At 41.5% G+C, this 218964-nt stretch carries 178 protein-coding genes, 1 tRNA gene and 8 pseudogenes; 95 read left to right on the forward strand and 92 right to left on the reverse strand.

Going from position 1 to position 218964, the window contains the following annotated elements; genetic code table 11:
- Window positions 1-127, reverse strand: a pseudogene (locus H6G26_RS03820) (photosystem II q(b) protein); the annotation flags it as partial.
- Between the two features lie 719 nt (window positions 128-846).
- Here H6G26_RS03820 and H6G26_RS03825 point away from each other — a divergent pair.
- Window positions 847-1218 carry a DUF2237 domain-containing protein gene (locus H6G26_RS03825; protein WP_190728146.1) on the forward strand — a complete coding sequence of 124 codons (372 nt, stop codon included), beginning with the start codon at window positions 847-849 and terminating at the stop codon, window positions 1216-1218.
- Between the two features lie 115 nt (window positions 1219-1333).
- Here the strand turns inward: H6G26_RS03825 and H6G26_RS03830 are convergent, their stop codons facing one another.
- Both H6G26_RS03830 and H6G26_RS03835 read right to left on the reverse strand, forming a co-directional pair.
- Window positions 1334-3376 (reverse strand): response regulator, encoded by a 2043-nt coding sequence (locus tag H6G26_RS03830; RefSeq protein ID WP_190727989.1) that lies wholly within the window; start codon window positions 3374-3376, stop codon window positions 1334-1336.
- A 4-nt stretch (window positions 3377-3380) separates the two neighbouring features.
- The gene (locus H6G26_RS03835) at window positions 3381-3953 is read right to left on the reverse strand and encodes a chemotaxis protein CheB (protein WP_190728147.1); all 573 of its coding nucleotides are present in this window, start codon (window positions 3951-3953) and stop codon (window positions 3381-3383) included.
- Window positions 3954-4689: 736 nt separating this feature from the next.
- Between H6G26_RS03835 and H6G26_RS03840 the strand changes: the two genes are divergently transcribed.
- The 5 genes from H6G26_RS03840 to H6G26_RS03860 all read left to right on the forward strand — a co-directional run bounded on the left by H6G26_RS03840 (window position 4690) and on the right by H6G26_RS03860 (window position 9172).
- On the forward strand, window positions 4690-5190 hold the full coding sequence (locus tag H6G26_RS03840; RefSeq protein WP_190727990.1) for a DUF2231 domain-containing protein: 501 nt from the start codon (window positions 4690-4692) through the stop codon (window positions 5188-5190).
- Window positions 5187-5804: a DUF2231 domain-containing protein gene (locus tag H6G26_RS03845; RefSeq protein WP_190727991.1), complete on the forward strand. Its 618-nt coding sequence runs from the start codon at window positions 5187-5189 to the stop codon at window positions 5802-5804. The genes H6G26_RS03840 and H6G26_RS03845 overlap by 4 nt, the downstream gene beginning before the upstream one ends.
- A gap of 66 nt (window positions 5805-5870) precedes the next feature.
- The gene (locus tag H6G26_RS03850) at window positions 5871-6797 is read left to right on the forward strand and encodes a cytochrome c oxidase subunit II (RefSeq protein WP_190727992.1); all 927 of its coding nucleotides are present in this window, start codon (window positions 5871-5873) and stop codon (window positions 6795-6797) included.
- Between the two features lie 13 nt (window positions 6798-6810).
- Window positions 6811-8472, forward strand: coding sequence for a cytochrome c oxidase subunit I (gene ctaD / locus H6G26_RS03855; protein WP_190727993.1), 1662 nt, complete (start codon window positions 6811-6813; stop codon window positions 8470-8472).
- Between the two features lie 97 nt (window positions 8473-8569).
- A complete protein-coding gene (locus H6G26_RS03860; RefSeq protein WP_190727994.1) occupies window positions 8570-9172 on the forward strand; it encodes a heme-copper oxidase subunit III in 603 nt (200 codons plus the stop codon).
- 41 nt (window positions 9173-9213) lie between these two features.
- Here the strand turns inward: H6G26_RS03860 and H6G26_RS03865 are convergent, their stop codons facing one another.
- From H6G26_RS03865 to H6G26_RS03880, 4 genes are all read right to left on the reverse strand, one after another.
- The gene (locus H6G26_RS03865) at window positions 9214-9993 is read right to left on the reverse strand and encodes a hypothetical protein (protein WP_190727995.1); all 780 of its coding nucleotides are present in this window, start codon (window positions 9991-9993) and stop codon (window positions 9214-9216) included.
- Window positions 9994-10518: 525 nt separating this feature from the next.
- Entirely contained in the window at window positions 10519-11355 is an 837-nt protein-coding gene (locus H6G26_RS03870; RefSeq protein ID WP_190727996.1) for a protein-glutamate O-methyltransferase CheR, read from the reverse strand.
- 221 nt (window positions 11356-11576) lie between these two features.
- Window positions 11577-12113, reverse strand: a complete 537-nt coding sequence (locus H6G26_RS03875; protein ID WP_190727997.1) for a hypothetical protein — start codon at window positions 12111-12113, stop codon at window positions 11577-11579.
- Window positions 12114-12362: 249 nt separating this feature from the next.
- The gene (locus tag H6G26_RS03880; RefSeq protein ID WP_190728148.1) at window positions 12363-12929 is read right to left on the reverse strand and encodes an HD domain-containing protein; all 567 of its coding nucleotides are present in this window, start codon (window positions 12927-12929) and stop codon (window positions 12363-12365) included.
- 168 nt (window positions 12930-13097) lie between these two features.
- Here H6G26_RS03880 and H6G26_RS03885 point away from each other — a divergent pair, with 168 nt between their 5' ends.
- The 5 genes from H6G26_RS03885 (at window position 13098) to H6G26_RS03905 (ending at window position 16071) form a co-directional block, all read left to right on the forward strand.
- The gene (locus tag H6G26_RS03885; protein ID WP_190727998.1) at window positions 13098-13673 is read left to right on the forward strand and encodes a Uma2 family endonuclease; all 576 of its coding nucleotides are present in this window, start codon (window positions 13098-13100) and stop codon (window positions 13671-13673) included.
- A 353-nt stretch (window positions 13674-14026) separates the two neighbouring features.
- Window positions 14027-14767 carry a DUF2993 domain-containing protein gene (locus tag H6G26_RS03890; protein ID WP_190727999.1) on the forward strand — a complete coding sequence of 247 codons (741 nt, stop codon included), beginning with the start codon at window positions 14027-14029 and terminating at the stop codon, window positions 14765-14767.
- Window positions 14768-14804: 37 nt separating this feature from the next.
- Window positions 14805-15356, forward strand: a complete 552-nt coding sequence (locus H6G26_RS03895) for a DUF2231 domain-containing protein (RefSeq protein ID WP_190728000.1) — start codon at window positions 14805-14807, stop codon at window positions 15354-15356.
- A 93-nt stretch (window positions 15357-15449) separates the two neighbouring features.
- On the forward strand, window positions 15450-15866 hold the full coding sequence (locus H6G26_RS03900) for a DUF2809 domain-containing protein (protein ID WP_190728001.1): 417 nt from the start codon (window positions 15450-15452) through the stop codon (window positions 15864-15866).
- Entirely contained in the window at window positions 15844-16071 is a 228-nt protein-coding gene (locus H6G26_RS03905) for a DUF167 domain-containing protein (RefSeq protein ID WP_190728002.1), read from the forward strand. The genes H6G26_RS03900 and H6G26_RS03905 overlap by 23 nt, the downstream gene beginning before the upstream one ends.
- A gap of 105 nt (window positions 16072-16176) precedes the next feature.
- On the opposite strand, the gene H6G26_RS03910 is transcribed toward H6G26_RS03905, so the two are convergent.
- Window positions 16177-16788: a glutathione S-transferase family protein gene (locus tag H6G26_RS03910; protein ID WP_190728003.1), complete on the reverse strand. Its 612-nt coding sequence runs from the start codon at window positions 16786-16788 to the stop codon at window positions 16177-16179.
- A gap of 196 nt (window positions 16789-16984) precedes the next feature.
- Here H6G26_RS03910 and H6G26_RS03915 point away from each other — a divergent pair, with 196 nt between their 5' ends.
- From H6G26_RS03915 to H6G26_RS03935, 5 genes and pseudogenes are all read left to right on the forward strand, one after another.
- The gene (locus H6G26_RS03915; RefSeq protein ID WP_190728004.1) at window positions 16985-17686 is read left to right on the forward strand and encodes an SOS response-associated peptidase; all 702 of its coding nucleotides are present in this window, start codon (window positions 16985-16987) and stop codon (window positions 17684-17686) included.
- A gap of 90 nt (window positions 17687-17776) precedes the next feature.
- A complete protein-coding gene (locus tag H6G26_RS03920) occupies window positions 17777-18298 on the forward strand; it encodes a photosystem I assembly protein Ycf3 (RefSeq protein WP_190728005.1) in 522 nt (173 codons plus the stop codon).
- A gap of 76 nt (window positions 18299-18374) precedes the next feature.
- Window positions 18375-18665 carry an Asp-tRNA(Asn)/Glu-tRNA(Gln) amidotransferase subunit GatC gene (gatC, locus tag H6G26_RS03925; RefSeq protein ID WP_190728006.1) on the forward strand — a complete coding sequence of 97 codons (291 nt, stop codon included), beginning with the start codon at window positions 18375-18377 and terminating at the stop codon, window positions 18663-18665.
- 63 nt (window positions 18666-18728) lie between these two features.
- A pseudogene (locus tag H6G26_RS03930) lies at window positions 18729-19697 on the forward strand (glutathione S-transferase family protein).
- A gap of 653 nt (window positions 19698-20350) precedes the next feature.
- On the forward strand, window positions 20351-20863 hold the full coding sequence (locus H6G26_RS03935; protein WP_190728007.1) for a hypothetical protein: 513 nt from the start codon (window positions 20351-20353) through the stop codon (window positions 20861-20863).
- 122 nt (window positions 20864-20985) lie between these two features.
- On the opposite strand, the gene H6G26_RS03940 is transcribed toward H6G26_RS03935, so the two are convergent.
- Both H6G26_RS03940 and H6G26_RS03945 read right to left on the reverse strand, forming a co-directional pair.
- On the reverse strand, window positions 20986-21567 hold the full coding sequence (locus H6G26_RS03940) for a thioredoxin family protein (RefSeq protein WP_190728008.1): 582 nt from the start codon (window positions 21565-21567) through the stop codon (window positions 20986-20988).
- 144 nt (window positions 21568-21711) lie between these two features.
- The gene (locus tag H6G26_RS03945; RefSeq protein ID WP_190728009.1) at window positions 21712-21927 is read right to left on the reverse strand and encodes a chlorophyll a/b-binding protein; all 216 of its coding nucleotides are present in this window, start codon (window positions 21925-21927) and stop codon (window positions 21712-21714) included.
- A 204-nt stretch (window positions 21928-22131) separates the two neighbouring features.
- Here H6G26_RS03945 and thyX point away from each other — a divergent pair, with 204 nt between their 5' ends.
- The 3 genes from thyX (at window position 22132) to H6G26_RS03960 (ending at window position 23981) form a co-directional block, all read left to right on the forward strand.
- A complete protein-coding gene (gene thyX, locus H6G26_RS03950) occupies window positions 22132-22854 on the forward strand; it encodes an FAD-dependent thymidylate synthase (protein WP_190728010.1) in 723 nt (240 codons plus the stop codon).
- A 106-nt stretch (window positions 22855-22960) separates the two neighbouring features.
- A complete protein-coding gene (locus tag H6G26_RS03955) occupies window positions 22961-23821 on the forward strand; it encodes an Rpn family recombination-promoting nuclease/putative transposase (protein WP_190728011.1) in 861 nt (286 codons plus the stop codon).
- 34 nt (window positions 23822-23855) lie between these two features.
- A complete protein-coding gene (locus H6G26_RS03960; protein WP_347242432.1) occupies window positions 23856-23981 on the forward strand; it encodes a hypothetical protein in 126 nt (41 codons plus the stop codon).
- 29 nt (window positions 23982-24010) lie between these two features.
- Here the strand turns inward: H6G26_RS03960 and dcd are convergent, their stop codons facing one another.
- Window positions 24011-24580 (reverse strand): dCTP deaminase, encoded by a 570-nt coding sequence (gene dcd, locus H6G26_RS03965; RefSeq protein ID WP_199326633.1) that lies wholly within the window; start codon window positions 24578-24580, stop codon window positions 24011-24013.
- Between the two features lie 92 nt (window positions 24581-24672).
- Complete coding sequence (locus H6G26_RS03970) at window positions 24673-25209, reverse strand: P-loop NTPase family protein (protein WP_190728014.1); 537 nt, start codon at window positions 25207-25209, stop codon at window positions 24673-24675.
- Window positions 25210-25541: 332 nt separating this feature from the next.
- On the opposite strand from H6G26_RS03970, the gene H6G26_RS03975 reads away from it, so the two are divergent.
- The 5 genes from H6G26_RS03975 (at window position 25542) to H6G26_RS03995 (ending at window position 30264) form a co-directional block, all read left to right on the forward strand.
- Window positions 25542-26165, forward strand: coding sequence for a nucleoside monophosphate kinase (locus tag H6G26_RS03975; protein WP_190728015.1), 624 nt, complete (start codon window positions 25542-25544; stop codon window positions 26163-26165).
- A gap of 176 nt (window positions 26166-26341) precedes the next feature.
- The gene (gene rph / locus H6G26_RS03980) at window positions 26342-27085 is read left to right on the forward strand and encodes a ribonuclease PH (RefSeq protein ID WP_190728016.1); all 744 of its coding nucleotides are present in this window, start codon (window positions 26342-26344) and stop codon (window positions 27083-27085) included.
- Between the two features lie 272 nt (window positions 27086-27357).
- Window positions 27358-28080, forward strand: coding sequence for a 6-phosphogluconolactonase (pgl, locus tag H6G26_RS03985; RefSeq protein ID WP_190728017.1), 723 nt, complete (start codon window positions 27358-27360; stop codon window positions 28078-28080).
- Between the two features lie 241 nt (window positions 28081-28321).
- The gene (locus H6G26_RS03990) at window positions 28322-29188 is read left to right on the forward strand and encodes an FHA domain-containing protein (RefSeq protein WP_190728018.1); all 867 of its coding nucleotides are present in this window, start codon (window positions 28322-28324) and stop codon (window positions 29186-29188) included.
- Window positions 29189-29523: 335 nt separating this feature from the next.
- Window positions 29524-30264, forward strand: a complete 741-nt coding sequence (locus H6G26_RS03995; protein ID WP_190728019.1) for a M50 family metallopeptidase — start codon at window positions 29524-29526, stop codon at window positions 30262-30264.
- Window positions 30265-30402: 138 nt separating this feature from the next.
- Here H6G26_RS03995 and H6G26_RS04000 read toward each other — a convergent pair whose 3' ends face one another.
- Complete coding sequence (locus H6G26_RS04000) at window positions 30403-31407, reverse strand: 2-hydroxyacid dehydrogenase (RefSeq protein WP_190728020.1); 1005 nt, start codon at window positions 31405-31407, stop codon at window positions 30403-30405.
- A gap of 217 nt (window positions 31408-31624) precedes the next feature.
- Here H6G26_RS04000 and H6G26_RS04005 point away from each other — a divergent pair, with 217 nt between their 5' ends.
- From H6G26_RS04005 to H6G26_RS04020, 4 genes are all read left to right on the forward strand, one after another.
- Window positions 31625-31915, forward strand: a complete 291-nt coding sequence (locus tag H6G26_RS04005; RefSeq protein ID WP_190728021.1) for a DUF1778 domain-containing protein — start codon at window positions 31625-31627, stop codon at window positions 31913-31915.
- A gap of 2 nt (window positions 31916-31917) precedes the next feature.
- Window positions 31918-32424: a GNAT family N-acetyltransferase gene (locus H6G26_RS04010; RefSeq protein ID WP_190728022.1), complete on the forward strand. Its 507-nt coding sequence runs from the start codon at window positions 31918-31920 to the stop codon at window positions 32422-32424.
- Window positions 32425-33010: 586 nt separating this feature from the next.
- Window positions 33011-33095: transfer RNA gene (locus H6G26_RS04015), tRNA-Ser, on the forward strand.
- Between the two features lie 240 nt (window positions 33096-33335).
- Window positions 33336-34508, forward strand: a complete 1173-nt coding sequence (locus H6G26_RS04020; protein WP_190728023.1) for a CapA family protein — start codon at window positions 33336-33338, stop codon at window positions 34506-34508.
- Between the two features lie 99 nt (window positions 34509-34607).
- Here H6G26_RS04020 and H6G26_RS04025 read toward each other — a convergent pair whose 3' ends face one another.
- Both H6G26_RS04025 and H6G26_RS04030 read right to left on the reverse strand, forming a co-directional pair.
- On the reverse strand, window positions 34608-36215 hold the full coding sequence (locus H6G26_RS04025) for a serine/threonine-protein kinase (protein WP_190728024.1): 1608 nt from the start codon (window positions 36213-36215) through the stop codon (window positions 34608-34610).
- A 774-nt stretch (window positions 36216-36989) separates the two neighbouring features.
- Window positions 36990-39077, reverse strand: coding sequence for an outer membrane protein assembly factor (locus H6G26_RS04030; RefSeq protein WP_190728025.1), 2088 nt, complete (start codon window positions 39075-39077; stop codon window positions 36990-36992).
- A gap of 234 nt (window positions 39078-39311) precedes the next feature.
- On the opposite strand from H6G26_RS04030, the gene H6G26_RS04035 reads away from it, so the two are divergent.
- A complete protein-coding gene (locus H6G26_RS04035) occupies window positions 39312-40676 on the forward strand; it encodes a lipid-A-disaccharide synthase-related protein (RefSeq protein WP_190728026.1) in 1365 nt (454 codons plus the stop codon).
- Window positions 40677-40783: 107 nt separating this feature from the next.
- On the opposite strand, the gene H6G26_RS04040 is transcribed toward H6G26_RS04035, so the two are convergent.
- Window positions 40784-41509: a response regulator transcription factor gene (locus tag H6G26_RS04040; protein ID WP_190728027.1), complete on the reverse strand. Its 726-nt coding sequence runs from the start codon at window positions 41507-41509 to the stop codon at window positions 40784-40786.
- A gap of 311 nt (window positions 41510-41820) precedes the next feature.
- Between H6G26_RS04040 and H6G26_RS04045 the strand changes: the two genes are divergently transcribed.
- From H6G26_RS04045 to H6G26_RS04055, 3 genes are all read left to right on the forward strand, one after another.
- Entirely contained in the window at window positions 41821-42507 is a 687-nt protein-coding gene (locus tag H6G26_RS04045) for a hypothetical protein (RefSeq protein WP_190728028.1), read from the forward strand.
- A gap of 592 nt (window positions 42508-43099) precedes the next feature.
- Complete coding sequence (locus tag H6G26_RS04050; RefSeq protein ID WP_190728029.1) at window positions 43100-44395, forward strand: ATP-binding protein; 1296 nt, start codon at window positions 43100-43102, stop codon at window positions 44393-44395.
- 69 nt (window positions 44396-44464) lie between these two features.
- Entirely contained in the window at window positions 44465-45589 is a 1125-nt protein-coding gene (locus H6G26_RS04055) for a hybrid sensor histidine kinase/response regulator (RefSeq protein ID WP_190728030.1), read from the forward strand.
- 38 nt (window positions 45590-45627) lie between these two features.
- Here the strand turns inward: H6G26_RS04055 and H6G26_RS04060 are convergent, their stop codons facing one another.
- The 12 genes and pseudogenes from H6G26_RS04060 to H6G26_RS04110 form a co-directional block, all read right to left on the reverse strand.
- Window positions 45628-46083 (reverse strand): response regulator, encoded by a 456-nt coding sequence (locus H6G26_RS04060; protein WP_190728031.1) that lies wholly within the window; start codon window positions 46081-46083, stop codon window positions 45628-45630.
- 1528 nt (window positions 46084-47611) lie between these two features.
- Window positions 47612-47998, reverse strand: coding sequence for a sulfur transferase domain-containing protein (locus tag H6G26_RS04065; protein WP_190728032.1), 387 nt, complete (start codon window positions 47996-47998; stop codon window positions 47612-47614).
- Window positions 47985-48116: a hypothetical protein gene (locus H6G26_RS43695; protein WP_277883758.1), complete on the reverse strand. Its 132-nt coding sequence runs from the start codon at window positions 48114-48116 to the stop codon at window positions 47985-47987. Before H6G26_RS43695 ends, H6G26_RS04065 begins: the two co-directional genes overlap by 14 nt.
- A gap of 248 nt (window positions 48117-48364) precedes the next feature.
- Window positions 48365-49819: an ATP-binding protein gene (locus H6G26_RS04070; protein WP_190728033.1), complete on the reverse strand. Its 1455-nt coding sequence runs from the start codon at window positions 49817-49819 to the stop codon at window positions 48365-48367.
- A gap of 8 nt (window positions 49820-49827) precedes the next feature.
- Entirely contained in the window at window positions 49828-50196 is a 369-nt protein-coding gene (locus H6G26_RS04075; protein ID WP_190728034.1) for a response regulator, read from the reverse strand.
- 152 nt (window positions 50197-50348) lie between these two features.
- Window positions 50349-50570, reverse strand: a pseudogene (locus H6G26_RS04080) (IS630 family transposase); the annotation flags it as partial.
- Between the two features lie 191 nt (window positions 50571-50761).
- Window positions 50762-51520: a phosphatase PAP2 family protein gene (locus tag H6G26_RS04085; protein WP_190728035.1), complete on the reverse strand. Its 759-nt coding sequence runs from the start codon at window positions 51518-51520 to the stop codon at window positions 50762-50764.
- A 159-nt stretch (window positions 51521-51679) separates the two neighbouring features.
- Window positions 51680-52921 carry a hypothetical protein gene (locus tag H6G26_RS04090; protein ID WP_190728036.1) on the reverse strand — a complete coding sequence of 414 codons (1242 nt, stop codon included), beginning with the start codon at window positions 52919-52921 and terminating at the stop codon, window positions 51680-51682.
- A 251-nt stretch (window positions 52922-53172) separates the two neighbouring features.
- Entirely contained in the window at window positions 53173-53907 is a 735-nt protein-coding gene (locus tag H6G26_RS04095) for a glutathione peroxidase (protein WP_190728037.1), read from the reverse strand.
- A 77-nt stretch (window positions 53908-53984) separates the two neighbouring features.
- On the reverse strand, window positions 53985-54914 hold the full coding sequence (locus H6G26_RS04100) for an alpha/beta hydrolase (RefSeq protein WP_190728038.1): 930 nt from the start codon (window positions 54912-54914) through the stop codon (window positions 53985-53987).
- Between the two features lie 22 nt (window positions 54915-54936).
- A complete protein-coding gene (locus H6G26_RS04105) occupies window positions 54937-55758 on the reverse strand; it encodes an SDR family oxidoreductase (RefSeq protein WP_190728039.1) in 822 nt (273 codons plus the stop codon).
- A 132-nt stretch (window positions 55759-55890) separates the two neighbouring features.
- Window positions 55891-56373 carry a glutathione peroxidase gene (locus H6G26_RS04110; protein ID WP_190728040.1) on the reverse strand — a complete coding sequence of 161 codons (483 nt, stop codon included), beginning with the start codon at window positions 56371-56373 and terminating at the stop codon, window positions 55891-55893.
- A gap of 1509 nt (window positions 56374-57882) precedes the next feature.
- Here H6G26_RS04110 and amt point away from each other — a divergent pair.
- The gene (amt, locus tag H6G26_RS04115; RefSeq protein ID WP_190728041.1) at window positions 57883-59445 is read left to right on the forward strand and encodes an ammonium transporter; all 1563 of its coding nucleotides are present in this window, start codon (window positions 57883-57885) and stop codon (window positions 59443-59445) included.
- A 622-nt stretch (window positions 59446-60067) separates the two neighbouring features.
- Window positions 60068-60523, forward strand: a complete 456-nt coding sequence (locus tag H6G26_RS04120) for a DUF2141 domain-containing protein (protein WP_190728042.1) — start codon at window positions 60068-60070, stop codon at window positions 60521-60523.
- 2 nt (window positions 60524-60525) lie between these two features.
- Here H6G26_RS04120 and H6G26_RS04125 read toward each other — a convergent pair whose 3' ends face one another.
- The 3 genes from H6G26_RS04125 to H6G26_RS04135 all read right to left on the reverse strand — a co-directional run bounded on the left by H6G26_RS04125 (window position 60526) and on the right by H6G26_RS04135 (window position 63581).
- The gene (locus H6G26_RS04125) at window positions 60526-61677 is read right to left on the reverse strand and encodes a peptidoglycan-binding protein (protein WP_190728149.1); all 1152 of its coding nucleotides are present in this window, start codon (window positions 61675-61677) and stop codon (window positions 60526-60528) included.
- Between the two features lie 265 nt (window positions 61678-61942).
- Window positions 61943-63010 (reverse strand): EamA family transporter, encoded by a 1068-nt coding sequence (locus H6G26_RS04130; protein ID WP_190728043.1) that lies wholly within the window; start codon window positions 63008-63010, stop codon window positions 61943-61945.
- 286 nt (window positions 63011-63296) lie between these two features.
- Window positions 63297-63581 (reverse strand): DUF427 domain-containing protein, encoded by a 285-nt coding sequence (locus H6G26_RS04135; protein WP_190728044.1) that lies wholly within the window; start codon window positions 63579-63581, stop codon window positions 63297-63299.
- Window positions 63582-64593: 1012 nt separating this feature from the next.
- Here H6G26_RS04135 and H6G26_RS04140 point away from each other — a divergent pair.
- Window positions 64594-64998 carry a hypothetical protein gene (locus H6G26_RS04140; RefSeq protein ID WP_190728045.1) on the forward strand — a complete coding sequence of 135 codons (405 nt, stop codon included), beginning with the start codon at window positions 64594-64596 and terminating at the stop codon, window positions 64996-64998.
- Window positions 64999-65280: 282 nt separating this feature from the next.
- Here H6G26_RS04140 and H6G26_RS04145 read toward each other — a convergent pair whose 3' ends face one another.
- Window positions 65281-67476 (reverse strand): transglycosylase SLT domain-containing protein, encoded by a 2196-nt coding sequence (locus H6G26_RS04145; RefSeq protein ID WP_190728046.1) that lies wholly within the window; start codon window positions 67474-67476, stop codon window positions 65281-65283.
- A gap of 559 nt (window positions 67477-68035) precedes the next feature.
- Here H6G26_RS04145 and H6G26_RS04150 point away from each other — a divergent pair.
- Window positions 68036-68656: a Uma2 family endonuclease gene (locus tag H6G26_RS04150; protein WP_190728047.1), complete on the forward strand. Its 621-nt coding sequence runs from the start codon at window positions 68036-68038 to the stop codon at window positions 68654-68656.
- A gap of 3 nt (window positions 68657-68659) precedes the next feature.
- On the opposite strand, the gene H6G26_RS04155 is transcribed toward H6G26_RS04150, so the two are convergent.
- The 4 genes from H6G26_RS04155 to H6G26_RS04170 form a co-directional block, all read right to left on the reverse strand.
- Window positions 68660-69913: an FAD-dependent hydroxylase gene (locus H6G26_RS04155; RefSeq protein ID WP_190728048.1), complete on the reverse strand. Its 1254-nt coding sequence runs from the start codon at window positions 69911-69913 to the stop codon at window positions 68660-68662.
- A 115-nt stretch (window positions 69914-70028) separates the two neighbouring features.
- On the reverse strand, window positions 70029-70787 hold the full coding sequence (locus tag H6G26_RS04160; protein ID WP_190728049.1) for a YebC/PmpR family DNA-binding transcriptional regulator: 759 nt from the start codon (window positions 70785-70787) through the stop codon (window positions 70029-70031).
- 174 nt (window positions 70788-70961) lie between these two features.
- Window positions 70962-72530: a metallophosphoesterase gene (locus tag H6G26_RS04165; protein WP_190728050.1), complete on the reverse strand. Its 1569-nt coding sequence runs from the start codon at window positions 72528-72530 to the stop codon at window positions 70962-70964.
- 626 nt (window positions 72531-73156) lie between these two features.
- Window positions 73157-73336 (reverse strand): CopG family transcriptional regulator, encoded by a 180-nt coding sequence (locus H6G26_RS04170; protein ID WP_190728051.1) that lies wholly within the window; start codon window positions 73334-73336, stop codon window positions 73157-73159.
- 444 nt (window positions 73337-73780) lie between these two features.
- Here H6G26_RS04170 and H6G26_RS04175 point away from each other — a divergent pair, with 444 nt between their 5' ends.
- The gene (locus tag H6G26_RS04175; protein ID WP_190728052.1) at window positions 73781-77302 is read left to right on the forward strand and encodes an NB-ARC domain-containing protein; all 3522 of its coding nucleotides are present in this window, start codon (window positions 73781-73783) and stop codon (window positions 77300-77302) included.
- A gap of 267 nt (window positions 77303-77569) precedes the next feature.
- Here the strand turns inward: H6G26_RS04175 and H6G26_RS04180 are convergent, their stop codons facing one another.
- Both H6G26_RS04180 and H6G26_RS04185 read right to left on the reverse strand, forming a co-directional pair.
- Complete coding sequence (locus H6G26_RS04180) at window positions 77570-77791, reverse strand: hypothetical protein (protein WP_190728053.1); 222 nt, start codon at window positions 77789-77791, stop codon at window positions 77570-77572.
- A 77-nt stretch (window positions 77792-77868) separates the two neighbouring features.
- Entirely contained in the window at window positions 77869-78702 is an 834-nt protein-coding gene (locus H6G26_RS04185; RefSeq protein WP_190728054.1) for a hypothetical protein, read from the reverse strand.
- 668 nt (window positions 78703-79370) lie between these two features.
- Between H6G26_RS04185 and H6G26_RS04190 the strand changes: the two genes are divergently transcribed.
- Together H6G26_RS04190 and H6G26_RS04195 are read left to right on the forward strand one after the other, a co-directional pair.
- The gene (locus H6G26_RS04190) at window positions 79371-80069 is read left to right on the forward strand and encodes a haloacid dehalogenase type II (RefSeq protein ID WP_190728055.1); all 699 of its coding nucleotides are present in this window, start codon (window positions 79371-79373) and stop codon (window positions 80067-80069) included.
- A 234-nt stretch (window positions 80070-80303) separates the two neighbouring features.
- Window positions 80304-81173, forward strand: a complete 870-nt coding sequence (locus tag H6G26_RS04195; RefSeq protein WP_190728056.1) for a DUF5895 domain-containing protein — start codon at window positions 80304-80306, stop codon at window positions 81171-81173.
- Window positions 81174-81325: 152 nt separating this feature from the next.
- Here H6G26_RS04195 and H6G26_RS04200 read toward each other — a convergent pair whose 3' ends face one another.
- The 8 genes from H6G26_RS04200 to H6G26_RS04235 form a co-directional block, all read right to left on the reverse strand.
- Window positions 81326-82606: a murein transglycosylase A gene (locus H6G26_RS04200; RefSeq protein ID WP_190728150.1), complete on the reverse strand. Its 1281-nt coding sequence runs from the start codon at window positions 82604-82606 to the stop codon at window positions 81326-81328.
- A 3-nt stretch (window positions 82607-82609) separates the two neighbouring features.
- Window positions 82610-82864 carry a hypothetical protein gene (locus H6G26_RS04205; RefSeq protein ID WP_190728057.1) on the reverse strand — a complete coding sequence of 85 codons (255 nt, stop codon included), beginning with the start codon at window positions 82862-82864 and terminating at the stop codon, window positions 82610-82612.
- Between the two features lie 233 nt (window positions 82865-83097).
- Window positions 83098-83265, reverse strand: coding sequence for a hypothetical protein (locus H6G26_RS04210; RefSeq protein WP_190728158.1), 168 nt, complete (start codon window positions 83263-83265; stop codon window positions 83098-83100).
- Window positions 83266-83436: 171 nt separating this feature from the next.
- A complete protein-coding gene (locus H6G26_RS04215) occupies window positions 83437-84057 on the reverse strand; it encodes a pentapeptide repeat-containing protein (protein WP_190728058.1) in 621 nt (206 codons plus the stop codon).
- 102 nt (window positions 84058-84159) lie between these two features.
- Window positions 84160-85122, reverse strand: coding sequence for an orange carotenoid protein N-terminal domain-containing protein (locus H6G26_RS04220; RefSeq protein WP_190728059.1), 963 nt, complete (start codon window positions 85120-85122; stop codon window positions 84160-84162).
- Window positions 85123-86393: 1271 nt separating this feature from the next.
- Entirely contained in the window at window positions 86394-87923 is a 1530-nt protein-coding gene (gene trpE, locus H6G26_RS04225) for an anthranilate synthase component I (protein ID WP_190728060.1), read from the reverse strand.
- Between the two features lie 95 nt (window positions 87924-88018).
- On the reverse strand, window positions 88019-88444 hold the full coding sequence (locus H6G26_RS04230) for a photosystem I reaction center subunit II PsaD (RefSeq protein ID WP_190728061.1): 426 nt from the start codon (window positions 88442-88444) through the stop codon (window positions 88019-88021).
- A 186-nt stretch (window positions 88445-88630) separates the two neighbouring features.
- Complete coding sequence (locus tag H6G26_RS04235; RefSeq protein ID WP_190728062.1) at window positions 88631-90640, reverse strand: DICT sensory domain-containing protein; 2010 nt, start codon at window positions 90638-90640, stop codon at window positions 88631-88633.
- Between the two features lie 853 nt (window positions 90641-91493).
- Between H6G26_RS04235 and H6G26_RS04240 the strand changes: the two genes are divergently transcribed.
- Entirely contained in the window at window positions 91494-93785 is a 2292-nt protein-coding gene (locus H6G26_RS04240; RefSeq protein WP_190728063.1) for an amylo-alpha-1,6-glucosidase, read from the forward strand.
- Between the two features lie 147 nt (window positions 93786-93932).
- Here H6G26_RS04240 and H6G26_RS04245 read toward each other — a convergent pair whose 3' ends face one another.
- The 7 genes from H6G26_RS04245 to H6G26_RS04275 all read right to left on the reverse strand — a co-directional run bounded on the left by H6G26_RS04245 (window position 93933) and on the right by H6G26_RS04275 (window position 102745).
- Complete coding sequence (locus tag H6G26_RS04245; protein WP_190728064.1) at window positions 93933-95210, reverse strand: glycosyltransferase; 1278 nt, start codon at window positions 95208-95210, stop codon at window positions 93933-93935.
- A 565-nt stretch (window positions 95211-95775) separates the two neighbouring features.
- Window positions 95776-97062, reverse strand: a complete 1287-nt coding sequence (locus H6G26_RS04250; protein WP_190728151.1) for a glycosyltransferase family 2 protein — start codon at window positions 97060-97062, stop codon at window positions 95776-95778.
- Between the two features lie 150 nt (window positions 97063-97212).
- Complete coding sequence (locus H6G26_RS04255) at window positions 97213-97680, reverse strand: DUF2141 domain-containing protein (protein ID WP_190728065.1); 468 nt, start codon at window positions 97678-97680, stop codon at window positions 97213-97215.
- Window positions 97681-97762: 82 nt separating this feature from the next.
- Complete coding sequence (locus H6G26_RS04260) at window positions 97763-98767, reverse strand: glycosyltransferase family 2 protein (protein ID WP_190728066.1); 1005 nt, start codon at window positions 98765-98767, stop codon at window positions 97763-97765.
- A gap of 307 nt (window positions 98768-99074) precedes the next feature.
- Window positions 99075-100079 carry an NAD-dependent epimerase/dehydratase family protein gene (locus H6G26_RS04265; protein WP_190728067.1) on the reverse strand — a complete coding sequence of 335 codons (1005 nt, stop codon included), beginning with the start codon at window positions 100077-100079 and terminating at the stop codon, window positions 99075-99077.
- A gap of 211 nt (window positions 100080-100290) precedes the next feature.
- Window positions 100291-101469 carry an ABC transporter permease DevC gene (gene devC, locus H6G26_RS04270; RefSeq protein WP_190728152.1) on the reverse strand — a complete coding sequence of 393 codons (1179 nt, stop codon included), beginning with the start codon at window positions 101467-101469 and terminating at the stop codon, window positions 100291-100293.
- 67 nt (window positions 101470-101536) lie between these two features.
- The gene (locus tag H6G26_RS04275; protein ID WP_190728068.1) at window positions 101537-102745 is read right to left on the reverse strand and encodes an ABC exporter membrane fusion protein; all 1209 of its coding nucleotides are present in this window, start codon (window positions 102743-102745) and stop codon (window positions 101537-101539) included.
- 1414 nt (window positions 102746-104159) lie between these two features.
- On the opposite strand from H6G26_RS04275, the pseudogene H6G26_RS42335 reads away from it, so the two are divergent.
- The 7 genes and pseudogenes from H6G26_RS42335 (at window position 104160) to H6G26_RS04305 (ending at window position 121720) form a co-directional block, all read left to right on the forward strand.
- Window positions 104160-104437, forward strand: a pseudogene (locus H6G26_RS42335) (hypothetical protein).
- A gap of 223 nt (window positions 104438-104660) precedes the next feature.
- On the forward strand, window positions 104661-110057 hold the full coding sequence (locus tag H6G26_RS04280) for a type I polyketide synthase (protein ID WP_190728069.1): 5397 nt from the start codon (window positions 104661-104663) through the stop codon (window positions 110055-110057).
- 181 nt (window positions 110058-110238) lie between these two features.
- On the forward strand, window positions 110239-111966 hold the full coding sequence (locus H6G26_RS04285; RefSeq protein WP_190728070.1) for an SDR family NAD(P)-dependent oxidoreductase: 1728 nt from the start codon (window positions 110239-110241) through the stop codon (window positions 111964-111966).
- Between the two features lie 316 nt (window positions 111967-112282).
- Window positions 112283-117031, forward strand: coding sequence for a PfaB family protein (locus tag H6G26_RS04290; protein ID WP_190728071.1), 4749 nt, complete (start codon window positions 112283-112285; stop codon window positions 117029-117031).
- Between the two features lie 142 nt (window positions 117032-117173).
- The gene (locus H6G26_RS04295; RefSeq protein WP_190728072.1) at window positions 117174-118850 is read left to right on the forward strand and encodes a PfaD family polyunsaturated fatty acid/polyketide biosynthesis protein; all 1677 of its coding nucleotides are present in this window, start codon (window positions 117174-117176) and stop codon (window positions 118848-118850) included.
- 2 nt (window positions 118851-118852) lie between these two features.
- Window positions 118853-120367 carry a thioester reductase domain-containing protein gene (locus H6G26_RS04300; RefSeq protein WP_190728073.1) on the forward strand — a complete coding sequence of 505 codons (1515 nt, stop codon included), beginning with the start codon at window positions 118853-118855 and terminating at the stop codon, window positions 120365-120367.
- A 549-nt stretch (window positions 120368-120916) separates the two neighbouring features.
- On the forward strand, window positions 120917-121720 hold the full coding sequence (locus H6G26_RS04305) for an SDR family oxidoreductase (protein ID WP_190728074.1): 804 nt from the start codon (window positions 120917-120919) through the stop codon (window positions 121718-121720).
- Between the two features lie 69 nt (window positions 121721-121789).
- Here the strand turns inward: H6G26_RS04305 and hetI are convergent, their stop codons facing one another.
- Window positions 121790-122515, reverse strand: coding sequence for a 4'-phosphopantetheinyl transferase HetI (gene hetI / locus H6G26_RS04310; RefSeq protein WP_190728075.1), 726 nt, complete (start codon window positions 122513-122515; stop codon window positions 121790-121792).
- A gap of 390 nt (window positions 122516-122905) precedes the next feature.
- Here hetI and H6G26_RS04315 point away from each other — a divergent pair, with 390 nt between their 5' ends.
- Window positions 122906-123175: a hypothetical protein gene (locus tag H6G26_RS04315; protein ID WP_190728076.1), complete on the forward strand. Its 270-nt coding sequence runs from the start codon at window positions 122906-122908 to the stop codon at window positions 123173-123175.
- Between the two features lie 43 nt (window positions 123176-123218).
- Window positions 123219-123386, forward strand: coding sequence for a hypothetical protein (locus tag H6G26_RS04320; protein WP_190728077.1), 168 nt, complete (start codon window positions 123219-123221; stop codon window positions 123384-123386).
- A 146-nt stretch (window positions 123387-123532) separates the two neighbouring features.
- Here H6G26_RS04320 and H6G26_RS04325 read toward each other — a convergent pair whose 3' ends face one another.
- Entirely contained in the window at window positions 123533-124597 is a 1065-nt protein-coding gene (locus H6G26_RS04325) for an alpha/beta fold hydrolase (protein WP_190728078.1), read from the reverse strand.
- Window positions 124598-124753: 156 nt separating this feature from the next.
- On the opposite strand from H6G26_RS04325, the gene H6G26_RS04330 reads away from it, so the two are divergent.
- From H6G26_RS04330 to H6G26_RS04375, 10 genes are all read left to right on the forward strand, one after another.
- Window positions 124754-125497: a response regulator transcription factor gene (locus H6G26_RS04330; RefSeq protein WP_100900265.1), complete on the forward strand. Its 744-nt coding sequence runs from the start codon at window positions 124754-124756 to the stop codon at window positions 125495-125497.
- Between the two features lie 828 nt (window positions 125498-126325).
- Window positions 126326-128026, forward strand: coding sequence for a SulP family inorganic anion transporter (locus tag H6G26_RS04335; protein WP_190728079.1), 1701 nt, complete (start codon window positions 126326-126328; stop codon window positions 128024-128026).
- Between the two features lie 103 nt (window positions 128027-128129).
- Complete coding sequence (locus tag H6G26_RS04340) at window positions 128130-129545, forward strand: cation:proton antiporter (RefSeq protein WP_190728080.1); 1416 nt, start codon at window positions 128130-128132, stop codon at window positions 129543-129545.
- A gap of 189 nt (window positions 129546-129734) precedes the next feature.
- On the forward strand, window positions 129735-130070 hold the full coding sequence (locus H6G26_RS04345; protein WP_190728081.1) for a cation:proton antiporter subunit C: 336 nt from the start codon (window positions 129735-129737) through the stop codon (window positions 130068-130070).
- Complete coding sequence (locus H6G26_RS04350; RefSeq protein WP_190728082.1) at window positions 130067-131503, forward strand: cation:proton antiporter; 1437 nt, start codon at window positions 130067-130069, stop codon at window positions 131501-131503. Before H6G26_RS04345 ends, H6G26_RS04350 begins: the two co-directional genes overlap by 4 nt.
- Window positions 131488-131877, forward strand: coding sequence for a Na+/H+ antiporter subunit E (locus H6G26_RS04355; RefSeq protein ID WP_190728083.1), 390 nt, complete (start codon window positions 131488-131490; stop codon window positions 131875-131877). The genes H6G26_RS04350 and H6G26_RS04355 overlap by 16 nt, the downstream gene beginning before the upstream one ends.
- A complete protein-coding gene (locus tag H6G26_RS04360) occupies window positions 131874-132131 on the forward strand; it encodes a hypothetical protein (protein WP_190728084.1) in 258 nt (85 codons plus the stop codon). Before H6G26_RS04355 ends, H6G26_RS04360 begins: the two co-directional genes overlap by 4 nt.
- On the forward strand, window positions 132128-132406 hold the full coding sequence (locus H6G26_RS04365) for a monovalent cation/H(+) antiporter subunit G (protein ID WP_185585622.1): 279 nt from the start codon (window positions 132128-132130) through the stop codon (window positions 132404-132406). The genes H6G26_RS04360 and H6G26_RS04365 overlap by 4 nt, the downstream gene beginning before the upstream one ends.
- Window positions 132399-132968: a DUF4040 domain-containing protein gene (locus H6G26_RS04370; protein WP_190728085.1), complete on the forward strand. Its 570-nt coding sequence runs from the start codon at window positions 132399-132401 to the stop codon at window positions 132966-132968. Before H6G26_RS04365 ends, H6G26_RS04370 begins: the two co-directional genes overlap by 8 nt.
- Window positions 132965-133627 (forward strand): Na(+)/H(+) antiporter subunit B, encoded by a 663-nt coding sequence (locus H6G26_RS04375; protein WP_190728086.1) that lies wholly within the window; start codon window positions 132965-132967, stop codon window positions 133625-133627. The genes H6G26_RS04370 and H6G26_RS04375 overlap by 4 nt, the downstream gene beginning before the upstream one ends.
- Before the next feature lie 216 nt (window positions 133628-133843).
- Here H6G26_RS04375 and H6G26_RS04380 read toward each other — a convergent pair whose 3' ends face one another.
- Window positions 133844-134635 carry an SAM-dependent chlorinase/fluorinase gene (locus H6G26_RS04380; RefSeq protein ID WP_190728087.1) on the reverse strand — a complete coding sequence of 264 codons (792 nt, stop codon included), beginning with the start codon at window positions 134633-134635 and terminating at the stop codon, window positions 133844-133846.
- Between the two features lie 463 nt (window positions 134636-135098).
- On the opposite strand from H6G26_RS04380, the gene H6G26_RS04385 reads away from it, so the two are divergent.
- From H6G26_RS04385 to H6G26_RS04400, 4 genes are all read left to right on the forward strand, one after another.
- Window positions 135099-136004, forward strand: a complete 906-nt coding sequence (locus H6G26_RS04385) for a hypothetical protein (RefSeq protein ID WP_190728088.1) — start codon at window positions 135099-135101, stop codon at window positions 136002-136004.
- Window positions 136005-136018: 14 nt separating this feature from the next.
- Complete coding sequence (locus tag H6G26_RS04390) at window positions 136019-137941, forward strand: plasmid segregation protein ParM domain-containing protein (protein WP_190728089.1); 1923 nt, start codon at window positions 136019-136021, stop codon at window positions 137939-137941.
- A gap of 156 nt (window positions 137942-138097) precedes the next feature.
- Window positions 138098-138922, forward strand: a complete 825-nt coding sequence (locus H6G26_RS04395; RefSeq protein WP_190728090.1) for a M90 family metallopeptidase — start codon at window positions 138098-138100, stop codon at window positions 138920-138922.
- A 161-nt stretch (window positions 138923-139083) separates the two neighbouring features.
- A complete protein-coding gene (locus H6G26_RS04400) occupies window positions 139084-140292 on the forward strand; it encodes a NupC/NupG family nucleoside CNT transporter (RefSeq protein ID WP_190728091.1) in 1209 nt (402 codons plus the stop codon).
- Between the two features lie 531 nt (window positions 140293-140823).
- On the opposite strand, the gene H6G26_RS04405 is transcribed toward H6G26_RS04400, so the two are convergent.
- Window positions 140824-141990 carry a pyridoxal phosphate-dependent aminotransferase gene (locus H6G26_RS04405; protein WP_190728092.1) on the reverse strand — a complete coding sequence of 389 codons (1167 nt, stop codon included), beginning with the start codon at window positions 141988-141990 and terminating at the stop codon, window positions 140824-140826.
- Window positions 141991-142241: 251 nt separating this feature from the next.
- A complete protein-coding gene (locus H6G26_RS04410; RefSeq protein WP_190728093.1) occupies window positions 142242-143324 on the reverse strand; it encodes a class I fructose-bisphosphate aldolase in 1083 nt (360 codons plus the stop codon).
- Window positions 143325-143675: 351 nt separating this feature from the next.
- On the opposite strand from H6G26_RS04410, the gene H6G26_RS04415 reads away from it, so the two are divergent.
- On the forward strand, window positions 143676-143993 hold the full coding sequence (locus H6G26_RS04415) for a hypothetical protein (protein ID WP_190728094.1): 318 nt from the start codon (window positions 143676-143678) through the stop codon (window positions 143991-143993).
- Between the two features lie 51 nt (window positions 143994-144044).
- On the opposite strand, the gene H6G26_RS04420 is transcribed toward H6G26_RS04415, so the two are convergent.
- Window positions 144045-146270, reverse strand: a complete 2226-nt coding sequence (locus H6G26_RS04420; protein WP_190728095.1) for a GAF domain-containing hybrid sensor histidine kinase/response regulator — start codon at window positions 146268-146270, stop codon at window positions 144045-144047.
- Window positions 146271-146720: 450 nt separating this feature from the next.
- Here H6G26_RS04420 and H6G26_RS04425 point away from each other — a divergent pair, with 450 nt between their 5' ends.
- Complete coding sequence (locus H6G26_RS04425) at window positions 146721-147647, forward strand: cobalamin-binding protein (protein WP_190728096.1); 927 nt, start codon at window positions 146721-146723, stop codon at window positions 147645-147647.
- Window positions 147648-147815: 168 nt separating this feature from the next.
- Here the strand turns inward: H6G26_RS04425 and H6G26_RS04430 are convergent, their stop codons facing one another.
- The 3 genes from H6G26_RS04430 to H6G26_RS04440 all read right to left on the reverse strand — a co-directional run bounded on the left by H6G26_RS04430 (window position 147816) and on the right by H6G26_RS04440 (window position 149088).
- The gene (locus tag H6G26_RS04430) at window positions 147816-148118 is read right to left on the reverse strand and encodes a TMEM165/GDT1 family protein (protein WP_190728097.1); all 303 of its coding nucleotides are present in this window, start codon (window positions 148116-148118) and stop codon (window positions 147816-147818) included.
- A gap of 95 nt (window positions 148119-148213) precedes the next feature.
- Complete coding sequence (locus H6G26_RS04435; protein WP_190728098.1) at window positions 148214-148642, reverse strand: TMEM165/GDT1 family protein; 429 nt, start codon at window positions 148640-148642, stop codon at window positions 148214-148216.
- Window positions 148643-148737: 95 nt separating this feature from the next.
- A complete protein-coding gene (locus H6G26_RS04440; protein WP_190728099.1) occupies window positions 148738-149088 on the reverse strand; it encodes a YkgJ family cysteine cluster protein in 351 nt (116 codons plus the stop codon).
- Between the two features lie 197 nt (window positions 149089-149285).
- Here H6G26_RS04440 and H6G26_RS04445 point away from each other — a divergent pair, with 197 nt between their 5' ends.
- Window positions 149286-149429, forward strand: a complete 144-nt coding sequence (locus H6G26_RS04445) for a photosystem II reaction center protein Ycf12 (protein WP_190728100.1) — start codon at window positions 149286-149288, stop codon at window positions 149427-149429.
- 126 nt (window positions 149430-149555) lie between these two features.
- On the opposite strand, the gene H6G26_RS04450 is transcribed toward H6G26_RS04445, so the two are convergent.
- From H6G26_RS04450 to H6G26_RS04455, 3 genes are all read right to left on the reverse strand, one after another.
- On the reverse strand, window positions 149556-151673 hold the full coding sequence (locus H6G26_RS04450) for a DHH family phosphoesterase (protein ID WP_190728101.1): 2118 nt from the start codon (window positions 151671-151673) through the stop codon (window positions 149556-149558).
- A gap of 299 nt (window positions 151674-151972) precedes the next feature.
- Window positions 151973-152101 carry a hypothetical protein gene (locus H6G26_RS43700; RefSeq protein ID WP_277883761.1) on the reverse strand — a complete coding sequence of 43 codons (129 nt, stop codon included), beginning with the start codon at window positions 152099-152101 and terminating at the stop codon, window positions 151973-151975.
- 116 nt (window positions 152102-152217) lie between these two features.
- Window positions 152218-152364: a ribbon-helix-helix protein, CopG family gene (locus tag H6G26_RS04455; RefSeq protein WP_190728102.1), complete on the reverse strand. Its 147-nt coding sequence runs from the start codon at window positions 152362-152364 to the stop codon at window positions 152218-152220.
- Window positions 152365-152799: 435 nt separating this feature from the next.
- On the opposite strand from H6G26_RS04455, the gene H6G26_RS04460 reads away from it, so the two are divergent.
- Window positions 152800-153300: a fatty acid hydroxylase gene (locus tag H6G26_RS04460; RefSeq protein ID WP_190728103.1), complete on the forward strand. Its 501-nt coding sequence runs from the start codon at window positions 152800-152802 to the stop codon at window positions 153298-153300.
- A 119-nt stretch (window positions 153301-153419) separates the two neighbouring features.
- On the opposite strand, the gene H6G26_RS04465 is transcribed toward H6G26_RS04460, so the two are convergent.
- Window positions 153420-154400 (reverse strand): aldo/keto reductase, encoded by a 981-nt coding sequence (locus H6G26_RS04465; RefSeq protein ID WP_190728104.1) that lies wholly within the window; start codon window positions 154398-154400, stop codon window positions 153420-153422.
- Between the two features lie 283 nt (window positions 154401-154683).
- Between H6G26_RS04465 and H6G26_RS04470 the strand changes: the two genes are divergently transcribed.
- From H6G26_RS04470 to H6G26_RS04485, 4 genes are all read left to right on the forward strand, one after another.
- On the forward strand, window positions 154684-155778 hold the full coding sequence (locus H6G26_RS04470; RefSeq protein ID WP_190728105.1) for a phosphotransacetylase family protein: 1095 nt from the start codon (window positions 154684-154686) through the stop codon (window positions 155776-155778).
- A gap of 248 nt (window positions 155779-156026) precedes the next feature.
- A complete protein-coding gene (locus tag H6G26_RS04475; protein WP_190728106.1) occupies window positions 156027-156530 on the forward strand; it encodes a DNA recombination-mediator protein A in 504 nt (167 codons plus the stop codon).
- 94 nt (window positions 156531-156624) lie between these two features.
- Window positions 156625-157023 (forward strand): MAPEG family protein, encoded by a 399-nt coding sequence (locus H6G26_RS04480; RefSeq protein WP_190728107.1) that lies wholly within the window; start codon window positions 156625-156627, stop codon window positions 157021-157023.
- 109 nt (window positions 157024-157132) lie between these two features.
- Complete coding sequence (locus H6G26_RS04485) at window positions 157133-157624, forward strand: YajQ family cyclic di-GMP-binding protein (RefSeq protein WP_190728108.1); 492 nt, start codon at window positions 157133-157135, stop codon at window positions 157622-157624.
- Window positions 157625-157673: 49 nt separating this feature from the next.
- Here H6G26_RS04485 and H6G26_RS04490 read toward each other — a convergent pair whose 3' ends face one another.
- On the reverse strand, window positions 157674-158231 hold the full coding sequence (locus H6G26_RS04490; RefSeq protein WP_190728109.1) for a glutathione S-transferase family protein: 558 nt from the start codon (window positions 158229-158231) through the stop codon (window positions 157674-157676).
- Between the two features lie 6 nt (window positions 158232-158237).
- The gene (locus H6G26_RS04495; RefSeq protein WP_190728110.1) at window positions 158238-158702 is read right to left on the reverse strand and encodes a hypothetical protein; all 465 of its coding nucleotides are present in this window, start codon (window positions 158700-158702) and stop codon (window positions 158238-158240) included.
- 398 nt (window positions 158703-159100) lie between these two features.
- Between H6G26_RS04495 and H6G26_RS04500 the strand changes: the two genes are divergently transcribed.
- On the forward strand, window positions 159101-159826 hold the full coding sequence (locus H6G26_RS04500) for a tetratricopeptide repeat protein (RefSeq protein ID WP_190728111.1): 726 nt from the start codon (window positions 159101-159103) through the stop codon (window positions 159824-159826).
- 219 nt (window positions 159827-160045) lie between these two features.
- On the opposite strand, the gene H6G26_RS04505 is transcribed toward H6G26_RS04500, so the two are convergent.
- Both H6G26_RS04505 and psaM read right to left on the reverse strand, forming a co-directional pair.
- The gene (locus tag H6G26_RS04505) at window positions 160046-160456 is read right to left on the reverse strand and encodes a hypothetical protein (RefSeq protein ID WP_190728112.1); all 411 of its coding nucleotides are present in this window, start codon (window positions 160454-160456) and stop codon (window positions 160046-160048) included.
- Between the two features lie 252 nt (window positions 160457-160708).
- Window positions 160709-160798, reverse strand: a complete 90-nt coding sequence (gene psaM, locus H6G26_RS04510; protein ID WP_229559674.1) for a photosystem I reaction center subunit XII — start codon at window positions 160796-160798, stop codon at window positions 160709-160711.
- A 199-nt stretch (window positions 160799-160997) separates the two neighbouring features.
- Between psaM and H6G26_RS04515 the strand changes: the two genes are divergently transcribed.
- Window positions 160998-162266: an FGGY-family carbohydrate kinase gene (locus H6G26_RS04515; protein ID WP_190728114.1), complete on the forward strand. Its 1269-nt coding sequence runs from the start codon at window positions 160998-161000 to the stop codon at window positions 162264-162266.
- A gap of 182 nt (window positions 162267-162448) precedes the next feature.
- Here H6G26_RS04515 and H6G26_RS04520 read toward each other — a convergent pair whose 3' ends face one another.
- Both H6G26_RS04520 and H6G26_RS04525 read right to left on the reverse strand, forming a co-directional pair.
- The gene (locus H6G26_RS04520) at window positions 162449-163663 is read right to left on the reverse strand and encodes a restriction endonuclease (protein ID WP_190728115.1); all 1215 of its coding nucleotides are present in this window, start codon (window positions 163661-163663) and stop codon (window positions 162449-162451) included.
- Entirely contained in the window at window positions 163636-165087 is a 1452-nt protein-coding gene (locus H6G26_RS04525) for an AAA family ATPase (RefSeq protein ID WP_190728116.1), read from the reverse strand. Before H6G26_RS04525 ends, H6G26_RS04520 begins: the two co-directional genes overlap by 28 nt.
- Window positions 165088-165335: 248 nt before the next feature.
- Between H6G26_RS04525 and H6G26_RS04530 the strand changes: the two genes are divergently transcribed.
- The gene (locus H6G26_RS04530; RefSeq protein ID WP_190728117.1) at window positions 165336-166076 is read left to right on the forward strand and encodes a dienelactone hydrolase family protein; all 741 of its coding nucleotides are present in this window, start codon (window positions 165336-165338) and stop codon (window positions 166074-166076) included.
- 26 nt (window positions 166077-166102) lie between these two features.
- Here H6G26_RS04530 and H6G26_RS04535 read toward each other — a convergent pair whose 3' ends face one another.
- The 4 genes from H6G26_RS04535 to H6G26_RS04550 are packed head-to-tail and all read right to left on the reverse strand — an operon-like array spanning window position 166103 to window position 169948.
- Window positions 166103-167059: a BadF/BadG/BcrA/BcrD ATPase family protein gene (locus tag H6G26_RS04535; RefSeq protein ID WP_190728118.1), complete on the reverse strand. Its 957-nt coding sequence runs from the start codon at window positions 167057-167059 to the stop codon at window positions 166103-166105.
- Between the two features lie 14 nt (window positions 167060-167073).
- Window positions 167074-168345, reverse strand: coding sequence for an AmpG family muropeptide MFS transporter (locus H6G26_RS04540; RefSeq protein ID WP_190728119.1), 1272 nt, complete (start codon window positions 168343-168345; stop codon window positions 167074-167076).
- 30 nt (window positions 168346-168375) lie between these two features.
- The gene (locus H6G26_RS04545) at window positions 168376-169638 is read right to left on the reverse strand and encodes a glutathionylspermidine synthase family protein (protein WP_190728120.1); all 1263 of its coding nucleotides are present in this window, start codon (window positions 169636-169638) and stop codon (window positions 168376-168378) included.
- Window positions 169639-169645: 7 nt separating this feature from the next.
- Entirely contained in the window at window positions 169646-169948 is a 303-nt protein-coding gene (locus H6G26_RS04550; protein WP_190728121.1) for a hypothetical protein, read from the reverse strand.
- Window positions 169949-170141: 193 nt separating this feature from the next.
- On the opposite strand from H6G26_RS04550, the gene H6G26_RS04555 reads away from it, so the two are divergent.
- Window positions 170142-173126, forward strand: coding sequence for a valine--tRNA ligase (locus H6G26_RS04555; RefSeq protein ID WP_190728122.1), 2985 nt, complete (start codon window positions 170142-170144; stop codon window positions 173124-173126).
- Window positions 173127-173285: 159 nt separating this feature from the next.
- A complete protein-coding gene (locus H6G26_RS04560) occupies window positions 173286-173720 on the forward strand; it encodes a hypothetical protein (RefSeq protein WP_190728123.1) in 435 nt (144 codons plus the stop codon).
- 188 nt (window positions 173721-173908) lie between these two features.
- Here the strand turns inward: H6G26_RS04560 and H6G26_RS04565 are convergent, their stop codons facing one another.
- Complete coding sequence (locus H6G26_RS04565; RefSeq protein WP_190728124.1) at window positions 173909-177298, reverse strand: alkaline phosphatase; 3390 nt, start codon at window positions 177296-177298, stop codon at window positions 173909-173911.
- A gap of 358 nt (window positions 177299-177656) precedes the next feature.
- Here H6G26_RS04565 and H6G26_RS41735 point away from each other — a divergent pair.
- Together H6G26_RS41735 and H6G26_RS04575 are read left to right on the forward strand one after the other, a co-directional pair.
- A pseudogene (locus tag H6G26_RS41735) lies at window positions 177657-177770 on the forward strand (transposase); the annotation flags it as partial.
- Between the two features lie 178 nt (window positions 177771-177948).
- Window positions 177949-178665 carry an SGNH/GDSL hydrolase family protein gene (locus H6G26_RS04575; protein WP_190728125.1) on the forward strand — a complete coding sequence of 239 codons (717 nt, stop codon included), beginning with the start codon at window positions 177949-177951 and terminating at the stop codon, window positions 178663-178665.
- Window positions 178666-178753: 88 nt separating this feature from the next.
- Here H6G26_RS04575 and hpnJ read toward each other — a convergent pair whose 3' ends face one another.
- The 3 genes from hpnJ to hpnI form a co-directional block, all read right to left on the reverse strand.
- Window positions 178754-180208, reverse strand: a complete 1455-nt coding sequence (gene hpnJ, locus H6G26_RS04580) for a hopanoid biosynthesis associated radical SAM protein HpnJ (RefSeq protein ID WP_190728126.1) — start codon at window positions 180206-180208, stop codon at window positions 178754-178756.
- 212 nt (window positions 180209-180420) lie between these two features.
- Window positions 180421-182073 (reverse strand): B12-binding domain-containing radical SAM protein, encoded by a 1653-nt coding sequence (locus H6G26_RS04585; protein WP_190728127.1) that lies wholly within the window; start codon window positions 182071-182073, stop codon window positions 180421-180423.
- Between the two features lie 15 nt (window positions 182074-182088).
- Complete coding sequence (gene hpnI, locus H6G26_RS04590) at window positions 182089-183282, reverse strand: bacteriohopanetetrol glucosamine biosynthesis glycosyltransferase HpnI (RefSeq protein WP_190728128.1); 1194 nt, start codon at window positions 183280-183282, stop codon at window positions 182089-182091.
- A 197-nt stretch (window positions 183283-183479) separates the two neighbouring features.
- On the opposite strand from hpnI, the gene H6G26_RS04595 reads away from it, so the two are divergent.
- A complete protein-coding gene (locus H6G26_RS04595; RefSeq protein ID WP_190728129.1) occupies window positions 183480-185099 on the forward strand; it encodes a cyclic peptide export ABC transporter in 1620 nt (539 codons plus the stop codon).
- Window positions 185100-185340: 241 nt separating this feature from the next.
- Window positions 185341-186135: a molybdate ABC transporter substrate-binding protein gene (gene modA / locus H6G26_RS04600; RefSeq protein WP_190728130.1), complete on the forward strand. Its 795-nt coding sequence runs from the start codon at window positions 185341-185343 to the stop codon at window positions 186133-186135.
- Between the two features lie 62 nt (window positions 186136-186197).
- On the opposite strand, the gene H6G26_RS04605 is transcribed toward modA, so the two are convergent.
- The 3 genes from H6G26_RS04605 to H6G26_RS04615 form a co-directional block, all read right to left on the reverse strand.
- The gene (locus H6G26_RS04605) at window positions 186198-186755 is read right to left on the reverse strand and encodes a peroxiredoxin (protein ID WP_190728153.1); all 558 of its coding nucleotides are present in this window, start codon (window positions 186753-186755) and stop codon (window positions 186198-186200) included.
- Window positions 186756-186812: 57 nt separating this feature from the next.
- Complete coding sequence (gene sipA, locus H6G26_RS04610) at window positions 186813-187055, reverse strand: regulatory protein SipA (protein WP_190728131.1); 243 nt, start codon at window positions 187053-187055, stop codon at window positions 186813-186815.
- A gap of 173 nt (window positions 187056-187228) precedes the next feature.
- Window positions 187229-187726: a Spy/CpxP family protein refolding chaperone gene (locus H6G26_RS04615; RefSeq protein WP_190728154.1), complete on the reverse strand. Its 498-nt coding sequence runs from the start codon at window positions 187724-187726 to the stop codon at window positions 187229-187231.
- A gap of 371 nt (window positions 187727-188097) precedes the next feature.
- Between H6G26_RS04615 and H6G26_RS04620 the strand changes: the two genes are divergently transcribed.
- From H6G26_RS04620 to H6G26_RS04630, 3 genes are all read left to right on the forward strand, one after another.
- Complete coding sequence (locus tag H6G26_RS04620; RefSeq protein WP_190728132.1) at window positions 188098-189363, forward strand: sensor histidine kinase; 1266 nt, start codon at window positions 188098-188100, stop codon at window positions 189361-189363.
- Complete coding sequence (locus H6G26_RS04625; protein WP_190728133.1) at window positions 189363-190025, forward strand: response regulator transcription factor; 663 nt, start codon at window positions 189363-189365, stop codon at window positions 190023-190025. The genes H6G26_RS04620 and H6G26_RS04625 overlap by 1 nt, the downstream gene beginning before the upstream one ends.
- Before the next feature lie 409 nt (window positions 190026-190434).
- Window positions 190435-190614, forward strand: a complete 180-nt coding sequence (locus H6G26_RS04630; RefSeq protein ID WP_109008463.1) for a high light inducible protein — start codon at window positions 190435-190437, stop codon at window positions 190612-190614.
- Window positions 190615-190700: 86 nt separating this feature from the next.
- On the opposite strand, the gene H6G26_RS04635 is transcribed toward H6G26_RS04630, so the two are convergent.
- From H6G26_RS04635 to H6G26_RS04655, 5 genes are all read right to left on the reverse strand, one after another.
- A complete protein-coding gene (locus tag H6G26_RS04635) occupies window positions 190701-191792 on the reverse strand; it encodes a hypothetical protein (protein WP_190728134.1) in 1092 nt (363 codons plus the stop codon).
- A gap of 136 nt (window positions 191793-191928) precedes the next feature.
- A complete protein-coding gene (locus tag H6G26_RS04640) occupies window positions 191929-194904 on the reverse strand; it encodes a molecular chaperone (RefSeq protein WP_242053582.1) in 2976 nt (991 codons plus the stop codon).
- Between the two features lie 218 nt (window positions 194905-195122).
- Window positions 195123-195398, reverse strand: a complete 276-nt coding sequence (locus H6G26_RS04645) for an Rpn family recombination-promoting nuclease/putative transposase (RefSeq protein WP_190728135.1) — start codon at window positions 195396-195398, stop codon at window positions 195123-195125.
- Between the two features lie 56 nt (window positions 195399-195454).
- Complete coding sequence (locus H6G26_RS04650; protein ID WP_190728155.1) at window positions 195455-196291, reverse strand: Rpn family recombination-promoting nuclease/putative transposase; 837 nt, start codon at window positions 196289-196291, stop codon at window positions 195455-195457.
- A 52-nt stretch (window positions 196292-196343) separates the two neighbouring features.
- On the reverse strand, window positions 196344-198884 hold the full coding sequence (locus H6G26_RS04655) for a proteasome protein (protein WP_190728136.1): 2541 nt from the start codon (window positions 198882-198884) through the stop codon (window positions 196344-196346).
- 1070 nt (window positions 198885-199954) lie between these two features.
- Here H6G26_RS04655 and H6G26_RS04660 point away from each other — a divergent pair.
- The 3 genes from H6G26_RS04660 (at window position 199955) to H6G26_RS44200 (ending at window position 204557) form a co-directional block, all read left to right on the forward strand.
- Window positions 199955-202462, forward strand: a complete 2508-nt coding sequence (locus tag H6G26_RS04660; protein WP_347242431.1) for a PAS domain S-box protein — start codon at window positions 199955-199957, stop codon at window positions 202460-202462.
- A gap of 272 nt (window positions 202463-202734) precedes the next feature.
- Complete coding sequence (locus tag H6G26_RS04665) at window positions 202735-203457, forward strand: cyclase family protein (protein WP_190728137.1); 723 nt, start codon at window positions 202735-202737, stop codon at window positions 203455-203457.
- Window positions 203458-203729: 272 nt separating this feature from the next.
- Window positions 203730-204557 (forward strand): GNAT family N-acetyltransferase, encoded by an 828-nt coding sequence (locus tag H6G26_RS44200; RefSeq protein WP_190728138.1) that lies wholly within the window; start codon window positions 203730-203732, stop codon window positions 204555-204557.
- 329 nt (window positions 204558-204886) lie between these two features.
- Here the strand turns inward: H6G26_RS44200 and H6G26_RS04675 are convergent, their stop codons facing one another.
- Complete coding sequence (locus tag H6G26_RS04675) at window positions 204887-209560, reverse strand: GAF domain-containing protein (protein WP_190728139.1); 4674 nt, start codon at window positions 209558-209560, stop codon at window positions 204887-204889.
- A gap of 183 nt (window positions 209561-209743) precedes the next feature.
- Between H6G26_RS04675 and H6G26_RS04680 the strand changes: the two are divergent.
- From H6G26_RS04680 to H6G26_RS04690, 3 genes and pseudogenes are all read left to right on the forward strand, one after another.
- Window positions 209744-209824, forward strand: a pseudogene (locus H6G26_RS04680) (hypothetical protein); the annotation flags it as partial.
- Between the two features lie 135 nt (window positions 209825-209959).
- Window positions 209960-210793, forward strand: a complete 834-nt coding sequence (locus H6G26_RS04685; protein WP_190728140.1) for a GDSL-type esterase/lipase family protein — start codon at window positions 209960-209962, stop codon at window positions 210791-210793.
- A gap of 118 nt (window positions 210794-210911) precedes the next feature.
- Entirely contained in the window at window positions 210912-212120 is a 1209-nt protein-coding gene (locus H6G26_RS04690) for a 4-hydroxy-3-methylbut-2-enyl diphosphate reductase (protein WP_190728141.1), read from the forward strand.
- A 516-nt stretch (window positions 212121-212636) separates the two neighbouring features.
- Here H6G26_RS04690 and H6G26_RS42345 read toward each other — a convergent pair.
- Complete coding sequence (locus tag H6G26_RS42345) at window positions 212637-212774, reverse strand: hypothetical protein (protein WP_229559648.1); 138 nt, start codon at window positions 212772-212774, stop codon at window positions 212637-212639.
- Between the two features lie 105 nt (window positions 212775-212879).
- On the opposite strand from H6G26_RS42345, the gene cbiE reads away from it, so the two are divergent.
- From cbiE to H6G26_RS04715, 4 genes and pseudogenes are all read left to right on the forward strand, one after another.
- Window positions 212880-214097 carry a precorrin-6y C5,15-methyltransferase (decarboxylating) subunit CbiE gene (gene cbiE / locus H6G26_RS04700; protein WP_190728142.1) on the forward strand — a complete coding sequence of 406 codons (1218 nt, stop codon included), beginning with the start codon at window positions 212880-212882 and terminating at the stop codon, window positions 214095-214097.
- A gap of 256 nt (window positions 214098-214353) precedes the next feature.
- A pseudogene (locus tag H6G26_RS04705) lies at window positions 214354-214578 on the forward strand (transposase); the annotation flags it as partial.
- Between the two features lie 42 nt (window positions 214579-214620).
- Entirely contained in the window at window positions 214621-215580 is a 960-nt protein-coding gene (locus H6G26_RS04710) for a calcium-binding protein (RefSeq protein WP_190728143.1), read from the forward strand.
- 168 nt (window positions 215581-215748) lie between these two features.
- Window positions 215749-216027, forward strand: a complete 279-nt coding sequence (locus H6G26_RS04715; protein WP_190728144.1) for a hypothetical protein — start codon at window positions 215749-215751, stop codon at window positions 216025-216027.
- A gap of 304 nt (window positions 216028-216331) precedes the next feature.
- Here the strand turns inward: H6G26_RS04715 and H6G26_RS04720 are convergent, their stop codons facing one another.
- Both H6G26_RS04720 and H6G26_RS04725 read right to left on the reverse strand, forming a co-directional pair.
- Window positions 216332-216484 carry a Uma2 family endonuclease gene (locus tag H6G26_RS04720; RefSeq protein WP_190728145.1) on the reverse strand — a complete coding sequence of 51 codons (153 nt, stop codon included), beginning with the start codon at window positions 216482-216484 and terminating at the stop codon, window positions 216332-216334.
- Window positions 216485-216574: 90 nt separating this feature from the next.
- Entirely contained in the window at window positions 216575-216808 is a 234-nt protein-coding gene (locus H6G26_RS04725; RefSeq protein ID WP_190728159.1) for a hypothetical protein, read from the reverse strand.
- A gap of 356 nt (window positions 216809-217164) precedes the next feature.
- On the opposite strand from H6G26_RS04725, the gene cax reads away from it, so the two are divergent.
- A complete protein-coding gene (gene cax / locus H6G26_RS04730; RefSeq protein ID WP_199326632.1) occupies window positions 217165-218286 on the forward strand; it encodes a calcium/proton exchanger in 1122 nt (373 codons plus the stop codon).
- Between the two features lie 391 nt (window positions 218287-218677).
- Window positions 218678-218844 (forward strand): annotated as a pseudogene (locus H6G26_RS04735) (IS66 family transposase); the annotation flags it as partial.
- Between the last annotated feature and the right edge of the window lie 120 nt (window positions 218845-218964).

Raw genomic sequence — 218964 nt, forward strand, 5'->3', positions numbered from 1 at the left:
CTAGCAGGGTGGGGATCATTAGTACGCCGAACCAACCGATATATAAACGGTTGTTGGTGCTGGTGATCCACTCGCAAAACCGATCCCATACGTTGGCGCTTGAGCGCTGTTGTAAGGTTGCTGTCATGGTTTTATAAGTGCGGTTAGTTATTTATAAATCAGGCGGTTTTGTTTTTGCCTGTGAAACTACTTTACAATGCTTTACAATTTTTAATCAACTTTTATTGCTTCAGTAAAACTGATAGAAGTAATTAGTTTTACTTATTTAAAAGTAAACAACGAGGTCAGGGTAAGCCGAAACCTCTTTTGTATAACATCACAAGATAGTTGTAAAAATTCTGATTCTGTTGCCTACTGATCTGGGAATAATAACTTTATAGATTACTAGGAATTAGCAATTGACAAGGAGTACTAAATATGTATTAAGGTTAAAAACCATATCTTTCGTAAGGGCACAGCATTGTCTATTTGCGTAGTTTACCGCCGTAGGCATCGCAGGATAATTAAGACAAAGCCTGAAAACTTCCTATTTTAGGCAATGCATATCACGATGCATTTGTACAGTGCATAAGTCGTAATTACCACTATTCCAAAAAAATTAACCTCCAGTTAACCATTGGGGTTTTTTGTTTGGCAAAATGGCATATCTCTAAATTAGGCAGTTGCTATGGTATTTGAGTAGGATACATTCCATGCGAAAAAGTACTGACTTGCATTACCCCTGGCTAACTACCAGGGGTTTTTATTGGAACTTTTATTTAAATATTGCACCATTCTTCTCAATAGTGATTTTAAGTCAATATAAGCTTATATCGAGACCAAAAAATCAACTACAACTAATTAATGATGACAGAAGCTAAAAACGTAATCGGTGGAAACCTAGAAGTCTGCTGCACTTCTCCTATAACCGGGTTTTACCGCGACGGTTTTTGTCGCACAGGTGGTCAGGATTTCGGGTCGCACGTCGTATGTGCCGAAATGACATTAGAATTCTTGGAGTTCACCAAATTACAAGGGAACGACCTAAGCACACCTGTTCCTGATTTTAATTTTCCTGGACTGAAGCCTGGCGATCGCTGGTGTTTATGTGCTTCTCGCTGGCAAGAAGCTCTCCAAGCTGGCGTTGCTCCACCTGTTATCCTGTCTGCAACCCATGCTAGAGCTTTGGAAATGGTTTCCCTAGACGATCTGAAAAAACATGGACTAACTTCGTCTTGATTTGAAATTGGGCATTGGGAATGGGGCATGGCGCATGGGGCATTGGTCAATAATTAATAGTTATTCTTCCCCTGCTCGCCCTGCTCCCTCATCTCCCCCACTCCCTAATTCAAAATCAACTCACTGCAACTTCCACAGGTAGCTTTAATACATTGACAACCATAGCAATTAATTTAGTGGGGTCTATTGGCTTAGATAAATGCTGCTGAAACCCTGCTGAAAGTGCTTCTAAGCGGTCTTCTTCTCGCGTGTATGCTGTTAAAGCGATCGCTGGAATACATCCGCCTTTTTCTGGTTCTAAAGAGCGTAGTTTCCGAATCAGCATATAACCATTTTTCTCAGACATACCGATGTCGCTAATCAGGATATCTGGTTTTGCTTGTTCAAGTATTGCTAGGGCTTCATCAACTGATGCTACCGCAGTGGTAGAAGCCCCATACTCTTCAAACATAAAACTGAGAAAGTTACGGGTATCTGTTTCATCATCTACAACTAAAACTCTTAATCCAGTAAGGGGTGTCGATGCCACAGGGGAGGAAATTTCTTCTGTGGCTTCTCTACTCGCTCTGCTACCCCTATTGTCTTGTAAGAGTGGCAGTTTCACAGTAAAGGTTGCTCCTTCTCCTGTACCTGGACTTTGGGCAAAGATTGTACCCTTGTGCAGTTCCACTAAATGACGGACGATCGCTAATCCTAGTCCTAGCCCATTGTGCGATCGCGTTGTGGTGCTGTCTGCTTGCCGGAAACGCTCAAATACTTTGGGTAAGAACTCGGAACTGATACCAATACCGGTATCGATAACTTGAATTTGGGCGTATTTATGAGTTGTTTGTTCTTCACCACAAATTACTGACAGATTCACATCTACCCTGCCACCCTTGGGAGTGAACTTAATAGCATTAGTTAGTAAGTTCCAGACTATTTGCTGTAACCGGGCTGGATCGCCATAAACTGAACCTACCGAAGTATCTAAGGCGATATTCAGCTTTATATCTTTTGGTTCTGCTAAGGGACGCACTGCCTCTAAGGCTGCCTCCATTACCGTGATCAGATTCACCGCAGATACATTTAACCGCAGTTGACCTCGGATAATCCGGGATACATCTAAGATATCCTCAATTAGTTGCATCTGAGATGTAGCGTTGCGTTCAATCGCCTCTAAGGCGCGGGAAGTGGCTTTTTCGTCAAGTTTCTTAGAGCGGAGTATTTTTGACCAGCCCAGCATTGAGGTTAGAGGCGTGCGGAGTTCGTGCGAGAGAACGGCGAGAAACTCGTCTTTCATCCGATTTGCTGCTTCTGCTTCCTGTCTTGCCGTTTGTTCTCGAATTACTTGAGCGCGGACTTCTTCTGCTTGCTTGCGTTCAGTGATATCTTCGAGAGTGCCTACATATCCTAGCAATTCCCCTTGACCGGAAAGCATCGGTGATGAGCGAACTTGAACCCAACGGACGATACCATGAGCAGTTTGAAACCGAAACTCTTCAGAGTAATCACGACCTTGATAAATGTAGTTAGACCAACTGGCGATTGCTCGTTCTCTATCTTCTGGATGAACAGATTCTAGCCATCTCTTTTCTAAACTCTCTGTTGCTTTCAAGCCACAAATTGCCTGATACCGGGGATTAGTATACTTACATCCTCCTTCAGTATCAATTTCAAAAATCCCAACGGGTGAACAGGTACTCAGCGATCGAAATCGTTCTTCACTTTGTCTGAGTTCCGCATTCACAGCTACCAGTTGTGCTGCTTGTTGCTTGACAGCTTCTGTTTTCTTAAATAGTTCTACGAATACTGTGACTTTAGAAGTCAAAATATTGGGGTCTAATGGTTTGAGCAAGTAATCAACTGCACCCAAGGCATAGCCTTTAAAAAGCATTTGATCGCTGGTGCTAAAGGCGGTGAGAAAGATAATTGGAGTGTGACGCGATCGCCCCCGATTGCGAATCAAGGTTGCAGTTTCAAAGCCATCCATCCCTGGCATTTGCACATCCAGCAAAATCACTGCAAAGTCTTGATGTAGCAGACACCTCAAAGCTTCTTCCCCAGAAGTAGCTCTCACCAAATTCTCTCCCAGTTTTTCCAGGATTGCTTCTAGTGCTAGCAAATTTTCTAGTTTATCATCCACTAGGAGGATGTTTACTTTGGGTTCCATCTGCATGGGTTTATTTCCGTGATGAGTGACAAAGCTTGACCATTTGGGAAGCAATGTTTGAAAGTGTTAAAATCCAGTCTACAGCAACAGCAGAAATTGCTGCTTCTGGCATAACTTCGCTCTCAGCAGTTGCAGGTTCTTGTACGATAGTTAGTCCTCCCAATGATTTTATTTTCTTAAGACCTTGCATGCCATCTTGGTTTGCTCCTGTCAATATTACACCAATAACTTGCTGGCTGTAGACATCGGCTGCTGACTCAAACAGCACATCAATTGATGGTCTAGCATAAGAAACAGGTTCATCAGTAGAGAGAGCAAAGTGACCTGGTTCAACCAACAAGTGATAATCTGCTGGAGCTAGGTAGATATGTCCTGGTAATATTTCGTCTTTGTCTTCCACTTCTCGAATCGGCAACGAAGTATATTCTTGTAATAACTCCTGGAGTGTGTTGTTAGACTCCTTGTGACGGTGTTGCACGATCGCGATCGGCACTAGAAAGTCTGCTGGTAAATTACCCAGGAGAATTTTTAAGGCTGATAATCCGCCCAAAGAAGTACCAATGACCACAATTTCAAATGCCACTTGTTTTGTCCTCACACCTGTTAGTGTGACTTGATGGCTCATCAAATCCTTTCAGCATTCTCCAGTTCCACTACAGCTACTAAGGGACTTCCAAATAAAAAAATATGCCATCGCTTTTAGGGCAGGGGAGCAGGGAGCAGGGAGCAGGGGGAGGAAAAATCGTTTTGATTCCAAAAATTGGATAGTTTATTTTTTGCAGTTCCCTAACTTACCTTGACTTGCTTTTATACCCACTAACCAAAATTATATATTTTTGTCATTTCCATTACAATTAAAAATTTTATCATTGTGAAGTACTTTACATAAATAATATGATCTTTATGGTTTTTTAAATTTTAGTTAATGCCAGAATCGATACATTATAGAAATATATTTTTGCTAAATAACTAACTTTTAAAAGTTTAATTATTATTGTTTTGACAATTCATAAAAATTTACTTAAGCTAAAGGATAGGTTAAGCAAATCAACAAACGACAGCGATTTGGTTTAGCTACATCAAAAATTGCTGTTGTAGACTATTGGCGTGAGGAAATTAATCGTAACCAAAGTCGTTCCATAAAGGCAAGTTTACTAAATTTGTCTACAAAAAGCTAAGACATAATTAAGCGTATTGCGCCGCGCACATATTGAACAGATTTCGGTCAATTATCGATAGATACTTGTAGTGATGTTAGCGGGTATCCATCAATCATTAAAGTTTGACCATAGTGCGGTAGATATGTCCAGGAGAATCCAATGCTTCAGTATTTTACATCATTGAACGACCACAATTTGCCCTATCCAGATACGATTCATCCCATCGTTGTCCACTTCGTAATTGCGATGGTATTGTTTTCCTTTTTCTGCGATGTAGTTGGCTATTTTACTGGTAAATCCGGTCTTTTTGAGGTGAGTTGGTGGAATATGTTAGTTGCAACGATCGCTATTTTCGTTGCGATTATTTTTGGTCAGTTTGAAGCGGGTTTAGCACAGCCTTACAGCCTAGCTAAATCGGTACTGAATTTGCATACGCTGATTGGTTGGTCACTTTCGGGAATCATCACAGCGATTACAGCTTGGCGCTATGTAATTCGTTCCCGGAATCCGCAAAAAGTACCGATTTATTATTTGGGAGCCGGACTAGTTTTAACTTTGATAGTTGGCTTGCAAGTATATCTCGGAGATGAACTTGTTTGGGTCTATGGATTGCATACAGTGCCAGTTGTGGAAGCAGTAAAGGATGGTCTGTTGCGATGAACTCAGAATTAATTGATCAATTAAGCGGCTCTCTAGGCGCAAACGGATTACCTTACACAATTCCCATTCATCCCAACTTAGTCCATCTGACAATAGGTTTGTTCATCATTGGAATGACCTTTGATATTGTCGGTGTTCTGTTCCCCTTTGAAAAATGGGTCTTCAAATTTTTAGCAATTACTGTGGAACGTGACAACTTATTTGATGTTGGCTGGTACAACATGCTAGGTGCCAGCATCATCACATTTTTCACAGTGGCAGCAGGCTTTTACGAAATGCTGTTGGCAACACCACCAGCTGATATGAAAAGTGCCTGGGGATTACAGGCAATGGAAACTATGCTTTGGCATGGTGTGGGTGGTGTGTTCTTATTAGCGCTGATTGTTGTCTTGACCATCTGGAGAGGATGGCAGCGCTTCGTTTGGGCCAAACAAGAATATAAACAGACAGATAGAGAAGTGCAATGGATTTATCTGTTGGCAGGCATAGCAATCATGTTTATTCTGTACGTCCACGGAACACTAGGGGCGCAAATGGCTGCCGAGTTTGGCGTACACAATACAGCAGATAATTTGCTGCGATCGCACCAAGACCTCAATACAACACTCAAATAAGTCATTTGTCCTTTGTTTAAAGTTACTAACCATCGACCAATGACTAATAACCAATGACTAATGACCATGAAAATCCAGAAGATTTTAAATATTTTGACGCTGCTTACAGGCGCGATCGCAGTGACTATTACGAGTCTCTGGATCGGGAAACAGGCTTACTCCTGGCTTCCCCCCCAAGCAGCAGCCGAATCCCAATTAGTTGATGATTTGATTAGCTTCTTAGTAACCCTCGGTGCCTTCATCTTCTTGGGAGTAACGAGTACTTTAATGTATTCTGTGATCTTCCATCGGGCAGTCAAAGATGACTTCACTGATGGCCCCCCAATTCATGGCAATGTCACCTTAGAAGTTGTCTGGACAGCAATCCCAATTCTTTTGGTGTTTTGGATTGCGGGTTACAGCTACCAAGTTTACGAACAAATGGGAATTCAAGGCCCATCGGAATTAGTTCACCTGCATAATCCGTTAGCAATGCAATCGGCTCATGCAGAACCAAATGATGCACCAGCTAAGGCTTTAGCGGAACCTGTAGAAAAAATCGACGTACTAGCTAAACAGTGGGCGTGGGTTTTTCATTACCCAGAAAAAGATATTACCAGTACCGAATTGCATTTACCTAGCGATCGCCGGATACGTTTAGCGCTGAAATCACAAGACGTTCTCCACGGCTTTTATATACCTGCATTTCGCCTCAAGCAGGATATTATTCCCAACCATGCGATCGACTTTGAATTTACTCCTATCCGTCCTGGCCAATACCGATTAACCGATTCTCAATATAGCGGTACATACTTTGCGACGATGCAGGCGAATGTGGTTGTCGAATCTCCTGAAAATTATCAGCAATGGCTAGCACAAGCTGCAACCCAAAAGCCATCCCTAGCAAATAATCAAGCAGCTTCTGAGTATGCCCAAACATCCAATCAATCAGTGCAAACTGGTTGGGTTACAGTTCCACCTGCTGCACCTCCTCTAGTCAATTCACCTGGTTGAAAGGAAAGTAACCATGACTAATGTTCCTATTGAAGGTATCCTTCTCCCCGATGAGAAGCATAACCACGAATCTCCAAGTAATTGGAAAGAATACTTCAGCTTTAGTACTGACCACAAGGTAATTGGTATCCAGTATCTCGTTACCTCCTTCTTCTTCTTTCTCGTCGGCGGTATCTTTGCGATGGTGATGCGGGGAGAACTGATGACACCCGAATCAGATTTAGTAGATCGCACCATCTACAACGGTATGTTCACCATGCACGGCACTATAATGCTGTTTTTGTGGACATTTCCCTCACTGGTTGGTTTTGCCAACTATTTAGTACCCCTGATGATTGGGGCACGAGATATGGCATTTCCCCGCCTCAACGCCGTCGCCTTTTGGATGGTGCCAGTAGTCGGAATTATCATGATGGCTAGCTTCTTTGTCCCTGGTGGCCCAGCCCAAGCCGGTTGGTGGTCTTACCCGCCAGTCAGTCTTCAGAATCCCACAGGTAACTTGATTAATGGTCAAGTTCTCTGGCTCTTAGCGGTGGCAATATCCGGCGTATCCTCAATTATGGGGGCAGTCAACTTTGTCACCACCATCGTGAAGATGCGGGCCCCAGGAATGGGCTTCTTTCGGATGCCCTTGTTTGTTTGGGGAGTGTTTAGCGCCCAGATTATCCAACTATTCGGACTACCAGCATTGACAGCAGGTGCGGTGATGTTGCTACTCGACCTCACCGTTGGCACAAGCTTTTTTGACCCCAGCAAGGGCGGGAATCCAGTCATGTTCCAGCATTACTTCTGGTTCTACTCCCACCCCGCCGTTTACGTGATCATTCTGCCTGTCTTTGCGATTTTCTCAGAAATCTTCCCAGTCTATTCACGCAAACCTCTGTTTGGTTACAAAGTAGTCGCTATTTCATCCATCTTGATTGCAGGAGTAAGCGGCATTGTTTGGGTACACCACATGTACGTCAGTGGTACATCAGGCTGGATGCGGTTGCTTTTCATGCTGACGACAATGTGTGTGTCTGTCCCCACGGGAATTAAAGTATTTGCCTGGGTAGCAACTATTTGGGGCGGTAAACTGCGGCTAAATACCCCCATGCTGTTTGCCCTTGGTGGATTAATCATGTTTGTCTTCGCAGGAATCACAGGCATTATGCTTTCCTCTGTGCCTGTTGATGTCCACGTTAACAATACCTACTTTGTAGTGGGACACTTCCACTACGTCCTCTACGGCACCGTGACGATGGGCTTATTTGCTGCCATCTACCACTGGTTCCCCAAAATGACTGGGCGTATGTACTCCGAAAGCTGGGGTAAAATCCACTTCTGGTTAGCCTTCATCGGCACCAACCTCAACTTTTTGCCCATGCACCCATTAGGATTGCAAGGCATGTTACGCCGAGTCGCTTCCTACGCCCCAGAGTATCAATTTTGGAATATCATCGCTAGCCTGGGCGGATTCCTCTTAGGAATGTCCACCTTGCCCTTCATATTCAACATGGTGATTTCTTGGATGCAAGGCGAGAAAGCACCCGCTAACCCTTGGCGGGCAATCGGACTAGAGTGGTTAGTTTCTTCACCCCCCCCAGTAGAAAACTTTGAAGAAATCCCCATCATCATCTCCGAACCCTACGGCTACGGCAAATCAGAACCCTTAACATCCAACCTCCCAGAATAAACGCAAACTATCGGGAAGACGCAAAAACCCTCCGCGTCCCTCTGCGCTTCCCTTTGCGTTCCTCTGCGTTTCAAACTACCCTCAAACTAAAAGCAAAATGGACAGTTATATCAATTCCCACGAATTGCACCACACACCCGCAGAACATACCCACGACGAAGAAGGCAACAAGATGTTTGGCTTCATTGTCTTCCTCCTGTCTGAAAGCGTCATTTTCTTGAGTTTTTTCGCTGGATATGCCATCTACAAAACAACAACTCCTAACTGGCTACCAGCTGGTGTTTCTGGGCTAGAAGTAAAAGAACCGACAATCAACACGATAATTCTTGTCGCCAGTAGCTTTGTAATTTACTTAGCAGAACGCGCCCTTCAACGCCATGACTTAGTGAAATTTCGCCTATTTCTCTTGACAACAATGGCGATGGGAACTTACTTTTTGGTTGGACAGGCGATTGAATGGAACGGCCTCGATTTTGGCTTCACCACAGGGGTATTTGGTGGAACGTTTTACCTGCTAACAGGTTTCCACGGTTTGCACGTTTTCACAGGTATTCTGTTGCAGTCAATAATTTTGGTACGTTCTTTCATCCCTGGCAACTACGACACAGGCCACTTCGGCGTGAACGCGACTTCGTTGTTCTGGCACTTCGTCGATGTTATCTGGATTATTTTGTTTATCCTCATCTACGTTTGGCAGTAAATAAAAATGAGGGAGAAATTACTCCCTCTGCTTATTTCCGTTTAAACTAAATAACTCGTATTTGGCACGATCGCAAATAAGGCATACTCATACCAAGCAGTCCAAATGAAACTGCGAATCCATCGCTGGCGCTTTTCGGGACTCAATTCATATTCAAACGCGCCACTAGATACATCAATGGAAGATAGGTGAGAGTTACAACCACAGCCGTGTTGATAAGTAAAACCGTATTTAGAAGCAATACTTTGTACCTTCATTTGAATCGCAAACACCTTACCTGCATGGAGTATGGCATCCCAAGCCCGTTTATGTTCAATATCGCGCTGATCAAATCTTAAGGCGCGTTCTTCAAAAACATGATCGCGGTAAATTGGTGCTAAATGCACATGATAGAAGCTGGCAGGCAATTCATAACCAAACTCGTTGAATAAATCTATGCCAATGCGAGCGACTTTTACTTCATCAGCATACTCTGTGCCCTTTGACTCCACATCACGGAGAATTTCTGTAAAGTTTGGATAGCTGTCTTTGAGAAAGTCTTGCCCGAAAAACTCTAGAGTTTCCCATGCCAGTTGCCCAAATAGTTGGGAGAATGATGGTATCAAGTGAGCTAGTTGGGGGCGATCGCTAAACAAGTCAACATCACCATGCTGTAATTTATATAAGAACAACTGTGCCATCTCAACATAGCTCTGGGGATGGGAAAGTCCGACACTCGTGGTTCCCCTAGCAATGTCTTGCCATGTAGAAGGTAGTTGAGAAACGTGAACCGCATTTTCTCCGGCAATGACTGCAACAGGAGGACATTCGAGAAGCTGCATCGACAATCTCCTTTAAGGCTTTAATGTATAATTTACCTTAAGCGATCGCTGTATCTATCTTCTGAACATAATTAAAAATGTTTGACAGGCTGTCTTTTGACAGCGACCATAACTTTATTCATAATATTTTTTTCTAAAAAATACTTAGTGCTAATTAGAATACACTTTTAGTTATATTCTCTCTACTTTTACGGTTAAATCCACCTAAATCAACGTGAGTTTGATATCATGTCCGGTTGATTGTTTATTGAACCCGAAGAACCCCACCCCGCCAAAGCTACGCTTTGTCTCCCCTCCCGAAGAGCGGGGAGGGGTTGGGGGTGGGGTGCAATGACTATGGGAATCGTAACTAATTATGCGGACATGATATGACAGGTCACAAAGACCTCTCCCTGCTTTTGCTGTGCAAAACCTGTCCCTCTCCGACTCGGAGAGAGACAGACTTGAACTTTAGTTTAAGTCAGGGAGAGGTTTGTCGAACTCACGTTAAATTACGTTCATCTAATGGTTCAAACGGTCTAGATTTTAAGTAGCAGCTATTTTTTTGTATATTTTTTCACCTTTGACTATCTCTTCATAGTACTGCTCATACGGGGTGAACCTGATAGATTCTTGTCTTCCTAAACCCAAGATGCCAAAGTTGCCAAGGCTATTATAAAACAGTTCGTGTACTCGCTTTTGAAGTACCTGATTGAAATATATCAGGACGTTACGACAAAGGATGACATTAAATTCATTAAAAGAGCTATCAGTTGCTAAATTATGCTGGGCAAAAACAACATTTTCTCTTAAAGATGCTCGAAAAATAGCATTGTCATAAGCTGCTGTATAATATTCTGAAAAAGACTTTTTACCGCCTGCTTTTAAATAAAGCTGAGTATATTCCTGCATCATTTTCAAAGAGAAAATTCCACTTTTAGCGCTTTGTAATACCTTTTCATTAGTATCAGTGGCATATATGCGGCAACGATGATAAAGCCCTTCTTCTTGTAGTAAAATTGCCATTGAGTAAACTTCTTCACCAGTTGAGCATCCAGCGTGCCAAATGCGAATAAATGGATAGGTTTGCAAGAAAGGGATAACTTGATTTCTGAAGGCGTGATAAAAGCTGGGATCACGAAACATTGATGTTACATTCACTGTCAGAGCAAGCAAAAATCTTTCCAAATAGGCACGGTTGTGAAGTAATTGTTCTTGCAATGCAGAAACATTTGCTACCCCCTCTAATTGCATGAAGCCCTGAATGCGGCGCTTGAGTGAGGAGAGAGCATAATTGCGAAAGTCATAACCATAATACTGATAGATTCCTTCCAAGAGCAGATGTATTTCTATATCCTCCAAGGTAGGCTTGGGCAAAGTCATAGTAGGAATTAGCATATATGTTGAGCCAGTTATTTAAATGTGCTGGCAATACAACGAGGTAAGCTGTTTGAAGTTAACCAAATAAATATTCCCCAAAACACCTAATGAAGAAAAATTTAAATAAATTTTAAACTAGTAGGTTTTTTATGGCCCAAGTGAACCTTACGCCGAAAATAGCTTGCTGGCTCGATTAAATTTGATAACTGTGCTACATATGAGTTTCAATTTAACCTAGTAGCTGTTATTCCTAAAATAGCGATCGCTATTATTGAAATACCAGCAAGCAATCTAACTTGGGAGCGTAGATTTATAACCTCTTGGCTCAAATTTTCTCTCTGTGGGATGGGATATGGCTGAAGTTCTGCAACTTCAACAGCTACTTCTTGGCGTTTATTTTGGATACTTTCAAAAGTCACCTGCGTGTGTAGCCAATTAGTAATGAGTTGAGGACAGTTTTTCTTAAACCAATTTAAAGCCAAAGCTCTAAAAACTGGTTTGGACATTCGCGCAATTAATTTCATCACCCTGTTTACGGGTTTCAGGCGAAGCTTTTGGTTGATCAGATTGACTGAGCCAACATCATAGAGACAATCCAGAATTAGTTTCACAGTGGCTTCTTCACTGTTAATCAAGTTTTGCAGTAAAAGCAGAACATCGTGCATACGCTCTGCTTCAATAACTTTTTCTGTCAAGGTTTCTGGAGAACTTACTGAAGAACTTACGGTTGTATTTAAGGCGTTTTGTCTTACTATCGTCATATTAGTAACATAGCAGCCATAATAATGTAAGTATACCTGTCTATCGGGAGAAAGATTTTTTATCTAGAGAAATAATCTAAAAGCCAAAATTTTTTCGTGAGATACATGATTAGATCGTATCTGTAAAAAAAAGCTATTTCTAGTTTCCATGAAACTTTTATCTACTTTTGAATAATTGAACTAAAGCTGCAAAGTAGAACCTGCTAGATTCAATGGGAGTATCCGTTTTAGAAAATATATCTTCATTTTTTATTTAGATGCTAATACCTCAATTTGTGCAACGACTCGTTCTAAGTCGTCAATAATTATAATAGTTCCAGTCTTTCTGAAGGTATCCACAAGCGCCCGATAATACCAAAGAGTTCCTTCTTTACCCCCATGAAAACGTTCCCAAAGTGAGTCGCCCAAAACGCGATAATCTTTAAGAATAGATTGGGCGTTGTAAAGTTTATCTGCTAATGACACGAGCAGCACTGATGGGGAAGCGGTAGGAATGTGAGCAATATATGCCTCCTTGCGCTGTCGCCAAGGCGGTTTTGGAGTTGTATCAGCGTCAGTACAACCATCTACAATTGCTGTTACATTGTCACCAAAGCGGCGGCGAATTTCTTCCCGTGTTGCAGCGCCACCTTGATCTTCGATCGCATCGTGTAACAGAGCCCCGATCGCTTCATCTTCATTTGCCCCATATTCTAAAGCAATACTGGCAACACCTAATAAATGAGCAACGTAGGGAACACCTGAACCTTTACGAACTTGGTTGGCGTGCAGTTGGGTGGCGTAGGTAAGGGCTGTGATAAAGCGTTCTGAAAGCATTGTTTTGAAATAATAAAACAGCTTATAGACAGATATTGCACTGCTGCTAATGTCAATTTTATAACAAACCGCTCCAGACATAGAGAACGCAGAGCAGGAGAGGGGTACAGAAGTAATTGAATCTCAGCCTAAAATTGAGATATCTATCAAGCTTGCTATGGCATCATCATGACCAGCGAAAAAATAACGGTGCAGTCTTTGTATACTGTCACTGATGAAGAATTAATGCTGATGAGTTCGCAAAACCCAGAACTGCGGTTTGAACGCAATGCTAATGGAACGTTAGAAACTATGCCCCCAACTGGTGGAATTTCTGGTAATCGAGAAATAAAAGCGGGAGCCTACTTATTGAATTGGGTAGAAAGTCAGGATTTAGGTGAAGTATTTAGTTCAAGCACAGGTTTTAGATTAGCAAATACGGCAGTGCGATCGCCTGATGCTGCTTTTGTAGCTAAAGGACGTTTACCAGAAGGTTGGGATGAAGAAGAAGACAAATTTATTAATTTAGCACCCGACTTTGTAATTGAAATTCGTTCTAAAAATGATAGCTTGGCAAAACTCAAAGCCAAGATGGAAGAATATATTAGTAATGGTGTTCAATTAGGATGGTTAATTGATAGTAAAAATCAGCAAGCTTTTGTTTATCGCCGCGATGGTTCAATGACTCAATATCCAGCTACGGCAGTATTAAGCGGTGAAGATGTTGTGCCTGGTTTTACCTTGCCTTTAATAAAATTATTATGAAATTGACCATATTGATACAAGGATGCGCCAACCCAAAAATCTCTTTAAGACTATACTCCAAGCTTTATCCTTAAGCAAATTTTGGTGCAGCATTAATTATAAAAAGTAGCATAACGGCTAAATTATCAAGATACTATCTTTCTTTTGAGCGATATTTGACGACAAGCCGTTCTACATCTACACCTGAAAACTCCTGGGTAGAAAAGCAAAAGTTTTTATTAGATAAAATTATGTAATTCCACTTTTAGATAGACAATATTTAAATTTATATTCCATCGCCAGATAGATAAGATTTGATGATAATTTACTTAAATTAACTAAAGGATATGCTATTTATAGGAGTTAATTTAATAATGCCAGAAAGTCCTGGATTAGGAGAGCAAGCGCTCAATAAAGCCGCAGAAATAGGATTATCTAGCCAATTAGATGAAGTAGAAAGTTTAGATGTAGACATCAAAACAGACCCTTTTAAACTGGTTCAGGGACAGGTGGATTCAGTCACGATTGAAGGTGAAGGTATGGTTATGCAGAAAGACCTTCGCATGGAACAGTTTGACATGCAAATGACTAATGTTGCCATTAATCCTCTAAGTGTAGCTTTCGGCAAAATTGAACTCACTAAACCTACTGAAGCTAATGCACAGGTTGTGTTAACTGAGACTGATATTAATCGCGCCTTCAACTCAGAATATGTGCGATCGCAACTGCAAAGTCAAAAAATCCACGTTAACGGGCAACTGAGGACTATTGAACCTCAACATGTAGACTTTGGACTACCTGGCGATGGTAAAGTAGCGATAAACGCCACCATGAAAATGCTAGAAACTGGTGAAAATCAGCAAGTTGCTTTTTCCGCAGTCCCCAAGATTAGTGGCAATGGAAAAACTGTTACTTTGGAAAATGTCGAATATGGCGAAGGTGAGGAAATATCGCCAGAGTTGACAAAAGCTTTGATAGATCAAACTAGCGAAATTCTGAATTTGAGTAACTTCGATTTAGATGGAATAAGCCTGCAAGTTAACCAACTAAGAGTAGAAGTAGGCAAGCTAACCCTACAAGCTGAAGCTTATGTTGAAAAAATTCCTTCAGCTTAAAAATAAATAAGATGTTAATAAATTCAGGATACTAATAATGGAAACTACAGACACAACGCAAACAGGTTCAACACCTTTTCCAAATATTCCACCAGTTATTGAAAGTAACGACAGTGAGTATGTTGATAGCGGCGTACCTAGCACAGTTGCGATCGCAGGACATCCCCTACATCCCCTAACTGTGATCTTCCCCATTGCTTTTTTAGCCGCCGCCTTGGGAAGTGACTTCGGCTACTGGTTAACTCGTGATTTCTTTTGGGCTAGGGCTTCATTCTGGTTAATCGGACTTGGATTAGGTTTAGGCTTAATCGCAGCAGCGACCGGTCTGAGCGACTTTTTGAAAATTGAACGAGTTCGCAAGCGCACCGCCGGTTGGGTGCATTTGATACTTAATGTTTCTATCCTGGTTTTATCACTTATCAACTTTCTCCTGCGTTTGGGCGACGCTGAGTCCCGAATATTACCTTGGGGACTATTAATCTCTCTGGTTGTTGGTACACTGACTAGCGCTTCCGGCTGGTTCGGTGCTGAACTTTCCTATCGCCACAAAATCGGTGTAGTAGGCGCTGGTAGCAGAAGATATCCATAACGAAGTAATTCGTAATTAAAATCCGAAATTACGAATTATTAAGAAACAGCAGTCCAGAGGCTAAAATTTTCGTTAATCTTTAGCCTTGAGAAAATGCTCCAACATCGTAACCAAACAATATTTATTATTTTTTCTCTGCTCATCGTTGTACCGATGGGCTTTTTGTTTAAGTACTACACTGGCCCTGCCCATCAGTGGTTTAATGACTATGGAGCAGCTATATTTTACGAAATATTTTGGTGTCTGTTCGCATTTTTGTTTTTCAGAAATCAGGCGGGGATAATCCAAATTCCTATATGGGTTTTTGTCATTACCTGTATACTAGAATTCTTGCAACTTTGGCATCCGCCGCTATTAGAGGAGATTCGCGCCACCTTGATAGGTAAATTGTTACTTGGTACTACCTTTGTTTGGTGGGATTTTCCTCACTATGTATTGGGTTCTGTTTTAGGTTGGTTGTGGCTGCGACAATTACAGAAAATAGGTTATGCAAAAAAAAGTCAAGGTTAAACCTAATTCAAAACAGCAAAAAATTGAAGAACAACCTGATGGCAGTTTAACTGTGTATTTAAAATCGCCCCCAGTCGATGGTAAGGCTAATGAAGAATTAATTAAACTACTAGCAAAAAAATTTGATGTAGCCAAATCTGATATCAAAATTAAGTCAGGTTTGTCTTCTCGGCAAAAGCTGATAGAAATTGACACAAATATCTAGTTACTGCTTAGTAATATCTTCAGGGAAAATGCCTCCTCCTGAATGTGAGACGATATCCTACTCAATACATCTGCTAGCAGAGCCAAGAAACGAGAGACACAAACTTTATGCTTGTGTAATACTGATATAGCTTGGTTGAGCTTTGACTCTTTCTATCCAAGCCTGAATAGCAGGAAATTCTGTTAAATCAAACCCGCCTTCATCAGCTACATGAGTGTACGCGAACAACGCGATATCAGCAATCGTGTAACGCTCTCCTACGAAAAAAGTGTGAGAAGTTAAGTATTCTTCCATCAGGCTAAGTGCTGTATAACCTGGTTCACGTTTTTGCTTTATAGCTTCACTATATTCTTCAGTTTTACCTAAAATAGAAATCCAAAATCTTGATGTAGCAATAAAAGGTTCATGGCTATATTGTTCAAAAAATAACCATTGCAGCACCTGCGCTCGTAAAAAGCGGTCATAGGGAAAAAATTCTGTACCTTCACTCAGGTATACCAATATGGCATTTGATTCTGCCAAGTATTTCCCTGGCTCGATTTCCAGAATAGGGATCTTCCCATTGGGATTTTTACTTAAAAATTCTGGTGTTCGAGTCTCGCCTTTTAAAATGTTAAGCTCTACCCTCTCAAAAGGCATACCTAATTGTGTCAATAAAAGCCGGATCTTATAACCATTACCAGAAGGTAAAAAATCGTACAAACGAACTATTTCCATGCTAGAATACAGTTAAGAATATGTCGACAAGTAGAGGTTCAAAATACAATATCTTACCAAAATATTTTCTTAAAACCGGAAGATTTTTTTGAAGATTTAGCTTAGAAGCAATAAAGAAAATTATCTGAAAAAATAAAAAACATTATTCATTTCTAGATTGAAATATTTAATTTAGTCAGTGGTTGAGAATAAAAGTATGTGTGGAAGATTTACTCTAAATCAGTCAGCAGCAGCTTTAGCTGAGGTTTTCCATGTCGAGCCAGTTCTGGATTTAGCAGCCGGATATAACATCGCACCTACTCAAATGGTGGCAACAGTGTTACAAAATGCTGAAAGCGAAAAGCGTGAATTTAAGCAGTTGTACTGGGGATTAATTCCGTCGTGGGCGAAAGATGCAGGGATGGGGGCAAAGCTGATTAACGCTAGGGCTGAAACTGTTGCCGAAAAACCTTCTTTTCGTTCGGCTTTTAAGCATCGACGCTGTTTAGTGATAGCTGATGGCTTTTATGAGTGGCAACGGCAACAAGGCAAAAAGCAGCCATTTTATTTTCGCCTTCAAGATGGGCAACCCTTCGCCTTTGCAGGTTTGTGGGAGAAATGGCGATCGCCTGCTAACGAAGAAATAATCTCTTGTACAATTTTGACAACGGCAGCTAACGAATTGCTTCAACCTATCCACGAGCGGATGCCAGTGATTCTAGAGCCACAAGATTACGATTTATGGCTAGATTCCCAGGTGCGAACGCCCCAAACCCTACAGCAGCTATTGCGTCCCTATCCAGCGCCAGCAATGACTGCATATCCCGTTAGCACCTTAGTAAACAATTCTCGGCATAATAGTCCAGAGTGCATCATCCCGCTCAGTGAGAAGAATGCCCCCACAGATCAGTTAAATTAGCTATTGAGCGTGCTAGAGGATTGGGGAAATGAGGAAACAATGCCCCATGCCCCATGCCCCATGCCCCATGCCCCATACCCAGAGACAAATATGCCAAGAACACAAAAGAACGATAATTTTGTTGACAAGTCCTTTACAGTGATGGCGGATATCATCCTGAAGATTCTGCCAACCAACAAAAAAGCTAAAGAAGCGTTTGTTTATTATCGAGATGGCATGTCAGCCCAAGCAGAAGGGGAATATGCTGAAGCATTGGAATATTATGAAGAAGCTTTAACGCTAGAGGAAGATACCAACGATCGCGGCTATATTCTCTACAATATGGGGCTAATCTATGCCAGCAACGGCGACCACAGCAAAGCTTTAGAACTGTATCATCAAGCAGTTGAGTTAAACCCACGGATGCCCCAAGCGTTGAACAACATCGCCGTGATTTATCACTATCAAGGTGAAAAGGAGAAAGAAGCCGGAGATAACGAGGCTGGCGAAGCGCTCTTTGACCAAGCAGCAGACTATTGGATTCGAGCTATTCGCATGGCTCCCAATAACTACATCGAAGCTCAAAACTGGCTGAAAACCACCGGGCGATCGCAAATTGACGTATTCTTTTAGTCATTAGTCATTAGTTCTTTGTCATTTGCTAAGGACTAATGATCAATGATCAATAATCAATGACAAATGAAAATTTATGATTGACCAAGAACAAGTTCATAAAGTAGCTAATCTTGCTCGTTTAGAATTGACTCCAGAAGAAGAGGAACAATTCACTACCCAGTTAGGAAGTATTCTGGATTATATTCAACAGTTGGATGAACTTGATGTTAGCAATGTCCCCCCAACAACGCGGGCAATTGATGTCAGCAACATCACGCGAGAGGATGAATTGCAACCTTATCCTGAACGGGAAAAAATTCTCAACAGTGCGCCTGAACAGGAAGGCGATTTTTTCAAAGTTCCAAAAATCCTCAACGCTGAATAGTTAAAAGTCAAAAATCTAAAACTTTTGACTTTTGACTGTTGACTAATAACTAAGGAGATAATCATGGGTTTGGGAATTCTTAAGGATGGTCAGTGGGTATCTCAAAAAGATCAAGAAGACTCAGAAGGTAAATTTATCCGTCCATCAACTACTTTCCGCAACCACATTACATCTGATGATTCTAGGGGGGTGAAAGCTGAAGCGGGACGCTATCATCTTTATATTTCTTGGGCTTGCCCTTGGGCGTGTCGCACTGCCATTATCCGCCAATTGAAAGGACTCCAAGATGTTATTGGGTTATCGGTCCTTGCAGCAGAAATTGATCAAAATAGCTGGGAATTTAGTGATGAACCAGGGTGCATTCCCGATACAGTCAACGGTACTCAATATCTTTGGCAACTGTATCTGAAGGCTGACCCTAGCTATAGCGGTCGCGTGACAGTTCCAGTTTTATGGGATATCCAAAATGGGACAATTATTAATAATGAATCCCGCGAAATCATTCGAATGTTTGATACAGAATTCCATGCTTTCGCTAAACAAAATATCAACTTTTATCCAGAAAATTTACAAAAAGTAATTGACGAGACGATTGATACAATTTATCAACCAATAAATAACGGAGTTTACCGTGCTGGATTTGCTACCACTCAGTCAGCTTATGATGAAGCGGTAACGGAATTATTCACAGCTCTCGACTACTGAGAAAAAGTGTTGGGAAATCAACGTTATCTTTGCGGAAATCAAATTACTGAGGCGGACTGGTGTATGTTCACTACTCTGTTTCGTTTCGATGTAGTTTATTATGTGCATTTCAAATGCAACTTATGCAGAATTGTAGATTATCCGAATCTGTGGAACTATCTTAAAGAACTTTACCAACTGCCGGGAGTCAAAGAGACTTGCAATCTTGACCACATCAAACGGCATTATTACAGAAGCCATCCCCGAGTTAACCCAACTCGCATCGTCCCAAAAGGCCCACTGATTGATTTTGATGCACCCCACAACCGGGATAAAATTTTTGCTTGATTAATACTGCTAACCTTTAACTGTTTTGTTCGCTTGTTGCGTCATCGCTTCATGAGTATTATAACTAACTTGAGTTCGGGATAAGCTGAAACCCTCATTACACCGTTGCTTGATTCTGATATGTGTCAACGTGTTTGCGTCGTTTAAGTCAACTAACGCTGAATAAATCTTCTTTAACCTGAACTGATGTTAATTAATTTTATTCCAAATTTCTACGGTTATAACAGAAGCCGACATTAGGATACACTGGCTTTTAAATAGACCGGAAGTTCAGCAGCGACTTTGTTTGTTACTGGTGCTGACTTCCTGCCTAGTATCCTATCGCTTTTTACTGTATGAAACTTACTCCAGCCTACGGTAAGTCTCCCTGAAAAAAGTTTCTTAACATCTACAACAACTCCCACTGTTTTGAGGTTATAGCCTTAGAATATTTACAAGCTTTACTTACGAATTAGCTCTCTCTAGAGAAAGTACCGTTTTTACTGTCTAAGCTGACATTCTGCCTGTTTCTATTGGGATTTGTGTAGCTTAACAAATTAGCGGATTCATTAATATTAAGCCTGTTTTACTATTTAGTTTCTTACTTTGACCTAATTAGACAGCTAGAGTGTTCATTTCACTTTGTTCAATAGCTTTTAGCCCTTATCGCTCCCATGCTGACTCATCACCGCAAGCCCGTGTGCTTATCACTTATTTCCACTGACCTACCAATTTGGTCTGTTGTGGAAACTGCTGCGACATTGTATCAAAAAGATACTGATAGATTCCATTTGCTGCTGACTGCACCGCCCCTAATTAGCTGTGAAGTAGGGAGTGTTGTAAGTCCAGAGGAAACACTTCCCCAAAGTAAGAGCAAAACTCACGCCCCTAACAGTCCCAGAATTTTGTGGCTGGAGATTTCCCCTTACCGGGTTATCATGACTATGCAAGGTAATGCTCAAGTGAGTTACCGTCACTTTTGGGAACAGGGCGTTTATGGCATTAGTCGCTATTGGTTGCCAACTGAGTCATTGCAACCTAACAATCCTATTCGTTTACGAAATTTTACTAGTAGCCTAACTCTCAACGGACATCCTTTACCAGAACATTTGCGTCTGGAATATGAATTGTGGGCAGAAAAAGTCCAACTAGGATGCTACATACTTAATTTGGAAATTAAACACTGATATTTATGGGGAGTAGGGAGTAATGCCCCATACTTCTCTACCAGAGGCTGCGCCCGAAGCTATGCCGCAGCCTTTACGACTACGCCCAGTACAAGTGCCCCATGCCCAATCCCCAATCGGTTTCAACCAAAATAACTGGGTTGGTTTCCAGGTTTCCATTTAATATTGCAACCAACACTGGGCTTTTGGTCGCTTGTAACAGGTTTGCCCGCCAGCACTGCTTCAATGGCTGCGCGTAAATCTGCGCCTGTTACGGGTTTACCATTACTGGGGCGGCTATCATCTAATTGTCCCCGATAAACAAGTTGGCGTTGATCATCAAATACAAAAAAATCTGGTGTGCAAGCTGCTGTGTAAGCTTTTGCCGTTTCCTGGGTCTCGTCGTAGCATAAGGTAAAATTAAACCCTTGTTCTGTTGCAAATGCTTGTAACGACTCTGGCGCATCATCTGGATAATTTTTTGCATCGTTAGCGCTAATGGCAACGATCGCTAAATCACTTGTAAAATAATCTTTTCCTAACTGCACTAATTCTTGTTGAATGTGCTTTACAAATGGGCAATGCCGACAAATAAACATTACCAACAACGCTTTCTTCTCTGCAAAGGTAGAAAGTGAAGTTGCCTTTCCAGATACCACTTCCGGTAGATCAAAATCTGGTGCTTTTGTGCCTAAAGGCAACATAGTTGAAGCAGTTAAAACCATAATTTACCTGATACTTTACGCTGATAACTAACGGCTTTTGCTATCAGTATATTTTTACTCTAGCACTAAGTTTTCCATAAATTAAGAGACGGTAAATTTACCGTCTCTTACATTTGTTGAGAATTAAGTTATAAAAATTAGTTATTACAAACTTGCCAAAATACCGATGATGCCGTGTCCTGTGAATACTTCTAATGCTATCAGAGAGACAAAACCAATCATTGCTAAACGACCATTGAGCATTTCTGCATAGGGAGTGAAACCAGTGCGATCGCCTTGCTCATCTACATAAACTTTTGGCTCGATCGCAAAGTTGTTCAGTTTGCCTTGGTCGTCAATTATAGCAGTGTTTGTACGCATGGATTTTTCCCTGTCTTCTCTTTATGTAAATAACTGTAACAAGTTTATTAACATTTGTAAAGTATATTAATCTAATTGATCGAGTAAAAACCCAAGCCAAAGAAGAGATATGATGATGGATCGAGTTCAAAGCCATGTCTAAGCAACAGGCTCCACTCCTTGTTCGTAAGCACTTTCAGTCACAAATCCATTCCCCAACAGCTAATGCATCGATTTCGAGTAGAGGTTATTGCCAAAACACCAAACCCGCAGCAGGTGATTTATGCCGCGATGCACCAAGACTATACTGATGGGTTCGTGTTTGATGAGCGCGATTCTTGGCCCTCGGAGTCACAAAGCGGCGAAGTTATTGTTAAGCGACTTTTAGCGGGTGAAAGGGGACACTATGGGCCTCTAGAGCATCCCCAGATTGTTTTCAACTGTGGCTATTTTCCCCACAGTGTGATGCAGCAGGCTCGTACTCATCGTGTAGGCGTATCATTTGATGTTCAGTCTTTTAGATACACAGGCAACCAATTTATTGATGTAGTAGAAGGTAAGAAAGACATAGAAGATGTTTTTTATCTACGTCCCGTTGGTTATTACACTGATAGGCAAGGAAAAAAGTACCATTATTCGCCAGAGCAACGAGCAGCAGATTTGCAGTGGTGTCTAGAAGCAGCTAAACGATATAAAGCTGATTTTGAGGGTGGAATGTCTGAAGAACATGCAAGAGGTAAAGTCCCTTTTGATTATCGCCAGCATTTTGTAGTTAGCTTCAATTTAAGGTCTTTCTTGCATTTTTGTGACCTGAGAAATAAGAAAGATGCTCAACTTGAAATTCAAAAATTGTGTGAAATGATGTGGCCTCATTTTGAAGATTGGACACCTGCGATCGCACAATGGTATGAAAAGCAGCGTCTAGGTAAAGCCAGGCTTGCACCATAATCATACTTTGAATTAATTCATATTGAATTCTGACCGGAGGCGGAGCGTCTCCGGCTCCGCTCCTGAGTTCTGAATTATTCTTATAAAAAATTCATAAAATGCTTTCATGCGTCGAGATTCAATATTTTACAAACTGTTTCAACAGTCTCCCACTTTGCTGTTTGAACTAGTGGCAAATCCTCCGAATAATGCAGATAGTTATCGTTTTGATTCAGTCGCCATCAAAGAACCGAAATTTGAAATTGATGGAGTATTTCTACCACCTGAAAACGATGGTGCTGGAGTTGTATATTTTTGCGAGGTACAGTTCCAGAAAGATGAACAACTTTATGAGAGAGTATGGGCTGAATCTTCGTTATATTTCTACCGCAACCGTGCCAGATTTAGCGACTGGCAAGCAGTGATAATTTACCCGTCGCGCAATATCGAACAAAGTAATATTCATCCTCATCGTTCATTGCTGAACGGCGGACAAGTACATCGGGTGTATTTAGATGAATTAGGAGATATTCGTAAATTACCTATATGGGTGGCGCTGATGGTATTAACTACAGTGGATGAAGAACAAGCACCAGAAGAAGCAAGGTATTTGTTAACAAGAACCATTCAAGAAATGCTATTACCATCGAGTCGCGCCATAATTGAATTAATAACGACGATTATGGTGTACAGATTTGAACACTTAACTCAAGCGGAGGTAGAGTCTATGTTAGGAATCACGCTTAAGGAAACGCGAGTTTACCGAGAAATTAAGGAAGAAGGACGTGAGGAAGGACGGGAGGAAGGACGGGAGGAAGCAACAGCTAATCTTATTCTGCGGCAATTGACTAAGCGATTTGGGGAACTTTCTGAAGAAATACGCTCTTCAATTTCTGGTTTACCTTTGCCTGTTCTGGAAGATTTGAGTGAAGCACTGTTAGATTTTACTAGTTTGGTCGATTTACAGGTTTGGCTAGAAACGCAATGAAAGTTTAGACTATCTCAATATAGACATTATAGACATTTGCAGAGGTATGAAAATAGCACAGATGGTTATCAAACCAGTTTTATCAGTTTCCATCAAAACTATAAAAGAACTGGATATAACTTCTAGAGGTTCAGGAGGATTTGGATCAACAGGAATATGAATTAAATTGAGTTATTTAAAAACATTTTATTATACCTTTGCTAATGTAACAATCTCTAATTGATCCTGATATTTACCTTGACGGGCTTCATAACTAATAGCGCAGGGTTCGCCTTCTAAAAATAGCAATTGCACCACGCCTTCATTAGCGTAGATGCGACAGTCAGCACTAGAAGAGTTGGAAAATTCTAAAGTTAAATGGCCTCGCCATGCAGCTTCAGCAGGCGTTAGGTTTGCTATTATGCCACAACGCGCATACGTAGATTTTCCGATGCAAATTACAGTAATATTCTCAGGAACCTCTAGTTTTTCTAGAGCAACCCCAAGTCCATATGAATGAGCAGGTAAAATAAAATAACTGCCATTGACATCTGTGTGCAGTGCTGTTGGCTCCAAATTTTGGGGATTAAAGTTTTTGGGATCAACTACAGTTCCGGGAATGTGGCGAAAAATACGGAACTCAGCCGAGGAAAGGCGTATATCGTACCCATAAGAAGACAAACCGTAGCTAATTACAGGTTGAACCGCTACAGACTCATCTTTTTGTACTTTTCGGATTAAACTTGGCTCAAAGGGCGAAATCAAACCCTGTTGAGCCATTTCAGTAATCCAAATATCATTCTTAATCACAAGTTCGCTACTAACGTTAATTTAAACAGACTTGATATATTAGCATGACTTGAGTATTTTCTTTAAGGTCGATAACTCCGGCGAATTTCTGTAATTTGATCTGCTACATCCAAAATGGATTTCGGCATCTCTGGGCCTGTGAGAATGATATCGACGTGGGGAGGGCGTTTTGCTAGAAACGCTAAAACTTCCGTTTCTGGAATTAAACCAAAGTTGATCGCTAAACTTAACTCATCTAGGACAACGAGAGAATACTTACTATCACACACTACTTGTTGTGTATAATGCCACAGCTTTTGTAAAGCTTGGTTTTCCGTGTCATCTAAATGTGGTGTATCAATACAACGAGGCAAATCACAGCGAATCCAATCTAAATTTTGTCCTAGTTGTATGGGTCGATCCTGTCCTTGACGAATACCTCCTTTAAGAAACTGGACTATTAATACTGGCGTTCCTTGTCCAGCTATCCTCAGTGCTTGCGCCATAACGCTCGTAAAAAAGTTGCGATGGGAGCTAGTGAAAACTTGCACTAGCCCTTCAACTGGATACGGTAACGTTAGAGTTGAATTTATACTTGGGGTTTCTAGCTGGGCAACCATAGGGTTAAGTTCAAAAATTTACAATAAATTAGAAGTTTGTGCTGGCGGTACTTATTACAAATCTGCCTGTATAATCAATCTGTTTTTCACAGGTTTGATGAATTTGGCAAATTGCATTCTTAGTCAAACACTACGTTTGTACTGAAGTCAAGAGTCATTATTCTTTTTTCTCTGAAAGCACTTGTAAAAATAACAACACATGAGTTAGAGTTCCAATTATTTAAAAAAGCTGGGCATAACGGCTGAAAATCGCTAAATGTTAGAGTTGTCGGTTGTTTGGGCAAAACAGACTTAGCAGGTAGTGAATTTGACAAGATGAGGAGTTAATTTTTGTGAGATTGGTGATTCTGGGAGGTTCAGGATCGGGTAAAAGCACTCAAGCACAAAGGCTTTGCAGATACTTTGATATTCCTTTGATTTCTACAGGTGAGATTTTACGGAAAGCGATATTTGGCGATAAGCTCCTCCCGGAGTTCCAATGGTTGGAAGCCGATCCCCGGACTTCTTTTTCGGTTTACGCTAGCCTGAGTGAACTAGGTTACCACGCACGGCCATACGTGGAAACTGGGGAGTTGGTTCCGGATGAAATGATTATTGAATTAATCAGAATTCGCCTTAGACAACCAGATATTAATTGCGATTGGGTCTTAGAAGGCTATCCCCGTACTGCTTTCCAAGCTGAAGAATTAGATTTTTTATTGGATAATTTAGAGCAAAAGCTAGATTGGGCGATTTATCTACAAGTCCCTGAAGCAGTCATGGTTAGCCGATCCTTGGGGCGATCGCTACCAGATGACCAACCAGAAATTGTGCAACGCCGTGTAGAATTGTTCTACGATCGCACCATTCCTATCTTAGAATATTACGACCGTCGTCGCTGTCTATTAACCATCAACGGCGACCAGTCACCAGATATGGTGCAGCAAAATATTTTGACTCTGCTTTCAGTTCCTTAAATAAAGAGGCAGAGGGAGCAAATCAATTCAAAATTCAAAATTCAAAATTCAAAATTAAAGAACTTCTGTGTTCTCTTTATCAATGCCCCATGCCCAATGCCCAATACCCTCATAATGATGATTTGCAACACTAAGGTAATCTTAAAGGCAGTATTGTAAATCTTGAGGCAACTTCAATGGCTTGGCAGCGCCCAGATGGTCGGACTCCCTACGAACTACGTCCGATCAGCTTTTATCCCAGTTTCACCCGCTTTGCCCCCGGTTCTGTTCTCGCAAGATGCGGTGATACTCAAGTACTTTGTACTGTTAGCGTTAATAAGGGAGTTCCTAAGTTTCTCGAAGGAACTGGTAAAGGCTGGTTAACTGCTGAGTACCGGATGCTACCATCTGCTACCCAAAAACGCCAAGAAAGGGAATTATTGAAATTATCTGGAAGGACACAAGAAATTCAACGTTTAATTGGCCGCAGCTTACGCGCAGCAGTGGATTTTGAGGCACTAGGAGAACGCACGCTAACTGTAGATGCCGATGTGTTGCAAGCAGACGCTGGAACCCGGACAACAGCCATTACAGGCTCATTTGTGGCTTTGGCTCATGCGATTTCTAAATTGTTGCAAGAGGGGGTGTTGGAGCGATCGCCTCTGTGTGGACAAGTAGCAGCAGTTTCCGTAGGATTACTCCAAGGAGAGCCATTTTTGGATCTAAATTATATCGAAGATGTGGCTGCAACTGTAGATTTTAACGTGGTGATGAATCAACAACTAGGAATCATTGAAGTCCAAGGAACAGCCGAAGAAGGCAGCTTTAGCCGAACTCAGTTGGATCAGCTGCTAGATGTCGCCCAAAAAGGAATTCAGGAATTGTTAATTGCCCAACGCGAAGCGATCGCTGACTGGGAAGCGCTGTTTATAATTAATTAGTTTTATTAATTTTTAATAAGAATTAATAAATGTATCCTTTGTGGCGTTAATCAACAAAGTATCAAGTAACTGGGTGTAAATAAAAATAATCTCAGAAGAGTTAGTAGTTAGTACAACTGACTACTGACAACTTACCGTTGAAAGTGATAATGAGCATCTACGTTTTTCCAGCCTACTTAATCTACGATGTTAAATGTTTCAAAAGTTAAAAAGGGGGATTGTAATAAGTTCGGTATGGTATTGCTGGAAGCCAGCAATATGATGATGAAGTCATGAACAAAACTGTTGAAGTTCTACCGGATCAGCCAGCGCTGGTTGCACGAGCGCTAGAATTAATCTTGTCTAAGTTAGAAACTGCCATTGAGCAACGGGGGCAGTTTACTATTGCCTTATCGGGCGGCAGTACACCTAAACCGTTATACGAAGCTATCGCTACTCAAAAACTGCCTTGGGAAAAAATTCATATATTTTGGGGCGATGAGCGTTACGTAGCACCAGATCACCCCGATAGCAATGAACTGATGACGCGTCGGGCATGGCTAGATCGTATTGACATCCCAGCAGCTAACATTCACCCCGTACCCACCTTGGAAGCCAATCCAGAACTGGCTGCTGCTAAGTATGAACAACATCTCAAAGAATTTTTCAATTCTTCTGGGGTCGAGTTTCCCTCATTGGATGTAGTATTACTAGGAATGGGTGATGATGCACATACCGCATCTTTGTTTCCCCACACAGAGGCTCTCAAAGTACGTGATCGCCTAGTTACCGTGAGTAACAAAGACGGAAATCCCCGGATAAGTTTCACATATCCCTTCATCAACTCTGGTCGCAGTGTAATTTTTCTAGTTGCTGGTGCTAATAAACGACCAGCTTTGGCGCAAGTCTTTGCACCTGTAGCCGATGATTTCACTTACCCATCCCGCTTAATTCGACCCCAAGGAGAACTTCGGTGGTTGCTAGATGCGGCAGCAGGTCTGGAACTTCAACATTAATGAGGAATTGGGCATTGGGCATGGCTCAATAGCGCTCCCCCTATCTCCCCTGCTCCCCCTATCTCCCCTGCTCCCCCTGCCCCCTGCCCCCTGCCCCCTGCCCCCTACCCCCTGCCCCTCCCACGAGTGTCCAATTCATCCTTCCATCACCAGTAATTGCTAGAATCTAAAGTTAGGGCCGCCTTCTGCTTGCCAGTCCTACCTAATATTTATGATGATCTTGAACAAAGGCTAAATATCGATGATCGTCTGCCCTAATTGCAATCATCCCAACCCTGACGGCGCTGTCCAGTGTGAAGCTTGCTATACACCGTTACCCGCGACTACTAATTGTCCCAGTTGTGGGGCAACTGTGCAGGCAGATGCTGCATTCTGCGGTCAGTGTGGCTATAACCTCCACTCAGCAGGAGTTCCACACGTTCATACTGCGGTAGCTACAACAGTTACTCCCGATGTTCCTGTGGAAGTACCGCCGTTAGTACCACCCGATCCCCTGTTAGAACTTTTACAACCAGATGCTTTGGGAATGAGCAGTTCTACTAACTCCCATCCTCCCATATCATCTTTACCAGCAACAGAGGTGGCAGCTCCCCCAGAACCAGCGCCACAGGTATCTGTTACAGAAATCAGCCCCGCAGAACCCGTAGCTCAACCCGTAGTCTCTGTACAAAGTATTCCTACTCCACCACCGTTGGAACCAGCGCCAGCCTCTGAAGCCAAAGTAGCCCCACCAGCAGCACCAGCACCAACTGGAACGGTTGCCAGAACGCAATTGCAGCAGGTTATAGCGCGGTTAATCCACGTTCAAACTGATAGGCTAATTGAATTGCCGCAAAATCTTTCTGTAATTCATATCGGCAAGCCTAATGACCGAATTCCCCCAGATATAGACGTTTCGGGATTTCCCAATTCAGAAGTTGTTTCGCGGATTCATGCAGATATTCGCGTTGAGGGAGACGCTCACTATGTAGAAGATGTGGGAAGCTCTAATGGCACTTACATTAATAACTTGCCCCTTTTACCAGGGAATCGTCATCGATTACGACCAGGTGATCGCATTAGCTTGGGTAAAGGAGACTTAATGACATTCCTTTTTCAACTTGCTTAACTGATTCTCAATCAATTGTGGCATCAGTCTAGGCATCTTTTGCCCATCCTCCGGCATCCCTTTTGGAGGAAAAACAAATGAACCGCATCAAACAAGCGACGGATAACTATGTTGTTCTTGATAAGCCCATAGTTGACAGCCGTCGCTTCGAGGTGCGAAGTTGAATTTTTTAGCAATTAAAGATTGAAAAATAAATAAATTCAAGCGCAGCAAGTATTTTAACTCTTGACTATATCTAATTTAAATGCTTATCAGTTTAAGTACACTAGGATAGAGAAAATACACTATCAATTTAAGATTTTGAATTTTCCAGAAAATCTAAAATAGAGCGACCTATGAGGGAACCGAGCAGAAATTTTGAACCCTTGCTTACTAAAGAAGCTCCGCCAGTTGTTGAACACATGGGGTTAACCTGGCTAATTGCAGCAGCGATCGCAACTGCTTTACTGTGGCAATTACCAGCAGGTGATTATATCTTATATCCATTTACAATTCTGGCAACCTGGTTTCATGAAATGGGCCACGGCTTAATGGCGCTCCTATTAGGGGGACAGTTTCAGAAATTACAGATTTTTAGCAATGGTTCCGGTGTTGCAACTTATGGCATCCGGTCATCATTGGGGCCAATTGGCCCGGCAATGGTTGCAGCAGCAGGCCCAATGGGGCCGCCTCTTGCCGGTGCAGGTTTGATTCTGGCTTCTCGCAGTTTTACAGCAGCAACCCTCTGTTTAAAAATATTAGGGAGTTTTTTGCTATTTTCCACATTAATTTGGGTACGCTCCGCGTTTGGATTGGTGGCAATTCCCTTGCTGGGTTTAATAATCTTGGGTATCGCTCTGAGAGCACCCCGTTGGGCACAGGGGTTTGCTATTCAATTTCTGGGTGTACAAGCTTGTGTGAGTACGTTCCATCAACTGGATTATTTATTTAGTAGTTCTGCTGGCTCTCTTGGACTATCTGATACAGCCCAAATGCAGCGGTATTTGCTTTTACCTTACTGGTTTTGGGGTGGATTAATGGCGATCGCATCTTTGGTGATTTTAGTCCAAAGTCTCCGCGTTGCCTATCGTTCATAATGATTGAAACTCTCACCGCTAAAACTGCTGCACAATCATTGTGACGAAGATTTTCAGACGCTAATTACTGAGGAAATGGAGAATTTGCCTGATGATGAGTGATTTTAGTTCAAACTAATTGCGATCGCCAACCATTACCTAAGCTGACACTTGAGGGCGAATTTCATTGGCGCAAGGTCGACCATGTTCAACATCAGCAATATTAGCAAAAGTTGTTTCTGCAATATTGTGGAGAGCTTCTGCTGTAAAAAAGGCTTGATGTCCAGTAATGAGTACATTGGGGAACGTTGTCAGACGCTGGAAAATATCATCTTGAATAATTGCACCAGACAAATCCTCAAAGAACAATTCCGATTCTTGTTCGTAGACATCCACACCAAGATAACCAATCTTGCCAGACTTCAATCCCTCAATCACTGCTTGGGTATCAATCAGCGCTCCTCGACTAGTATTAATTAGCATCACGCCTGACTTAATCTGTTCTATAGCCTTAGCGTTAATCAAGTGATGCGTTTCGGGAGTCAGGGGGCAATGTAGAGAGATAATATCCGAGTTGGCAAATAGCTCAGGCAATTCTACATACTTTCCACCTAGCGCCTCCAATTCTGGATTTCGATAAACATCATAGGCGAGTAGGTTACAGCCAAACCCCTTCATAATCTGTCCTAAAATCAGACCGATTTTGCCGGTGCCGACAATGCCTATTGTGCGCTCATGCAAATTAAATCCCAACAGTCCATCTAGAGAAAAATTGCCTTCTCGGACACGGTTATAGGCACGATGAATTTTGCGATTCAGACTTAACATCAATCCCACAGCATGTTCTGCTACCCCATAGGGTGAATAAGCAGGAACACGCACAACGGTAATTCCTAAATCCGCTGCGGCTTGTAAGTCTACATTGTTAAACCCTGCACAGCGCAGGACAACCAGTCGAGTTCCCCGTGAGGCGAGAAGCTCTAAAGTTGGCGCGTCAACTTGGTCATGCACAAATACGCAAACCGCCGGAAATCCGGCGGCGAGGATAGCGGTATCCCGATTTAAACGGGGTTCAAAAAATACTAGCTCGTGTTGAGTGGGAGAATTTGCAGCTGACAAAAACTTCCGATCATAGGCTTTTGTACTGAAGACTGCTACTTTCATGCAAAACCTCAAGCTGTATACTGCATAATGTTCGACTACATAATACCTTGGCAGTTAGAGAAGCGATGTCTACAATGAGCGTAGCTGCGGTACTTTTGAACATTGTCAGTCTTCAGGATTGCTGTTTGTGCAAGGAGGAGAACTGGGGGATGTGTTGACGGTGTATATACACGGTGCTATACTTAAAAAGTAGGATACAACTAGTAATAATTTAGAGATGCTTACCCGTTCTAAATTGGATAATCCTGGCCGTGACCAGGTAATTAACATTAGAGTTCAACAAACACAACGGGATTTAATTGATCACGCAGCAACAATTCTTGGTAAAACTCGTTCTGACTTTATGTTAGAAGTGGCTTGCCGAGAAGCAGAAAATGTTATCTGTGACAACACTTTCTTTGCTTTAGATGAGGAAAGATATCAAGAATTTATGGCTATTCTAGATTCTCCTCCTAAAGTAGATGAAGAACTGCGTAAGTTCTTAAGAACTAAATCTCCTTGGGATTAATAATGGAACAAACAAAAATTATTAATGCTCCTCAGCCACTTACTTCTGAGCATGATGTATCAGATTTTAATTGTCAATCAGATGCTTTGAATATGTGGCTGAAGGAGAAATCATTAAAGAATGAAGGAGATACAGCCAGAACTTATGTAGTAACTGTTGAAAATAAGGTAATTGCCTATTATTGCCTAGCTACTTCTTTAGTGGCGCATATCCAAGCTACTAGAAAAGCTAAACAAAACGCACCAGACCCTATACCATGTATGCTTATTGGTAGATTAGCTGTTGATATCAACTGGCGGAAACAAGGTATAGGGTCTGGTTTACTTAGAGATGCTATTTTTCGTACTTTGAGAGTAGCTCAAATTGCAGGTATAAGGTGTATTCTAGTTCACGCCCAGGACGAAGAAGCTAAAAAATTTTACTTAAAACATAAATTTCAGCCATCACCTATAGAGCCATTAACATTGATGCTAAATTTAAGTTCCATCGTAAAAAATCTCGCTGAATAAAAAACCAGCTATATTCCTTAATACTCACTTTACCTTAATTACAATTAGCCAAAATCCCTATTAGGGATAAAAACAATCAACACGGATGCAAACGATCGCACTTTTTTTGTCATCCTCTTCCAGAGGTGCGATCACGCTTTGTCGCCTTGTTTTTGTGTGTCACCCACATCAATTTTTGTGAAGCATAACTGTCCTGCGACAACTACGACCCTTATTATGATTACATTTCAGGCTGTGAAATATATTTGTAAGGTTATTTTTGAGATAAAAAAAGGGGATTTTTGCTAGTTGTCCCAAGTGCGATCGCGCTTGTGTCAGCATGAGTCACTTAGTGCAATCGCTTTTATTGGAGTGGTTGAGATAAGAGGATGTTGATTAAAAAAATATTTCACAGAATAATATGAGCGCTGTTATTTTTAAGTCATGCTAATGTAATAAGATAAATTTTGTGATGTCTTTTACGATGTCTACACGCCCAAAGCATTGCTTACACAAAAAGCGATGGTGCTATAATACCAAAGGGGATGTACTAAGATTTCCCTTATTTCACGGCATTTGAATACTCAAATGTGTGAATTATATAGCTGGAGAGGTGTCCGAGCGGTTCATGGTGACGCACTCGAAATGCGTTTTGGGGAAACCCAACGGGGGTTCGAATCCCCCCCTCTCCGTTGAAAATGATTACTAAAGAACTAAATAAGCCGATGGTGTTCGGCTTCATAGATTTTACTTATGATTATTTGCAAGTAAGGGCGCATAGCTATGCGCCCCTAACTATATAACGGATGTTGTGTGGAACGGTATTCCATTTGCGTATTTACTTAGTCAAATATTGTACAATTTGCATTAAAAGATACACTACTAGCACAGATTTATGGGATAAACTTATGCCATCGTGTGAGGAGTGAACGATGGCAAACCGCAGCATGGGGAAAGCGCTCTCATTTAGTTTTATCAGCGTCTGTTTATATCTAGGCATTAGTATAGGAGTCGTTATCAGGCTTGGGCAATCACAGCGATTAAACGCTGCTATTACACCTACCGAGCCTGTGCAATTTCCATTAGCTATCCCTGAACTTACGCCATCAACAACAGAAGAACAAACTTTTCTAGATACTATTACTATCAAAGCCGTTGGAGATATTATTCCTGGCACTAATTTTCCTAACCATAGATTACCCCGGTTTCGAGATGAATTATTACCAAAGTCAGTGAGAACTCACTTGCAAGGATCTGATATCTTGTTTGGTAACTTTGAAAGTAGCTTAACTAATTATCCCTACACTGCCAAAGATATTAGTCGAGGACAAGTCTTTGCCTTTCGCTCCCCACCTGGATATGCTCGGCTATTTGCTGAAGCTGGTTTTAATGTATTTAATATGGCTAATAACCATGCAATGGACTTTGGCCCGGTAGGGTTCAAAGATACAAAGAAAAATCTTGAGGCTGTGGGCATTGCAACATTAGGTCATAAAAATCAAATTCTTTATCTGGAAGCTAACAATATCCCTGTGGCAATGATCGGGTTTTCTCCTTATGAAATGTATAATTCCATTCATAATTTAGGAACAGCCCAAGCACTCGTAGCAGAAGCTAAAAATAAGGCCAACATTGTAGTAGTATCGATGCACGCTGGAGCCGAAGGAACAGGGGCGCTACACGTTAAGAATCAGACAGAGTTTTTTTATGGAGAAAATCGAGGTAATTCGATCAAGTTCGCTCGAAACATGATTGATGCGGGAGCAGATTTAGTACTAGGACATGGGCCTCATGTTCCGAGAGCGATGGAAATTTATAAGGGAAAAATCATCGCCTATTCTTTAGGAAACTTTTTAGGATATCGAACTTTATCTACAAATGCCCAGACGGGTGACTCAATGATTTTAGAAGTTAAACTCAACTCGGTGGGAGATTTAGTATCAAGTAAAGTTATCCCCGTGCGGATGGATAAGCAGGGAATACCTCATATTGATCAGCGTTTTCGGACTGTGAAACTTATGCGTTATTTGAATGCTCAAGCTTTCCCCAAAAAACCAGTGAAGATTAATAAGAAGGGGGAAATTGTTGTACAGAAGATGAAATAAGTAGTTTAAGTTTAGCTCTTGTATTGGTAAGAGGCGTTCAATTTTAAATTTTGAATTTTAGATTTTAGATTGAAGAAAAAATTTAAAATCTAGAATTGACTAATTATTGTCATCTTGTAGCTTTTCCTGAAATTTCTGATTATTCTGGGGTTGAATATCAGTCGGTGAATTTTGCTTTTCTAATGTTGGTACTACTACAGCAGAAGGATCTGACTGTTTAGATTCTATCGGTGGCGCTGCTGGTGGTATAACCACAGAATTTGACGGAATCACCGGTTGAGGGGAAGCAGAATTTTGATTAGAAGTGGGTGAGTTATTTTGTGGTAATGGTGCGGGAGAAGCATTACGAGATGAACGGATAGCCCGTAGTTTCTCCACTAACGAGGGTGTGGGAGAAACGCTAGGTGAAGGTGCGGATTGTTCGGAATCGCCACGTTGTGATTCTTGTGTAGCGCTGCTGGGAGTTTCTTGCTGAGAAGAACGACGATAGCGCCGACGCTGCTTGGAATTAGGAACAGGTGCTGATTCGGTTCTTGAGGTGGTGTTAGTCTCTTCACCACTCTCTGAGTTAGGTACTTTCGCGGCTGGTTGTTGAGTTGGCTGTTCAAAAAGCGGCTTTGCAGTTGGCTGCGGTTGAAACTTGGGTAAGATGCTAGTAATGCCAAAACCCGCCGTAGCAGCAACCAGGGCTACACCTATACCAATGAATATTTTAGATGAACCCTGTTTTTTAGCCAGTACATTTTCTTTAGCGATACCTGAGTTGGGCTGCCCCAACCTAGATGGTTTATGAATGCCATTTTGGACAGTTTTTCCAATTAAAGTTGCTGCCTGTTGGGCAGATAAATTGACAGTTGGCACTGCATAAGTGGGTAAGGCTTGCGGTGTCATATTCACCTTATTTCCAGGTAGCAGTTGTAACCATTCAGCAACTGTCGCTGGACGAAAACGAGACTCCACCGCCATACCGCGCATTATGGCCTGGTTGACAGAAGCACTCAAATGTGGTTGCAATTCGCGGGGGGAAGGCATTTGTTCGCGATCGCGCAACAATGCTGGCATAGGAACCTGTGCTGTCAAAAGTGCATACAAGGTTGCCGCTAAACCATAAACATCTGTGGCGGGTGTGCGCGGTGCTTGTGTCAAGTACTGCTCAATGGGAGAATAACCTTCAGAAACCATACCGGTGTGAGTCTGCCTGACACTGCCATTAAATTCCCTGGCAATGCCAAAATCAATCAGTACTACTTCCTGGGTTCCTTGACGAAGAATAATATTATCTGGTTTGACATCTCGATGTAGCAAACCGTTATTATGCACTACCTGTAAGGCTGCCCCAATTTGCCGGATGTAATGAATTGCTGTAGCTTCAGGTAACGGTATCCCTGGTAATACAAATGCATCTCCCAAGGTTTCGCCACGAATATATTCCATCACCATGTAAGGCAGTCCAGCTTCGACAAAAAAATCACTAACTCTGACTATGTTTGGGTGAATACACGTAGCTAATCGTCTGGCTTCATCTTGGAATTGGCGCTCAAATTTCGCAAAATCAGGATGTTGTCGCAGCCGTTCATTGATGGTTTTCATCACCACCTCCTGGCCCAAGTAGTGATGGGTAGCTTTAAACGTGATACCAAAGCCACCCCGCCCTATTTCTTGAATTAGGGTATATTTTCCATCCTGCAAATTTGTGCCTGCTAACATAAAGAGTCCTGAGTCCTGAGTGAGCAGATAAGTAGCGAGTTCTGAGTCTTGAGGGATTCCTAAAAAATTTTCCCATATATATGGGGCAGGGTTTTGCCTGTCTATCTTACGGGATGATTTAGTTGTTGGAACTCTCCAAGTAAGAAAGACCTTCCCATAAACACAACAGTTTTATCTTTATAGGATAACGCGAGAGTTAAGAAATCCTGAAGTAGGAAACAGACTCAATTTGTCTTTTACGTCTGTGATGTGATAACTAACACGCTACTTGCTACAAAGCTAAAGAGCAATTCTGTAATTTTTAATAAGTTAATAATCAGTATATTTTGGATATCTTAGTGAAACGCGACACCATTTATTACCAAATAATTGATTATTTTTGAACAGTCACCAAGTCCAACGAATTTATTTTAGGACTTATTAAAAGCAACTGTGCCCCGCGATTAAAAAGTATTTTATTTAACCACAGAGGCGCAGATAACACAGAGAGAAGAGGTTAAAGAAGAATTTATGGGCTAAAATTTCCATCCACCTTGAAAGGGCTAATCTTAGAGGTTGTTTGAAAAGTGGTTGGCTGTGATTTTAGGCACTTATTGATCCCCCCTAACCCCCCTTAAAAAGGGGGGAACCGGAATCAGAGTCCCCCTTTTTAAGGGGGATTTAGGGGGATCTAAAACGTTTTGCTACCAAGATGAGGACTTTTCAAACATCCTCTTATCCTCCTTTTTCAGTTTTTTGGATAAATCCGCATTAATGTTTTGAAGGCTCACTTTCTTAAAATCGCTGACCTATGCCTAGATGGACTTTGCTTTCTCCCTGGTCATTAATGCCATAGTCAGCCCGAATTAAACCCAAGGGTGAATTTACTCGTACTCCAGCCCCATAACCAAAACCATAACCTGGTTTGTCTCGCACACCTGCTGGATTTCCCAATACAGTATCACCAGAACCTAAGTCTGAGGCAAAGTCGGCAAATAATACACCCCCTACTATTGGTAAGACGGGAAAGCGATATTCTGCGGAAGCTAACACATAACTGCGACCACTTCCCACATCTCCAGAATCGTAACCGCGTACTGAGTTAGAACCACCCAAGTTAAAGCTTTCGTAGGGCGGTAAATTGCCAAGGACAGTACCAGCTTGGACATTCACCGCAAAGACTTGTGGCTGTTTGGTGTTAAATAACTGCACTGGCAAATATTGGCTGTAATTGGCTTTAAGGCGATTGAGAGAAATATTTCCTTGACCGATGGGGACAGATTGTTCTGTACTCAGACTCACAACGGAACCTTGAGTTGGATTCAGGGGATTATCCCGTTGGTCTTTGGTGGCGGTGAAGGATACGGTAGTTAGGTCGTCAACGCCAGTTCCACTTGCAGATAAGGGATTGCCTTGAGCGTCAGTTGGACTAATATTACCTTGGCGATCGCGAATGCTAGTTCGGGTATAGTTTAATCCTAATGAGGTCTTCCAGTCGTCAATTGGTCGCTGTAAGCTGACACTTGCGCCAACTTTACCTTCCCGCACTTTGTCGCCGTTAGCTAGCTTAATAGTGTCATCAAAGGTTTCCGAAACTTGCTGATTACGAAAACCATTCACAGTGTACCCCAAGCGATCGGGGTTTGTTGTCCGATAGGGACTGATAAATTTAGTATTAAACTGCAAGTCTCGGCTACTTACACCAATATTCACACCTAAAATATCATTAACACCACCAACATTCTGATCTTGATAGCTGATTGTGCCTACTAATCCTTGATCAGCATTGTAACTACCACCCAAGTTAACACCACGCGCCCCAGTTTCTTTGAGTTGGTAGACTAAATCAAGTTTTGTTGCATCTCCTTCTAAAGCAACATTCACAGTTTCAAATAAACCAGTCTGATATAGCTGTTGTATGTCTTGTTTAACTACATTTTCTTGGAAGATTTGACCAGGTTTTAGTTTTAGTTGCTGTTGCAGAAAATCTGGTTTGGTGCGTCCCCCCACGGGATTACCCTTGCTATCAACAGTTTTTCCCTCATCGGTGATAAAGCGAAATTTGATATTACTTACCAAGCCTTCAGCGACATTCACAGTGAGAATGCCTTGAGAACTGGGTTTAATTGATAGCACTCGTGCTAAGTTATAACCATTGTCGGCGTACCACTTGTTAATTTCTGCTACTGCTTGCTGGAGTCCAGCAGGACTGATGGTGGTTCCAATCTGAGATTGCAAACGTTGTTGGGCAACTTGGTAAGTGAGGACTTTAGCGCCAGATAGTTGCAGCGATCGCACAATAATCGGTTGCACTTGATAAACTACATTTAATCCAGCCTTTGTGCTAAAGCTATTCACACTGACATTTCTAAATAAACCTGTATCCGAAATTGCAGCTACATCTTTTTGTAGCTGACTTTGGCTAGTTTCTCCACCCACCTGGCTTTTAATTACCTGGCGAATAATTTGTTGCAATTCTTGATTGGCTCCCACTATCTGTATATCTGTAGCTGTGACTACTAAATTGCTTCCAGTAGTAGGGATTTTGGGAGATGGGGGAGATGAGGGAGCAGGGGAGGTGGGGGAAACAGGGAGGATGACTTGAGAATTTAACTGTTGTGCTGACTTTAAGACTACGCTGGAATTTTTGTTTGCACCTGTTTGCACGGCGACGGGATTTTGAGAAAATTGTTGTGCAACTATAGTTTCTGGGGAAGCAATCGTCTCTATGCGGGCGGGAGTGTCTTCAATTATTGGGACTACCAAGTTACCAGCTTTTGGAGTTAGAGTAACGGTTTTGGCAGTTGCAGCCGTTGCTTGCTGAGTGGCATTGGCAGCAGCTAAAGTAGCTAAAGTAAAAATTGCAGTAGCAGAAACTCGCATAATATTTAACCTAATTAACTGGGAGTTATATCAATTTTGGATTTTAGATTTTAGATTAAAAGATTTGACTAAAAGGCTGTTCCAAGAATTTGAAACAATACATTGTTTCCGAATTTGATTTTAGTTGTAGGAAAGTAAAGAAATAGCGATAATACTAACTTCCAGTTTCTTCGCCGATTTCCCTATTTATACCTCTTACCCAAACAGACAGTTAATTTTGATATTTTGTTTCTTATGAGTAATGTATCCCGTTTATCTCTAGCTTCTAATTCTCAAGCTGCAACTTCTCCTTTACGCTTACTTGTATTAAGTAATGGTCACGGAGAAGATGTCATTGCAGTTCGGATTTTGCAAGAACTCCAACAACAAGCAAACCCACCAGAGATTTTTGCTTTACCTCTGGTGGGTGAAGGACGTGCTTACCAACAGTTGGATATCCCCCTTATCGGTTCAGTTCGCACTATGCCTTCTGGCGGTTTTGTTTATATGGATGGCCGCCAATTGGCGCGGGATGTACGCGGTGGTTTATTGCAACTTACCCTCAGCCAGATTAAAGCTATCCGTCGTTGGGTGAGTTCTCAAAAAAGATTAGGTCAGAAAAGAGCGATTTTAGCAGTGGGAGATATTCTCCCCCTATTGTTTGCAACTTTTAGCGGCGCTAATTATGCTTTTGTCGGTACGGCAAAATCTGAATATTATGTGCGTGACGAGGCTGGATTATTACCACAGAAATCTAAAGATATGCGTTGGGAAAACTTTTCCGGTTCAGTTTTCCATCCTTGGGAACGTTGGTTGATGAGTCGTCGCCGTTGTAAGGCGGTGTTTCTTAGAGATGCGCTGACGACGGAAATATTAAAGCAATGGCCAATTTCAGCTTTTAATTTGGGTAATCCGATGATGGATGGTCTGCAACCAACTTTTTCACGCCAACAATTCTATAGTCAAAATAGTCAACAGCAAGAGACGGTTCGGCCTTTTATGGTGACTCTTCTTCCTGGTTCGCGTCCGCCAGAGGCATATACTAACTGGGAAACAATTATGATTGCCGTATCTGCGTTAATGGCAAGTTTTCAGGAGCGAGATTCGGTGTTTTACACTTCTGGCACAGTTGTGTTTTTAGGTGCGATCGCTCCGGGGTTAGACTGTGATATTTTATCCCAAAGTGTGCAATCCCAAGGTTGGCGAACTGAATCAGGATGTCCTATCCAAATTGCTGATCCAAATGTTTTGACATTTAAACAAAGAAATGCATATCTACTGCTGACACAAAAAGCCTATAATGATTGCCTGCATTTGGGAGATTTAGCGATCGCAATGGCAGGTACAGCCACAGAACAGTTTATCGGTTTAGGAAAACCTGCGATCGCGATTCCGGGTAATGGGCCGCAATATAACCCTGGCTTTGCTGAAGCTCAAAGTCGTCTTTTAGGTTCATCTTTGATTTTAGTCAAACAGCCAGCAGAAGTTGCCAAAATCGTACAGTCCCTATTCAAAGATCCTGATATTTTGCAAATTATTGCCGAAAATGGTATGCGACGTATGGGAAAATCCGGAGCAGCACTACGCATTGCAGAATGTTTACAAGAACGATTGGGTTAAAGGGGTATTAAGTATTGGTATTAATCAATAAATAGTTCTTTTTTCCCCTGCTTCCTCACTCTCCCACTCCCCCATCTCCCCAATCTCTAATCTCCACTCAGCACTTCTTATGCTACCAACCCCGAACGTAAGGCCCTTACAGCAGCTTGGGTACGGTCATCAGCACATAATTTATTTAAAATATTACGAACATGGGTTTTCACAGTACCAACTGTAATGTAGAGTTTCTCAGCAATTTGCCCATTGCTACACCCAGCTACAATCAATTCCAGAATTTCCAGCTCCCGTTGAGTCAGGGGGTAGGTTTCCAAAACTTGCTCGTATTCTGACGCTAATGCCTCAATTTTTACAGTCTTCGGCGTTTTCTCAGAACTTTGGCTGTCTCCAGGAATACCTTGCCGCATCTTCTGCAATACCACGTTGGCAATTGCCGGATCAATCCAAGAATTACCGCCGTGAGTTGCTTGGATAGCGTCAGTCAATTTACTGATGCTTGTTTCTTTCATGTAATAAGAATCAGCACCTGCGGCGAAAGCTGCAAGTACAGCATCCTCTGTGTGATCCATTGTCAGGATCAAAATCTTGGTTGTCGTCTGTCCAGTTTCAGCTTGGTGGCGTTTGAATTTACGTGTGAGTTCGATGCCATCCATGTCAGGCAAACCAATATCCACAACAGCTACATCTGGCTTTGCCGTTTCTAAAAGTTTTAGCCCTTGAGTCGCATTTGCCGCTTCGCCAACTACTTTCAATGCACTGTGAGCCTGTAACGCTGCTCGTAGCCCCATTCGCGTTAAGTCATGATCTTCAATTAAAATAATGCTAATTTCACTCATCGCTACACTCGCTCTTATGCTGTTTGCATCTTTCAATGTATTACTTTTTCTTAGCGCTATCTTTTATTTTCCCAAACCAAAGATAGATGATATTTCAACCAGTCTGCATCCACCGATAGAAATAACAAGTATCCTATCTTTTCACATTTAGATAGAGGACATATCTAGCTGGAGATATATGGATACTTAGACAAAAGGTATGAAATATTAAGACTGATACAAAATTGCTCCTCCTTAGCTCACAATTCAGCTTTCAGTTTCCGCCATATTCCATTAGGAAATTACTATTATTTTGCACAAAGCTTACAAAAATGGACAAATTACAAAAGGTAAAAATTGCTTTACGAGAAAGTGAACGATGGTTTCGAGCGATTTTTAAGCAAACGTTTGGATTTATCGAATTGATACAGATGATGGATATTCTTATAGAAGGGAATCAGACAGCTTTAAAATTTAGTGGAATTACTAGCATTAAAGTAACTTATTGTCCTTTGTGGGAAACTTGTTGGTCTGACTTTTCAGGGGATGTGGAAGACCTCTCTCCTATAAGAGTAGAGGCTTTAAATTTTCGCCCAACCTTTGTAGAGAAGCTGGTTCAGGGTTTAGATGTTTTGTTGGTTTTTCCCCATAGTGTGAAAAGTCAGGCTCAATGGTGGGCAATTTTAAAAGAAATTCAAGCACAACTACAAAGGGCTATTACTCGTGCATCCAAATGTTGGACGCACGGTTCACAAGTTAAAAGTTTCAGTAATCAAAGCCAAAAAATAATTTCTATAATACCAAAAGGCTTACCAGAATTCAGTATTTTTTCTAACGTTCATGAGAAGGTTTTGGTATTTTTCCGAACAGCGGAAGACTGGAATCGCCAGGAAAATAATAACGCAGGTCTGGCGATCGCCAAGAAAATTGTCGAAATTTCAGGGGGGAAGATGACTTCATCTTCACAAATCGGTATAGGGAGTTACTTTTTTACTAAATCTAATAAATCTGATGAGTAGAACTACCCAAGCTCATAGGACGCAACGATGGTGTGTAACTCTCACCAATGACTGAGGACGGTCGCTTACTGACTCATTACAATTGTTTTTAAGCTTAGTAAAGTATTTTATTTTCCTTTATCTCAGCTATGTTTGCTGTCTTCATATCAATAGTTTTCAGTTTGTTAATTACTTATTTTTTGGAATCGTTGGTCATTTGCTTGGAGTTTAATTTTAATACTCGGGTAAATTAGCCAGATTGAAGATACAACAGACTGAATTTAACCCAAGGAAATGCCCAAAAGAGTGATTAACATACTACTAATGGAGGGTAACGAAGTTAATGTGATGGATGTCAAAGAGGCATTCAATGAAGTTAAGATTATTAATCGGTTTCTTAAATTTAACTTAAAGATATTCTGAAGCTTTTGACTTTCCTTAACTTTGTAGAGATTATAGCAACGCTCAACAAAGATTGGATATTATGCAAAATGCCTTGGTCAATAAAGTCACAGATTTTAGATATCTAAAAATTTTATATTATTTACTTAGATAATCTCAAAAGAGGAATTGTTATACATCAACCTATGTTTAGCGGCAAAAATAAAAACCGATGGAAAAGACGCTGAAAATTTTGGTTGTAGATGATGAAGTAGACGGGATGGCAGTCCGTTGTGCCTTGATTCAAGCAGGTATTCAAATGGAAATATCTGAAGTAGGCGATAGCAGTGATGTATTTTCTATTTTAAGCACTACTGCTTATGATTGTGTTTTCCTCGGCTATCGCTTGATAGGCCAGGATAAACTAAACTTAATTCATCAGCTACGTTCTTCAGGAATTAAAGTTCCTTTAGTAGTTCTAATTGCTCAAGAAGATGAGCTTGCTGTCGAATTGCTGAAAGCTGGCGCTACAGACTATCTCTCTAAGTCTAGGATATCCCCAGAAAACTTGGCACAGGTTTTGCGGAGTGCGATTAGGGTTTATCGGGCTGAAATGCAGGCAGATTTGGCAAAAGACCAGCTTAGAGAAAGTCATGAACAACTGATTCGTAAGAACCAAGAATTGGAGAGACAACAGCAACAGCTTCAAATGCAAAACTTCAAGCTATCGGAGGCATCAGTGCTAAAATCACATTTTTTGGCAACTATGTCCCACGAACTCAGAACGCCGATGAATGCGATTATTGGTTTTTCGCAAATACTACTGCGTCCTAAGTTCGGTCAACTAACGCACCAACAAGCAGATATGGTTGAGCGAATCTTGAATAATGGGAAACATTTGCTGATGCTAGTCAATGAAGTTCTTGACTTTTCTAAGCTGGAGGCAGGACGATTAGACTTAAAAGCGGAAATATTTGATGTATCAAAGGTAATAAATCTTGCTGTAGATGAAATGCGTTCTCTAGCTGAGGTCAAAAACTTATCATTGCTAGTACGAACCGATTTCCAAAATAGTTTGATATTTAATGATCCAGTTCGTGTGAAACAGATTTTAATTAACCTGCTTTCCAACGCCATTAAGTTCACAGAGTCTGGCGAGATTTCGGTTGAAGTTAAAGAACTACCTGCAAATCGAGTGACAATTATTATTCGGGATACAGGTATTGGCATAGCACCCAGAAATTTTAAACGTATTTTTGAAGCATTTTGGCAAGTTGATCAAACTCTGACTCGGAAATATCCAGGTACAGGTTTGGGTTTGGCAATTGTAGATTCACTGGTGCGAATGATGGGCGGCAAAATCTTTCTTGAGAGCAAAGTAGGGGTTGGTTCAATGTTTAAAATTGAATTGCCGCGTCAAATCACGTTATCGGCTCTAGGAACCGATGATGTACCCTTACAATTAGATAGGGATCGGTTTTTTTTCTCCGTTAAAAATCCCCATCATTCGTCTTCTCAAGCTAGGTAATCATTAATAGGATATCCTAAATTTAAACTATAGATTACTTTAAAAAAAACTAATAAAAGTTGATAAATTATGTCTGTAGGTGAAAATAATAGAATTTATCGCATCCTCGCAGTTGACGATACTCTCGATAATCTCATTTTGGTTCAAGCAATTTTAGAAAGTGAGGGATATGAAATTCATTTGGTTTCAGATGGAATAAAAGCTTTGCGGCAAGTTGAACAATCTCCACCCGATCTGATTCTGTTAGATGTGATGATGCCAGGAATCGATGGTTATGAAGTCACACGTCGGATTAGGAATAACCCAGCAATTAGTTATATTCCAATTTTGCTGATTACTGCCTTTCACGAATCCAGTGTTGTTGAAGGTTTGGATGCTGGTGCTGACGATTTTATTCGTAAACCATTTGATACTGATGAACTATTGGCAAGGGTGCGATCGCTGTTGCGTCTCAAGCATAGTCTAGACGAACAGCAAAAAATGGCCCGCCAACGCGAAGACTTTGTTTCTCGGCTAACTCATGATTTGCGAACTCCCTTAGTAGCCGCCGATCGTATGCTGGGTTTATTTGAGATGGAAACATTCTGCAAAATTTCGCCAGAAATGAAACAGGCGATCGCAGTTATGATTCGCAGTAACCAAAATTTGATGGAAATGGTAAACACCCTCCTAGAAGTTTATCGCTTCGAGGCAGGTAAAAAAACCTTGAATTGGGAGGAATGTGATTTACGTGAGATATCTCAAGAAGTAGTCAGTGAACTCAGCCCTCTAACTAGTGAAAAAGGGTTAATTGTGAAAATAGACACTAGTGGGTTAGATCCACTGAGTAAAAACCCTGGTGTTATTATGGGCGATCGCTTGGAATTACGGCGGGTGATAAACAACCTAATTGCAAATGCCATCAAATTTACAGATACAGGAGGCATCACAATCCGCATTTTTGAAACATCATCTCATCCTGGAAATCCAGATTCGGTAACAATCGAGATAGAAGATACAGGATATGGGATTGCGCCCGAAGATCAGGCAACAATTTTCGAGCGATTTCGCCAAGGCAAACATAAACGCTCAGGTAGTGGTTTAGGGCTACATCTATCCCACCGGATTATAGAAGCGCACGCAGGAACTATCCAGGTCACTTCTGAACTAGGTAAAGGTAGTCTGTTTACTATGCAACTACCCAAAAATACTTAAGTTCTTCTCCTCTACATTTATATTTCTCTGCTGGACTGCTAATCCTGACAAAGCTCCAAAGCTGGATAAGGGACAAATTTTCTTGCCAGCCCACGGCGAATTATAGCTTCTAAGTCCTCAAGCATATAGGGTTTGCTGATGTAATCATTAAATCCTGCTTTGAGGATACGCTCACGATCCTCCGTACTAGCTAAAGCTGTGACTGCTACCACTGGTATTTTGCAAGTTAGGGGTTCTTGCTTTAGATGATGCACAATATCGATACCGCTAAGGCCTGGTAACAAAATATCCAATAAGATTAAGTCTGGTTGATATTCTTTAGCCACCAGTACAGTTGTAGAACAATCTGTTTGGCAAATGAATCTACAACCCATTGACTCAAGAGCATAACTAATCAGCAGGAGACTATCATCATGGTCTTCCACTGCCAAAATCAAAGGCTGGTAAGAGTTTTGCTTCTTTTCATCACTCATGAATGAATGTGCCAAATACATCTCTTCTCCAGAAGATTTTATTAGGATTAATCGTCTTTAACTTGGGAGATACAGACGAGGCTTACCGCGAACAACACAATAGCGCTCAGTTAAGATTGACTTGTGTTTTACTTTTGTCTAATTGATAATTTTAATCCATGCAAAAATAGCTGAGGTAAGAAAACCTTAAGCTGATAGTTTTAGCAGATACTTTTAGATTATACGCAAAATTACAGAAGATTTTCTCAATGAGTTGATAGTAACTTTGTCTACAACTAGGCTATGCCTACGCAGAAATTTCTTTATAGATTATTAATATTTTATTTGGTATTCTATGTTACAAAAATACCAATAAATAGAAGAATCAAACCTTAAGCTAGCAGGTAACGAGGAAAGTAATAGTTAGGCTTTCAATAAAGGGCAATCTATCATAAAATTGGTAAGTAGTCCAATTTAATCAAACGTAAAATATTAACTCTGGTTTGTAGTGGCTACGTAAGAATTCAGAATAATAATTTTTAATAATTGCTATAAATTTTTGTTTATTTATCCTTATCTAGTTGTTAGCGATCGCAAGATTATCTTTATAAGATTTTCTCATAAATTACATTTATTTTTTCGCAACGCTATACTCAAGTCAGCTTAATATTATCTGCTGGGTTTTTACGCCTCCAGCCGATTTTGTAAACATACTATAGACAGATGAAGTAAAATCCAATTAGTTCTAAATTATTTAGCTATGTTTAACACTTGGTATATATAGGGCGTGGCTTTTAGCTATGCCTTTTTTTTAGTAAGACTAAGCAAGTAAAATATATAATTATAGCAGTTCTCACTTTGGTATAATTCAGTCTGAACCTCACTCCAACCTATCTTTTTGCTTAAGAAACGGATTAGAGGTGAGGTTTAAAAATGCAGTTTATACAAACGAGAACTGCTATACTTAATAAAGTGCTTACTCTGCAATCTCTGAATTTAACTTTATATTAATATTAGGCTGCAAAATGTTCGTATTGATGATAAATAAATAGAAAATTTCATCCAAGTTTGCTAAGTTAGTTTTAGAAAATACCATTTATAAATAGACCGAGCAACAAAAAGCTATTACTACCATATATGGAGCAATATTTGTATCATTCTATGGATAGTAGAAATAACTATTTTACAAAGTTATTATTCAGCCTGTTAATGCCTGAAAAACGTGTATGCGCCCTGGAATAATAACCAGGGTCTTTTTTTGTTAAAATTTAGATAAGCGAAAGATAGACTTTCGAGTTATCTCCCTACAGACCTTTGGGCATGGTAGGGGGATGACATTGCCCATTGGTGTCAACTTAAGAAGATTTTGCCCAAATTTGTTGGGTGTCAAGCGTCAATCTCACGATGGCGCTTACGCCTGATTTTGACTGTCGCATTCTTTTTTCAAATTGGTATTACAAGAGCTTCAAATCTATGGAATGAAGGCTGATGAACAATGACTCATGACTGATAACCGTTAACCGTCAACAGTTAACGATCGTAAACAGTGTTTATACAATTTAGGCGCGCATCAGCTTATCAACCCTAATGTAATAACTTTTTGCAGGGCTTTTTCAAATGTTATCCCCTGCTTGATGCAGATATATAACAATACTATTGCGGCTGCACGAATTGAGTTATCGCAATGTATCAGAATAGGTTTGCGTAGTTCAGTGATCATCTGATACATCTGGAGCGTAACTTGATGATTAATGTCTTCAGGTTTAGTTGGGAAGTTAACGTAGTACAATCCCAAATGCTCTATTTTCTCCTGTTCATTAGCCAGCAAGCCTGTTTCGTCGGGCAAACGTAAGTTCAGTACAGACTGATAACCTTCATCAGCGATTTGTTTTAGCTGATCTAGTGTAATTTGTCCAGCGATCGCTAAGTCATCATTAATTTTCCTAATAATGTTCATCAGCCGGATTAACTCCATTTTGCCGACGTTGCTCAGGCTCTAAATTTAGCAAAGCAATTTGAGGAACTTGTGAGGAAATCACCAAAGTATAAGAAATTGGGGATCGAGGATTGGGCATGGGTCATTGAAGGAGGCAGAAGGCAGAAGGCAGAAGGTCTTATTCACAAGGGGATTCAGACCCCTCCTGAATAAAAGCCACCAAATTTTTAATTTGGTGGGGGTCTTAAACCCAAGTTCCCTCCGGTCACGGGCAGGAGTTAGGGGTCAGTTTTCCTCCTGCCTCCTGCCCCCTAACTCCTGCCTTCGTTGATAATCAATACTTCTTCCCCTACCTCCTCTGCTCCCTCATCCCAAAGCAACAACCTATTACTCCTGGCTCTCTCCTTCGTGATTGGACTTTGCCATCGCTTTTAACGGCAGGCAAATCGTAAAAGTTGCGCCCTGACTGGCGACGCTATTAGCTGTGATACTGCCTTGATGAGCTTCTACAATGCGCTTGGCGATCGCTAACCCCAGACCGTTGCCACTGCCTTTACGGGAGGGATCTGTTGTATAAAACTGTTCAAAAATTCGGGGCAAATCACCCTCACTAATACCTGTTCCCTGATCTTGAATTTTCACAACTGCTTGTTTACCCTCGCTGTACCCAGAAATAAACACCAAAGAATCGGTTACTGAATGTTTGATAGCGTTGTCTAGCACATTTAAAATCGCCTGTAATAGTCGTTCTGGATCGCCTTCTAGTTGTAAATCAACCACATTTACGCTCACAGATACACCAATAGCTTGCATTCGAGGTTCCATTGCATTGACAGCACGATTAATCAAACCTTGTAATGAAAAGTTTTGCTGTTCAAGCTGAGTAACTCCTGCTTCCAATCGTCCGAGATCCAGCAGGTCATGGATCAGCCTTGATAAGCGTTTGATTTCGTTCTCAATAGTTTGAAAAAAGCGATCGCGCAATTGCGGCTCTTCGTATGCGCCACTTCTGAGTGCATCTACCGTTACCTGAACGTTGCTGATCGGTGTGCGGAGTTCGTGGGAGACATTTGCTAAAAAAGCCCGGCGCTCTTGATCTAACGAAGCCAACCGTTCACTCATCCGGTTTAACTCTGCTGCTAACTGATCCAACTCATTGTTTTCATGGATAATCAGCTTGTCACCAAAATGACCACTACCTAAGCGAATTGCAAAGTTTTGCATAGTTTCAATTGGTTTTGAGAGACTCCGAGCAAAGCGAGTACTGATGAGCGCACATATCAAGATTGTCAGCCCCAGCGTTCCCAAAACGCTCCAAATCACCCTAGCGAACTGACGCTGAAGGTGATCCAAAGTCATAGACATTCGCAGCACGCCCAGTAATTGACCATTACGCACAATTGGTCTAGCGATGTATAGGCGATCTTCAGTTGATAAAACCCCTTTTGCGACTCCTTGCGACGGACGATTTTGTAGAGCTTCCGATACTCCGGCAACTTTGTACCAGTTTTTAACCTGTTTGTCTCGCTGTGGGTCAGAAGTTGCCAGAAGACGACCATGTTGATTAAAAATGCGAAGTGCCACAGTTTGTGGTGCTCCATACCGCTGCACCAGCACTTCTACCCTTTGAAGATTTTTTGTTTCTAAAGCATCTGCTGCACTCTCGCTCAAGGCAGCAGTCCAGTTCTCCAGATCCATTTGCCGCGATCGCATGAAGTAGGCATGGAACGACCACAAGATGTAGCCTGCCATTACGGAGGTTCCCAAGGTGATCAGCAACAAATAAGTGGCTAGCAGCCTAGCATGTATGGAATTTACTTTGATGCGAGGCAACCAGTTCATGTTTGAAATTAATCCCCAGAACGACGGCGCAACACTGCTTTTATCCGTGCCAGTAGTTCACGGGTGTTGAATGGCTTGGTGACATAATCATCTGCTCCTGCTTCCAAGCCCCAAATTTTATCGATATCTTGATCTTTTGCTGTCAGCATGACAATGGGAACATCCGAAAATGCCCGAATTCGCCAACATACTTCCATGCCGCCAACCTCTGGTAGCATGAGGTCGAGCAAAATTACATCGGGTACTTCTTTGTGGAACTGTTTGATCGCACTATGCCCATCTGCTGCTGTTGTCACTGTATAGCCTTCTTTTTGCAGCGTGTAAGTCAGGCTTTCGCGTATGGGTGCTTCATCATCCACTAGTAATATATGCGGCATATTTTAGATTAGCATTAAGTCCAGCATTCAATCCTAATTTTACCTTGTCAAGAAGTCCCTTCTGGGGCATCCTTCTCAGGGCACAAAGATTGCTGGGGGGAGGAACAGAAATACACCAAAGGCTCAAAAATACTTGAAACCTAGATATAGGACTAATATTTGATTTCTGAAAAAGCTCCGTACATTTGAAGAGTGGAAAAATCAAAGGTAGTGTGTTGGATAAACCACTGAAACATCCATTTGAGATGAGAGAATGAAGGAATCAAAGCACAAAAACGTCGCACCCAGGTTTTAGCTTGTAACCAAATATCCTCAATGGGATTTTGTGACGGGCAATTCGGAGCAAAGCGAACACAACGAATTCGCCATTGTTCTTCAGATAAACCAAGGTAAACCTTGGATAACGATTTGATTTTTTAAAATATACTTAGTTTAAAAAGCCCGTCTTATCTGAAATATTGTTCAAAAGTCAGACATAAGTTTTATAAGACTTACATTTGATTTTTATCCGTGTTTCCGTGTCTGTGTGTCAGCCTAAATAATAAGTCTTGAAGCCGACATAATATTACTTTTTGGTTACCAAGTTTCTTTCTTCGGGGAGTAAGGTAGTTTCATCATCAGCGCGATCGCCATCTATAGATTTGGCTTTAGTTCTATGGGGTTTAATAATTAGACTGACACCAATTGTCCAACCTAATGCAACCATCCAACCCGCGAGAATGTCACTCGGAAAATGCACCCCCAGATAGAGACGACACCATGCAATAGCTATTACATATAAGCTGCCGAAGATGAGAACCAACCAACGCCAAGAGCTAGTCCAGGTTAAGAATAGCAAAATTGCGACCAGAGTTATACTCGTCATGGCATGAGCGCTGGGAAATGCAAAACTAGACTCAGGCGCAATGGACTGCCACAATTGTGGACGCACTCGATGCATTAATTGCTTTGCTGTGCGGTTGATGATCACACTTCCCATTGAGGTGGTAAGTAAATAAGCTAGCGATCGCCAGCGTTTTTGAAGTAGTAATATAATTGCGATCGCACCCAAAATTGGTATTGCCGTCCAAGGTAGCCCAATTATACCTAGCGTCACCGCTAAAACATCAAGCTGTGGGTTTGCTGTAGAATGAACTGCTAACAAAATAGGCACATCCCACGGGAAGCCAGCTTGATTCTTCCATATATTCACTGTCAGGATCTCAAAGACCTGCAAAGGTAAATATACTCCTATCAAGAGGAGTAAGAGCGATCGCCAACGGGCAATCAAGAGGTTTTTGAGAAAAGAAAGAGGCGACTGGCTCTCTTTATTGGGTTTTTTCACTTTTTACATATTAAGTCCGTTGTAATCAATTAACCTAGAAGTTGTGCGTCAATGTCATCTATCAGTAGATAGTTTTAGTTACTTTAGCTCATGAACACCAAATAAATTTAATAGTGTTTTTCTGAGACAAACAGGTTGACATCTTCACAACTCCATCGATTACAAAACACTAGAATTTTGAGAAGCTCCGCAATGTTTACAATATGGCAAATGCTTATAAGTAAGATTATGACAGTTTTGACATTCCATATCTTGATAATAACCACAGTGCGGACAGTAAGTATCAAGATGTCGGATTTTCTTGGCGCAATTTACACAGCGTGATTTTTGAACTCTGCTAGCTGCCTGGACTTTAATATTAAAGACAAATTTTTGAAAAAACTGGATAATTCCAAAACCAGTAATTGGAATTAGCAAGATATAAGCATAATTTATCAGGAATAGTAAACCACCAAAAAGGGTGCTAATGATATTAAATAGAAATTGAAATATTGCCCCTACTTGAAGAAATTCAAATATTTTAACGATTAATGGAATAAAGAAAATGACTAACAAATGCCAGCTAATTAGCGAGATGAGTCCATATCCTCTTCCTTGGGCAAATTTGTGGACTGATAAGGCAATGAGAATAAGCGGTAGAAGAAAGAGTGACTGAAAAGCAAGCTGGATACTTGGATACCAAAATGATGCCTGCTGATAGTCTTTGTCAACTTCCCTAAATTGATTTTCATCTTTGAGAAAGGCTATAAAATTAGTGCTTTCCGCTTTGGTAAGGAGTTCGTTTTTAAGATTAGAAATTTCTTGTTTAATAGTAGAAATTTGGCGATTATTTTGTTCTAATGTCTGTTTAGCTTTTTCAGCACCGACTTGATTAATTGATTGTTCACGGTTCTGACCTGCAATTTTTTCTAAGAGCGTTGAGTCATATTGAGTTTTAATAGTGCGATTGACTTGTTCAAGGTTAGTGATTTTCGCTTGCCTTTGCTCAATATTTTTGATGATTTGCTGGTTTTGAGGATCGTTAATCTTATCTTTGTACCCGGCATATTGCAAGCAAGTTTTAGAAACTTCACCCAGATGTCCTGCTTCGGCTCGTTGATAGTTTTGCTGAAAACTGAGTTGATTGTTTGGGTTATATGGTAATGAAAGTCTAACAACTTCATAGTCTTTATCTTGAGTGGTTTTTGTCCGGTAATTTTGCCACTCTGAATAACATGGATAAGCCTCGGTAGGGCTGATATGCCATCTGCTAATATCATCAAGTCCGGTGAAAACATTAATCAAGATAAAAATATCAATTAAAATAATTACAATTAAACTTACTTTATTCAGTGGCTCGTTGTTGATTGTTCTTGATCTACTAAAAAATTGGCTCAAAAGTCGGCGAATTCTGGCAAACATATTGTCTTTTAAATAAAGGGGAATTCAATCCGAATCAATTTTATCTGATCAGTAGTGAGTAACTTTAAAAAAATACATCTTTAATCTGAAGATTTGTTAACTGCTGACTTTTGAAAAACAAAGATCCCTGGCTTCTTTTAAGAAGTCAGGGATCTGTAGCTTTCAATTCTGATAAATCAGGCTGTGGTCAAAAATACCGTAACTTTCAGCTGAAGTTGATATAGGTAACGGCTGTATGCGCCAACTAAAACTTATTTAGCAGCGAAATAGGCTTCTAACGCCTCAGAACCACCAATTAATTTACCATCGATAAATACTTGGGGAACTGTTGTCGCACCTGTAACTGCTCGTAACGAGCGTGTGGTGATATCTTTACCCAAGGTAATTTCTTCATAGTTGATACCATGTTCGTTGAGCATCCCCTTAGCACGCGCACAGAAGGGACAACCCACTTTCGTAAACAGAGAAACTACTTCGGGCTTCACTGCTTGGGGGTTGATATATCTAAGCATTGTCTCAGCATCGGATACTTTAAAGGGATCTCCTGGCTCGTCTGGCTCAATAAACATTTGGTTAATTACACCATCTCTTACGAGCATCGAGTAACGCCACGATCGCTTCCCAAACCCCAAGTCTGATTTGTCTACCAGCATACCCATGCCTTCAGTAAATTCACCATTACCATCGGGAATTACTGTAATATTTTCTGCCTCTTGAACTTTTGCCCATTCGTTCATCACAAAGGGATCGTTGACAGAAATACAGATAATGTCATCGACACCATTTTTTTTGAAAACCCCAGCCAATTCGTTATAACCAGGGAGATGAGTCGATGAACAAGTAGGAGTGTAAGCACCCGGTAAGGAGAAGACAACCACTGTCTTATTAGCAAAAAGTTCATCGGTTGTCACATCCAACCATTCGTTACCCTTACGAGTATGAAAAGTGACATTGGGAACTCTTTGTCCTCGGCGATTGATGAACATAATTTTGCTTGCCTTTAGTAATCAATTCCAGTCATAACCTATCATGGGAGGACTGGTATGATGTAACTATGAATCAGCTAAAAAATTTCATTAATAAAGGTCGCGATCGCTGCTACAAATTCAGCAGTCGATTCATATGGTAAAACATTGCGTCCATTTATTTTTATACCTTGACCTTGAGGCAAACAGGCGAGGTAGTGAGTCAAGCGTTCGTCTGGCGTTTCTTGTTTACTTTTTTGACTAATACTCGATGCAGTTTCCCCCATAACCACTAATGTCAGTTGCTCAATAGAGGCAATAGAACTAGTATAATCTTGTCGCCAAAAGCCTGCTAGAAAAGAAAAAACTGCATGGCGACTAGCAGGATTTTCTGCACCTGCAAGCAGTGTATTCAACCACTCTGCATCTACAGCATTCTCAGAAGCAAAAAGTTGCCGAGTTGAGAAAGAATGTAAAAACTTTGGAGTGCGTGCATAGCGATAAAAAGCACTTCCAAAAGGCGAATCTAATAGATTCCAAACAAATCTTTGCTGCCATTGTGGTGATTTATTTGTCATCAAAGCCCATGTTGGAGGCCCAGAGAGTACAAGTTTAGCAATTAAGTTTGATTGCTTTTGGACTAATGCGATTGCAACTGGTAATAAAGCACCTTGTACTATTACAATGACAGGCTTTTGCACAACTGTTTGTAAAAAGTACTGCAACTGTTCTGCCCAATCACTAGGAGTGTAAGCCAGATGAGGCATATCACTTTCGCCACATCCTAGTAAGTCAGGGTTGTAAATTGGATTCTGCTGACCTGAATTATACCATTCGCGGCAAAATCGCTGCCAAAATTGCCGCGACAACCCGACACCAATAGGATGAATTAACAGTAAGGGAATACCCTCAGATACTGTATTAATTGGTTGATGGACTTCGTAAGCACAACGATAATTCTGCCAACTGTAAAACTGGCTAGGAGATGCTGTTAAATTGGTTGTGTTACTTATAGGAGATGGTTGCATAATTCCTAGTTTTTAATACTCGTTAAAAAATCATTTGTGGATGAATTAACTGGTATCCAGCCTCTTTTAGCTTTTCATTCGATACCCAAGCATTATACGGACGGATACTTTTGATAGAAGTATCCCATATAACTTTGGGTAAATTATGTTTTTCAAATAGGCTATCTAGCAAGTCTTGACTGGTAAGATGTGCGTCATCTACCAGATTGTAAATCCCTTGCAAACGACGATAACGGGCAAATTCTATTGCACCAACAATATCATCCAAATGTATCCAATTTGTAATGTCATCGCCGCCGGGACGGGTTACACCAGAATATCTGTTAAATATTTTCAATAGTTCTCTACCAGGGCCATAGATTCCTCCTAAGCGAAAAATGCAAACGCGGAGATTTTCGCTAGATGCTGATAGCAACACATCCTCTGCTTTTCTGAGAATTTGTGCATTTAAATTAGCGGGTGCAAGCGGTGTTTCTTCATCTACCCATACACCATTTCTGTCACCATACACTGCATAGCTCCCTGTGTATATTAATTGTTTTATACTCGGAATCTGCTGCAAGCATGAAACTAAAGTCTGGGCAGTTTGTAGATAAGTTTCTTCATAAACTTCTGCACCTTTTGCACCAACACTCAAAAGTACAACGTCTTGGTCATGCAAAACTGATTTTAAACTATCTAGATCATTCCCACGAGTAACTACAACTCTTTCGGATACTGATTTTAGTGTAGGGACACGCTCAGAGGAAGTTGTGGTTACAGTGACAACAAAATCTCCCTTTTTATGCCAATATTCAGCAACTTTATAACCAACATAACCACAACCAATGATTGCAACGTTCATGACAAATTAAATACAAATAGATTAAACTACTCATCGAGACAATATTCTCAATTAAGGGACTGTATGTAAATAGAATTAACAGTCCAGAGCTAACACTTGATAGTCAATAGTATATAAATTTTTACTTAATGACTATGCTAATTCTTTTTCAATTATGGCAATTATTTCTGGTGAATTTGGCTGTACACTACTATTAAATCTAACTATCACTTCACCTTGCTTATTAACTAAAAATTTTTCAAAGTTCCAAGCAACAGTTCCCGTTGGCTCAACGGCTTTGGTAAGTCTCTCATAAAGTGGATGTTGCTGCGAACCTTTGGCATGAACTTTATCGAACAGTTCAAAGGTAACACTATATTTACTCGTGCAAAATTGCACAATTTCCTCATTGCTTCCTGGTTCCTGCGCTCCAAAATCGTTACAGGGGAACCCCAAAATACGTAATCCTGCTTCCCTATACTTCTGATTCAAATTTTCTAGACCATTGTATTGAGAAGTATACCCGCAGTAGGAAGCCACATTCACTATTAAGAGTACTTTCCCGGTATACTCGTTTAATTGCTTATCCTCGCCGTTGATGGTCTTAACTGCGATGTCCGAAATTGTGTTACTCATCTTGAATCTGATTTATAGGGAATATTGCCAAGTCTCCCATATTACAGGTACTCTAAACCCGGTTTGTTTAAGGAAATTAGGTTTGTTAGCCTTGTTTCCCCCTACGATTCTATTTAACTGAGGCTTTGACACTCCTTGCCCTAAAGGGTCGGGGATTCTACATTAGTCAAAAGTCAAAAGTATTATGGAATAAGCTGTTTAGGACTTTTCAATGGTCTACTTATTTCCGCCGTCCTGTACTAGGAGGCGGAGCGCCTTTGCTCAACAGATGCATCTGATCAATTAACATAGCGATCGCTTGTGAGTTTACCTGAGTGAAAAATCTTCTGTAAATAGCTCGACCAACTCAGGATCTCAGAATAGCCTGGGAAATCTGCGTTACTTTTAATACAAACTTTTTCGCTGGTAGAAATTATGAATTATGTTAAGCTCCGTGTTGAGTTTATTTCTATAACCATAAGTTTTATCAACAAGGTTATACCAAATTATTGTGAAGCTGCATGAATCTATGAAAGGCTGCAAGGCTTATGAGATAAGGGTTTTAGTTTTATAATTCTATGCAACTTCATACAAAATTGGTATTAGATGGTGGAAGCTGCGGGCAATTTATTTGGTTGTTTGACCCGATAGTAGCTTCTGGATTACACCCAGTAATTGGTTGAAAGGAGAACTACTGGTCTTCAAGGCAACTTTTAAAGTAACAAATAATTAATTTTTTGTATAAAAACTTAATAATATTCAAAATTATCCAATCCTGAAATCGGAAAATACTTACCTATAAAGGATATAGATGCTTTATTGGTTGCATAAGGACCTATTTGCTATCACAAAAACAAAAAAATGTATTCTGTGATACAGCTTTTTAGTTTGAGTAAATAGACAATCAATCAAATTTATCTGTCTAGGCATAATTGACCAAAGGTAAAACAAGAAGTAGTCTCATAATTTCTGTAAAGCTCTCACTGTTATGTCTTTATCTGAAACTACAGCTAAACTGCAAATTTCCATTGATACTATCTGAGTACTAATCACTAGTTTTTTAGTATTTTTTATGCAAATCGGCTTTGCCATGTTAGAAGCCGATTTGATCTGCCAAAGAGGTATGTTAATGTCTTACTAGAAAAGTCTATTAACGTTGCTGTAACCATCTTAAGTGCGGGTAAAAATTAGCTATAACTATGTTGCGCTTTTTTATAGACATAATATCGACAATTTATAGCAATTTCCTGAACACCACTTGTTTTGGAAAATTAAAGATTGCGTGAAGAAGACTTGACTGTTTTAGAAAATACATCATAATTACCTAATAATAACCATATAAAAATATTTACAGATGTGCCAATAGTTTCCTAAACTTCTACTAAGGTAATTTGATTCTCTGGTTTTTAAACAAGTGGTCTAAAGGAAAAATATCAAAAACCACTGGATTGCACTTCAGGCGGTAGTTTTTTCTACTTAACCTGTTTTTTCCCTTTTTTAAGGATGGTTTGGAGGATGATGTTGAAATCCATGTACAAACAAAAATCAAAAACAAAAAATAGGCGTTTGTCTCCAAGGAATTACGCTGTCAATTCACAGCCCAACTCAAAAGTCAAGCTATTTAATCTAGCAATTAAGCGACTCTCTCCCAGTTGGCAAGCCTGCTTACCTTTAGCTTGTCTGATTGTCTTGGCTTGGGGTTATGCCGCAGTTGCTCAAACTCCAACCGCAGGGCCAACGACAGCAGAACTCAAAGTTGCTCTTGATACGCTGTGGGTTGCGATCGCAGCCTTTTTAGTGTTCTTCATGAACGCTGGTTTTTGTATGTTAGAAACCGGCTTCTGTCGTCAGAAAAACGCTGTCAACGTTCTTTCCAAAAACTTGATTGTATTTGCTCTCTCTAGCATTGCCTTTTGGCTGATCGGTTTTGGCTTAATGTTTGGTGATGGCAACGACTTCATTGGATTGAGTGGGTTTTTCTTAGGAGGCGCAGATAACAGTCCAGCGACTGGAGATGCCTATAAAGGCGTTTTCGGTGCTATTAGTTGGGCTGGTGTACCTTTAGCTGCCAAGTTTTTATTCCAGCTAGTGTTTGCTGGAACAGCAGCAACAATCGTTTCTGGTGCAGTAGCCGAACGGATTAAGTTTGTTGATTTCCTAATTTTCAGCCTCTTACTTGTAGGTATTCTCTACCCCATTACCGGACACTGGATTTGGGGAACTGGTTGGCTAGCAGACAGAGGCTTTTGGGATTTTGCCGGTTGTACGGTGGTTCACTCCGTAGGTGGCTGGGCAGCTTTGATGGGAGCAGCATTTCTTGGTCCCCGCCTTGGTAGATATCAAGATAGGCAAGTTGTGGCCATGCCCGGTCACAACATGAGTATTGCCACTTTGGGCTGTCTAATCCTGTGGTTGGGCTGGTTTGGTTTCAACCCAGGTTCTGTAATGGCTGCCGATCCTGGTGCAATCAGTCATATTGCTGTCACAACTAACATGTCTGGTGCTGCCGGTGGAATTGCCGCCACCATTACAGCTTGGTTGTACTTAGGTAAACCAGACCTGTCAATGATTATCAATGGTATTTTGGCTGGCTTGGTTGGTATTACAGCGTCTTGTGCTTACGTAGGTATTCCTGCTTCTTTACTCATTGGCTTTATTGCTGGAGTACTGGTAGTTTTCTCTGTAACATTCTTTGACAAGCTTGGCATTGATGACCCAGTAGGGGCAACCTCAGTTCACCTAGTTTGTGGTATCTGGGGAACTTTAGCAGTAGGTTTGTGGGCTGTTGGCCCTGGTGTTTATTCCTGGTATGGTGATGCACTTGGCCCAGCAAAAGGTTTATTTGCAGGTGGTGGCTTTGGACAGTTTGGTACTCAGTTGCTGGGCGTTGTTTCAGTAGGTGGCTTCACTGTCTTACTCAGTAGTATTTTTTGGCTGGCACTGAAAGCTACTTTAGGTATCAGAGTATCCAAAGAAGAGGAACTAGAAGGTTTGGATATCGGTGAACACGGTATGGAAGCCTACAGTGGATTTCTCAAAGAAGGTGATGCAACTGGATTTTCTGGAGAACAAAGCTCAATGGGAAAATTTTAAGGTAAATATTTCTTTGATTTACCCTCTGACATATTCCTAATATGAGCTAGCAACACACTATTGGTAGATTGAACTGATTCCGCCAAATTATCTGTCCAAGCAGCAAAAAGTAGGGGGTTTTATACCTCCTACTTTTCTAACTTTTTACCTGATTCGTGCTTTATTAATTTAGCGGCCGCGATCAAAAACATATCATGAAATACTTGATACAGACACATAAGTAAGTGTCTACTGTTGTATCCCTCTACCTATGTGTTGCAAAGGTTTTTGGAGACCTATCACTGGCTACCATGTATACAAGCCAGTGAGAATAAATCAAACTATTATAGTGGTTCTCAGTTGAGTGGGGTACAGACCTAACCGCAAACCCCTTCCCTACTAGGTTTGGGGAGTAAGATTCAAAGCCTCTCTCCTTTTAGAAGGGGTCAAAAATGTACTGTACCTAAACGAGAACCGCTATAGTTTATTAGTTATTTACACAGGCTTACTTAGACCAAGCCAGAGACTAAATATGGCAGCGTGCTTGCGAGTATTGACTGAATAATGCCACCATGAGTTTGTGTGATTTGAATCACGATGAAAATTCGATTTCAGCGAAACTTATTTTACCTTATGAAATTTTATGGTTAGAGGATTGAGAGTGAGTATGCTGCTATTGGCAGTTGTAGGAAATCTGGCATGGTCATTTAGTGCCAAAGCAAATTTTAATGGTAAACTCACCGTAGAAATTGATGGCTTGAAAAGTAAAAATGGACAAGTCTGTGTCAGTATATTTGCTACCAGTGAAGGATTTCCTGGCGATCGCGATCGCGGCTTACAAAAGCAGTGTACCAAGATTACTGACACTCCTTTACCCATTACCTTTGAGAACTTGAAAGCAGGTAGTTACGCCGTTGCTGTCTTCCACGATCAAAATAATGACGGCACTCTCAATAGCAATGTTTTTGGTATACCAAGCGAAGGCTTTGGATTTTCCAGTAACCCAGAAATTCGCACAAGAGCGCCCAAATTTAGCGAAGCAGCATTTTTGGTAGCAGGTCCGGATACTAATATTCAAATCCAATTAAAATATTTTTAGGTTTATTCTCGTGAATCGTTGTGTGAATCTTCTGGTAGACTTTGTTGCTCCGGCAAACCACGCATTCGATTCATCTGAGTTAAAGCATATCGTGCTGTTGCTTGCACTTCGGCATCTGGATCATCTAACGCATGGCGCAACATCTGACTCATTTGACCCATCATGTCATAAACGCGCGTCAGATCACGGATCGCATTTTGCCGCACTTGTGGACTTTCATCTTGAATTGAAATTGCTAAAGCACGGTTCATCGGTTTGAGTGTGCGGGTGCCAATTTCTGCTAAAGCTGCCAAAATTAAGCTGCTTTCTTGAGAATCGGCATCAATCATCAGGTCAACCATTGGCTGAATTGCCCGTGAATCTCCCTGTTGACCCAAATCCCAAATAGCCTTGCGCCGCTTTGTTGGGTCAGAACTGCGTAAATCTTGAATTAATTCGTCAACAATATTGAGTTTAGCAAGCCGAGAAGTTTTTTCTGGTAGCAGTAATTGTGGGACGACTGGCGGCGTAAAGGTTTGTAGACTAGTTACAGTCTCTGGTAAGGGTGATGTCATCGAGTTGTTGTTAGCTTCACTCAAACTTCTAGTCTCTAATATTTCGGATTGCATTTGTCTGGACTGACGAAACCATTTCAGCAAGGAAATAAATGCGCCAATACTTCCTAGAACTCCAAGGGCTAATATTAACCACCAGAGAAAACCTCTCTCGGTTGGCTTCTCGGTTGGCTTGAGTGTTGTAGTTGATTTGGAAGCCGAAGCAGGAGAGGTGACTATTGGAGAAGTGACAATCTGATTATTGACAACCAAAGCTACTTTCAGTCTTCCCATAGTCGCCAGCCCCGCAAGGCCATCTACTTTTAAACCATTTACTTTCTGGAAGTTCCTAACAGCGATTTTCGTACTGGCGTTGTACTCTCCATGTACCACGCCACTGTAGTATCCCAACTGTTTTAATTGGGTTTGTAATCTCCGCACATCTGATTTTGGACTCCCATATGTCAAAACAGCCGGACTAGCAGCAACTGTCGAACTAGCTTGTGCAAGTTCTAAAATTTTAGGTGCTAGGTTAGGTGTAGCTGTGCTTGAGCGATTTGGATAAAAACCTACGCAAGAAAAACAAGTAAATATCAGAATTGAGGAACGGCATAGCCTCATATTGAAAGTTTCAGCCTGAACGTGCTTTTGAAATATTCGATACCACAATACCTTTAAGATTAGCAAATCTTAAACTGTTACGCATTTAACTTGAACATTTACATGAAGGCTGATGACTCATAACCGTTAACCGTCAACAGTTAACGGTCGTAAAGAGTGTTTATACTTTTTTAGCGCGCATCAGCTTAACTGTTATTTGTTATTTGTCGCCATACATTGGGCATGAGGTTATTAACCTTCTCTAGCTCATCTCACCTTTAACGAGTTAAGGTAAAATTTCTCGTTCAGACTCTCTAACTGCTAAAGTTATGGGGTTCAATTTTTTAGCAGATGCTTCTAAAGCTGGTTGCTGTATATTAGCTATTTCGCCAACAGTAATTGTGTCGTTTTGCGCTGCTAAAGTATCACGTTGGTTAATGAGATAAATGCTGATTAAAGTTAGGAAAACACCGGCCCACTGCAACGGACTGAGGACTTCTGAGAGGAAAAGATTGCCGAATAGTAGGGCAAATATGGGCGTGAGGAAGGTGAGGGAACTAAGACTAGTGAGACTGCCGCTAGAAGCAAAGTAGAAGAATAACCCGTAGGCGATCGCACTGCCAAACACGGTAGCATAACCCAAAGCCACTAAATCAGATCCTCCGAGATTCTCCCACTGCTGGGACTCGACAAATGATGAAACTCCCCACAGTGGCAATCCACCCAAAATCATGTGCCATCCCGTAGCGGTTACCGGGTCAGTATGTCGGCACACAAACCGAATTAACACTGTTCCCACAGCCATTGATAGCGCTGCTAATAGCATCAACCACTCGCCGCTAGCAAACAAATCTTCCCAGCTGCCAATTGTAATATTTGCGCCTGAGTCGAGAAAATGTAAAATCCACTCATCAGGTAAGCCGATTAAACTAATGCCTGTGACGCCCAAGCCTAGCCCTAGCCATCCCCAAAAACCAATGTGTTCTTGGAATAGCCACAACGACAGCAAAGCAACAGCCAAGGGTTGCGAGTCAATCATCACAGACCCTAACCCCGCACTGGTTCTGACTAATCCCTCTGCCAAAAAGCCTTGAAACAACGTCCCATCTACGAGGGCAAATAAGGCAATCCACAGCCATGCAGTCCAACCTTTGGGCTGAGGTTTACCCATGAATGCTGCTGCTATCAGAATTAACATCCCCGCTGGTATCAGACGCACACCTGCCATGAATAGTGGTGTCGTGTGGGGTATTACTCCTTTCATGGCTACCATTGCCGTCCCCCATAGGAAAAAGGGGGCAATTAATAAGAGGGGGGCGAAGGGAAGTCGAGATGCACTGAGTTTCAGTTGCATGGGTTTGCTGATGCCTTTGTTTAACAAGCGCAAAAATTGCTTTACCCAATTTTACCGAATTATGTAGTTTTGTGTTGGTGTAGCGTCTCAAAGAGAAGGAAAAAATACTCAGATGTAGACAAGGTTACAGGATGCTGAAGATTGCAAGGAGGCATTCCTCCTAAATACAGCAAATATTTTAAGACTGTGGAGGTTGACGCAAGCCAACCTCCACAAAATTTAGTTTGATGATTGTTGTAAATTCTGAATCAATTCCCTGGAAATAAAATACTTCCAGCAACCTTTATTAAGCCTCAACTTTTACACCCTTCCAGAAAGCTACATAACCTTCAATATTCTTAGCTTTCTCCTTGGCGCTGGGATAGTACCAAGCAGCATCTTTGTTGATTTGGCCATCAACGTCAATACTGTAGTAGCTAGCGACACCTTTCCAAGGACAACTACTGTGGGTATTACTGTCTGTGAAGTACTCCTTGTTAATGGAGTCAGCAGGAAAATAATGGTTATTTTCTACAACTACAGTGTTATCGCTCTCGGCTAAAACTACGCCATTCCAAATTGCTTTCGGCATAAGTGAGTTTGCAAATAAACTATTCACTTAACATTTTGACACGATCAGCTTATTTTATCCTCCTGAACACCTACCTTTCACCAGAGTCTATCCAAGCTTAAATGGATAGCTAGTAAGCTTTATAGAAAACTTTGCCATCCCAATTAATACTTGCATAACTTTTATTTATCAAATTGAAAATTAAAACTATTTGCTTTTATCATCAAGAGTTTCTAGCATATTGGTATGCAAACTTAATTGGTCAAAATATAGTTAGTTTTGTTTTAGCTTATAGCCGAAAAAATATTCAGACGAGAATGTTGCCATTACATATATGTGAGCGATCGCAGCTTTTAACAAAGTTTGCAAAGAATAGCTTTTATGTATTGCACTTTGGGTTTTCTAAGCTTTTACTTACGAAAGGTTTTACCAATTGCCAATTTATCATATTTGGATTAATTTGAATCAGCCGTTTGTGTAATTAATAAATCAAGCTATTAAATTAGCTAAGTGTAGGTAGGATGTTTAATTTTATAAGATAGTGAACTTTTTTATTAAAAAAACTTATTAATTATACTTTTTTGTAGTTGAGGATAAATCTATGAAATTTTCAAAATTGATAAATTCTGTATATATTGTTGCTTGGATTAATTCTATGCTTAAAATCACTATCCTTCATACAGCCAATAATAATAACAACAGTTGTGCATCAATAAACAAAGCCGTAAACTCTGACACTTTATCTAGCTATTCCACGAATATAAATTACCTCAAACCTTTTGATACTGCTTTTATTGCGTATCAAATGATGGGTCATAGTGATTTTAAATAATTTAAGTGTACTCTGTACTTTCGAGTTGTAAATTACATCATTTTGGCAATTCAATTAAAGTTTGTCTTCATTCGTAAAATGTTTTTGAATTCACTCTAGTAAAATATTGATTTTTAAATTTATAGTAAATCATTTTACTATAAAACAATTTTTTGTTAATTAGATAACTCTAATTAAGCTAGTTAAACTGAGGAGAAATTTATGAAATTTACAAACTTAATTTATTCTGCACTTATCGTTGCTTGTATTAGTTTTCTACCTAGAATTGCTGTTGCTCAAAAAGTTAATACTAACAATAGTGCCGGACAAATCAACGCAGATGTTAACTCTAATACTTTACGTACTAATTCTCCAAAGGCCAGCTACATTCAACCTTTCAATACTGCTTTTCTAGCTTATCAAGGTGCTTTCAAAGAACAGGGTATTCCTAGTGGAAGCGCTTTGATCTCTGAATACCAAATAGGAAAACTGACTGCGAAAGATGTGGTTCAGGCTGCTATCAAGACCAACAAATTACCAGCACAAGTTTTGAATGATTTAGGTTATCTTAATGCGGTCGAATCGCAGTTGACATCATTCAGCAATACTAATGATTCAGGCAATTAAATACAAATTGGTCGAAAATTCTTAACAATGTAGATCAAGTATCGTATCCACTTAAGCTTATCCCACCCCTAAAAGCGGAGCATCTCACTTTTGTAAAAACACGTTTGCCCTAGCGAATGGAATTCGCGGCTATACAAACAAAACCCACCTCCGTGGGTTTCAAATTCTTTGTAGTCCGCCTACGCGGACTAACCAGCGGGGTACGTTTGTCTAGCCGCAATTTCTAATCGCCTGGTATATTTGCTTTCTCTGCTCCCTACTTGCTTATCAAATTGGGTAAAATCACTGTTTTGGCAATTTTGGGTGTGTAGCTGAGTACTTTGTTACGATGCCTGAAATTTCAGGGTTGTAAAGTCTCAAATAATTCCAGTAGTTGCCAAATACTTGACGCACATAATTTTTGGTTTCATCAAAGGGAATTTGTTCAACAAACTCATCTGGATCTTGTGTTGTTAGAGTTTGCAGCCACTTAGAAACATTGCCGGGGCCAGCATTATAACTAGCGATCGCAAGCAAGGAGTTGTTGTTATATTGCTCATGGGTATGATCCAAATACCATGTACCCAGCATGATGTTCTCATTGGGGTTTTCTAAGTTTATTGTTTTGCTATCCACCTTGATTTGTGGGGCAATCCATTTAGCTGTACTCGGCAACACCTGCATTAAGCCAGTAGCATCAGCAACGGATTTGATTTTTGGCTCAAACCGTGACTCTTGACGCATCAGAGCGGTGACTAGCAAAGGATTAAGTTGACGCTCAGTAGACCACTTTTGAATCTCTCGGAAATAGGGAAATGGATAACGCACTTGCCAGTAGCTGCTCTGTTTGCTGAGAGTCTCATATTGAGCTTGTTCAGCTGGTGTTTCCCGATCTTCCAACTTAGAAATTTTGTCAATTCCGATGAGATTTTCTCCCCTAGCCAGCCGCACCAATCCTTCAGTAAATTGCTCTGCTACTGTTGGCTGAAGTTTATTCTGAAATTCTGTTTGCCATTGTAACCAGGCATCGCGGTCTTGACCCAGCAGATACAGTTCTTTGAAAGTCTCAGAACCAGCAGGTGGTAATGGGCGCTGGGGTGTGATTATTTCCGGGTTCATGACGCGCACATTGTCAAAGTTGCCGACGTTTAGCCCCAGCATGGTTGCTGCTCGCCATGCATAGTAAGAGTAGGGAAACTCGCTAACCACATACTCATAAGCAGTTTGAGATTCTTGCTGTTTCCCTAATGAAGCTGCCCATTTGCCTACCCAAAAGCCTGCTCTCGGAGCCAAAATACTATTGGGATTGTTGGTGACAATTGGCTCTGCCCATTGCCAAGCACCAACGTAATCTTTGGCTTTAGCTTTATCTTGGGCTATTCTCCAACGATACTCTGCGGCTTCATCAGAATTGCCGTATTTGGCTATGAGTAATTGCCACGCCTCGTTAGCTGACTTTTGATCTTTGAGGGTTTGGAGAGTTTTGGCTTTTTGTACCAGTGCAGTACCAGCTTGTTTAGGAAATTTACTAATTACCTGGTCAAAATAGGGTAAGCCGTCTTTACCTGTTTTTGCTGTTTCTGCTAACCGTAGTAGTGCAGTACCAGTTTCCTCAGCATTAGGAAATTGTTGCACCAATTGTTTATAAGTGGCGATCGCTTTTTCTCGATCTTTACCCCCTATCTGTAACCCTCGTGCAGTCCGGTAGAGGTTGCGGGGTGTTTTCGGTGCTTTGGCATAAGCATTCGCCGCTTTCAGAAATTGATTATTTTCCCAATAGCTTGTACCAATGAGTTCCCAGTCTTCGGGTTTCAGAGTAGGCTGTTTTACTAACTGATCTAAAACGCCCACTATGCCAGGTTGGTCATAGGCATATTTAGCCAAAATCAATTGTAATTGTGGCTGATTGGGATTTTCTTGCAAGCGTTTGCGAATAATTTCCCAAGTCAGAGGGTTGGAAGGAAATTGAGCGATCGCTATTTCTTGTTGCTTCGGTAGGGCAATCAGATATAGTGCTTTTACCGTAGCTGCTTCTTTGGGATACAGTTTAAGTACACTTTGCCTGAGATCCGAGGCTTTGCCATCCTCACCTAGCATATCCTGTGCTTGCGCCTGTTTTAGCAAAATATAGGGCGCGAGGATAGGATAGTCTCTCTCTAATCCTTGGAGTAAAGCCAGGGCTTTTTGGGCTTGGGTTCTTTCAATGTAATCACTCGCTAAAAGATAACGAGCGCGATTTCGGTCTGGCGAAGGCGACTGTCCTGCGATTTCTGCTAGTTTCGCCGCCCGTTCTGGCAAAGATTGTGATATCAGTGGAAGGACGGTTGATTGGGCAATACTAGCATCAGATATTTCCTCTGCCTTATTCTGACTCAGTTTGAGCCATTGTCCAACGGTTTTACCAATCTCAGGTGCTGATACCATTGCCCCAGCTAAAAAGGCAAACAGTGCCGCACCCGCAATTATCGAAATTTGCTTTTTCTGTAGTTTCTTCAGCATGAATATTCGCTGAGAAGTTCCGATGAATTTCCTGAAACTTTAACACTCTTAACCATCAGTGTTACCAATTTTTAATTTTAGATTTTTAATTTTATGTAGAAAAATACTGATTTTCAATCCTACGGTTGATAGTACTGAGTAAGTTGCATATGTTAAATACTATTACATCTATCTTGGGTACTAGCTTTTAGCAGTAACAGTGTCCATACTTTTAACTCCAGAATCCATAATAGCGCACCTCGTAGAACCCTCTCCTTGCATCCTAAACCTCCTTCGACATCAATGCAAAAATTAGGGTGGGCATTTGCTAGACACTAAGGATGTGAAAACTACGATGATTTATACCCTGGTTCTTAAGTGCGATCGCCCGATCTTGTAGGATGCGTAACGCATCACCCAAAACTTGCTATAGCAATTTCTCCATTCTTTGGGTAGCCAATTCGTGAGCGTTTATTTACAGCTACAGCGATCGCACTCTAAAGGCTTAGGCTAATTCGCAAACAATGCGATCGCTGAATTAGAGATAATATTTCTATGATTCAGTAATTCTCTATCATTTATGACTCAAGCCATACCCAAGCTAGTAACCTTTGAGGAATTTGTCGATTGGCTACCCGAAAATCGACGAGTCCGCTACGAACTACATAAAGGAGAAATCGTTGAAATGGCGCAACCAGTAGGGGAACACGAGGAAGTAAAGGGTTTTTTAGCAAGAAAAGTAACAGTTGAATTTGACCGATTAGACCTCCCCTACTTCATGCCTAACCAAGTTATAGTTAGACCTCCTGAAAAAGATTCTGGTTACATTCCAGATGTGTTGGTGCTAAACCGTGCAAATCTGGAAAACGAAAAATTATGGAAAAAAGAATCTACTGTTAGTTTGGGTGCATCAATAGCTTTGGCAATTGAGGTTGTATCAACCAACTGGCGAGACGATTACTACTTGAAGTATGCTGAATATGAAGAGATGGGTATCCCAGAATACTGGATTGTCGATTATGCTGCCTTGGGTGGACGTAATTTTATCGGTAATCCCAAACAACCGACAATCACCGTGTGTAACTTGGTTGATGAGGAATATCAGATAAATAAGTTTCGAGATAGCGATCGCATTGTCTCTCAAACTTTTCCTGAATTGAATCTCACCCCAAACCAGATTTTTCAAGCTGCTGTAATCTAGCGTTTATCGTTTTGCCAATTCTGGAGCCCGTCCTTTCAAGCCGATCATCAACTTCAGCATAAACACCTTTAAAACGGGTACTCGCTGCAAAAACCATAAACCCAAGCGACGAACCACCACCACAGGTAATAAGTTATTAGAAAACATCCGATCTAACAAATCGGTGAAACCTAAAATCGTCAGGTTTTCCAGCTTGCGCCAGCGTTCATAACCTTTGAGAATCTGAATATCGCCAATATCTTTACCCGCTTGGTGCGCTGTTTGGATTACTTGCGCCAAAGCTGCTGCATCCCGAATTCCCAAATTTAAACCTTGTCCGCCCACAGGATGGCAATTGTGCGCCGCATCACCAATTAATGCTAGTCGGGGGAGAACATAGCGATCGCTTTGCATGAGTTGTACCTGGAATACAAAGCGATCACCTAGTAATTCCAATTTCCCCATCTGATCGCCATAGCGACGAGTAAGTTCTCTTAAAAATTGCTCATCATCTAAAGCACATAAAGCTTTTGCTTCTTCGTGGGGAGCTGTCCACACAATGCGGCAACGGTTCCCCGGTAAAGGTAAAATCGCAAAGGGCCCGCTAGACCAAAATCTTTCGTAAGCGGTGTTATTATGCGGTTTTTCTGGTTTGACAAATGCCACGATGCAAGATTGCCAATATTTCCAGCCAGAGGTTTTGATCCCAGCAGCTTGACGAATTGGCGATCGCGCCCCATCTGCTGCTATCAGTAATTTGCTACGAACTGCCTGTAACTCATCAGCAATTTTAATATCTATCGCTACTATATCCTGCTGGTACTGCGTATTTACCACTTCAGCCGGACATAGATAAGTTACATTTGGACAATCTTGGACAAACTCTTGCAAAGGCTGCAACAGCGCTTGGTGTTCCGCTACATAACCCAATGCTGTATCTATATCATCTGTGGTAAATTCCACCACATTGGGATAATCGGCATCCGAAAGCCGAACTCGGCAATATTTGGCTATTTGAGGCGATATTTTGTCCCAAACTCCAATTCCTTGGTAAATTAGCGCCGAAAGCTGATGAACTGCATAGGCTTGCCCCTTAGCTACTGCGGCTGATGCTACTTTCGCTTCAATCAGCAAGATACTCAAACCAGAATCTTTTAAAGCAGAAGCTAGAGTTAACCCAATAATCCCACCGCCGACAATTACCAAATCATATTCATATCCCCGCTCATTTGACGGTGTTGGTTGGGGGGAAATTTGCTCAAGCTGCGTTAGGGCCATTGTTAAGTTAGGTTACAGCGTCTTAACTCTTATTTTGACGCGATCGCGCCCTCATGAGCAAGCTAGAGGAGTAAACTATTGAAAAACCTCGCTGCTAACTGCGAGTAAATTTTTATTAGGAAATGCTCAGAGCCATCAATTCTTCTGATATTTCAAAGTTAGCTGTGATATTTTGCACATCATCCAAGCCTTCTAGAGTATCAATTAACTTGAAAAGCGATCGCGCCTGATCTGGATCAGTGACTTCTACACTATTACTAGGAATCCAGCGTAATTCGGCATCAGTCACCTTAAAACCTTGATCCTTGAGTGTCTGATTAAGAGTTTCCAAATTGCCTATCTCAGTAAATACCTCAGCTATCTCATCTTCAGCCATTTCATAAGACTCAGCACCGCCTTCGAGGGATACTTCTAAAAGCTGTTCTTCGTCAACTACGCCCTGTATTACACAAACGCCTTTTTGGTCAAACATCCAACTAACGCAGCCTGTTTCACCAAGATTGCCACCATTTTTACTAAAAGCTACACGCAAGTCAGCAGCAGTGCGATTGCGATTATCTGTGAAGGCTTCGATTAAAATCGCTACACCACCAGGGCCGTAACCTTCGTAGCGAATTGCTTCAAAGATGACATTATCTCCGCCAAAAGTGCCTGCACCTTTAGCGATCGCTCTTTCAATATTATCATTGGGGATACTCGCCGCCTTTGCCTTTTCAATTGCCGTGCGAAGTTGAAAATTCAGTGCCGGATCTGGTACGCCACTTCTAGCCGCCACGATAATCGCCCGCGATAACTGAGTGAAGGTTTTTCCCTTTTTTGCATCTACTACCGCTTTTTGGCGTTTAATATTTGCCCATTTACTATGTCCTGCCATAATCTGAAATTATCAAAACTCTATTCAAAATTAGGATATACCTAGCTTTTGCTCAGATGCAAAGGTGCATTTGTTAAATGCTAGATATTTGTTAACCAAAATCATGATTTAACTGGATTTTAATTTTCGAGTGATTAAGACGCGTAGTTTACCACCGTAGGTATCGCATCTCGTTTAAATCATAAAAGGTTCAAGTTCGCTATTATGCCACTTTTTTTCAACCCGTTCAGTAATAAGCGGTCTGATGATAAACTTGGGCGGGCAACCATCTAGAACATCAATCCGCACGCATGAGTAAGGCAGGCGCTTCTGGAAATTGTAGTTATGACGACCCACAAAAAGCATTGAATCCGCCACTTTCCGAATGGGTTTACCTGCAATATCAGCAAAAGTCTCCATTAATTCAGTCCCCTCTCGCCGTTGATAGCGAGGACGATGACCGCTACCACCAGAGATAATACAGTTAATGTGGGAGTCAGCAAATCCGGTATCAGTTGTGCAAAGATGCTCCAAACAGTGAGCGTGACCATTTAAAATCAAATCAACTATAGGACGTTCTTTAATTAGAGAACCAAGAGTTTGTGCAACTTGTTCAAACACCCAGCGTAAGCGGTGGCGAACCGCCAAAGTTTGTGCTTGATTCCACTTGGTAGTTTCTGTAACATAAGGAGGATGGTGGAAAAATATTACACGTCCACGCACTTCAGAGGTGTTCCAAGATTCAATGAGTCTACTACGCAACCATTCAAGTTGTTCAAAATCGATCGCAGGCATTTTCTGAGATGCCAATTGTTTTTCAATATCGATTTTGATCTCGTTTATTTGGTCTAGTTTGGCACTTAGGTCATCAAGTTGTTCCGCTTCGGTGGGTTTATCGGGGTTGAGGCGATTGTATATTCCCAAAATCTGCAATTCTTCTTGATCTATTTCTTGGCAACGCTTTTGCAATTCCCGGCGGTAAATTTCTCCCTCTTGAGTTGCAGGTAAGGGTGATGGTGTATTAAAGGTGTTAGAATCCAAAGCGAAAAAATCAATCCCGCCGTAACGGAAAGTGTAATAACGATTGGGTAAGCGGGTAAACTGTCCAGGTTCGTAACGCAAACAGCGTCCTGTGTCAGTCTTAGCAGTATAGTGTTGATCTAAATGACGTTCCAATTCCGGGGAAGACATCGCCCTAGTATAGTCCATAAATGCCCGTGCATAGGCATTACCTTGATATGAACCATGCCAACCAATTTCGATATCTTTGTAGCGCAACAAGCGACGTAATGAAGATGTTGTCCCAGTAAATAAACGGTACATCAACGGCACATCGTAGTAATCATGATTACCAAGTACTGGCAAGAATGGTATATTAAACACCATGCGGTCATAGGGAATTTCTTTCGGGTTGTCGCCACCTACAAGAAATTCGCGGTAAGGCTCAATAAAGTTTGTTGAATAATACTCTTGGGAACCCACCACATAAATTACATCGCCTGTGTGCAACACAAAACTGCAATCATCACGGTGAGTCAGCATTAGTTCAGCAACTTTTCGTTGTGGGTGTTGTCGATAATGGGATTGAGTACCGGAATCACCGATAACCATAAACGAAAATTTTGGGTTATCTTTTCTGCCATCATCTATAACCATGCAGGTTTGATCAATTCCCCGTTGCACAAAACTTGGATGCATCCACCGCACTCGTTCCTTCATCTTTTGAATTTTTACAGGAATCGGTGGATCGGAAATCAATTTCATGGCTGATAACTCTTGAATGCCTAACCTTACTCACACGCCGATTGTAACGAAATATTTACCAGATAAGTAGCTATAATTACCACAGCCATTGCACCCCTCCCCCTTTTCCCCAAAACCCGACAAGTGAGGAGACTGAATTATCGCGATCGCAACCTTTATAACGTTTCAAGCGATCGCCCATAAATGGTAGTATGCACAGGAACAGCAAAAGATAGAACCCTCAGCCAAAGGATAATTACTGGAAAGCGATTAAAACTGACATTAATTAAATGGACTACCAGAATGGAGTAAATCAGTCTCCTACCAAATTAAGTCAATCGCAATCAAAGATGCGTGTTTTGCTGTTAGTAAGGTTAAGAAAAAGTTTAAGAACTGTGGTGGTATTAGTAAGGTTAGATTTAGGCCAAGAAAAGATCCTGTACAATCTTGCTATACTCCCAAGTCTGCGGTAAAAGACTTGGGAATATACCACACTACATTAGATGAGGTCTAATCTATGATTAACGCTCTTGAATTACTTTTGTCAAAGTAAATATTAAAAACCTTTGTCCAAATGTGCAACCCCTTGTACTTTAGCTATGACTCTTTGAGACTGGGACTTTTCATGCCAAGTCTGAAAAGTTAGGTTAAGGCAAGGCTTGAATTAGTTCCCGAATTACATCTATTGCTGGTTTGCCAGTCTGTTCACAATATTTCTCAAGGTTCTGAGCTTCATCTAATGTCAAGTTTAACGTAATTCGCTTAAGCGCCCTTTTTTTACTGGAGGTTGCAAAATGGGGAAATTTAGGTGCAGCAGTTTTATTCATAGATTGATAAGCTAGATATATAGAAACTTTCCTTATCAAGCTTGCCAATTCAGAAACGTCTTTACCAGTGAAAATCGAGATTTTGAGATTGAACTTAAGCTTTACGATCCAAATATATTACTGATAATTTTAGGTATGAAATAAATAGTATCATACGTAACTAATATGCCATTACGTATGATGCAAATAGCTTTCGGTTGAAGGGCTTATGTCAGCAATGCTGCACAGACCAGATTGTTTGTTGAGCAAGCGGTGTTGAATTAGTGAAACGAGTGGATTGCCAAAGGTGGCTTGTATCAGTAAACATTTTGGCTATAGACCTCTTTAAAATCCTCTGCAACATGAGATTATTCATTTGTGATAGCTATCACTTCACATCTATAGCAACCTAGTAGATAATTATTTTTTATCATCAAAGGCGATTACCCAAACGTGAGTTAATACATGACTTTACAGAATTGGAGACGCAAGCGTGGCGTTGCACTTACTACCAAGGGGTTACAAAAAATTAAGGAGGCAAAGCATCAGTCAGAAGCAAAGGAAAATTTTGGAAACAGGTATACTCTCGAAGAAATGAGTGTCCGCTCTGGGTTATATTCCGCTACTATCTCGAAAGTACTAAATCGCGAAGGAGGAGTTGACAAACAGACTATTGAAAAGCTTTTTTTAGCTTTTCAGTTAAAAATAGATAAAAGTGACTACTCAAGCTCAAATACTCGCTTAGATTGGGGAGAGGCTATCTTCAACTCAGTTTTTTATGGACGGACAGAAGAACTTACCACGCTAGAGCAATGGATTCTCAATGAACACTGCCAATTAATAGCAGTATTGGGAATAGGAGGCATTGGTAAAACGGCGCTGTCTGTAAAGTTTGCTCAACAGATTCAGGAGAACTTTGAGTATGTGATCTGGCGATCGCTACGAGAAGTACCGCCTGTTAAAATTATTCTAAGTAACCTAATCCAATTTCTATCTGACGAACAAGAAACAGAAGGTAATTTACCAGAAAGCTTTAGTGAGAGGGTATCGCGGCTACTCTATTATTTACAAAATCATCGCTGTTTGGTGATCCTTGATAATGCAGAATCAATTCTCCGCAGTGGGAGTCGAGCCGGACTTTATCGAGAAGGATATGAGGAATATGGTGAACTTTTAAGACGGGTAGGAGAAGCAACTCACCAAAGCTGCTTAGTGCTGACTAGTCGTGAAAAACCGAAAGAAGTGGCATTACTGGAAGGAGAAGCATTATCTGTTCGTTCATTACTACTGAGTGGCTTGAAAGTGGTGGAAGGGCAAGAAATCTTAAAACTCAAAGGGCTATCTGCGGCAGAGAATGAATGGAAAGTAATGATTGAACGTTATGCAGGCAATCCATTAGCCTTAAAAATAGTCGCCACAACCATTAAAGATGTTTTTGATGGTAATGTGACTGAATTTCTGCAACAAGACACAGCTGTTTTCGGCGACATTCGTGATATTTTAGAGCAGCAATTTGAGCGTTTGTCAGATTTAGAAAAGGAAATAATGTATTGGCTAGCGATTAATCGTGAGCCAATGGCGCTTCAAGAATTGCGAGATGATATTATATCACAAGTACCGCAAGCAAAACTAATGGAGGCTGTCGAATCTCTGGGAAAGCGATCGCTAGTTGAGAAAAGTGCAATAACTTTCACCCTACAACCTGTAGTCATAGAGTATGTGACTCAGGTATTCATAGAGCAAGTCTGTGAAGAAATTGCAACTGAGAATATTGAACTTTTTAGATGCTACGCTTTGATCAAGGCGAGTGCGAAAGACTATATAAGAGAAGGTCAAATTCGCCTCATCCTCAAACCGGTTCTTGATGAGCTGCTCACTAGATTAAGAAGTAAAAAAGGCATTGAAAATCGACTAGCTAAAATTTTAGTAAGGCTACGGGAAGAATCGCCGCAAGAACCAGGGTACACAGGTGGAAATATTCTTAATTTGCTTTGTCAACTACAGACAGATTTAAGGGGTCATGATTTTTCTGAACTGACGGTTTGGCAAGCAGACTTGCGGAATGTGAAATTGCATGATGTAAATTTCCAAAACGCTGATCTAGCTAAGTCTGTCTTTGCTGAAGCCTTCGGTGGTATTTTGTCCGTAGCCTTTAGCCCCGACGGCAAACTTTTGGCTACGGGGGATAGCAATGGTGAGATTTGCTTACGAAATACTGCCGATGGCAAACAGATCCTCAACTGCAAGGGTCATACCAACTGGGTTGTATCACTTGCCTTCAATCCTGACGGTAGAACCCTTGCTAGCGGGAGTGCTGACTCTACTGTGAAATTGTGGGATGTCATTACAGGTCAATGCCTGCAAACCTTTTCGGAACACAATAATAGTGAGGTTTGGTCGGTAGCCTTTAGTCCAAATGGTAATATGCTAGTAAGTGGCAGTAATGACCATATAATAAGACTATGGAGTGTTAGCACCACTGAATGTCTCAGAATTTTCCGGGGACATACAAGTTGGGTAATTTCTGCGGTCTTCCATCCGGATGGTCAGACGCTAGTGAGTGGCAGTGATGACGACACAATTAGATTGTGGGATGTCAGCACTGGCGAATGTATCAAAACTCTACAGGGGCATGATGATGGAATACGATCAATCACTATCAGTCCAGACGGTCAGACAATAGCGAGTAGCAGTGATGACCAGACAGTAAAGTTATGGGACTTTGACACTGGTGAATGCATTAAAACTCTACAAGGGCATCATGCTGCGGTCTGGTCAGTTGCCATTAATCCTCAAGGCAATATTATCGCTAGTGGCAGTTTCGACCACACAGTGAAGCTATGGAGCTTTAGCACTGGGCAATGTCTAAAAACCCTTCAAGGACATTCGGGTTGGGTATGCTCTGTCGTCTTTAGTGTGAAAGGGGATCTTCTCGTCAGTGGCGGTGAAGACCAAACAGTGAAGCTATGGAACATTAATACTGGTCAATGTCTCAAAACTTTCAGTGGTTATACTAGCCAAGTTTGGTCAGTTGCTTACAGTCCGGATGGTCAGACATTAGCAAGTAGTAGTCACGATCACACAGTAAGGTTATGGGATGTTAATACGAGTAAAACTTTGCAAATTTTCCAGGGGCATGGTGCTGCGGTTCGATCAGTTGCGTTTTGTCCAAAAGGGCAAACATTGGTAAGTGGCAGTGACGATAGAACAGTGAAGTTGTGGGATGTCAATACGGGTCAAGCCTTACAAACTTTCCTGGGACATCATGCTCTAGTATGGTCAGTTGCTTACAGCCCCGATGGTCAAACTTTAGCAAGTGGCAGTCACGACTGTACGGTGAAGTTGTGGGATGTCAATACGGGACAAGCCTTACAAACTTTCCAGGGGCATCGTGCTGCAATCCAGTCAGTAGCCTTTTGTCCTCAAGGGAAGACAATAGCCAGTGGTGCTTGGGATCAGACAGTCAAGTTGTGGGATGTCAGCACTGGTGAGTGTAAAGGAACGTTAGAAGGGCATACGAATTGGGTTTGGTCAATTGCTTTTAGCCCGAATGGTAAATTGCTGGCAAGCGCCAGCTATGACGGAACAATCCGATTGTGGAGTGTTAGTACTGGTGCTTGCCTCCAAACTTTCCAGGTTTGTGCAAATGGTATCGTTAAAGCAGTCGTCTTTAGTCGAAACGGCCAGATTATAGCTAGTAGCAGTCCCGATTACACAATTAAGTTATGGGACGTTGATACAGGTGAATGCAAAAGAACGTTACATGGACATTCAGCTTGGGTCTGGTCAATCGCTTTTAGCCCAGATAATCAAACTCTGGCTAGTAGTGGCGCTGATGAGACAATTCGACTTTGGGATATCAACACGGGCAAGTGCTTGAAAACTTTGAAGGCTAAGAAATTTTATGAAGGAATGAATATTAGGGGGGTTACGGGTTTAACTACTGCGACTATTGCTACTCTGAAAGGGTTGGGGGCAATTTCTTAGGAAAAACAGCCTCGGCAAGGAGTTATATAAAACCAGTAAAGATTTCACCGCTTGGAGGAACCTACAGCAATATATGTTTGAAACGTCAGGTCAGTAGACAGGAGGTTTTCTCTGCCCAAAAGTGTCAATCCCTAACTGTTTAACTGTTACGGTATTTGAATCTAACTAGCATCTGAGCTTCTTCAAACCCTTAGTAGAAGCTAAACAATTGAGGGATATCAACTAGTAATTCAAGCCTTATCATTAAAGTATGTAGATAAGCCGAAACTAGAAATCAGCCATAGGGATATCGCTCGGTAATCCTTTTGCGAATTCCTCAAACATGATTCTTTCCAACTCAAACTCCATGTCATCCAAAGTCTCTAAGCTGCTCTCGCTGAAGCTGCTAGCAGAATTATAAGGGCTGAAAGATTGCTGCTCGATAGCAGAATTATAAGAACTTAAAGATTGTTGCTCAATGGCTGTAGTTTTTGCTGTTGCTGTTTCCATTATCTTTTTTTAACTGTGCTAATTTGTACACTTCCTCACTTGTCTTAAAAAAGTTGTGCCTGGCTGTTAGATCATTTCTAAGCTTTTAGCGGTTTTAACACATTCTGAATCTCCTCATCTGATATATAAGGTTCCTCAGGTGGGCTGAAGCGCAACAATGCAGCTTGATAACAAGCTTTCGCCACGCGAACACGTTCTTCAGAAGTAAGACCAGCAATCATTTTAAGCGTTTCCTTTACGTGTTCCACCTCAGTGCTAACAGCACTGTGCGCGCGCAGGCAACGGGTAGCTGTGATACCTGGTGGTAGCAGTGCTTCCACACTCTGGATGTAACCCATCCCTATACATATCCCTAAACGTTCCGCTGTATAAGAATAGCCCACGCAATCAATTGGATCTGATCCCTGAACGCTCTGGGTGAAGTAATCCAGCAACGCCTTTGCAGCCGGAGGAACAAGTGCTTGCACAACAGCTTCGGGTCTATATCCCATCGACTCAATATCCCGTAAAGCGAGTAGGTCATGACCTGCCTCTTCTCTGGCTTTCTGTACAGCCCACTGTGCCAAACTCTTACGATCTGCTGAAGCGAAGCGCTCTTGCGCTTCCTCCATCAGTTGGGGTGTGGAATGGCACAAATGGTAAAAACCTGCAAGTCGCCATACCCAACGTGTAGGGGTTAGAGTTGGTGGCCTGCGCTCCGACTTCACTGCGTACCAAGCACATACTATTGCATTATTTAAAAGCTTTCGAGTTTCAGCTAAGGTGTCTGCATCAATCATCTTTTGAGTAAAGGAATAACCCATCCCCGGATGTTCGGGTTGATGTAACCAAGTCCGATTAGCAGTCTCCACAACTACTTCGTCAGACGAAATATGTGTTGATTCAGTATCAATGAAAAATTTCTCACACATGGTTCATTATGCATTCCTATATCTTCCAGGAGGTAAAATACTACTTTTGCTACAAAATAGAGATGGAGATAGCTGGACTAAGCTATAGGGTGTAAATGCAATCATCATGAATTAGTTAGTATGTACCTTATAAGAAGGCTTTGAGATGTTTATTATTGATGATAATGCAAAAATATACAGTTGTATGATTATTTTTTTAATATATAGTATGGTTACGTAGATAGAATTATAGTTTGTACGTAAGAACTGTATCAAGTGTGCTACTTTTCCTTATTTTTACACTCATCTTGGTTCAACGCCACTAATGCCCTAGTTAAAAGCACAAACTGCTTTATAGTCTATCTTTGCCCAAATAGTCGTGTCTCTTCTTGTACTTGAAATTGAATGCCTATCTCTCCTTGTACGTAGTTATGGTTCTGACATTCATACTTCCAGGTGCAAGATGTAAGGTTTAGTTTTGTTGTGCAAATCTACTTACTTAATATTCACACACTTTAGTCTTTTATTGTCTACCTACTTAAATGCTTTGATATAGAAGAAATGTTCAGAGGCTTTAAGAGCGGCAAATATGGCGATGCCTGTAGCGGGCTGCGCCAACGCAGATGGGTTCGCTCGTCTTTTGGTTTGTAAAAACTGGGCATAATTAATCAAGACCCCGAGTATGAAAAATGACTGACTTTAATCAATACAAGGCTTTAACTTTCGATTGTTACGGAACCCTAATCGATTGGGAGAACGGCATCTTAGGCGTGCTAAAACCACTTCTAATAGCACATAACACTAATTTGGATGATGATCAAATTATTGAACTTTTTGCTGAATTTGAAGCAGAACTAGAAAGTGGTTATTATATCAAATATCGAGAAGTTTTGAAGAGAGTAGTCCAGAAATTTGGTGAACAATTTAGCTTTGCACCAACTGCTGACGAACTAAGTTCACTTGCTGATTCGATTCAGCATTGGCTGCCTTTCCCGGATACAGTTGAGGCACTTAGAGTCTTAAAGCAAAACTTTAAGCTGGTTATTATCTCAAATGTAGATGACGATCTCTTTGCTTTCTCGGCAAAGCACTTGGATATAAAATTTGATGAGATAATTACAGCAGAACAGGCAAAAAGCTACAAACCCTCCTTAAACAACTTCAGACTGGCTATAGAAAGAATTGATTTGCCGTTAGACCAGATATTACACGTTGCTGCTAGTGTATATCACGATATCGTTACGGCCAAATCTCTGGGACTATCAACAGTCTGGGTAAACCGTCGAGCAGTCCAAAAAGCAGTTACCCCCACAGGATCAGCAATAAGTCAACCTGACTTAGAAGTGCCGGATTTAAAAACTCTTGCTGCTTTGAGTTCACCGAAATAATACTGAGCAATAAGTACTCAGCGCTTAGTACTGTTTTGATCAGGATCTGTTGTTACAAAACGATACAGGGATTGCAACATAGATTAATTCTGCCTTAATCTGGAAAAACTACTACATCAATTTGACGCCACGTTCAGCCTTCTTTTAAGGGCGACGTACCAAGTTCTGCTTCTGGTTCTCCAGGACAGCGTGCCGATAAACTTGTTCAATAAAACACTTTGATAGCCTAAAACGATGAAAGCATCTGCTAATTTCGACTTTGAAGACGAGAAATTTAATGCACCGCCTTCTCAAGTCATCCCCTGGTGTCAGATGATTAATCCTCGGTATGGCACAGATGGTATGCAATCCCACGGTTTGGCGATTAAGCTAGATAATGCCAATGCTGTCGGCTTTGTGCCAGATGAGAATTGGCAGCAAATAGAGCATGAATTTAGCTCTGGAGTTGAAACAGTTTTTATTAGTGCTACTCCACGTTTGGTTTTAGTGCGTCGGGGGCCATTGTCTGTCAAAGACCGGGAAAGTGGTCTAAAGCTAGGTACGCTCAAAGAGAATTATGATGCTTTTATAGCAGACAAACTTAAATTTAAAACCTTTACTCGCTATCTAATTTTTATAGTGGGTGAAAATAAAAAGTTTTTACATGAATCCCCATTACAACTAACTCTTAATGGTGCAGCCGGAGCGAGTTTCAGCAAAACGTACTGCGAATATCAACAAGGCAAAGTAGTTAGTGGATTCGTTGCTGAACTAGAAAAAACTTATGCTGTTTATCGCAAGCAACCCTTGGCACCAAAAGGGCCATTGTTCCACGCTCACGGGATTTTTTGCCCCATAATTGAGTGCGAGGAGAGAGGTATTGAACCAAATACAGTTCTGGTAGCTTCAACTGTAGACTACAAACATCCCACGGTAGGGACTTTAACACAATATTTAATTGCTTCCGATTCTCTTGAGTCTGCAATGATTTGCAAGACTTTTGAAGAATACAAAGATTTTGGAAAGGAACCTGTGAAATCAGAAACGCCTAAATTGGCAATGGCAGGAGTTTCTAACTCTTACGTTTATGCCGATGAAGATGATTTTGCTTATCCACCATATTAGGCGGGAGTGGGGAGTGGGAAGTGGGGAGCAGGGAGCAGGGGAAGATGAGGGAGATAAGGGAGATGAGGGAGATGAGGGGACAAGGAGAATAACATCCTCACTCAACAGTCAACACTCCCAATGCCCCATGCCCCATGCCCCATGCCCAATATCTATTCTTTGAGCAGCAAATAATATAGTGAACCATTACCGCCTGTGATGCCAGCGCGATCGCCTGCTAGTTTACCAGAACCCATGAAATAATCCACCCGGCCCGGGCCTTTGATGGCACTTCCTGTATCTTGGTCAAGTACAAAGCGGCTGACAATACGCTTCTCTAATTTGCCACCAGTGACGGGATAGGGAAACGAGTTATAAATTAGCGCTAGCGCTCCCGGAGGCATGAGAGACTTATCTGTAGCAATGGAACGTTCTGCTGTTACTGGCACATGAATACTACCAGTAGCTGGTCTACCACTTGTTTCCTGAAAAAAAACAAATCGTTCCCAGCGTGGCAGATAATTGCTCAACTCCTGCGGCTTCCCCCGGAAATAGCTAATCAAACGTGGCATTGTCAATCCTTGCAGTGGAAGTTTGCCATCTTTGGCTAGTTCTCTGCCGATACTAGTCCAAGGGTAATCAGTTCCACCTGCATAGCCAATTGATGTTGTTTTGCCATTAGTTAATTTAATTTGGGCAGAACCTTGGATATGTACCATATACGCATCTAAGCGATCGCGGAACCAAAGCAGTTCTAAACCGCGCAATTTGCTCTTATTCCCTTTTAAACCATCCTTCCCTTCCAAATCAATTCGTTTGGGGTGGGGTTTGGGCCATTGGCTGAAATTAGGTGGTAGCCGATAAAGAGGATACTTATATATTGCAGTTTTGACACGGCTAGCGGTGTAAATAGGTTCGTAGTAAGCAGTGAACTTAACAGTACCTTTGCCATCGTTGCCTACAGACTGGTAAAAGACAAACTCACGGCGGACAGCAGCTTGTAGTTGCGCTGCTGACTTAGAACTGACAACTAGTTGGCGAAAACGTACCAAACTCCGGCGGACACGATCAAGGGTAATTTCTTTAACTGGATAATTTTGATATGCTGCGATCGCCTCTTTCTTTGTTAGGTAAAGCAAACTGTTATCAATGGAAGCCAACAGTGCTTTGCGATCACCTCTGGTGGGCGAAATGCCAACGCCTGTTTTACCCCTTTGACCCCACAGTTGCTCATCCCAACCCAAGCAAGCGTGCTGGGGCGTACAATCGGTTCCGATAGCGATTGGTTTTAGCGGTGGCGTTATATCAGGAATGGTTGGTACTGGCAGAGGGAGATCAGGGGCGGTGGGTACTGGCAACGGCAGTAAGTTAGGAACCTGAGCAACAGAAGACCAGAGAGGATTTACAAGGGCAATTCCCAGACTTAAGGAAAGCAAAGCAAGGGTTTTTCTCATCATTTAGTTGAATCTTTCAACACTGGAACTAAAAATTGGTTCTACCCGGATTGCCACAATCCGAGAAGGGCGTACTACCATATATTCCCCTTGAATATTTTTGATCGGTACGCTAATAAAGTCATTAGAAGCAGACTTTGGCACAAGTTCGCCGCTATACCATTTCTGAAACTCTTGAATAGTAGGAAAGCGTACTTCTTCCCGATGACCGCTTTCCAGTAGGAGGTATACGGCATATTCATTTGCAGTTCTAGCCATAAGATTGGATGATTTGAAAAACATTCAACCCATTGTTAACTACGTAACCCCCGAATGAAAAGGGTAAGCATACGGGAGGTGAGGGGACAAGGGAGAATTTACTTCCCTTTTTCTCATGCCCGATGCCCAATGACTCCTCAGGTTAACTGAAAGTTTCATGATTTCAAAACTCTTGATACATACAAATGCAAATGCCGGACTGTGGTTTGTCCGTTTTTGCGATCGCAATCAAGCTACTTTGAGTGCGCTCCAAGTCTACCAGTTGGCGAATAAGCCTGTGCCTGCATTAAGGCGACTCCAACTTGGGTAGCGATCGCCTCTACTAAAGCTACATCATCCTTAAATATATAAAATATATATTGTGATAAAGTCTCAAAATAAAATAATTGGGGATTCGTCATACATCTGGAATTTGTTTTTACTTATGTTTTAAATCAATTCCAGATGCAATCCTCAACCCCCGTTATTCATCCCCACCCTATGAGTATATTGAGTGTGGGGACTTCCGCGTACCGTTAAAGATGAAAGACTGATTTTTAAATTTTGGATTTTTAATTAGACCGCAGCGGCGCTTAAACCACTTCAATTAAGCTTCGTTCAGTTAGGGTGACTCCATTAAATAAGCAGTGGTGCAAATCGACCTCGGTCAGGTCTACTTCTGTAAAATCAACGTTACTTAGATCAGTTTTGTACAAAATAGCTTTGGCAAGACTGGTATGACTCAGGTCTGCATTGCTCAAGTTTGCCCCAGTCAGGTTTGCACCACTGAGATTTGCCCCAGCCAAGTTTGCACCACTGAGGTTGGTATAGCGTAAGTCTGCTCCAGCCAAATTTGCGCCACTGAGGTCAGCACCATGCAAGTCTGCTAAACGTAAGTCTGCTTTCACAAGGCTTCCCTTATGCAAATCCACCTGACTGAGAGTTGCCCGTATCAAGTTAGCAGCCTTGAGGTTTGCCAAAATCAGGTTTGCTCCACTGAAGTCGGTTCTCCAAAGAGCCGCCGCAGTCAAATTTGCTTCGATCAGATTTGCTCCGCGCAGGTTAGTCTGTGATAGAGTCGCGTTAGCTAAGTTAGCTCTATTCAAATTAATTCCAGCTAAACACACTTCGCTGAGGTTAACTAAGTGCAGACTTATTTGAGTGAAATTTCTCTCTCCTGCACAATAGCGTTTGAGAAGTTCATCAGCATCCATACAGCCCGTCTCCCAAAATCTCCATTTCTCACCTGAAAACTACAGTATCTACTCGTTAAATCACAGTAGGGGCACGGCATACCGTGCCTCTACAATAGTGGTTTATTTACGTACTAGGTTGAGCAGTTCTTTAGGAGAAGCAAGCAAGTCAATCCCTACGAAGAAGATTTTATCTTGGGGGTCTAGCAAAAACCGCCATGCAATATTCATCCCAACACTAGCACCGAACCAAGGGGTTTGGACTTTGCCTGTGACTTTAATTTGGGTATAGCCATCTTCCACCGGCTCAGATATACCACGCTCTGGGATCATCTTCAATCCCTGGCATTCTTCACGCATATAAGCGCGGATTGCCTCTTGACCAATAATTGGTCTTTCAAAGGGGGGTTGCAAGGCACCTTCAGAGAGAAACAGAGCAACCGCAGCATCAAAGTCATTGGCATTCATGTTATTGATATAGCCCAACACCGTAGGATTATTGATGCCCTCAATGGTGACTTTAGTCCGAAACGCTGGTGCAGTCGGAGGAGCAACAGGTTCTGAGACTTTCTTGTAACTACCGGGAGCATTTGGGTCAAATCCCATGCTAATTACGGTATTACGTAGAATTGTAATTTGTTGACCTGAATCAGCATTGCGGATGGCTTGCAACACATCAGCAGCTTTAGGAGAAAGCTTGTAGCCTTCTGGGATAGGAGCAACAATTCCCTGGGCCATCCATTCTCCTAACTGATACCAAAAGCCCAATTTGATGTTCACTGTGAAGGATGCATAAGAACGACACAGGGGAGTGTCAGCACGGTTAGCCAAATCGTACATGACTTGCGTTTGAGCCTCAAAAGGCATCTGCTTAATTTGTTCGAGTAAGCCTTGTGCAAGGATCATGTTAGCTGCTCCTGGAGCGGCAACTGTAATACTTCTACCCATCTCGGTATAGGCAAACCAGAGTAATGCTAGTTGATCTTCAGCATTGAGCTGAGAAAATGATTCGACAATATTTGGAACAAGGTCAGCAACTAGAGTTCCGGGAAAAATACTTTGAGCCGACTGGATGGTAAAAGACATAACAAAAATTCCCAAAAGAAAATTACAGTTCTATCGAATGTGAAAATCAAATATGCAAAGACGGAAGAAAGATGCGTTTAGCCTTTAACAAAGGCACAGTGATTCTGTTGCCTATGAGTTTGAATACTCGGCAAAGCAGATTGCAGGCTTGACTGCATAGTTATCTAGAAAGCTTTAATCAACTGTGGTTTAACGCATTAATGTTGTTTTTGTATCTTTATGTAAAGAAACATAACAAGTTCGTTACAAATAAGCAATACTTTCTCAGTTATAAGTTAATAACTTCTGCTTATATAAAATATAATTTTTGTTTAAAACAGATTATGCACAATTGCAAACTTATTGTGCGAAACGCTCTTGCGTTTGAGCGTCACAGACTGTTGTAGACACCCTCACTTGGCGCACGCATCCAAAATACTCTACTTGCTTAGTACGGTTTTTACTACTTTTTTATTTGCGTCAAGTAGTTGTGAAAAATATTTACATTAGTTAATATCCGTTTACAGATAACAAAAGCAAAGAGTAAAAGACAAGCTGTTACGCATTTAACCTAAACATTTACATGAAGGCTGATGACTAATGACCGTTAACCGTCAACAGTTAATAACTTTGAGACCATTAATGCAAATCAAGCGTGGTCACTGTTTTTCACTGCTGGTAAAGACGACAAGGGGCTGGGACAAGAAATTGAATTCGGCAGATTTTTTACTAACCTCTTAATTGCTATTGGAGCAACTGGAATTCTTTGGGGGTTTACTTCAGCCAATTGGGATGAGCAAGTTTGTTCATTTCTAGTGTGTCGTAGCTTTAACGGAGGTCTTGGATTTGAATACCAGGACTTTTTTTCACTTTTCAATACTTTAAAAAGTTCTGTTAGCTTTGGAAAAAGTTTGATGTTAATTGGATTTATAAAGCTTCCCAATTTGTCACGGTATTGTGGATACGTAGGCTTAGAAGTAGCACAAATTGTTTCCAAACATCTTGCAGTTCAAACTAAAGCCTATGTAATTCAAAATAGAACAATATTGATAAATCAACTTTCAAAGTCTGGTCTGGATTCTCATACAGCAAATCGAACTGTTACTGTACTTATCTCAAGCCCGGTTTTACAATTAACCAACAAGAACCAGTGTGCAATTAGTTGGCGAAAGTAAGTATAGTAATTCTCACTTGAATGAGGGACACGGCAATGCCGTGTCTCTACAAGTAAGTATCCGTGTTTATATGTGGTTAGTTTTTTCTGCACTTTACTGATGTGGGAACCGCTATATTTAGCGCAAACAACGAATTGCCTCTAATAGACCTCTGGCTTTATTTAGGGTTTCTTCGTATTCTTTTTCTGGTTCAGAATCAGCTACCAAACCTGCACCGGCTTGCACGCTTACCGTATTATCATGCACTACCATTGTGCGAATTGCGATCGCAGTATTTAATTGCCCTTCAAAATCATAATATCCATACACACCGGAATAAACACCCCGACGACTAGACTCTAACTCGTGGATAATTTCCATCGCCCTAATCTTGGGTGCGCCGCTTACCGTACCGGCTGGGAAGCAAGCTTTCAATAAATCCCATGCTGTTTTACCAAGTGCTAATTTAGCCACAACATTGCTGACTATGTGCATTACATGGGAGTAGCGCTCAACTACCATTAATTCATCAACTTTGACGCTACCATTTTGACAAACACGCCCCAAATCATTCCGCCCTAAATCTACAAGCATCACATGTTCGGCAACTTCCTTGGGATCTTCGAGTAAATCCTTGGCAAAGGCTGCATCTTCTTGAGTAGTTTTACCCCGTGGACGCGTCCCGGCAATTGGGCGTACCGTTGCTATCACTCCACCATCGGAATCGGTTTCAGCTTTCACCATTACTTCAGGACTGGAACCGATGATTTGCCAGTTTTGGAAGTTAAAGTAAGCCATGTAAGGCGAAGGGTTTATCTGACGTAGGGAGCGATAAAGGGCAAAGGGGTCACCTGTGTATGCTGTAGATAATCGCTGGGAAATTACTACTTGGAAAATATCACCTGCTTTGATGTAGTCTTTGGCCTTTTGGACACTGGCACAAAAATCAGGTCGGGTAAAATCGCTCTTATACTCCTCTGCCTCTCTACCTGTGTCTTCCTCTGCTCCCTTGCTCCTTGGGGGTTTCCATTCCAATCTGGTTTTTTCTGGCGATAGCGGTAGAGATAGCTTTTCAAGCATTTGGGTGACGCGATCGCATGCTTGTTGATATGCTGCTTTTAAATCTACTTTGGGGTCACGTAAATCAGCATAAGCGATCGCCCAAATTTTCCGCTTCACTTGGTCAAAAATCAAGAGGTGGTCTACCTGCATCCACAACCCATCAGGGATATTTCGCTCATCTGGTGGGTGAATTGGCACGCGCGGCTCAACCCAGTTAATTAATTCATAGCCCCAAAACCCAAACAAACCACCAATTCCTGGCGGTAGCTGTGGTAGCTTGACTGGGTGAAAAGGTGCTAAACATTCGGCTAAAGCTGTAAAAGGGTCGCCTGCAAAAACGACTTGCGAACCATCACGGTTTAACTGGGTCGTATGCTCGCCCCTTGCTTCCAAAACCCAAAGCGGATCGCAACCCACTAAACTATAGCGTCCTAGTTTTTCCCCACCTTCTATCGATTCCAACAAAAAGCTATAGGGTTGACCTGCACATACTTTATACCAAGCAGATACGGGCGTATCTAGGTCTGCTACCCATTCTTGATATACCGGGACGAAGTTGCCTTGTTGCGCTAGGGTGCAAAACTGGGAGAAATCCGGAAACATCATTATTTTTCAAAAGTAATTGGTAATTGGTAATGGGTAATGGGTTTTTATATTACCAATTACCCATTACTAATTACCCATTAGCTAGTAAAAGCTAGTTACGGAGCGTCGTAGGTAGTACCACCGCTAAATTTAACTTTAGAGGGACTGGGGTTTTGTCCGATCCGACGGTCTACATAACGCACTTTGTCACGGCCTGGGTTAACCTTTTCAGGGAATACACCATCAGCTGGGTGAAGCATAATGGTTTCGCCGTTGGGTAAAATCCGGTAAATTTTGTAATCTGTAATTTTGAATTTCCGGAGTTGCTGACCGCCCAAAAAGATGCAATATTCTTTACGAGCAAGATACAGCAGGTTTTCGCCTTTCCGCATAGTAGCAGCGCCACCTGTAGGCATTTCAAAAACTTGCTCTTTTGGGCTAGTCCAAGTGATAGCGTACTTTTCTTCCAATGCTGCTTTTGTGAGCAAGCCACCGGTGTGACCACCGAATAGCGGGGTTTGTCCAGAGAGTGTTTCTGCCATAAAGTCTGTTCTCTCAACGTTTTTAGGGAATCGTAACACTGCAACCAGGATCATATTGCGATCGCGTCATAGACTGTAACAGTTTTTAGTCATTAGTCATTAGTCCTTTGTTCTTTGTCATTCTCCCCTGCTTCCTCTGCCTCCCCTGCTCCCCCTGCCCCCTGCCCCCTGCTCCCTGCTCCCTGCCTATTTACTCTTGACTTTTGTCCGCTTTTCCTCTTTGCTACTCTGAACAATCGGGATGGTGAAGTGAAACTGACTACCTTGGTCTTTGCCAGTTGACTCTGCCCAAATTTCCCCACCCCAGCCATTAACAATTTGACGGCAAATTGCTAAACCAAGTCCAGTCCCGCCAGTAGTGCGGCGCAGCGCTCCCTCTTCTTGATAGAAGCGGTCAAAAACTACTTCTAAACGATTCGGTTCAATGCCGCGTCCAGTATCAGCTACAGTCACCTCGACCATTTGATGCCTGTTCTGAATCGCTTTAATGGTGATTTCTCCTTGGGGCGGCGTAAATTTACAAGCATTATCCATAAGTTTTGCCAGTACCTCTACTAGCCAATCACCATCGGCTCTTACTAGAGGTAAGTTGTCGGCAATTTTAGTTTTGATTTTAGGCGGCTTTTCGTCTGAGGAACGGGTACGATTGCGGCTGAGTGATAAATCTATACACTCTTGTAAACTCAGGGATTCTGGGTGCCATTCCACTCGACCGCTTTCCAGATTGGAAAGTGTAAGAAAATCTTGTACCAATTTTCGCATCCGCTCTGAGTCGGAAAGAGCAGTGTTGAGCATGATCTGCTGCAACTCCAAGGGCATATCCGGCTCACTAGCGAGGCTTTCTAGGCACACTTGAATGGTGGATAGGGGGGTACGCAGTTCGTGCCCGGTGATGGCTATGAGGTTGCTGCGGGTGCGGTCTAAGGCTTCTAACTGCTGGTTAAGTTCCTCTAGGTTGGCGTAAGCTTCCGCTTGGATGAGAGCGGCTCCCACTTGGGTAGCGATCGCTTTTACCAAATCCAATTCCCCAGGTTGGCACTCGTGCGGTGGCATTCGGCAATAGTGTAACTCCACAATGCCCAATAATCGCCCCTGATAGAATACTGGTTCCATCAGCCAAGAACGAATGGCAAACTTTTTGGCGATCAAGGAGAGTGCTGGCGAATTGTTAACACGAGGGTCATTCAGTGTATCGCTAATACAAACTCCTTCGCCTTGTTGCACTATGTCCTGAAATAGGGAATTTTTCTCTAATTCCCAAGTTTGTCCACGAACAGATAAAATACCGGGATTCAAAAACTCGTGTTCAATTATGGCTTGGCTATCTGTGGCTTGAGCGCGGTAAATTAGACAGCGACAAGCTTCTAGGTGTTGTCCTAATTCTTGTGCCGCCACCTGGAGAACTTCGTGAGGATCGAGCGATCGCCGAATAGCAGTGCTAATCGAGTTGACTAATTGTTCTTTTCGTGCTTGGACAGCAATAGAACGGTAGGCTTTGTGTAATTTATACTGACTAGCTTGCAAATAAGTTACTAAGCGCTGTACAAAGGGGTCTGTATCGATGTCACAAGCATATTCATTGAGCTGTTCTGCTCCAGAGTAGCTTCGTGGCTCTCCTATACCAAACCTCTGACGCGCCTCCTCAATTTTACTTGCCAGTTCTGGTCTGTAAACCAAAACCCTGTCTAAAAGCAATTCGGCCGCTTTGAGGCTAACTCCCCTTTCCGATGTCCAAACTCCCTCAAATCTTCGCGCTGCGTCTATATCCAGATTAGGGCTTAGTTCTGGTATTTGCTTGTTTTTAGCAATAGAACCAAGGCTTTCCCGGCAAACTAGACAAGTTGCATAATTGTCGGCAATCACTACCAAATGCCACTCATGGCTTAAGCTATCCGTTGGCTCAAAAGCGACTTTTTCGTAGTGTTCCGAACTGTTGGCGAAATCCGTTTCTGGAGCAGATAATACGTATATTTGGTTACTCCGCAAGGCAAGTCGCAGGTAGCGATGAGCTTCTTGGCGGTAGAATCGCTCTCGCTGGAAACTAGCAATTACAAGGGGTTGTACTAAAGTCGCAGCCAAAACTTGATCTTCCATCGCATGGGAGAGCGCCGTTAGTGAAGCCTTAAAATATAGCTGGGGCCGCAAGTATGGTAGGGACTTTAGCAGATCACTCAGCACAGAAGTCGAAATGCTCATGAATTATTGTTAAACGCTCAACCTCGACAAGATCAAAAGTCACAGCTGCATTGTACAAATTCCAAGGGACTCTCAAGTTAAATAGAGGGTTGCAATATGTAAAGAACGCGCTTAAGCACTTTCTGCCAAAGCAGGCGCAACACTTTGTTACGAATTAGGAGGAGTGGGTACAACTTGATTTGTTGATTGACAACCTACTACGCCCAATATACATTCTTGACCAACTTTGAAATATGCTTGCATAACTAAAATATTTCATGGCTAAGTACCAAATAACTAATTGATGTATTGTTTTAACTGTTGTATTTGCTAATAAACACTGAGCACTGATCGACAGTCTAGGCGGTGGCGTAGCCTGTCGTAGACATTGCCTAGTTTGCCTACGTTGTAAATAAATGTTTTTACCCAAAAATCATTACTGCTACATTCACATAAATTAATCAATAAACTAATTATCATAAATTAATTTAATTAAACACCATAGCTATTTAAGACAAAATCGTATATTACTAGAGAACAAATACTGTCTATGTTCAACAAAAACTGTGAATTTCGCCTTTTTGCTGAGTATCTTATGTGTATTCTGTCTTGGGAAAGTTTAACGACTAATAAATTATCTAAAAATCCTCAGTTTTCAGCCTTGAGTTTTGAGCTAGAAAATATAAGTTTATAAATTGCTTATACAGATTTGAACACTGCTATTTTGTCAGTAGTTATCATGTAAGGATTATTTTTTTAGCTCCAATCGCTCAAACGAGTTTTAGAGAGCGTCTTTTTTTTTAAAGTTGTGAGGGTCAGCGACCTCTATTCGGAAGACCACAAAAATATAGACCTGTACACGGAACTTTGGCTAATGACACCGGATACGCTAATGACCTCGGAAAAAATTTTCCTAGATGGAAAAACTTTTATTCCTGCCGAACAATTACCTATCCCGGAGTGGCCTGGTGTTGTGAGTGAAAAATCACAACCGACACTGACGGTTAAAGATGATGATTTGTTTTTTGTGACAGATACTATCGGGAACATTTCTGGCTGCTCCCTCAACGATGGCAATCCTAGCATGGGATTGTTTTGTTGTGATACAAGATTTCTCAATCGCTTAGAATTGCAAATTGAAGGGCGATCGCCTGTACTCCTCAGTAGTACTGCTGAAAAAGGGTTTTCACTCTCAGTTTTGTGTACCAACCCCAGAATCGATGAACGTCTGAAAGCCGACACTGTAGGAATTCGCCGAGAAATGGTGCTAAATGGGGCACTATTTGAAGAAATAGAGGTATCTAACTACAGCACAACAACCGTCAGTTTTGAACTAAGTATCAGCTTTGATGCAGATTTTGTTGATTTATTTGAAGTCCGGGGCTATGACAGAGAAAAACGAGGTAGGCTTTTACGCTTAGTGGAACCGACGGCTGAAGAAGGAACATCTTCTCTAGCCGATGGCGTTCCACCTGTACCCAAAGAGTTACACGCTTTTAGGGAAGAATCCTTAACACTCGCCTATCAAGGTCTTGATGGCTCGGTGATGGAATCTCGTATTTTATTCCAGTATCGCCAACCAGACTATTTCAAGGGTTACACTGCGGTTTGGCAGCTAGAGTTGGCTTCTCATGAAACTCAAAAGCTGGGCTACCGGGTGAATATGTTGAAAAACAACCAATCCAGTTCAACCGTCAGCGCCGCCATCACATTAGGACAGGCGAAAGCCGCTGAGTTAATGGAGGAGCAACACTGGGTACAGCAGATTACCCGCATTAGCTCAGATAAGAGCATTTTCAATCGAGTGATTGAGCGGGCCGAGCAAGATATGTATTTGTTGCGCCAGTCTTTTGGTAAGCATAAGACAGTTTCGGCTGGAGTGCCGTGGTTTTCTACACTATTTGGGCGAGATTCGCTGATTACAGCTTCCCAAACCCTGATGTTAAACTCGCAAATCGCCAAAGAGACTCTGATATTACTAGCCACATACCAAGGTAAAATCGACGACGAATGGCGCGAAGAAGAACCGGGTAAGATTTTGCACGAGTTACGTTTGGGAGAAATGGCTCGTTGTCAAGAAATTCCCCATACACCCTACTACGGTACAGTTGATGCTACTCCTCTGTGGCTGATGCTATATGCCGAACATTATGCTTGGACTCACGATCAAGAACTCCTAGAGCAACTTTGGCCGAATGCTCTAGCAGCAATGGACTGGATTGATCGCAATATGAAAGAAACCAGCTACCTCAGCTACTTTCGTAAATCTAAACGCGGTCTTTCTAACCAAGGTTGGAAAGACTCTGACGACTGTATCGTAGACCACAAGGGAGAGTTAGCCAACGGCCCAATTGCCCTTTGTGAGGTGCAAGCTTATGTCTATGCTGCAAAAATGCGCCTAGCAGAAATAGCTAGGATGAAAAAGCGGCTTGATTTGGCAGATCGTTGGCAAGAAGAGGCTAGAAATCTTAAGCTTCGTTTTAATCAAGATTTTTGGGTGGAAGACCAAGATTTCTGCGCTTTGGCTTTGGATGGAGATGGCAAGCCAGTAGCCAGTATTACCTCAAATCCTGGTCATTGTCTGCACTTGGGTCTTTTTACCCACGAAAAAGCCTATAGTGTAGCAGAACGCTTGCGGGCACCAGATATGTTTAATGGTTGGGGCATCCGTACCCTAAGTAGTTTGTCACCCGCTTACAATCCGATGGGGTATCACATTGGTTCGGTTTGGCCCCATGATAACGCTCTGATTGCAATGGGATTGCGATCGCTCGGTCTTATCGATCAAGCCCTAGAAATTTTCCAAGGTTTATTCGACATGACTAGTCAGCAGCCTTATCAACGGCCTCCAGAACTTTTCTGCGGCTACGAACGGAACGGTGATAATGCCCCTGTGCAGTATCCAGTTGCTTGTACTCCCCAGGCTTGGGCTACTGGTAGTGTCTTCCAACTGCTACAAATGATGGTTAACTTGGTACCTGATGCTCAAAATAACTGCTTGCGAATAATTGACCCCGCTTTGCCAGAATCAATTAATCGCTTGTCCTTTCATAATTTGCGAGTCGGCCCCACCATCCTTGATTTAGAATTCGAGCGTTCTGGTACTACGACTGCTTGTCGCGTTGCGAAAAAACGCGGTAATCTACGGGTGGTTATTGAAGCATAGAGAGTAGGGAGTTGTGAATAACCCACTCTCAGTTTTATCCTTAGCGCTAGTGCGATTGTGCTTAGACAACAGTTGACGGTTAACAGTTAACAGTTAACAGTCAACAATCAACGTTAAATCCCATCCCCTTTTAGGGGTGGGATGAGCTTAACTTCTTATACTGCCTATACCTACCTCCGCCTTCTGAGATCCTTCAACGATTTGGTAAAGTTTGTCTTCAAATTTTTGCATACATGCCGACCAATCAAATTCGAGTATAGAGGGGCGAGCGTGCCGAGTCATATCTGCTTTCAAATCAGGATTTTCTAGAATCGCAATTACCTTTTGGGCAAAGTCTGTGGGGTTGTTGGGTTGGGCAAGAAAGCCGTTACGGCCAGGAAAGACCTGTTCTGAAGTTGACGGTGCAATAACCGCAACTAGAGGGGTTCCAGAGGCTAGCGCTTCGTTATTTGTAGTACAGAAGTTCTCGGTGACGGAGGGGTTGACAAAAACATCAGCTCTGGCAAACCAACCCAGAAGTTCTGTACCGTGAGACTCGCCCCATATAGTAATACCCGATCCAAACTTTTGGGCACGCTCACGAATTTCCTCATCTAGCGGGCCACTACCAACAATCACCAGATGGACATCAGGGATTTTGGCAGCAATGAGTGGAAATATATCTAGCAGTTGGTTGACATTCTTTTCGGGAGTGATGCGTCCGACAAACAAAAGAGTTGGTCGGTTGTCGTTAGGAATGGGGTTGTAACAAATGTTTCGCGGGTGAAATTTTTCGCAATCGATACCTTGATAAGCGACGTATTCAGCGCGTTGACATTTTAGTTCTTCGTATTTAGTGAGTTGTTCTTTAGAAGAAAAGTAATTGAAGTCATAAGACTCACTAAATTGTTTAACCAAAGCCGGAATGATCGGACGAACCAAGTTAAAAAACTTGTCCCCAAAGTAATATTTGATATATGCAACGATATCAGTATGGAAGAGTGATATTGTTGGTGTGCCTGTTCGTCTTCCGTATTCAGTGCCGATTGGGCGACCATAACCTTGCAAGAAAAATGAGTATAAACCTCTCATTTGCGCGGCTTCTTCAACCACGATAATATCAGGCTGAAATTTCTCCAGCAGTTTGGTATCGCTCCAATGTCGATAGTTTAATGGTTGAGGAAGAGATTTATAGAATAACAGTGGTTGTGTTGGGAATGCGTAAGCAGAGAAATTCGGGAAAGACTCAATTTCATTCAAACCTGGCATGGGGCGATCGCCAACATTTTTAGGGTAGCGATCGTTGATTTGCGGATGGATTAGAAAAACCTCATGTCCCTGCTCTAGCAGCCAACGAACCCGTTGGTGTACTGCAACGGAAACTCCAGTTAAGAAAGGAGCGTACAATCCTGTAAACAGTGCAATCCGAAGTGGTTTATTAGTCATAAAAAAGGGGAATATTTCACGAAAATGCTGTTTTTGAATTTAGGATTTACGCAGCAAATGTTTCATGAACATCCTGATTCTTTCGCTCAGAAATTCCCACTAATATAGTTAGACTAAGGATTTACGCACTTTCAGATACTTGAAATTCTTGATTGTGAAACGGATGTTTATAAACCTGGATTAGAGAATGCTGTCAAAGTAGCCGATAATGTATCTAAAGACTTGAGATTCTCTTAAATTCTCCTTAAACAATAAGACTTTGAAAAGTTTATCCCCCCGTTTTCAAAAGGCTAGCGGGTATCTCAATACAACTATAGGCTTTACAAACATCCTCTGAGAAACTATCAAAACATCCAAATTAATCAGTCAAAATTCCCCTTAATATATTTGTCTAAACTCTTGCCATTAATGCAAATACATTTGGTCATCAACAAGCCAAAGCGTGTATTCTAACAAGAGTTATAGCTAATATAGTTCTACTAAATATAAGATAATATAATTTGAAGACTAGGGAATGTTTAGTGTAATAACTTTCATGCCCTAGTTCATATTTTAGCGATTTAATTCAAAGAGAAACCTTATTATCAATAGGCTGATCTAACCATTGATAAGGGCGATATTCTACTAGGCGCACATTCCAGGGCCCTTGAACCCGATAGGAAACACCGCGCCAGGTGACTGTTGAGATCCAAATGGATGATAGCATCGCTAACCCATAAACCCACTGTGTTAAGGGAATGCTAATTAACATTTTAATGATTGTAGCAGGTGATAATTTTGCGTAGACGTGCAACGGCTTGCCGGTAGGCATCGCTTGGTCATTAGAGCGAATCACTCGCTGGATCTCTAATTCCAACACGAGCATTATCAAGAGTAACGCTACAGTATAGGCTCCATAGCAGCCTAACAAAAGAGCCGCAGCTTCCCATTTTGCCGCTAACAATGACTCTAAAATTAAGATGATGACTGTAGTAGGAAACAAAATGCTAGAAACAGCTTCACTAACTAAAGCTAACCAACGTGGGTGATACAGTCGAGAATAAAGGATGAGGCGCTTGAGATAATCTATTAAGTTGAATAAATCAGTCTCTTCACGATTTACTATCAGCAGTGAAGGCACAAACTTTACTTGCAACCCATGTTTTTTAAGGATGTCGTGCATCATAAAATCTTCGCCTAAAGCTTGTCCCCACTTATCTAGCAGTTCTGTTTGGTGAAGTACTTCTGTTTTCACAGCCAAAGTCCCACCCCAAGGAATTTGGAAGAGGAACATTTGCACTACTGTGGATACATTGCCAACGTAGCGCACTAATGATCCCCAATACCTACCAGTAGGCACATACCAACGGTTACCTGTTGTTGCTCCTACTTTCGCATCACCTAAAGGACTGACTAATTCTCGTAGCCAATTCACATGGACTATCGTATCAGCATCTACTAAAGCAACCACCTTGTAGGAATCATCCAATTCACGGACAGCTTGGATTAAAGAACTGCATTTGAGACTACAATTGTTGCGTACTATTCTCAAAGGGCTGATTTGAACGTTGGTCGCTTCTTGCTCTATGATGGTTTCACTGGCAATTTTCCAAGCGGGATCTTCGTGACTATCAACAATCAACTTTAAATCATACTGTGGATAGTTTTGATTTAAGAGCGATCGCAAACATCTAGGCAAAAACGGATCAGCTCCGCGTAGACAAAGAATCACTGCTGTTTTGGGTAACTGGTCATCTGGTAACAAGTTTTTTTTAGATGAGCGCAGATACCATATAAAGACAAGCGTTAAACACACCTGAATAACCAACCAACCCATCAAAGACTTAGACAGAAATATCGCCAAATCTTCCATTAAATTTTTAGTCTCCGACAGAATAAGAGATTGGGCATTGGGCATTGGGAAGAGGACAAGGGGCAGGGAGCAGGGAGCAGAGGGGAAAGAGGTAATTTTTATTTTCACCCTGCCCCCTGCTCCCCTGCTCCCTCATCTCCCCAGTCGCTTTTAGGAATCCAGCGAATATTTCATGATGATGTTGACAGTTGTATCTTTATTTACAACAAAACTGGCATCACGAAACTTTGGTGTGCCTGTTTGTATAGACACAGTTGGATTTTTGGAAATCCCAAAACCTTCTTTGGGAATACCGAAAAAGTCTTTATTGAGCTTGCGATCGCCATTTTGATCATCAACTATGGCGACAGCATAAGTTCCAGGCTTTAAACCGGAAAATTCCTTGGTTACAGAATTGCCAGTAATCTTAGCGCAGCCACTTTGAGCTTCACTAGTACTACTCATCGGAAATCCTTTTTCATTTGCGTAAACTCTGAAGCAAATCTCACCTTTTTGGTGGCGTATTCCATTTACAACTACACTTAGGCTTGCAGTTGGCTCTGCATTCACTGTTTTAGCAAAGCTCATGCTCACTAAAGTAGCAAGCAAAACATGAGAAATTTGAGATAGTTTCAGCATAATTTTGTAGTGGATAATAGGTGATTATTGGGTTGGGAAAAAACTGCGTTCGTCGCTGGCGATAGCTGCGCCAACGCCAGCTTTAATTTTTGAAATGATTAGCTGCAAGTCTGACTTGCTGTTTTTTAATTGATGCTGTTTGCCAACCTTTCCAAAGCTTTTGTAGCGCTATTAGGAAATCTTTCAGCAAAAGGTATTCTGTCCCTTTTAACTGCTGATGTAAGCTTATATGACAGCACAGCCGCTCATAAAAACTTAGGGGACTACGCCATATAGAAAGTACATACTCCCAGAATATTCTCCAATGTGGCAATAAAATTTGTCCTTTCTTTGCTGAATCAAACCACACTGAATACTCATAGAAATCAGGTAGCATATTCAATGAGTGTTTTTTACCGTTGTTACTAAACAACAAATAATTGGGGAAATACATACTCATTGATTGCTCTGGATGGCTTCTGGCAAAAAACAGATATTCAGGAATTTCATAAAACCTGCCGAGAATACCAAGTCTTAACAAGAGCATTCCATCTGCATTACCATAACCACCCATAGGCGGTATCCTTCTCAAGGCACTAGCGCGAATTACACCGTAACATTGATAACATAAATGCTTGGTCAGCAATTCGTGAAAACGCTCCTGTGGCTTTAGTGCATCAGCCTTGAGTTTAATATTGTAGTTTTGAAGGTAACTCCCCTCTTCATCAATGAAATATGTTTGAGAGTGACACAAGATTATAGTAGGATCTTGGTCAAGCACCTCAACACACTTCTTGATAAAACTTGGAGCATGTAGATCATCATAGGCTGCCCACTTAAAGTACTCACCTGAAGACAATTTAAAAACGCGATTGAAGTTACGGGCGCAACCGATATTCTTGTCATTGCGGTAGTAACAAATACGTTGGTCTTGCTCGGCATAAGCTCTACAGATTTCTTCAGTTTTATCTGTAGATGCATTATCTGAAATAATTAGCTCAAAATCTTCAAAGGTTTGAGCCAAGAGAGAATCTATGGCTTCTTTGATAAATTTTTCACCATTATATACAGGTAATCCGATGCTTAATCGTGGCTGATTGCTACTCATATAAAACAAGTATTCGGAAAATCCGTGGATTATTTTTTGATTAATTGCAGATAATTGTTAGGTAGATACAACGTAATAATTCAGAATCCAGAAGTCAGAATCCAGAATAAGTTGATATCTAATACCAAATTTATATGAGCCTGCGTAGAAGAATTACTTTATTAAGCATGGAGCTTCAAGTGTTTTATTCTGTGCATCTTCATAGAAGATTGGTATAAGCTGAATAATTTCAAGAAAATCAATCACCCGTGTTATGGCTTCTTGATTTTCCAATCATTCTGAATTCTGACTCCTAAAAATTTGTTAACTATTTGATCAAGTTTTGAATATCTGTTTTTTGCAGCCATTCATGTGTTCGCTGCATTCCTTCTTCTAGGTCAATTGTTGGTTTATAATTTAACAGGCTTTGTGCTTTGGCAATAGAATAAGCATAGGGGCGAGTCATAAAATCTATAGACTCTGGTAAGATATCAACTTTTTTGCGAAAAAGTTTTTGTCCTTGAACCCGTAGCTTTAGAAACAACTTGATTTCATCTTTTGGTAATGAAAGCGGTGCTGATAAACCTTCGATTGCTGCTAAACGCATAAAATACTCTTTCCACGATGTTTCTTGTCCGTCGGTGATATTAAATATTTCACCGCAGGTTTCTTTTTCAATCGCTAGAAAGATGCCATCTATTAGGTTATCTATATATACGTGATTGATTACTCCTTTACCATCGTTGGCATAGGCAAATAATTTCTGACGCATCATTAAAATTGGTCTGACTATCCAAGGAATACTTCCTGGGCCATAGACATCTCCAGCTCGAATAACGATAATGCCAAAATCTGGAGGATTATTCAGTTCTAATACTGCTGTTTCGGCTTCTATTTTTGTTTGACAGTAGGGATTATTTTCGCCAGAGAGTGGCCCGGATTCTGTAACACCATTAGGATAGTTGAAACCGTAAACCATCACGCTGGATAGATGCACAAATGTTTTGACACCAGCCTGTTTAGCGGCTTTAGCTATGTTGACAGTACCGCCAACATTCACATCACGAAAATGGTTAATTGCACCAGCTTCTTCGGCAATTTGCTCTGTATGTAAAACGATATCTACTCCCTGACAAGCCTTTTGGGCAATAGTAGAATCGGTGATTTTACCAATAATTACTTCAACACCTAAATTCTGTAATTCTTTGTTCTGTTCTGTAGAACTTTGCAGCCCACGAACATTCATTCCTTGCGCTATAGCTAACTCGGCTGTACGCAACCCGACAAGTCCATCAATCCCAGTAATTAGGAGAGTTTTGCTTTTGAGGTTCATAAATTCGGGCTTATTGTTAAATAGGTGAATTTGAGTTTTTAGATTAAAGGTTTCAAAGTTATACCGAACTAATTGGAGTTTTGGTAAAGACTTTGAACCTAAAATCTAAAATGGGTATTAAGAGTAATCTTTCTGTGGAGAGGCTTCAACAATGCTTAGTTATAAATCTATATCAGAGAAAATAATTTGATTATTTTGCTGATAAGAATAGCTAGAAAATATCTCCTGGATCTGCGGAGCGAAGTTTGTTGATAGCAAGCGCACCTGATGCCATACACATCAAAACTGTTGAAGTTAAGACAATTACTGCATTATTAACGGTCATAACTATTGGTAGTTTAGTTGCTTCTGCTGCAAAACTATATAACAAAACAGAAGTAAGAAACCCTGGAATATAACCTAAAAGTGCCAAAATTAAAGCTTGCTGAAAGACCACATTTAATAAATATCTATTGGCATAACCTATGGCTTTTAAAGTGGCGTAAGCAACGAACTGTGTAGCAATATTGCTGTAAAGAATTTGATAAACAATTACTACACCAACAACCGCAGCCATTGTCAACATCAAATTAAGTATAAAACCAATAGGCGTTCTGACAGCCCAATATTTTTTCTCAAAATCAATGAAGCCTTGGCGTGTAAAAACTTGGACATCATTAGGCAAACTTGCTTGCAAATTTTTCAGTACTGCTTCTGCATTAGTACCAGGTTTGAGGGAAATCAAACCAATATCGATCATATCTGCCGGACGAGTATTGGGATTTATCCTCAAGAAAGTTGAGTCACTGACAAGTAAATTTCCGTCTACTCCAAAGGAAGGCCCTAAGCTGAATAAACCACCAATTCTGACTCTATAGCCAATTAATAAACTATAGGGAAATATTTCAATTGTCTGTGCAGTCTCTCCCGCATCAAATTTTTGAGCTATTGGACCAAACTCTGGGCGAGAACTCCGGTCAAAAAGCACGACATCGGGAATTTTGAGTTTATCTAAATTTTTCTCAACTTCTGGGAGGTTCATCACAGGTCTACCTGGATCGAAACCAATAACGTATATTGAATATTTCTCACCGGTTGCCGGGTTTTTTAGTTTGGCAAATTGCAAATACATGGGGCTGACTGACTCTACGCCATCAAACCCCAAAGATTGGTACAAACGAGTCCGCGAAAAACTTTGATTTGAGGTCAAAGATTTATATTGCGAACTAACTAAAAATAAATCTCCTTTGAGATTCTGATGTACTGCGGTTGCACTTGAATAGAGGGCATCTTGAAAACCAAGTTGCACAAACATTAGCAGCACAATAAAACCAATCCCGGCTACAGCTACTAGTAAACGAACTTTTTGCTGGGCTAGCTGTAGCCATCCTAAAGGAATTTTAAAATTCATGGATTTATTTGTCATTTGTCATTTGTCATTTGTCATTTGTCATTTGCGAATGACCAATAACTAATGACTATATTTGAATGGCGACATCCACTTGTAAGTTAGTTAAACGAGCTACCCGTTCACTATCTGTGGGATTATCGATGGATATTTTTACTTCAATTATTCTGCGGTCTGTATCTGAGCCAGGATTGAGGCTGAAGATGCTTTGCTTGTCAACTTGCCAACCAATCTCTTTGACAGTTCCTTGTAATGTTCCAGTAAATGCAGTGCTGGTAATGGTGGCTTTTTGTCCTACACGCACTTTTTTAACATCGGTTTGATACACCTCTGCAATCACATACATTTGAGATGTCTTACCGATTTCAGCAAATCCTGTGCTGGTGTTGATTACTTCTCCGGTTTTGGCATGAATTTTCAAAATTTTGCCATTTATGGGAGATTTGATGTAACTTAAATCCAAGTCGGCTTTTGCTTGTTGAACAGCAGTTGTTGCACTGTTGACTTCGGTTTGTGCGACTTGAACATCTACACTACGCACTTCGCTAATACTGGTGAGTTGCGCTTGTGCTTGCTTGCGTTGTTCTTGGAATGTGTCTTGAGTCCGCTTGAGAGTAGCTTGAGCTTCTGTTAGTTGCTGTTGTGTAGTCTTGAGTTGCAAAGCTTTGGTATCTGCTACAGAAGCCGCGATCGCACCTTGTTTATATAATTGCTGATAGCGATCGTTTTCAGCTTGAGCATTGTCTACTTCAGCCTGGATGCGGTCGATTGTCGCCTGTTGTGTAGCAACATCTCCTTTATATTGTGGCTCTAAACGGGCGATCGCTGCCTTTTGAGCTTCGATATCTCCGGTTTTAGCTCCAGATTTGACCTGCGCTAGTTTAGCTTTGGCCACTTGCAGTTGGTCTAAAGCTTGTTGCAAAGCTGTTCTAGAACGACCATAATTTTCTAGATACGCCAGTACTTGCCTTGCTTTAACCGCATCTCCTTCTTTCACCAACAGTCTTTCTACTCGCACTCCATTATTTGAATTGGGAGCATTCAAAGAAGTAACTTCACCTTCTGGCTCCAAACGTCCTAAGGCAGTCACAGCAACTTTCGCAGGAGCGACAGCTTTGGGAGGATTTGCTGGTGGAGCCTCAACTTTAGCTTTAGACCAAAACGGTACCAAACTATAAAAAGCTATTAATCCGGCCGCCAAAGTCAAAGAAGCTGCTAAAATTACCTGCGATCGCCCTACGGGTTTTGTGAATAATCGGCTTTCCTTATTTACTGCCATATTTTCATTCCAATTCTGTTTTCTAGGGGATAGCCTGGTTATATTTAGTCGATTAGATATAGACTCCACAAATTACTAAGAGAATTTTCCCTCTACAGTTTCTACCTTAATAAAGTGGATGGGTCTAAATTGGTTTTATATGAATTGTTGTACGCTTTTACCGCCCAAACTAACTATTGTGGCGTGAAAATTAATGATGGTGTTACTTCAAAGCTTCCTAAGTTATATCCTATCTTTACATTTAATCCAGTAGCGTAAAATACAATAGCGCTAACCAGAAAACTTAATTCTCAAGAACAACGAAGCGCCACTAAATGTGAACTTAAAGCTTGGATAAACTTGTTATTAATAATGGCATATAAATTCTCTTCTGTCAACTAATTATTTTTGCATAAATCCTGATTCTCTCACTAAAATATTTCATCATAGTAGGATTAAATGCTGAAACATTTTACTCATTACTAATGCTTTATCTGCTAATTAAATACCAACAGATGATTCGTTATTAATTAGATTTGATATTACTAACAGATTATTATTAGCAAGGTTGTGTAGTATAAGACATTTTTATAGCGGTTCGCGTAAATGAGAACCGCTATATCAGCTTTACTCATAGTAATTAAAAGGCGGTTAGGAACCGCATCTACACAGTCAAAACCTATCTCGGTAGGTTTCAAATACCCAATTTTTTTACTCTGCGGAGGCAGACTAGCCGGCGAGAAGGCTTTGCCATTTGTATAGCCGCGCTACAGGCAGTGTGCCGTAGGCAATTCTATTCGGTTTTTTAACTGATGTAACCATGATTATGTTTATCAAGCAACATACTAAAAATTAATATTTGCTTTATAAATAACCGCTTTGCTTCTTAACTTGACCTATATTGAAAAATAACTAACAACTTTGATTTAATTATGATGTTTCTCTGAGAAAACATACTTATGGTTATTCAATTTATCTCTGTATTCATTGAATTGTTACTTACTAGACAACAGATTTACATTGTTAACTTAATTCAGCACAAATTTTTGGCTAACCCGTAGGTAACAAAATATCTCACACATTTATATGGTCATAAATTATACTATTAAGCTCCATTATATTCAAAATTCACATCAGTGATCATGGAGGTTTCTTTATAAAATAACTTTAAAGAAATGATTTAGTTTATATAAAGTGTGTTATTGTTTTTATTAATTCAATGCTTAAAAGCAGTTAGGCAAACTAGTTATTTAATTTAAATTTTAAAATTAAAAATAACTAAAAATAACTGCTCAGGTATCACCTTTTGATCGTTTAATTAATTGCAAAAGTTATATAAAGTCGGATTAAAGGTGGTGTCTTTTCTGTAACCAAGTTGTCAACTTGATTGGGTTAGATCCCATAAAATATATTATCCCGGATGCTGAAATTGGCTATGGCATTGATCAAGATACAGAACGTTGTCATTAACAACATTTATGATGCTGTGGTTAGACTAGATAATCAAACAACTTCGGATGAAAAAACGTTTCTGTTCTCTTAGCTACTCCTCAGCTTCCATCGCTCCAGTAGGATACCATTACTCAAAATCTCTACCATTACGAATGGATTAAATTCACTGGTCAAGCAGCTATTACACTCCAAGACTATTTTACCAGTTTTAACAACGTCATTGACCTATTGCCACAATTTAAAGAGTCTAGCGTTGGATAACATTTTTTTGCGATGTCTACGACGGGCTACGCCTACGCAGTGTGCCAAAGCCGCCTGGAAACATAAAGCTTTACCCTGGCAGTATGTATCGTGTGGTGTCGATTTGGAAACAAGCATTTAGCAAAGACAAAATAGCTAACTGCTTACAAAACAAGAGTTTTTGATTATTAGTAGGCAACAGAAATTACTGTAACTACACAATCCACAGTACTCACTATGCCCTATGTCTGCTTATTCAATTGATACTGCATTAACAGAGTTAGAGAGCCTGATAAATAATTGTGAACAGGCTGTAATTAAGTCTATCGAAGGAAAAAAAATGAAATCAGATAAATCAGTGTCAATCAACAGAATTAACAGACAATTACAACACAATCCTATCGCCATAGTTGGGATGGCTTCTCTATTACCTCAAGCCAGAAATCTGCGGGAATACTGGCAAAACATAGTAAACAAAATTGACTGTATTACTGATGTTCCTTCCACTCACTGGAGCGTTGAAGATTATTACGATCCGAATCCCAGAACTACTGAAGATAAAACCTACTGTAAAAGAGGTGGCTTTCTTCCAGAAGTAGATTTTAACCCGATGGAATTCGGCATACCACCCAGCATTTTGGAAGTCACAGATGTATCGCAACTATTAAGTTTATTAGTTGCGAAAGAGGCGATGGAAGATGCAGGTTATGGTGAGAAACGTGAGTTTAACCGCGAGATGGTTGGGGTAATCTTAGGCGTGGCTATGGCCAAGCAGTTAGGAATGCCACTTTCTGCCAGATTGGAATATCCGATTTGGGAAAAAGTTCTCAAAAGCAGTGGTTTATCTGATGAAGATACCCAAAAAATCGTTGATAAAATCAAAAGCGCTTATGTGAAGTGGGATGAGAACGCTTTCCCCGGAATGTTAGCTAACGTAGTCGCGGGTAGAATTGCCAATCGCCTAAATTTTGGCGGAATGAATTGCGTAGTTGATGCTGCTTGCGCTAGTTCCTTTGGTGCTTTGAAAATGGCAATTAGCGAACTAGTTGAGCATCGTTCTGACATGATGCTGACTGGTGGTGTTGATACCGATAACACCATCATGGCTTACATCTCATTCAGCAAAACACCGGCGGTTACTCCTAGTGAAAATGTCAAACCTTTCGATGCTAAATCTGATGGGATGATGCTGGGTGAAGGTATCGCCATGCTTGTCCTTAAACGGTTAGAAGATGCTGAACGGGACAACGATAAAATATATGCCGTAATTAAAGGTATTGGTACTTCCAGCGATGGGCGTTACAAGAGCATTTATGCTCCCCGCAAAGAAGGTCAAGTCAAAGCCTTAGAACGCGCTTATGAAGATGCCGGCTTCTCTCCCGCTACCGTTGGTTTGATGGAAGCACATGGCACTGGGACAATGGCTGGAGATCCGACAGAATTCGGTTCTTTAAAAGACTACTTTGATGTGCATGATGACAAAAAGCAGCATATCGCTTTGGGTAGTGTGAAATCACAAATTGGACACACAAAAGCAGCTGCGGGTGCGGCGAGTCTGATTAAAACTGCTTTGGCTTTACATCACAAAGTATTACCGCCGACAATTAATATCACTGAGCCAAACCCCAAACTCAACATTAAAAATTCATCCTTTTATTTGAATACCCAAACCAGACCTTGGATTCGTCCAGAAGGGGAAGCACCAAGACGTGCAGGTGTAAGTTCCTTTGGATTTGGCGGAACCAACTATCACGTCGTTTTGGAAGAATATGAAGCCGACCAAAACGCCGCTTACCGCTTACATAGTGATGCTAGTGAAGTGCTGTTGTTTGCTCCTACAGTAGACCAATTGTTGAGCAAATCTGAAGACATTTTAGGTAAGTTGCGATCGCCAGATGCACCTACACATTATGCACAATTAGTCAATGAGTGCAAATCACAACAGATTCCCCTCTCTGCTGCCAGATTTGGATTTGTAGCCGAGAATCTTGAAGAAGCTTGCAAGTTTCTGCAAACTAGCATTGAATGGCTGAAACACAAAGGAACAGCAGCATCTTGGGAGCATCCCCAAGGGATTTATTATCGTTCCTCTGGTATGGAATTGGGCGGAAAAGTTGTCTCTCTATTTTCTGGCCAAGGTTCGCAATACTTGGAGATGGGACGCGAACTGGTGATGAATTTCCCGTTGATGCGCCGTCTTCATGGCTATATGGATAGCTTGTTGCTCAAAGATAATTTGCAGCCGCTTTCAGAAATCGTTTTTCCTCATCCTGTGTTTGGAGAGGCAGAAAAGAATGTCCAAATTGCTGCTTTACAACGCACAGAATATGCTCAACCAGCCATCGGGGTGTTGAGTGCAGGGATGTACAGCATCCTGCAACAAGCTGGATTTAAATCAGATTTTGTTGCCGGTCATAGCTTTGGTGAATTAACCGCATTATGGGCTGCGGGGGTTTTGAGTACTGAAGATTACTTGTTCTTAGTGAAAGCTAGGGGTCAAGCAATGGCTGCACCAGAAGATCCAGATCATGATGCGGGTAGTATGCTGGCTGTCAAAGAAGACATCAGCAAAGTGGAAGCAGTGCTGAGGCATTTTCCGCAAGTTGCGATCGCTAATCAAAATTCCCCGACTCAATTTGTCTTGGCTGGGCCTACCGCAGAAATAGCGAGAATCAAAGAAGCTTTGCACGAGAAAGGATATACAGCTGTATTGTTACCTGTATCCGCAGCGTTCCATACACCGTTAATTGCCTTTGCTCAAAAATCATTTGCGATCGCTACCAAGTCTGTTAAATTCCAAAGTCCCAAAATCCCTGTTTACAGCAACGTTACCAGTAAGCAGTATCCCAAGGAAGCCCAAGGTATTCAAAAGATTCTGGAAACGCACCTTTCCAACTCAGTGCTGTTCAAGCAGGAAATTGAAAATATCTATGCAGCCGGTGGTACTTGCTTTGTGGAATTTGGGCCGAGAAGAATTCTCACCAACTTAGTCAAAGATATCCTTGGCGATCGCCCCCATATCACCGTATCTCTAAACCCCAGCACTCAAAAGAATAGCGATCGCTCTTTGCGAGAAGCAGTTGTGCAATTGCGGGTGATAGGTATGGCTTTGAATAACCTCGATCCTTACCAACTTCCCCAAACTATCCCGCCAATTGAGACGAAGAAGACATTAAATGTCCGTTTAAACGGCATAAACTACAGATCCGAAAAAACGAAAAATGCCTTCGCTCTAGCTTTGCAGGATGGGCATAAAGTCACATTACCCACTCCCGAATATCCTGATGCGGCTCCTTTATTTAGTAGCCCAGGTGTAACTCCACCTGTAGCAGTGATAGAGACTAACGGACATAAAAAACTTACCCCAGTAATGAACGGTGTGACTGCTAATATCATCACCCAGCCAGAGCAACAGATGAATCCTGTTACCCTGTCACAACCAGCCCAGGAATCTAAGATGCAACCAACACCAGAAAAATTGACAAATTACGAACAACTTTTAACAAGTTTAGAATATCTCCTAACACAGTTCCAGGAAAATCAAGCCGAGAATTTACAAGTTCACGGTACTTATCTCAACCATCAAATGGAATACGCCAAAGCGTTTTTCCAACTGATGCAGCAGCAGAATTCTTTGTTGAGTGAAAGTAAATCAACAGAAGAAACTGCCAAAATGAAGCTAGTTGTCATGGAAAGCTTAGAGCGCAGCATGATGCAGTTTCATTCCCAACAAGGTGAAACTCTACGCATCCATGAGCAATATCTCCAAGAGCAGTTGGAATATACTAAGAGCTTTTTCCAACTCATACAGCAAGAGTATTCTCAAATCATCTCTGGTGAGGGAGTAACTCAACTAACAGAGAAACTCAGTAATTTCACTCCGTTTACAACAGAAACAACTGTTACTGATGCACCAACCAAGATAGTAGAAAACCAGCCTTTGCCTTTGCCTATAGCTGTTACTCAAGAACCTCTCCCGGCTGCTGTAGAGCCTGTAGTTGAAACTCCTGTATCCCCGACGCGAGCGATCGCGTCTCTACTTCCCACTCCGCACTTCGCCACTGTCGAGACAGTAGAGCCTGTAGTCGCGCCACCTGTCCCAGTTGTAGAACCTCAAGCTGAGGTTGTAGTCAAAATTAGCTCACCTCCAGTCGAGGAAGTTGTTGCATTCACCCCAGAACCAGCACCCACAACTGCTGCACCTGTATCTGGCGCAACCATCGATATTGTTGACTTAGATAAAAACCTCTTAGCCATCACCAGCGACAAGACCGGCTACCCAGTCGAAATGCTGGAAATGGATATGGACATGGAAGCCGACTTAGGGATTGACTCCATCAAACGGGTGGAAATCTTAGGGGCGCTACAAGAAATGTACCCCAACCTACCCAAGCCCAATTTAGAAGAACTGTCAGAAAAACGCACCATCGGTCAAGTTGTAGAGTATCTGCAATCTCACGCTTCCAAAAGTATTACTGTAGAAATTGCAGTTCACGAAGTACAACCAGCAACCGAGATTGCAGTAGAGACTGCACCAGTAGTTGAGGTAGTCGTTGCACCTGAACCCAGCGTAGTTGTCGCATTTACCCCAGAACCAGAAGTTGCTCCCGCTATAAGTGATGAATTTGCAAACTTAGGTGAAACCCTGTTGGCCATCACCAGCGATAAAACTGGCTACCCAGTCGAGATGTTGGAACTGGAAATGGACATGGAAGCCGACTTAGGGATTGACTCGATTAAACGGGTAGAAATTTTAGGGGCGATGCAAGAAATGTACCCCAACTTACCCAAACCGAATATCGAAGAACTCGGTGACCTCCGCACCATCGGTCAAATAGTCGATTACCTACAGCAGTTAGCTGGAGGTGAAAAAAAAAAGTCTGAACCTGAGTTTGTCCAACAGCAGCCACCGGAATTAGACCATAATATCCTGCGCTATACTGTCAAACTCAGGAGCCTAGCACAGCCCGATTATTTGGATTTCACGTTACCAGAGGGACACATCGGTTTAATCACCGATGATGGTTCCCTCACCACCTATAAATTAACTGAATCCTTAATCGAGAAAGGCTGGAAAGTAGTAGTTATCAGCTTCCCCCAATCGCTCTTCGCCCAACAAGCGCCCTTACCCACAGGAGTAACCCGCGTCACCTTAGCAAACTTGAGTGAAGAACATCTTCAACAACAATTGCAAGCGATCGCATCTCACTGCGGAGCGATTGGGGCTTTCATCCATCTACATCCGATGTTTGTAGGAAATCACACCGGAAGTATTTCTTATAACGAGCAAGAAAAGGCGATCGTCAAGCACGTATTTTTGATGGCGAAACACCTTAAACCCTCCCTCAACGAAGCTGCAAAGCATGGACGTAGTTGTTTCTGCACAGTAGCTCACCTTGATGGAGCCTTTGGGTTAGAGTACAAAGTTAACTTCGGTGCGATCGGCGCTGGTTTATTTGGATTGACCAAAACTCTGAGATGGGAATGGCCAAAGGTATTTACTCGTGTGATCGACCTAAGCCCCAGACTTGATGCTAAACAGTCAGTACACAACATAATTGCCGAACTTCATGACCCCAACCTTTATATCAGTGAAGTTGGCTACGGCTCACAAGGACGAGTCACCATTATCGCCGATTAAAAAGTTGATTAACGCCGTGTGCAACTTTCTCTCGAACCTAACCCCCAACCCCTTCCCTTGAAGGGAAGGGGAGTAAGAATCAAAGCCTCTCTCCCTGTGGGGGAGAGGAATGGAAGCGGGGGTTTCAAGAACTCAGTTGCACACCAAAAAACCCAATTTATGCAGGTATTCACGAGGATTTATGACACAAACAGCCCAGCTTAGTCCATCATCTGTCTTTGTCGTGAGCGGCGGTGCAAAAGGGATTACGGCTGAGTGTACTATCAGATTAGCCCAACAGCAACCCTGCAAATTCATCCTTCTCGGTCGCTCCGAACTATTAGAAACTGAGCCAGATTATGCTCAAAACTCTGATGAATCCGCATTGAAAAAATGCATCATGGAAAATCTTCTTTCTCAAGGAGAGAAGCCCACACCCATGAATGTGCAAAAAATATATAACAAAATTACCTCCAGCCGCGAAATTAAAAAGACCCTAGCAGCAATTGAAAAAACCGGAGCTAAAGCAGAATATATCAGCGTCGATGTCACAGATATTCCAGCTTTACAAGAAAAACTTGCTACTGCTGTGCAACATCTCGGCCCAATTACAGGAATCATCCACGGCGCTGGAAACTTAGCTGATAAGTTAATTGAAAAGAAAACAGAAGAGGATTTTGAAAAAGTTTACACTGCCAAAGTTCAAGGTTTAGAAAACCTGCTAAATTGCGTCAACCCTAATCAACTTCAGCATCTAGTTTTGTTTTCTTCAGTAACAGGCTTTTACGGAAATCCGGGACAATCTGATTATGCGATCGCAAATGAAATTCTGAACAAATCAGCCCATATATTTAAGCAAAGTTATCCCTCGTGTCATGTAGTCGCTATCAACTGGGGCGCTTGGGATAGTGGCATGGTGACAGCAGAATTAAAGAAGATTTTTCAAGAGCGAAAAATTGATATAATTCCCATTGCAGTTGGGGCACAAATGCTTGTTAAAGAAATGGATAATGCCAATCATGCAACTGCACAAGTTGTTATTGGTAGCCCATTAGTTCCAATGGCGGCGGAGTTAGATTCGGAACTACGAACCCATCGTATTCGTCGCCAAATGACATTGGAGGCTAATCCATTTTTACACGATCATACGATTGCTGGTTCTCCAGTTTTACCAGCAACTTGTGCAATGACTTGGATTATCAATGCTTCTGAACAATTATATCCCGGTTATCGGTTGTTTAATTACCAATATTTCAAAGTTTTGAAAGGGATTACTTTCAATGAAACATTAGCGAAGGAACATATTTTAGAGATAGAAGAAATTTCTAAAGTTAATCTTGAAAGAATTGAACTTAAAGCCAAAATTTCGAGTAAAAACCCACAAGGCAGAATCCATTTTCATTTTAGCGCTCAACTCAATCTCCAGCGAGAAATCCCAGATGTACCTACTTATGAATCTCTCAATCTCGAAGAAGATAATATCATCACCGCTACAGGAAAAGATTTTTACCAAAATGGTGGGGCTACATTATTTCACGGCCCCGGTTTTCAAGAAATTAAAAGAGTTTTAAACATCAGCCCTGAAAAAATTACTACAGAATGTCTGTGGCCAGAACTCAGCGCACAACAACAAGGACAATTCCCTGTCCAATGGGTAAATCCTTACACCACTGACTTGAGTATGCACGCCTTATGGGTTTGGACACAACACTTTCATGAAGAAGGTTGTTTACCTGGAAAAGTAGAGAAATTTGAACAATTTGCGATGATACCACATAACGAAACATTTTACGTTTCGTGTGAAGTACTAGCTAAGACACCAAGTAGTGCGATCGCAAACTTTATCATACACGACCGCCAAGGTAAAATCTATTCACGAATGCTCGGCGCTCATGCCATTATTTGGTCAATGAAAATGCTTAGAAGCTAGTAATCTGTGAAATTCAAAGTTTGTAGTAAGGACTTTAATGGTTATTTTACAAGTACAGCTTTGCGTAAATTCGTGGCGAATTGAGGGTTTAAATTTAAACGCAAAGGTTCGCAAAGGTTCGCAAAGGGAAACGCAAAGGAGCGCAGAGAATCTGCTAGAAATCTTGTATTAAGCAATAAAGTCTTTACTGCAAACTATCAAAGCTAGCTTAATCTTAGGATTGCTATAACTTGCCTCGTTTAAAGTTTGGGGAACAGCGTAAATCCTGCCTTTTAATTATCTCTTGCTAAATACCCAAACTCGGAGCATATAAATCGTGGAAAAAATAGCCATCATCGCATTATCATGCCTATTCCCCGATGCTAAAAATCCTGAAGAATACTGGCAAAATATCGTTAATCAAAAAGATTCTACATCCTCTGCAACGGTCGAAGAAATCGGAGTAGATCCGACAATCTTTCATAATCCAGTTAAAGGTACACCAGACAAAACTTATTCTCTCAAAGGCGGATACATCCGCGACTTCCAGTTTAATCCATCTGAATACAATCTACCATCAGAATTTGTTGCTGGTTTAGATAACACTTTCAAATGGTCATTGTATGCCGCTAAACAAGCAATTGAACAAAGTGGTTATTGGGGTAATCAAACTGTTCTGGCAAAATGCGGCGTAATTTTAGGTAATTTATCATTCCCAACAAAATTATCTAATCAATTATTCTCTCCAATTTACCAGCAAGCTATTAATCCTGCTGTCAGAGAACTTTTGCAGTATGAAGACTTCAATTTAGCTGTACCAAATGCAACTAAAGCATCTTTATCCAATGCGATGATATCTGGTTTACCAGCATCTATCGTAGCTCAAGCTCTATCACTATCTCAGATTAATTTATGTCTGGATGCTGCTTGTTCGTCATCATTTTATGCGATTAAACTAGCATCTCATTACTTATGGTCACACAAAGCTGATGTCATGTTAGCTGGAGCCATAAGTTGTGCAGATTCCTTATTCGTGCGGATGTTATTTTCCGGTGTTCAAGGGTATGCAGAAAACGGCATCAGCCGCCCCTTAGATAAGTCATCTAGAGGGCTAATCCCCGCCGATGGTGTTGGGATGGTGTTGCTGAAAAGATATTCTGACGCCGTTAGAGATGGCGATAATATTCTCGCCACTATCTGCGGGAATGGACTATCGAATGATGGTAAGGGTAAACATTTACTCAGTCCTAATCCTAAAGGACAAGTCTTAGCTTTTGAACGAGCCTATAATGAGGCGAAAGTTAGCCCCAAAACCATCGATTATCTAGAGTGTCACGCCACCGGCACATTGCTAGGAGATACAACCGAATTCAACTCCATAGAAATATTCTTTGGTCAAAATCAAGCTGCGCCTCTGGTGGGTTCTGCTAAAGCAAATACTGGTCACTTGCTAACTGCTGCTGGCATGGTTGGCTTGACTAAAGTGATTTTGAGTATGTCTCATGGTGTAATTCCAGCAACCATGAACGTTTCGGAACCTTTAACATCAGAAAATGGTACAATTTCCGCCGATAAAATTGTTAGAACAGCTACGGCATGGCCTAATAATAATGCATCAATTAAACGGGCAGCTATCAGTGCTTTTGGTTTTGGCGGTACTAATTCTCATCTGATTTTAGAACAAGGAAATACAGCAGAATCGGTTGAATCAACTCCACCTGTTCCACCTACCAAAGTTGCCATTGTTGGCATGGATGCCTTTTTTGGTAACTGCAATGGTTTGGATGCTTTTGAACGCAGTATTTATGATGGAACACAGCATTTTACTTCTCTACCGCCTCAAAGATGGCATGGTATAGAAAATCAAGAAAGTGTCCTGAAAGAGTACGGTTTAACAGACGGGAAAGCACCAGTAGGGGCATATATAAAAGATTTTGAAATCGATACTTTATCGTGCAAAATCCCACCGAATGAGATAGAGAAATTAAACCCACAACAATTGTTGCTTCTGAAAGTTAGCGATCGCGCCGTGAAAGATGCGAAACTACAGGAGGGTAGCAATGTGGCTGTGATTGTCGCCGCCGAGACAGAATTCTCTGTGCATCAGCTACAGCAAAGATGGAATCTATCTTGGCAAGTTAAGGACGGCTTACTCAACCAAGGAATTTCTCTACCTGCTGAACACCTGGCGCAACTGGAAACCATTGTTAAAGATAGCATTCACCAACCAGTAGAAATCGGCGAATACGTGAGTCACATCGCCAACATCATGGCGAGTCGGATTTCGGCTTTGTGGAATTTCACTGGCCCTGCATTCACCGTCAGCGCTGGCGAAAATTCCGCCCTCAAGGCGTTGGAAATTGCCCAAATGCTACTCGCTACTGGAGAAGTAGACGCGGTGGTTGTGGGTGCAGTAGATTTAGCCGGTGGTGTGGAAAATGTCTTGTTCCGCAGCCAATTTGCGCCAATTAATACGGGTGTCAATACCTTGGGTTATGACCAACAAGCCAATGGCTGGACGGTTGGCGAAGGTGCAGGTGCTGTCGTCCTCAAGCGCTACGAAGCTGCTAAGGAAGACAATGAACGCATCTATGCAGTAATTGATGCCATGAGTTTTGCACAAGGTAATTCTACTTTGAGTGACGCTTTGGTAAAACCTGATGCTTCAGCTATCAGCAATGTCTGCAAACAAGCTTTCGAGATGGCGGAGATTCAACCCTCAGAGGTTAACTATGTGGAAGTCTTCGGTAGTGGCGTTCCCCAGGAGGATGAAGCCGAAATCACAGGTTTACTGCAAGCTTATCCGAAAGTGGGCAATGGTTTGCATTGTGCATTGGGTAGCGTCAAATCCAATATCGGCCACACCTATACAGCATCGGGAATTGCTAGCTTAATCAAAACTGCTCTCTGTCTTTATTACAGGTATATTCCCGCCACACCAAAATGGTCTGGTGTCAAAACACCGCAAGTATGGGAAGGTAGTCCCTTCTATGTGGCAATGGAATCAAGACCTTGGTTTGTCGATAAAGGCGGCACACGCAGAATAGCAGCAATTAATAGCATGGGTATAGATGGCAGTTACGCCCATTTAATCTTATCGGAGGAACCCAGCCAAGAGGAGCGCGACAACAGATATTTGCAGCAAATGCCTTTTCATCTGTTCCCTATCGCAGTTAGCGATCGCTCCACTATACCCGATATTCTAAACCATCTCCAAAAATCCATCGAAGCTAGTTCTTCTTTATCAGCTACCGCCAGCCAAACATTTGCTACCTTTGAGCAGCAATCTGATGCAAAATATGTCTTATCAATCGCAGGACGTAACACAAAAGAACTACTCAAAGAAATTGAATCTGCCCGCAAAGGTGTAAATAATGCCTTTGAGAAAGGGACAGATTGGCAAACACCAATAGGAAGTTATTTCACCGCGAAACCATTGGGTAAAACTGGAGCAGTTGCTTATGTTTATCCCGCAGCAGTCAATTCTTATATCGGTATTGGTCGTACTGTCTTCCGGTTATTTCCTAAAGTTTTCGAGGACTTAAAAAGTAACAATCTCTACAACCGGGCTGCTGATGTTGAAAAGCTGGTTTATCCCAGAAGCTTGCCTAAATTGACAACCAGGCAACTAGAAACTCTCGAAAAGCAATTGTTAGATGATTCACTGGCAATGTTTGAAAGTGAAATCGCCTTTGCTAGATACATGACGGCAATTTTCCGAGATGATTTTAAAGTCAAGCCGCAATCTGTATTTGGGTATAGCTTGGGTGAAACTAGCATGATGGTTGCCCAAGGAGTTTGGAGTGATTTTGAGGGTGGAAGTAACACCTTAAACTCATCACCTCTATTTGGCGATAAGTTATCTGGGCCAAAAAATGCTGTGCGTGAATATTGGGGATTAACAGATTCACCAAACAACAATTTTTGGAATACTTATGTTCTCATGGCTACTCCATCTCAAGTTAGAGAATGCTTGAAACATGAAAATCATGTCTACTTAACTCAAATCAACACACCAGAAGAAGTATTAATTGCTGGTGAGGATGCAGCCTGTAAGCGAGTGATTACGACTCTAGGTTGCAATTCTTTCCCCGCTCCCTTCGACCATGTGATACATTGTGAAGCGATGCGATCGCAGTTCGAGGAAATCAAGAAGGTAAACAGCTTACCATCACAAAATCTTCCCGGCATTGTTTTTTATTCTGCCGCCGATTATCAACCAGTTGCACTTGAAAGAGATGCGATCGCGCACAACATCGCTAAAGGATTGTGCCAAGAGCTTGATTTTCCGCAATTAGTTAATCGTGTCTACGATGATGGTGTGAAAATATTTCTAGAAGCAGGCGCCGGTAGTGTTTGTTCCCGATGGATTGATAAAATTCTTGGCAGCAAAGAACACATCACAGTCTCTCTGAATCGTAGAGGGATGGATGACCATGCTTCGATGGTCAAAGCATTAGCAAAGCTACTCAGTCATCAGGTGAATGTGGATTTATCACCGTTGTACAACAAAGCCCAAGAAAGTGCTAATTCAAACAAAGCAACATTGAGAACAGTTACCTTGGGCGGGAAAGCGATCGCAGCTACAATTTTGAGCGAAGAAAATCGTAACCTTGTTGAAGATTGGGTTGAGGATATTAAGTGCGATCGCTTCAAAATACAGCATCCAAAGATACCTAATCTTCAACAATCTGAAATCACAGATTTTCTTAACACTTCCAACCACATAACCCAACAAAAAAATTATTCCTCTAACATCTTGCGTCAGCCAGAAGAAGTAAAACCGAAAAATATCATTGATAACGTTTTTGAACCGAGAGAACAATTACAATCTTCTGAGCAAAGCGCAATTAGACAGCCAATTTCTCTTTCTTCGCCGCCAGTCATAACTCAAAAAATTAGTAGCATCATCAGCATGTTCGATTTAAATAAGACCCAGTATCAAAAGCTCAATGCTAATAATTCAAAGATAACTAAAGCACACACTGCCTTCTTACAAGCTAGACAAGATTACAGTCAGCAAATGAGCGAAATCATTCAATTGCAACTAGCTTGCGCCCAAAACTTGCTTAACGACGAATCTTGACATAAGTCTACATACTTCAACCGTCAATAACTTTGGGTAAGGGGAAAGGTGAACTGATAAAAGGAAAAGATTTCTTCCCCATTCCCTATTCCCCACGCCCCACTCCCCTTATTTAATAATTGTAATCCGAGGGATAACTGCCGTGACAACCGTAGATACGGTACTAAGTAAACACGATAATGGTCTTAATTTTTCTTCCTGGTCTTATAACAAAAACCAGGTTTGGAAAGGTTCTTTAGAAACTGTATCTTTTGATCAACAAACCATCAAAGATAAATTGATGGTGTTAAATAAACCCTGCTACATCGTGAAAGTTGCTGGAAAAATCGGTGTCACTAATGAGGGGTATTTATCCCCAGGTGATAATGGCACAACAGCACAAGTAGAACTGCTAACATTTGCAGCACCAATTCGCATTCAACAATTTGGAGATCCCACTTTTCTCTCCTCTTATGGAGTCAAATATGCCTACGTTACCGGCGCAATGGCTGGCGGAATTGCTTCCGAAGAAATGGTCATTGCACTAGGAAAAGAGCAAATTTTAAGCTCTTTTGGTGCAGGCGGTTTAACTCCAGAACGTTTGGAAGCAGCCATCAATCGCATTCAACAAGCTTTACCTCAAGGGCCTTACGCTTTTAACTTAATCCACAGCCCCAATGAACCAGCGATTGAACGCCGGGCTGTGGATTTATACCTTAAATACCAAGTGAGAACAGTAGAAGCTTCTGCATTTCTCGACTTGACCCCCAACATTGTTTATTACCGTGTTGCTGGATTGGGATTAAATAATGCCAATCAAATTGAAATCAAAAATAAAATCATTGCCAAAATTTCTCGCCGAGAAGTTGCGACTAAATTTTTGCAACCAGCACCAGCCAGAATAATCAAAGAACTGCTGGAACAAGGGTTAATTACTGAGTTACAAGCAACTCTTGCAGCCAAAGTTCCAATGGCTGATGATATTACCGTCGAGGCTGATTCTGGAGGACATACAGATAATCGTCCCCTGGTTTGTGTGTTACCTTCTATTATCGCCTTACGAGATGAAATTCAAGCACAATATCATTACCAAACACCCATTAGAATTGGCGTTGCAGGGGGAATTGGTACACCACAATCAGCATTAGCAGCTTTCATGATGGGTGCTGCTTATATAATGACCGGTTCCATTAATCAGTCATGTGTTGAATCTGGGGCTTGTGAACATACCAAAAAGTTATTAGCCCAAGCAGAAATGGCTGATATGATAATGGCTCCAGCAGCAGATATGTTTGAAATGGGAGTCAAATTGCAAGTTCTCAAACGGGGTACCATGTTCCCCATGCGAGCGCAGAAATTATTTGAACTCTATCGCGCTTATGATTCCATTGAAGAGATTCCTTTAGCAGAAAGAGAGAAATTAGAAAAACAAGTTTTTCGCAAAACTATTGCTGAAGTATGGGAAGGGACTGCGGCTTATTTATCCCAAAAGAACCCTGAGAAACTTGGGAAAGCAGTCAATAATCCTAAACTAAAAATGGCGTTGATTTTCCGTTGGTATCTAGGGTTATCTTCTCGTTGGTCTAGTTCTGGGGAAAAAGGTAGAGAAGTCGATTATCAAATTTGGTGTGGCCCGGCAATGGGCGGTTTCAATGACTGGGTACGCGGTTCCTACCTATCTGAACCAAATAATCGTCAGGTAGTTGATGTAGCCAATCAAATTATGACTGGTGCAGCGTTTTTGTATCGTGTCCAAAATTTGAAAATTCAAGGGCTGCAAGCTTCCGATTATTACAGTCAGTATCACCCTGTTCGTTCTACATCATTGTTGGAGATTTAAAAATGACTATAAAACAGTCTTTCACCGCAGACGATATTCAAATATTTTTGGTATCTAACTTAGCTAAATTGCTAGGCGTAGCAACTGATGAAATAGATGTCAAAGAACATTTAGAAAACTATGGGTTGGATTCAGCCCAAGCAATGATTCTAGTCAGTAACTTAGAAAAGTTGCTAGGATTTCAACCATCTCCATTGCTGCTGTGGCATTACCCAAATATTGAAGCTCTTTCACAGCGTTTAGCTGAAGAAGTACAAGAAGGTTCACCGATTCAAGATACAAAGGTGACAACCTCTAATGCCAACACTGCCTCCTCTGTTCTAGATTTAGGTGCTGAGGCTGTTCTTGACCCTACCATCCATCCTGGTGCTGCATCTAATGTACTTGTGGGTGAACCCAAAAACATCTTTTTAACTGGAGGAACAGGCTTTTTAGGAGCTTTTATCATCCGGGAATTGCTACAAGAAACCAATGCGGATATCTATTGTTTAGTGCGTGCTGCTAATGCCGAAGAAGGCAAAAGCAAACTCCAAAAAAATCTGCAACAGTATGCAATTTGGCAGGAAGAATTTACCTCCAGAATTATTCCTGTTGTCGGCGATTTATCTCAACCTTTGTTAGGTATTGGTTCGGAACAGTTTCAAATTTTAGCTGGCAATATTGATACTATATATCATAGTGCTGCTTTGTTGAATTATGTTTTTCCATACTCTGCACTGAAAGCAGCCAATGTTTTAGGCACTCAAGAAGTTTTGAGATTAGCTTGTCAAGTTAAAGTCAAGCCTGTACATTACGTTTCTAGTGTTGCTGTTTTTGAATCGACTGCTTATGCTGGTAAGGTTGTTAAAGAGCAGGATGAATTCAATCATTGGGAAGGTATTTATCTTGGTTACTCTCAAACAAAATGGGTAGCTGAAAAGTTAGTCAAAATTGCTCGTGACCGTGGACTTCCTGTAACTATCCACAGACCACCATTGATTTCTGGTGATAGCAAGACAGGCATTTGTAACACACATGACTTTATCAATTTGATGACCAAGGGTTGTCTACAAATGGGATATTTTCCTGATGTAGATTATATGTTGGATATGTCACCTGTGGACTATGTAAGTAAAGCGATCGTTTATCTATCACGCCAAAAAGAATCTATAGGTAAGGCTTTCAATTTACAACATCCCCAACCCGCGGCTTTGAAAATGCTAGTTGAGTGGATACGCTCTTTCGGTTATTCAGTTGAAATGATTCCTTATGAAAAATGGCAATCTGAGTTAATCAATAATGTGACTTCTGCGGACAATCCTTTGTACACTCTGCGACCATTTTTGTTGGAACGTTGGTCTGATGAACAACTGACTATTCCTGATTTGTACTTGCAAGCGAGAAGACCTCATATTAGCTGCCAAGATACTCTCCATGCACTAGCAGGCAGTTCTATTGCTTGTCCTCCCATTGACTCTCAATTGTTCATGACTTATACCGCCTACTTGATTCAAAGCGGTTTCTTAAATATCGCTTAGTAATTCACAACTTGCGTAGGATATATTAGAAACGTAACGCACCATCCTGGATACTTTCGGTGCGTTACGAACCTAAAAAATAACTTTATTTAGTCAAAGCTTTTTAAAACTCAGTACTACTGAACAGCCAATATTTCAGATGCCAGCAACAACTCATACACCAACAGAGGCAATATAATTGCCCTGTTTTTTTATGCCCAACCATGTAAATTTTTAGTATTGACCTCTTGACAGAAGCAATCGAGGATAGAATGGTTATTGTCGGGCATAAAAGTTTGATTTTACCCTCTGCCTTTTGTAAGCGATCAAAAGCTAAATGGTAGCAGTCTGAAATAACCGAACTCCTTTAAGTCCTAACTTCTTCGATGCATAAGTCCTAAATTTGCGTTTGGACTGCTACATCTATCCAATGGATCACATAAGCATTTGAAAGGGTAATAACTCAAGACATTTCTTGTCGGTTCAGATATTACGCGTACTTAATTGTAGAACGAGAACCACTGTAAATGCAACGCAGCTTCATCAAGTTGAATTCACCAATATTCTTACATGAACACAACACATCAAGGTCGGGGCAAAAAAACTGCTCTTATTACTGGAGCAGCCGGTGGTATTGGCTACGAATTAGCATGTATTTTTGCTGCTCATGATTACAATCTGGTCTTAGTAGACAGAAACGGGTTAAAGCTTGTAGAAATTGCAGCTAAATTTCAAAAAGAATTCGGAAATCTTGCCAAAACTATTGTTAAGGATTTATCTATATCAACAGCTCCTGAAGAAATTTTCACGGAGTTGCAACTCGCCGATATTAATGTTGATGTGCTAGTAAATAATGCTGGATTTGGTATTTATGGATTATTTCACGAAACAGACCTAGCTACTGAATTGGAAATGCTACAGGTAAATTTGGTGTGCCTCACCCATTTAACCAAGCTATTTGTAAAGCACATGGTAAAGCAAGGTGAAGGTAAAATATTAAATGTTTCCTCGGCTGCTGCTTTTCAACCAGGGCCTTTGATGGCGGTTTATTTTGCTACCAAAGCTTATATCTTATCTTTTTCTGAAGCGATCGCTAATGAATTAGAAGGTACAGGCGTCACTGTGACAGTTCTTTGTCCAGGCTCAACAGAATCTGGCTTTCATGAAAGAACCGGGATGGCTGACTCTAAGTTGCTCAAGGGGAAGAGGATGATGGATGCACGAACAGTAGCCGAAATTGGTTTTCACGGCTTAATGAAGGGCAAAACCATTGTCATTCCTGGTTTTATGAATAAACTACTGGCAAAAAGCGTCAGATTCGTACCTAGAAAACTGGTGACAAAGATTGTAAGAAATATGCAGGAAGATAAGTAAGCAGGGGGAGCAGGGGGAGCAGGGGAAGCAGGGGGAGCAGGGGAAGCAGGGAAAAAATAAGTAACTTAATTAATGACTATACTGCCAACACTTCAAATCGCAGCCTAAATTCGCCACTGCAACAGCAGCAACATAATTGTTAGCAGGTACTAGTTCAAAAAGACTCCAGTCTTCAGTTATGTGTAACTTGGCTGGTTCTGTGGGAGTGAGCGACACTTCAATTTGCTCTAACTGGGATAGTCCGTCTCCAGTTGCTTTTAAATAAGCTTCTTTACAAGTCCAGTAACGGAAAAATACCTCTTGCTGTTGCTTGGGAGATAGCGATCGCAACATCTCATATTCTCTCGGTAAAAAGAACCGTTTGGCAAGAGCTTCTAAATCAGACATCGGGCGAATATATTCTAGGTCTACACCAATTTGGCGAGTGCAATTCACCGCACACAAACCCAACCCTTGGGAGTGAGACAAGTTAAACGCCAGTCCACTATCAGCAAACGTATCTGCTAATACTGGTTTGCCACGCTGTTGATAATTAAACTGCACTTGTAAGGGCTGGATACCCAAATAGCGACTTAATATAGCTCGCAGAATACCGCGACCAGCGATGAAACGCTGCCGATGTTCCTGAAAATAGAACCGTTCAGCACGAGCCATTTCGTCATTGGAAAGAGTCGCTGCTAAATTTTGCAGCTGTAGTTCTGGTTGGTCAAGGTCTATGCGCCAGACATGAATTTCATTCTGTAAAAGAGTTAAATCTGTCGGTGCAGGTAGCCAAATATCATTAGAAGCGGTCATTGAGTCAAAAAATCAAGGGAGTTAGTTGTACTTTAATAGTTTGTTTAATTACAACGATTATTATGGGTGGATCTGATTTGACGCTTTAGCGCTACTATACTATGCACTAGACCAATGCGGTAAGCATAGCCATGCCGTCAGATGTTACGTCTGGCTGTAAACATAACTACTTAATACTGAGTTATAGTAGCTGCAATTGCTTTTTCTGACTAATATTGTGATTTATTGATCTATATGTACCTGCCCTTTTTATTACTCTAGATGTACGATCTCTAACTCAAGATTAAATCCCCTGAAAGAGAATATGTTAAAACCATTGACAGAGAATAACAAATTTTCTTTTGGCTAAAACATTAGCTATTACAGTGTTACTCCAAGGAATTACGAAGAATGTCTGCAAGTGTTTTACCAGTACCTAAGTTTTGTAAAGGTCAGATAGTAAGTTTTGTGGGTGGGGAAGGCGTCATAAAGAACTACCGATTTGAGTCAAACATCTGGGAATATTTGGTGGAAATGCCTATGGGGGCAAAGCCAGAAATGGGTCGGGTTGGTTATGAAACCATGATTTGGCTATCTGAAGTAGATATCTCTTCACTTGTAAATCATTTTTCTGGCAAAATGTTATATCTGCAACAAAAAAGACTTGCCAAAGCTTGTTAAAAATCTATTAGAACTATTTTTTTACAAAATATAGTGAGGATGAATGATTGTTAATTTGGAGTACCTTGCCTTCTTTGTGCTGCTACTGGCAGCGCTGCTATTATCAATTAAGGAAATGAGCGTTGCTTTGGATGAAGTAGATGTTGAGCGCTTTACTCTCTGGACAGGTGTTGCTTCTGTTATCGCTGGTTTACCAATAATATTGTGGTAGCTTTTCAGTCAATGCCATCCTCTCTATTGCAATAGTTTATTTAGGACAAATAGTGAAAACAAGCTAGTTTGTTCACTTTTTTAGGCTTCCAAACAATACGATTGCATCCGTTGAGTAACCTAGCAGCTAAAATATTGTCTCGTCTACTACTCTCTTCGCTTTTCCTCTAACCATTGTAAAACCCGATTCCATGCCCACCAAGGGTCAGGGTCTTGTATTTGGCGCTGGCACTTTTTGCTACTCAAGTAGCCAACATGGCCGCCGTACTGAGTGAGAAACAAATCTATTGTGGAATTGCGATCGCACGCTTCTTCTAATTCCGGTATGATAGCTGGGTCAAAAAGTGGGTCATCAGCAGCATATAAAATCAAAGTCGGTTTCGAGATTTGCGGCAATATTTGTAAAGCACTACTCGCTTGGTAATATGCCTCTACAGAAGAAAAACCTAATCGGTTAATTACCAATTCATTGTCAAAACCCCAAATACTGTTTGCCCGTTCAATCCCTGCTGGGTCAATACTTCCCGGATGAGCATCATGGATTCGCCATGCCAGTTTTTTTAAATTCTGGGCAATTCCCGCTTCCAAATATCTGCCGAAGGGCTTTGTAACTAGATAAGATAGCGATCGCTCCGAATCCAAACTAGGACAAATTACCATACCACCGCCAATATCGCTATCTTCTAATCCTAAATCTTCATGCTCCCTAATCACCTCACCGGCAACCTTCACCGCCCATAACGCCAATTGTCCTCCTAAAGAATACCCTGTAAACCAAAATTTACCGGGACATCCCATTGCCTTAGCAGCAGCAGCGATGCGAACAAAATCTTCCCCCTCATACAAACCATCAGAAGTTAGAGTCGGCGACAATTCGGCCGTTTTACCGTGGGCCCGCCAATCAAATAACACCACAGCATATCCTTGAGCGTAGGCTTTACGTCCTAGCACCCTCAAAAACCATTCCGTCTCTAACTCTCCAGTAATGCCATAAGTGCCGATAATCGTGCTGTGAGCATTTTCCGGGATGGCAACCAAGCCAAAAATTGGCACACCTTGGCCACCAACAAAAATTTTCTCGTGATAAGACGGTTCTGGGTCTTTAGTAGTACTTTCCCAGTAACGTTTTCCCCACAAAGCGGTGTACACAGTCATGATCACACCGTTTTGTAAAAACCAAGACGGATTGTAGGGGGGAGTATAACACATCATAGACTATAAGATTTCGTGTAGTTGAGTCTTGATTTCACAGTCATTTAATCTTAATATTTATGTAAGATTTAAAACCTTTTTCATCATTGATTCAAAAATCTTTGTATCTATCAAAGGTTGTTATTTATCCTTAATAAGTAGTAATAATTTTTAAGAATGCCGAGGATTCTTGTCATAGACGATGACCCAGCGATTTCAGAACTAGTTGCCGTCAACTTAGAAATGGCTGGCTACGATGTTAGTCAGGCTGAAGACGGTATCAAAGGTCAAGCGCTGGCCCTCCAGCTTCAACCAGACTTGATCATGCTTGATTTAATGTTGCCTAGAGTAGATGGGTTTACCGTTTGCCAACGCCTACGCCGCGATGATCGCACCTCTGAGATTCCCGTGTTAATGTTGACGGCTATGAGCCAGACTCAGAACAAGGTGGAAGGCTTCAATGCTGGCGCAGATGACTACCTCACTAAACCTTTTGAAGTTGAAGAACTGCTGGCGCGGGTGCGGGCACTTTTGCGACGTACTGACCGCATTCCCCAAGCAGCAAAGCATAGTGAAATTCTCAACTATGGCTCACTCACCCTCGTTCCCGAAAGATTTGAGGCAATATGGTTTAATGAGACGGTGAAATTAACTCACTTGGAATTTGAGTTACTTCACTGCTTATTACAACGCCACGGTCAAACAGTTTCTCCCAGCGAAATCCTCAGAGAAGTTTGGGGCTACGATCCTGATGATGACATAGAAACCATTCGAGTCCATATTCGCCACTTGAGAACCAAGCTAGAACCAGATCCCCGCCACCCCCGCTATATAAAGACAGTATATGGTGCTGGATACTGTCTGGAATTACCCGGTGTACCTCCAGCAAATGAAGGAGCTTCAGTAACAGTCGTTGAATGAAATCACGCTAAATTCCCTTAAACTTTGCCATGACTTAGGCAAGAACTCTCTGTAACTCTTATTGCTTACCGTTTAGTTAAGGTTATTGGTGAGATTTTCCTTTAGGTAGAGACGTTGTATTGCAACGTCTCTACAAATGTAATTGACAGGTAAATTATTTTAACGGTTTTAATAGGGTTTATCAAAACTGCGATATTTGCACCAGTTTTGATACTCCTCATACCGTTATGCTAAAGCTTACTCCCCAACGCTTGCTCTTAAGGGGCTAGGGGTTAGGCCTGTATTTCACGCAATTGAGAGCCGCTATATTGAGAGTGCTTAAAAGTGCAAATCAACGTATTCCTATGCCAGAAGTCATTTGCTCTGCGTTTGATTTTTGGTCAAAAAACTTTTGCAATAATAATTAATATAAACTTTACATATTGTATTGATTAGTGCAATCAAAGATTAGTCAACAATCATAGCCTTTTATCTATGAAAGCAATTTAATATTTATTTAATATTGAGGCTTGTGAATAAGCAAGATTGACATATAAGGCTGTAAGCTATTATTGATCACAATTAAAAATGGCGATAAACAAAACTTGCAATTTATGTAAGTTTTTTCAGTCCAATTTTTGAACCATCTTTGTTCTAAGCCTTCTCTATTGAAGATTCGTATTTAGCGACTCGCCATGTAGAAAGGCAATATAGTCTGCTGCTTTGCGAAGAATTAAAGTTTTCTTTGCCTAACTTTTCATGGCAATAAAACATGAAACGTACTCAAAGTAGCTGGCAATTTTCACAACCCAAAATTTATTTTGCTTTTTTTGTAACCAAAACCCCAGTATGTCATTGACTAATACGATCCATTTTAGAAACTTACAAGGCGATTTATTCGGTGGTTTAACTGCTGCGATCGTTTCGTTGCCTTTAGCGCTGGCATTCGGTGTTGCTTCCGGTGCTGGGCCTGTAGCTGGCCTTTATGGTGCAGTTTGTGTCGGCTTTTTCGCAGCTTTATTTGGTGGGACACCAACCCTTATTTCTGAGCCAACCGGGCCAATGACCGTGGTTATGACTGCAATTGTCGGTTCCATGACCGCAGCTAACCCCGAAAACGGCTTGGCAATGGCATTTACCGTAGTCATGCTAGCAGGAATATTTCAAATCTTTTTTGGGATATTTAAGTTGGGTAAATACATTACCCTCATGCCTTACAGCGTGATTTCTGGGTTTATGTCTGGGATTGGCGTGATTCTGATTATTTTGCAGATTGCTCCTTTTGTCGGACAGCCAAATCCTAAAGGTGGCGTACTGGGAATGGTGCAAAATCTGCCTCAGTTATTAACTCAGATTAATCCTGCTGAAACAGCTTTGGGCTTGCTAACGCTGGCAATTATTTTCTTCATGCCAAGCAAGCTTAAGCGCTTTGCTCCTCCGCAGCTGGTGGCATTAATTATCGGAACTATAGTTTCTTTAACCATCTTCGGCGGTACGGATATCAGACGAATTGGGGAAATTCCCGTAGGATTGCCGACATTACAATTACCTGTCTTCACTGCATCCCAAATGACAGTCATGATTGTGGATGGGGCAATGTTGGGGATGTTGGGTTGTATTGATACTTTATTGACGGCAGTAATTGCAGATAGTTTGACTCGTACTGAACATAAATCTGACAAAGAATTGATTGGTCAAGGTATCGGTAACTTAGTATCTGGTTTGTGTGGCGGGCTACCTGGGGCTGGTGCCACGATGGGAACGGTAGTTAATATCCAAACTGGTGCTAGAACAGCTGTCTCTGGTTTAACTCGTGCATTAATTTTGTTAGTTGTAGTTTTGTGGGCTGCGAGTATCACTCAACCTATCCCAATGGCGGTATTGGCTGGTATTGCTCTCAAGGTCGGGGTTGACATTCTAGACTGGAGCTTCTTGAAACGCGCTCATAAGGTGTCGCTGAAAGGCACAATCATCATGTACGGTGTGTTGTTTTTGACCGTATTTGTTGACTTAATAGTTGCTGTCGGCGTGGGAGTGTTCATTGCTAATATCTTAACTATCGATCGCCTCTCTGAATTACAATCTCAGGAAGTGAAGGTAATTAGCGATGCTGATGACGCAGTTATCTTGAATAACGAAGAGAAAAAATGGCTTGATCTAGCTAATGGACGCGTTCTGCTATTTTACCTGAGCGGGCCGATGATTTTTGGAGTATCTAAAGCGATCGCTCGTGAACATTCAGCAATGGCAGACTCTGATGTGCTGATTATGGATTTGACCGATGTACCAATGTTGGGTGTAACTGCTTCTTTGGCAATTGAAAACGCCATCAAGGATGCTAGTGAACAAGGTCGTAATGTATTAATTGTTGGTGCAACCAGCAAAGTCAAAAAGCGCTTAGACAAGTTTGGCATTTCAAGGTTTGTACCAGAGCATCATATGTTTGTAGATCGTGTAGATGCACTTAAACAAGCTGTTGCTTTAGTTAATCCTCATGCAAGTTCTGCTAATACTTCTGGCGTTAGTAACTACACTGACAGCTATTCGTAAGTTTTAATTCGTAATTCGTAATTCGTAATTGTATTATGAATTACGAAATATTAATTACGCTTTTTAATTGGCTCCAAAATGAATCAGAAACACAAGCAAAAACATGATTTTTTCAGAACCAATACTTAATTCGTTTACCTGGTTAAATTTTATCACCGGAGGTTTGCAGTCTCCTTTACTAGCAACAACTAACGAGGCAGAATATGCTCCTATTGTACTGACTGGAGTATTGCTAAGTTTAGTAGTCATTTATCTGGCTAGTAAAATTGGTGGCGAATTATTTAGAATGATGGACTTGCCACCTGTATTAGGAGAATTAGTTGGTGGGGTGCTTGTGGGTGCTTCTGCTCTCCATTTGGTAGTGTTTCCTGATAGTGGAGCAACTGGTAGCGACTCCATTATCATGGCTATCCTGCAATTCATTAATAACCTAAGTCCTGATGCAGTCACATCAATCTTTCAAAGCCAGAGTGAGGTTGTTTCTGTACTCGCCGAACTAGGTGTGATCATTCTGTTATTTGAAATTGGTCTAGAATCAGACTTAAAAGAATTACAGAAAGTCGGTTATCAAGCAACAATTGTTGCTTGTGTTGGGGTAGCTGTTCCTTTTGCAGCTGGTACGGCAGGATTGATATTATTGTTTAATGCCCCAGTAATTCCGGCAATTTTTGCAGGTGCGGCCCTTACCGCTACTAGTATTGGGATTACCTCCAAAGTTTTGTCAGAAATTGGACAGTTAAAATCTCGTGAAGGTCAAATTATTGTCGGTGCAGCCGTCATTGATGACATTTTAGGCATCATTGTATTGGCAGTAGTTGCGAGTCTTGCCAAAACTGGTGAGGTTGATATTTTCAACGTCATTTATCTGATTGTCAGCGCTACAGTTTTTCTCATTGGCTCAATTCTCCTTGGCAAATATTTTAATCAGAGTTTTGTTGCCATTGCGAATAAATTGCAAACGCGAGGCAACTTAATTATCCCAGCATTTATCTTTGCTTTTTTCATGGCTTTTCTGGGTAATGCTATTCATTTAGAAGCTATTTTAGGCGCATTTGCGGCTGGCTTAGTTTTGGATGAAACGGATAAACGCAAGGAGCTAGATGAGCAGGTTAAACCGGTTGCTGATATCTTAGTACCAGTTTTCTTTGTGACAGTTGGCGCGAAAGTTGATCTAGGCGTTCTTAATCCTTTAGTTCCAGGAAATCGAGAAGGATTAATTATTGCTACCTTCTTAATTGCGATCGCAATTATCGGTAAAGTTGTCACAGGTTGGGCGGTTTTTGGTCAACCTGGAATTAATCGATTAGCGGTTGGTGTGGGGATGATTCCGCGTGGTGAAGTTGGGTTAGTGTTTGCCGCCATTGGTGCAGCTAGTGGTACTCTTGATAAACCATTGCAAGCTGCGATCGTTATTATGGTGATTTTGACAACCTTCTTAGCACCGCCTTTATTGCGGTTTGCATTCAAACAATCACCAGAAGAAAAAGAATCTTTAGAAAAAGCCAATTTAATAGGCTAATACAAGAAGGCAGAAGGCAGGAAGAATATTACTTGTTTCATCAGCTTTTTATCCTTTTTAAACTGGATAGTTATTTTTGCCATGCCGCCTTAGCTAGTTTTATAGCACTACTTTTAAACATAAGAAGGTAAAAGAAACGAATTATATTTTCTCTTTTACCTTTAACTCTATACCCAAAAGGCAATTTCCGTGTTAGAAGCGTGCATATTCGCAACAATATTTTGCGGATTTTTCGGCATCATCCTTAAAAAGAACCTCGTTATGAAGATCATCTCTATGGATGTCATGAGTACCGGGGTTATCGCCTATTATGTGCTGATTGCATCACGAGATGGCTTATTCACACCAATTATTTCCAACGTCAAAAATATTAAATACGCCGATCCGGTTCCCCAGGCGGTTATATTGACGGCGATTGTGATCGGATTTTCGATTCAGGCGTTAATGCTGGTCGGCGTTATGAAGTTGGCACGAGATAATCCGACTTTGGAAAGCAACGAAATCGAGAAGAATAACACGCCATGAATAGCATTACGATCGCATGGACTGCACTACCATTTTTTTTGGGGTTTGTCATTTATTTGCTCCCAAAAGTTGACAAATATCTCGCTCTGTGTATGGCTTTTGCATCAGCAGGATATGCGTTGCAGCTATTTGTCACTCAGTCGCCACTAACACTACAGTTACTAGATAATTTTGGCGTTATTTTAACAATCGATCAATTAAGCGGCTACTTTATATTAACTAATGCGCTGGTGACGGCAGCAGTCATCCTCTACTGTTGGCACGATAAAACAGCTTTTTTTTACGCGCAACTGATCATTTTGCATGGCAGTATCAATGCCGCGTTTGTCTGTTCGGATTTGATCAGTTTATACGTGGCGTTAGAGGTGAGTGGTATTGCTGCGTTTCTGTTGATTGCCTATCCCCGAACTGACCGCTCGATTTGGGTTGGCTTACGCTATCTGTTTATCAGCAACGTGGCAATGCTTTTTTATCTGGTTGGCGCGGTGTTGGTCTATCAGGCGCATCATTCCTTTAGTTTTGAAGGTTTGCGGGTAGCACCTCCAGAAGCGCTTGCCCTGATTTTTTTGGGACTCTTGACAAAAGGAGGAATTTTTGTATCAGGATTATGGTTGCCGTTGACTCACTCCGAATCGGAAACGCCAGTGTCGGCGATGCTGTCGGGAGTTGTGGTAAAAGCTGGTGTCTATCCATTAGTGCGGTGTGCGCTGATGGTGGAAGAGATTGACCCAATAGTAAGAATTTTCGGAGTTGGGACGGCGCTTTTGGGAGTGTTCTATGCAGTCTTTGAAAAAGATACCAAGCGGATGCTAGCGTTTCACACGGTTTCGCAGTTGGGCTTTATCCTCGCTGCGCCCTCTGTGGGTGGTTTTTATGCGCTGACGCACGGACTGGTTAAATCGGCGCTTTTTCTAATTGCCGGGGCTTTACCGAGTCGCAATTTCAAGGAACTACAACATCAAGCGATCGCTACCCCAGTTTGGATTGCCTTGGTTATAGCCAGCTTCTCAATATCCGGCTTTCCTTTGTTATCCGGCTTTGGGGCGAAGGTATTGACGACAAAGAATTTACTGCCTTGGCAAGCGATCGCCATGAATGTTGCAGCCCTCGGAACAGCAATATCTTTTGCCAAATTCATATTTCTGCCGCGTGGGGGAAAAGCGGAGGTAAAGCCTGGTTTTTGGGCAGCCATAATTCTGTTGATCGGTGGACTGTTCCTAGCTAATATTGCGTATTACGAGGCGTACACCGTTGAGAATATCATCAAACCCCTCGCAACCATCGGCATTGGATGGTTGGCGTATTTGCTAATTTTTAAACATTCAGTACTCAAGCTGCCGCGTGTCCTTGAACAATTTGACCATTTGATCGGTGTCATGAGTCTGATTTTAATCCTGTTGTTCTGGAAGGGATTTGCATGGTTGGGTATTTAAATCTAATATTGCGACTGACTATTTGGTTTTTGCTCACTGCCGATTTCAGTGTGGCGAATATCATCATTGGCATCAGCATCGCACTTCTATTGCCGGGTGGTAAAACAGCAAGGGAATCATTAAAAGATTGGCTGCGTGTGTTGGGTGAGATCGTAGTGGCGATTCCGCAGGCGTATATTGAAGCATTTCAAATCATCCTCCGCCCGCATAAATACGAAGATATAACGATGGAACGAGCTAAACCAGGACGTACACCAGGGCTTGTATTCCTAGATATCTTCCTAATTACTTTTACGCCAAAGACCATTGTTTTGAAATACCACGAAGCAGGCTGGTACGAAGTACATTGGGTGCGACGGAGGAGAAAAGTATGATCCTGAATCTAGTATTGATTGCCATGATTCTGGCAATGCTCATCCCCATGTATGAGGCATGGCAAGATGATGATATTTGGCAAAAAATGCTCGCATTTGCCAGTTTTGCCACCAAAAGTTCAATCATGATCCTGGTGGTATCCGTCTTCCGTGATGATTGGATGATTGGTGTTGTCGGGGTGATCATCCTAAGTGTGGGAAATGCTGGCTTAATGTTGCTGGCTCATGTTATCAAACGAATGAACCAAGTATGATTGACTTTTTCAGCTATATATGCATTGGTTTAGGACTTTTCTTCTGGTTTTGGGGAACCTTTCCTCTGTTGGGCAAGCGATCGCTATTATTCAAACTCCATAGTCTTTCGGTTGCAGACACCCTTGGCTCGATGAGTATCATCATCGGGCTACTCTTAAAGATTCCCAGCGAATGGCCGCTGCTCATCCTCGCTCTCATCTCCTTGGCCATCTGGAATACAGTGCTGGGGTATGTATTGGCTTACTGTTCTAGTAGCGAGGGTAACTATGAATGATAGCTATCTCTATATCATCATCGCCCTGTTGCCGTTGGCTGGGTGTATGGTGGTATTTCAGGTCAATCCATACCATGCGCTAGTAATTCGCGGCATATTAGGAGCTGTGTCGGCAATGGTATATGCGGTTTTGGGAGCGCCAGATGTTGCTTTAACCGAAGCCTTGGTGGGTACTATGCTGGCAATTACCCTTTACGCGGTGGCAGTGCGTTCATCCTTAGTGATGCGTCTTGGCTTGGTCAAAGACGAGGCAGATGACGAACAGCATTTTGGGCAACTGATGGATGACTTACGCACAATTTTTCGTAAACGCCAGATGCGTCTAGAACTTGTTCCCTACCCAAATACCCAAGCTTTGGAACGGGCACTGATGGATAAAGAAGTCCATGCAACTTGTGTCAGACGAGAACAAGACCAGGCAACTAGTGAGGACGAAAAACAGTTTTATCACACCGCCATTAGGGTGAAACGCATCTATGAGATTATGCAAACTGAACTTGCATCACCAGCGACAATCCTGAGTTATGTAAGTACACCAGCTGAAAGGGAGAAGCATAAATGAAATGGATCTACATTGCAGCAGGGATAGCGCTGTTTGTAAAAATGCTCGTCTTGCCGAATTCAGCGCCAGTCGTACCGGATTTCTCGATCGTTGAATCGATTGTTAAAGATGGTGGCATACCCAATGCGGTTACAGTTATCATTCTCAGGAATCGTTTGTATGACACGATCTTCGAGGTAGTAGTATTTACGATCGCAATTATGGGTGCATACTTTTTGCTAGCCAATGAACAGCCGTCCTGCGCGATCTATCGTTTCACCGATCAACCATCCATCGTGCTGGCGCGTCTGGGAGCAACTATTGCTGCGATGGTAAGTATCGAACTAGCTATTCGGGGACATCTCAGCCCTGGCGGTGGTTTTGCGGCTGGAGTTGCAGGTGGAACTGCGATCGGGTTGATTGCCATTACCTCTTCACCGGAGTGGATGCAAGGGATTTACCAGCGCTACCACGCCGCTACATGGGAGAAAGTTTCGGTTCTTGTTTTCATTGTACTGGCGGCTATAACTCTGACTGGAGTTGAGTTACCGCACGGAGAGATGGGCGCACTTTTGAGTGGGGGGATTGTCCCCTTGCTGAATATTCTAGTTGCAGTCAAAGTCGCGTTGGGGTCGTGGGCGGTGATTTTGGTTTTTATTCGTTATCGGGGATTGTTATGAAGAGGCAGGAGGCAGAAGGTAAACCCCATTAGTAAATTTAGAGGTTTCAATAAGAACGCAGTATTTCTTGTAGCACTTTCGACTAAAAATACATAGCATATTCTTTCTTGTCTACGATACGCTATGCGAACATAAATAAATTTACTTGCTCTCAAAGAAAGTGGCAGAGGACAAAAAAGATATTTTCTTCCTCCTGCCTCCTGCCTTTACCCGATTTTAGGCAATTCGAGTTACTTGCTGATTCACACGGGGACGGCCAAAGCGTTCCCAAGCACTCCCTCCTCGCAGAAAAAGCTCTAAAAAGCGCAATGGTTCTCCTGAATCGCCTCTTGACCAACCGGAACTACCAGGAGCAAAGGCTAAAGTCCCTTCAGACACCTTGAAGCTGCCATCAGAATACACTGCATCACTCACCACATCTCCAATTCGAATCACGATCTTGCTTTGAGGCTCTAAATTCAGTGTATGCGCCCCAATAGTAGTTTTGATGTTGCCGTAACCATCAATCCAAGCAATTCGATCTGGTGGAACATCTGGGATTTGCTCGCTCTTGAGGCTATCTCCCAGAAGGCTAAAATCTTCATTCATAATGGCAGCCGCAGCCGGAGGAAAGACATCCCGTGAGCGAAACTGCGAGCCACCGCGAGAAACGTTAACCACTCGCAACTCCTTTGTATAGTCTTTGATAAAGGAGAGGGTGTAGCCTGCATTTACACCCACTACTTTTACACCATTGGATAAAAGAGCATAAGTTAGTCCTTCACCTTCATTGTCTCGACGGGCTTCAGGATCATCCTGACGAGGCGCACAGTTATGATAAATTAGGCGATCGCTAGGGCCTGGGTTAAGTCCTAGTTGGGCAATCCAGAATCCCGTTGCCAAGGTACTGAATGCTGGAACCGAAAGCAAATGAATTTGGGCATCGGGAGAAGCCATCAGCAGACGTTGTGTGACTTCTGTAAATGCCGGATCTCCTGTACCGTAGTCTGCAATGACGCAGATAAACATTCAGCTCCTCCTTTTAATGGGTGTAATTTGCAATCAATGGTTAGACAATAGGTAGCCTTCAAAGGCTCCAGTAAAAAGAGGCAGGGGAGCAGGGAGCAGGGAGCAAGGGGGAGAGACTGTGAAGGAGCTTAGCTTGTACTCCACCCAAGTCTTGCGCCCTTCATGACGGGGCTTCTTACCCATGTTTCGCTCCACTTCGCGCAAAGGGGAAGGGCTTGTTCCCCCTGCTCCCTGCCCCCTTCCCTTCTGCTTCTTCGGTGAACCTGCCTCATCAGCAGTCTACGTGTGATCTCAACTATATGCAAGATTTCTAGATAACATTGAGCGCAATTTTCCAGCCAAAAAATACTGGAACTACACAACTTAGATTAATTACATCAGTCATCATGTGATTACAGGTTTAAATAAGCAGTTGTCTGCTCATTTAACTTTTATTAGTAACGTTAAAGTTTTAGTCAACGCAATGAAAACAATCACCTCACTTTTTAGCGAAGAACGCAACCAACTCCAGACAGATATTGATAACACAACTAACATTGAGGATATAGTTAAGCTGGTTCAGAATCGGCTTGATAATCTCGAAAGAATTTACATTGAAAAGCTTAATTTGGCTCAAGTTCGTCTGGCTTCCTTTTTCCTAGATACCCTGCGGCAGTCCATTGCTACTCTTGCTGCGGCTAACTATTCTCAAATTGCTCCAACAGAGCAAACGCAATTTACTAACCCAAGTACAAAGGTTTTTTCCAGCAGATTAATCCTAAAACTGCTAAAAGGACTAATTTATATAGGCATCTTAAGCTCGTTGTTCTCTTTAACTAAAACTACCCCAGGTGCATGGATGGCTATCTTACTAACTTCTATACTTCTAGGGGTAGAAGTTGTGCTTCAACTTGAGTTAAAGAGCCAGCAAAATTCTATGTCTTCAGAGCTATTGGAATTACCTAAACCTATGCTTCGGATTGATAGCAAAGTATTTTTAGATCATCTTGGCGATGCTCTCAACACTATCGACCTAGCAGTAGCTAGAGTAGAAGAATGGAATAAACATGAAGGCGACTTAGCAATAGAAGAACTGCCAGAGCTATTGAATTTTCTGCAAAGGCTGATGGGCGCATCAAAACTTGATAAACCCCAAATGGCTTATGAACTTGCAAAACTTCTACCACAAATTTTAATGTCTCAGGGAATTAACGCTCAAACTTACCGACCAAATGACCCGCACAGCGATCGCGAGTATTTTGACTTTGAGCCAAGTATCGACCCCGATACCAAAGATCATGTAACTCTAACTCCGGCTTTGTTGAAAGGCGATCGCTTGATTCGGCGCGGTAGGGTAATTGAGCCAGCATATTCCTCTGCTAGAGAATAATAGACAATAAGGGTATGGAAATTTTAGAAACAATCGGTTTTGATTTGGGGCACGGTGAAACGGCTGTAGCTAAAGCGATCGTGGAAAGCATCGACCCCCCGCAGATGCTGGAGATTAACAACAAGAAGAACCAAATTACAGCCCTTGGTTGGCATCCTAAACTCGGTTATCTTGTCGGCGAACAAGCCTTAATTCAAGCTGGCGTTACCCAACTGACAATCTCTTTCAAGCAAAAACCAAATAACGATCCAAAGTACCGGGAAATAATTAGCACTTTTGTAGCAACCTACTACCGCCTTTTGAAAGAAAGCAAACAACTTGAAGGTGGGGAAAGTAGCTATTTTTACATTGGTTGCCCTTCAGGATGGTCAGTTAGCGATCGCACCGAATACCAAAAGCTACTTCAAGAAGCTGGCATTCCCCAAATAAATGTTGTACCTGAATCGCGGGCTGCTTTCATGCAAGCCAAGGAAGCCGGGAAACTGGAGTATGACAAACTTGTTGCATCGGTGCTAATTGTCGATATTGGTTCTTCAACCACAGATTTTACTCTGGTTAAGAGCTTAGAAGAGATCCCGATAGATTTCGGGAGTAATACTTTAGGTGCATCTCTAATTGACAAAGCTATTTTTGCCCGAACTCTCGCCAACCACGAGCAAAAAGCATTACTCGAAAAAGTATTTAAGGAATATCCCCATCACCAAGCTCGTTGTGAACTTGCTTGTCGCAAAGCTAAAGAAGATTACTTTTCTAATGAACAGCTATACAGCGATCCTGAATCCTTTGCGCGTGGGTTCGAGTCAATCAACGAACAGATTTATTTTATTCCCCAAGTGAATAAATTGATCATAGAGGAAATCTTAAACCAGCCCTTACCTGAACTTGGGCATCATAGTTGGGTGCGATCGTTTAGCGATTCTTTAACCGAGGCGAAAGAAAAGTTAGAAACACTTGGAATCGTGCCGAAACTTTTGTTGATGACTGGTGGTGCATCTCGCATGAAGTTTACCCACTTGCTTTGTCAGGAAATGTTTCCCGAACCAGAAACCCTGCTTCGCCCTGATCCAGAACCGGAACGGTGCATTGCACTGGGTTTAGCACGAGTAGGACGATGGGATCTGCGTGCTGCTGCTTTTAAGGAAGAAGTCAACAAACTATTTACCTCGAATACGCTCAAAGATTTGATTAAGAGGCATATCCCGGAGTTAATCGAATCATTAACTAAGCCTTTAACAGATGGCTTGATTGTTAATGCAGTTAAACTAGCTTTAAAAGATTGGCAAAAAAACAAAATACGGACTTTAGCCGATTTGGAAACATCTTTAATCAGTCGTGCAGAACAATGGCTCAAAAGCGAACGCGCTGTGCAGATAATTAATCATCAATGCGCTTATTGGTTTAGCAATAAAATCCAACCTGATTTAGCCGCACAAACCGATCCAATCTGTCGGAAGTTTCAGATACCTAGAAGCAGTTTGAGGTTCCAGGATAGCATTGACCCAAACTTTGTTAACCCAGAGCTACGAATTGGAGATGCTATTTTGGCTGAGACAGTGGGCTTTATTGTCAATGTAGTAATTGGTGGAGGCACTGTAGCTAGCATCATCACTCTCATACTAACTGGACATTTAACCTGGCCTATTGCACTAGTATATGGGGCTTCGGTTATGGCGGCAGGAATGGAGCTAAATCGTAAGAGTGTTCAAGAAGTAATCAAGACGAATGTGGATGTACCTAGTTGGGTTCGTTCTAGTTTTTTGAGTGATAAAAAAATCGAGGATATGTGTGAGCAAATCAAGCCTGAGTTGGAGAAAGTTATTCAAGAACAACTGACAGCAGATCAAGAGGCTTTTGATAAACTGATTGCCAAAGTTGAGCAAGGGCTTCAAAAAAGTCTTGCCAACAAAGTTCAATCTTGCATAATTCTGATCCAATAGTAGTGATGTGTGCCGTAAATATAGTTTTTATAAATTATGCTCGCATCTACCTACTAAGGATTTAAAAATATATCAGAGTAAGCTCTCGAAGAGCGGGGAGGGGGTGGGCTTCTTGGTATTACCAGCGACTAAAGTATGTAAATTTCTCAAAAGTCAATGATTAAAACAATAGTTGTCTTTCTGATCATTGGGCTACTTATTACTGGGATTTTAGTCAATCCCATTCTAGTTAAAAGGCGAAGAAACCGTCTCAAACATCGTCCTTTTCCCCCGCTTTGGAATGCCATTATTGAAAATAATCTTCCTATTTATCTCTGCCTTTCTCCCGATGAAATCAGACGACTTCAGGGACATATTCAAGTATTCTTAGCAGAAAAGCAATTTATTGGGTGTAGAGGATTACAAGTGACAGAGGAAATGAAACTGACACTTGCGGCTGTTGCCTGTTTACTCTTATTAAATGAACGGGGGCAATACTTCCCCAAACTTCGTTCAATTCTGGTGTATCCCAACGCTTATTTTGTTCAGGAAACGGCTTCCATCGGAAAATATGTTGTTGAAGAAAGGCGTGTGGCAAGACTGGGCGAATCGTGGACAAATGACCAATTAGTACTGTCTTGGGAACAGGTAAAACAAGACACTGATAACTGGAAGGATGGACATAACGTTGTGCTTCATGAATTCGCCCATCAGTTGGATCAAGAAGATGGTAAGGCTGAAGGAGTTCCTATACTGCAACGCAACTCAGACTATGTTATTTGGGCAAAGGTGATGACAGAAGCATATCAGCAACTTTGTAATGATGTTCTACAAGGCGTAAAGACGGTAATGGATAGCTATGGTGCAACAAATCCCGCAGAATTTTTTGCTGTAGCGACTGAGACATTTTTTGAGAAGCCCCACCAATTATTATCCAAGCACCCGGCACTTTATGAGCAATTGCAACGTTACTATCAATTAAATCCTGTGCAATGGACGTGAACTAAGTAACTAGGTGTGTGGAAAAATTTATAAGTATGTAACGAAAAATTAAGTTTAGTTTTTTCATACTTACTTAATTGGCTATAAAACCATAAAAACACGCGGATTTTTGTGTATGCTTTTTGACCATGTGCCTTTGCGATACACTTCCGGGAGTAAACATGGAACGCGCCATTTCTGCGTTGGGAATCTTAGTTTTTATCGGTATATCCTACGCCTTCTCTGTTAATCGTCGTGCGGTGCGTTGGCGAATAGTGGCCTGGGGTTTAGGATTGGAGTTTGCATTTGCACTAGTAATTCTTAAAACTCCTTGGGGTTTGAATGTGTTTAAATCTCTGGGAGATATTGTCAGCCAATTTTTAGCATTTTCTGATGTTGGTGCAAAATTCGTCTTTGGAGAAAATTTTAAGGATCATTTCTTTGCCTTCCAAGTGCTGCCGACAATTATCTTTTTCTCTGCCTTCATCAGCGTTTTATATTACTACGGTATTTTACAGCGAGTGGTAAATGTAATGGCGTGGGTAATGATGAAGACGATGAAAACATCGGGTTCTGAATCTTTATCCTGTGCAGGTAATATTTTTTTAGGGCCAACAGAGTCGGCGCTGATGGTTAAACCTTACATAGCGAATATGACGCAATCGGAACTCCATGCCGTGATGACGGGTGGTTTTGCCACAATTGCAGGTGGAGTTCTAGGGGCATATCTTTCCTTTGGGATACCAACAGAACACCTGATTGCTGCTTTCTTTATGACTTCTCCCACATCGTTGGTAGTATCAAAATTGCTGTATCCAGAAACAGAAGTATCAGAGACAATTGGAAAGGTAAAAGTGGATGTAGAAACCAATTATGTAAACGTAATTGATGCTGCTACGACGGGAGCAATTGATGGCGTGAAGTTAGCTGTTAACGTCGGCGTGATGATTATTGCCTTTTTAGGATTATTAGCTGCGCTGAATGCACTGCTAGGATGGTTGGGGACATTTGTGGGTTTACAGCAACTGTCATTACAGTGGATTTTATCTTTTGTTATGGCTCCCGTAGCTTGGCTGATGGGCGTACCTTGGGCTGATTGTCGGCAAGTTGGGGCTTTATTGGGTACAAAAACAATTCTGAATGAGTTTATTGCTTTTTTGGATTTGAAGGCACTAATTGAAAGTGATAAAATTTCCCAACGCGCAATAATTATTGCGACTTACGCCTTATGCAATTTTGCCAATATAGGTTCAATTGGAATGACGATTGGCGGCATTACTGGAATAGCGCCTAATCGCCAGCGTGATTTAGCTCGCATGGGTGTAAGGTCTATGATTGGCGGATTGTTAGCGGGTTTTATCACCGCTTGTATTGCTGGTATGTTGATTTGAATAAGAATACTTCCAAGCCAGAATTCAGGAGTTATATCATGTCCGCGATTACCTACTTAATCGCAGTGATAGTTAGGGCGGGGTAAAACTAAAGCTAAAACCTTAGTAAATCAGGTTTGGGGTGAGGTTTTGAGAATTTATGCAATAAATATATTGAATTCGGGTGGTCGTTTATTGAATTCGGGTAGTCGTTTATTGAATTCAAGCAGTGGTTAGGGTGGGGTAAAACCTAGATTCTTGAACAACTTCAGACTTGTGTGTACACCGTAGCCAATACATACGGGGAGGGTTAGGTGGGGTAACGCGGTGAGTAACGGTAAGTAAATGAACTCAGTATCACGTTTTGACAAGGGTTTCACGTTAAGTTGACACAAATGGCTACAATGTTGCTACTTCAGCTAAAGATGCCTTTTTAGGCAATATTAAAAATGAACTCCACCCTTTCTCAGTGGAAAAGGTGGAGTTAAGAAATTGGAGAGTTGGTAAATTCTCCTCACAAATGACAAATGACAACTGACAAATGACAACCAACTAAATACGCGACTTGACAAATTTCTCTAATCTATCCATTCCCTTTTCAATCGTCGCCATATCTGTGGCGTAGGAAAGGCGAATGTTGTCATCAGCGCCAAAAGCAATTCCGGGAATGACTGCAACTTGATGTTTTTCTAGCAAAGCGTCACAAAATTCTAAGGATTTTAGACCGGTTTTGCTGATATCAGGGAACAGATAAAAAGCGCCATCTGGTTTTGCGGTACTCAAACCGGGAATTGCATTGAGTCTGTCTAGCATTACCTGTCGACGTTTGGCGAAGGCTTGGCGCATTTCTTCGACACAATCTTGAGGACTTTGTAGTGCCGCGATCGCACCATATTGGGCAAAGGTACATACGTTAGATGTACTATGCCCTTGGATGGAACTCGCGGCTTTAATGATTTCCACAGGCCCCGCTAAATAACCAAGTCTCCAACCAGTCATAGAATAAGCCTTCGCAAACCCATTACTGATCAAAGTGCGGTCAAAAATTTCCTTTCCAAGAGAACCGATGCTGATATGTTCTGCACCGTCGTAGAGAATCTTTTCGTAAATCTCATCAGAGACGACAAAGATATCTGCATCTACTACTACCTGCGCCAGTGCTTTGATTTCATCTGGCGTGTAAACCATCCCTGTGGGATTAGATGGCGAGTTGAGAATAAATAACTTTGTCTTGGGCGTGATTGCTTTACGGAGTTGTTCGGCAGTAACCTTATAACCCGTCGTTGCATCTGTGGGGAGAATTACTGGGACTCCACCGACCAAAGTCACCATTTCGGGATAACTTAACCAGTAGGGTGCAGGGATAATTACCTCATCACCTGGATCAATTAGTGCCACCATCAAGTTGTACAAAGAATGCTTACCGCCATTGGTGACGATGACATTCTCTAACTTGTAATCAAGACCGTTATCAATTTTAAGCTTATGGGCGATCGCTTCCCTTAACTTTGGTTCTCCAGCTGCTGCACCATATTTGGTTTTGCCTTCTTCCAAAGCTTTGATTGCTGCGGCTTTAATATGCGCTGGGGTATCAAAATCTGGTTCTCCAGCGCTAAAACTACAAACATCTATTCCTTCCGCCTTCAGTCCCTTAGCCTTGGCTGCGATCGCTAAGGTTAATGAAGGTGTTACCTGACTTACTCTTGCTGCCAGCTTCATTCTTACTTTTTTTGGCAAATCTTTCACTTATCTAAGGATATCCCAGAATCTCTACCAAGATTTGCCTCTTCAGAATTCTCTTAACTGGTCTAGTTAGCAAACATTTACACTCTTAGTCTATAAAATCCAAAGGCGCGCAGTTGTACGCCCCTACGAAAGACCTTCTATTAAAAACAGCTATCAATCTGACCAAGCCTCCTTTAGAGGTAGAGTGTAAGGGTAATGGATGATTACCCTCATCACCCCACTCCCTAAGCTATTGTCACATCTGGCGATAAGTAAACATCCTGAATGGCATGAAATAGCTTCACACCTTCCTCAAAGGGACGTTGAAATGTTTTTCGCCCAGAAATTAATCCCGAACCACCCGCCCGTTTATTAATTACAGCAGTGCGAACTGCTTCGGCGAAGTCATTTTTACTAGTCGCGCCACCAGAATTAATCAATCCTACACGCCCAGAGTAGCAATTCAGCACTTGGTAACGAGCTAAATCAATTGGGTGGTCAGTTGTCAATTCTGTGTAAACTCGCTCATCTGTTTTGCCGTAACTCTTACCAGTAGCTTTGGCAATTGCACCATAACCATTGTTACTTTCGGGTAACTTTTGTTTGATAATGTCGGCTTCAATCGTTACACCCAAATGATTTGCCTGTCCAGTGAGGTCAGCAGCAAGGTGGTAATCTTTATCTTGTTTAAAAGCGTTATTCCGCAGATAGCACCAGAGAATTGTGACCATCCCCAGTTCATGGGCGCGTTTAAAAGCTTTGCTGATTTCCTGAATTTGTCTAGTAGAATGCTCTGAGCCAAAGTAAATTGTTGCACCTACGGCAACGGCTCCTAAATTCCAAGCTTGTTCCACATCAGCAAACAATACCTGGTCAAATTGATTGGGGAAAGTCAGCAATTCGTTGTGATTTATTTTGGCAATAAAGGGAATTTTGTGGGCATATTTGCGCGAAACGATGCCTAACGTCCCCAAAGTGGTAGCAACCGCGTTGCAACCTGCGGCGATCGATAATCTGATAATATTTTCTGGGTCAAAGTAAATCGGATTGGGCACAAAAGACGCACCTGCCGAATGTTCAATCCCTTGGTCTACCGGTAGAATAGACAGATACCCAGTATATGCCAGACGACCAGTAGAATAGAGTAATTGGAGATTACGCAATACTTGAGGATTGCGATCGCTGTTGAGCCAGATGCGATCTACAAAGTCTGGCCCCGGCAAATGTAGTAAATCAGCAGGAACTTTTGCTTTGTAGGTAAGCAGTTCTTCAGCCTCTTTACCTAGCAATGACTCGATAGAATTAGCCTCTATGAGCGTTGTAGTCATAGTTTTTCCCTCAAAAATTGAGCAAATGACCTTGTCTTTAAGATAGCATTTTTAATACTCGTAACTTGGTTAAGCTTGCATTAACTGGATGTATATTCCTTTTGATCTAAAAGTCTTAAATCATTCTTTAAAAATTGATAAAATCAATGATTATCTGAGATATAACCATGATTTGGGCCAAGATGCACAAATAAAAAATCGTACTTTTGAGGATTTTGGTGAATTGCAGACTGATAATTAATTTGATATATTTCGATTCTGATACTCGTAATCTGACAACAATAAGGTTGGAAAGTAATCTCCATAGACTCTCATTGTAATAATAATCTTTGAAAGAACAAATACAATTCCATGAATAAGTTTCAAATCGATATCGACTTCAGCAATATAGATTTAGCTTCACTTGAGACAGAAGAAGATTTTCAAAGAGAAGCAAGAATATTACTACCAAAGGTACTGTTTAAACTAGGTGAAACTGTGGGCGAAAAAACTTGGGAAGAATTACAGCAAAAGCTGCAAGGTAGTGGAGGTAAACTCAAATCTTCTCCAAGCGATAAACGCAAGTTTATGCAAGAAACAGGAAGAACTTATCAACGAAATGCCAGCAAGAGAGAAAGGCAAGAACTGGAAGATTATATAGTAGAGCAATTACGCCAGCATAAGCAGTAAATATCTACCTAAGTGGATTTTAAAAGGCAATATAAATGCGAAGGCTTGCTTCTAAATTGGTGTTTCGTTGAGCTTAAAATCGCTGTCACTCAAATATCGCATCAATATTGACTCTAATTGGACTACCCGAATTGGCTTGATGAGGTAGTCATTTGCACTTCCTGGAAGCATAGTAATTTCCTGCTCTGTAGGTTCAGTAGAGCTAATAATAACAATTTGCAAATTTTTGCAAGAAGGCTCATGTCTAAGGATGTTTAGTAAATTCCATTTGCTAACATCCCCTACTAAGTGTAAATTTAAAAAAACTAAATCTGGCTGTAGGTTTTGCACCTGCTTTAAAAAGTCGTTTCCATTATCTATCCACGTGACTTGGTAGCCAATTGCCTGAAGATAATCTTGCAGCAGGATGCCAGTCTTTTCCTCTCCTTCCACGAGCAGAATGCGTTTAGTCTTGGAATTAGAAAAGGATGGGGAGAAAGAATGATTATTTTCTCTTCCACTCTCCTCTTCTCCTGGATACACTGGATTTGGTAAAAACACAGTGAACTGACTACCCTTTCCCAAAGTGGATGTAACGGTAACATCTCCACCATGCAAACGCGCTAATTTGCGTGTTAAGGCTAAACCTAAACCAGTGCCTTCATACTGCCGATTTAACCGACTGTCAAGCTGTTTAAATGGTTCAAATAGAAATTGAAACTGATTTGAGTCTATACCAATTCCAGTATCTGAAACTGTAAATGTTATACCTGACAATACTTTTTTGACTACCAACGATACCTGACCTGCTGGGGTGAATTTAATGGCATTGGTGAGCAGGTTAAGTAGCATTTGCTTAATGCGTCGCTCATCAGCAATACAAATATCTTCTTCTATAGCAATTTCACAGGTGAGTTGTAATCCCTTTTCTAAGGCGCGATCGCGCACTGTCCATATGGCATAATTACATAAATCTGACACTGACAAAGGTGAGAGTAACAGTTCCTCCTTGCCTGCTTCTACCTTAGATAAGTCAAGGACATCATTAATCAGTGCCAGTAAGTGTTCACCGCTACTATATATACAACTTACATATTCGTTCTGCTTTTCATTGAGAGAACCAACTATTTGTTGTTGTAGCAACTGGGACAAACCCATAATTGCATTCAGAGGTGTCCGCAACTCATGGCTCATGGTTGCTAAAAATTCACTTTTTGCCAAACTGGCGGCTTCTGCTGCTTCTTGAGAGGCACGAAGTTTCAACTCTGTCTGCTTACGTTCGGTAATGTCCTCAATCATGGCTAGAAAAAACTCAGGCTCACCATTACTGCCTGGTATAACAGAAACAGAGATATGAGTCCAAACTAAGCTACCGTTTTGATGCAAACAGCGTCTTTCCATCTCAATGCGATGTCTTTCGACAAACGGTTCCTGATGTTTGGAGGGATGGAAACCTACCCTAGAAGTTCTCTTTAAATCTGTGTAAATTCCTGATATCAATTGTTTGTAAAGTTTGAAATCCCCCCTTTGTGTCAAAGTGTAATTTGTAAAGCGTTTGCCGTATAGCTCTTCTCGGCCATATCCTAAAATCTTACACAGTGCCAGATTAGTATCGACTATCTGCGCTTTCATATCTATAAGTCCAATGCCAATAGAGGAACACTCAAAAATCGCCCGGAATTGCGCCTCACTCTGTCGTAGTGCTTCCTGTATGACGTTTCGCTCACTTGCTTCTATAGCCAGCGTCACCAAATCTGCAATCGAGCCAGCAAAAGTCTCTTCCTCCAAAGTCCATTGGCGACCTTCGCCTATGTGTTCGTTACACACTACGCCCACCAAACGACCATCTAGCCAAATTGGTGCATCCAGCAAGGATGTGATCCCCAAAACAGAAAGATAAGACTCAGATAATTCTTGGGTTCTTATATCGTTTATGGCATCATCTACGGCAATGGTACATTCTTCTTCTAAAGTCTGGAAATAAACTGGATAATTTTTTTTAAAAAACGAGTTACCAAAGCTATGCTGCTTGGTATTTACATCATATAAATTGATGCATTCAATTTTTGAACGTTCTTCATTATATAACCACACCCCGACTCGCTTTACTAAAAGCGTCCGAGCAGCAGTTTCTGTGATTTCCCTTAAGGCCGCGTTGAGATCACCTTGCTGAAACGTCTTGCTTCTTGCCAGCTGCACCAGTGTCTGACTTTGTTTTCGCCGACGATTTTCTTTGATTTGTAAAGCCTCTTGGGACTGGTTGTGCTCTGTAATATCTTTAGCTGACACCACCTGCATTAGTTGACCTCAAGAAGAAATAATTTTGCCTTGCAGTTCTACAGAAAAATTAGAACCGCCTTTGTATAACTACAATTACTTGATATGGTTTTTAATAACCGGAAAGCATAATTTTTATCATCAAAACTTCTTATTCTGGATAACAAGTTTTAAACTAAATTTTGTTCATCGTTTCTGTTAATTCATTCCGGTGGTTTTTGCCAGGGTATAATTAGCATTTACAATAATTCTACTATCAAGTAATTCTACTACCAAGTATTACAGTATTTTAAATTTTGGTCTAGGGACTAAGAAAGACTCTTCCCAATACTTAACTAATACTTAACACTCAGTTGAATTTTTTGCCTAGTGCTGGCTACCAAAACACGCTTGATTCTCCTAGAGAAAGATGCATAATCACTCAAATTTTGCAAAAATTGGAATGACAGCAGGTTTTGTGGAGGTGGAGCGATGACAAATAGTAATGTAAGAATTGTTTCCCTGATTCCCGGTGGAACAGAGATTTTAGCGAAACTAGGCTTGGTTGATGCTATTGTGGGGCGATCGCACGAATGCGATTACCCTCCAGAAATTCACAATCGCCCCATTTGTACCGAAGCACGCTTAGACTCCAGTGCCTCCAGCAGCGAAATTCATGATGAAGTGAACAATTTATTGCAATCTGCTCTCAGTATTTATCAAATCAAAACAGATGTTTTAGAGAAATTGCAGCCTACCCACATTCTCACTCAAGACCAGTGCGATGTTTGTGCTGTCAGCTTACACGATGTTGAAAAGGCAGTTGCTACACTAATTGATAGTAAACCCCAGATTATTTCTTTACAACCTAATATTCTCCAAGATGTTTGGGCTGACATTGAACGAGTCGGCAACGCTTTTGAGGTAGACTCGGTTAAAGTGTTAGAAAACTTAGAAGCTCGCGTCAGAATTTGTCAGCAAAAAGTCCAAGGGCTTTCTTTAAATGAACAGCCGACTGTCGCCTGTATCGAGTGGACTGATCCTTTAATGGCCGCCGCAAATTGGATTCCTGAATTAGTTAACTTAGCTGGAGGACAGTCTCTATTTTGCACTACAGGTCAGCATTCTCCTGTCTTACAGTGGGAAACACTATTAGCAACTGATCCAGATATAATTGTCTTTATGCCTTGTGGCTTTGATTTGAATCGCACTCGCCAAGAAGCTAATTTGTTAACTCAACGTTCAGAGTGGGAAAAACTGCACGCTACCAAAGCTGGTAGGGTGTATATCACTGATGGCAATTCTTATTTCAATCGTCCAGGGCCTCGATTGGTAGATTCTTTAGAAATTTTGGCAGAAATCTTACATCCAGAAATTTTTCAATACGGTTACAAAGGAACTGGTTGGGAAGTTTTGTAAAGGATAATTCAGAACTCAGGAGTCAGAATGGGCTAAACCTTAGCTATTCGCTAACAGGATGAATTTGAGTAAAACAAAATTTAAACATTTTTATTTTTTCTTTGTTGAAACTCCATCCATGAAGCAATAAAGTATTCTGAATTCTGAACTCTAACTCCTGATTTCTTTTTATGGTGTTTTTTCAGAATCTGTCGATGGTTCATTGTTAAATAACAGCAGGCGTGCAGCGAGGATGGCAAATCCCACAGCAGCGATCGCTTTTAACATACGTGTAGGTAATAATTCCGCTACTGCACCCCCTGCTAATGCTCCCAATAGGCTTGTTAATAGCAGTGCGCCTGCTGCGCCAAAAAATACTGCACGCGGAGAATTACAACGCCCTGAAAGTGCGATCGCTGCTAGCTGACTTTTGTCACCTAATTCTGATAAAAATACTGTAATAAAGCTCAATCCTAAGAGATGCCAATCCATATTATTAGGGGGAAGTGAGGGAGCAGGGGGAGCAGGGGGAGCAGGGGGAGCAGGGAAAAATTTAATATTTCTAACTCCTAACTCCTAACTTCTAACTAACCTTGAAATACATTCCAAAACAGCATTAGGGAAATCACCAACAACATCACGCCTGCTGATTTTTCTACAGTTTTTGGGCTGAGTCGAGTGGCTATCCAACTACCTAAAAGCACACCTAATAAGCTGGTGGTTATCAGTGCAGCCGCAGATCCGATAAATACCACCCACGGCGAATGAGATTCTGCACTCATTAACAGAGTGGAAAGCTGAGTTTTATCTCCAATTTCTGCTAAAAAAATGGTTACAAAAGTTGTACCAAAAACTACTATCGGTGATTGCTGCTTTTGAGGACTATCGGCAACTACAGGCTCAATTGCCTGAGCGATCGCAGGAGTTAAGTTAAAATCAGTGCTGTCTTTCAGTTCTACCTCGATCTTAGTTTGAGATATGCCATAAATCTCCAAAGGAGCAGAATCAAGTTTCACGGGCAGTAGTTTTGGTTGCTAGATGTTTTCATATTTCTATCATATTCTCAGATTGTTGTAATAAATTGCAACTACATAATGTCTTTGCATCCTCCTTATAGCCCAACAGCTTTATTGAAGCGTAGTATTTCCAGACTGCGATCGCCGTATACTCCTTCTATTTGTTGGCGACAGCAGTCAATGGCAAAATCGTTAACTTCTTCTGGTTCAACCCCATACATATCTTGAAATACTTCTGATTCCACACGGCAGAAACGAGGACGATCTGAGTAGATGCTACATTCTCGCGTGATCTGGTCGAAATTAACGCACCATCCATCTTCGCCTACCATGCTGAGGTAGATTTCTAGTTCTGGTGGAGAGAGATACTCATCTAAATCTGGACGCTCTGCTGGATCAAGATTGCAGCAGGCTCCACATTGTTTTACACATTGCCAAGTTGCCATTTTAAATTAGGGATTAGGTATTGGGGATTAGGTATTGAGAAAAATTTTCCCAATCCCCCTATTTTACGTTTTTATGTATTTTCTTATAATTTTGTTAAGTAAATTAAATCTAACAGGCCCTGGCCAGATATGATCGATTGCGGGTTTTGTGATTAAGTTATTGAATTTTTTAAGGCAATTGGGAGGAGAAAAGGAAAATGTTTGACGCTGTATCTGACTTGTTTAACGCTTTTAGTGGTATCAATTGGGAAGTTATTTTCCAATTGCTGTCCGTGGCGCTAATCGTGATTGCTGGGCCAGTGGTAATCTTTTTGCTGGCATTTCGCAACGGCAACCTATAAGAGTTCTGAGTGCTGATTGAGAGTTAGGAGTCAGGAGTGAGGAATTAAATTTTATATCTCAACTCATAACTCATAAATCAGCACTCACAGTATCACAGTCACAAGTGATAAGTTAATTAAAAACTCCTAACTCCTAACTTTTAACGCTTTAAGGGCAGCTTGAATAATATTGTCATACTGTGGCTGAGAAATATCAACTTCTTTGGCGTTTTGACGATTAGTACCCAGTAAACCGATTATATGTCCTGGCTGCATAGCTAAGACTTTACCTTCAGAGTTTTTAATTCTTAATTCTGCTTCAATACCGTTTTTATAGAAACCACAAGTATACTTTCGCTGATTGTACTCAAAGGTGGTGCTTGACGGGGTAGGTGGCGAAGCAAAAAATTGTTGAAGCTGAATTGGCAGCCTGGCACCTATTAACTCTAACTCGATAGTGGTATTACCGTTAAAGTAATTTTCTCGGAGTTTGTAAGCAACATCCACTCGCGGTGGTAAGCGAAAATAGTCGCCCCAACGCCAAGCGATCGCTTTAATTTTATACTCCTGATTATCAATAGTTTGGGCAATTGTCAGTTTAATGTGACCCTTCCCGACGATTTTTTGCTCAACCACTTGAACATTAGGTGTCCAAAAAACTGGATCGGGATTATCCATACCGCAGGGGTGCAAAGCATTAAGCTGTTGATAAAGCTGCTGATTAATTTGATTCAGGTTGACTTCAGCATCAATTTTGAGCAGAGGCTTGAGATGCTGTGGTTCAAGACACTGGTTAGCAAATTCAATCAAACGCGATCGCAACATCTGCAAATTCTCTGCTGGTAGAGAGAATCCCCCGGCTGCTTTGTGTCCGCCAAATTTCCCTAGTAAATCGTGACAAGATTCCAGAGCTTCAAACACATGGAACTCTGGAATCGAGCGTGCAGAACCGCGTATGTGTTCCTCATCCTCATAAGTACCAATAAACACGGGAACACCGTAACGTTCTACCAATCGGGAAGCGACAATCCCAATAACGCCGTGATGCCAATTAGGTTGAACAACAACTAATACACGATCTTGTTGTAGAGATGTAACAAATTCTGTTTCTACATAAGCGATCGCTTCTTGTTCAATTTGCTCACACATTAGCTGGCGAGAGGCGTTGATTTGTTCGCACTGCATTGCTCTTTCCAGCGCCAACCCCATATCATCTGTAGTCAGCAATTCAATAACAGTCTGAGGATTACCAATTCGACCAATAGCATTAATTCGTGGCCCCAAGCGAAAACCGATATCTTCAGGTTTCAGTGATTTGGTATTTGAGGAGTTAGGGATGTTTTTTTTCTCCCCTACTTCCCCTGCTCCCCCTGCTCCCCTGCTCCCTTGCTCCCCCTCTCCCCTCGCCTGCACGCCACCTACTTGAATCAACGCCTGCACCCCAGCTAAGTTGGATTTGGGTAAATGCTGTAAACCACGTTTTACCCAACGGCGATTCACGCCAGTTAAGGGAGCTAAATCTGCGATCGTTCCTAGTGTAAACAGTGCTAGCATTGGCTGGATCAAGCCTTTAGTCTCCCCTAGCTGTTGTGCTAGAGAGACTGCCAAAATGTAGGCAACGCCAACACCAGCAACACCCCGATAAGGTGAGGATTCAGCTATTAATTTGGGGTTGAGGATAGCATTAGCTGGTGGTAATTTTTGGGGGATATCGTGATGATCGGTGATAATCACTGCAAGACCAAGTTCTCTAGCTCTGGCAACTGGTTCAAACGCAGAGATGCCATTGTCTACAGTGAGAATTAATCCCACGCCTTCGCTGTGAAATTCTTCAACTATGCGTTTATTAATACCGTAGCCTTCGTGCATCCGGCTGGGAATAGCATAATCTACCTGTGCGCCTAAAGTGCGGAGACTACGCAAAAGTAGAGCAGTGCTGGTCATCCCATCAGCATCATAGTCACCACAAATAGCAATTTTTGTTTGAGAGGCGATCGCATTTTGCAACAACTCCAAACTAATTGCCAAATCTGGGAAATCCTCTAACGGCGAAGGTAAGACTAAAGACTCTGGATTTAAAAATGCTTGTGCCTGTTCTGGTGTTTCGATCCCCCGATTAATTAGTAACTGGCTGATAATCGGTGAAATATCAATTAAAACTGCCAGCTTTTGGGCAAATTCTGGTTTCTGCGGATAGATTTGCCAGCGCTGATTAGGTAAGCGCCTGCTAGGTTTTAAGAGTTCAGATACAGGTCGGTCTAGCACAGTATAAACTTAGGAATTTTTAGTGTCAACTTAGAGCAGGGCAAATGGAATAGAGCCTCCGGCACGCTGACGCGAACGCGGCTACACAAACATAGACGCTTTGCGACTAATCTTACGAGAACGCTTTCAGCGTTAGCGCAGCGGTAGCGACGTTCGCGTAGCGTCTCGCAGAGAAGGAGCGTCAACCGCAGGGTAGTCCGTGGAGGCGAACTAAGGAAAAATTGAGTGTTTGAAACCTACCTCCGTGGGTTTTGCCTGTGTAGAAGCGGTTTCTAACCGCCGATTTAACTATTTGCTATCTAAAACATGTTTACCCTACCATCATCCATAATATACAAAGAGCGATCGCCAGGAGAGCGCCAAGTCGGACGGAGTTCAAGCCGCAATGTGCCAAAGTTGGGTTTCGAGACAATTGCTTGTAGTGACAAACTCTCAATTTTTACAAAAAATTACCACTAGCTAATTTAACACCTCCAATTCAACTAAATTTTAATACTTATATCTGAGAATGAACCAAGGTATTAAATGGTTCGTAAATCTAGTTTCATTTCGTCCCTGGCAAGGCTCGAATGAGTTCTCGAATCACATCAGTTGCTGTCCTGCCCGTCTGTTCACAATACTTTTCAAGGTTCTTGGCTTCATTTGATGCCAGGTTAATAGTGATTCGCTTGACAGCCCATTTTTTGTTCATGCTGAAACAGATAAAAATTTTTTAAAGCTTAATTGCAATCAATTTAGTATTAAAAATACTGAAGAACACCTTAACCTAAACTTGTACTAATTTTAACTCAACCTTTGCTTACTCTGTATGCATTAGTAAGAAAATTATGTAGTAACTGTGGTAAAATACGGTATCCCTATCGGGATTTAGATGTAATTTTACTATTAATCCAGAGCTAGAAGCCAAATTGGAGGTTTTTACGAGTTGCTATTTACTGCATTAAGGATTGTAGATTTATGAAGCTGCAACTCACCCAATTACATATACTCTGAGCCAAATTAACTGGAGTGTAGACCTATGAAATGCACACATGATGGTTGCAAGTAGGAAATCAGGTGTCTACGCCTACAGCATAAAATTTGCATATTTTCTGTGGAGTTTTTTTACTAAACTTGAGGAGTACAAATGCTTGAGGCTATCGCTGTTGCTTGGTTATTATTGTTTTTTGGCGATTTTCTATCTACATTCTTTTACCACATACCCGAGCACGTTTTTGGTAGCCTACATTTAAAAACGCACCACTCCTGGAAGAAAGACTTCCGCCACTACGCTATTTTGACTTTTAATCCCCAGGTTCTTTTAGATGGTATCTTGGGAGCTTTGCCTTATGTATTTTTAGCAGTAGTCTTGTGGTCTTTTTCTCCCATCGGCGTTGTTTCTGGATTACTGCTAGGTCAGTTTCATGTATGGTGGAGACACATAAGTGTACTAGGTTGGCAAACTTCAAAACCTGTCAATATTTTATGCCAAGTTCTATTTATTACTACTCCTGAGAGGCACTGGTTGCACCATCACAAAACTAATTTGGGTTTCGGTGATATTTTCACGTTCTTTGAACAACCTGCACAAATGTGGTTACGCTGGCTTCGGCTACTCAGACTTCGTTTTCGCTACTCTCGGATCTGACTGAAGCGATCGCTAGCCTAAATACTTTTTAAAGTTATCAAAAAAAGCTGCGTTAGCGAAGCTTACCGAAGGTATCGCAGCTTTTTTTGTAGACTTGTTACTAATGCTTCGTTAATGGATCAACGGTTAACAGTACTCATGTCAGGGTAGCGCTCACCTGCGGCCACATTTTTAGGTGCAACTGCTTCCAGCCGATTCAACTCTTGTTCAGTCAGGTTAATTTCGGTAGCTGCAACATTCTCCTCCAAGTAAGTACGGCGTTTTGTACCAGGAATTGGGACAATATCTTCTCCCTGAGCCAAAAGCCATGCTAGTGCAAGTTGACTAGAAGTCACTCCTTTTTCGGTGGCAATTGCCTTGACTTGCTCGACTAATTGTAGGTTCTTATAAAAATTCTCGCCTTGAAAGCGAGGAGCATTTCTGCGATAGTCATCAGGTGCTAGATCATCAGGGCTGGTGATTGCACCTGATAAAAACCCTCTTCCTAATGGGCTATAGGGAACAAACCCAATTCCTAATTCCCGCACAGTGGGTAAAATCTCATCCTCTGGCTCTCGACTCCAAAGAGAGTATTCTGTTTGGAGTGCCGTAATGGGGTGAACTCTCACAGCTCGCCGAATCGTCGCAGGAGCAGCCTCTGAAAGCCCCAAATGACGAACTTTTCCAAGCTTGACTAACTCTGCCATTGCTCCTACAGTATCTTCGATCGGTACGGTTGGATCTACCCGATGTTGATAATAGAGGTCAATCACTTCCACTCCCAGGCGTTTTAATGAGGCATCGCAAGCTTGATGGACATATTCTGGTCTGCCACTAATGCCTTTCCAACCACCATCTTCAGTACGGACATTGCCAAACTTGGTTGCTAATACTACTTTATCTCGACGATCTTTAATTGCTTTGCCTATTAGTTGCTCATTAGTAAAAGGCCCATACATATCAGCAGTATCAAGAAAATTAACTCCTAATTCTAATGCTCGATGAATTGTAGCGATCGCCTCAATTTCATCACGACCACTATAAAACTCAGACATTCCCATGCAACCAAGTCCGATAGTTGAAACTTCTAACCCAAGTTTCCCTAGCTTTCTGGTTCTCATTAAATAATCTCCTGGTCAGTAATTGGTCAGATAAAATCAAGTCTTTCAGAATTATCTCTTTCCTAATCAGCAATTCATCTACACTTAGAAGTATTTACTGTAGGACTTCTGAATCCCCCACTAATAACTAGCGCAGTGCGAAGGAGTTCGCTTACTCCTGCTTATTCAGAAGCTAATTCTGGGAAACCTTAATTTGTGAGAGCGAGAGGCTTTTGCCAGAAGGAACTAGAATTAGGAAACACCTAGCTGGGTTCTTCTGACTTTTGAAATTAGGAGTGCATGTGTGCCAAAATCCCCTAAATATTTGCTGATTGGATCAACCGAGACTTACAGCGGTAAATCTGCAACTGTTCTGGGTTTGTCTCATCAGCTACAGCAAAAAGGACTGGATATTACCTACGGTAAACCGCTCGGTACGTGTCTGAATTCCTCTAGTGGAACCGTAATTGAGGAAGATGTCCAATTCATCGCTCTTAGCCTCAATTTGCCGGAAAACCGTGTTGCACCTACAATGCTGGCTTTGGATGAACTCAATGTGCAAAAGCGCTTACGAGGGGAAGACAAAACCGATTATCAGCAGTCCCTAATACAGCAATATTTGCAAATGTCCCAAGGAGATTTGGTGTTACTGGAGGGGCCTGGTGATTTTTCCGAAGGTAATTTGTTTGACTTGTCTTTGCTGCAAATGGCTGAAGTGTTAGATGCTGGTGTGCTGCTAGTAACCCGCTATAAATCGTTGCTTTCGGTTGAGGCGCTATTGGCTGCTAAAGGGCGTGTAGGCGATCGCTTGTTTGGAGTTGTGATCAATGATATTCCTGTCACCCAACTAGAAGCAGTTGACACTCTCTTGCGTCCCTTTTTGGAACAGCAGGGGATTCCGGTGCTAGCAATGCTGCCAAACAGCGATTTGCTCCGCAGTGTCAGTGTTGGCGAACTGGTGAAGCAGTTAAAGGCTGATGTTCTTTGCCGCAACGATCGCTTAGATTTGTTGGTGGAGAGTTTAGCAATTGGGGCGATGAATGTCAATTCTGCTGTGAAATATTTCCGAAAACGCCGGAATATGGCAGTGGTAACAGGAGGCGATCGCGTTGAAATTCAGCAAGCAGCTTTGGAAACTTCTACCCAATGTTTAATTCTCACTGGGCAACTACCACCGCCGCCGTTCATTCTCAGTCGCGCTGAAGAACTAGAAATCCCCATTTTATCTGTTGACTTAGATACTCTCACTACTGTAGAAATTGTTGACCGCACTTTTGGGCAAGTCCGCCTCCACGAGCCGATTAAGGTTCACTGTATTCGCCAGTTAATGTCTGAGCATTTTGACATTGACCGCCTGTTGTCTAAACTTGGTTTAACTCCCGCAGCAGCATTGTCTTAACCTCATTAACTCAAATAATTGAGAGCATCAATGCTCAGTTATCAGTTAGGAGGCTGTATTGCTGATGAAGGCACAGTCGGCTCGCTGTCACCTCCCAGGCGACGGCGTGCTGTTCTTTTGTCACCAAGTAATGGAGTTACTTAACCAAACAATCGAAAATTAGTAGCAATGTCTAACTCAAGTTTTCCTCGCACCTACACGCTGTTTGGTAAAATATCTGGGTCGTTTAATTCGGATTATGTCCATCTTTGAGCCAGTCAACAGACCTTATTAACCTCGATACATTAGCGCAAGAACTAGCGACAATCCAGCAAACGGGTTCCAAAAGAATCGCCTTGCTGGGTTCTCGTCACGTTCCGATTACGCATCAGAATCTTATTGAAATGATGACATATGCCCTAGTTTTATCGGGTAATCGCATTATTACTTCTGGTGCTACAGGTACAAATTCAGCAGCTATCAAGGGAGCAACGCGAGCTGATGCAAATTTGTTGACGGTGATTCTACCCCAAAGCCTGGAACGCCAGCCTTTGGAATCACGCCAGCAACTAGAACAGGTAATGCATCTAGTGGAAAATCCCAGTAATGATAATATGTCCCTTGCTGAAGCTAGTTACCTGTGCAACAAGGAAATTGTTTCTCGTTGCCAGCAACTGATCTGCTTTGCATTCCACGACAGTCGCACCCTGTTGCAAACTTGTCAAGATGCAGAAGAACAAAGAAAAGTAGTGACCCTCTTCTACTTTGACTAGTCATTTGTCATTTGTCTTTTGTCATTTGTCCTTTGCATTTGACTGATGACTGATGACTAATGACTAATGACTCATAACCAATGCTTAATAAATAATGATTATTTTTTTGTACTCGATCGCTGCTGCTGCCGTTTTAATTTACCTGCCATTTTTGCTGGTAGCTTATGCCCGTACGCGTATTGGGTATGAAATGTTTTCTACTCCTCGTGCTATGTTTGATAAATTGCCACCATACGCCCAACGAGCCACTTGGGCACATCAAAACACCTTTGAAGCATTTATGGTGTTTGCGGCAGCAGCATTAATGGCATACGTAACAGGTCTAAATTCTTTGACAGCACAAGTGGCTGCGATCGCTTTTGTGGTGGCCCGTTTTCTCTACTCAATTTTTTATATTTTGAATGTACCCCTTTTGCGATCGCTGATGTTTGCCATTGGCATTCTTAGCTCTGTCACTCTCTTTTTCTTGAGTATCGTCCAAGCTACTAGTTAAGTGAGGAACGGGGGATGAGGGAGCAGGGGAGGCAGGGGAAAGCAGGGGAAGAAATGCCCAATGCCCAATGCCCAATCCAAAATCCAAAATCTAAAATCTAAAATGTTTTATGGCTTCTACTTTTTCCTTTGACATTGTGAGCGACTTTGACCGACAAGAGTTGGTTAACGCCGTCGATCAAGTTATCCGAGACATCAAAGGTCGTTACGACCTCAAAGACACTGAAACTACTGTCGAGTTAGTCGAAGAGAGCATTAACGTTAGTACTGACAGCGAGTTTACCTTAGATTCTGTACACAACATTTTGCGAGAGAAAGCCGCCAAGCGTAACCTCTCCCAGAAAATCTTTGATTTTGGCAAAGTTGAATCAGCCAGTGGTAATCGCGTGCGTCAAGAAATCAAACTCAAAAAAGGCATTAGTCAGGAAATCGCCAAACAAATTTCCAAATTGATTCGGGACGAATTCAAAAAGGTACAAGCCTCGATCCAAGGGGATGCTGTGCGAGTTTCTGCCAAATCTAAAGATGACTTACAAGTAGTGATGCAACGGCTTAAACAAGAAGACTACCCAGTGGCTTTGCAATTTACAAATTATCGTTAAAAGATTCGTAATTCGTAGCAAATAATTCGGTTACGAATTACGAACTATTTTAAGCCTGTCCGCCAATACTTTTTTGAAATGCTGGACGCTCAGATAACTGCTTCATATAGTTCAACATGGCTGGGTAGGAACTGAGGTCTAGCTTCAGCATGATGGGAATGTAATTCAGAATAGACCCTACTGCCACATCAGCAACAGTGAACTCATTACCAAGCAAGAAAGGTTGCTTACTGAAAATTTCATTTAACGGAGTCAACAAGCGGGGCATTTCCCGCTCGCGACTTGCTTCTACAAAAATTCCTGGACCAAGGGTAGCATTAGCAAACAAAACCCATTGAGAAAATACAGCACGTTCTTGGAGTGAAAGTGCAGTTTTACCATACTTATCGGCAAGATATAGCAAAATCGCCCCAGATTCCCAAAGCTGAAAATCCCCGTCAACAATGGCTGGAACTTTACCAACTGGGTTAATTGCCAAATATTCAGGCTTGAGGTGTTCGCCCGCCTGCATATCGAGCTTGACAAATTCGTAGGGAACTTCTAATTCCTCTAAATACCAGTGAACAATTGACGCTCGACTACGAGCGCCCCCGTAAAGTTTTAGCATAATTACTTAAAGAACTTTGTGAGTGTGAGAATGCTGTTTAATGTTGTCTTCTTTGGTGACAACTCTAGCAGCATTTAATACGCGTTTACGCTCAGTAGAATATTTAAATTCAGTGTAGTTTGTACCTAAAGGAATTAAAGATTTTGCAGATTCACGACGCTTGTAGGTACGCGCTGCTGCAAATGCCCGTGGCACAAATTCTTCTCCAAACTGAGCCGATTCTGGGAAGCCATCAGGCAACAGTTGTGAATCGCCATCCAGCACAGATCCCAAAGTTGTTGCATGAGCCAGCTTATAGGAGGTAGGGATGCCCTTTAAAAGCGCTTCCAAAGCCGCAGAGGGAATCGGTTCTATAACTTCGATTTGATAAACTTCTCCATCTTCTTTGACGAAGCAGGTTGCCAAGCCGATAACAATGTAATCATCGGTTGCTAAATCAGGGGCATTGGGATAGGAAATTGCAGTTGTCATCGGAAAATTTCTCAAAACTTAAAAATCAAATCTAGAGACTGGGGAATGGGGCATGGTTATTCTCACTATCTCCCTTGTCTCCTTACCATCTTTCTCATCTCTAGAAGAACGGCTTGTTGGCATTCTACCAATTTGTAGCCCTCACTACTTGACCAGTCTTTGAGATTGATATCTGCTATTTCTGGAATTCACCCTGGGGATGAAGTATTCATGATTAGGTTTGAGGATCAATTGTTTATTCAGGGCATAGATTTCTCTTGTCCTACTAGGTTACAGTTCTCTCTTGAGATGGCTTCTAGGTAAGCCTAAATACCTTAAAAATAGACATAGTGGTAAAACCACCAACAGGCAAAAACTAGAATTTGATTCCACAAAGCACTGATTCAATGTAGAAAAAGATGAATATTCACTCATTTTTAGCTGACGGTGACCAGCAAAGTAACAAATATAATTTTTCGCTAAATATTATACATAAAGCCCAAGAACGTAGGAAAAATGACAGTGGCGCATCTACTTTGGGAGATAGCTATTTACGCTCTTGTGCTTTGAGGTTGGCTCAACAAGGAAATTATACTGAGGCGATCGCACTTTTAAGCCAACTAATCTTCCGCCATCCCCATAATGCCGTTAATTACAACAATCGGGGGCTAATTTTTTTTCAAAGTGGCGAAACGCAAAAAGCGCTTTCTGACTATAACACCGCCCTCAAACTTAATCCCTATTTGGCTAGTGCTTATAATAATCGGGCAAATTACTACGCGGCTTGTGGAGAATTAGCAGCAGCACTTGTCGACTACGATCAAGCGATTGATTTGAATCCTCGCCATGTCCGGGCGTGGATTAACCGAGGCATTACCTGGCGTGATTTGGGGCAATATGAGGAGGCAATTGAGAATTTTGAGGTAGCACTGCTTTTCGGTCAGCTAGAAGGTCATATCTGGGCTGAACGCGGCAGAACTTACCATCTTTGGGGTGACTGGAATTGTGCGATCGCTGATTATCGTCGCGCCCTCACTCAACTGCCGTCGATCGAAACAACTAGGGACGTTACTGGTTCTCGTTTGCGTTTACAAATCGAAAATTGGCTAAACGATTTGTTATTTCCTGGGCGTTCTATTTGGTAGATTAATCCTTCTGTCAGATTCAAAATTCAAAATAAATTATTAAATTTTGAATTAGAGTTTGGTGACCCTGTATCGTTAATGACTAATAAATGATAACTATATAGTTATTCAAAAATTACCTATTAGCCATTATTTATTAGCAATAATATAAATTAACACCCAGTGTATACGTAGCCAGAATCACAAGAAACTTAAATAATCCCAAATTCGCTATTTGTCTTAGGGTAATAAGTCTGTTTGTGCATCTTCTCGGCGATCTGGATTCATCAACACCACGCGACGCTGGCTGGGATCAAATCGGTATCCCTGTTGTTGCATAATAGTTTTAGTTTGCTGAGGATCAAAGTTACGGCTAAATTCTGTCTGCAAACCATTGACATGTCCTTCCATCAACTTGACTTCAGTACTAATCTCTCGCAACTTTCCTTGCTGTGACCAATGATAAGGCAAAAGTTGTGCTAAAGCGGATGCTGCAACGGCTGTAATGACGAGATTAACAGCTATTTTAGCTGTGCTTTCCACTGCCATCACCTGGTAAGAACGTTGACGAAGATGCCGCTTTGGTCGAGGAATGACCCGGCGTTTTTGTATAGGTTGTAACGGTGGTCTGGAGGGTTGAGTGGCGTTCATGATGCTAAAAAATAACCTCGCTTAGTGAAGGGAAGCACTGTAAAAGCGCTCTGGCGCTAATTACTGCTCGATTTAGCTGTCATATTACTTCATTTTTATGAAATAGCTACAAGTGTTGCACTAGTTAAAAAATAACCTGGCTTACGTAAGTGCTAGCTTTTTAGCAACTTATGGCATAAAGCCACAAGCGTCTGGAAATTGCACCCCGTAATGCCAGGATTATTAGCTTTTTAACTGTGTCACATCGTACCGTTATTTGTAAAGTTCTGTGGCTAATCGCCAAGCTAGAACTCCTGGGATCAGCGCCACAACTAGAGCGATGTAGACTTGAGAATCCGAGATGGAAGATATCTGAGCGATGTACAGAGTATCTAAGATAGGCATGGCTGAAAACCTCCTAACCTGAATAGATTTTGAACAGTTCGTTTACTACTTTTCCTTGTTTTGCCAAGATTGGGGAATATCTTGTTACAAGATGCAACAAAAGCAGTTATTAATCAGTAGTCGTTAATGATTCTTTATTAAAAAAATTCATAAAACTATGGATTTCTATTTGGGTATCGACTTTGGCACCTCTGGCGCACGCGGTATGGTGGTTGATGAGGAAGCTAGCATCCAGGCACAGGTGCGATATCCCTTCCAGGACTCCCCAGCCGCCGTTACGCCCAAAATTTGGCAGGAGGCTTTGTTTGTGCTGGTGGAACAAATACCTGATCAATTGCGGCGAGAAATTAAAGCGATCGCAATTAATGGTACTTCTTCCACCGTCTTGCTGGTTGATGGTGCTGGCAATCCTGTAGATGCACCACTTTTGTACAACGATGCGCGGGGATCATGTGTCCTAGAGGATTTGAGGAATATCGCACCACCCAATCATATCGTGTTGAGTGCCACCTCCAGCCTCGCTAAACTTTTGTGGATGAGGCAACAACCCTCTTTTAGTGAAGCTAGATATTTCTTGCATCAAGCAGATTGGCTAGCGTTTCTCCTACATGGACAGTTGGGGATTAGCGATTACCATAATGCTTTAAAGCTGGGTTATGACGTGGAAGAGTTGAAATACCCAAAATGGCTAGAAAATTTGCAAATACCGATTCAGCTACCCAAAGTTTTAATCCCTGGTACTCCCATTGCCGAATTGCGTCCTGAAATTGCCGATAAGTTGGGTTTGCACCGTGATTGCCTGGTATGTGCAGGTACAACTGATAGTATTGCCGCTTTTCTCGCCAGTGGAGCAAAATTACCTAGTGAAGCCGTGACTTCCCTTGGTTCAACGTTGGTACTAAAGTTGTTAAGTCGTACCCGTGTAGAAGATGCCAGATATGGGATTTACAGCCATCGCCTGGGGGATTTGTGGCTGACTGGTGGTGCTTCTAATACTGGAGGTGCAGTACTAAAGCAATTTTTCACAAATGCTGAGTTAGAAAGCCTTAGTCGGGAGATTGATGCTTCAATTGCCAGCGAGTTAGATTATTATCCATTGTTGAAGGCAGGCGATCGCTTTCCGATTAACGATCCCAACTTAGCCCCACGTTTGTCACCACGCCCAGATAACCCAGTGCAATTTTTGCATGGGTTGTTAGAAAGCATTGCCCGCATAGAAGCGCGAGGGTATGAATTATTACAGCAAATGGGAGCAGACAAATTGAGCCGTGTTTATACTGCTGGCGGTGGTGCGGCGAATGAAACTTGGACTGCGATTAGGGCGCGTCATTTGCAGGTTCCTGTAGTCGCGTCAGTGTACACAGAAGCAGCTTATGGAACGGCGCTGTTGGCGATGGGAGGCGGAATTAAGGGTGAACAAGAGTAATTGTGTAACAATCTTTTCGTAGGTATTTCGTAAATCAGTATCTATCCCAGTGACAATCTACATATCTCGGCCGATACTGTGATTATTAGATACCGGACTATAGATTCCAGGTTCATGATCTGGGCAGCTATTCGGGGATGGGTGCTTCGCCACAAGCGAATGTCATCTATCCCCTTTACTAATTATTGGTGTGAGTTCTGAGGGATTAGGAGAAAAAGGTTTTTTAAGAAGGTTTGACCTGCGCGATCAAGATTATCATCTAGGGAAAAGGTGAGGCTGCGGACTCCGATTTGATTGCTTTTAATATCTAGTGGCTGTGTCAAGTCTTTGGGGTATATCAAAAAGGCTTGCTCACATTTTGTTGTGTTAGCGTAGCTGATCATTTGATGAATATCTGTATATCCTGCCTGTTCAGGAGCTTTATACTTTGTATCTAAAACTGCTATTATTTTGCCAGTAGCAGCATCACACAGTAATATATCTATACTAAAGTGTCGATTTTGACTAATTTTTATTGGATGTTGCTGTTTGAAAAAATAGCCTTGCGGCGTGTTTTTCTTAAGCCATTCTGCAACAAAAAGTTCATATAAATGTGCCATATCAACAAGAAAGGGTAAGGTTTTGTAATTTCCCCTTTCATGGCTGGGACTACTATTTTCTAAAAAGAATCGGCATAAAATATGTAATAGTCGATAGTCTTTGCTGAGGCGATTGTACTTTCCAATACACTCTTCTGCACTACAAGGTTGCAGCGTTATTAATCCTTGTAGAGCGTGATAAGCTTTTCGTATTGTTGGTGATACTCTTTCTGAACATAAATTGCTACGACCAATGATATAAAGTGTCCATGCCAGTATTTGATTTCCTTTAACATCAGCCGTATGTTCTTCGTAATCACATTTAATTTTAACATTCCACGGCTTTTGAATTATCTGTTGCATATCTAGCCTTCCGCGCACATAAGAAAGCTGCTGTGTTTTAGGCAAGTAAGTACGATATAATCCTTTGCGGCATCGTTCTAAAACTTTATGGGCTAATATCTGAGCCAGATTACTATAAAATTCCTTTAGAGATTCACAATCCATCAACCCTTCGAGAAAGCGAAACCCTTTTAAATTGTAGGCATATTCCAGCATTCCGAAGAGGTTTTGGATAGGCACTTTCGGATTTATTTTTAGATGAAATTCAGGAGTTACAGGAATGTAACCTACCCATCCTTTAGCTTTCAGTTTCCAATGTTCTTTCGTTGTATAGGTAGGAAATTCTATATCTACTTGTGTTTTGTATTTCTCATATAACTCAACCCCGGCTGAATAGGGTATTTCATCAAGTGTTAATGATTTATTTTCGTATTCTGTAAGTTGAATAATTATTGGTTGTGCTGGGTTTGTATACATAGCTGATCCTTGATTTTCTTCCAGCGAAACTCATCTACTCTTTGTAGCTGGTTAAAAAAGTACTCTTCTAAATATGGCTCAATTTCCATGCACCATATATCTTCTATATCCTCACGTAGGTTGTCTGTTAAAAAGAATAAAATACCAATTTCATAATTTTTATCTGCGATCGCCTGATTTAATTGCTGTAAAATGTTAATTAATCCCTCTACTGCAAAACCTGTTTTTAGGTGATAACGTCGCAGTACATCATAATTTGGGCGAAGTTCGATAAATGCAAAGCGACGACGGAGTGCATGGTCTATATTTGCAATAGACCTATCTGCTGTATTCATTGTCCCAATAATGCGGACATTTTTCGGGATGCGAAACCTGTTACCGCCAGCTAGTGAAATTTCTCTATCTCTGTACTCAAGTAAGTACATTAATTCACCAAAGACTTGTGCAAGATTAGCACGGTTGATTTCATCAATGATTAAAACGCAAGTATCTTCACGAGACTCAGCTTTTTTACAAAATTCTACAAATCTTCCTGGAACCAGTGGATATGCTAATATTCCATTTTGACTTTGAGGACGTATACCTTGAATAAAGTCCTCATAAGAGTATGCTGGATGAAATTGCACCAGTTCTGAGAAGCCGTCACCACCACCGATTAAGTGTTGAGCAAGTTTTTCAGCAATATAAGTTTTTCCTGTTCCAGGTGAACCATATAAAATTGCTTGACCTTTACGATGTATTATGCGTATCCACCGCTCTAAGCTTTCTGCAATTAAGCCAATATCTTGAGCAAAGTCCTTTAAGCTATAATTAGGATTATTCGGATTTATATATTTACTAATAGATGGTATTAATTCATTAGATACTGATAGCCATAAAAAAGGAACATAATCTTTAAACCATTGATTAAATTCATCAATTAAATATTCCCAAGAACTATTTAAAATTTTATCTTTTTCCCAGAAATAACTATTAAACCTTATATCTGAAAGTTCAGTAAATACGCGTATATTTTGGGCAACTATTTTGGACATTATTAGAGGGTTAATATCGGCAATATTTTCGGCTAAAACTTCACCTGTATCCTCTACAAATCGTATTTCTATACCTAGCTCTGTCATTTCTATATATAAAGTTGAAAATTTATCTAAATATGTGTGCAAGTGAACTTCTGCATAAGAAATAAACCATTTAATTTCTACTACTACTCCAGAAAAATTATTAACAGCAATTTCGTTTGGTATTTGCTGGCATATTAAATGACAAAAATCATTAAATGGTTTTTCTACTTTTTCTTTAAAATCTTTGTCTTCTTGAGAGTTGTAAATATAATTACGACTATTAACATAATTTTTTTTGTAGTTTTTCATCAGTTCAAAAGAATTGAAATCAAAGAATTTATTTGAGTTTTGGCTACTATCCATTATTTTTCATTTAAAAAATAATTTTTTCTTTTAATTCGCTACTATATCACCTGATGCTGCTGCCAAATTTACAATTGGTGCTAAAACAGCTATATAGCCTACCATCACTAAGGTAACGGGTGTATTAAGGCGATCGCAACAAACTTTCACTGGAAAAAGAACGCCAAATTGTGGATTGAAAGTAACCGGATGCTGCGGCGCTATAGTGTAGAAGCTAATGACAGCAAGCAGAACACGGAGACAAAAAAGTGCAAATCACTAAGCGCAACGTTGAGTTAAGAGTAGATGGCAGCTTAATGCGTGTTTATATTGCGGCTCCCAAAGCAGCAGGAAAATACCCTGGTATTGTCTTCTACAGTGATATTTATCAGTTAGGTGATGCAATGATTCGTCTAGCTAACTACTTAGCAGGATACGGCTATGTAGTAGCAGCCCCAGAAATTTTTCACCGAATTGAGCCAGTTGGTTTAGTAATTGAGCCAGACGATCTGGGACGGATGCGGGGTAATGACGATGCTCGTCGAACCTCGATAGCTGATTATGATGCCGATTGCCTTGCTGTAATTGAATTTCTGAAAACAGAGAGTGCGGTTTCTCCAAATCAAATAGGCACTCTCGGCTTTTGTATTGGTGGACATTTAGCTTTCCGCGCCGCATTTCAAAGCGAAATTCGGGCTTGTGTCTGCTGTTACCCTACTGGGATTCCCAGTGGCAAACTGGGTAAAGAGGTAGCCGATACAATCCAGAGGGTAAATGAAATTCAAGGCGAGATGCTAATGGTGTTTGGTAGTCTTGATCCTCATATACCAGATAGCGATCGCCAAACCATAATAAAAGCAATCGAAAATGCTAACATACCTCATCAAGTTTTCTTGTATGAAGCAGAACATACATTCATGCGCGACGACGGTTATCGTTATGATTCTAGTGCTACCACCTCTGCTTGGTCTGAAATAATAACTTTCTTAGGGCGCATATTTGCAGACTGAAAACTCCTATTATTGCTTTCTTCGCGTCAATTTTGAGTTGTCTGCAACGCTAACAAACCAGCACCATAAGCAGGCTCATACCTCGGAAATATCACCTTTACATTAGGAAACTTCCTAACAAGAGACGCTGCAAATCTTTTATGGATGTTGCATCTACCGCGCCATACACTTCCCGTTGTGACTACTTCTAAAACTGAGTCGGCAGTAAAAATTGCATCAATTACTGTAGATGTAGCTTTTACTAACTCTTTTACAGCATCATCAATTATCATATTCGCTACTATATCGCCTGACGCTGCTGCAAAATCTACAACTGGTGCTAAAGCTGCTATCTGTTTAACTCCCCATTCTCGGCGATATACTACTTCTATTAAATCTTCTATACTTTCCAAATCAAAATGCTGTTTGAAACCCTCTATCAAACTTGTTGATATTTCCCGCCCATCATAAGATTTTAATGCTGCGTTCATGCCTGCGATCGCAATTTTATAAGCGCTACCTTCATCTCCTAGAATATACCCCCAGCCGCCGACTCGCTTAGTATGTCCTTCATGATTTCGTCCGAAAACTATCGAACCAGTACCTGCTGCAACCACAATTCCTACAGGTTGACCAATTCCACCAACTAAAGCAATTAAAGCATCGTTACAAATTACAATATTCGCTGGTTGTAATGCCCAAGTAATAGGCAATTTGTTATTCTGTAACTCTTCAACTAAACCTTTTACTACTTCGATATCTGTTGCACGACCTACACCTGCTAAACCCAAAAATATCGCATCAATATTCACAGTATTTGTAATTATTGCTGCTTCAACTGCATTTTTAATTGCTAATTGAATAGATTGTAGAGTGGCTTCGATACCTATACTCTGATAATTAGATGGGCCTGCTTCAGCACGACCTAGCACTTGACGCAAATCATCCATCAAGACACAAACAGTCTTGCTACCGCCGCCATCTATTCCCAAAACATAACTCATAATTGGTAATAATATTAATTATTTTGACGCTTCGATTCTTCTTTTAAAGGAATAAAAAATAGAGCAATCATTCCAGGAATGGTAAGCAAGCAGACCAAGACAAAAAATAATGGATAGCCAAGTGATTTTTGCAGATAACCGCTAACTAATCCGGGTAACATCATTCCTAAAGCCATCATGCCAGTGGAGATAGCAAAATGAGAAGTTTTATATTCGCCTTGGCAAATATACATTAAATAAACACTAAAAGCTGTAAATCCAAAACCATAGCCAAATTGCTCCAAGGAAACCAAGGGATACACTAATGTTAGCGAAGGCTTCGTGTAAGCCATATACACATAAAATACATTAGGTAAATTCAATGCTAAAGCCATAGGGAATAAACATTTTTTTAATCCATATTTAGAAATTAGTAAGCCTCCTAAAATTCCTCCACAGATTAAAGATATTACCCCAAATGTCCCGTAGACTAACCCGACATCTGATGTTGATAACCCTAAGCCTCCTACTTCCGGTTTGTCCAATAAAAATAAAGAGGCTATCTTCACAAGCATTGCTTCACCAAGTCTGTAAAGCAAGATAAATGCTAAAATATTTATAATTTTATCTTGAGCAAAATATGAGCTAATAATTGACCAAAAAGGTATATATTCCCTAGCTTGTATTTTTCGTTGGTTATCTGATTCAGGTAAGGGTAAAATTAGGCGATGGAAAATAAACAGGATAGCTAAAATCAAAGCTGAGAAGCCAATGGCTATCGTCCAGCTTAAAGGAATGTTGTTCAGAGAAACTTCAAGCTGACCTGCTAAGACTACTAATATTCCAGAGCCAAAAATGACAGCCATTCGATAAAACAGTGAGCGAATGCCAACAAATAAGGCTTGTTGTTCTGGAGATAAAGCCAGCAGATAGAAGCCATCTGTGGCAATGTCATAAGTTGCAGAAATAAATGCTCCTATTGTTAATGTTGCGAGGGAGATGAAAAAGAAATTTGGCAGTTGCAAAGAGAAGGCTATCAAACCCAAACAAGCGAACATGGCAAATTGAGTATAAAGTATCCATTGACGTTTGGTAGAATAAATATCGACAACCGGGCCCCAAAACATTTTGATGACCCAAGGTAGATAGAGAAAACTTGTCCACAAAGTAATTTGAGTATTATCTATTCCGAGCTTTTTGTAAAAGATTACGGAAACTGTATTGATGATAATGTAAGGTATGCCAGAGGCAAAGTAGAGGGTGGGTATGTATGTCCAGGGTGAAGGGGTCGTGGTTTGAGGTTTCATATTTGCCTCTAATTATCGGTGTTATTAAAATTAGCATCCAATAGGACACCAATAGGATAAATTATCTGTAATTTCCCCTTCAGAAAGGCGCATTCCTACACCTCCAGATATAAACTTGTCATTACCATTGTTATATAGCCATGCTCCCCAAACCTGAGTCATTGACTTGCCATCAATTTCTAATTTAGGAAATTCTAATAAGTCTTGATAAACATAATTCTGTTGTGTATACCAAGGGTCATTATTACTACTACGCACAGAGATATTTCCTGAATTAACTGCAAATCCTCCTTCACCTTCTCTTCCTAAAATAGGTTTGGCAAAGTATGAATTACCTATTGCTGTTGCACTCAGTGATGTTTTAGGAAAATATTCCCAGACGGTCCCAGCATCTTTGCCAGAAAAAAAGTCATATCCCAAATCTGTAATCAGGGCAAATACACTTTTTGGTTGCAGTGCAAAGGCAGAACCAAAGTTCACAATCACAATTTTATTCTCAAAAATTAATTGCTCTAGAGCCGGCCATAGTCTTTCACCTTTTTCATCAGTATCATGGATTAGCCATTCCACTGGATACCACATAAAGAGTATATCTATTGGTTTTTTTGTTCTTTGGTCAAATAGATACTCACCATCTTTGATGCCAAGATATTCTAAGGGTAAAATGATACTTTTGGACTCCAAGTAATTTCTTAGCCATCGCATAGTACCTAAATCTTCGGCATTATTCAAAGCTGTAAATGCTACGCAACAGTCTCTAACTGGTTTACCCAAATTTAATGCGGCTCTATTTACATGCTGATTAAGTGTTATTTTTAATATTTTTTGAGCATCTAAAACGGGTTCTTGCAATCCAAAATGTCTGGCGACTTTGTTATTGCCATCCGTACACTCAAACCAAAAACTGGGAGTTTGGGGATTAGTTTCTACTACCTTTTTTATCCCTTTTTCTTGATTCCAGCACCAGTCAAGACGCATACAAAATGGTGCGAGAAAGTCATATTTAACTAACTTGATGGTAGCTTCCGGAAATCCATAGTAAAGTAGTGTATCCTCATCAAGAGTGCGAATAATTTCCCACACTTGGGTTAAAACACTACCGACTAATTCCGATGCTTGCTGGATTTCTTGTATCGTCTGCGGTAAAACTTGATGGCAGTAATAAAGAGCGTAAGGTGTTTCTTGGTCAGTCAGAGGTATACCTGTTCCTTCTTCAATAGGAGCAAAGTTGTACCAACCCATTTTCATCGACTGAAATAGACGCTTTCGTTGAGGACTGTTGAAAATATTCATAACTCTCTTATCCACCCGCATGACCACCGCGACCGAAACTACCAAAACCACCACGGCCCTTGGCAGAACCCCTAGAAGTCCCGGCCTCCGATGAATCACCAAAACCGGATCTTCTAATGCTACTCCCACCAGAGTAACCACTTGTGCCGCTACCATTAGATGAGGGAGAACAGTTATTAGCTTGTTCATTTGGCGAGGTTGTGGAGATGCAATCTGACTGTCTTGCTTCTGGGGTTGTCGCACAAGAAGCAAGTAGCGATACAGTCATAACGAACACTATGAGTTGAAATAAACCTGGTTTCAATTTCATGAGTCTTTCTGGATGAATATACAGATATCAGCTACGGAATTTATGCAAGATAACTACAAGGGTCAAAAATAGATTTCGCATTTCCAGATAGATTTTTTAAGGGTATATCCACGATTTCGAGAATTGCTAAACAAACCCTCTCCAACCCTGTGGCAAAATTTATTAGAGTCCTTCCATAGTTAGTTTGCCCAGCATGACCGCAACTATTCCCAATCTCCCCAGTCTCTACGACCCCTTTTCCACTGAAGCCAAGTGGCAAAAATTCTGGGAAGACAACCAAGTTTACAAAGCTGACCCCAACAAAGGCGGCGAACCCTACTGCATCGTCATTCCACCGCCGAATGTCACTGGCAGTTTGCACATGGGTCACGCTTTTGAAAGTGCGTTGATTGATACCCTCGTGCGCTACCACCGGATGCAGGGACGCAATACCCTATGGCTACCCGGAACTGACCACGCCAGCATTGCTGTGCATAGTATGCTGGAAAAGCAACTCAAAAAAGAGGGTAAGACTCGCTACGAATTGGGGCGCGAGAAATTCCTAGAACGCGCTTGGCAATGGAAGGCGGAGTCTGAGGGAACGATTCTGAATCAGCTACGGCGCTTGGGTGTCTCGGTGGATTGGTCACGGGAAAGGTTTACCCTGGATGAGGGTTTATCTAAGGCTGTTGTGGAGGCGTTTACTCGCCTTTACGAGGAAGGCTTAATTTATCGTGGTGAATATTTAGTTAACTGGTGTCCTGCTTCTCAGTCGGCTGTGTCTGATGTAGAAGTTGAAAATCAAGAGGTGAATGGAAATCTCTGGCACTTCCGCTATCCCCTCGCCGATGGTTCCGGTTTTGTAGAGGTGGCGACAACTCGACCAGAAACGATGCTGGGTGATACGGCTGTAGCAGTTAATCCCAATGACGATCGCTACAAACATCTCATTGGTAAAACTGTAACTCTGCCAATTCTACAACGAGAAATTCCGATCATTGGCGATGAATATGTTGACCCCACTTTCGGCACGGGTTGCGTGAAAATAACTCCCGCCCATGACCTGAACGATTTTGACATGGGTAAGCGTCACAATCTGCCGTTCATCAACATTATGAACAAAGACGGCACTCTCAACGCCAACGCTGGGGAGTTTCAAGGACAAGACCGCTTTGTTGCTAGAAAGAATGTGGTTTCTCGCCTAGAAGCAGATGGCTTTTTGGTGAAGATAGAAGATTATAAGCATACCGTTCCCTACAGCGATCGCGGTAAAGTACCTATTGAACCCCTCCTCTCGACTCAGTGGTTCGTCAAAATTCGTCCCTTAGCTGACAACACTCTCGAATTCCTCGACCAGCAAACTTCTCCAGAGTTTGTCCCCCAACGCTGGACAAAGGTTTATCGTGATTGGCTAGTAAAACTCACTGATTGGTGTATCTCTCGTCAGTTATGGTGGGGACATCAAATTCCTGCTTGGTACGCTGTTAGTGAAACAGATGGGCAAATTACTGATAACACGCCGTTTGTGGTGGCAAAATCGGAAACCGAAGCTTGGGAAAAAGCTAAATCACAATTTGGCGAAAATGTCAAGTTAGAACAAGACCCAGATGTGCTAGATACTTGGTTTTCTTCTGGACTCTGGCCGTTTTCAACTTTGGGCTGGCCAGAACAAACTCAAGATTTAGCAACTTACTACCCGACTACCACTTTGGTGACAGGCTTTGACATCATCTTTTTCTGGGTAGCCAGAATGACCATGATGGCTGGGCATTTTACGCAGCAAATGCCTTTCCAAACAGTTTACATTCATGGTTTGGTGCTGGATGAAAAAGGTCAGAAGATGTCAAAGACCAAAGGTAATGGCATTGACCCATTGTTATTAATTGACAAATATGGTACTGATGCCCTGCGGTATACCTTAATTAGGGAAGTGGCTGGTGCTGGTCAAGATATCCGCTTAGAATACGATCGCAAAAAGGATGAATCGGCATCAGTTGAGGCATCCCGCAACTTTGCAAACAAGTTGTGGAATGCTGCCCGCTTTGTGATGATGAATTTGGATGGACAAACGCCGCAACAATTGGGGAATCCAGTAGCCACAGAATTGAGCGATCGCTGGATTATCTCGCGGTATCATCAAGTTATCAAACAAACCACCAATTACATCGATAATTACGGTTTAGGGGAAGCAGCCAAAGGACTCTACGAATTCATCTGGGGTGATTTCTGCGATCAATATATTGAACTGGTGAAATCCAGATTGCAAGCAGATGCCGATCCAGTATCGCGGCGGGTAGCACAGCAAACTCTCGGCTACATATTGGAAGGAATTTTAAAACTGCTTCATCCGTTGATGCCTCATATTACCGAAGAAATTTGGCAGACTCTCACCCAACAACCAGCAGATTCACCGCAAACTTTACCGTTACAAATATATCCCCAGGTAGATGCGAACCTAATTGATCCAGCTTTGGAAGAACAGTTTGAATTGCTGATTGGTACTATCCGCACAATTCGGAATTTGCGAGCTGAGGCGGATATTAAGCCAGGGGTAAAAGTGACAGCGAATTTGCAAACTGAAAGCGAAAAAGAGCGGGAAGTTCTCACTGCTGGACAGTCTTATATTAAAGATTTGGCGAAGGTTGAGACTTTAACTATTACCGACAAGCAAGAAAACCAAACTGTTGCTGTTAAAAAACCTCAGAGGGGTTTGAAGACAATTGGCTTAATTATCGTGGCTATTGTCTTTGGTAGATTGGGTTTAGCTGCGGGAAATGCTATTGATGATATTCCCATCGTCGGAACTTTCTTTGAACTAGTTGGTTTTGGTTACACAGCGTGGTTTGTTAGCCAAAATTTACTCACTGCTGAAGCGAGACTTAGGTTATGGAGCCGATTTTTCCCGCAGAGTGAATTACAACAGCCACAAGAATCAGAAAATGCGATCGCAGGTGTAATTGGTACAATACAGGTGCTAATTCCTCTAAGCGGTGTGGTAGATATTGAAGCTGTACGTGCCAAGCTAGAAAAAAGCTTGAGTAAAGCTGAAGCCGAAGTTCAATCCCTGAGTACCAGATTAAACAATCCTAGTTTCATAGATAGAGCTAGAGCTGATGTGGTACAGGGAGCGCGGGATGCCTTAGCAGAAGCACAGAAGCAAGCTGAAATTTTGCGCGATCGTCTGAAGGGATTGTCGTAGCGATCGCCTGCGTGGCTTAGGATAACTGTAATGGGTAATCGGATTATTAATTCCCAATTACCCATTACCAATTAACAAGATCCAAATCTAAATTCTGGGACTTATTATTTTATTAAATTTTTTTAATTTTTAATTTTTAATTGGAGCGAAGCGACCCTCATGCTATATCTAGCCCAGGTGCGTAAAAATGATTTTTTAGACCAGCACCAGTTACGCTTGTTGGCGCGTCAAGAAGCTGATAACTTGTGGGCGATAATTCCCGAAGAGGCTTTCATTCTGCTAGGGAAGGGAAAAGTTATGAGTGAAAACTTGCTTGTTTTAGTAGAACTTTCCTCTACAGGCGACATTGAAAGAATAGAAGACGCTACCAACTGGGTACTCCATCTGGTACAAAACTACCTCACTATTGGTATTACCCCAGAATTTTTGCAGCACGAAGCCGAGCGAGCAGAACATTGGCGACAATCCTTGACGTTACAAAACCAAGACTTAGCGCGGCGTTCCTTAGAATTGGAAGCTCGTCGTGAACAAATTCAAGCCCTAGAAGAAAACCTCAAACGTGAGAAAAATGGTTATCCCCAAGAGGAAAGTTAAAAGTTTGCAATTGTATTGCCCATAAAGTTTTTGAAGGTAGAAAAAGCTTACTCGTCCGTGAAATACTTGTTTGAGACGAATAAAGCAACATTATAAACACCACTGTGACACTAAGAGTCTGGATGCAGAAACCCAGACCTCAACAAAGTAGGTCTGGGCAGTTCAATACTCACAATAAATGGCGTGAATTAGGCAAAAACAAAACTGGTATTAACATCTACATCAGTAACACCATTGAGAATAGCAAGAGTTTCACCACCAAAGGCAATTGCGGTATTACTTCCTACTGTGTTCAACGCTATAGTATTAGCGTTAATACCCAAGCTAGCACTACCGAGGATCCCGATGACATCACTACCCTTTTCAAAATCGAGAATTGTATTGGCAGCCTCTGGCAATTCACTGCTGACAATCCAAAACTGATCTTTACCTTTGCCACCAGAAATTAGATTATCGCCCCCGAACTGGACGTAGAGTTTGTCATCACCGTCACCACCAAGGGCACGATCATCTTTACCCAGGTAGAATACATCATTACCAGCACCACCGGATAGGCGATTATCGCCTTTGCCATCAGTAGCATCAAAAACGTCATTACCATCACCACCAAAAGCGCGATCGCCCTTGTTGACATAGATCACATCATCGCCACTACCTAAACTGATCCGGTTACTACCAGCGATTGATGAAGAAACTGTTTGTGTATCAACCTCGTCATTCCCTGCACCAGCAAATACGGAGTCATTGATACCGTCAAAAGTTGCATCACCTGCTATTAACTGGTCACCTTGAGAAGTCCCAGATACTAATTTAGTTTCTTGTTGTGCTGCTGCCTCTTCTGCTGTTACACCAAACATCGTCTGGTACATGAGGTTGTATATCTCGGTGTTATCTAAGGTACTGGGCAGTTGGTCAGCATTCATCCCGTAAGCTTTAGAAACAATGCTACCAGGGAAATCAGGAGTACCGACCCAAGCAACACCAAAGTTGCCCATCGGGCCATCTATACTATCCTCAGCTTGAAAAGGTTTCCAAGGAGCCTGTTCGCTGGCTGTGCTACCATTAACACCATCTAAGAAGTTCTGAGTTGTGTTAGTTGTTGTTGGGTTAACGTTGATAAAGGGAACAGTAGGTTCACTATCTGCCAGAGGAGGGTTATCAGTGGAGTTCCCTGGAGGACGAGTATAGGGAGTATATTGAAACACCTGCAAGCCACCTGCATCGCTGTCTGCGGCGGTAACTACTAAAGTGTTGGGGTCTTTGGTATCAACATAATCCTTCGCTACACCAATTGCCGCATCAGCTCGGCGTACAGCTTCAATCGTACCCGCAGCGTTATTGTTATTAGCAAAGTTGTCGCTGCCCTCTTCTTCTACCACAGCAAAGAAGCCATCTGGATCTTTGTTGATGATTTTCAAAGATGCATCTAGCATCTCGGCTACTGTAGGAGCCGTTGCCACATAGAGTGGCAGAGGATTTTCGCTATTTAGACCTAGTTCCTCTTCAGTGCGATCGTCGAAGGTGTCAGTCGCCGCAAACACGCCCAACAATTTCTGTGGCGGGTTATCGCTGTTGACCACCTGGTTCATTTGTTCCTCAGTATAGACCACGCTATAACCTAAGGACTTCGCCAACTCAATCAAGTTAGTGGTTGGGCGGCGCTCTGGACGGCTTTCCGAAGCATCAATTTCAGAGGTGACGTGGAATCCAGTAGTTCCCTGCGGCAGCATATATAACTCACCACCGCCCATGATCACATCTGTACCAGAGCGAATTACCTGCTCAATGATTTCGGCGTACTTATCCCGTGCCCGAATGTCGTCACCTAATCGGTTGGTGGTTTCAGCTGCAAAGGCAGCAGTTCCAGGCTCTGCCAACTGACCAGACTGGATTAGTGCAGTAGCTTTTCCAGCCTCAATAGCTTCTTCTAGGATAGTGTAGCCAGTTTTGCCAGAAGCGGGGGTAACAAGAGATTGATCTTCATTCAGACCAAAAGATTCATTAAAGACCTTGACTCCATTAGCATGAGTGACTGCCCCAGCATTTGATGTACCCGTTAACTGGTTTTCCATGTGTCCCAGATAGACCCCGGCATTCGACATTTCGTCCCAATTAAGCCTGCCATCTGGGCCCTTGTCAACATTGCGTAGCGCCATGTAATGGGAAGGGCTAGTGCCATCTGGGTGAATGAAGATGACATTGCCAGTGTCTTTAGTAGCTTCAGGCGCGGGTGTCGGCGCAGGATTTCGAGATGGTAATTCTGTCTCAAACAGAGTCTCATACATCAACTCGTACATCCCCGTGTTGTCCACTGTCGCAGGCAGTTTGTCTGCGTTCAAACCTTGAGCTTTTGAGACGATAGAACCGCTAAAGTCGGGCGTACCTGCCCAGCCAATTCCGAAGTTAAAGACATCTCCGTTAGCATCTGGTGCAGCGACAAAAGGTAGGGTATCCGCCCCAGTTTGACCATCTAAGGGAACAGGACGTGGTTCTGTGGTGGGGTTGTTGTTGATAGTACCTACTGGCTCATCGGGAGTAAGGGGGTCAATCACTTGTAAACCACCCGCATCGCTGTCAGCAGCAGTTAAGAGTAAGGTATTCGAGTATTTATCAACAAAGTCTAGTGCGACACCAATCGCTGCATCTGCTCGACGCACACCTTCTAGAGTACCAGCAGCATTATTATTGTTGCCGAAGTTGTCGCTTCCTTCCTCTTCAACGATCGCAATAGAGCCATTGTTGAAGTTAGGGTGCTTTTCCATCAACTTTTGGGTGACTTCCAGCATTTCGGCGATCGTCGGTGCTGTTTCATTATAAAGAGGTAGTCCCCGCTCAGTTAAGACTTCTTCTGGGCGATCGTTGAAGGTATGGATAGGAGCAAATACGCCCAGCACTTTCGTTGGTGGCGTAGAATATTTTGCTGGGTCAAGTAGGTCTTTGAGTTGTTGCTCGTTATAAACAACTGTGTAGCCCTTGCTTTTAGCCAGTTCAATCAAGTTTTCACTGGGGCGTTGGATAGGATTAGTGCTGAGAGCATCTAGTTCGGCTGCTGTACCGTGAAAGCCATCAGTACCTATAGGTAAGAGGGTAAGTTCACCACCGCCCAAAATAAAGTCAACTCCAGACTCGATCACCTGCTTGGCAATCTCAGCTGTTTGCTGACGAGGCGGAATTCGCTCTCCATCGACAACTAGTTCACCCACTTGAGCAACGAATGCAGCTGTACCCGGCTCATATATGGCACCAGACTGAACCAGCGCTGTCACCTTATTTGCAGCAACTGCTTCCTGCACGATTGTCTTACCAGTGTTGCCAGATAAGGAAGCAACTGACGAACCATCGGCGTTTAAGCCAAAGGATTCTGCATAGACCTTGGCACCCGTTGCATGGGTAACAGCACCAGCATTGGATGTTCCACCCAGCTGGTCTTCCATATGACCCAGATAAACCCCAGCATGAGCTAGATTGTCCCAGTTCAAACGTCCGTCGGGGCCTTTATCTACAAACCTTGCGAACGCATAATGAGATGGACTGGTTCCATCTGGATGGAGGAAAATTACGTGATTACCAGTTGCCATAAAACTTGTGAGTTGTTCTGAATAAGTTGGGTTTCGACAGTTCTTTTTAGAAGACTAGAGTTCTTTCACGCTCCAGCCTGCAACACAGGCTAGTCCAATACCGTTAATCAGATTTGCCGGAACTTGCAATCGATAGTAGTCAAGTACAGTTTGCTTAAAGTTAATAACTTTAAGGTTAAGAAGTGGATAAATGTCGTTTAATTTTAATTCAAAATAATTAGTTACATTGACAAATGGCACTAAGAAAAGCTATTAGCTGTACTGAATAAAAACTACAGCATTGTTATTCCTGGTTTTTGCACAGGGCGAGTTAGTTTAATAACTACTCTACTTAGATATAACAACTTATTCTACTCTGGAGATTGTTGGGCTTTACGGTCAGAGATGGGGTGTTGAGCCAGATTTCAGACATCTGAAAACTACTCTAGGGATGGATGTTTTACGATGTAAAACTCCTTCAATGGTACGCAAATAAATGTATGTTTATTTGCTTGCGTACAATCTACTTCGTGGTGTGATGTGGTTGCAAGGTACTTGCCATCATTTATAACTTTATTACCCAATTTTTAGCTGTTTCTTCAACAAAACTTCACTGGGTTTATGGCACTTTATTTAAAGTCAAGGTAGCGTCGAATAAACAGGAGAGTGTTATGGCTCCGTTTCAAACTACACGACGACGGTTTATTCAACTAGCTGGAGGAGCAAGTTTTCTGGCTCTCTTGGGCTGCAATCGACAGGAGCAAGAAATGCTGACACTATATACTTTTGGGGACTCAATTTTAGATTGCGGACGATATAACGAGTTTGGGGTTCATCCCGGACAACTCCTTGTCCAGAATGACGATCGCCTGTTTCCGGAGTTTCAAGGTCAAGACCTGAAATCACGCCAACCTGCTCGTCTCGAACATCGCGCCCGTGATGGTGCGACGGTTGATTCAATGCTTGCTCAGGTGCAAGGATTGCGAGTGGAAGGAAAGGCAATTGCACTCATCACTATCGGTGGTAACGATTTACTACGGGGATTAATTCGAGATTCCGGTGCAGGAATCACAACCTTTGCCAATACCCTCGATACATTTGTGCAGAATTTACCAATCCGTCCTGTTCTGCTAGGTAATGTGTACGATCCAACCTTGGGGGATGATAGGCGCAATTTCTTGGGTGTTGAACCGGCGATCGCTCGCAAGAACCTCCAGCGCATGAACACTGCAATTCAAGAAATTGCCAATCGTTATGGACAGTTGGTTGATCTCCATGCTCACTTCCTAAAGGGCGATCCATCCTGGTTCACAGCGATGATCGAGCCAAGTCTGCGGGGTGCATCGGAAGTAAGACGGGTTTTTCTCCCCTATATTGTCGGTAAATAGGGATACTTTTATCTTGTGACGATATTAACAATTGGACATTCCCTTCTGCCTCCTGCCCTCTGCCTTTCTTGATAAAAATAACCAACAACTAACTAACAACTACTGATTCTGGTTTAGCAGTTGCCTGGGTACGACGCTCTTTCAAGTAAGAGAAAAATTCCCGCCCCTCACGTAGGCGGCGCACTAACATTTGAGGATCACTGAGCATTTCACTGACAATTGGAATAATTGCTCTAGGACGGAAGTAGAACTTACGATACATCCTCTCAACTGCATCTTCAATCTCAGTACTGGAGAGATTTGGATATTGCAATGTGGACATTTGAATTCCTGAATTGGCAACTAAGGAATTGTTGCTAAACCAATTATTTTCCTGTGCTTGGCGATAAAGTTCTGTTCCAGGATAGGGGGCTGCGATGGAAACCTGAATTGTATGAGGACTAATATCGCAAGCAAAGCGCACCGTTTCTTCAATTGTTTTTTGGGTTTCGTCGGGTAAACCAATGATAAAAGTGCCGTGTACGGTAATGCCAAGTTTATGACAATTTTCCATAAACTTCCGTGCGACTTCTAGCTTAATTCCTTTCTTAATCCCATCCAAAATTTGCTGATTGCCAGATTCAAATCCTACTAATAGTAGGCGTAAGCCATTATTGCGTAGTTGTTTGAGGGTGTCATAGTCGAGATTGGCCCGGGCGTTGCAACTCCATGTCAGTTTAAGTCGTTGCATATGTTCGCTAATTGCGATCGCTCGATGTTTATCTATAGTAAAGGTGTCGTCATCAAACATATATTCTCGCACCTTGTCACCGAAAATCGCTTTGGCTTCTTCCATTTCGCGCCCAACTGCTTCTGGGCTTTTAGTACGATACAAGTGTCCACCAATTGTTTGCGGCCAAAGGCAGAAGGTACATTTTGCCGGACAGCCCCGCCCAGTGTAAAAGGAAATGTATGGATGCAGTAAGTAGCCAATAAAGTATTTTGTAATATCTAAATCACGGTGATAAACCGGCAATACACTAGGCATCGAATCCCAATCATAAATCAAAGAGCGGTCTTGATTATGATGTATATTACCCTGGCGATCGCGGTAGCTTAAACCTGTGATTTCTTCCCAATTTTTACCTTCTGCTATTTCTTTGCAGGTATAGTCGAATTCGTGACGACATACAAAGTCAATGATTGGGTTTTCAACCAGCGTCTGCTCTGGTAATACTGCTACATGCGCTCCAATCAAGCCAATCTTGACATTCGGGTTTTGAGCCTTGATTGTTTGGGCACACTTTACATCATTAGGCAACGAAGGCGTGCTGGTGTGCATGATAATTAGCTCGTAATCTTGAGCAATTTCGATGACATCTTCTACTGTTTGATCGTGTGGGGGGGCATCTACAAGCTTACTACCAGGCACGAGGGCTGCAGGTTGCGCCAGCCATGTAGGATACCAGAAGGAAGTAATTTCGCGCTTGGCTTGGTATCTCGAACCTGCACCGCCATCAAACCCATCGAAGGAAGGAGGGCTGAGAAACAAAGTTTTTTTCACAGGTATATTCTCTTTTGGAGGTTTTAACTGATACTTTTTTAGGATAAGACCTAAAGGGCAGCAGATGCGATCGCAGGCCTAAATCATTTATTAAATTTTCTATTTCTCTCTTTAGGGAAAAATATTTTTTAATCGTAGACGCATAGCGGCTTCCCGCAGGGTACCGCTTGGTTTATCTTTTTTTGCTTTTTAGCAAAATGATATTTTGACAGTTAACTACGAACTTTGGTAAGGACTTTTTGAGAGTAGAATGAAGCTGATTCTTCGTTTTTTGCACAATCCTGGGCAAATTTAATTAAATGATGTCCAACAAGTCCAACGTGAATCAAGTTTTCAATATTACCTGCTTTTAGTGCTGGTTTGGCCATTTCCCAGAAAGTCTGACGATAGTTACTAAATATGCCTATCCGCAGCAAAATATTAGCTAAATAAGTTAAACCTTTGCGAATGTTAGCCGCAGAAGTGCGAGATGGGCTGTTAGGAACTTCGATGCGATTTGGATAAGTATGTTCCATGTTGTAGGCAAACCGCTCATATAAAAATTCCGGCTCATAAGCTGTTGTAATGCAGCGCCGCCACATCTCAACAACTTGCTCGTAAGGCATCAAAAATTCAACATTTGATTCGCGGCTTTCATCAAAAACAAGTCTTCCTTCTGCTTCTAACCTCCGCCATAAAGGAGTTCTAGGTAGGGCATGAAGTAGGTTAATTGTCAACATGGGAATTTGCGATGCCCGAATAAATTCGATAATTCGGTCTGCTGTCTCTGGTGTATCTGTATCTAACCCGATGATGATTCCTGATACTACTTCCATGCCATAGCTATTTAAGACTTGAATTGCTTTTAAGATTGGCATACTTAGATTTTGGTCTTTGGAAATAGCATGGAGAGCATCTGGTTCTGGTGTTTCGATACCGCAAAAGATTGTGCAGAAATAAGCTTCGCGCATCATCTCCAGCAGTTTTGGGCTTTGAGCTAAGTTGAGCGTTGCTTCACAGGCAAACTGGATGGGGTAGCCATTGCGTTTTTGCCAGTCAATCAGGTGAGGAAGCAACTTCATGGCAGCGCGGCGATCGCCAACAAAATTATCATCGACAAAGTACACTGCTCCCAGATTGCCAGATTGTCGCATGGCATCTAACTCGGCAACTACTTGCTCTGGTGTTTTCATTCGGGGATTGTTGCCATAGAGTTCGGGAATATCACAAAACTCACAGTGATAAGGGCAACCACTAGAAAACTGCACATTTGCCAGAAAATAATCATTGATATTCAGCAAATGATAAGCCGGGGTGGGAAACTCTGTTAGGGGTAGACGTTCCTTGGTTTCAAAGCGAATTTGCGCTTGGGGACGTTCCGAGTTTTGGTCTAGATACTCGATCATGCGATCGCTTGCATCTCCCAACTCACCCAAATGTAAAATGTCAAACTCAGGATAATATTCTGGGCAACCAGATACCGAGGGGCCACCTACAACTGTAATTTTCCCTGCTCTATGGGCAAGTTCATTAATTTGATTAATCTGTGGTTTTTGGATATGCATTCCACTCACAATCACCACATCAGCCCATTGGTAATCATCCCTGGTAGCTAAACGCACATTTTCATCAATAAAACGGACTTCCCACTCTTTTGGTAAATAGGAAGCCACGATTAAAATCCCTTGAGGAGGCATAAAAGCCTTAACACCCATAAGTGGATAGGCGTGGTGAAAAGTGCCAAACGAACGGCTGTACCTGGGAAAGATGCAGAGTACCCGTCGATGATGATGCGGAACGTAGCTTGTTTTCTTAGTAGTAGCAGATGGTTGTAAAGTTTCTCCTACAGGAATTGAGTTCTTGGAAGACTTTATAATATCAGTCATCGTAATTCTCAGTAGTTAAATAGACATTACCTTGGCAGCATCAGTTGTTATTGGCATCACTTTACCTTCTTTTGTCAACTTTAGTTGCCGCCCTCGCCATTCAAATGTATTGTTAACCCAGCAATAATACCAGAGAACAAAGCTGATCAAGTCTCGAATAAGGATTAGCCAGAGTAATTTTTTGGCAACCGCATCGTTAAGAACCTTGACTGCAACGAACCAGCCCATAAATAACCGCATCATCCAGGTGATGACTAATATAGCCCAAGCAAAAATTGACCCTCCCGTAGTAATTAACAACAACAGACTGGTAAATGTGCCATAGGTGAAAATCAGCCCTAAATATCCCCAGGGACGAGAAACTCGTGTACACAGCAACCAGCGTATCTGCCGCTGAATTAAATCAACGAAACTGTTTGTGCCGATCGCATGGTCAATCACATAATCAGAAAGTACTACTTTATACCCAGCTTGGGCAGGCAGATAACCGAGTTGATAATCATCTGCCAGATAATCAGCAATAGCTGGAAATCCACCAATTGCTTCGAGTACAGTTCTGCGGATGGCAATAGTTGGCCCCAAAGCAAACTCAATTTTGTGCAACTTATTAGCAACTAAAACGCCAGCAAGATACTCAGTTGAAATCCCAATCCCTTCCAGATTTGCCACCCATCCTTGTGTCAACGGACGGTAAAGGCAGGTAACGACTCCGACATCAGGATCGTGCATCGGCCCAATTACTCTTCGTAAGTAGTCTGGGCCGACTCGAACATCGCTATCTGCTAAAAGTAAGATGGAATATTTAGCTTTGGATTCGGCATTGGCGAGATTGCAAACTTTGAAGTTATTACCAATTGTGTGTTCGCTAATTACCAATTGCAAATCCAACTCTGGAAAGTCTTGGATAATTTGCCGCACCACTGCGATGCCAGGATCATTGGCATCGCGAACGCTAAAGATAATTTGGTACTGTGGATAGTCTTGGCGACAAAAAGAAGCAAAATTTTCGTAGGCTTGCTCATCAAGCCCGCAAATTGGCTTCAAAATAGTAATAGCTGGATGAAAATCGGGAGCAATAGGATTTTGATGGTTCAAAAAGGCGATCGCTGCATAAATCCCGTAAGCATAAAACCAAATTGCTGATAAAGACAAAAGTAACAGCAGCAAATAAATATAAGTCTTTAAAGAACCAAAGTCCCAAATTTGCATTTTCCATGCTTCTCTAAATTTACTGTTTTTCCTTTGTATTCTAGTGGTTCAAGAATAAATTTTGTTTTACCACAAAGCCACAAAGGAAACTTTTGTTAGTAGAAAATACTTACTAAATGTATGTTCTCTGTGAAAATATTATTATCTAAACTACTCCCACACTCTTTAGAACCCATTAAATTTGTTTGCTCGCAATTATGAACCTGATCTATTTTCTTTTGCGTTCTTCGTGGGGGATGGTAGCGATCGCGATCGCTACTGGATTCCTGAGTGGCGGTAGTAGTGCTGGCTTGATTGCCTTAATTAGTCGTGCTGCAAGTAGTAGTAGTGTTTCACGGCTCACGTCCATAACTTGGGGTTTTGCGGGGCTGGCTATAGTTGCACTGATTACCAGTATCATTTCCCAAGTGATGCTGATCCGCCTTTCTCAGAATGCAGTTTTGCAATTACGGATGCGTTTAAGCCGCCAAATTCTTGCTTCTGAGTTAAGCCATCTGGAACGCTTGGGGAATCCTCGATTATTGGCAACTTTAACAGAAGATATTCAGGCGGTTGCTAATGCTGTTTATCAAATGCCTTTCATTTTTATTAATCTAGCGATCGTCCTGGGTTGTATAGCCTACATAACTTGGCTTTCTTGGTTAGTGCTGCTGATGGTTTGTGTAATTTCAGTAGTAGCGATCAGTAGTTGCCAGTGGTTATTAAATAGAGGTGGGAAATTGCTGGCCCTAGCTCGTGAAGATGAAGATCAGCTATTTAAACATTTTCGCACCATTACCGAAGGAGTTAAGGAACTCAAACTAAATTACAAGCGACGGCAAGATTTTTTAGAATCAAAACTGCAATCAACTGCTAACGAATTCCGTCATCACAATGTTAATGGCCTAACCCTTTTTGCTACAACTTCAAGCTGGGGTCAACTCGTATTCTTTTTTGCTATTGGGTTTGTAATATTTGCGCTACCGAATCTGCTTACCATTAACGCTGAAACTCTCTCTGGCTACATTTTGACTTTTACTTACTTGGTGTTACCAATGGATAACATCATCAGTAAACTTCCCCTATTAAGTAAAGCCAGCATTGCCTTGCAAAAAATCGAGTCGCTGGGTTTATCTCTAGCTAGTCGAACTGAAATATCGACTGTTCCACCTGTCCTTAAATCTAACTGGCACAGCTTAAGGTTTAACAGTGTTGCCCACACTTATTATACAGATCAAGAAGACAATAGCTTTATCTTTGGCCCCATAAACCTGACATTGTATCCTCAAGAATTAGTCTTTATTGTCGGCGGGAATGGTAGTGGTAAATCTACATTAGCTAAACTAATTACTGGACTTTACATCCCAGAACACGGCGAAATTTGGTTTGACAACGAGTTAATTAACGAACAAAATCGAGAATGGTATCGCCAGCATTTTTCCGTAGTATTTTCCGATTTTTATTTATTTGAAGAACTTTTAGGATTCAAAAATTCTGACTTGGATAGTCAAGCTACAAAATATTTAAAACAACTGCAACTAGACCATAAAGTTAAAGTTGAAAATGGGCAACTTTCCACCACAGCACTTTCTCAGGGACAACGGAAACGGCTGGCTTTGCTCACAGCGTATTTAGAAGATCGACCAATTTATCTATTCGATGAGTGGGCAGCTGATCAAGATCCAGTATTCAAAGAAATATTTTATACGCAGTTACTACCAGAACTGCGATCGCGGGGCAAAACAGTTCTGGTGATTAGCCACGATGATCGCTATTTTCATTTAGCAAACCGAATTATCAAACTTGACTATGGACAAATAGAGTACGACAAGACTTGAAGAGGACAGGGGGAAAGAATTTATCCCCATCTCAATCCAAGCCACGTTATGATATTTTGATCTTTTTTTTGAGCGAATAGGGAAGCGATCGCTAAATTAAGGGACTTCCAAAAAACTGATGCAATAAACCTTGTTCTTTTTTAAGCAGAATTTTACCTATAAAGTTGGTTAAATGTTGGTATTGCTGGTACGATTCTACCTAGCATCAATTTTCGGAAAAAACCTATATTGCACCTTTTCTATGAAAAGAAGACAAATTCTTGGCTTCCTGGGTATAGCAGTTGCAGGCTTGCTCCTAGCAATTGGTTTACCATTGGTTACTCCTTCTGCTGTAATAGGACAGTCAAACACCACCTTACTCGTGTCCGCAGCCGCCAGCTTAAAAGATGCACTAGAAGAAATTAAGCCTTTGTACCAACAAAGTAAATCAAGTACCAAAATTAATTATAACTTTGGCGCTTCTGGAGCCTTGCAGCAACAGATTGAGCAAGGTGCGCCAGCCGATATCTTTATTTCTGCTGCCAAAAAGCAAGTGGATGCCTTAGAAGAAAAAGGATTGCTGCTACCAGGTAGCCGTACTAACCTGGCAAATAACAGTCTAGTCTTGATTGTGGCTCAGGATGTTGTTGGCATCAGTAGCTTCTACAATTTAACAGATAGCAAGATTAAAAAAATTGCGATCGGTGAACCCAGGAGTGTGCCCGCAGGCCAATATGGAGAACAAGTCTTAAAAAATTTGAAACTTTATGATCAAGTCAAGTCCAAATTGGTCTTTGCTAACAATGTGCGTCAAGTTTTGGCAGCAGTAGAAAGCGGTAATGCCCAAGCGGGTATAGTTTATGCAACTGATGCGAAAATCTCCAACAAGGTAAAAGTTGTAATCACTGCTGAAAAGAAGTTTCACTCACCGATTATCTATCCAGTGGCAGTAATTAAAGGCAGTAAAAATATTTCCGCAGCCAAAGAATTTGTCCAGTTTTTATCTGACAGTCAAGCTAAGACTGTACTCAGAAAATATGGATTTATTGTGCCTTGAAGATGAATGCAGATAACAAGGGGAAGAAGGCAGGGCCTGCCCCTTATCTGCTTAATTGGGGTTTAAGAAGCTGTGGACTGTAACTTTTCTAGTCGTGCCAGCACTTCTGAACTATGAATGTTTGGGTTAACCTTCACAAAAGTCTCGCGCAAGACACCCTGAGGATCGATGATAAAACTGTGACGCATTGATAAAGAGCCGAGCCACGAACCGTAAGCTTTACTCACTGAACCATCAGTGTCAGCCAACAGTGGGAATTTTAGCCCCTCTGAATCACAAAATTCGGCGTGAGAATCAATATCATCAGCACTTACGCCAATAATTTGGGCATTTTTTTCGAGGTATTGGGGTAAGTCTTGCTGAAAGCGGCGAGCCTCTATAGTACAACCAGAGGTAAAGTCTTTTGGATAAAAGTAGAGGACTAGCCACTTACCCCGCAAGTCAGAGAGGGAAATTTTACCATCACCTGTATTGGTTGGCAAAGTAAACTCTGGTGCGAGTTGATTAATTACAGGAAGTTTACCACCAAGAGCATCAGCAGCAGGGGTAAAATTCAGCCAGCTGATGAGAGAAATGCAGCTGGCAAATAATATGCTTAAAAAAGTGCGGCGGGAAATCATGGTGCAAACCAGAATTACAACTTTACACAAGTTTACAATTCTTAGTTGCTGCTAATCTCACTCTGACTGAGATTCGGATGGAGTATCTGTGCTTTCGATGTATTGGCTATCTAAGAGAAAAGCTCCCCTAGTAAAGCGAATACCCCAATATCCACCGGGACGGCGGTCAATAACTATACCCTCTTCGCCAATGTGAATTACATCGGGGGGGCGCAGCATGGGCATAGGTTCAGCAGTTTTGACGTAGGGTGGTAGTGCCACAAGCCGGACTTTACTACCAATTGCGAATTCTTTAGACATTTTAATCAAGCTAGGAGTTTTGATTAACTCATAACTCATAACTATCTTGAAAGTCTACTAAATGGAGCATGGGAATAAATAGGGAAAGGGAAAGGGGAAAAACTTCATCCCCTTTCCGCATCTTCTGCAAGAAGTCTATAAATTTTTAATTATGGAAAACTTTTGAAAAATTATTATTGGGGATTGCCTTGTTGACGGCGCAAAGGAGCATTTTGGCGATATTGCTCGAATTTTTGTCGCTGTTCGGGGGTCAAGACTGCTTGAATCTGTTGTTTCTCAGACTCCCGGATTTGTCGGATTTGGGTTTTTTGTGCTTCACTCAGATTTAAGTCAGCATAACCACCCTTTCCTCGACGTTGGCCTGGTTGCCGTTGACCTTGGCCAGCTTGCCGTTGAGCCTGACGTGCTTGTTTCGCTGCCTCTAACTTGGCCTTTTGTTCTGGGGTGAAAACTGCCTCCATTTTGGTGCGGCTATCGCGGCGAATTGCCTGAATTTGGTTTTTTTGAGCATCTGTTAGACCCAAGTCTTTCCACATACCCCTTCCTTTTTGTGGAGTTTGTGCAAGTAACACAGGTGAAGGAGAGGCTGTTTGGGCGTTAACAGCAAAGGAGGTTGCAGTTAAGGTAAAGGCGATTGCTCCAGCGACTAGCGATAATGCTTTGAGTTTCATTCTTTGTCTGGTGGGTTCTTCCTGGTTCGATGCCACTATCATAAGAACTTCTCTTGAGTAGTTACATGAGGAGAAAGTCATGGTTCTACCCATGACTTTAGTCATGATTGAATTTTGATAAAGATGATTGACAATAAATAGTTAGGAGTTAAAAGTTAAAAGTTAGAAGGTAGGAGTTAGGAATAAGAAGTTTTTTGATTATAGCTAATTTATAAATCCTTGTTTAACCTATTACATAATGTTTTTATATCCTGCATTTACTCTTGATTCTTTACTCAGCAAAAATTTGAGATAGCGGAAGCTGCCATTTCAATTTTTAAAACTCCTAAACCTTAACTATTAACTCATTTACAACTGGAGCGAAGCGGCTGATGAGTCGTCCAATTCAAATTAAGAAACATCCTTTTCCGTCTCTACTTTATCTGGAGTGGATACTACTGTCGATCACTGCTTTGATAGCAGTTATACCACCCCCGTTACGGCGATTTCGCCCAAAATTTCCAGAACTAACAATTTGTGGTTTATTTCCAGACTTATCAATTTGTAATTTATTGCCAGAACTGTCAATTTATAGTCTGATTGTTTTTGCACTAATGGGCTTAAAATTACCCACTAGTAGTAATAGGAATAAAATAATATATACAATTTTTGGAATATTATTAATTTTAATTACTGGACTTTTTGGTGAAAGATTCGCCCGCTTATTCCCTTTCCTTTACATAATTTTAGTTACTCGAAGTTGCCTAATATTTAAATTGCCTGGGCGTTTATTCGTTACTAGTTTATCATTTGCATTATTTCTCTTTACTACACAACTCAAATACCAGATGTTCAATTTTCAAGCGTCTCCACAGGCACAAGAGCGTTTTCGATTTCTTAGCTTGAATTGGTCGTTGGTATTTGGCTTAAGTTTAGTTTTTGTGTTGTTGATGATGAATGCAGTATTATCTGAACGGCACAGTCGAGAAAAGCTAGCGATCGCTAATGAAAAACTCCGTCAATATGCCACGCAAATTGAAAATCAAGCTACCTTAGAAGAACGCAACCGCATTGCTCGTGAAATTCATGATTCATTAGGACATTCTCTAACTGCTTTAAATCTACAATTAGAAACTGCTCTAAAATTGTGGCAATCTAACCCAGGTAAAGCTGAAACATTTCTAGCAACAGCAAAGGAATTAGGTTCTAAAGCGCTAAATGATGTCCGTCAGTCTGTTTCTACTATGCGTTCTAATCCTTTACAAGAGCAATCTTTAGAACGTGCGATCGCTAGTCTTGCAGAAAGTTTTCATCGCTCAAATGGCATTTTACCAATTTATCAAATCAACCTGGAATATCCTCTACCACCTGAAATAAACACAGCTATTTACCGGATTACTCAAGAATCTTTGACAAATATATCTAAATATGCTTATGCAACAGAGGTTAAATTAGAACTCGCTACGGCTAGAGGCAATTTGCGATTGATAATTCAAGATAATGGTAAAGGCTTTGATTTAGGGCAGAATACTACTGGTTTTGGACTTCATAGTATGCGCGATCGCACTTTAGCACTTGGAGGCGAGTTTAATATTAATAGCGCTCCTGGTTCTGGTTGCAAAATTACAGTTAATATTCCCTTAACGAGGTTGACATAATGATTAAAGTGCTGCTGGTAGATGATCAAGGTTTAATTCGTCAAGGATTAAGAGTGTTATTAGAATTAGAACCAGATTTAGAGATAGTGGGAGAAGCAGAAAACGGTGAACAGGCAATTAATTTAGTTACTGAATTTCAGCCAGATGTAGTATTGCTAGATATTAGAATGCCTATCATGGATGGAGTTGCAGCTACGCGAGAAATTCAAAAGCGTTTTGCCAAAACTAAAATTTTAGTACTGACGACTTTTGATGATGATGAATATGTATCCGCAGCACTGCAAAATGGGGCAATGGGTTATTTATTGAAAGATACACCTTCAGAAGAATTAGCTGTTGCTATTCGTGCCGTTTATAAAGGATATACTCAATTAGGCCCAGGTATAGTGAAAAAACTATTAACTCAGTTTTCTAATGGTACACCAACCCAGTCACCACCTGTACCGTCTAGTTTAGCTGAACTCACTCCTAGAGAAAAAGAGGTTTTGCGGTTAATAGCTACAGGCGCTAGTAATCGAGAAATTGCTCAGGAACTCTACATTTCTGAGGGAACGGTAAAAAATCATGTTACGAATATTTTAAATCGGTTAAATTTGCGCGATCGCACTCAAGCTGCAATTTGGGCAAATACCTATTTATCCTATTTGAATGAGCAAAATTAAACCAATTCGCAATTCGCAATTTGCAATTCGCAATTTGCAATTCGCAATTACATTTTGTAACAGAGATTTAACCCCGACACAAAACCTGCTGCCTGTAGAGGCAGGGGAATTAAAGCCCCAAACTTTGTTAAATAACTTAAGATTTAAAATTGCAACTATTATCTATATTCGGTAAGTCCTGCTTAAGATGGTGCTGATTGTTTTGAAGCTTTGTTTTTGCCAACACCAATAAAACGTAGATTGTTTAAAGTGTTTTTCCATGTCTAAACATAAAAAAAATAATATTACGTATACATAATATGCATTATTGAATTTTGCCTTGATTTGATGTTGCATTTTCATAAAAACCTGTTACATTACTTTACAGGCAGTTATAACTGTTACAACATAAAAGCTCGGAGTATTATTTATGGCAGACGTTAAGAAGACCACGGCTTCGGTTCCAGAAGATCCTAATGCTTTGCGCTGGGGCTTCACTCCTCAGAGCGAAAATTGGAACGGTCGTTTTGCAATGATTGGTTTTTTATCTGCCGTTGCACTTGAAGTGTTTTCTGGTCAAGGGATTTTACACTTCTGGGGCATTTTATAGATTTAAACGTTTTTACCTTCATTTAGATAATTAGGCAAGGCAGCGATTAGCAAGATCGTCTGCCTTTCCTTTGACAGAAAATTCTCTTACCGTGACGAGCGAAATATTACACGACCGGGAGATTCTTCCTGATTAATTCGCGCATATACTCGAAGACAAGTTAATACTTCACCAGGAATACCACCACAGTCTAGTTGTAAGTCATCCTTGGATGAAGCACAAATATCTGCATAAAGTCCCGATAATTGGCGAATTCGTACTTCATTACCTGCATTAATAGCTTCGTCAGCAACTTTCTTCAAGATGCGCCGTGATTCATGTTGTAGCTTTCCCCACCAAGAATAGCGTTCAGTCGGTGGTACAAATACTAAGGAATGTATCGCTTCGTCCATGTCAATCCAAGCACGGAGAATTGACAGGGGATCAGTGTTTTTCTCAGCTTTTTGGGTGCGTTGGAAGCGATCGCTTAAAGCATCAATATATTGATCGCGCTGTTCTGGTTTGGAGTGTAAGGAAATGACATCAAAGCTAAAAACGCTCTTTAAAGCATGATGTAAATCTGGGTCTATTTCGATAAAATTCATATATAAAAATAGGAATGCTGCTGGTAAATCGGATACATTACCTTGGGCATTTTTAGAGGTTGAGAGTGCCTGTTGATACAAAGTCAATCCCTGAGTTTGAACAGTACCATTAAGGCCGGGGTAGATAATTTCGTCGCGGATAAAGGGAAGTTGATAGAGGTTAGAATTATCTGCGATCGCACCAACTTCTTGGGCTAAATCTAAGGTGCGCGATCGCCAAGTTGCAGCTAAATCTTCTGGTACTCGCAGCAATTTGCGTTGAATCTCATTCCACAAATCAGAGTCTGTTGTGCTTTGGAGTTGGGAATTACCTAGATAATAACTAAGTTCTGAGTCAGAATCGAAAGCTTCCCGGAGGTGATTTAGTTTTAAATCATCTGGCGCATCTTCCCAACTAGTATTTTGCTGTGGAGGTGAAGGTTGCAACAGGTTATGAAGTTCTTGCAGCACCTCATCGCATATTTTAGATCCTGGATCTAGTGGTAGTTCTGTGCGAGCCTGATTTAAAGCCGCCTTTAGTCCATACAAACTAAACCGCAGTAACTGGGCTAACTCCGAGTTTTCTATCTCTAATAATTGACGCAAGTGCTGCATGAATCTCACCTCCAAATATTTTTATAGCGAATTAAACTTGGCAAACCTCTGCGCCCCTTAGCATTTACTCCGCGCCCCTCTGCGTTTAAAAATCTTAATTTTTTTCAACGCAGAGGAACGCAGAGATTTAATACAATTAATGTATGCCGCAAAATGGATCGCGTTCTTTATCAACTTCGTTGGGCTGCAATTCTAATTCAGCAAGATAAACGCATCCCTCTTCTTTGAGGCATTCCTGATTATTTGATGTCCAGTAGGGGATTTCACCGGCGTGCATCCGCAAAATGCCTTGAGCATCGAGAGTTACACGATATTGGCAAGGGTAATCTGTTGTCACATCTGGTTTGCTGAGTGCGCCAATTCTTATCCATTTTTTGCTATTGCTTTCGGCATCTGTTTGATAAATATAAAAAGTGTGTTGTCCAGTTTGCGGGAAGGGAGGTAAGGGATTACTAATTAACCCAATTCCTGGTTCCGTCACGCCATCGCGCAGATAGTGAAATTTTTGGAATAATTTACTACCATCATTTCCTACTTCAAATACAAGATGATAGGCATCTGGTTGATCAACAGTTGCGGACTCAAGAACATTGACGGCAATATCACCATCATTTAAATCTTTATTGAAGCGTTCCACAGCAATATTCCAGTTCAATTTGCCATCAGCAAATAGCGCTGAAGTTTCTGAAACTACTGATTCCAAATCAATGCCAGGAATGTCAATTAAATAATGCGGATTTCCCTGACAAAGCAATACACTAAATTCAAGGGTTTGGTCAATCTCAAACTGGACTTTAATTTTTTTCAAAAACTCTGCTTCTTGCATTCCTAGTTTATTCATGAGGTTTTTGCCGTCGAAGCTACCCCATAGTCGTAAATCTCCATCCTCGTAGTCTTGACGGTAAATAATATTAGTTAATTGGATTCCTTGCCATGCGGTACGAACTTTAGCGACAGTTTCCGAAGGTGCTAGTTGATATAGTTCTTGTCCAGCCTTGAATATGGTTAGTAAATCGTTACTTTGGGTTTTGCGTTTGAAGTTGCAGGGCAAATAATAAAACAGGTTTTTGACATCAATTTCTAGCTGGTTAGCTCCCTTACGCAGCAAGCTTTTGGACTCTTCTGGATCGAATCTTAATCTTCGTAGTTTCTCGGCGTAGCAAGCACCAGCAGAGGTGGCTAATTTGGTAAATTCCAGTACAAAGGTAATTCGTTCTGGATTCCACACAAAATATGGAGATTTACTAAATTCTTGATAGATTTGGCGCTGCACTATATCTAAATTACAAGTTTTTCCAGACAGAATTAACCAATCAACTTTTTGGGAATTCCAAGAATCTTTGGTGATATCATCGGGATGCAAGCGACTTTCCATCAAACCTTTAGCAATACCGATCGCTTCTTTAATTCCTGAAACGGCAGCTCGTTCAAATTGCTGGTTATCTAAGGTAATGCAGATGTTATTTGGATCTTTGACTTGCAATTTAATACCGCTTTGGGTGAGCAGTTCGGAAATTTCTTGCTCAGAAAGCGTGAAGGTTAGTAGAGAATTATCTGCTGGTGGCTTTTGCCCAAGTTTAAGTTTAGCTGCTTCTGCATGATCCCAGAGGATATAAAAGGATTGCAGGCGTTGGGGTGCTTGTTGCCAACGGGTGGGTAATACTTTCTCGGCAGTATCTAAGGCATCTTTGTAAGCAATATCGCCTTCTGGATTCTCTTTATCTAGATATTTTAAAAGACTGCCAGTTTTGAATTTGCCTTGTTCTAAAAAGCGCTCGTTTAACTCAGAGCTAATTAAATCTTCTAGCTTTTCGCTTTCAAGATCACCTATTGTAACTAATGTCAATAAAAAGTCTGCGATCGCAACTTTTAATAATCTATAAATTCGCAGTGTAATTAATTCACCACCTAACTGTAAATGGCCAGATGAACCTAATAGTTTGGGAGTAAGTTTATAGTAACGTCCTCCTAAACCTCGGTCTTCATAATCGGCAAAAGTAGGGGTTTTATCTTCTAAAGTCAGTTCAATTAAAGCTAAGTCTGTGGTTCCCCCGCCAATATCCAAGACAAGAACATTTTGCGACCATTTGTTTCCTGCTTGGCGACAACGAGTTTTGAATGACTCGATGCCAATGTTGAGATTACCACCAAATTCTCGCCATAAAAAGAATATTGCTACAGAAACAGCTTCATCATAAGCAGTTTGCACATCATCGATCCCCAACTGCTCAACCAGTTCCTTAACTTCCTTGCGAACAACTGGTGGGGCGACAGTAGGGTAGGTGACAACTGCTGTTAAAAAATCTCCTTCTGAAAACCTGCGTTGGGCGCGTTGGCGGTAATCTTCAGTTAACTCGATTAAATGCGCCCAAGCAGATTGGATCAGTTCGTTAGCGGTAATTAATTCTTCTTCACCATCCAAAATAACTGGAAACAAACGATCTTGACCAAAATAGCGTTTGGGTGAATGGTGAAATCTGCTGATAATTTCCTTTAAAGAACCGCTTGTACCTTGAGCGATCGCTTTTTTTCGGTTATCTCTAGCTTCCCTTCCCATTCGCAGTTTTAAATCGCTTAACTGCGAAATTTCCGACTCGCTGGGGATTTCCGTATCGCGGCGATCAATATCCAGCACAACTGGGATTAGATTTTGCGATTCTAGCGTAGGGACGCGGAACACCTCATGATAAATTTGGTAAAGTTTTTTGCTGACAGCACGGCGGAATCTCTCGCTGTTTCCTAAAGAAAGTTCAATTTGGCGAAGTGCTTCTAAAAATCGCTCTCTATTGTCACTTTCAAAAACTTCGCTCAATCGGCTGGGTTCTATCTCCAGGTTTCTGCTAATTTCTGCGATAAACTTTTCCCAATCATCAGCGCTGACATCAGGTAAAGCCACTGAAGCAGGAGAACTCAGCCATTGTGATAAGCGATCGCGCAACCGCATTTCTTGTTCTTTGGGTAGAATTTCTGCGATCGGTACTTCAATTGGATCGAAAAGTGTAACTGTGGAATTCGATGTACCAAAATCTAAAGCAAACCATCCTGGAAATCTCTTTTGTGGTTTCTCGCTTGGTTCTCGATCGCTATATTTGTTGAGTTGAAAAGGGTTCATTATAGTATCACTTTCTGTTGTTTGTTTTATAGCTGGCTAAAAACTGTAATGTTGTATCATAAAATTACAAATTTAGAGAATTTTTGGTCTTGTACCATTGATTCTCTTTAGCACTGGCTTTTTTATTTGGCGCAATATCTACGTTGGGCTACGCTTTTATATGAAAGGGCGTAGGCGTAACCCAAACTAGGCGATCGCTATGAAAATTGCAGCAGTTATTAAGTTGATGTTGAAGATTCTTGCTCAGTTGCAAGTCTTACTTGTTCGACTTGTTCGATAGTTAAATCAAGTAACCTTGCAATCTCTTCTATCGAAATACCATAAGCTAAACACCGAGGTATAAGTTCAAGTTTTGCTAGTTCTCGTCCTTGTTTTATTCCTTCTTGTACTCCTTTTTCTCGTATTTTTTCTAGTGCTTGTTTTAGCCCTTCTTGTCGTCCTTCTTCTTTAGCTTCTCGATAAACCCTAGTTTCTTGTAACTTAATTTCAAACATCGCCTCTACCTCTCCACTACTTAAGTTTGCAAATTTATAACCAGTAATTGTTGTGATTACTCAGATGCAAGCTTTACTTGTTCGATGCTTAAATTCAGTAATTTGGCAACCTCTTCCATCGACATACCAAGAGCTAAGAAGTGAGGTACAAGTTCAAGTTTTGCTTGTTCTCGTCCTCGTTGTAGTCCTACTTCTAGCCCTTGTTCTCGTCCTAGTTCCAATCCTTGTTCTAGTCCCTCTTGTTTCGCTTCTTGATAAACTCTAGTTTCTTCTAACTTAACTCCTAACATTGCCTCTACCTCTTCACGACTTAAGTTGGCAAATTTATAAACTGCAATCGTTGTGATTACATCTATTATCTCCTCCTTCGCTAAAACAGTTATCTGTTCTTGTTGCACCCGCTCAATTAAACGTTTCGCTTCTTGCACCATTTGAGTCTCTGAGGCAATAGTCAACTGCATCAAGCTGATACCTACTTTTTGCTCATCAGGACTACCTAACTCATCTAAATAAATCCGTTGTACTTGGGAACTGTTCAGTAACGATCTGTGAATAGTAGTGTTTTCCGGTTCCAAGCTGCGAGACTGTAAAATAATTACCCCGTACCAATCATCGTAAAGCGATGGGTTACGATACATATACAGCATGGATTCGGAGAAAAACCGATGGTACAGTAACTCATCTTTTTGGAATTGTACCTCAGCAAAAAAAATCATCTGAGATGTTGCATCAGGTGGAGGTAAAAATACCCCATCAATCCGAAATGTTGGTTCTTTAACTTCAACAGATTCAAAGCGATAGCTACTAGCTTCGGCTGGTGGCTGTTCTACTAACTCGAAAAACAATCCTGGTACACGCTTGAAAATTGCATAAAAAATCGCATCACGTCTCACAAATACATCCTCATAACCTAGCCGATCGCAATTAGTCACTTTCTGAGTTAGGTTATCTCAAATCATCTAAGTAAGAAACAGCAGCAAGTTCTGAAATAATCTGCAACCAAGTAGGAATTGCGATCTCAGATGGTAATTCTCCAGCCGCTAGATATCTTAGCAAAGTTTCTTTTTTTGAAAGGTTTTGCAAACTAGGAATGATTTGATCTAAAATGCCTTCTAGCTCAGAATTAATTTGCTGATTAACTTCGCTAACATATTGCACAAGGTGAAGACTAGCGCTAGCAGTGATTTCATCTCGCAACCGCACTACTAAAAGTTGATGATTACTCGATCTAGGTAAACCTTGGCTTTTCTCTGGTGCCCAGTCAAAGATTTGACCAACATTGTGTTTATCGTCTTTACGTGCTAAAGGAAAGATAATTTCGGGTGCAACGGTTTTGTCTTTACTAGTGATTTCGGAAATGATTGCTTCTTTCCATTCGTTAGGATCGCATCCTAGTAATAATTTGAAAAAGAGATCAGCATCTTCACAACCAAATTTTTCTTCGATTTCTTGTTCCATATCTGGATGGAAAAATGCCTGCAATTGTTCGCGTTCTGGGGCTACATAATTTGACAATTGATTCAACAAATCTACCACCGCTTGATGGATGCGATCGCGGGCAAAATCTTCTACTTCTTTAACGGTTTTCTCAAATACTGGATAAAAATCGTCACTCTTAGTTGGAAGGGAACTATTGACGCGATTTCCCCGATCAAATAATTTCCCGGCTGCACCTTTAGATTCTGCCAGAGCGATCGCTCCATTGTTGGCTTTGTTGAAGAGTAAAGTCCACTGGTTCCAATTCAGGATTCTAAAAGTGAGTTCGTCTTTTACTACATCGCTGACGACAACACCGCGCCGATCTCTGAGTGGTTCTTTCCCTAAATCTTTTTGGAAATTCCTGTAAATTTTATCCAAGCTTTCGATCACAAAGCGCAACTCGATAAATGCGGGACTGTCTCCTGTAGGGATACCTTGCTCGTGAATTTCATCTATGATGTCCTTCAAATGATCTTGTTGCTGACTCACCACATCAGCCGATCTCCGAGTATCTTCATACAGTTGCTTTAGACCATGAGTTCCTACGTGGGTTTGAATCAATTCCCGCAGCTTACTAAGTCCCCCATCTTGGCTAAAGTAACCTAGCTGTTTGCCCAAATAACTGCGAGTGTTAGATTCTAATAGTTGTTCACTTAATCGTTGCCATTTGTCTTGTAGCCGTTTAGACCGATCTAGGTAATCAGGATAGTCCAAGTTAGCCAAAAACTCTGTTGAACCTGCTTTGACTGTAGTAGAACGTTTTGCCAATTCAGCTAGTCCCAACAGTGGCGACAGTAAAACGATGCGGTCTTTTTGGGTTGTAAAGGCTTCTGCACCGTCAATGGTAGTTTGCAGAACTTTGAGTTTTTGGAAAACGGTTTCTTCTTGTAAATGCCTATCTTCAATGAGCTGATCAAGTTCTCTTTCGCCGCCTTCGCTGTCTAGGGGTAGTTGATCGAAGCGACCTACACCTACGAGAATTAAATCTTTCAGGTCTTGTCCCGGTCGCTGCTGCTGCATCATCGTAAAGATTTTATTGGCGCGATCGCTCCCTGGAGATTTACCATTTAGCAATACCAAAATTGTTTGTACTTCTGCCAATTCTCGCAGCGACAAAAAGGTATCCCTAGCCCCCGAATTAGCAGCCCCCAATCCCGGGAAGTCGATAAGAATAAATTTGGCTGCATTTGTAAAATCCCAAATTTCCCGTGAGATTTTCACATCAATATCCACGCGGCGGATCAGTGGGAAGCTGTTTTGTAATAACTTCGTTGGTAGCCTCTGGGGTGGACTCGGTAATCGGATATGCGCTGGAGGTAGATCCTCAAATTTCAGAGTTTGGATTGCCATTGGCTGTTCAACTAGCTGTAGCCCCTCGCGAGCGGTGATAGCATCAATCTGGTAGCGCCCACCACACATAACTTCCCCATAAGCTTGATAAGCCCGCAGGAATAATACCAACTCCCGGAGTAAATAACGTAGCTCTAAATTGTTACTACTATTCCATGCTTCTTCACACCAGCTAATAATATCTGTGCCAGAGTTGAGTTTCGATACTGGTATAGGAGGAAGCCCTGCTGCTGTCGTCCGTTTATGGGCTTCCCCCAGCATGAAGCGTAGACACTCATGCACTCCTTCATGAGAAAGATAATCTACAGTAAAATTACTTAATTGAGTAGTTGCAAATTCATCTTGTGGAATGATATGTATTGCGGTAACATTACCTGTAGTGGGGTTTTCGCTGACTGGTAAACCATCTGCATATCCAATTAGACTGCCTAGAAGTAAGGTTTTACCACTACTGAATTCTCCCATCACCCCAATTTTGACAGGTGAAGTTGCAAGGTCTACAGTTTTCTGGGCAGCTGACCGCAGACGAAGGAGACAGTCGTCAAGACTAGCTGGAACCCAATCTTCTTGTTTTGAAGGGTGCTGGGGCACAGAATCTATCTTTCGGAGGATGAATTCGCCGTACTCCTTAAAACGGCCCAGTTTATCTGGTTCCATAAAGTAGTTCCCGCCTAACATTAATTTCTGTGAGCTTTATAACATATAAAATGCAATTGCCAGCTATTGTTGCAACGTCTTGATATCACATTTAGTATTTCTCTCATTTAATTTGGGATCTTGGTGTGAGGCGTTTTGAACGGTCAAGACAATTTTGAAAAATCGGGTTTTGTTGAGAAAATTGAAGAGAAATTCAGAAGTCAGAATGGGCTAAACCATCGCTATCCGCTAACAGGAGCCAGAATAAATAAAGTGGGGTTTTATACCATAAGCTGGCTAGATAGTGCTTAGTAAAGATGTGGGTATTAAACCCTTTTATACCCCTTATTTTAAGAAGATGTCCGAAAAGTATTAGGTGAATATAATTCGCTATCATACAAGCAAAATCTGTCTATCGCGCTTGCGCTGCGCTTCGCGCACCACGCAAAAATCATGAAAAATCAAAAAATTCAAACCCACCTCCTTGGGTTCTGTCTGTATAAGGGAACTCCAAAAAATAAATTATCCCAATTTCTGGATTCAATACGACTGTTCCTCCCCCTGCTCCCTGCTCCCTGCTCCCCTGCTCTAAACGCGGTGGGATATTTTTTTAGTTGGAAGTCCTACTAGCCGCGACTCAGAGTCGGCAGTACTCTAATTAATGCTGAATTCTTCTTGATAAAAAATCAATATTTATTTGATATAAAATTTCTGATTATTGTGAATTTCTGATAAAGATGTAAGCGCCTCACCGTTAATAATATAGTTTCCGTGAAGCTAAATCAGGTTTTTAAACAATGCGATTACAGAGGTAATATGAATTTATAGCTAATTTTAAAAAGAAACAAAGTCGAATAGCTTACCTGGCACAGAAATAACTTAAATATCCCCAAAATGCTGACATTAATCTTAATAATAACTTCAGCATTTTCTTCAATTTATTTACAGTAAAAGAAGAATTATTGCCCATATAAAAATAAATAAGGTATTAAAATAAATAGCAGGTTGGCGTGAAAATTATATACATCTACATAACAAATCCTATTTTCAGGCTATTACTTTAATAACTTAGGCAGAGCAGGTAGGCAAAAGTGTTTTCTAAAAAGGTGCAGAGCTACATTAACCAAATCATGGTCACAGAGGAAGAAATACAAGGAAACGCCAAAGGCGATCTGCATCCCGCTCTTTACGAGAGTTCAGGACTGCCAAATCATCCGGGGTCGAATAAAGAGATGATTTGCTCCTCCTGCCTCACTTCTCTAGGAGAGACTGCGCTCAATGACCACCTGCCTTTTGCCTCCTGCCTCCTTCAATGTTGTTGTCTGCATGAAATTACAGAACAGAAACAGGCAAGAGAATTAGCAAAAGCACTAGAGCAACTGCAAGCTGAAACTGCAAAACGCCAAGCAGTTGAAGCACAGTTACGCCAAAAAACATCAGAATTTGCAGCGATTTTGCAAGTGCTTCCTGATTTATACTTTCGTCTTGATATTGACGGAAGTATCTTGGATTACAAGCCAGGAAAGGCGGAAAACCCGTATATCCCAACAGGAAATTGTCAGGGCAAGAGTTTGCGAGAATGCCTACCGACTGTTATAGGCGATCGCTTCCAGCAAGCAATAACTCAAGTACTTGAAACTCAATCTTCAGTCAGTTTTGAATATACCTTACCCCTGCCACAAGGGAAGAATAATTTTGAAGCTAGGTTATTACCATTACCAGACCAGCAAATCATAGTTCTTGTCCGTGACACCAGCGACAAAGTCCAAGCAGCATTAATAGAAAGCGATACTAAGTTTCGTACCATTATTGAAAATGCCAATAACATTATTTTTGCCCTGACACTTGAAGGAATATTTTCCTACGTTTCTCCTAACTGGACTGAAATTTTTGGGCATGAGATTGCAGAGGTTGAAGGCAAATCCTTTGTTCCCTTTATACATCCTGACGATGTGTCTATCTGTGCAGATTATTTCCAAAAAATTGCGACAACAACCGAAAAGCAAGACGCAATTGAATATCGAATAAAACACAAAAATGGCACTTGGCGATGGCATACGAGTAACTCATCTGTTATTAGAGATGCTAATGGTAATGTTTTAAACTTCGTTGGCATTTGCCATGACACCACTGATCGGAAACAAGCAGAAGTTGCGCTCAGAGAAAGCGCCCAACGGGAAGCCCTACTCAATCGTCTTTCTAACCAGATTCGAGCTTCTCTGGATCTCAATTACATTGTGGAAACCGCAGTGCAGGAGATTCGCAACTTATTCCAAATTGATCGCTGCGCCTTCTTTTGGTATCGCCAAGACGCTGAGGTTCCCTACTGGGAGAGTGTATATGAGGCGAAAAGTTCTTTTTTTCCCTGTTTGCTTAACGAACAAGCAAATAATGCAGAAATAGAACTAATCGCAGCCAAAACCTTGAACAGAGAAATCATTCGCATTAATGATGTAGAAACTGTGGGCGATTGCACTGCACAGCAGTTTTTGCAGGATTTTGGTTTCACTGCCTTTATGTCGCTGCCCGTACACACCCAATCTGGTGAAATAGGCACATTTAGTTGTGGTTCTTGTAGTGGCTTTCGTCCTTGGCTGGATAGCGAAGTAGAATTACTACAAGCAGTTACAGTTCAACTAGCGATCGCCATTGATCAAGCCAAACTTTACACCCAAAGCCGTATCGCCGCCCAAACTGCTCAATACAAAGCCCAGCAACTAGAAGCAGCGCTGCTAGAACTTCAACAAACTCAAGCGCAACTGATTCAAACTGAAAAAATGTCCAGTTTGGGACAATTAGTTGCAGGTATTGCCCATGAAATCAATAATCCCGTCAATTTTATTTACGGCAATATTAGCCATGCCCGTGAATATATCAAAGACTTGCTGCACTTGGTAGACCTTTATCAACAGAACTACTGCCCACCAACACCAGAGATTCACGAACAAGTCTACGCCATTGATTTAGACTTTCTCAAGCAAGATTTGCCCAAAATCCTAGATTCTATGAACACGGGAGCCGAACGCATTCGGCAGATTGTCCTATCTTTACGCAATTTCTCTCGCCTTGATGAAGATGGCACAAAGCCAGTGGATATTCATGAAGGTATTGATAGCACCTTGCTGCTGTTGCAAAATCGTCTGAAAGCCAAACCAGGACATTCCGAAATTCAAGTAATCCGAGACTACGGCGACCTCCCACCAGTATCATGCCACGCTGGACACATGAATCAGGTGTTTATGAATCTGTTGACAAATGCGATCGATGCTTTAGAAGAGGGAGTGGGGAGTGGGAAATGGGGATTAGGGGAAGAAGCACTCCCTACTCCCCAGATTCGCATTCGCACCCTCATCCAAGAAGACCATGTAATTATTAGCGTTACCGACAATGGCCCAGGCATGACTGAGGAAGTACGCAAACGCGTATTTGATCCCTTCTTTACTACAAAACCCGTCGGTAAAGGCACGGGCATGGGGTTATCAATTAGCTATCAAATTGTTGTAAAAAAACATGGCGGGCAAATTCAGTGTATTTCAGCACCAGGAGAAGGTGCCGAGTTTGCGATCGCGATTCCACTCACGCAGCAACCCGATTCGTAAATATTACACAAATTTAACTAAAAATTAACCAAATTTTAACCTATTGGTTGTTAACTAAGATTAATTCACTTTTTGCTGCAACATTTAAACCCCCCAATAACCTGAAGTTTACAGGAATTGGGGGATTATTTCTTCTAATACAAGGAAGTAGGAGTAATAGTAGTACTATCTTCGGGTAGGCGTAGCCCAACCCAGGCCATGTCTACAACAGTCTGCGCCTACGTACCTTTCAAAAAAATCCCTAAGTACAAATAATAAAATAGAACCCTGGGATGATACAACCCCAAAATCAAAATAGTATCACCTACACACGCGTTATCCACCTAAGTCATGTAATTGACATAGATATTCCCCAATGGTCTGGAGATCCCACAGTAGAATTTGAAACTGTGGCTGAACTAAATAATGATGGCTATTACCTGCGACGTTTCTGTTTGGGGGAACATAGCGCTACCCATATCAACGCCCCTAACAGTTTTCATGGTTCTGCTGTAGGAATTGACCAATACCCAGCCCAGTCCTTGGTTGTACCTGCGGTGGTCATAGATATTCGCCAATCCACAGCAGTTAATGCTGATTATGCCCTGACTATTGCTGATGTTGTAGCTTGGGAAGAACAATACGGTGAGATTTCTCCTGGTTGCGTAGTTATATTGAATACTGGTTGGCAAAATAAATGGTTGGATAAAAGTGCATTTTTAAATCATGATGCTCAAGGAATTGCCCACTTTCCTGGGTTTGGCAGCGATGCAACTCAATTTTTACTAAATGAACGCCAAATTATTGGGGTAGGAATTGATACTCATGGCGTAGATCCCGGACAGGATAAAAGTTTTGCTATTAACCGCCTAGTTTTAGAACAATCGCGCATTGTCTTGGAAAATCTCACCAATTTGGATCAGCTTCCACCTAAAGGTACTACTCTAGCGATCGGGATTCTTCGGTTGCGTGGTGGTTCCGGTTCTCCTGTGGGTGTGTTAGCGTTAGTGCCTTAATTTTTATAGATATTTGCTTCTCACGCCAATTTTTCAGACTAAAGGCTAGCCTAGAAACCAAGCAAATCTAGTACATATGTTTCAGTAGGTGATCATCTGGAGATTTTCAAGATGACTACTCCCTGATCCCAAATCATCATAAAAGCTGAAACGCTTGTTTCGTAGTACTTACAGGTTACTTTGCTTTAAGAGTGACTTCTGTAACTTTACCCCCCGTAGTCTAGCTAAAAATGTTAGGCTCACTCGTGTAATTCTGTACTAGGAGTTTGAAGGTGAACCAAATTTTAAAGGATTTATCGACACCTGACTTAGTGAGAGTACTCGAAAACAATATGTATGCATTCTTGACGAACTATGGCCATGCACCACATTGCCAACTCAACCGTGGATCTAACCTGATTCGTTTTTCTACCGGCATTTCTTTTCCCTTTTTTAACGGTGTTTGCTGTGCCCAACTACAGCCTGACCAAACCGATGCTATCATTACCGAAACTCTCAACTACTTTATTGCCCAGCAGCTGCCAATGTTGTGGTGGATAGGAACAGCACCTCAGCCACCGGATTTAGGAAAGTATTTAGAAGCCCACGGATTAAGCAATTCAGGTGAATTACCTGTGATGGCGATTGATTTATCGACTTTACCTGAGGAGTTGTTTGTAGTAGAAGATTTGGCGATCGCACAGGTTAAAGATCCCGAAACCCTCAAGCATTGGGTGCGAGTTGCAATGGTGAGCTTTAAAATCCCTGATCCCGAATATAATGCCTATTATGACTTAGAGTTAAGCTTGGGAATAGATTCCAAAGAATATATCCGTTTTATTGGCTGGTGGAACGGTTTGCCCGTTGTAACATCAGCATTGTATCTAGATTCACAAGTAGCAGGTATCTACGTTGTTGCAACAATGCCAGAAGCAAGAGGAAAGGGATTTGCAAAAGCACTAGTATTAACTGCACTGCACAAAGCTTATGCCCTTGGATACCATGTAGCAACATTACAAGCCTCGCAAATGGGGGTAAATATATATCGCCGCATCGGATTTCAGGAGTATTCTAAGATTGGAGCTTACCTTTGGACGGGTCAACTAAATCAAAATCAGTAGCTTTATGACTGGTTAGGAACTTGCAAAGAAATACAGTACCAGCCATTCTAGATTCTAATCCTTCTCGGATTTTGGCCTTTTTCTACCAAACAAACTAGTCATACTTAATCCAGTAACCAACAATCCCAGTTAGTTTTATCTCACTTTTTAGAGACGGCGATATTTGTATCAAGTGTTTGTAACCCTTTAAGAGCTTTCGCTTTATCTTTTGGTTTCAGCGCACCCTTCACCTGGGTTGCAGCATCTTCGATTACATTATAAGTTTTTGAAGATTTAGTTTTGACACCGTCCTCAACCTTAGACCAAGAGTTTTCAAATTAATTGCAGGTTTATGCCTCATCATTTTTAATTGATAACAAAGTGCGATTTGTTACTTTGTTTCTAATTAAAAAGTCTTGAATGCAGTCAACAAATCCTTTCAACTCTAAAATTAACTTAGTAGAACCTCTAAGCTGTTGATGGTAAGCTAATTGTTCTAATTTGTCAGCAGCTAAGTACATAGCTGTGGCTCCAATATTGGCACTAGCGCCTTTAAGGTGATGAGTTTCTCGCACAATTTGCCCAAAGTCATCAACTGCGATCGCTGCTTTAATGATTTCTAAACGGGGTTTAACATCTTCAACGCATACTTGCAATAAATTTAATTCAAATTCTATATCATTTCCCGATACTCGATGCAAGTGTTCCCAATCAATTGCTAGACCAGTAGAAACTGTCTGTTTATAAACAACTGCTTCTTGTTGTGAGAGGATCACGCCTGTCCAATGCTCTAGGGTCGCAGCCAAGTTTTCTTTAAACACTGGCTTACTCAAATAGTCATCCATTCCTGCATTGAGACACATTTCTTCGTCTTCTTTCATCGCATTAGCCGTCATTGCAATCACCACAGGACGACGACGCAGAGCAAAAGTGTCTTCTTGCCAACGATGAATTTCTTTTGTGGTTTCTAAACCGTCGAGAATTGGCATTTGACAATCCATTAGAATCAAATCGTAAGGAATTTTGTCTAATAGCTGCAAAACTTCCTTGCCATTGGCAACAACATCGGCTTTGTAACCCAAACTATCGAGTTGCTTCAGGGCTACTTTCTGATTCACCAAATTATCTTCAGCTAAAAGAATTCTTAACTTAGATTTAGTAGAGGGGTTAGGGAGAGAGGAGGTCAGAATGCCTGAAGTTCTTGCACTCTGGATTTCTTCAGTAGCCTCTAGCTTAGAGCCTCCAGCCCCTTGTTCTGATTCAGACTGAGTTTCTAAAATAGTCGTAATGGCATTGAGGAGCCGTGATGGCTTAATGGGTTTGACCAAATAAGCAGCAAATCCGATTTTGAGCGCCTGCTGCACTTCATCCTGTTGATTAGTAGAGGTGAGCATAATCAAAGGTATCTCAGCAATTGCAGAATTGGTTTTAATTTCTTCTATTGCCATGCCATTTTTTATATCAACCAAGGCGACATCATAGGATTTTCCCTGCTTATCAGCTTTCTGAATAACTTTGAGGGCAGTTGCAATACTATCAGCTTGATCTACCTGCATTCCCCAATAAGTAGCTTGATGGTAGATAATTTTGTAATTAGTAGCGTTGTTATCTATCAATAACAAGCGGCGATTGTTCAAAAGTCCGCGTTCGCATTTTGACAAAACAGGCTCAACTTGCTTCAGAAAAAGTACCTCAAACCAAAACTTAGATCCTTTCCCCATCTGACTTTCTACCCCAATCACTCCTCCCATCAAAGTCACTAGTTGTTTACAGATGGCTAATCCCAAACCAGTACCACCATACTTGCGAGTGGTCGAAGCATCTACTTGGCTAAATGGCATGAAGAGTTTGCGTTGGTCTTCAGGGCTAATGCCAAGACCTGTATCTGTGATGGCAAAATGAATGGTGGCTGTAGTGGGGGAAAGCGAACGTAATTCGGCTTGCACTAATATTTCGCCAGCGCTGGTGAACTTGATAGCATTGCTGATTAAATTCATCAGAATTTGCCGTAGTCTACCAGCATCTCCTTTAATGTAGGTGGGCACCTTGCGCTCAATCAGCGTGGCAATTTCTAATCCCTTGTTATGGGCTGAGGGAGCCAATAATTCCACCACTTCTTCCACACAAGTAGATAGGTCAAAATCTAGAGTTTCGAGAGCCATCTCTCCAGCCTCAAGTTTGGAAAGATCCAAAATCTCGTTGATTAAACTTAAAAGCGCGTCTCCACTACTACGAATTATTTCCAGGAATTCTCGTTGTTCTGGGTCTAAGGGAGTATCTAACACCAAACTGGTCATTCCTAATACAGCGTTCATCGGAGTCCGAATTTCATGACTTATATTTGCTAAAAATGCACTTTTAGTCTGAGAAGCTAATTCAGCTTGGCGACGAGCAATTTCAAGTTCCTGTCGCTGACGAGTTTCTGCTGCTAATAGTTGGGCTTGGGCTAAGGCAATACCTACTTGGTCGGCTATTTGCCGCAAAAGATGAGTTTCAAAGCTAGACCAGTGGTGAGAATCGTCACCCTGATGAACTATCAGCAAACCGCGAAGTTCTTCTTTCACAAGAATGGGCACAACCAAGTTGACTTTGACCCCAAACTGTTGTAATAATTCCAGATTGCTTTGTTGGATTTCCAGCAAATCCAAGTCAGCCAGTCCAAAAACCCGTCCTTGACGGTACTGCTGTAGATAGTACTGCTGTAGATATTCGGCTCGAAAGTAGGGGGCGCTGATGTTTTGCTCTTTGATTGCTGGTAAACCAGAAACCACTGCTTCAATAACGGTAGTGGCAGACTCATCTGGTAAAAGCTGATATATTAAAACTCGGTCAGTTTGGAGAATCTTTTGTACCTCTTCCACAGTGATTTGGAGAATTTCTTCGATTTGCAAAGACTGGCGAATCTTGAGGGTGATTTCGGTAAATAATTGCGATCGCAAGTTTTGGCGTTGTATTTCTTCTTCAGCTTGTTTACGCTGGATAAATTGCCCCACTTGCTCACCGATAGAATTCATTGTTTTGATCAAATCTTGTTCGGGCTGTTGGATTTCATGGTTGAAGCAGGTAATGACACCAAGAATTTTGTGGCCGCTGCGGATTGGAAAACCAACAGCTGCGTGTAATCCTACTTGGGCAGCAATTTTAAAGTTAGGGAAATTAATATCTTTAACGATATCAGCGATCCAAACAGGTTCAGAACTAGCCCAAACCCTGCCAGGTAGTCCAATTCCTGGTGCAAAGGTGGTTCGCCGCTTCAGTGCTTCAAACTCTTGCATCTCAAGGGATGCTTCATACCACATATCGAGAAAACGCAGCACATTTGCTTGCTCATCCACCATCCAAATTTCACCCAAATCCCATGCCAAACTCTCGCAAATTCCTTGCAGGGTTTGGCGAGTAGCTTCTCTAATCGTGGCGGACTCGGCTAAAACGCGGGTTGTAGCATATTGTGCAGTTAAATGCTGTTGCGCTTGTTTACGAGCAGTAATGTCAATGCCAGTACCAACAACGTATTCAACGCAGCCCTCATAATCTTTTAAAAAGGTATTCGACCAAGCAATCAGTCGGCGGCTGCCATCCTTCATTACCCAATAGTTCTCGTGTTCTACGAAACCTCTACCAGTTAGCAATTGCTCAAAAACTGCTTTGACTGACTCCACCTCTTCAGGGAGTAGGAACAAGTTCCAGAAATACCTACCTCTTACCTCATCAAAGGAGTAACCTGTTGTTTGCTCACAAGCTTGATTGAAACGAACGATTTGCCCCTGAGAATCGAGAACTATAACCAACGCGCCAGCTGTATCAAGGACTGCTGAAGTAAAGTTGCGTTCTTGGTTTAAGGTTTCTTCTGTCTTTTTGCGCTCAATGACCTCACGATAGATGAAGTAGTAGACTACAGTAAGAACGATAAAACTTAGGCAGATGGCGATCGCAAGTGTCAGAATTGTGTTCCGAGTCCTGGCTTTTTTTGCTTGTAACTGCTGCTGGAGTCGTCCCTTTTCATCGTTTTCCATCTCATTGATCGCCTTGTGGATATGATCCATGAGATTTTGTTCATCATTTCTCACTAGTACTTGCAATGCCGCCTCTAGTCCCTTATCTTGGCGCAAGTCGATAGTCTGTTTGAGTTCAGTAAGTTTAGCCGTGATCAGAGATTCAAGCGTTGCGATCTGCTGTTGTTGATTCGGTTTATCTGTTATTAAACTCTTCAGTTTGGTAATTTCTTGATCGACATTAGTAAGTGCTGTTTGATAAGGTTTGAGATAAATTTGCTTTCCAGTCATGATGTAACTACTTTGTCTATTCTCAGCATCCTTGATGTGGGAGAGTAGTTTTTCTAGACTGTTGACTTTTTTATAAGTATTTTTTACTATACTGCGATTATTATTAGTTACTCTTGTATTTTGATAAGAAACCACACCAATCAAAGCTAAAATTGCCGACGCTAAACCAAAACCTGCTGCAATCTTTTTGAAAAATTGCTTACGTACCCTCTGCGCTTGTTTACCTTTGTTGGTCACAAGTACCAAATTTGCTAAATTTCGGCGCAATTCCAGTTGCTTGATGACTTGACGGCCTAAGGTTCGTAATGCCTCTATCTGATCTGGAGCCAGTTCTCGTGGTACGTAGTCAAGCACGCAAAGTGTTCCTAGCCTATATCCCTCAGAATTAGTCAGAGGTACACCAGCATAAAACCGAATATTTGGGTCAGAAGTGACCAGTGGGTTGGTGGCAAACCTTTCGTCATCTATTGCATCAGGCACAACCAAAACATCAGGCTGTAAAATAGCATGGGCACAGAATGCGAAATCTCGATGTGTTTCTAGGGTATCTAAACCGACTTTTGACTTGAACCACTGACGGTTTGTATCAATTAAGCTAATTAAAGCAATAGGAGTCTGACAAATATACGAGGCCAAACGGGTGAGGTCGTCAAAGGCGGCTTCAGGTGGCGTATCGAGAATTTTATACTGTAAAAGCGTCTCGATTCTTTGTGCTTCTTTATCAGGTAATGGTGCTTTCATCCTTGAGCCTTATCTAGATTCTGGGGGAAGCAGAGGGCCAGGGGAAAGGAAAACCAAATGCCCAATGCCTAATACATAATGCCCAATGCCCAGTTCAACAAACTTACTTTAATTAATGACAATAGTTTAGTTAAAAGCGTTAGCGTAATTTCACTGAGTTCGATATGTTAAAAAATTAATCAAATGATTAATTCCCTACTGTATTTTTTGTGGGCTGGTTTATTTGAAATAGGGGGCGGCTACCTAATCTGGCTATGGTTGCGCCTATGGTGGATTTGTGCGATCGCGAGGAGTTAGGAGTTATTATTCTCCCCTATTCCCCATTCCCCAATTTAAATGTGTAATTTGCGATCGCTAGCGTTAAAATTTGAGTCAAATAATTGGTAAATTTCGCTAGTCGTGTCTACTTCTTTTAAAACCTTTCCTCTCTGGGCATTTTTCTCGCTGTTAACCAACGGCATTCTAATGTTGGCAGTCATCCTGCTAATTTGGCAACAGCAGAGATTGTCCGCTTTTTTTGGGATAATCACATCCCCGGAACAAATCAGCCTGAACAACTCACCCCAAATTGCGACACCTGATTTGGGCCGCCGTCACCAACTCACTTACCAGGAGTGGGTAGACATCCTTAAGCAAGAAGCCAAGGTAGCGGCTGACCAACGGCCTTTGCATTTAACGATCCTGGCGGGAGATTCTTTAAGTTTGTGGTTTCCCCCTGAATTGTTACCCGAAGGTAGAAATTGGCTCAATCAAGGAATTTCTGGCGAAACCAGCAATGGACTCTTAAAAAGATTGGAGATATTTGACCGCACCCAGCCAGAGGTAATTTTCGTGATGATTGGCATTAATGACTTAATTCGAGGGATGAGTAACAGGGTAATTTTGGATAATCAACGGCAAATTATCAGTTACCTCCGAAAGGCGCATCCCAAGGCGCAAATTGTTGTCCAATCGATTTTGCCACATGGAGGAGAGGAAGCAACCTGGAAAGGACGAGAAAAACTGTTAGCTGTTGCCAATAGTCGCATTCGTGAGTTGAATCAGCAACTCCAAAGCATATCCACCAAAAGGGGTGTCAAATATCTTAATTTATATCCCCTGTTTACCAACAAGCAAGGAAATCTCCGCCGCGAATTTACTACTGATGGCTTACATTTAAGCCCCGAAGGCTATATAGTTTGGCGTTCTGCATTGCAGATTTATAGCGATATCGAATTAAAACCCCAGCGTTAAGTCCTTGGCAAGAAAAAGGCTAAAGGACAAAAAAAAGTAATATCTTTGAATACAACACCGTATAAATTGCGTCTTGGCGCGAGAAAATAAGAAATAGTGGTTTAAGTAGACAAATCTAATGGATACAAAAGCTTTTAAGCGCAGCCTGCAACATTCAGAAAATTATAATCGCAAGGGCTTTGGTCATCAAGCAGAAGTTGCCACGCAATTGCAGTCTGAGTATCAGAGTAACTTAATTCAGGAAATTCGCGATCGCAATTACATCCTGCAACGGGGCGATGTGACAATCCGACTAGCACAAGCTTTTGGCTTTTGCTGGGGTGTAGAACGGGCTGTGGCGATGGCCTACGAAACCCGTCAGCACTTCCCTACAGAAAACATCTGGATTACTAACGAGATTATCCACAACCCTTCTGTAAATCGGCGGATGCAGGAGATGGAAGTAGAATTCATCCCCATTGAAGGAAAGAATAAAGACTTTTCTGTTGTCGGCATTGGTGATGTAGTCATATTACCCGCTTTTGGGGCTAGTGTTCAAGAAATGCAGATCCTTCACGATAAAGGCTGCAAAATTGTTGATACAACTTGCCCTTGGGTATCTAAAGTTTGGAATACAGTAGAAAAGCACAAAAAAATCGATTATACATCAATAATTCACGGTAAATATAAGCACGAAGAAACAGTTGCTACTAGTTCCTTTGCTGGTAAATATTTGATTGTGTTGAACTTGTCAGAGGCAGAATATGTTGCTGACTATATTATTAATGGTGGGAACCGTGAAGAATTTCTGACAAAATTTGCTAAAGCTTGTTCAGCAGGATTTGACCCCAATCAAGATTTAGCAAGAGTTGGCATTGCCAACCAAACCACGATGCTGAAAGGCGAAACTGAGCAAATTGGCAAGCTTTTTGAGCGAACTATGTTGCAGAAGTATGGCCCCACCGAGTTAAATCAGCATTTCCAAAGCTTCAATACTATTTGTGATGCCACCCAAGAACGACAAGATGCAATGTTGGAGTTAGTGGAACATAATTTAGATTTAATGGTAGTAATTGGTGGGTTTAATTCATCAAATACTACTCAATTGCAACAAATTGCTTTTGAGCGGGGAATTCCTTCTTATCACATTGATACTGTTGAACGAATTAAATCAGGAGATTCCATAGAACATCGGCAATTAAATGGGCAGTTAATAACTACAGAAAATTGGTTGCCAAATGGTGAAATTGTTGTGGGAATTACTTCTGGTGCTTCTACACCAGATAAGGTAGTAGAAGATGTGATTGAAAAGATTTTTGCAATGAAAGCAACAACAACACTGGTTTAAAAAAGTTCAACCTCAACCCCTTTTTAATTCCCATTCAGATGTGGTACAACGTTATATCGCAAGGTGTAGGGGCACGGCATGCCGTGCCCCTACAGATGTACTTCACATAAACGAACCGCTATAAACTCATTTGTAATCGCCAATAAAGCAGCAACATCAGCTAAAGGGTGAAAGATGAAGCAAAAATATTATTTTATTATCCAATCAGCGCCTCATACTCATGATATGACCCAATTCAGATCCAGTAATAATCGTCGCCGATCTTAATTGCTAGTGCGCGATATCCACCACTAATCCTGACTGACCACAAATCATTTCCTACTTTTTTGAAATGCAAAGACGGATAAAATTGATTATTGATCCAATGGCGATATGCCTTTCTAGCTTGCTCTTTAACTTCAGATGAAAGTGCAGAATATAATCGTCAAAAATCAGGGGTTGTTAAGGATTTCATCTAACGGTTTCACGCGATTAGTTTCAATATCTGCTTTTGCACGCAGCATTAACTGATTCAATCTACCAGATTTTGATATCTGCTTCAATTTGCTTGTCCCAAGCATCGTTAAGATATTCTTGGAGCCAGTTTGATAAATCCCGCATTTCACCTTCAGACAGTTGCATAATAGCGGCTTCTATTTCTGGGAGTGAGTTCATCCTATTATCCTCAATCCAGCACTATGAACTATATCCTACCAAAATCTACAAAATAATTCAGAATTAAAATAAGCGTCAAATCTTAATTATTAATCATGAATTAGCATGACAGAGAAATGGCTTTCTATCGTCGGCATCGGGGAAGATGGGTTACAGGGGTTAAGCGCGATCGCTCGTTCTCTAGTCAATCAAGCTAAAGTAATTGTAGGAGGCGATCGCCATTTAGCAATGCTCCCTACAGATGACCAACGTGAGAAACTAGTCTGGACATCTCCCATTAGCACTTCAGTTGAGGAAATCATCCAGCGTCGGGGTCAGTCAATTTGCGTACTTGCAAGCGGCGATCCGATGTGTTACGGCATTGGTGTCACCTTGATGCGGCGAATTCCCGTCTCTGAAATGACGATTATCCCCGCACCTTCAGCCTTTAGCCTCGCCTGTGCCAGGGTGGGATGGTCTTTAATTGAGGTGGAAACCTTGAGTTTGAATGGTCGTCCATCATCTCTGCTTCAGTCTTACATTTACCCAAAAGCGCGATTGTTGATTTTGAGTGAAGGGAAGGACACACCTGCCATTGTTGCGGAAATTTTGACAAATCGCGGCTATGGTGGCAGTAAAATTACCGTATTGGAGCGTATGGGTGGCGCTCATGAAAGAATTGTGGAAGGGACGGCTGCATCTTGGAGTGAAACTGAAGTTGCGGCTTTGAATGCGATCGCAGTTGATTGTATTGCTGATCCTGGGGTTATCTCATTACCAAGATTACCAGGATTACCAGATAACGCTTATTACCATGATGGACAGTTAACGAAGCGTGAAGTTAGAGCAATCACCCTAGCAGCTTTAGCACCCACACCGGGAGAATTATTATGGGATGTTGGCGCGGGTTGCGGTTCAATTTCTATTGAATGGATGCGGAGTGATACTCGGTGTCGAGCGATCGCGATCGAGCAAAATGCTTCTAGACTACTATATATTGCTGATAATGCCGCTACTCTCGGTACACCAAATCTGCACATCATTGAAGGTAAAGCGCCCCATGCCCTGAAAGACTTGTCTACACCAGATGCGATTTTTATTGGTGGTGGAGTAACAGCAACGGGACTTTTTGATATTTGCTGGAAAGCACTGCGGCCAGGCGGGCGTTTGGTGGCAAATGTGGTGACGGTAGAGGGTGAGCAAACTTTATTTCAATGGCATGAACAAGTCGGTGGCGATTTAGCTCGTATTGCCATCCAACGGGCGGAACCTATTGGTAAATTTTTGGGCTGGCGAGGAATGGCGGGCGTGACGCAATGGGTAGTTGTAAAAGGTATTGGGTAATCGGCGGAAAAATTTTGGAACAAATTTATTTCTGGCAACAGAGGGCGAATTTTATGCAAAAGAGTTTTTATTGTTACAAAAGTTTACCTTGACTAACTTAAAGTTTTGTAACAAAATCCAAATTTTGCATAAAAGCCCACCTAAAAAAGCTGATAGATAAATAGAAGTACTTCAATACTTGTCTAGTACTTCACGAACTACTTTGCTGCTGCCTTTCTTTCCCTATGGGACGCTCCGCGAAGGGGAAGTAAAGCTTCTGACCCGTGCCAAATATGAATTTCTCAGTGACATGATTCCAGAACCAAAACCCGGTGGTCGAAAGCGTGAAGTCGATATGTGGCAAGTTCTCAACGCGATCTTTTATGTTCTTGTAGAGGGAGTGCTATGGCGAGCTTTACCCGGTGACTTTCCCGTATAGCAGACGGTGTACACCTATTTTCGTAACTGGCGCAAAGACGGAACATGGCTGAAAATTAGTGATGCCTTTTGAAATCAATTCCTGAAAGTTGAAAGGAAAAAACACATGGATATTATTGGTACAAATGAGGACGATTTTCTTGCTGGCACTACTGGCAACGATCGCATTGATGCTTTCGATGATGACGATACTATTGTAGCCTTAACCGGTGACGACGTAATCTTTGGTAACGATGACGAAGACCTGATCGTTGCTGGAGCAGGAAACGACACAATTGATGGTGGGGATGGCGACGATTTAGTATTTGGAGATGCTGGGAACGACTCCATTGATGGCGACAATGGGGTTGACGTGCTCAATGGAGGGGACGGCAATGACCGCATCATTGGTAACAATGACAATGACCGGATCTTCGGTGATGCAGGGAATGACACCATTAATGGTAATGATGGAGATGACATCCTCAATGGCTCTGATGGCGCCGACGTAATTTCTGGCGACGCTGGAAATGATCGAGTTTTTGCGGGTACTGGGAATGACACGGTATCAGGTGGCGGGAGTAATGACCAACTCAATGGTGATGCAGGCAATGATCTTGTTCAGGGTGAGGCTGGTAACGACACCGTATTTGGTGGGACTGGAGTTGGAAATGACACCCTTACTGGGGAAACCGGCACGGACTTATTGATTGGTGGAGCTGGAAACGACTCTTTATCGGGTGGTGATGGGAGCGATCGCCTGATCGGCGTTGAACCTTTTGCTCCAGGATTTGGATCGATTGTTAATGAAGTTGATACCTTAACTGGCGGGGCTAATGGCGATACCTTTGTTTTAGGAGCAGGTAATGAAATTTTCTATGATAATGGCAATAATAGTGACTACGCCTTGATTACTGACTTCAATATCAGCCAGGACTTTATTGAACTACCTGAATCTACCTTTAGCTTGGGTATTATCTCTATTAATAATGCCGTAGGGACAGGGATATCTTTTAACAACGACTTAATCGCGGTTGTTGAAGGAGTTTCAATTTCAGATTTTAGCAGTGGCTTTGATTTCGTCTAAACACATATCACTAAGAGTAACATTACTATCGATTCTGGTGATTTCTCGTTACAAGATGGCGCTCGACTTAATGCCTCAACCCTTGAACAAGGCAATGCAGGTGCAATCAAAGTTAATGCTGCTGATTTTTTTACTATTTCTGGCAAGAGTGCCAACTTTACCAGTGGCTTGTTCGTTGATTCTCAAAGTCCGACGGGTACTGCTGGGGATATTATCATCACCTCACCCAGAGTTACCTTAGATAACCAAGGCCTACTCAACGCCCAATCTGCATCGGGAAATGGTGGCGACATCAACATACCAACTGATTTACTCCTTCTGCGTCGTGGCGCTCAATTTTCCACCACCGCAGGCACAGCCCTAACTGGTGGTAATGGTGGCAACATTAATATTGATGTCCTCGGAAAAAACCTGTACTTTGCTTGGATGAGCGCCCATATCAACTAGTAGAAGAAGTAAGACTTCCAATACCCGCAGAACCAGGACAAGCTGAACGTTATGATTATGAGTATAAACTTAACGGCGTAGTAAATTTATTTGCCCTTTTTGAACCTTTAGCTGGATGGAGGCATATTGAAGTTACACAACGGTTTAGCCATACAAATCATCCAATGTTTCTGTTGTCAGCGATCGCCACCTTCAATACATTGAATTTTAGATCTGTCCGGCTGTTACTACTAAATCTGCGGTTAAATCCAGCGCAGGGAAAATCACTGATTGAATTGCTTTGGTCCCCTGAAACACAGATTCTTCATATAGTCCATCTACCAGAGTTAGTAGAGTTATTTGGGCTTTCTGGTGGCATTTCAACCAACTCTCCATCCACAAGCTCATACTTGGTATCTGTGCCATCATCATAGGCAAGGTACTCCTCAAGGGTAAGTTTCTTGACTGCTGTGGTCATAAACCCTTTTTTACTTTCTAAACTTACATTTTACTAATTTTTGGATATTTCAATACTGGCATATTCCAGCACTCGTTCCCACTCCCAATTCTACGCCGTCTCTACCAGTATTTCTTTACCATCGGTGAATTGGATGAATTCTTGCCCATTATCATAAAACACATCAGCAATCAGCCGATTACGTACATTGTAACCCCAGTGAGAGATTGCGGAATTCCACCACGAATGTCGGTGAGGATTGCAGAGCGTGGTAGTTCCATGTATTAGAGTTGTCGGGAAATAGTGACTAAAATCGCTGAAAGGCTTAGGGAGTCTGGGTTTCAATAATTTTGGTCAGAAATCAATAAAAAGCTTGCCACAAGCAGATTTCAAGGATTTTTGAGCTTATTACCCAACAAGTCTATTCATCACGCCACGTAGACCGTTTCCATTGGTCTTGCAAAGCTCGGATCAAAATCGCGTTTGGGAAAAAAGCAATCGAAGGGATTAGTTTATTTACCAGCCTCATCCATCTTTAGCCAGTTAGCAAAGTTCTTTGCAGCAGATAAAATCCTTTAGGAAAAGCAAATTGATATATTGGTAGGTTTTTTAGCAAGTGTTACAGATAATAAAAATTGATTCTTTGATGCAGTTATTTTAATTCATTAAACGAGAGTTCTCATTATTAGAGCTATATAGTTATGCCAACCGCACTCAAAAATATACAAACTAAAAACCTAATTTCAATTGGTTTGCTAGTTTTTGTCCCGATTGCCATTGTCGCAAAAAAGTTAGAATGGGATGCATTAATAGTGTTTGGGCTTTCAGCAGTTGCAATCATTCCGTTAGCAGTTTGGCTGAGTCAGGCAACAGAAGAAATTGCTGTGGTTTTAGGGCCTTCTATAGGAGGTTTGTTAAATGCAGTCTTCGGTAATGCAACTGAGCTAATTATTGCTCTAGTAGCTCTCAAACAAGGCTTAGTAGATATTGTCAAAGCCAGTATTACCGGGACAATTATCAGTAATTTACTGCTGGTAATGGGGCTATCTATGTTGCTAGGAGGTTTACGCTATAAGGAGCAGACTTTTCAGCCAATGGCAGCACGAGTCAATGGTTCGACAATGACACTAGCAGTGACTGCAATTGTACTCCCGGCAATGGTGATTACTACATCTAATGTGGTCGAGCAAAGCGCTATTACTAAGCTGTCGATTTTTGTAGCAGTTATTTTAATTGTAGTTTATGGTTTGACCCTGTTATTCTCCTTGAAGACTCACAGCTACCTATACGATGTTGGGGTTGTAGAGCTAGAAGATAAGGTTTCTGAAGACCAGACCACAGAGCAAGATAAACATTCTTTGCCAAACTTGAGCCTTTGGGTTGGTATTTTGCTTGTAGCAACAATTGGTATAGCGTTCGTGTCTGAGATTTTTGTCGGTGCAGTTGAAGAGGCAACAAAAGGACTAGGATTGACACCTTTGTTTACCGGAGTAATTCTGTTACCACTAGTTGGAGGTGCAGCCGAATATGTAACTGCTGTCCGAGTAGCGATTAAGAACAATATGGATTTGGCAGTATCTGTAGCAATGGGATCGAGTCTACTAGTTGCTTTGTTGGTTGCGCCGCTCCTTGTATTAGTTGGGCAGGTGATTGGGCAGCCAATGGACTTAAACTTTAACTTGTTTGAGGTTGTTGCAGTGATCATTGCAGTGGTCATTGCCAACTTAATTAGTTTGGATGGTCGCTCTAACTGGTTAGAGGGGATGTTGCTGCTAGCAACCTATGCTATATTGGGTGCTGCCTTTTACTTCCATCCAGTTTGAGCGCTAATCCTTGTTGCTGTTTAATGTTATTGAAACTTCTTGCCAATTTGCGCCCTCCTGTAGCAATCATTCAATATCTTGGTTGATATGTCATCGGCTGGGGCTGAGGGTAGGGCGACCGCATTAAAAGATATTAAGGGCAATCTTTAGAAGGTTTTTTATAACTTTTTGGAAATAATTTATCAAACACCAACAATATCCCCCAATCTCATCCAATATTGGGGGATACACTTAATCAGTCGGCATCGCTAAAGTAAATTGGTTCTACATGATCCAATACAGATTCATCAGCGATAATCTGTGTTCTTGTGCTAAGAGATGTAACTTGGGTGTAAGGATTCAGGTGGCAGAGTATTGACAAAGGGAACAGTTGAGGGGGAGTATCACACATATGAACCAGAACCTGCCGTACTGTTTTAGACCGAGAAAGCTTGAACCAGTTATCGAAAGAACAACTGGTAGAGATGATTATTGAGCAGAACAAGGTGATACGTGAGTTACAGAATAATAATCTACGAACTACACCTTGAACTAGAACGGTTAAAAGTCAGCAGAGATGGGTAAAACAGACACAACCTAAGAGGTTGTTTGAAAAGTGGTTGGCTGTGATTTTAGGCACTTATTGATCCCCCCTAACCCCCCTTAAAAAGGGGGGAACCGGAATCAGAGTCCCCCTTT

This window comes from Nostoc sp. FACHB-888, assembly GCF_014696655.1.
In the GTDB taxonomy this organism is placed as follows: domain Bacteria; phylum Cyanobacteriota; class Cyanobacteriia; order Cyanobacteriales; family Nostocaceae; genus Nostoc.

Coding starts and splice junctions, on each gene's coding strand:
- H6G26_RS03825 (WP_190728146.1), top strand. CDS start 847: ATGACAGAAGCTAAAAACGTAATCGGTGGAAACCTAGAAGTCTGCTGC.
- H6G26_RS03830 (WP_190727989.1), bottom strand. CDS start 3,376: ATGCAGATGGAACCCAAAGTAAACATCCTCCTAGTGGATGATAAACTA.
- H6G26_RS03840 (WP_190727990.1), top strand. CDS start 4,690: ATGCTTCAGTATTTTACATCATTGAACGACCACAATTTGCCCTATCCA.
- H6G26_RS03845 (WP_190727991.1), top strand. CDS start 5,187: ATGAACTCAGAATTAATTGATCAATTAAGCGGCTCTCTAGGCGCAAAC.
- H6G26_RS03850 (WP_190727992.1), top strand. CDS start 5,871: ATGAAAATCCAGAAGATTTTAAATATTTTGACGCTGCTTACAGGCGCG.
- ctaD (WP_190727993.1), top strand. CDS start 6,811: ATGACTAATGTTCCTATTGAAGGTATCCTTCTCCCCGATGAGAAGCAT.
- H6G26_RS03860 (WP_190727994.1), top strand. CDS start 8,570: ATGGACAGTTATATCAATTCCCACGAATTGCACCACACACCCGCAGAA.
- H6G26_RS03865 (WP_190727995.1), bottom strand. CDS start 9,993: ATGCAGCTTCTCGAATGTCCTCCTGTTGCAGTCATTGCCGGAGAAAAT.
- H6G26_RS03870 (WP_190727996.1), bottom strand. CDS start 11,355: ATGACTTTGCCCAAGCCTACCTTGGAGGATATAGAAATACATCTGCTC.
- H6G26_RS03875 (WP_190727997.1), bottom strand. CDS start 12,113: ATGACGATAGTAAGACAAAACGCCTTAAATACAACCGTAAGTTCTTCA.
- H6G26_RS03880 (WP_190728148.1), bottom strand. CDS start 12,929: ATGCTTTCAGAACGCTTTATCACAGCCCTTACCTACGCCACCCAACTG.
- H6G26_RS03885 (WP_190727998.1), top strand. CDS start 13,098: ATGACCAGCGAAAAAATAACGGTGCAGTCTTTGTATACTGTCACTGAT.
- H6G26_RS03890 (WP_190727999.1), top strand. CDS start 14,027: ATGCCAGAAAGTCCTGGATTAGGAGAGCAAGCGCTCAATAAAGCCGCA.
- H6G26_RS03895 (WP_190728000.1), top strand. CDS start 14,805: ATGGAAACTACAGACACAACGCAAACAGGTTCAACACCTTTTCCAAAT.
- H6G26_RS03900 (WP_190728001.1), top strand. CDS start 15,450: ATGCTCCAACATCGTAACCAAACAATATTTATTATTTTTTCTCTGCTC.
- H6G26_RS03905 (WP_190728002.1), top strand. CDS start 15,844: ATGCAAAAAAAAGTCAAGGTTAAACCTAATTCAAAACAGCAAAAAATT.
- H6G26_RS03910 (WP_190728003.1), bottom strand. CDS start 16,788: ATGGAAATAGTTCGTTTGTACGATTTTTTACCTTCTGGTAATGGTTAT.
- H6G26_RS03915 (WP_190728004.1), top strand. CDS start 16,985: ATGTGTGGAAGATTTACTCTAAATCAGTCAGCAGCAGCTTTAGCTGAG.
- H6G26_RS03920 (WP_190728005.1), top strand. CDS start 17,777: ATGCCAAGAACACAAAAGAACGATAATTTTGTTGACAAGTCCTTTACA.
- gatC (WP_190728006.1), top strand. CDS start 18,375: ATGATTGACCAAGAACAAGTTCATAAAGTAGCTAATCTTGCTCGTTTA.
- H6G26_RS03935 (WP_190728007.1), top strand. CDS start 20,351: ATGCTGACTCATCACCGCAAGCCCGTGTGCTTATCACTTATTTCCACT.
- H6G26_RS03940 (WP_190728008.1), bottom strand. CDS start 21,567: ATGGTTTTAACTGCTTCAACTATGTTGCCTTTAGGCACAAAAGCACCA.
- H6G26_RS03945 (WP_190728009.1), bottom strand. CDS start 21,927: ATGCGTACAAACACTGCTATAATTGACGACCAAGGCAAACTGAACAAC.
- thyX (WP_190728010.1), top strand. CDS start 22,132: ATGCATCGATTTCGAGTAGAGGTTATTGCCAAAACACCAAACCCGCAG.
- H6G26_RS03955 (WP_190728011.1), top strand. CDS start 22,961: ATGCGTCGAGATTCAATATTTTACAAACTGTTTCAACAGTCTCCCACT.
- dcd (WP_199326633.1), bottom strand. CDS start 24,580: ATGGCTCAACAGGGTTTGATTTCGCCCTTTGAGCCAAGTTTAATCCGA.
- H6G26_RS03970 (WP_190728014.1), bottom strand. CDS start 25,209: ATGGTTGCCCAGCTAGAAACCCCAAGTATAAATTCAACTCTAACGTTA.
- rph (WP_190728016.1), top strand. CDS start 26,342: ATGGCTTGGCAGCGCCCAGATGGTCGGACTCCCTACGAACTACGTCCG.
- pgl (WP_190728017.1), top strand. CDS start 27,358: ATGAACAAAACTGTTGAAGTTCTACCGGATCAGCCAGCGCTGGTTGCA.
- H6G26_RS03990 (WP_190728018.1), top strand. CDS start 28,322: ATGATCGTCTGCCCTAATTGCAATCATCCCAACCCTGACGGCGCTGTC.
- H6G26_RS03995 (WP_190728019.1), top strand. CDS start 29,524: ATGAGGGAACCGAGCAGAAATTTTGAACCCTTGCTTACTAAAGAAGCT.
- H6G26_RS04000 (WP_190728020.1), bottom strand. CDS start 31,407: ATGAAAGTAGCAGTCTTCAGTACAAAAGCCTATGATCGGAAGTTTTTG.
- H6G26_RS04005 (WP_190728021.1), top strand. CDS start 31,625: ATGCTTACCCGTTCTAAATTGGATAATCCTGGCCGTGACCAGGTAATT.
- H6G26_RS04010 (WP_190728022.1), top strand. CDS start 31,918: ATGGAACAAACAAAAATTATTAATGCTCCTCAGCCACTTACTTCTGAG.
- H6G26_RS04020 (WP_190728023.1), top strand. CDS start 33,336: ATGGCAAACCGCAGCATGGGGAAAGCGCTCTCATTTAGTTTTATCAGC.
- H6G26_RS04025 (WP_190728024.1), bottom strand. CDS start 36,215: ATGTTAGCAGGCACAAATTTGCAGGATGGAAAATATACCCTAATTCAA.
- H6G26_RS04030 (WP_190728025.1), bottom strand. CDS start 39,077: ATGCGAGTTTCTGCTACTGCAATTTTTACTTTAGCTACTTTAGCTGCT.
- H6G26_RS04035 (WP_190728026.1), top strand. CDS start 39,312: ATGAGTAATGTATCCCGTTTATCTCTAGCTTCTAATTCTCAAGCTGCA.
- H6G26_RS04040 (WP_190728027.1), bottom strand. CDS start 41,509: ATGAGTGAAATTAGCATTATTTTAATTGAAGATCATGACTTAACGCGA.
- H6G26_RS04045 (WP_190728028.1), top strand. CDS start 41,821: ATGGACAAATTACAAAAGGTAAAAATTGCTTTACGAGAAAGTGAACGA.
- H6G26_RS04050 (WP_190728029.1), top strand. CDS start 43,100: ATGGAAAAGACGCTGAAAATTTTGGTTGTAGATGATGAAGTAGACGGG.
- H6G26_RS04055 (WP_190728030.1), top strand. CDS start 44,465: ATGTCTGTAGGTGAAAATAATAGAATTTATCGCATCCTCGCAGTTGAC.
- H6G26_RS04060 (WP_190728031.1), bottom strand. CDS start 46,083: ATGTATTTGGCACATTCATTCATGAGTGATGAAAAGAAGCAAAACTCT.
- H6G26_RS04065 (WP_190728032.1), bottom strand. CDS start 47,998: ATGAACATTATTAGGAAAATTAATGATGACTTAGCGATCGCTGGACAA.
- H6G26_RS43695 (WP_277883758.1), bottom strand. CDS start 48,116: ATGCCCAATCCTCGATCCCCAATTTCTTATACTTTGGTGATTTCCTCA.
- H6G26_RS04070 (WP_190728033.1), bottom strand. CDS start 49,819: ATGAACTGGTTGCCTCGCATCAAAGTAAATTCCATACATGCTAGGCTG.
- H6G26_RS04075 (WP_190728034.1), bottom strand. CDS start 50,196: ATGCCGCATATATTACTAGTGGATGATGAAGCACCCATACGCGAAAGC.
- H6G26_RS04090 (WP_190728036.1), bottom strand. CDS start 52,921: ATGTTTGCCAGAATTCGCCGACTTTTGAGCCAATTTTTTAGTAGATCA.
- H6G26_RS04095 (WP_190728037.1), bottom strand. CDS start 53,907: ATGTTCATCAATCGCCGAGGACAAAGAGTTCCCAATGTCACTTTTCAT.
- H6G26_RS04100 (WP_190728038.1), bottom strand. CDS start 54,914: ATGCAACCATCTCCTATAAGTAACACAACCAATTTAACAGCATCTCCT.
- H6G26_RS04105 (WP_190728039.1), bottom strand. CDS start 55,758: ATGAACGTTGCAATCATTGGTTGTGGTTATGTTGGTTATAAAGTTGCT.
- H6G26_RS04110 (WP_190728040.1), bottom strand. CDS start 56,373: ATGAGTAACACAATTTCGGACATCGCAGTTAAGACCATCAACGGCGAG.
- amt (WP_190728041.1), top strand. CDS start 57,883: ATGTACAAACAAAAATCAAAAACAAAAAATAGGCGTTTGTCTCCAAGG.
- H6G26_RS04120 (WP_190728042.1), top strand. CDS start 60,068: ATGGTTAGAGGATTGAGAGTGAGTATGCTGCTATTGGCAGTTGTAGGA.
- H6G26_RS04125 (WP_190728149.1), bottom strand. CDS start 61,677: ATGAGGCTATGCCGTTCCTCAATTCTGATATTTACTTGTTTTTCTTGC.
- H6G26_RS04130 (WP_190728043.1), bottom strand. CDS start 63,010: ATGCAACTGAAACTCAGTGCATCTCGACTTCCCTTCGCCCCCCTCTTA.
- H6G26_RS04135 (WP_190728044.1), bottom strand. CDS start 63,581: ATGCCGAAAGCAATTTGGAATGGCGTAGTTTTAGCCGAGAGCGATAAC.
- H6G26_RS04140 (WP_190728045.1), top strand. CDS start 64,594: ATGAAATTTACAAACTTAATTTATTCTGCACTTATCGTTGCTTGTATT.
- H6G26_RS04145 (WP_190728046.1), bottom strand. CDS start 67,476: ATGCTGAAGAAACTACAGAAAAAGCAAATTTCGATAATTGCGGGTGCG.
- H6G26_RS04150 (WP_190728047.1), top strand. CDS start 68,036: ATGACTCAAGCCATACCCAAGCTAGTAACCTTTGAGGAATTTGTCGAT.
- H6G26_RS04155 (WP_190728048.1), bottom strand. CDS start 69,913: ATGGCCCTAACGCAGCTTGAGCAAATTTCCCCCCAACCAACACCGTCA.
- H6G26_RS04160 (WP_190728049.1), bottom strand. CDS start 70,787: ATGGCAGGACATAGTAAATGGGCAAATATTAAACGCCAAAAAGCGGTA.
- H6G26_RS04165 (WP_190728050.1), bottom strand. CDS start 72,530: ATGAAATTGATTTCCGATCCACCGATTCCTGTAAAAATTCAAAAGATG.
- H6G26_RS04170 (WP_190728051.1), bottom strand. CDS start 73,336: ATGAATAAAACTGCTGCACCTAAATTTCCCCATTTTGCAACCTCCAGT.
- H6G26_RS04175 (WP_190728052.1), top strand. CDS start 73,781: ATGACTTTACAGAATTGGAGACGCAAGCGTGGCGTTGCACTTACTACC.
- H6G26_RS04180 (WP_190728053.1), bottom strand. CDS start 77,791: ATGGAAACAGCAACAGCAAAAACTACAGCCATTGAGCAACAATCTTTA.
- H6G26_RS04185 (WP_190728054.1), bottom strand. CDS start 78,702: ATGTGTGAGAAATTTTTCATTGATACTGAATCAACACATATTTCGTCT.
- H6G26_RS04190 (WP_190728055.1), top strand. CDS start 79,371: ATGACTGACTTTAATCAATACAAGGCTTTAACTTTCGATTGTTACGGA.
- H6G26_RS04195 (WP_190728056.1), top strand. CDS start 80,304: ATGAAAGCATCTGCTAATTTCGACTTTGAAGACGAGAAATTTAATGCA.
- H6G26_RS04200 (WP_190728150.1), bottom strand. CDS start 82,606: ATGAGAAAAACCCTTGCTTTGCTTTCCTTAAGTCTGGGAATTGCCCTT.
- H6G26_RS04205 (WP_190728057.1), bottom strand. CDS start 82,864: ATGGCTAGAACTGCAAATGAATATGCCGTATACCTCCTACTGGAAAGC.
- H6G26_RS04210 (WP_190728158.1), bottom strand. CDS start 83,265: ATGACGAATCCCCAATTATTTTATTTTGAGACTTTATCACAATATATA.
- H6G26_RS04215 (WP_190728058.1), bottom strand. CDS start 84,057: ATGGATGCTGATGAACTTCTCAAACGCTATTGTGCAGGAGAGAGAAAT.
- H6G26_RS04220 (WP_190728059.1), bottom strand. CDS start 85,122: ATGTCTTTTACCATCCAGTCGGCTCAAAGTATTTTTCCCGGAACTCTA.
- trpE (WP_190728060.1), bottom strand. CDS start 87,923: ATGATGTTTCCGGATTTCTCCCAGTTTTGCACCCTAGCGCAACAAGGC.
- H6G26_RS04230 (WP_190728061.1), bottom strand. CDS start 88,444: ATGGCAGAAACACTCTCTGGACAAACCCCGCTATTCGGTGGTCACACC.
- H6G26_RS04235 (WP_190728062.1), bottom strand. CDS start 90,640: ATGAGCATTTCGACTTCTGTGCTGAGTGATCTGCTAAAGTCCCTACCA.
- H6G26_RS04240 (WP_190728063.1), top strand. CDS start 91,494: ATGACACCGGATACGCTAATGACCTCGGAAAAAATTTTCCTAGATGGA.
- H6G26_RS04245 (WP_190728064.1), bottom strand. CDS start 95,210: ATGACTAATAAACCACTTCGGATTGCACTGTTTACAGGATTGTACGCT.
- H6G26_RS04250 (WP_190728151.1), bottom strand. CDS start 97,062: ATGGAAGATTTGGCGATATTTCTGTCTAAGTCTTTGATGGGTTGGTTG.
- H6G26_RS04255 (WP_190728065.1), bottom strand. CDS start 97,680: ATGCTGAAACTATCTCAAATTTCTCATGTTTTGCTTGCTACTTTAGTG.
- H6G26_RS04260 (WP_190728066.1), bottom strand. CDS start 98,767: ATGAGTAGCAATCAGCCACGATTAAGCATCGGATTACCTGTATATAAT.
- H6G26_RS04265 (WP_190728067.1), bottom strand. CDS start 100,079: ATGAACCTCAAAAGCAAAACTCTCCTAATTACTGGGATTGATGGACTT.
- devC (WP_190728152.1), bottom strand. CDS start 101,469: ATGAATTTTAAAATTCCTTTAGGATGGCTACAGCTAGCCCAGCAAAAA.
- H6G26_RS04275 (WP_190728068.1), bottom strand. CDS start 102,745: ATGGCAGTAAATAAGGAAAGCCGATTATTCACAAAACCCGTAGGGCGA.
- H6G26_RS04280 (WP_190728069.1), top strand. CDS start 104,661: ATGTCTGCTTATTCAATTGATACTGCATTAACAGAGTTAGAGAGCCTG.
- H6G26_RS04285 (WP_190728070.1), top strand. CDS start 110,239: ATGACACAAACAGCCCAGCTTAGTCCATCATCTGTCTTTGTCGTGAGC.
- H6G26_RS04300 (WP_190728073.1), top strand. CDS start 118,853: ATGACTATAAAACAGTCTTTCACCGCAGACGATATTCAAATATTTTTG.
- H6G26_RS04305 (WP_190728074.1), top strand. CDS start 120,917: ATGAACACAACACATCAAGGTCGGGGCAAAAAAACTGCTCTTATTACT.
- hetI (WP_190728075.1), bottom strand. CDS start 122,515: ATGACCGCTTCTAATGATATTTGGCTACCTGCACCGACAGATTTAACT.
- H6G26_RS04315 (WP_190728076.1), top strand. CDS start 122,906: ATGTCTGCAAGTGTTTTACCAGTACCTAAGTTTTGTAAAGGTCAGATA.
- H6G26_RS04320 (WP_190728077.1), top strand. CDS start 123,219: ATGATTGTTAATTTGGAGTACCTTGCCTTCTTTGTGCTGCTACTGGCA.
- H6G26_RS04325 (WP_190728078.1), bottom strand. CDS start 124,597: ATGATGTGTTATACTCCCCCCTACAATCCGTCTTGGTTTTTACAAAAC.
- H6G26_RS04330 (WP_100900265.1), top strand. CDS start 124,754: ATGCCGAGGATTCTTGTCATAGACGATGACCCAGCGATTTCAGAACTA.
- H6G26_RS04335 (WP_190728079.1), top strand. CDS start 126,326: ATGTCATTGACTAATACGATCCATTTTAGAAACTTACAAGGCGATTTA.
- H6G26_RS04340 (WP_190728080.1), top strand. CDS start 128,130: ATGATTTTTTCAGAACCAATACTTAATTCGTTTACCTGGTTAAATTTT.
- H6G26_RS04350 (WP_190728082.1), top strand. CDS start 130,067: ATGAATAGCATTACGATCGCATGGACTGCACTACCATTTTTTTTGGGG.
- H6G26_RS04355 (WP_190728083.1), top strand. CDS start 131,488: ATGGTTGGGTATTTAAATCTAATATTGCGACTGACTATTTGGTTTTTG.
- H6G26_RS04360 (WP_190728084.1), top strand. CDS start 131,874: ATGATCCTGAATCTAGTATTGATTGCCATGATTCTGGCAATGCTCATC.
- H6G26_RS04365 (WP_185585622.1), top strand. CDS start 132,128: ATGATTGACTTTTTCAGCTATATATGCATTGGTTTAGGACTTTTCTTC.
- H6G26_RS04370 (WP_190728085.1), top strand. CDS start 132,399: ATGAATGATAGCTATCTCTATATCATCATCGCCCTGTTGCCGTTGGCT.
- H6G26_RS04375 (WP_190728086.1), top strand. CDS start 132,965: ATGAAATGGATCTACATTGCAGCAGGGATAGCGCTGTTTGTAAAAATG.
- H6G26_RS04380 (WP_190728087.1), bottom strand. CDS start 134,635: ATGTTTATCTGCGTCATTGCAGACTACGGTACAGGAGATCCGGCATTT.
- H6G26_RS04385 (WP_190728088.1), top strand. CDS start 135,099: ATGAAAACAATCACCTCACTTTTTAGCGAAGAACGCAACCAACTCCAG.
- H6G26_RS04390 (WP_190728089.1), top strand. CDS start 136,019: ATGGAAATTTTAGAAACAATCGGTTTTGATTTGGGGCACGGTGAAACG.
- H6G26_RS04395 (WP_190728090.1), top strand. CDS start 138,098: ATGATTAAAACAATAGTTGTCTTTCTGATCATTGGGCTACTTATTACT.
- H6G26_RS04400 (WP_190728091.1), top strand. CDS start 139,084: ATGGAACGCGCCATTTCTGCGTTGGGAATCTTAGTTTTTATCGGTATA.
- H6G26_RS04405 (WP_190728092.1), bottom strand. CDS start 141,990: ATGAAGCTGGCAGCAAGAGTAAGTCAGGTAACACCTTCATTAACCTTA.
- H6G26_RS04410 (WP_190728093.1), bottom strand. CDS start 143,324: ATGACTACAACGCTCATAGAGGCTAATTCTATCGAGTCATTGCTAGGT.
- H6G26_RS04415 (WP_190728094.1), top strand. CDS start 143,676: ATGAATAAGTTTCAAATCGATATCGACTTCAGCAATATAGATTTAGCT.
- H6G26_RS04420 (WP_190728095.1), bottom strand. CDS start 146,270: ATGCAGGTGGTGTCAGCTAAAGATATTACAGAGCACAACCAGTCCCAA.
- H6G26_RS04425 (WP_190728096.1), top strand. CDS start 146,721: ATGACAAATAGTAATGTAAGAATTGTTTCCCTGATTCCCGGTGGAACA.
- H6G26_RS04430 (WP_190728097.1), bottom strand. CDS start 148,118: ATGGATTGGCATCTCTTAGGATTGAGCTTTATTACAGTATTTTTATCA.
- H6G26_RS04440 (WP_190728099.1), bottom strand. CDS start 149,088: ATGGCAACTTGGCAATGTGTAAAACAATGTGGAGCCTGCTGCAATCTT.
- H6G26_RS04445 (WP_190728100.1), top strand. CDS start 149,286: ATGTTTGACGCTGTATCTGACTTGTTTAACGCTTTTAGTGGTATCAAT.
- H6G26_RS04455 (WP_190728102.1), bottom strand. CDS start 152,364: ATGAACAAAAAATGGGCTGTCAAGCGAATCACTATTAACCTGGCATCA.
- H6G26_RS04460 (WP_190728103.1), top strand. CDS start 152,800: ATGCTTGAGGCTATCGCTGTTGCTTGGTTATTATTGTTTTTTGGCGAT.
- H6G26_RS04465 (WP_190728104.1), bottom strand. CDS start 154,400: ATGAGAACCAGAAAGCTAGGGAAACTTGGGTTAGAAGTTTCAACTATC.
- H6G26_RS04480 (WP_190728107.1), top strand. CDS start 156,625: ATGATTATTTTTTTGTACTCGATCGCTGCTGCTGCCGTTTTAATTTAC.
- H6G26_RS04485 (WP_190728108.1), top strand. CDS start 157,133: ATGGCTTCTACTTTTTCCTTTGACATTGTGAGCGACTTTGACCGACAA.
- H6G26_RS04490 (WP_190728109.1), bottom strand. CDS start 158,231: ATGCTAAAACTTTACGGGGGCGCTCGTAGTCGAGCGTCAATTGTTCAC.
- H6G26_RS04495 (WP_190728110.1), bottom strand. CDS start 158,702: ATGACAACTGCAATTTCCTATCCCAATGCCCCTGATTTAGCAACCGAT.
- H6G26_RS04500 (WP_190728111.1), top strand. CDS start 159,101: ATGAATATTCACTCATTTTTAGCTGACGGTGACCAGCAAAGTAACAAA.
- H6G26_RS04505 (WP_190728112.1), bottom strand. CDS start 160,456: ATGAACGCCACTCAACCCTCCAGACCACCGTTACAACCTATACAAAAA.
- H6G26_RS04515 (WP_190728114.1), top strand. CDS start 160,998: ATGGATTTCTATTTGGGTATCGACTTTGGCACCTCTGGCGCACGCGGT.
- H6G26_RS04520 (WP_190728115.1), bottom strand. CDS start 163,663: ATGTATACAAACCCAGCACAACCAATAATTATTCAACTTACAGAATAC.
- H6G26_RS04525 (WP_190728116.1), bottom strand. CDS start 165,087: ATGGATAGTAGCCAAAACTCAAATAAATTCTTTGATTTCAATTCTTTT.
- H6G26_RS04535 (WP_190728118.1), bottom strand. CDS start 167,059: ATGAGTTATGTTTTGGGAATAGATGGCGGCGGTAGCAAGACTGTTTGT.
- H6G26_RS04540 (WP_190728119.1), bottom strand. CDS start 168,345: ATGAAACCTCAAACCACGACCCCTTCACCCTGGACATACATACCCACC.
- H6G26_RS04545 (WP_190728120.1), bottom strand. CDS start 169,638: ATGAATATTTTCAACAGTCCTCAACGAAAGCGTCTATTTCAGTCGATG.
- H6G26_RS04550 (WP_190728121.1), bottom strand. CDS start 169,948: ATGAAATTGAAACCAGGTTTATTTCAACTCATAGTGTTCGTTATGACT.
- H6G26_RS04555 (WP_190728122.1), top strand. CDS start 170,142: ATGACCGCAACTATTCCCAATCTCCCCAGTCTCTACGACCCCTTTTCC.
- H6G26_RS04560 (WP_190728123.1), top strand. CDS start 173,286: ATGCTATATCTAGCCCAGGTGCGTAAAAATGATTTTTTAGACCAGCAC.
- H6G26_RS04565 (WP_190728124.1), bottom strand. CDS start 177,298: ATGGCAACTGGTAATCACGTAATTTTCCTCCATCCAGATGGAACCAGT.
- H6G26_RS04575 (WP_190728125.1), top strand. CDS start 177,949: ATGGCTCCGTTTCAAACTACACGACGACGGTTTATTCAACTAGCTGGA.
- H6G26_RS04585 (WP_190728127.1), bottom strand. CDS start 182,073: ATGACTGATATTATAAAGTCTTCCAAGAACTCAATTCCTGTAGGAGAA.
- hpnI (WP_190728128.1), bottom strand. CDS start 183,282: ATGCAAATTTGGGACTTTGGTTCTTTAAAGACTTATATTTATTTGCTG.
- H6G26_RS04595 (WP_190728129.1), top strand. CDS start 183,480: ATGAACCTGATCTATTTTCTTTTGCGTTCTTCGTGGGGGATGGTAGCG.
- modA (WP_190728130.1), top strand. CDS start 185,341: ATGAAAAGAAGACAAATTCTTGGCTTCCTGGGTATAGCAGTTGCAGGC.
- H6G26_RS04605 (WP_190728153.1), bottom strand. CDS start 186,755: ATGATTTCCCGCCGCACTTTTTTAAGCATATTATTTGCCAGCTGCATT.
- sipA (WP_190728131.1), bottom strand. CDS start 187,055: ATGTCTAAAGAATTCGCAATTGGTAGTAAAGTCCGGCTTGTGGCACTA.
- H6G26_RS04615 (WP_190728154.1), bottom strand. CDS start 187,726: ATGAAACTCAAAGCATTATCGCTAGTCGCTGGAGCAATCGCCTTTACC.
- H6G26_RS04620 (WP_190728132.1), top strand. CDS start 188,098: ATGAGTCGTCCAATTCAAATTAAGAAACATCCTTTTCCGTCTCTACTT.
- H6G26_RS04625 (WP_190728133.1), top strand. CDS start 189,363: ATGATTAAAGTGCTGCTGGTAGATGATCAAGGTTTAATTCGTCAAGGA.
- H6G26_RS04630 (WP_109008463.1), top strand. CDS start 190,435: ATGGCAGACGTTAAGAAGACCACGGCTTCGGTTCCAGAAGATCCTAAT.
- H6G26_RS04635 (WP_190728134.1), bottom strand. CDS start 191,792: ATGCAGCACTTGCGTCAATTATTAGAGATAGAAAACTCGGAGTTAGCC.
- H6G26_RS04640 (WP_242053582.1), bottom strand. CDS start 194,904: ATGAACCCTTTTCAACTCAACAAATATAGCGATCGAGAACCAAGCGAG.
- H6G26_RS04645 (WP_190728135.1), bottom strand. CDS start 195,398: ATGTTTGAAATTAAGTTACAAGAAACTAGGGTTTATCGAGAAGCTAAA.
- H6G26_RS04655 (WP_190728136.1), bottom strand. CDS start 198,884: ATGGAACCAGATAAACTGGGCCGTTTTAAGGAGTACGGCGAATTCATC.
- H6G26_RS04665 (WP_190728137.1), top strand. CDS start 202,735: ATGATACAACCCCAAAATCAAAATAGTATCACCTACACACGCGTTATC.
- H6G26_RS04675 (WP_190728139.1), bottom strand. CDS start 209,560: ATGAAAGCACCATTACCTGATAAAGAAGCACAAAGAATCGAGACGCTT.
- H6G26_RS04690 (WP_190728141.1), top strand. CDS start 210,912: ATGGATACAAAAGCTTTTAAGCGCAGCCTGCAACATTCAGAAAATTAT.
- H6G26_RS42345 (WP_229559648.1), bottom strand. CDS start 212,774: ATGAACTCACTCCCAGAAATAGAAGCCGCTATTATGCAACTGTCTGAA.
- cbiE (WP_190728142.1), top strand. CDS start 212,880: ATGACAGAGAAATGGCTTTCTATCGTCGGCATCGGGGAAGATGGGTTA.
- H6G26_RS04710 (WP_190728143.1), top strand. CDS start 214,621: ATGGATATTATTGGTACAAATGAGGACGATTTTCTTGCTGGCACTACT.
- H6G26_RS04720 (WP_190728145.1), bottom strand. CDS start 216,484: ATGACCACAGCAGTCAAGAAACTTACCCTTGAGGAGTACCTTGCCTAT.
- cax (WP_199326632.1), top strand. CDS start 217,165: ATGCCAACCGCACTCAAAAATATACAAACTAAAAACCTAATTTCAATT.